This is a genomic window from Kribbella sp. NPDC051770, from assembly GCF_040681455.1.
GTDB lineage: Bacteria > Actinomycetota > Actinomycetes > Propionibacteriales > Kribbellaceae > Kribbella.
In genome coordinates this window covers 618,997-844,943 of sequence record NZ_JBFAYT010000002.1, presented here as the reverse complement: position 1 = coordinate 844,943, position 225,947 = coordinate 618,997, and the positions used below count along the sequence as shown (strand labels likewise).

218 protein-coding genes and 1 tRNA gene (2 of these 219 only partly in view) are annotated in these 225,947 nt (G+C 69.7%); 124 read left to right on the top strand and 95 right to left on the bottom strand.

Annotation, left to right across the window (positions count from 1 at the left end):
• The 3 genes in view from AB0M01_RS10670 to aceB are tightly spaced (at most 10 nt apart) and all read left to right on the top strand, a layout consistent with a single transcriptional unit that may run on beyond the window.
• Window positions 1-1,345: the 3' portion of a hypothetical protein gene (locus AB0M01_RS10670; protein ID WP_363667801.1), read on the top strand. 122 nt of this gene lie to the left of the window's left edge; only the last 1,345 of its 1,467 coding nucleotides appear in the window; its start codon lies off the left edge, out of view; it ends in the stop codon at window positions 1,343-1,345.
• A complete protein-coding gene (locus AB0M01_RS10665) occupies window positions 1,342-3,387 on the top strand; it encodes an alpha-amylase family protein (RefSeq protein WP_363667800.1) in 2,046 nt (681 codons plus the stop codon). The genes AB0M01_RS10670 and AB0M01_RS10665 overlap by 4 nt, the downstream gene beginning before the upstream one ends.
• A 10-nt stretch (window positions 3,388-3,397) precedes the next feature.
• Window positions 3,398-4,969 (top strand): malate synthase A, encoded by a 1,572-nt coding sequence (gene aceB, locus AB0M01_RS10660; RefSeq protein WP_363667798.1) that lies wholly within the window; start codon window positions 3,398-3,400, stop codon window positions 4,967-4,969.
• Window positions 4,970-4,990: 21 nt separating this feature from the next.
• On the opposite strand, the gene AB0M01_RS10655 is transcribed toward aceB, so the two are convergent.
• Genes AB0M01_RS10655 through AB0M01_RS10640 form a run of 4 tightly spaced genes read right to left on the bottom strand, consistent with a single transcriptional unit; the run spans window position 4,991 to window position 8,382 of the window.
• Window positions 4,991-5,374, bottom strand: a complete 384-nt coding sequence (locus AB0M01_RS10655) for a cupin domain-containing protein (RefSeq protein ID WP_363667796.1) — start codon at window positions 5,372-5,374, stop codon at window positions 4,991-4,993.
• Window positions 5,367-6,524, bottom strand: coding sequence for a hypothetical protein (locus tag AB0M01_RS10650; RefSeq protein WP_363667795.1), 1,158 nt, complete (start codon window positions 6,522-6,524; stop codon window positions 5,367-5,369). Before AB0M01_RS10650 ends, AB0M01_RS10655 begins: the two co-directional genes overlap by 8 nt.
• Window positions 6,525-6,584: 60 nt before the next feature.
• Complete coding sequence (locus tag AB0M01_RS10645; RefSeq protein WP_363667793.1) at window positions 6,585-7,364, bottom strand: serine protease; 780 nt, start codon at window positions 7,362-7,364, stop codon at window positions 6,585-6,587.
• A 49-nt stretch (window positions 7,365-7,413) separates the two neighbouring features.
• Window positions 7,414-8,382: an iron-containing redox enzyme family protein gene (locus AB0M01_RS10640; RefSeq protein WP_363667791.1), complete on the bottom strand. Its 969-nt coding sequence runs from the start codon at window positions 8,380-8,382 to the stop codon at window positions 7,414-7,416.
• 62 nt (window positions 8,383-8,444) lie between these two features.
• On the opposite strand from AB0M01_RS10640, the gene AB0M01_RS10635 reads away from it, so the two are divergent.
• From AB0M01_RS10635 to AB0M01_RS10590, 10 genes are all read left to right on the top strand, one after another.
• A complete protein-coding gene (locus AB0M01_RS10635) occupies window positions 8,445-8,645 on the top strand; it encodes a CDGSH iron-sulfur domain-containing protein (RefSeq protein WP_363667789.1) in 201 nt (66 codons plus the stop codon).
• A gap of 48 nt (window positions 8,646-8,693) precedes the next feature.
• Window positions 8,694-9,446, top strand: coding sequence for a GAF and ANTAR domain-containing protein (locus AB0M01_RS10630; RefSeq protein ID WP_363667787.1), 753 nt, complete (start codon window positions 8,694-8,696; stop codon window positions 9,444-9,446).
• 36 nt (window positions 9,447-9,482) lie between these two features.
• Complete coding sequence (locus AB0M01_RS10625; RefSeq protein WP_363667785.1) at window positions 9,483-10,451, top strand: TIGR03885 family FMN-dependent LLM class oxidoreductase; 969 nt, start codon at window positions 9,483-9,485, stop codon at window positions 10,449-10,451.
• Entirely contained in the window at window positions 10,448-12,121 is a 1,674-nt protein-coding gene (locus tag AB0M01_RS10620) for an alpha-amylase family protein (protein WP_363667783.1), read from the top strand. The genes AB0M01_RS10625 and AB0M01_RS10620 overlap by 4 nt, the downstream gene beginning before the upstream one ends.
• A 28-nt stretch (window positions 12,122-12,149) precedes the next feature.
• A complete protein-coding gene (locus AB0M01_RS10615; protein ID WP_363667781.1) occupies window positions 12,150-12,704 on the top strand; it encodes a hypothetical protein in 555 nt (184 codons plus the stop codon).
• A gap of 76 nt (window positions 12,705-12,780) precedes the next feature.
• Entirely contained in the window at window positions 12,781-14,796 is a 2,016-nt protein-coding gene (locus AB0M01_RS10610) for a DUF1906 domain-containing protein (protein ID WP_363667779.1), read from the top strand.
• 68 nt (window positions 14,797-14,864) lie between these two features.
• Entirely contained in the window at window positions 14,865-16,982 is a 2,118-nt protein-coding gene (gene glgX, locus AB0M01_RS10605; protein ID WP_363667777.1) for a glycogen debranching protein GlgX, read from the top strand.
• Entirely contained in the window at window positions 16,979-19,396 is a 2,418-nt protein-coding gene (treY, locus tag AB0M01_RS10600) for a malto-oligosyltrehalose synthase (protein ID WP_363667775.1), read from the top strand. The genes glgX and treY overlap by 4 nt, the downstream gene beginning before the upstream one ends.
• Window positions 19,397-19,399: 3 nt before the next feature.
• A complete protein-coding gene (treZ, locus tag AB0M01_RS10595; protein WP_363667773.1) occupies window positions 19,400-21,118 on the top strand; it encodes a malto-oligosyltrehalose trehalohydrolase in 1,719 nt (572 codons plus the stop codon).
• 93 nt (window positions 21,119-21,211) lie between these two features.
• Window positions 21,212-21,397 (top strand): hypothetical protein, encoded by a 186-nt coding sequence (locus tag AB0M01_RS10590; protein WP_363667771.1) that lies wholly within the window; start codon window positions 21,212-21,214, stop codon window positions 21,395-21,397.
• Window positions 21,398-21,413: 16 nt separating this feature from the next.
• Here the strand turns inward: AB0M01_RS10590 and AB0M01_RS10585 are convergent, their stop codons facing one another.
• The 4 genes from AB0M01_RS10585 to AB0M01_RS10570 are packed head-to-tail and all read right to left on the bottom strand — an operon-like array spanning window position 21,414 to window position 26,498.
• Complete coding sequence (locus AB0M01_RS10585; protein WP_363667769.1) at window positions 21,414-23,069, bottom strand: right-handed parallel beta-helix repeat-containing protein; 1,656 nt, start codon at window positions 23,067-23,069, stop codon at window positions 21,414-21,416.
• Complete coding sequence (locus AB0M01_RS10580; protein WP_363667767.1) at window positions 23,069-23,716, bottom strand: helix-turn-helix transcriptional regulator; 648 nt, start codon at window positions 23,714-23,716, stop codon at window positions 23,069-23,071. Before AB0M01_RS10580 ends, AB0M01_RS10585 begins: the two co-directional genes overlap by 1 nt.
• Window positions 23,713-24,981, bottom strand: coding sequence for a hypothetical protein (locus tag AB0M01_RS10575; protein ID WP_363667765.1), 1,269 nt, complete (start codon window positions 24,979-24,981; stop codon window positions 23,713-23,715). Before AB0M01_RS10575 ends, AB0M01_RS10580 begins: the two co-directional genes overlap by 4 nt.
• A complete protein-coding gene (locus AB0M01_RS10570) occupies window positions 24,978-26,498 on the bottom strand; it encodes an AfsR/SARP family transcriptional regulator (protein WP_363667763.1) in 1,521 nt (506 codons plus the stop codon). Before AB0M01_RS10570 ends, AB0M01_RS10575 begins: the two co-directional genes overlap by 4 nt.
• A 53-nt stretch (window positions 26,499-26,551) precedes the next feature.
• On the opposite strand from AB0M01_RS10570, the gene AB0M01_RS10565 reads away from it, so the two are divergent.
• The 7 genes from AB0M01_RS10565 to AB0M01_RS10535 all read left to right on the top strand — a co-directional run bounded on the left by AB0M01_RS10565 (window position 26,552) and on the right by AB0M01_RS10535 (window position 37,397).
• A complete protein-coding gene (locus AB0M01_RS10565; RefSeq protein WP_363667761.1) occupies window positions 26,552-27,223 on the top strand; it encodes a response regulator transcription factor in 672 nt (223 codons plus the stop codon).
• A complete protein-coding gene (locus AB0M01_RS10560; protein ID WP_363667759.1) occupies window positions 27,223-28,482 on the top strand; it encodes a HAMP domain-containing sensor histidine kinase in 1,260 nt (419 codons plus the stop codon). Before AB0M01_RS10565 ends, AB0M01_RS10560 begins: the two co-directional genes overlap by 1 nt.
• A 61-nt stretch (window positions 28,483-28,543) precedes the next feature.
• The gene (locus AB0M01_RS10555) at window positions 28,544-30,922 is read left to right on the top strand and encodes a fibronectin type III domain-containing protein (RefSeq protein ID WP_363667757.1); all 2,379 of its coding nucleotides are present in this window, start codon (window positions 28,544-28,546) and stop codon (window positions 30,920-30,922) included.
• Window positions 30,922-31,884 (top strand): MoxR family ATPase, encoded by a 963-nt coding sequence (locus AB0M01_RS10550; RefSeq protein WP_363667754.1) that lies wholly within the window; start codon window positions 30,922-30,924, stop codon window positions 31,882-31,884. The genes AB0M01_RS10555 and AB0M01_RS10550 overlap by 1 nt, the downstream gene beginning before the upstream one ends.
• Before the next feature lie 25 nt (window positions 31,885-31,909).
• Complete coding sequence (locus AB0M01_RS10545) at window positions 31,910-34,111, top strand: fibronectin type III domain-containing protein (protein ID WP_363667752.1); 2,202 nt, start codon at window positions 31,910-31,912, stop codon at window positions 34,109-34,111.
• The gene (locus AB0M01_RS10540; protein ID WP_363667750.1) at window positions 34,108-35,247 is read left to right on the top strand and encodes a DUF58 domain-containing protein; all 1,140 of its coding nucleotides are present in this window, start codon (window positions 34,108-34,110) and stop codon (window positions 35,245-35,247) included. Before AB0M01_RS10545 ends, AB0M01_RS10540 begins: the two co-directional genes overlap by 4 nt.
• On the top strand, window positions 35,226-37,397 hold the full coding sequence (locus tag AB0M01_RS10535; RefSeq protein ID WP_363667748.1) for a transglutaminaseTgpA domain-containing protein: 2,172 nt from the start codon (window positions 35,226-35,228) through the stop codon (window positions 37,395-37,397). The genes AB0M01_RS10540 and AB0M01_RS10535 overlap by 22 nt, the downstream gene beginning before the upstream one ends.
• Here AB0M01_RS10535 and AB0M01_RS10530 read toward each other — a convergent pair.
• The 3 genes from AB0M01_RS10530 to AB0M01_RS10520 are packed head-to-tail and all read right to left on the bottom strand — an operon-like array spanning window position 37,351 to window position 39,879.
• A complete protein-coding gene (locus AB0M01_RS10530; protein WP_363667746.1) occupies window positions 37,351-38,700 on the bottom strand; it encodes a protein kinase in 1,350 nt (449 codons plus the stop codon). The two genes, AB0M01_RS10535 and AB0M01_RS10530, sit on opposite strands and share 47 nt — an antisense overlap.
• A gap of 22 nt (window positions 38,701-38,722) precedes the next feature.
• Window positions 38,723-39,265 (bottom strand): hypothetical protein, encoded by a 543-nt coding sequence (locus AB0M01_RS10525; protein WP_363667744.1) that lies wholly within the window; start codon window positions 39,263-39,265, stop codon window positions 38,723-38,725.
• Entirely contained in the window at window positions 39,265-39,879 is a 615-nt protein-coding gene (locus AB0M01_RS10520) for a hypothetical protein (protein ID WP_363667742.1), read from the bottom strand. The genes AB0M01_RS10525 and AB0M01_RS10520 overlap by 1 nt, the downstream gene beginning before the upstream one ends.
• Window positions 39,880-40,033: 154 nt before the next feature.
• On the opposite strand from AB0M01_RS10520, the gene eccD reads away from it, so the two are divergent.
• A complete protein-coding gene (gene eccD / locus AB0M01_RS10515) occupies window positions 40,034-41,416 on the top strand; it encodes a type VII secretion integral membrane protein EccD (protein ID WP_363667740.1) in 1,383 nt (460 codons plus the stop codon).
• Between the two features lies 1 nt (window position 41,417).
• Entirely contained in the window at window positions 41,418-42,842 is a 1,425-nt protein-coding gene (eccB, locus tag AB0M01_RS10510; RefSeq protein WP_363667738.1) for a type VII secretion protein EccB, read from the top strand.
• An 87-nt stretch (window positions 42,843-42,929) separates the two neighbouring features.
• Here eccB and AB0M01_RS10505 read toward each other — a convergent pair whose 3' ends face one another.
• The 3 genes from AB0M01_RS10505 to eccCa are packed head-to-tail and all read right to left on the bottom strand — an operon-like array spanning window position 42,930 to window position 48,991.
• Entirely contained in the window at window positions 42,930-44,624 is a 1,695-nt protein-coding gene (locus AB0M01_RS10505) for a hypothetical protein (RefSeq protein ID WP_363667736.1), read from the bottom strand.
• Window positions 44,624-44,974 carry a hypothetical protein gene (locus AB0M01_RS10500; protein WP_363667734.1) on the bottom strand — a complete coding sequence of 117 codons (351 nt, stop codon included), beginning with the start codon at window positions 44,972-44,974 and terminating at the stop codon, window positions 44,624-44,626. Before AB0M01_RS10500 ends, AB0M01_RS10505 begins: the two co-directional genes overlap by 1 nt.
• 51 nt (window positions 44,975-45,025) lie before the next feature.
• A complete protein-coding gene (gene eccCa, locus AB0M01_RS10495; protein ID WP_363667732.1) occupies window positions 45,026-48,991 on the bottom strand; it encodes a type VII secretion protein EccCa in 3,966 nt (1,321 codons plus the stop codon).
• Window positions 48,992-49,140: 149 nt separating this feature from the next.
• Here eccCa and AB0M01_RS10490 point away from each other — a divergent pair, with 149 nt between their 5' ends.
• Window positions 49,141-49,452, top strand: coding sequence for a hypothetical protein (locus AB0M01_RS10490; protein WP_363667730.1), 312 nt, complete (start codon window positions 49,141-49,143; stop codon window positions 49,450-49,452).
• A gap of 34 nt (window positions 49,453-49,486) precedes the next feature.
• Window positions 49,487-49,783, top strand: a complete 297-nt coding sequence (locus tag AB0M01_RS10485) for a hypothetical protein (RefSeq protein ID WP_363667727.1) — start codon at window positions 49,487-49,489, stop codon at window positions 49,781-49,783.
• A gap of 87 nt (window positions 49,784-49,870) precedes the next feature.
• Here the strand turns inward: AB0M01_RS10485 and mycP are convergent, their stop codons facing one another.
• Window positions 49,871-51,145 (bottom strand): type VII secretion-associated serine protease mycosin, encoded by a 1,275-nt coding sequence (mycP, locus tag AB0M01_RS10480; RefSeq protein ID WP_363667725.1) that lies wholly within the window; start codon window positions 51,143-51,145, stop codon window positions 49,871-49,873.
• Window positions 51,146-51,257: 112 nt separating this feature from the next.
• On the opposite strand from mycP, the gene AB0M01_RS10475 reads away from it, so the two are divergent.
• The 4 genes from AB0M01_RS10475 to AB0M01_RS10460 are packed head-to-tail and all read left to right on the top strand — an operon-like array spanning window position 51,258 to window position 64,689.
• Window positions 51,258-51,641, top strand: coding sequence for a YbaB/EbfC family nucleoid-associated protein (locus AB0M01_RS10475; protein ID WP_363667723.1), 384 nt, complete (start codon window positions 51,258-51,260; stop codon window positions 51,639-51,641).
• Window positions 51,641-51,994: a hypothetical protein gene (locus tag AB0M01_RS10470; protein WP_363667721.1), complete on the top strand. Its 354-nt coding sequence runs from the start codon at window positions 51,641-51,643 to the stop codon at window positions 51,992-51,994. The genes AB0M01_RS10475 and AB0M01_RS10470 overlap by 1 nt, the downstream gene beginning before the upstream one ends.
• Window positions 51,995-52,041: 47 nt before the next feature.
• Window positions 52,042-64,182 (top strand): hypothetical protein, encoded by a 12,141-nt coding sequence (locus AB0M01_RS10465; protein ID WP_363667719.1) that lies wholly within the window; start codon window positions 52,042-52,044, stop codon window positions 64,180-64,182.
• Window positions 64,183-64,185: 3 nt separating this feature from the next.
• Window positions 64,186-64,689 (top strand): hypothetical protein, encoded by a 504-nt coding sequence (locus tag AB0M01_RS10460; protein WP_363667717.1) that lies wholly within the window; start codon window positions 64,186-64,188, stop codon window positions 64,687-64,689.
• Here the strand turns inward: AB0M01_RS10460 and AB0M01_RS10455 are convergent.
• Complete coding sequence (locus AB0M01_RS10455; protein ID WP_363667715.1) at window positions 64,671-66,695, bottom strand: penicillin acylase family protein; 2,025 nt, start codon at window positions 66,693-66,695, stop codon at window positions 64,671-64,673. The two genes, AB0M01_RS10460 and AB0M01_RS10455, sit on opposite strands and share 19 nt — an antisense overlap.
• A 114-nt stretch (window positions 66,696-66,809) precedes the next feature.
• On the opposite strand from AB0M01_RS10455, the gene AB0M01_RS10450 reads away from it, so the two are divergent.
• The gene (locus AB0M01_RS10450; protein ID WP_363667713.1) at window positions 66,810-67,268 is read left to right on the top strand and encodes a GNAT family N-acetyltransferase; all 459 of its coding nucleotides are present in this window, start codon (window positions 66,810-66,812) and stop codon (window positions 67,266-67,268) included.
• A 1-nt stretch (window position 67,269) separates the two neighbouring features.
• Here the strand turns inward: AB0M01_RS10450 and AB0M01_RS10445 are convergent, their stop codons facing one another.
• The 7 genes from AB0M01_RS10445 to AB0M01_RS10415 all read right to left on the bottom strand — a co-directional run bounded on the left by AB0M01_RS10445 (window position 67,270) and on the right by AB0M01_RS10415 (window position 73,779).
• The gene (locus AB0M01_RS10445) at window positions 67,270-68,766 is read right to left on the bottom strand and encodes an alpha-N-arabinofuranosidase (protein WP_363667711.1); all 1,497 of its coding nucleotides are present in this window, start codon (window positions 68,764-68,766) and stop codon (window positions 67,270-67,272) included.
• A 29-nt stretch (window positions 68,767-68,795) separates the two neighbouring features.
• Window positions 68,796-69,620: a carbohydrate ABC transporter permease gene (locus tag AB0M01_RS10440; RefSeq protein ID WP_363667709.1), complete on the bottom strand. Its 825-nt coding sequence runs from the start codon at window positions 69,618-69,620 to the stop codon at window positions 68,796-68,798.
• Window positions 69,617-70,558 (bottom strand): sugar ABC transporter permease, encoded by a 942-nt coding sequence (locus AB0M01_RS10435; RefSeq protein ID WP_363667707.1) that lies wholly within the window; start codon window positions 70,556-70,558, stop codon window positions 69,617-69,619. Before AB0M01_RS10435 ends, AB0M01_RS10440 begins: the two co-directional genes overlap by 4 nt.
• A 14-nt stretch (window positions 70,559-70,572) precedes the next feature.
• On the bottom strand, window positions 70,573-71,859 hold the full coding sequence (locus AB0M01_RS10430) for an extracellular solute-binding protein (RefSeq protein ID WP_363667706.1): 1,287 nt from the start codon (window positions 71,857-71,859) through the stop codon (window positions 70,573-70,575).
• Between the two features lie 127 nt (window positions 71,860-71,986).
• Window positions 71,987-73,006, bottom strand: a complete 1,020-nt coding sequence (locus tag AB0M01_RS10425; RefSeq protein ID WP_363667704.1) for a LacI family DNA-binding transcriptional regulator — start codon at window positions 73,004-73,006, stop codon at window positions 71,987-71,989.
• A 92-nt stretch (window positions 73,007-73,098) separates the two neighbouring features.
• On the bottom strand, window positions 73,099-73,302 hold the full coding sequence (locus AB0M01_RS10420; protein ID WP_363667702.1) for a hypothetical protein: 204 nt from the start codon (window positions 73,300-73,302) through the stop codon (window positions 73,099-73,101).
• 81 nt (window positions 73,303-73,383) lie between these two features.
• Window positions 73,384-73,779 (bottom strand): VOC family protein, encoded by a 396-nt coding sequence (locus tag AB0M01_RS10415; protein ID WP_363667700.1) that lies wholly within the window; start codon window positions 73,777-73,779, stop codon window positions 73,384-73,386.
• 61 nt (window positions 73,780-73,840) lie between these two features.
• Between AB0M01_RS10415 and AB0M01_RS10410 the strand changes: the two genes are divergently transcribed.
• A complete protein-coding gene (locus AB0M01_RS10410) occupies window positions 73,841-74,269 on the top strand; it encodes a MarR family winged helix-turn-helix transcriptional regulator (RefSeq protein WP_363667697.1) in 429 nt (142 codons plus the stop codon).
• Here AB0M01_RS10410 and AB0M01_RS10405 read toward each other — a convergent pair whose 3' ends face one another.
• Window positions 74,270-75,319 (bottom strand): aldo/keto reductase, encoded by a 1,050-nt coding sequence (locus AB0M01_RS10405; protein ID WP_363667696.1) that lies wholly within the window; start codon window positions 75,317-75,319, stop codon window positions 74,270-74,272. It lies immediately after the preceding gene.
• 126 nt (window positions 75,320-75,445) lie between these two features.
• Between AB0M01_RS10405 and AB0M01_RS10400 the strand changes: the two genes are divergently transcribed.
• Window positions 75,446-76,483, top strand: coding sequence for an aminotransferase class V-fold PLP-dependent enzyme (locus AB0M01_RS10400; RefSeq protein WP_363667694.1), 1,038 nt, complete (start codon window positions 75,446-75,448; stop codon window positions 76,481-76,483).
• Here the strand turns inward: AB0M01_RS10400 and AB0M01_RS10395 are convergent.
• Window positions 76,439-76,879, bottom strand: coding sequence for a MerR family transcriptional regulator (locus AB0M01_RS10395; RefSeq protein ID WP_363667692.1), 441 nt, complete (start codon window positions 76,877-76,879; stop codon window positions 76,439-76,441). The two genes, AB0M01_RS10400 and AB0M01_RS10395, sit on opposite strands and share 45 nt — an antisense overlap.
• A 110-nt stretch (window positions 76,880-76,989) precedes the next feature.
• On the opposite strand from AB0M01_RS10395, the gene AB0M01_RS10390 reads away from it, so the two are divergent.
• Window positions 76,990-77,481, top strand: a complete 492-nt coding sequence (locus AB0M01_RS10390) for an SRPBCC family protein (RefSeq protein WP_363667690.1) — start codon at window positions 76,990-76,992, stop codon at window positions 77,479-77,481.
• A gap of 3 nt (window positions 77,482-77,484) precedes the next feature.
• Here AB0M01_RS10390 and AB0M01_RS10385 read toward each other — a convergent pair whose 3' ends face one another.
• The 6 genes from AB0M01_RS10385 to AB0M01_RS10360 all read right to left on the bottom strand — a co-directional run bounded on the left by AB0M01_RS10385 (window position 77,485) and on the right by AB0M01_RS10360 (window position 84,784).
• Window positions 77,485-78,681: a molybdopterin molybdotransferase MoeA gene (locus tag AB0M01_RS10385; protein WP_363667688.1), complete on the bottom strand. Its 1,197-nt coding sequence runs from the start codon at window positions 78,679-78,681 to the stop codon at window positions 77,485-77,487.
• Window positions 78,681-78,902: a formate dehydrogenase subunit delta gene (locus AB0M01_RS10380; protein WP_363667686.1), complete on the bottom strand. Its 222-nt coding sequence runs from the start codon at window positions 78,900-78,902 to the stop codon at window positions 78,681-78,683. The genes AB0M01_RS10385 and AB0M01_RS10380 overlap by 1 nt, the downstream gene beginning before the upstream one ends.
• On the bottom strand, window positions 78,902-81,712 hold the full coding sequence (fdhF, locus tag AB0M01_RS10375; protein WP_363667684.1) for a formate dehydrogenase subunit alpha: 2,811 nt from the start codon (window positions 81,710-81,712) through the stop codon (window positions 78,902-78,904). The genes AB0M01_RS10380 and fdhF overlap by 1 nt, the downstream gene beginning before the upstream one ends.
• Window positions 81,709-83,268: an NADH-ubiquinone oxidoreductase-F iron-sulfur binding region domain-containing protein gene (locus tag AB0M01_RS10370; RefSeq protein WP_363667682.1), complete on the bottom strand. Its 1,560-nt coding sequence runs from the start codon at window positions 83,266-83,268 to the stop codon at window positions 81,709-81,711. The genes fdhF and AB0M01_RS10370 overlap by 4 nt, the downstream gene beginning before the upstream one ends.
• The gene (locus AB0M01_RS10365) at window positions 83,265-83,759 is read right to left on the bottom strand and encodes an NAD(P)H-dependent oxidoreductase subunit E (protein WP_363667680.1); all 495 of its coding nucleotides are present in this window, start codon (window positions 83,757-83,759) and stop codon (window positions 83,265-83,267) included. The genes AB0M01_RS10370 and AB0M01_RS10365 overlap by 4 nt, the downstream gene beginning before the upstream one ends.
• A 119-nt stretch (window positions 83,760-83,878) precedes the next feature.
• The gene (locus AB0M01_RS10360) at window positions 83,879-84,784 is read right to left on the bottom strand and encodes a GntR family transcriptional regulator (RefSeq protein WP_363667678.1); all 906 of its coding nucleotides are present in this window, start codon (window positions 84,782-84,784) and stop codon (window positions 83,879-83,881) included.
• Between the two features lie 92 nt (window positions 84,785-84,876).
• Here AB0M01_RS10360 and AB0M01_RS10355 point away from each other — a divergent pair, with 92 nt between their 5' ends.
• Both AB0M01_RS10355 and AB0M01_RS10350 read left to right on the top strand, forming a co-directional pair.
• On the top strand, window positions 84,877-85,386 hold the full coding sequence (locus AB0M01_RS10355) for a GNAT family N-acetyltransferase (RefSeq protein ID WP_363667676.1): 510 nt from the start codon (window positions 84,877-84,879) through the stop codon (window positions 85,384-85,386).
• Complete coding sequence (locus tag AB0M01_RS10350) at window positions 85,383-86,264, top strand: alpha/beta hydrolase (protein WP_363667674.1); 882 nt, start codon at window positions 85,383-85,385, stop codon at window positions 86,262-86,264. The genes AB0M01_RS10355 and AB0M01_RS10350 overlap by 4 nt, the downstream gene beginning before the upstream one ends.
• On the opposite strand, the gene AB0M01_RS10345 is transcribed toward AB0M01_RS10350, so the two are convergent.
• From AB0M01_RS10345 to alr, 3 genes are read right to left on the bottom strand one after another with little or no spacing between them, the layout of a single operon-like run.
• Complete coding sequence (locus tag AB0M01_RS10345) at window positions 86,222-86,857, bottom strand: M15 family metallopeptidase (RefSeq protein ID WP_363667672.1); 636 nt, start codon at window positions 86,855-86,857, stop codon at window positions 86,222-86,224. The genes AB0M01_RS10350 and AB0M01_RS10345 overlap by 43 nt on opposite strands.
• Window positions 86,838-87,812 (bottom strand): D-alanine--D-alanine ligase family protein, encoded by a 975-nt coding sequence (locus AB0M01_RS10340; protein ID WP_363667670.1) that lies wholly within the window; start codon window positions 87,810-87,812, stop codon window positions 86,838-86,840. Before AB0M01_RS10340 ends, AB0M01_RS10345 begins: the two co-directional genes overlap by 20 nt.
• The gene (gene alr, locus AB0M01_RS10335; RefSeq protein ID WP_363667668.1) at window positions 87,809-88,954 is read right to left on the bottom strand and encodes an alanine racemase; all 1,146 of its coding nucleotides are present in this window, start codon (window positions 88,952-88,954) and stop codon (window positions 87,809-87,811) included. The genes AB0M01_RS10340 and alr overlap by 4 nt, the downstream gene beginning before the upstream one ends.
• A 184-nt stretch (window positions 88,955-89,138) precedes the next feature.
• Here alr and AB0M01_RS10330 point away from each other — a divergent pair, with 184 nt between their 5' ends.
• On the top strand, window positions 89,139-89,684 hold the full coding sequence (locus tag AB0M01_RS10330) for a CGNR zinc finger domain-containing protein (RefSeq protein ID WP_363667666.1): 546 nt from the start codon (window positions 89,139-89,141) through the stop codon (window positions 89,682-89,684).
• Here AB0M01_RS10330 and AB0M01_RS10325 read toward each other — a convergent pair.
• From AB0M01_RS10325 to AB0M01_RS10305, 5 genes are all read right to left on the bottom strand, one after another.
• Window positions 89,671-90,333 carry a GNAT family N-acetyltransferase gene (locus AB0M01_RS10325; RefSeq protein WP_363667664.1) on the bottom strand — a complete coding sequence of 221 codons (663 nt, stop codon included), beginning with the start codon at window positions 90,331-90,333 and terminating at the stop codon, window positions 89,671-89,673. The two genes, AB0M01_RS10330 and AB0M01_RS10325, sit on opposite strands and share 14 nt — an antisense overlap.
• Before the next feature lie 42 nt (window positions 90,334-90,375).
• Entirely contained in the window at window positions 90,376-91,470 is a 1,095-nt protein-coding gene (locus tag AB0M01_RS10320) for an ROK family transcriptional regulator (protein ID WP_363667662.1), read from the bottom strand.
• 732 nt (window positions 91,471-92,202) lie between these two features.
• The gene (locus tag AB0M01_RS10315; RefSeq protein ID WP_363667660.1) at window positions 92,203-92,907 is read right to left on the bottom strand and encodes a GAF and ANTAR domain-containing protein; all 705 of its coding nucleotides are present in this window, start codon (window positions 92,905-92,907) and stop codon (window positions 92,203-92,205) included.
• Between the two features lie 120 nt (window positions 92,908-93,027).
• A complete protein-coding gene (locus tag AB0M01_RS10310) occupies window positions 93,028-93,498 on the bottom strand; it encodes a nuclear transport factor 2 family protein (protein WP_363667658.1) in 471 nt (156 codons plus the stop codon).
• 105 nt (window positions 93,499-93,603) lie between these two features.
• Window positions 93,604-93,915: a hypothetical protein gene (locus AB0M01_RS10305; RefSeq protein WP_363667656.1), complete on the bottom strand. Its 312-nt coding sequence runs from the start codon at window positions 93,913-93,915 to the stop codon at window positions 93,604-93,606.
• A 138-nt stretch (window positions 93,916-94,053) separates the two neighbouring features.
• On the opposite strand from AB0M01_RS10305, the gene nhaA reads away from it, so the two are divergent.
• The 4 genes from nhaA to AB0M01_RS10285 all read left to right on the top strand — a co-directional run bounded on the left by nhaA (window position 94,054) and on the right by AB0M01_RS10285 (window position 98,214).
• Window positions 94,054-95,946, top strand: a complete 1,893-nt coding sequence (gene nhaA / locus AB0M01_RS10300) for a Na+/H+ antiporter NhaA (RefSeq protein ID WP_363667654.1) — start codon at window positions 94,054-94,056, stop codon at window positions 95,944-95,946.
• Window positions 95,947-96,025: 79 nt separating this feature from the next.
• Window positions 96,026-96,481 (top strand): rhodanese-like domain-containing protein, encoded by a 456-nt coding sequence (locus AB0M01_RS10295; protein WP_363667652.1) that lies wholly within the window; start codon window positions 96,026-96,028, stop codon window positions 96,479-96,481.
• 94 nt (window positions 96,482-96,575) lie between these two features.
• On the top strand, window positions 96,576-96,959 hold the full coding sequence (locus AB0M01_RS10290; RefSeq protein ID WP_363667650.1) for a helix-turn-helix domain-containing protein: 384 nt from the start codon (window positions 96,576-96,578) through the stop codon (window positions 96,957-96,959).
• Window positions 96,952-98,214 carry a HipA domain-containing protein gene (locus tag AB0M01_RS10285; RefSeq protein WP_363667648.1) on the top strand — a complete coding sequence of 421 codons (1,263 nt, stop codon included), beginning with the start codon at window positions 96,952-96,954 and terminating at the stop codon, window positions 98,212-98,214. The genes AB0M01_RS10290 and AB0M01_RS10285 overlap by 8 nt, the downstream gene beginning before the upstream one ends.
• Window positions 98,215-98,264: 50 nt before the next feature.
• On the opposite strand, the gene AB0M01_RS10280 is transcribed toward AB0M01_RS10285, so the two are convergent.
• The 4 genes from AB0M01_RS10280 to AB0M01_RS10265 are packed head-to-tail and all read right to left on the bottom strand — an operon-like array spanning window position 98,265 to window position 101,830.
• Window positions 98,265-98,774 carry a tetratricopeptide repeat protein gene (locus AB0M01_RS10280; RefSeq protein ID WP_363668098.1) on the bottom strand — a complete coding sequence of 170 codons (510 nt, stop codon included), beginning with the start codon at window positions 98,772-98,774 and terminating at the stop codon, window positions 98,265-98,267.
• A 7-nt stretch (window positions 98,775-98,781) separates the two neighbouring features.
• The gene (locus AB0M01_RS10275) at window positions 98,782-100,410 is read right to left on the bottom strand and encodes an MOSC and FAD-binding oxidoreductase domain-containing protein (RefSeq protein WP_363667646.1); all 1,629 of its coding nucleotides are present in this window, start codon (window positions 100,408-100,410) and stop codon (window positions 98,782-98,784) included.
• Window positions 100,410-101,249 (bottom strand): pyridoxamine 5'-phosphate oxidase family protein, encoded by an 840-nt coding sequence (locus tag AB0M01_RS10270; RefSeq protein WP_363667644.1) that lies wholly within the window; start codon window positions 101,247-101,249, stop codon window positions 100,410-100,412. Before AB0M01_RS10270 ends, AB0M01_RS10275 begins: the two co-directional genes overlap by 1 nt.
• The gene (locus AB0M01_RS10265) at window positions 101,246-101,830 is read right to left on the bottom strand and encodes an ABATE domain-containing protein (RefSeq protein ID WP_363667642.1); all 585 of its coding nucleotides are present in this window, start codon (window positions 101,828-101,830) and stop codon (window positions 101,246-101,248) included. The genes AB0M01_RS10270 and AB0M01_RS10265 overlap by 4 nt, the downstream gene beginning before the upstream one ends.
• Window positions 101,831-101,885: 55 nt before the next feature.
• Here AB0M01_RS10265 and AB0M01_RS10260 point away from each other — a divergent pair, with 55 nt between their 5' ends.
• The 3 genes from AB0M01_RS10260 to AB0M01_RS10250 are packed head-to-tail and all read left to right on the top strand — an operon-like array spanning window position 101,886 to window position 103,823.
• A complete protein-coding gene (locus AB0M01_RS10260) occupies window positions 101,886-102,725 on the top strand; it encodes a DUF427 domain-containing protein (RefSeq protein ID WP_363667640.1) in 840 nt (279 codons plus the stop codon).
• A 1-nt stretch (window position 102,726) separates the two neighbouring features.
• On the top strand, window positions 102,727-103,401 hold the full coding sequence (locus tag AB0M01_RS10255) for an SDR family oxidoreductase (protein ID WP_363667638.1): 675 nt from the start codon (window positions 102,727-102,729) through the stop codon (window positions 103,399-103,401).
• Between the two features lie 11 nt (window positions 103,402-103,412).
• A complete protein-coding gene (locus AB0M01_RS10250; protein WP_363667636.1) occupies window positions 103,413-103,823 on the top strand; it encodes a VOC family protein in 411 nt (136 codons plus the stop codon).
• Here AB0M01_RS10250 and AB0M01_RS10245 read toward each other — a convergent pair.
• From AB0M01_RS10245 to AB0M01_RS10235, 3 genes are read right to left on the bottom strand one after another with little or no spacing between them, the layout of a single operon-like run.
• On the bottom strand, window positions 103,813-104,382 hold the full coding sequence (locus AB0M01_RS10245; RefSeq protein ID WP_363667633.1) for a DUF3105 domain-containing protein: 570 nt from the start codon (window positions 104,380-104,382) through the stop codon (window positions 103,813-103,815). The genes AB0M01_RS10250 and AB0M01_RS10245 overlap by 11 nt on opposite strands.
• Window positions 104,379-105,584, bottom strand: a complete 1,206-nt coding sequence (locus AB0M01_RS10240; protein ID WP_363667631.1) for a PqqD family protein — start codon at window positions 105,582-105,584, stop codon at window positions 104,379-104,381. Before AB0M01_RS10240 ends, AB0M01_RS10245 begins: the two co-directional genes overlap by 4 nt.
• The gene (locus AB0M01_RS10235) at window positions 105,581-106,675 is read right to left on the bottom strand and encodes a ThiF family adenylyltransferase (RefSeq protein ID WP_363667629.1); all 1,095 of its coding nucleotides are present in this window, start codon (window positions 106,673-106,675) and stop codon (window positions 105,581-105,583) included. The genes AB0M01_RS10240 and AB0M01_RS10235 overlap by 4 nt, the downstream gene beginning before the upstream one ends.
• Window positions 106,676-107,148: 473 nt before the next feature.
• Here AB0M01_RS10235 and AB0M01_RS10230 point away from each other — a divergent pair, with 473 nt between their 5' ends.
• Entirely contained in the window at window positions 107,149-107,547 is a 399-nt protein-coding gene (locus tag AB0M01_RS10230; RefSeq protein ID WP_363667627.1) for a VOC family protein, read from the top strand.
• Here AB0M01_RS10230 and AB0M01_RS10225 read toward each other — a convergent pair.
• On the bottom strand, window positions 107,544-108,047 hold the full coding sequence (locus tag AB0M01_RS10225) for a DinB family protein (protein ID WP_363667625.1): 504 nt from the start codon (window positions 108,045-108,047) through the stop codon (window positions 107,544-107,546). The genes AB0M01_RS10230 and AB0M01_RS10225 overlap by 4 nt on opposite strands.
• Before the next feature lie 181 nt (window positions 108,048-108,228).
• Here AB0M01_RS10225 and AB0M01_RS10220 point away from each other — a divergent pair, with 181 nt between their 5' ends.
• The 4 genes from AB0M01_RS10220 to AB0M01_RS10205 all read left to right on the top strand — a co-directional run bounded on the left by AB0M01_RS10220 (window position 108,229) and on the right by AB0M01_RS10205 (window position 110,659).
• Window positions 108,229-108,738, top strand: a complete 510-nt coding sequence (locus tag AB0M01_RS10220) for a hypothetical protein (RefSeq protein ID WP_363667623.1) — start codon at window positions 108,229-108,231, stop codon at window positions 108,736-108,738.
• 205 nt (window positions 108,739-108,943) lie between these two features.
• Window positions 108,944-109,735: an SAM-dependent methyltransferase gene (locus AB0M01_RS10215; protein WP_363667621.1), complete on the top strand. Its 792-nt coding sequence runs from the start codon at window positions 108,944-108,946 to the stop codon at window positions 109,733-109,735.
• Window positions 109,736-109,943: 208 nt separating this feature from the next.
• Window positions 109,944-110,213: a hypothetical protein gene (locus tag AB0M01_RS10210; RefSeq protein WP_363667619.1), complete on the top strand. Its 270-nt coding sequence runs from the start codon at window positions 109,944-109,946 to the stop codon at window positions 110,211-110,213.
• A gap of 143 nt (window positions 110,214-110,356) precedes the next feature.
• Complete coding sequence (locus AB0M01_RS10205) at window positions 110,357-110,659, top strand: hypothetical protein (protein ID WP_363667617.1); 303 nt, start codon at window positions 110,357-110,359, stop codon at window positions 110,657-110,659.
• A 171-nt stretch (window positions 110,660-110,830) separates the two neighbouring features.
• Here AB0M01_RS10205 and AB0M01_RS10200 read toward each other — a convergent pair whose 3' ends face one another.
• Both AB0M01_RS10200 and AB0M01_RS10195 read right to left on the bottom strand, forming a co-directional pair.
• A complete protein-coding gene (locus AB0M01_RS10200) occupies window positions 110,831-111,838 on the bottom strand; it encodes a hypothetical protein (protein WP_363667615.1) in 1,008 nt (335 codons plus the stop codon).
• 116 nt (window positions 111,839-111,954) lie between these two features.
• A complete protein-coding gene (locus tag AB0M01_RS10195) occupies window positions 111,955-114,687 on the bottom strand; it encodes an AAA family ATPase (RefSeq protein WP_363667613.1) in 2,733 nt (910 codons plus the stop codon).
• A gap of 222 nt (window positions 114,688-114,909) precedes the next feature.
• Here AB0M01_RS10195 and abc-f point away from each other — a divergent pair, with 222 nt between their 5' ends.
• From abc-f to AB0M01_RS10175, 4 genes are read left to right on the top strand one after another with little or no spacing between them, the layout of a single operon-like run.
• Window positions 114,910-116,535 (top strand): ribosomal protection-like ABC-F family protein, encoded by a 1,626-nt coding sequence (gene abc-f, locus AB0M01_RS10190; RefSeq protein WP_363667611.1) that lies wholly within the window; start codon window positions 114,910-114,912, stop codon window positions 116,533-116,535.
• Window positions 116,536-116,577: 42 nt separating this feature from the next.
• Window positions 116,578-117,411: a hypothetical protein gene (locus tag AB0M01_RS10185; protein ID WP_363667609.1), complete on the top strand. Its 834-nt coding sequence runs from the start codon at window positions 116,578-116,580 to the stop codon at window positions 117,409-117,411.
• A 29-nt stretch (window positions 117,412-117,440) separates the two neighbouring features.
• On the top strand, window positions 117,441-118,346 hold the full coding sequence (locus AB0M01_RS10180) for an ABC transporter ATP-binding protein (protein WP_363667607.1): 906 nt from the start codon (window positions 117,441-117,443) through the stop codon (window positions 118,344-118,346).
• Window positions 118,343-119,194, top strand: coding sequence for an ABC transporter permease subunit (locus AB0M01_RS10175; RefSeq protein WP_363667605.1), 852 nt, complete (start codon window positions 118,343-118,345; stop codon window positions 119,192-119,194). Before AB0M01_RS10180 ends, AB0M01_RS10175 begins: the two co-directional genes overlap by 4 nt.
• Window positions 119,195-119,380: 186 nt before the next feature.
• Here AB0M01_RS10175 and AB0M01_RS10170 read toward each other — a convergent pair whose 3' ends face one another.
• Window positions 119,381-119,818, bottom strand: coding sequence for a hypothetical protein (locus AB0M01_RS10170; RefSeq protein ID WP_363667603.1), 438 nt, complete (start codon window positions 119,816-119,818; stop codon window positions 119,381-119,383).
• 637 nt (window positions 119,819-120,455) lie between these two features.
• Here AB0M01_RS10170 and AB0M01_RS10165 point away from each other — a divergent pair.
• Window positions 120,456-121,688: an SIR2 family protein gene (locus AB0M01_RS10165; protein ID WP_363667601.1), complete on the top strand. Its 1,233-nt coding sequence runs from the start codon at window positions 120,456-120,458 to the stop codon at window positions 121,686-121,688.
• A 781-nt stretch (window positions 121,689-122,469) separates the two neighbouring features.
• Here the strand turns inward: AB0M01_RS10165 and AB0M01_RS10160 are convergent.
• Complete coding sequence (locus AB0M01_RS10160) at window positions 122,470-123,360, bottom strand: DUF4231 domain-containing protein (protein ID WP_363667599.1); 891 nt, start codon at window positions 123,358-123,360, stop codon at window positions 122,470-122,472.
• Window positions 123,361-123,427: 67 nt separating this feature from the next.
• Between AB0M01_RS10160 and AB0M01_RS10155 the strand changes: the two genes are divergently transcribed.
• Window positions 123,428-124,024, top strand: a complete 597-nt coding sequence (locus AB0M01_RS10155) for a TIR domain-containing protein (protein ID WP_363667597.1) — start codon at window positions 123,428-123,430, stop codon at window positions 124,022-124,024.
• A gap of 465 nt (window positions 124,025-124,489) precedes the next feature.
• On the opposite strand, the gene AB0M01_RS10150 is transcribed toward AB0M01_RS10155, so the two are convergent.
• Window positions 124,490-125,365 (bottom strand): TIR domain-containing protein, encoded by an 876-nt coding sequence (locus AB0M01_RS10150; RefSeq protein WP_363667595.1) that lies wholly within the window; start codon window positions 125,363-125,365, stop codon window positions 124,490-124,492.
• 151 nt (window positions 125,366-125,516) lie between these two features.
• On the opposite strand from AB0M01_RS10150, the gene AB0M01_RS10145 reads away from it, so the two are divergent.
• The 17 genes from AB0M01_RS10145 (at window position 125,517) to AB0M01_RS10065 (ending at window position 135,825) form a co-directional block, all read left to right on the top strand.
• Complete coding sequence (locus AB0M01_RS10145; RefSeq protein WP_363667593.1) at window positions 125,517-126,359, top strand: phosphoribosylaminoimidazolesuccinocarboxamide synthase; 843 nt, start codon at window positions 125,517-125,519, stop codon at window positions 126,357-126,359.
• A 2-nt stretch (window positions 126,360-126,361) separates the two neighbouring features.
• On the top strand, window positions 126,362-126,553 hold the full coding sequence (locus AB0M01_RS10140; RefSeq protein WP_363667591.1) for a hypothetical protein: 192 nt from the start codon (window positions 126,362-126,364) through the stop codon (window positions 126,551-126,553).
• A gap of 67 nt (window positions 126,554-126,620) precedes the next feature.
• On the top strand, window positions 126,621-127,364 hold the full coding sequence (locus tag AB0M01_RS10135; RefSeq protein ID WP_363667589.1) for a GntR family transcriptional regulator: 744 nt from the start codon (window positions 126,621-126,623) through the stop codon (window positions 127,362-127,364).
• 153 nt (window positions 127,365-127,517) lie between these two features.
• On the top strand, window positions 127,518-127,835 hold the full coding sequence (locus tag AB0M01_RS10130) for a hypothetical protein (RefSeq protein ID WP_363667587.1): 318 nt from the start codon (window positions 127,518-127,520) through the stop codon (window positions 127,833-127,835).
• A gap of 47 nt (window positions 127,836-127,882) precedes the next feature.
• On the top strand, window positions 127,883-128,230 hold the full coding sequence (locus AB0M01_RS10125; protein WP_363667585.1) for a hypothetical protein: 348 nt from the start codon (window positions 127,883-127,885) through the stop codon (window positions 128,228-128,230).
• Window positions 128,231-128,356: 126 nt separating this feature from the next.
• Complete coding sequence (locus AB0M01_RS10120; RefSeq protein WP_363667583.1) at window positions 128,357-129,211, top strand: hypothetical protein; 855 nt, start codon at window positions 128,357-128,359, stop codon at window positions 129,209-129,211.
• Window positions 129,204-130,043, top strand: a complete 840-nt coding sequence (locus AB0M01_RS10115) for an FtsK/SpoIIIE domain-containing protein (RefSeq protein ID WP_363667581.1) — start codon at window positions 129,204-129,206, stop codon at window positions 130,041-130,043. The genes AB0M01_RS10120 and AB0M01_RS10115 overlap by 8 nt, the downstream gene beginning before the upstream one ends.
• Window positions 130,040-130,246: a hypothetical protein gene (locus AB0M01_RS10110; protein WP_363667579.1), complete on the top strand. Its 207-nt coding sequence runs from the start codon at window positions 130,040-130,042 to the stop codon at window positions 130,244-130,246. Before AB0M01_RS10115 ends, AB0M01_RS10110 begins: the two co-directional genes overlap by 4 nt.
• Window positions 130,243-130,560 (top strand): hypothetical protein, encoded by a 318-nt coding sequence (locus AB0M01_RS10105; protein WP_363667577.1) that lies wholly within the window; start codon window positions 130,243-130,245, stop codon window positions 130,558-130,560. The genes AB0M01_RS10110 and AB0M01_RS10105 overlap by 4 nt, the downstream gene beginning before the upstream one ends.
• Window positions 130,557-130,781 carry a hypothetical protein gene (locus AB0M01_RS10100; RefSeq protein ID WP_363667575.1) on the top strand — a complete coding sequence of 75 codons (225 nt, stop codon included), beginning with the start codon at window positions 130,557-130,559 and terminating at the stop codon, window positions 130,779-130,781. The genes AB0M01_RS10105 and AB0M01_RS10100 overlap by 4 nt, the downstream gene beginning before the upstream one ends.
• The gene (locus AB0M01_RS10095) at window positions 130,778-131,068 is read left to right on the top strand and encodes a hypothetical protein (protein ID WP_363667573.1); all 291 of its coding nucleotides are present in this window, start codon (window positions 130,778-130,780) and stop codon (window positions 131,066-131,068) included. The genes AB0M01_RS10100 and AB0M01_RS10095 overlap by 4 nt, the downstream gene beginning before the upstream one ends.
• Complete coding sequence (locus tag AB0M01_RS10090; RefSeq protein ID WP_363667571.1) at window positions 131,065-132,063, top strand: hypothetical protein; 999 nt, start codon at window positions 131,065-131,067, stop codon at window positions 132,061-132,063. Before AB0M01_RS10095 ends, AB0M01_RS10090 begins: the two co-directional genes overlap by 4 nt.
• A gap of 99 nt (window positions 132,064-132,162) precedes the next feature.
• The gene (locus AB0M01_RS10085; RefSeq protein ID WP_363667569.1) at window positions 132,163-132,405 is read left to right on the top strand and encodes a hypothetical protein; all 243 of its coding nucleotides are present in this window, start codon (window positions 132,163-132,165) and stop codon (window positions 132,403-132,405) included.
• A gap of 29 nt (window positions 132,406-132,434) precedes the next feature.
• Window positions 132,435-132,686, top strand: coding sequence for a hypothetical protein (locus tag AB0M01_RS10080; RefSeq protein WP_363667567.1), 252 nt, complete (start codon window positions 132,435-132,437; stop codon window positions 132,684-132,686).
• A gap of 141 nt (window positions 132,687-132,827) precedes the next feature.
• On the top strand, window positions 132,828-134,390 hold the full coding sequence (locus AB0M01_RS10075) for a replication initiator (RefSeq protein ID WP_363667565.1): 1,563 nt from the start codon (window positions 132,828-132,830) through the stop codon (window positions 134,388-134,390).
• 29 nt (window positions 134,391-134,419) lie between these two features.
• Window positions 134,420-134,617, top strand: coding sequence for a helix-turn-helix domain-containing protein (locus tag AB0M01_RS10070; protein ID WP_363667563.1), 198 nt, complete (start codon window positions 134,420-134,422; stop codon window positions 134,615-134,617).
• A 2-nt stretch (window positions 134,618-134,619) separates the two neighbouring features.
• Window positions 134,620-135,825, top strand: coding sequence for a tyrosine-type recombinase/integrase (locus tag AB0M01_RS10065; RefSeq protein ID WP_363667561.1), 1,206 nt, complete (start codon window positions 134,620-134,622; stop codon window positions 135,823-135,825).
• Window positions 135,826-135,867: 42 nt separating this feature from the next.
• Here the strand turns inward: AB0M01_RS10065 and AB0M01_RS10060 are convergent.
• Window positions 135,868-135,943 (bottom strand) — tRNA-Lys (locus AB0M01_RS10060).
• 224 nt (window positions 135,944-136,167) lie between these two features.
• Here AB0M01_RS10060 and AB0M01_RS10055 point away from each other — a divergent pair.
• From AB0M01_RS10055 to AB0M01_RS10040, 4 genes are all read left to right on the top strand, one after another.
• Complete coding sequence (locus AB0M01_RS10055) at window positions 136,168-136,560, top strand: DoxX family protein (protein ID WP_363667559.1); 393 nt, start codon at window positions 136,168-136,170, stop codon at window positions 136,558-136,560.
• Window positions 136,561-136,601: 41 nt separating this feature from the next.
• A complete protein-coding gene (locus AB0M01_RS10050; protein WP_363667557.1) occupies window positions 136,602-137,111 on the top strand; it encodes a sigma-70 family RNA polymerase sigma factor in 510 nt (169 codons plus the stop codon).
• Complete coding sequence (locus AB0M01_RS10045) at window positions 137,108-137,770, top strand: zf-HC2 domain-containing protein (protein WP_363667555.1); 663 nt, start codon at window positions 137,108-137,110, stop codon at window positions 137,768-137,770. The genes AB0M01_RS10050 and AB0M01_RS10045 overlap by 4 nt, the downstream gene beginning before the upstream one ends.
• A gap of 275 nt (window positions 137,771-138,045) precedes the next feature.
• Window positions 138,046-138,720, top strand: coding sequence for a GAF and ANTAR domain-containing protein (locus tag AB0M01_RS10040; RefSeq protein WP_363667553.1), 675 nt, complete (start codon window positions 138,046-138,048; stop codon window positions 138,718-138,720).
• Between the two features lie 198 nt (window positions 138,721-138,918).
• Here the strand turns inward: AB0M01_RS10040 and AB0M01_RS10035 are convergent, their stop codons facing one another.
• Together AB0M01_RS10035 and AB0M01_RS10030 are read right to left on the bottom strand one after the other, a co-directional pair.
• On the bottom strand, window positions 138,919-139,158 hold the full coding sequence (locus AB0M01_RS10035; protein ID WP_363667551.1) for a hypothetical protein: 240 nt from the start codon (window positions 139,156-139,158) through the stop codon (window positions 138,919-138,921).
• 63 nt (window positions 139,159-139,221) lie between these two features.
• On the bottom strand, window positions 139,222-139,926 hold the full coding sequence (locus AB0M01_RS10030) for a metalloregulator ArsR/SmtB family transcription factor (RefSeq protein WP_363667549.1): 705 nt from the start codon (window positions 139,924-139,926) through the stop codon (window positions 139,222-139,224).
• A 64-nt stretch (window positions 139,927-139,990) separates the two neighbouring features.
• Here AB0M01_RS10030 and AB0M01_RS10025 point away from each other — a divergent pair, with 64 nt between their 5' ends.
• The gene (locus tag AB0M01_RS10025; RefSeq protein WP_363667547.1) at window positions 139,991-140,236 is read left to right on the top strand and encodes a hypothetical protein; all 246 of its coding nucleotides are present in this window, start codon (window positions 139,991-139,993) and stop codon (window positions 140,234-140,236) included.
• 57 nt (window positions 140,237-140,293) lie between these two features.
• Here AB0M01_RS10025 and AB0M01_RS10020 read toward each other — a convergent pair whose 3' ends face one another.
• Window positions 140,294-141,088 (bottom strand): arylamine N-acetyltransferase, encoded by a 795-nt coding sequence (locus AB0M01_RS10020; protein ID WP_363667545.1) that lies wholly within the window; start codon window positions 141,086-141,088, stop codon window positions 140,294-140,296.
• Between the two features lie 86 nt (window positions 141,089-141,174).
• On the opposite strand from AB0M01_RS10020, the gene AB0M01_RS10015 reads away from it, so the two are divergent.
• On the top strand, window positions 141,175-141,570 hold the full coding sequence (locus tag AB0M01_RS10015) for a RidA family protein (protein ID WP_363667544.1): 396 nt from the start codon (window positions 141,175-141,177) through the stop codon (window positions 141,568-141,570).
• On the opposite strand, the gene AB0M01_RS10010 is transcribed toward AB0M01_RS10015, so the two are convergent.
• Together AB0M01_RS10010 and AB0M01_RS10005 are read right to left on the bottom strand one after the other, a co-directional pair.
• A complete protein-coding gene (locus AB0M01_RS10010) occupies window positions 141,567-142,436 on the bottom strand; it encodes a serine hydrolase (RefSeq protein ID WP_363667542.1) in 870 nt (289 codons plus the stop codon). The two genes, AB0M01_RS10015 and AB0M01_RS10010, sit on opposite strands and share 4 nt — an antisense overlap.
• Window positions 142,437-142,473: 37 nt before the next feature.
• The gene (locus AB0M01_RS10005; RefSeq protein ID WP_363667540.1) at window positions 142,474-143,346 is read right to left on the bottom strand and encodes a LysR family transcriptional regulator; all 873 of its coding nucleotides are present in this window, start codon (window positions 143,344-143,346) and stop codon (window positions 142,474-142,476) included.
• Between the two features lie 117 nt (window positions 143,347-143,463).
• Here AB0M01_RS10005 and AB0M01_RS10000 point away from each other — a divergent pair, with 117 nt between their 5' ends.
• Window positions 143,464-144,390, top strand: a complete 927-nt coding sequence (locus AB0M01_RS10000; protein WP_363667538.1) for an MBL fold metallo-hydrolase — start codon at window positions 143,464-143,466, stop codon at window positions 144,388-144,390.
• Between the two features lie 53 nt (window positions 144,391-144,443).
• Here AB0M01_RS10000 and AB0M01_RS09995 read toward each other — a convergent pair whose 3' ends face one another.
• Complete coding sequence (locus AB0M01_RS09995) at window positions 144,444-145,217, bottom strand: GntR family transcriptional regulator (RefSeq protein WP_363667536.1); 774 nt, start codon at window positions 145,215-145,217, stop codon at window positions 144,444-144,446.
• 100 nt (window positions 145,218-145,317) lie between these two features.
• On the opposite strand from AB0M01_RS09995, the gene AB0M01_RS09990 reads away from it, so the two are divergent.
• The 6 genes from AB0M01_RS09990 (at window position 145,318) to pqqB (ending at window position 149,640) form a co-directional block, all read left to right on the top strand.
• Window positions 145,318-146,376, top strand: coding sequence for a putative sulfate exporter family transporter (locus tag AB0M01_RS09990; protein WP_363667534.1), 1,059 nt, complete (start codon window positions 145,318-145,320; stop codon window positions 146,374-146,376).
• A 130-nt stretch (window positions 146,377-146,506) separates the two neighbouring features.
• On the top strand, window positions 146,507-146,605 hold the full coding sequence (gene pqqA / locus AB0M01_RS09985) for a pyrroloquinoline quinone precursor peptide PqqA (RefSeq protein ID WP_363667533.1): 99 nt from the start codon (window positions 146,507-146,509) through the stop codon (window positions 146,603-146,605).
• Between the two features lie 143 nt (window positions 146,606-146,748).
• Complete coding sequence (gene pqqC, locus AB0M01_RS09980; RefSeq protein WP_363667531.1) at window positions 146,749-147,444, top strand: pyrroloquinoline-quinone synthase PqqC; 696 nt, start codon at window positions 146,749-146,751, stop codon at window positions 147,442-147,444.
• Window positions 147,387-147,698, top strand: coding sequence for a pyrroloquinoline quinone biosynthesis peptide chaperone PqqD (gene pqqD / locus AB0M01_RS09975; RefSeq protein WP_363667529.1), 312 nt, complete (start codon window positions 147,387-147,389; stop codon window positions 147,696-147,698). Before pqqC ends, pqqD begins: the two co-directional genes overlap by 58 nt.
• Window positions 147,695-148,768 (top strand): pyrroloquinoline quinone biosynthesis protein PqqE, encoded by a 1,074-nt coding sequence (pqqE, locus tag AB0M01_RS09970; RefSeq protein ID WP_363667528.1) that lies wholly within the window; start codon window positions 147,695-147,697, stop codon window positions 148,766-148,768. Before pqqD ends, pqqE begins: the two co-directional genes overlap by 4 nt.
• Window positions 148,765-149,640 carry a pyrroloquinoline quinone biosynthesis protein PqqB gene (gene pqqB, locus AB0M01_RS09965; protein ID WP_363667526.1) on the top strand — a complete coding sequence of 292 codons (876 nt, stop codon included), beginning with the start codon at window positions 148,765-148,767 and terminating at the stop codon, window positions 149,638-149,640. Before pqqE ends, pqqB begins: the two co-directional genes overlap by 4 nt.
• On the opposite strand, the gene AB0M01_RS09960 is transcribed toward pqqB, so the two are convergent.
• On the bottom strand, window positions 149,637-151,451 hold the full coding sequence (locus tag AB0M01_RS09960; RefSeq protein WP_363667524.1) for a sugar-binding domain-containing protein: 1,815 nt from the start codon (window positions 151,449-151,451) through the stop codon (window positions 149,637-149,639). The two genes, pqqB and AB0M01_RS09960, sit on opposite strands and share 4 nt — an antisense overlap.
• A gap of 265 nt (window positions 151,452-151,716) precedes the next feature.
• Between AB0M01_RS09960 and AB0M01_RS09955 the strand changes: the two genes are divergently transcribed.
• Complete coding sequence (locus AB0M01_RS09955; RefSeq protein ID WP_363667522.1) at window positions 151,717-152,508, top strand: epoxide hydrolase N-terminal domain-containing protein; 792 nt, start codon at window positions 151,717-151,719, stop codon at window positions 152,506-152,508.
• Here AB0M01_RS09955 and AB0M01_RS09950 read toward each other — a convergent pair.
• Window positions 152,488-153,357 carry an amidohydrolase family protein gene (locus tag AB0M01_RS09950; protein ID WP_363667520.1) on the bottom strand — a complete coding sequence of 290 codons (870 nt, stop codon included), beginning with the start codon at window positions 153,355-153,357 and terminating at the stop codon, window positions 152,488-152,490. The genes AB0M01_RS09955 and AB0M01_RS09950 overlap by 21 nt on opposite strands.
• A 61-nt stretch (window positions 153,358-153,418) precedes the next feature.
• Here AB0M01_RS09950 and AB0M01_RS09945 point away from each other — a divergent pair, with 61 nt between their 5' ends.
• The 4 genes from AB0M01_RS09945 to AB0M01_RS09930 are packed head-to-tail and all read left to right on the top strand — an operon-like array spanning window position 153,419 to window position 155,885.
• Window positions 153,419-153,769 (top strand): ArsR family transcriptional regulator, encoded by a 351-nt coding sequence (locus AB0M01_RS09945; RefSeq protein ID WP_363667518.1) that lies wholly within the window; start codon window positions 153,419-153,421, stop codon window positions 153,767-153,769.
• A 3-nt stretch (window positions 153,770-153,772) separates the two neighbouring features.
• Window positions 153,773-154,804, top strand: coding sequence for a serine hydrolase domain-containing protein (locus tag AB0M01_RS09940; protein WP_363667516.1), 1,032 nt, complete (start codon window positions 153,773-153,775; stop codon window positions 154,802-154,804).
• Window positions 154,801-155,127: a hypothetical protein gene (locus tag AB0M01_RS09935; RefSeq protein ID WP_363667514.1), complete on the top strand. Its 327-nt coding sequence runs from the start codon at window positions 154,801-154,803 to the stop codon at window positions 155,125-155,127. The genes AB0M01_RS09940 and AB0M01_RS09935 overlap by 4 nt, the downstream gene beginning before the upstream one ends.
• A complete protein-coding gene (locus tag AB0M01_RS09930) occupies window positions 155,124-155,885 on the top strand; it encodes a methyltransferase domain-containing protein (protein ID WP_363667512.1) in 762 nt (253 codons plus the stop codon). The genes AB0M01_RS09935 and AB0M01_RS09930 overlap by 4 nt, the downstream gene beginning before the upstream one ends.
• Here the strand turns inward: AB0M01_RS09930 and AB0M01_RS09925 are convergent.
• The 3 genes from AB0M01_RS09925 to AB0M01_RS09915 are packed head-to-tail and all read right to left on the bottom strand — an operon-like array spanning window position 155,851 to window position 158,926.
• Entirely contained in the window at window positions 155,851-157,086 is a 1,236-nt protein-coding gene (locus tag AB0M01_RS09925; protein ID WP_363667510.1) for a hypothetical protein, read from the bottom strand. The two genes, AB0M01_RS09930 and AB0M01_RS09925, sit on opposite strands and share 35 nt — an antisense overlap.
• Before the next feature lie 10 nt (window positions 157,087-157,096).
• Window positions 157,097-157,843 carry an alpha/beta hydrolase-fold protein gene (locus AB0M01_RS09920; protein WP_363667508.1) on the bottom strand — a complete coding sequence of 249 codons (747 nt, stop codon included), beginning with the start codon at window positions 157,841-157,843 and terminating at the stop codon, window positions 157,097-157,099.
• A gap of 45 nt (window positions 157,844-157,888) precedes the next feature.
• Window positions 157,889-158,926: an alpha/beta hydrolase-fold protein gene (locus AB0M01_RS09915; RefSeq protein ID WP_363667506.1), complete on the bottom strand. Its 1,038-nt coding sequence runs from the start codon at window positions 158,924-158,926 to the stop codon at window positions 157,889-157,891.
• 98 nt (window positions 158,927-159,024) lie between these two features.
• Between AB0M01_RS09915 and AB0M01_RS09910 the strand changes: the two genes are divergently transcribed.
• A complete protein-coding gene (locus AB0M01_RS09910; protein ID WP_363667504.1) occupies window positions 159,025-159,363 on the top strand; it encodes an MmcQ/YjbR family DNA-binding protein in 339 nt (112 codons plus the stop codon).
• A gap of 239 nt (window positions 159,364-159,602) precedes the next feature.
• On the opposite strand, the gene AB0M01_RS09905 is transcribed toward AB0M01_RS09910, so the two are convergent.
• Both AB0M01_RS09905 and AB0M01_RS09900 read right to left on the bottom strand, forming a co-directional pair.
• Window positions 159,603-160,340 carry a response regulator transcription factor gene (locus AB0M01_RS09905; protein WP_363668095.1) on the bottom strand — a complete coding sequence of 246 codons (738 nt, stop codon included), beginning with the start codon at window positions 160,338-160,340 and terminating at the stop codon, window positions 159,603-159,605.
• Window positions 160,337-161,671 carry a histidine kinase gene (locus AB0M01_RS09900; protein WP_363667502.1) on the bottom strand — a complete coding sequence of 445 codons (1,335 nt, stop codon included), beginning with the start codon at window positions 161,669-161,671 and terminating at the stop codon, window positions 160,337-160,339. Before AB0M01_RS09900 ends, AB0M01_RS09905 begins: the two co-directional genes overlap by 4 nt.
• A 175-nt stretch (window positions 161,672-161,846) precedes the next feature.
• On the opposite strand from AB0M01_RS09900, the gene AB0M01_RS09895 reads away from it, so the two are divergent.
• From AB0M01_RS09895 to AB0M01_RS09885, 3 genes are all read left to right on the top strand, one after another.
• Window positions 161,847-162,548, top strand: a complete 702-nt coding sequence (locus AB0M01_RS09895; protein ID WP_363667500.1) for a M15 family metallopeptidase — start codon at window positions 161,847-161,849, stop codon at window positions 162,546-162,548.
• Between the two features lie 17 nt (window positions 162,549-162,565).
• Window positions 162,566-162,955, top strand: coding sequence for a hypothetical protein (locus AB0M01_RS09890; protein ID WP_363667498.1), 390 nt, complete (start codon window positions 162,566-162,568; stop codon window positions 162,953-162,955).
• A gap of 61 nt (window positions 162,956-163,016) precedes the next feature.
• Complete coding sequence (locus AB0M01_RS09885) at window positions 163,017-163,403, top strand: pilus assembly protein CpaE (protein WP_363667496.1); 387 nt, start codon at window positions 163,017-163,019, stop codon at window positions 163,401-163,403.
• A gap of 33 nt (window positions 163,404-163,436) precedes the next feature.
• Here the strand turns inward: AB0M01_RS09885 and AB0M01_RS09880 are convergent, their stop codons facing one another.
• Window positions 163,437-164,135, bottom strand: coding sequence for a hypothetical protein (locus AB0M01_RS09880; protein WP_363667494.1), 699 nt, complete (start codon window positions 164,133-164,135; stop codon window positions 163,437-163,439).
• Between the two features lie 143 nt (window positions 164,136-164,278).
• On the opposite strand from AB0M01_RS09880, the gene AB0M01_RS09875 reads away from it, so the two are divergent.
• The 3 genes from AB0M01_RS09875 (at window position 164,279) to AB0M01_RS09865 (ending at window position 167,589) form a co-directional block, all read left to right on the top strand.
• Window positions 164,279-165,292 (top strand): ornithine cyclodeaminase family protein, encoded by a 1,014-nt coding sequence (locus tag AB0M01_RS09875; protein WP_363667492.1) that lies wholly within the window; start codon window positions 164,279-164,281, stop codon window positions 165,290-165,292.
• Window positions 165,292-166,710: an aromatic amino acid lyase gene (locus tag AB0M01_RS09870; RefSeq protein WP_363667490.1), complete on the top strand. Its 1,419-nt coding sequence runs from the start codon at window positions 165,292-165,294 to the stop codon at window positions 166,708-166,710. The genes AB0M01_RS09875 and AB0M01_RS09870 overlap by 1 nt, the downstream gene beginning before the upstream one ends.
• A gap of 96 nt (window positions 166,711-166,806) precedes the next feature.
• Window positions 166,807-167,589, top strand: a complete 783-nt coding sequence (locus tag AB0M01_RS09865) for a PRC and DUF2382 domain-containing protein (protein WP_363667488.1) — start codon at window positions 166,807-166,809, stop codon at window positions 167,587-167,589.
• Window positions 167,590-167,648: 59 nt separating this feature from the next.
• Here AB0M01_RS09865 and AB0M01_RS09860 read toward each other — a convergent pair whose 3' ends face one another.
• The 6 genes from AB0M01_RS09860 to AB0M01_RS09835 form a co-directional block, all read right to left on the bottom strand.
• A complete protein-coding gene (locus tag AB0M01_RS09860) occupies window positions 167,649-168,416 on the bottom strand; it encodes a polysaccharide lyase family 7 protein (RefSeq protein WP_363667486.1) in 768 nt (255 codons plus the stop codon).
• A gap of 52 nt (window positions 168,417-168,468) precedes the next feature.
• Complete coding sequence (locus AB0M01_RS09855) at window positions 168,469-169,359, bottom strand: D-2-hydroxyacid dehydrogenase (protein WP_363667484.1); 891 nt, start codon at window positions 169,357-169,359, stop codon at window positions 168,469-168,471.
• Window positions 169,360-169,421: 62 nt separating this feature from the next.
• Window positions 169,422-170,411 (bottom strand): hydroxyacid dehydrogenase, encoded by a 990-nt coding sequence (locus tag AB0M01_RS09850; protein ID WP_363667482.1) that lies wholly within the window; start codon window positions 170,409-170,411, stop codon window positions 169,422-169,424.
• Window positions 170,411-171,520 (bottom strand): hypothetical protein, encoded by a 1,110-nt coding sequence (locus AB0M01_RS09845; RefSeq protein ID WP_363667480.1) that lies wholly within the window; start codon window positions 171,518-171,520, stop codon window positions 170,411-170,413. The genes AB0M01_RS09850 and AB0M01_RS09845 overlap by 1 nt, the downstream gene beginning before the upstream one ends.
• Entirely contained in the window at window positions 171,514-172,779 is a 1,266-nt protein-coding gene (locus tag AB0M01_RS09840; protein WP_363667479.1) for a glucarate dehydratase family protein, read from the bottom strand. The genes AB0M01_RS09845 and AB0M01_RS09840 overlap by 7 nt, the downstream gene beginning before the upstream one ends.
• Complete coding sequence (locus tag AB0M01_RS09835) at window positions 172,776-173,651, bottom strand: 5-dehydro-4-deoxyglucarate dehydratase (RefSeq protein ID WP_363667477.1); 876 nt, start codon at window positions 173,649-173,651, stop codon at window positions 172,776-172,778. Before AB0M01_RS09835 ends, AB0M01_RS09840 begins: the two co-directional genes overlap by 4 nt.
• 179 nt (window positions 173,652-173,830) lie before the next feature.
• Here AB0M01_RS09835 and AB0M01_RS09830 point away from each other — a divergent pair, with 179 nt between their 5' ends.
• The 6 genes from AB0M01_RS09830 to AB0M01_RS09805 all read left to right on the top strand — a co-directional run bounded on the left by AB0M01_RS09830 (window position 173,831) and on the right by AB0M01_RS09805 (window position 178,018).
• Window positions 173,831-174,841, top strand: a complete 1,011-nt coding sequence (locus AB0M01_RS09830) for a LacI family DNA-binding transcriptional regulator (protein WP_363667475.1) — start codon at window positions 173,831-173,833, stop codon at window positions 174,839-174,841.
• A gap of 21 nt (window positions 174,842-174,862) precedes the next feature.
• A complete protein-coding gene (locus AB0M01_RS09825; protein ID WP_363667473.1) occupies window positions 174,863-175,831 on the top strand; it encodes a hypothetical protein in 969 nt (322 codons plus the stop codon).
• 114 nt (window positions 175,832-175,945) lie between these two features.
• Window positions 175,946-176,599, top strand: a complete 654-nt coding sequence (locus AB0M01_RS09820; RefSeq protein ID WP_363667471.1) for a hypothetical protein — start codon at window positions 175,946-175,948, stop codon at window positions 176,597-176,599.
• 74 nt (window positions 176,600-176,673) lie between these two features.
• Complete coding sequence (locus AB0M01_RS09815; RefSeq protein WP_363667469.1) at window positions 176,674-176,997, top strand: metalloregulator ArsR/SmtB family transcription factor; 324 nt, start codon at window positions 176,674-176,676, stop codon at window positions 176,995-176,997.
• Window positions 176,997-177,467, top strand: coding sequence for an SRPBCC family protein (locus AB0M01_RS09810; RefSeq protein ID WP_363667467.1), 471 nt, complete (start codon window positions 176,997-176,999; stop codon window positions 177,465-177,467). The genes AB0M01_RS09815 and AB0M01_RS09810 overlap by 1 nt, the downstream gene beginning before the upstream one ends.
• 2 nt (window positions 177,468-177,469) lie before the next feature.
• Window positions 177,470-178,018 (top strand): dihydrofolate reductase family protein, encoded by a 549-nt coding sequence (locus AB0M01_RS09805; protein ID WP_363667466.1) that lies wholly within the window; start codon window positions 177,470-177,472, stop codon window positions 178,016-178,018.
• Here the strand turns inward: AB0M01_RS09805 and AB0M01_RS09800 are convergent.
• From AB0M01_RS09800 to AB0M01_RS09790, 3 genes are read right to left on the bottom strand one after another with little or no spacing between them, the layout of a single operon-like run.
• Window positions 178,011-178,949: an ornithine cyclodeaminase family protein gene (locus AB0M01_RS09800; RefSeq protein ID WP_363667464.1), complete on the bottom strand. Its 939-nt coding sequence runs from the start codon at window positions 178,947-178,949 to the stop codon at window positions 178,011-178,013. The genes AB0M01_RS09805 and AB0M01_RS09800 overlap by 8 nt on opposite strands.
• Entirely contained in the window at window positions 178,949-180,109 is a 1,161-nt protein-coding gene (locus AB0M01_RS09795) for an FAD-binding oxidoreductase (protein WP_363667462.1), read from the bottom strand. Before AB0M01_RS09795 ends, AB0M01_RS09800 begins: the two co-directional genes overlap by 1 nt.
• Window positions 180,106-181,650: an aldehyde dehydrogenase family protein gene (locus tag AB0M01_RS09790; RefSeq protein WP_363667460.1), complete on the bottom strand. Its 1,545-nt coding sequence runs from the start codon at window positions 181,648-181,650 to the stop codon at window positions 180,106-180,108. Before AB0M01_RS09790 ends, AB0M01_RS09795 begins: the two co-directional genes overlap by 4 nt.
• A 70-nt stretch (window positions 181,651-181,720) precedes the next feature.
• Between AB0M01_RS09790 and AB0M01_RS09785 the strand changes: the two genes are divergently transcribed.
• Both AB0M01_RS09785 and AB0M01_RS09780 read left to right on the top strand, forming a co-directional pair.
• On the top strand, window positions 181,721-182,299 hold the full coding sequence (locus AB0M01_RS09785; RefSeq protein WP_363667458.1) for a hypothetical protein: 579 nt from the start codon (window positions 181,721-181,723) through the stop codon (window positions 182,297-182,299).
• A gap of 75 nt (window positions 182,300-182,374) precedes the next feature.
• The gene (locus tag AB0M01_RS09780) at window positions 182,375-182,857 is read left to right on the top strand and encodes a DUF1992 domain-containing protein (protein ID WP_363667456.1); all 483 of its coding nucleotides are present in this window, start codon (window positions 182,375-182,377) and stop codon (window positions 182,855-182,857) included.
• Here the strand turns inward: AB0M01_RS09780 and AB0M01_RS09775 are convergent.
• Entirely contained in the window at window positions 182,850-184,985 is a 2,136-nt protein-coding gene (locus AB0M01_RS09775) for a thiamine pyrophosphate-dependent enzyme (protein WP_363667454.1), read from the bottom strand. The two genes, AB0M01_RS09780 and AB0M01_RS09775, sit on opposite strands and share 8 nt — an antisense overlap.
• 18 nt (window positions 184,986-185,003) lie before the next feature.
• Window positions 185,004-185,474, bottom strand: a complete 471-nt coding sequence (locus AB0M01_RS09770) for a MarR family transcriptional regulator (RefSeq protein WP_363667452.1) — start codon at window positions 185,472-185,474, stop codon at window positions 185,004-185,006.
• 96 nt (window positions 185,475-185,570) lie between these two features.
• On the opposite strand from AB0M01_RS09770, the gene AB0M01_RS09765 reads away from it, so the two are divergent.
• Window positions 185,571-186,869, top strand: coding sequence for an MFS transporter (locus tag AB0M01_RS09765; protein ID WP_363667450.1), 1,299 nt, complete (start codon window positions 185,571-185,573; stop codon window positions 186,867-186,869).
• Here the strand turns inward: AB0M01_RS09765 and AB0M01_RS09760 are convergent.
• From AB0M01_RS09760 to AB0M01_RS09740, 5 genes are all read right to left on the bottom strand, one after another.
• Window positions 186,827-187,276, bottom strand: a complete 450-nt coding sequence (locus AB0M01_RS09760; RefSeq protein WP_363667448.1) for a GNAT family N-acetyltransferase — start codon at window positions 187,274-187,276, stop codon at window positions 186,827-186,829. The two genes, AB0M01_RS09765 and AB0M01_RS09760, sit on opposite strands and share 43 nt — an antisense overlap.
• Before the next feature lie 25 nt (window positions 187,277-187,301).
• Window positions 187,302-187,907, bottom strand: coding sequence for a hypothetical protein (locus AB0M01_RS09755; RefSeq protein ID WP_363667447.1), 606 nt, complete (start codon window positions 187,905-187,907; stop codon window positions 187,302-187,304).
• A 103-nt stretch (window positions 187,908-188,010) separates the two neighbouring features.
• Window positions 188,011-188,919, bottom strand: coding sequence for a Ku protein (locus AB0M01_RS09750; protein WP_363667445.1), 909 nt, complete (start codon window positions 188,917-188,919; stop codon window positions 188,011-188,013).
• A gap of 32 nt (window positions 188,920-188,951) precedes the next feature.
• Complete coding sequence (locus tag AB0M01_RS09745) at window positions 188,952-189,833, bottom strand: hypothetical protein (protein WP_363667443.1); 882 nt, start codon at window positions 189,831-189,833, stop codon at window positions 188,952-188,954.
• A 103-nt stretch (window positions 189,834-189,936) separates the two neighbouring features.
• Complete coding sequence (locus AB0M01_RS09740) at window positions 189,937-190,110, bottom strand: CsbD family protein (protein ID WP_363667441.1); 174 nt, start codon at window positions 190,108-190,110, stop codon at window positions 189,937-189,939.
• Between the two features lie 88 nt (window positions 190,111-190,198).
• On the opposite strand from AB0M01_RS09740, the gene AB0M01_RS09735 reads away from it, so the two are divergent.
• From AB0M01_RS09735 to AB0M01_RS09715, 5 genes are all read left to right on the top strand, one after another.
• Window positions 190,199-191,215: a DNA topoisomerase IB gene (locus AB0M01_RS09735; protein WP_363667439.1), complete on the top strand. Its 1,017-nt coding sequence runs from the start codon at window positions 190,199-190,201 to the stop codon at window positions 191,213-191,215.
• A 67-nt stretch (window positions 191,216-191,282) separates the two neighbouring features.
• Window positions 191,283-191,888, top strand: a complete 606-nt coding sequence (locus AB0M01_RS09730; protein WP_363667437.1) for a flavodoxin family protein — start codon at window positions 191,283-191,285, stop codon at window positions 191,886-191,888.
• A 51-nt stretch (window positions 191,889-191,939) separates the two neighbouring features.
• Window positions 191,940-192,263 carry a plasmid stabilization protein gene (locus AB0M01_RS09725; RefSeq protein ID WP_363667435.1) on the top strand — a complete coding sequence of 108 codons (324 nt, stop codon included), beginning with the start codon at window positions 191,940-191,942 and terminating at the stop codon, window positions 192,261-192,263.
• Between the two features lie 11 nt (window positions 192,264-192,274).
• Window positions 192,275-193,447, top strand: a complete 1,173-nt coding sequence (locus AB0M01_RS09720) for a zinc-dependent alcohol dehydrogenase (protein ID WP_363667433.1) — start codon at window positions 192,275-192,277, stop codon at window positions 193,445-193,447.
• Window positions 193,448-193,456: 9 nt separating this feature from the next.
• Complete coding sequence (locus tag AB0M01_RS09715) at window positions 193,457-195,829, top strand: phosphoketolase family protein (RefSeq protein WP_363667431.1); 2,373 nt, start codon at window positions 193,457-193,459, stop codon at window positions 195,827-195,829.
• Window positions 195,830-195,835: 6 nt separating this feature from the next.
• Here AB0M01_RS09715 and AB0M01_RS09710 read toward each other — a convergent pair whose 3' ends face one another.
• On the bottom strand, window positions 195,836-196,630 hold the full coding sequence (locus AB0M01_RS09710; protein ID WP_363667429.1) for a sigma-70 family RNA polymerase sigma factor: 795 nt from the start codon (window positions 196,628-196,630) through the stop codon (window positions 195,836-195,838).
• A gap of 162 nt (window positions 196,631-196,792) precedes the next feature.
• Here AB0M01_RS09710 and AB0M01_RS09705 point away from each other — a divergent pair, with 162 nt between their 5' ends.
• Window positions 196,793-197,416: a UdgX family uracil-DNA binding protein gene (locus tag AB0M01_RS09705; protein ID WP_363667427.1), complete on the top strand. Its 624-nt coding sequence runs from the start codon at window positions 196,793-196,795 to the stop codon at window positions 197,414-197,416.
• Here the strand turns inward: AB0M01_RS09705 and AB0M01_RS09700 are convergent.
• Window positions 197,399-198,361, bottom strand: a complete 963-nt coding sequence (locus tag AB0M01_RS09700; RefSeq protein WP_363667425.1) for a TIGR03557 family F420-dependent LLM class oxidoreductase — start codon at window positions 198,359-198,361, stop codon at window positions 197,399-197,401. The two genes, AB0M01_RS09705 and AB0M01_RS09700, sit on opposite strands and share 18 nt — an antisense overlap.
• Before the next feature lie 195 nt (window positions 198,362-198,556).
• Between AB0M01_RS09700 and AB0M01_RS09695 the strand changes: the two genes are divergently transcribed.
• From AB0M01_RS09695 to AB0M01_RS09685, 3 genes are all read left to right on the top strand, one after another.
• The gene (locus AB0M01_RS09695) at window positions 198,557-198,700 is read left to right on the top strand and encodes a GPGG-motif small membrane protein (RefSeq protein ID WP_363667423.1); all 144 of its coding nucleotides are present in this window, start codon (window positions 198,557-198,559) and stop codon (window positions 198,698-198,700) included.
• A gap of 102 nt (window positions 198,701-198,802) precedes the next feature.
• Entirely contained in the window at window positions 198,803-199,477 is a 675-nt protein-coding gene (locus AB0M01_RS09690; RefSeq protein ID WP_363667421.1) for an NIPSNAP family protein, read from the top strand.
• A 150-nt stretch (window positions 199,478-199,627) separates the two neighbouring features.
• Complete coding sequence (locus AB0M01_RS09685) at window positions 199,628-200,545, top strand: RIO1 family regulatory kinase/ATPase (protein WP_363667419.1); 918 nt, start codon at window positions 199,628-199,630, stop codon at window positions 200,543-200,545.
• Here the strand turns inward: AB0M01_RS09685 and AB0M01_RS09680 are convergent.
• Together AB0M01_RS09680 and AB0M01_RS09675 are read right to left on the bottom strand one after the other, a co-directional pair.
• Window positions 200,542-201,693, bottom strand: coding sequence for a tannase/feruloyl esterase family alpha/beta hydrolase (locus AB0M01_RS09680; RefSeq protein WP_363667417.1), 1,152 nt, complete (start codon window positions 201,691-201,693; stop codon window positions 200,542-200,544). The two genes, AB0M01_RS09685 and AB0M01_RS09680, sit on opposite strands and share 4 nt — an antisense overlap.
• 123 nt (window positions 201,694-201,816) lie before the next feature.
• Complete coding sequence (locus AB0M01_RS09675) at window positions 201,817-202,779, bottom strand: TIGR03619 family F420-dependent LLM class oxidoreductase (RefSeq protein WP_363667415.1); 963 nt, start codon at window positions 202,777-202,779, stop codon at window positions 201,817-201,819.
• A gap of 54 nt (window positions 202,780-202,833) precedes the next feature.
• Here AB0M01_RS09675 and AB0M01_RS09670 point away from each other — a divergent pair, with 54 nt between their 5' ends.
• Window positions 202,834-203,400: an XRE family transcriptional regulator gene (locus AB0M01_RS09670; protein WP_363667413.1), complete on the top strand. Its 567-nt coding sequence runs from the start codon at window positions 202,834-202,836 to the stop codon at window positions 203,398-203,400.
• A gap of 261 nt (window positions 203,401-203,661) precedes the next feature.
• On the opposite strand, the gene AB0M01_RS09665 is transcribed toward AB0M01_RS09670, so the two are convergent.
• Complete coding sequence (locus AB0M01_RS09665; protein ID WP_363667411.1) at window positions 203,662-205,317, bottom strand: FAD-binding dehydrogenase; 1,656 nt, start codon at window positions 205,315-205,317, stop codon at window positions 203,662-203,664.
• 88 nt (window positions 205,318-205,405) lie between these two features.
• Between AB0M01_RS09665 and AB0M01_RS09660 the strand changes: the two genes are divergently transcribed.
• Entirely contained in the window at window positions 205,406-207,262 is a 1,857-nt protein-coding gene (locus tag AB0M01_RS09660; protein WP_363667409.1) for a DUF5107 domain-containing protein, read from the top strand.
• Between the two features lie 163 nt (window positions 207,263-207,425).
• On the top strand, window positions 207,426-207,839 hold the full coding sequence (locus AB0M01_RS09655) for a DUF3592 domain-containing protein (RefSeq protein WP_363667407.1): 414 nt from the start codon (window positions 207,426-207,428) through the stop codon (window positions 207,837-207,839).
• 50 nt (window positions 207,840-207,889) lie between these two features.
• On the opposite strand, the gene AB0M01_RS09650 is transcribed toward AB0M01_RS09655, so the two are convergent.
• On the bottom strand, window positions 207,890-208,522 hold the full coding sequence (locus AB0M01_RS09650) for a TetR/AcrR family transcriptional regulator (protein ID WP_363667405.1): 633 nt from the start codon (window positions 208,520-208,522) through the stop codon (window positions 207,890-207,892).
• 148 nt (window positions 208,523-208,670) lie between these two features.
• Between AB0M01_RS09650 and AB0M01_RS09645 the strand changes: the two genes are divergently transcribed.
• Both AB0M01_RS09645 and AB0M01_RS09640 read left to right on the top strand, forming a co-directional pair.
• Window positions 208,671-209,870: a phosphatidylinositol-specific phospholipase C1-like protein gene (locus tag AB0M01_RS09645; RefSeq protein WP_363667403.1), complete on the top strand. Its 1,200-nt coding sequence runs from the start codon at window positions 208,671-208,673 to the stop codon at window positions 209,868-209,870.
• 5 nt (window positions 209,871-209,875) lie between these two features.
• A complete protein-coding gene (locus tag AB0M01_RS09640) occupies window positions 209,876-210,316 on the top strand; it encodes an OsmC family protein (protein WP_363667401.1) in 441 nt (146 codons plus the stop codon).
• Between the two features lie 430 nt (window positions 210,317-210,746).
• Here the strand turns inward: AB0M01_RS09640 and AB0M01_RS09635 are convergent, their stop codons facing one another.
• Window positions 210,747-211,901: an FUSC family protein gene (locus AB0M01_RS09635; RefSeq protein WP_363667399.1), complete on the bottom strand. Its 1,155-nt coding sequence runs from the start codon at window positions 211,899-211,901 to the stop codon at window positions 210,747-210,749.
• Between the two features lie 70 nt (window positions 211,902-211,971).
• On the opposite strand from AB0M01_RS09635, the gene AB0M01_RS09630 reads away from it, so the two are divergent.
• Window positions 211,972-212,475 (top strand): DUF5709 domain-containing protein, encoded by a 504-nt coding sequence (locus tag AB0M01_RS09630; protein ID WP_363667398.1) that lies wholly within the window; start codon window positions 211,972-211,974, stop codon window positions 212,473-212,475.
• A gap of 161 nt (window positions 212,476-212,636) precedes the next feature.
• Here AB0M01_RS09630 and AB0M01_RS09625 read toward each other — a convergent pair whose 3' ends face one another.
• Complete coding sequence (locus AB0M01_RS09625) at window positions 212,637-213,965, bottom strand: cytochrome P450 (RefSeq protein ID WP_363667397.1); 1,329 nt, start codon at window positions 213,963-213,965, stop codon at window positions 212,637-212,639.
• Between the two features lie 48 nt (window positions 213,966-214,013).
• Complete coding sequence (locus AB0M01_RS09620) at window positions 214,014-215,222, bottom strand: helix-turn-helix domain-containing protein (protein WP_363667396.1); 1,209 nt, start codon at window positions 215,220-215,222, stop codon at window positions 214,014-214,016.
• A gap of 110 nt (window positions 215,223-215,332) precedes the next feature.
• Here AB0M01_RS09620 and AB0M01_RS09615 point away from each other — a divergent pair, with 110 nt between their 5' ends.
• Together AB0M01_RS09615 and AB0M01_RS09610 are read left to right on the top strand one after the other, a co-directional pair.
• A complete protein-coding gene (locus tag AB0M01_RS09615) occupies window positions 215,333-216,169 on the top strand; it encodes an SGNH/GDSL hydrolase family protein (protein WP_363667395.1) in 837 nt (278 codons plus the stop codon).
• Window positions 216,166-216,942 carry an alpha/beta hydrolase gene (locus tag AB0M01_RS09610; protein ID WP_363667394.1) on the top strand — a complete coding sequence of 259 codons (777 nt, stop codon included), beginning with the start codon at window positions 216,166-216,168 and terminating at the stop codon, window positions 216,940-216,942. Before AB0M01_RS09615 ends, AB0M01_RS09610 begins: the two co-directional genes overlap by 4 nt.
• Window positions 216,943-216,988: 46 nt before the next feature.
• On the opposite strand, the gene AB0M01_RS09605 is transcribed toward AB0M01_RS09610, so the two are convergent.
• Window positions 216,989-220,003 carry a glycoside hydrolase family 38 C-terminal domain-containing protein gene (locus AB0M01_RS09605; protein WP_363667392.1) on the bottom strand — a complete coding sequence of 1,005 codons (3,015 nt, stop codon included), beginning with the start codon at window positions 220,001-220,003 and terminating at the stop codon, window positions 216,989-216,991.
• 268 nt (window positions 220,004-220,271) lie between these two features.
• Between AB0M01_RS09605 and AB0M01_RS09600 the strand changes: the two genes are divergently transcribed.
• Window positions 220,272-221,270 carry a TAXI family TRAP transporter solute-binding subunit gene (locus tag AB0M01_RS09600; protein WP_363667390.1) on the top strand — a complete coding sequence of 333 codons (999 nt, stop codon included), beginning with the start codon at window positions 220,272-220,274 and terminating at the stop codon, window positions 221,268-221,270.
• 86 nt (window positions 221,271-221,356) lie between these two features.
• Here the strand turns inward: AB0M01_RS09600 and AB0M01_RS09595 are convergent, their stop codons facing one another.
• Window positions 221,357-222,727: a HAMP domain-containing sensor histidine kinase gene (locus tag AB0M01_RS09595; RefSeq protein ID WP_363667388.1), complete on the bottom strand. Its 1,371-nt coding sequence runs from the start codon at window positions 222,725-222,727 to the stop codon at window positions 221,357-221,359.
• Window positions 222,728-222,730: 3 nt separating this feature from the next.
• Window positions 222,731-223,396 carry a response regulator transcription factor gene (locus AB0M01_RS09590; RefSeq protein ID WP_012918592.1) on the bottom strand — a complete coding sequence of 222 codons (666 nt, stop codon included), beginning with the start codon at window positions 223,394-223,396 and terminating at the stop codon, window positions 222,731-222,733.
• Between the two features lie 117 nt (window positions 223,397-223,513).
• Here AB0M01_RS09590 and AB0M01_RS09585 point away from each other — a divergent pair, with 117 nt between their 5' ends.
• Both AB0M01_RS09585 and AB0M01_RS09580 read left to right on the top strand, forming a co-directional pair.
• Entirely contained in the window at window positions 223,514-225,538 is a 2,025-nt protein-coding gene (locus AB0M01_RS09585; RefSeq protein WP_363667385.1) for a TRAP transporter fused permease subunit, read from the top strand.
• Window positions 225,535-225,947: the 5' end (the start) of a TAXI family TRAP transporter solute-binding subunit gene (locus tag AB0M01_RS09580; protein WP_363667383.1), read on the top strand. It continues 568 nt past the right edge of the window; the window shows 413 of its 981 coding nt (coding positions 1-413); its start codon is at window positions 225,535-225,537; its stop codon lies beyond the right edge, outside the window. The genes AB0M01_RS09585 and AB0M01_RS09580 overlap by 4 nt, the downstream gene beginning before the upstream one ends.

The window sequence follows — 225,947 nt, the reverse complement described above, 5'->3', positions numbered from 1 at the left end:
GGCCACGCCGACCTGGACCCGGGGCACCGGCGGGCGGCAGATCCCCGGGCACCCGATTCCCGACCACGGTGGTCAGGAGTACGACCTGGGGTGGGTCGGCGGCAACTACGCGACCACGCACCCGCAGTACTACGGCAACACCGTGCTCGGCTCGGCCGGCGCGGCTCCTGAGCACCCGGGGCTGGACCTCTTCGACGAGGTGATCCCGAAGGCCCGCGAGCGTGGGATGAAGTCGTTCGCCTGGATGGAGGAGAGCGGTGGCGCCCGGCAGTTGCGGACGTACCCGAACTTCGCCAAGGTGCTCGAGGTCGACCCGTGGTCGCGGCCCGGCCGCCGGCCCTGCTTCAACAACCCGGACTACCGCAACTGGCACCTCGGCTTCGTCGAGGACTACCTGCAGAGCTACGACCTCGACGGTCTGGCCTGGTGCTCGGAGCGGCCCGGTCCGCTGAACATGCTGATGCAGGGCACCGTCGACGTGCCCGAGATCGGCTGCTTCTGCCAGCACTGCAAGCAGATCGGCAAGGACCGCGGGATCGACGTCGACCGGGCCCAGCGCGGTTACCGCGAGCTGATCGAGTGGAACCAGCGGATCGGCGCCGGTGAGCGGCCGGCCGACGGGGCGTTCGTCACCTTCTGGCGGATCCTGCTGAACTTCCCCGAAGTCCTGGCCTGGCAGACGCTGTGGACCGAGAGCCAGCGCCAGATCTACCGCGACATCTACGGCGTCGCCAAGGCGATCAAGCCCGAGACCCAGGTCGGCTGGCACGTCTACCACAACATCTCGTTCAGCCCGTTCTACCGAGCGGACCAGGACTACGGCGAGATGGCCAAGTTCTCCGACTTCATCAAGGTGGTGATCTACAACAACTGTGCCGGGCCACGCTTCTTCACCTGGGTGAAGAGCATCTGCGGCGCGCTGTTCGCCGACGCCGAGCCCGAGGACGTCTACCCGTTGATGATGAAGCTGCTGCAGCTCGACGAGGGCTCGTACGACAAGCTGCCGCAGACCGGGTTCACCGCCGACTACGTACGCCGCGAGACCGAGCGCGCGGTCGCCGGGGTCGGCGGCCAGAGTGCGATCTACCCGGGCATCGACATCGACATCCCGGTCGGCGTCGCCAAGCAGCGCGGGCTGGAGGCGCCGCGCGACCTGGGCACCAAGATCAACTGGGACGACAACGAGGGTGACCTGACGACGTGCACGCGCGACAGCGTGCGCGACGCCGTACTGGCTGCTTTCGAAGGGGGCGCCGAAGGTGTCGTGCTGAGCCGGAAGTACTCCGAGATGGTGCTGGACAACCTGTCCGGCTCCGGTGACGCGCTGAAGAGCCTGGCCGGATGACCGGCGCACCCTGGTACCGGCGTACGCTGCGCTGGGCCCAGACGAACCTGACCGAGAAGGACCCGGCCCGGTACGACGCGGACTGGTGGCGCGGCCAGTGGCGCCGGACCAGGGTGCAGGGCGCGATCGTCAACGCGGGCGGCATCGTCGCGTACTACCCGAGCAAGTTCCCGCTGCACCATCGCGCCGAGTTCCTCGGGGAGCGGGACCTGTACGGCGAGATCGTCGAGGCGGCGCGGGCCGAAGGACTGACGGTGCTGGCGCGGATGGACTCGAACCGGGCGCACCAGCCTTTGTACGACGCGCATCCGGACTGGTTCGCTGTTGATGCCTCGGGTGCGCCGTACCGGGCGGGCGATCTGTACGTCGCCTGCGTGACCGGGCCTTACTACCGGGACTTCCTGACCGGCGTGCTCGAGGAGATCATCGAGCGGACCACGCCGGACGGGATCACCGACAACAGCTGGAGCGGGCTCGGGCGGGACAGCATCTGCCACTGCGCGAACTGCCGCGAGAGCTTCGGGGAGAAACTGCCGGCCGCCGTCGACTGGGAGGACGCGGCGTACCGGCGGTGGATCCGGTGGAGCTACGAGCGGCGGCTCGCGGTGTGGGACCTGAACAACTCGGTCACGCAGCGCGCGGGCGGTCCCGATTGCTTGTGGATCGGGATGAACGGTGGGGAAGTCGTTGCGCAGAGCAAGCGGTTGCGGGACGATGCGGCGATCTGCGCGCGGGCGCCGATCTTCTTCCTGGACTCGCAGTGGCGGCATGACGAGTCGGGGTTTCAGGCGAACGCCGACACCGGGAAGCGGCTGCACGGGATGCTCGGGTGGGAGACGCTGATCCCGGAGAGCACCGCGATGTACGACGCGGGGACGCCGACGTTCCGGCTCGGCAGCAAGCCGGAGCCGGAGGCGCGGATGTGGGCGCTGGAGGGGTTCGCGGGTGGGATTCAGCCGTGGTGGCACCACATCGGGTCGGTGCACGAGGACCGGCGGCAGTACGGGACGGCGGAGGCGCTGTTCGGTTGGCATGCGGCGCATGAGCAGTACCTGGTGGATCGGGTGCCGGTGGCAACTGTTGGGTTGCTGTGGAGTCAGCGCAGTGTGGACTTCCACGGGAAGGACGATCCGGAGACGGTGAGTCAGTTGCCGTACCGCGGGTGGGTCGACGCGCTGGTGCGAGCCCGCATTCCGTACTTGCCCACGGCATCTGTGGACAGCTCATTTTCTGTTCTGGTGGTTCCCAACGTCGGCGTTCTGAGCGATGCCGAGTGTGCTGACTTGAAGGAGTATGTGGCGGGTGGGGGATCGCTCATCGTCACCGGGGAGTCCTCCCTCTACGACGAGTGGGGCGACCGCCGCGACGACTTCGCGCTGGGCTCGCTGCTCGGCGTACGGCACAGCGGGGAGCGGCAGGTCGGTGGGTCGTCGGGCAGCTGGGAGACCTACGACAGCCACAGCTACCTGCGGATCGAGGACCGCTCGGTGGCCGACGGGTTCGACGGGACCGACCTGCTGCCGTTCGGCGGGGCGCTGGAGGTCGTGCAGGGCGACGGAGCGCTGACGTTGGTGCCGCCGTTCCCGATCTACCCGCCGGAGAAGTCCTGGATGGCCGAGCCGCAGACCGACGTACCGGCGCTGGTGCTCGGTGAGCGGACGGCGTACCTGGCAGCAGACCTCGACCGGCTGTACGCGCGCTACCACCACCCGGACCACGGGCGATTGCTGGCGAACCTGGTTCGGCGCTTTGCGGGAGAGCTCCCGTTGCGGGTCTCCGGTGCCGGGGTACTGGACTGCCAGGTCTACCGGCAGGGGTCACGGACCGTGGTGCACCTGGTCAACCTCGATCAGGGCGGCGCGTGGCGCGGGCGGCTGGAGGAGTTCACGCCGGCCGGGCCGTTCACGGTGTCGGTGCGTGCTGACGGGAGCCGGGCGTCGCTGCTGGTCGGTGGCGGGGAGGCCGCGGTGACGCCGGAGGACGGCTGGATTACGGTCGAGGTGGACCGGATCACCGATCACGAAGTGTTGGTCGTCGAGTAGAGGAGCAGTTGTGGCAGTCGAGGTCACGGGACCCATGCACGAGCGGTACGACGAGATCCTCAGCGAGCGGGCGCTCGAGCTGATCGAGCAGCTGCACCGCGCGCTGAACCCGCGACGCCTGGAGCTGCTCGACCGGCGCCGCGCCCGGGTCGAGGAGATCGCCGCGGGCGGGTCGCTCGGCTTCCTGGCCGAGACTGCCGGCGTACGGGAGGACGCCGACTGGCGGGTCGCCGACCCGGCACCCGGGCTGGTCGACCGGCGGGTGGAGATCACCGGGCCGACCGACCGGAAGATGACGATCAACGCGCTGAACTCGGGCGCGAAGGTGTGGCTGGCCGACCACGAGGACGCCAACACGCCGCTGTGGGAGAACGTGATCGGCGGGCAGCTCAACCTGCTCGACGCGATCACCCGCAAGATCGACTTCACCAGCGAGGCCGGCAAGTCGTACGCGCTGAAGCCGGACGACGAGCTCGCGACCATCGTCGTCCGGCCGCGCGGCTGGCACCTGCCGGAGAAGCACCTGCTCGTCGACGGGGAGCGGACGTCGGGGTCGCTGGTCGACTTCGCGCTCTACCTGACCGCGTGCGGGCAGCTGCAGCTCGACCGCGGGCAGGGACCGTACTTCTACCTGCCGAAGATGGAGTCGCACCTCGAGGCGCGGCTGTGGAACGACGCGTTCGTGCTGGCGCAGGAGTTCCTCGGGATTCCCCGCGGCACGATCCGGGCGACGGTGCTGATCGAGACCTACCCGGCGGCGTTCGAGATGGAGGAGATCCTGTACGAGCTGCGCGAGCACTCGGCCGGGCTGAACGCCGGGCGCTGGGACTTCATGTTCAGCGTGATCAAGACGTACCGGACCCGCGGTCGTGATTTCCAGCTGCCGGACCGCAACAGCGTCACGATGACGGTGCCGTTCATGCGCGCCTACACCGAGCTGCTCGTCCAGACCTGCCACAAGCGCGGCGCGCACGCGATCGGCGGCATGGCCGCGTTCATCCCGAGCAAGGACCCGGCCGTCAACGAACAGGCCTTCGCCAAGGTCGAGGCCGACAAGACCCGCGAAGCCGGCGACGGCTTCGACGGCTCCTGGGTCGCCCACCCCGGCATGGTCGACACCTGCCGCGAGGTCTTCGACCAGGTCCTCGGCTCCACACCGAACCAGCTCGGCAAACTCCGCGAAGACGTCTCCGTCACCGAGGCCCAGCTCCTCGACGTGGCCGCCACCCCCGGCGAGGTCACCGAAGCCGGCCTCCGCAACAACATCAGCGTCGCCATCCAGTACCTCGCGGCGTGGCTCCAGGGCACCGGCGCCGTAGGCATCTTCAACCTGATGGAAGACGCCGCCACCGCCGAGATCTCCCGCTCCCAGATCTGGCAGTGGCGCCAGAACGCCGTCGTCCTCGACACCGGCGCCACGGTCACCGCCGACCTCGTCACCCAGCTCGCCGACGAGGAAATCACCAAGCTGGGCGACGACCCTTCGCTCTACAAGCAGGCCCGCGAGACCTTCCTCGAGGTAGCCATCGCCGACGACTACGCCGACTTCCTCACCCTCCCGGCGTACGAACGCATGCCGTAATTCGCGACACCGCCGCCGGGCCTACAGCATTCCCAGGTCCGGCGGCGGTTCCACGTTCACCGTCGGAATCCCCCCACCGGCCCGCGCGATCACCGCCACCGACGGCTCACCACCCGGGTTGCTCTCCCGATGCACGACGAACGCCGGCACATGCACGAAGTCCCCGGCCACGGCGTCGAGATACCCCTCGTACCCCTCGAACTCCATCCGCAGCACCCCGGACACGACGTACAAACTGCTCTCGTTCCGATCATGGTGATGCCACCCGGACACCGCCCCCGGCGCCGTCTCGACCTTCCCCGCCCACAGCACCGGCACCTCGAACGCCTTCGTCCGCAACATCCCCGACGTCGGATCCGCGGGGACCAGCTCAGCCTTTCGAATCAGTCGAACCGGCTCAGGCATGGGGGCTCCGTTCCTTGGGATCGACCAGGGCGGTGATCGCATCGAACACGGCCGTTTCGTGGGCCGGGTCGGCGAGCGCTTCGGCCAGGGTGATCTTCGGGTACTTCTTCCAACCGCTGGACCGAGTCTGCTGGATCTTCGACCGGAGGCCGGGAATCCGCTCGAGGGTGGCCGCAGCAGCCTCCAGGCGGTCGGTGACGGAGTGGGCGACCAGGTCGCCGAAGTAGAAGACGAGGTACGGCCGTGTCGTCGGGCTGGCGCTGCTGGTGTTCAGCACCCAGACGCCGGTGGGCCGCTCGTTGACCTCGTACCAACCGCCGACTCCGGGCGAGGCGCCGCTGCCCCACGCGAGTTTGCTGCCGTGCTCGTCGACGTGGGCCAGCAACCGCTCCGCGAGGTCGAGCTCCGCCGCGCTGCAGCGCTCGCGCGCGATCTCGAGGAACGACTCACGGGTCCACCGCTGCCCCGAGCTGTCCTTCTTGTCGATCGCGTACGACGTCCGCCCGACGACCCGGGGGACGTACGCGACGTGATCCCCGGCGACGAACTGACGCAGCTCGACCCCGAGGACCTCGGCCGGGTTCATCTGCTCGTTGAGGAACTCGATCACCCGGACCAGCTCCGGCGGCAGTGCGTCCGCCACGAAGATCATCCGGACCCGGCCGGCCAGCAGGTTCGACTCGACCGTTCGCCAGAACTCCTCGGGATCGAGACCGGGCTGCAGCTGACCCAGCAGTTCCTCGACCGAGCTGTCCTCCTCGGCCGCACGCTTCTCCAACTGCTCACGCAGGAGCCGGAGTGGCCAGTACTTCACTCCGTTCGCGGCGTAGTCGAGCATCTGCCCGATCACTTCCCGACGGATCCGGGTGTCGGAGGAACGCTTCACCTCGACCAGGACCGGCACACCTTCGTGGTCGATGAACAGGTGGTCCAGGCTGAACCAGCTCGGACCCGACGCGACCGCGGGAACACCCATCTCACGAGTGATCAGCAGCAGGCGCCCGTCGCCCTCGCTCTCGGTGCTGGACCCGGCGATCACCTCGGGGTGGCGGGCGAGGGCGACCTGCAGCAGGTCCTCGGAGTCGTAGGCCTGCTCCTTGAGCAGCTGCAGCTGGTCCCCGACCTGCAGGAAGATTCCCTCGGACGACATCGGCGGCCTCCCCGTGATCGAGCTTCGAGGCTAGCGGCCGTTGCCGTCGTGGGTAAGGACCTAGTTCGCGAACTGCGCCTGGAGGGTTTTCGCCGCGGGGGCTATCTCGGCGTAGACGCCGGGGTAGCCCTTTTCGGCGCAGCCTTTGCCCCAGGAGACGGTGCCGAGGAGGCGGCCGTTGAGGACCAGGGGGCCGCCGGAGTCGCCTTGGCAGGCGTCCTTGCCGCCGTTGAGGTAGCCGGCGCAGATGTTGGCGGCGGCGGTGTAGCCGTTGTCGACGTACTCGGGGTTGGCCAGGCAGGTGGCGTCGCCGAGGTCGGGGACGGCGAGTTTGTGGAAGGTGTCGGCGGGGCCGGTGTTCTGGGTTTCGCCCCAGCCGAAGACGGTGGGGACGACGCCTTTGCGGTCGGCCTTGGGGTTGGTTTCCAGGGCGATCAGGGGGACGCCGGTGATCGGGGTGCTGAGGGTCAGTACGGCGAAGTCGTTGCGGTTGGCCTGGTCGTTGTAGCCGGGGTGGATCCAGACCTTGCTGACCTGGGACGTCCGGCCGCCGCGGGTGTCGAGGAGTTCGGCGCGGCCCTGGACGACGGTGTAGGTGTCGGTCGGTTTGGTCATGCAGTGCGCGGCGGTCAGCACCTTGTTCGGGCGGACCAGTGCGCCGCCGCACCAGCGGCCGCTGTCGTTCGCGGAGCGGGAGTTGGTCAGGGCGACCGCCCACGGCGCCTCCGACAGGGCGGCGAGCGTGCCGCCGACGATCTGACTTCGGTCCGTCGCGGCGGTCGAAACCCCCGAGATCGTCAGGACCAGGACGCCGGCGATCGCCGCGGCACGCTTCATCATGGCCACGAACGTACTCTCTGTACACGCCCGATCGCGGTAGGCGACCGGTTCAGCTGGCGACCTTTCCTTCCGGTACGGCGCCCCACGCGCTCAGCAGGTGCGCGGCGACCAGGTTGTCGACCGCCAGGCAGCAGGCGGCCCCGAAGAGGATGTCGCCGACCGCCTCCGGGTGCTCCTCGGCGTACGCCCCGCACAGGTCGTGCGCGGCGATCTGCTCGTGGACGGCGTCCGCCTCGACGTGCTCGGTGAAGTACCGGGCCTGCTCGTCCGTCGCGCCGAGTCGCGCCGCGCCGCTGGCGTACCGGCGGTTCGGCAGCGTCGACGTCATCTCCAGCGCGGCCAGGTGCCCGAGCAGCGCGCCGGTCCACCGGCCGTGCAGCGCGAACAGCGACATCGTGTTGGACAGCGCGAGCGTGACGCCGGGAACGTCCGGCACGTACCGGCCGTAGCTGTCGTCGAGCCCGAGCCAGCGCATCGTGGTCCGGAACAGCTCGGCGTGCATGCGCTCGGCGCGGCCGCCGCCGTACTCGTCGGCCTGGATCTCCACCAGGGCAGCCTTCACGGCGCCGTCGAGGCGCGGGATCCCGTAGCTGTGCGGATCCGCTTCCTTGAGCTGGTAGACCGAGCGGTTCATCACGAACTCGCGGAACTCGTCGAGCGTCGCGTGCCGATGCAGGTACGCCGCCAGCGACGGTCCGTCGTCCGCGTCGATCAGCGCGCGCAGCTGGTCGGCGACCGGGATCGTTGCCGAGGGCTCCTGCTTGGTGAGCGTCCGGAGCCAGTCGGTGAAGGGTGCCTCGAGCTCGGCGCGGAACGCGAGCAGGTCGGGATCCCACTCCGCCTCCGGGTCGACGCCGTCGAAACCGCGGTAGTGCAGCTCGTAGCAGCACCACAGCGCGAGCTGGAAGTCGTCGTCGAGCACCTGCGCCGTTCCGAGGCCGTCGTACGGCGTACGAGCGCCTTGCAGGTGGTCGATCACCCATCCGCTGAGGGGACCGCGAGGGGGTGGAAGTCGCATCGAACACTCCTTTGAACCGTGGGCTGACCGGTACCCCGATTCATGCCGGGTACCGGACGGTCATGAGCGACTCCGTGATCCGCGCGTATCCCGACGGCCCGCTGATCGTCCGCGGCGACTTCGTCCTGCAGGACGAGAACGGCGCCGAGATCACGCCCGAGCGTGGCACGATCGCGCTCTGCCGTTGCGGCCGGTCGGCGCTCAAACCGCTCTGCGACGGAACCCACGCGCTCGCCCGGCGTGGTCCGCGTGCCGGAAAGTAGGTCCCAGGGGGCAAACTGGCGGGGAACACCCGTCGGGAGGGGACAGTCATGGAGTCGGTGCGGGCGGAGTCGCCGGACCTGCGGCAGTTGGCGGAGGTGATGACCGAGGTCGCCGCGTCGATCCAGTCACCGATGGCGCTGGAGAAGACGCTGCTGGTGATCACCCAGAGCGCGGCCGAGACCGTGCCAGGGATCGTCGAGGTGAGCATCTCGCTGACCCGTAAGGACGGCCGGATCGACACCCTCGCGCCGACCGGCCCGCTGGCGACGCAGGCCGACGTCCTCCAGTACGAGCTGCACGAGGGGCCGTGCCTGGACGCTGCGCTGGGTGAGCCGGTGGTGATGGTCGGTGACCTGGCGACGGACTCGCGCTGGCCGGAGTTCGGGCCGCGGGCGGCAGAGCTCGGGCTGGGGGCGCATCTGGCGTTCCAGTTCCGCGCCGAGCCGCATGCGCGGGGCGCGTTGAACCTGTACTCGACCGAGCCGTACGGGATCGACGACGACTCGGTGCACCTGGGCAGCCTGTTCGCCGGGCAGGTCGCGCTGGCGATGGGGTGGGCGCGGCAGGGCGAGACGATGTCGGAGGCGCTGGCGACGCGGAACGTGATCGGCCAGGCGGTCGGGATCGTGATGGAGCGGTACACGCTGGACGACGACCGGGCGTTCGCGTTCCTGGCCCGGCTGTCGCAGTCGGGGAACATCAAGCTCCGGCAGGTCGCCGCGGCGATCGTCGAGGCGGCCAACCAGAACGCGCAGACCGGGCGCACGACGACGGCGAAGCCGGAGCCGACCTCCCGGTAGACGTGTGCCGTCCCCCGCGTACGGGCACGGGGACGTATGACTGTCTACGGCTTCCATGCCTCGCACGAACAGGTCCCGCCCGCCGGCCTGCTGCAAGCGGTGGTGCGGGCAGAACAAGCCGGCTTCACAGCGGCCATGTGCTCCGACCACTTCAGCCCCTGGAGTCTGCGCCAGAACGAGTCCGGCTTCGCCTGGTCCTGGCTGGGTGCGGCGCTCCAGGCGACCGACCTCACCTTCGGCGTCGTCAACGCTCCCGGCCAGCGCTACCACCCGGCGATCATCGCTCAGGCGATCGGAACGCTGAGTTCCATGTACCCCGGCCGCTTCTGGGCCGCCCTGGGTACCGGCGAGGCCAGCAACGAGCACATCACCGGCGACCGCTGGCCGGACAAGCAGCAGCGCACCGAGCGCCTCGAGCAGGCGGTCGACGTGATTCGCCGCCTCCTGCGCGGCGACGAGGTCAGCCAGCGAGGCCTGGTCACCGTCGACCGAGCCCGGCTCTGGACGCTGCCCACCGAGGTGCCGGCGCTGCTCGGCGCAGCAGTCTCGGAGCGTACGGCGCAGTGGTGCGCCGGCTGGGCCGACGGCCTGATCACCGTCAACGCCGAACCCGACCAGCTGCGCCGCATCGTCTCGGCGTACAAGGAAGCAGGCGGTCGCGGCAAGGTCTGCCTGCAGGTGCACCTGAGCTACGCAGCGACGGATGACGAGGCTCTGGCGATCGCTCACGACCAGTGGCGCAGCAACGTGTTCCCGCCGCCGTTCTGCTGGGACACCGACACAGCGGAGTCCTTCGACCTCGCAGCTGAGCACGTCCCGCCGGAAGCGATGCACAAGACCGTGCACGTCTCCTCGGACCCTGCCCGCCACGCGGAGTGGCTCAACGACTACGCGGCACTGGGTTTCGACGCCATCTACCTGCACCACGTCGGCCAGGAGCAGCAGGAGTTCGTCGACGTGTTCGGCGACAAGGTGCTGCCGCAGCTGGAGGTGACCCGCCCGTGAGGCTGACCGAGACCGCTGACATCTGGTGGAAGAACGCCGTCGTCTACTGCCTGGACATCGAGACGTTCTTCGACACCGACGGCGACGGCCGCGGCGACATCCGCGGCCTGTCGCAGCGGATCGACCACCTGGCCGAGCTGGGCGTCACCTGCCTGTGGCTGATGCCCTTCTACCCGACACCGGACCGTGACGACGGCTACGACATCACCGACTTCTACGGCGTCGACCCGCGGCTGGGCACCCATGGTGACCTGGTCGAGCTGATCACGCTGGCCCAGGACCGCGGCATGCGGGTGATCGCGGACCTGGTCGTCAACCACACCTCCGACCAGCACCCGTGGTTCCGGAGCGCGCGGGAGTCCCGCGAGTCGCCGTACCGGGACTGGTACGTCTGGCGGGACCAGCCGCCGGAGAACGCGGCGGAGGGGATCGTCTTCCCCGACCAGGAGACCAGCCTCTGGCAGTACGACGAGCAGGCGGGCCAGTACTACCTGCACCGGTTCTACAAGCACCAGCCGGATCTGGACATCACCAACCCGGAGGTGCGCGACGAGATCATCCGGGTGATCGGCTTCTGGCTGCAGCTGGGCATCTCCGGCTTCCGGGTGGACGCCGTACCGTTCCTGCTCGACACCGACGGCGCGCTGGACCCGGACAACCTCCCGGACCCGCACGACTACCTGCGCGACCTGCGGGCGTTCCTGAGCCGCCGCAGCGGGCAGGCGGTGCTGCTGGGGGAGGTGAACCTGCCGTACAAGGAGACCCGGCAGTTCTTCGGGGACGAGGACGGCGACGAGCTGACGATGTGCTTCGACTTCATCGGGATGCAGAAGATGTACCTGTCGCTGGCGCGGCAGGACCCGGCTGAGCTGGTCAAGGCGCTCCGCGAGCGGCCGGCTCCGCCGGAGGAGGCGCAGTGGGGCACGTTCGTGCGCAACCACGACGAGCTGACGCTGGACAAGCTGTCCGACGAGGAGAAGCAGGAGGTGTTCGCCGCCTTCGGCCCGGACGAGGACATGCAGCTCTACGGTCGCGGGCTGCGCCGGCGGCTGCCTCCGATGCTCGGCAACGACCAGCAGCGGCTCCGGATGGTCTACAGCCTGCTCTTCTCCCTGCCCGGTACGCCGGTGCTGTTCTACGGCGAGGAGATCGGCATGGGCGAGAACCTGGCGATGGAGGGCCGCACCGCCGTACGGACTCCGATGCAGTGGACCGCCTCCGTCAACGGCGGCTTCTCGACCGCCGACGCGGCGGACCTGGCCGGTCAGGTCGTCACTGGAGACCTGTCCCCGGAGCACGTCAACGTGGCCGCCCAGCGACGCGACCCGGACTCGCTGCTCAACTGGGTCAAGCTGCTGATCCAGCGCTACCGGGAAACGCCGGAACTGTCCTGGGGCGACTGCACGGTCCTGGAGCACGAGTCGCCGGCTGTGCTCGCGCACTGCTCGGCGTACGAGGACGGGTGCGTAGTCACGGCCCACAACTTCTCCGCCGAGCCCGCTGCTGTGACGCTGGCGGTGTCGGGCACCGGAGTCGGCGTACAGGCTGTTGACCTGCTCCAACCCGGTGCGGCGGAAGTCGCCGAGGACGGCACTGTCCGGATCGAGCTGGAGCCGTACGGTAGTCGCTGGCTGCGGATCGTCCAGCCGGGTGACCGCTACATCCTCTGAGACCCTGAGCGCGGGTTAGGTTCACGCGGTGAAGCTGACTCCCGCCCAGCCCGGCCATGTCGTCGGAGCGTCGTTCGGACTCGTGTTCATCCTCGCCAACTCCGCGAAGCTGGGCTCACCCGGGCGTGCGATCGTCGGCGCGGTGGCGATCGCCGCGGCGCTGCTGGTGCTGGTGGCGTTCGTCCAGCTGCTGCGGGCCGGTGGTCCGCGCAAGCCGCAGCAGCAGTCCGGGCGCGGGTACTTCGCGATCGTGGCCGCCGAGGTGGTGCTGCTGTTCGGCGGGCTGGCTGTGCTGAACAGGGTCGAGCCGACCGCTGCCGTCGGCTGGGTCGCGCTGGTCGTGGGGCTGCACTTCATGGCGTTCGCGTACTGGTGGATGCGTGGCAACCGGGAGATGCTCGCGATCGGCGTACTGATGTCGGTACTCGGCGTGATCGGGCTGGTGATCGCCTTCGCCCAGCAGGACCGGCCGCTGGTGGGTCTGGTCGCTGGGGTCGGCTCCGGTGTCGTGCTGCTCGGCAACGCCGTACTGGCGTCGCTCGGCGTCGTCGGCTCCGAGCAGCGGGCTGCGGCGCTGCAGTAAGTAGCAATACTCAAGCGTTTGGTCTGGTCCCTCTGAAATACTCGCGGCGGCCGCCTGCCCTGTGAGGAGAGTGTTTGTGAGGCTCTGGAAGATCGTTGTGCCCTGTGCGGTGCTGGCGTCGGGCGTGCTGCCCGCGCAGGCCGCCGGGGACAAGACCGTCGAGTACCGCGGCTACCAGGTCACGGTGCCCGCCGACTGGCAGGTCGTCGACCTGGCGAAGAACCCGACCGCGTGTGTCCGGTTCGACCGCCCTGCTGTGTACCTGGGGAAGAGCACCGCCCAGCCGGACTGCCCGGCGAGCCTGACCGGCCGCAGCCAGGGGCTGGTGCTGGAGCCGCTGACGCGGGCTGCTCGGTCTACTCCTGGCGAGGTCCAGGAGGCTGTTGCTGACGCGGGGGTGCTTGCTACGGCGTACTACAGCGCTGGTGGGGAGCACGGGGCTCGTGAGGTGCTGGGCTCGGGGCGGGTGACTGGGAAGGTCAGCCGGGTCGCTCAGCCGCGTGCTGCTGCTGTGGCGCCGTCCGTGGTTGCAACGGGCAACCTGCAGGGTGGGTTCGCGTTCGACGCTTGTACGGCGCCCAGTCAGGCGGCGATGGATGCGTGGTTGTACCCGAGCTCGGGCTACAAGGCGGTGGGGATCTACATCAGCGGAGAGCGCCGCGCGTGCGCCCAGCCGAACCTGACCTCCGACTGGGTGGGCACGAACGCTGCGAAGGGCTGGCAGTTCCTGCTGATCGACGTCGGCCTGCAGGCGCCCTGCGCGCCATACGCCAGCAAGATGTCGACCGACCCGGCGACCGCCCGGGCCCAAGGACGCGCGGCAGCTGCGAACGCCGTGACCTCCGCACAGGCGCTGGGCTTCGCGCAGCGCTCTGCTATCTACAGCGATGTGGAGAACTACGCGGACGGGTGGACCGCTGCCTGTAAGGCGTCGGTGCTGTCCTACCTGAGCGGGTGGACGACCGAGCTGAACTCCCGTGGCTACGTGAGTGGTGCCTACGTGAGCATCTCGTCGGGCATGAAGGACTTGTCCGCTGAGTACAACAACACGGCGTACAGCCGGCCGGACAACGTGTGGTTCGCGCACTGGAACAACGTCACCAACACCACGTCCGACCGCTTCCCGGCGGCCCAGTGGTCCAACCGTCAGCGGGTGCACCAGTACTCGGGTGCGCACGATGAGACGCACGGCACCGTGAAGTTGAACATCGACAGCAACGCGGTGAACCTCACCGCTCCTCCTGCCGCGCTCACCGGGTTCGACGCGACCGGCGCCTACTCGACCGCCGCCCTCAAGTGGAACGCCGCACCCGCCGGCAGCCAGGTGATTGTCCGCCGCAACACCGGCACCACCCCGCCGCCGCTGCCGAACGTCGGCACCGCCGTCTACACCGGCACGGCGAGCTCCACCACCGCCACCGGGCTGGCCAACGCGACCAGCTACGCGTTCCGGGCCTGGGTGAAGGACAGCAGCGGCAAGATCGGCCCCGGCGTGGACACCGTCCTCGTCGGCACCGGCGCCACCGTCGCGGCGAGCGCTCCGGCGATCAGCTACGGCGGCTCGGTGACGCTCTACACGCGAGCCACACGCAAGGAGACCGGCGCCTCGCTCACCGGCGTACCGCTGTCGCTCTACGCGCGGGCGAAGAACAGCTCGACCTGGCGCGAGGTCGCCAAGGTCACCTCCGACGGCACCGGCCAGGCGTCGTCGGTGCAGAAGCCGACCGTCTCCACGGTCTACGCCTGGGGCTACAACGGCTCCCCGGACCTGCTCGGCTCGCGCAGCGGCAACGCCACGATCGAGGTCAAGCCGACCATCACGATCAACCTGGCCACCGCGATCAAGCTGGGCGCCAGCACCCCGGTCTACGGGTTCCTGCGCCCGCAGCATCCCGGGACGACGGTGTACCTCCAGCGCCTGACCGGCCCGTCCTGGCCGACCGTGGCCACGGCGAAACTGAACGCGACCGGCAACTACGGCTTCAGCATCAAGCCGACGCTGCGCGGTACGTCGTACTACCGCGTCGTCTGGCTGGCCGACGCGGACCACGCCACCGTGGTGAGCGTCACGAAGGGCGTCGCCGTCAGCTGAGGTGAACACCTGGCGTGAAAACACGCCAGCGTTGCCCGGATGGGGATAGGGATGGGTACCTTCGTCGAGTGCAGAAATGGCCAGGTCGTCCCTATCCCCTCGGAGCCACGTACGACGGCTCCGGTACGAACTTCGCGTTGTTCTCGGAGGTTGCCGAACAAGTTGACCTGGCACTGATCGGGGACGACGGGTCGGAGCAGCTGGTACAGCTGACCGAGGTGGACGGGTTCGTGTGGCACGCGTACCTGCCCGCGGTGCAGCCCGGGCAGCGGTACGGCTACCGGGTGCACGGCCCGTACGAGCCGGCCGCCGGGCACCGGTGCAACCCGTCGAAGCTGCTGCTGGACCCGTACGCGAAGGCCGTCGACGGGCAGATCGACGCCGACGAGTCGCTGTTCAGCTACCGGTTCGCCGAGCCGGACGAGCTGAACACGATGGACAACCGGGAGCACACGATGCTCTCGGTCGTCACCAACCCGTTCTTCGACTGGGGCAACGACCGCCCGCCGGGGCACGCCTACCACGAGACCGTGATCTACGAGGCGCACGTCAAGGGGCTGACCAAGACCCACCCGGGCCTGCCCGAGGAGATCCGCGGCACGTACGCCGGGATCGGGCACCCGGCGATCGTCGAGCACCTCAAGGAGCTCGGGGTGACGGCGATCGAGCTGATGCCGGTGCACCAGTTCGCCCAGGACGGGCACCTGCAGGAGCGCGGGCTGTCCAACTACTGGGGCTACAACACGATCGGTTTCTTCGCCCCGCACAACGCCTACTCCTCGACCGGCACCCGCGGCCAGCAGGTGACCGAGTTCAAGACCATGGTCCAGGCGCTGCACGAGGCCGACATCGAGGTCATCCTGGACGTCGTCTACAACCACACCGCCGAGGGCAACGAGATGGGCCCGACGCTGTCGTTCAAGGGCATCGACAACGCGGCGTACTACCGGCTGGTCGACCAGGACAAGTCGCACTACTACGACACCACCGGTACCGGCAACAGCCTGCTGATGCGGCACCCGCACGTCCTGCAGCTGATCATGGACTCGCTGCGCTACTGGGTCACCGAGATGCACGTGGACGGCTTCCGCTTCGACCTGGCGGCCACGCTGGCCCGCCAGTTCCACGAGGTGGACCGGCTGTCGGCGTTCTTCGACCTGGTCCAGCAGGACCCGGTGGTCAGCCAGGTGAAGCTGATCGCCGAGCCGTGGGACGTCGGCGACGGCGGCTACCAGGTCGGCAACTTCCCGCCGCTGTGGACGGAGTGGAACGGCAAGTACCGCGACACCGTGCGGGACTTCTGGCGCGGCGAGAAGTACACGCTGGCCGAGTTCGCCTCCCGGCTGACCGGCTCCTCGGACCTGTACCAGGACGACAGCCGGCGGCCGATCGCGAGCATCAACTTCGTCACCGCGCACGACGGGTTCACGCTGCGCGACCTGGTCTCGTACAACGACAAGCACAACGACGCCAACGGCGAGGGCGGCCGCGACGGCGAGAGCCACAACCGGTCCTGGAACTCCGGGGCCGAGGGCGAGACCGACGACGCGGCGGTGCTCGCGCTGCGGGCCCGGCAGCAGCGCAACTTCCTGACCACGCTGCTGGTCTCCCAGGGCGTGCCGATGGTCGCGCACGGCGACGAGCTCGGGCGCACCCAGGGCGGCAACAACAACGTCTACTGCCAGGACAACGAGATCGCCTGGGTGGACTGGGACCTGTCCGACGCCCAGAAGGACCTGCTGGAGTTCACCCGGTCGCTGGTCCGGCTGCGCACCGAGCACCCGGTGCTGCGCCGGCGCCGGTTCTTCCACGGCGACCAGGGCGTGGACGGGCTGGGCGACCTGGTCTGGTTCACGCCGAAGGGCACCGAGATGCAGGACGCCGACTGGGGACGCGACGACGCCCGGGCGATCGCGGTGTTCCTCAACGGCGACGCCATCTCCGAGCCGGACCCGCGCGGTGAGCCGGTGGTCGACGACTCGTTCCTGATCCTGATGAACAGCGACCACCAGCCACTCGACTTCCTGCTCCCGGCCAAGGAGTACGGCGAGTCCTGGACGGTGGTGGTCGACACCACCAGCGCGACCGGCGGGGCCAGCGACGAGCCGCACGAGGCCGGCAGCACGATCAGCATCGAGGCCCGGGGCTCGCTGGTCCTGACTCGACCGCGGCAGGCTGCCGGATGACAGCTGTACCGCTGTCGACGTATCGGTTGCAGATCAATGGTGCTTTCGGGTTCGATGACGCGGCGGAGGTCGTGGAGTACCTGCACGACCTCGGGGTCTCGCATGCCTACCTGTCGCCGATTCTCCAGGCGGCGCCTGGGTCGATGCACGGGTACGACGTGGTGGACCACAGCAGGTTGTCGGAGCCTGCTGGTGGTCGGCCGGCGTTCGACCGGCTGACCGACAAGCTGGCCGACCACCGGATGGGGGCGATCGCTGACGTCGTGCCGAACCACGTGGCGGTGCCGACGCCGGCGCGGCTCAACACCGCGCTCTGGTCGGTGCTGCGCGACGGGCCGGGGTCGCCGTACGCGGAGTGGTTCGACGTCGACTGGGGTTCCGGGAACCAGCCGCTGCTGATGGCGGTGCTCGGGAACCGGATCGGCAAGGTGCTGGCCGACGGCGAGCTGTCGGTCGACAGCAGTGGCGACGAGCCGGTACTGCGCTACTACGAGCACGAGTACCCCCTGCGCCCCGGCACCGAGCACCTGCCGATTGCTGAGCTGGTGACCGAGCAGTGGTACCGCCTGGCGCACTGGCGGGTCGCTGACGAGGAGCTGAACTACCGGCGCTTCTTCGACGTCGACACGCTGGCAGCTGTCCGGGTGGAGACGCAGGAGGTCTTCGAGGCGACGCACGAGCTGCTGTTCGCGCTGCTGCACGAGGGCAAGCTGCACGGCTTCCGGATCGACCACCCGGACGGACTGGCCGACCCCCGCGGGTACCTGCGCCGCCTGGCCGAGCGGACCGGCGGCGCGTGGGTAGTGGTCGAGAAGATCCTCGAGGGCGACGAGCAGCTGCCCCGCGACTGGCCCTGCGCCGGTACGACGGGCTACGACGCGCTGCTGCGCGTCGGCGGGCTCTTCGTCGACCCGGCAGGTGCTGCGCCGCTGGCGGCGTACCACTCGGACCTGACCGGTCAGCCGGCCGACTTCGCTCCGGTGGTGGAGGAGGCGAAGCGCGAGATCGTCAAGCACGGCCAGTACGCCGAGGTGCACCGGCTGGTCGAGCTGCTGGCCCGCATCTGCCAGGACGACGTCCGCCTGCGTGACCACACCCGCCGCGCGTTCCACGAGGTCGTGGTCGAGCTGCTGGTCAACTTCGACCGCTACCGGGCGTACGTCGTACCGGGTGAGCAGGCGCCGGCCGAGGCGGTCGCTGAGCTGGAGCACGTCGCCGAGCTCGCCCGGCGGAATCTGGACGAGGAGCAGCAGGAGACGCTCGACCTGGTCCGCGACCTGCTGCTCGGCCGCGAGGCCGGTACGGCGAGCCGCATCGACGAGCGGGCGCGGCACGAGCTGATCGTGCGGTTCCAGCAGACCTGTGGTCCGGTGATGGCCAAGGGCGTCGAGGACACCGCGTTCTACCGCTGGTTCCGGCTCAGCTCGCTCAACGAGGTCGGCGGCGACCCGGAGCACTTCGGCGTCTCGCCGGAGGAGTTCCACGCGTACGCCGCCCGGCTGAACGAGCACTGGCCGCGCACGATGACCACCCTGTCCACGCACGACACCAAGCGCTCCGAGGACGTCCGGGCCCGGTTGAGCGTGCTCTCCGAGCAGCCGGCCGCCTGGGTCGAGGCGGTCCGGTCCTGGCGGGTGCGGTCCGAGGACTACCGCGACTCGCTGCTGGACGGCAGCACGGAGTACCTGGTCTGGCAGACCTTGCTGGGGACGTGGGACGACGGCCCGCTCGCCGAGGACCGGCTGCAGGCCTACCTGCAGAAGGCGATCCGGGAGGGCAAGCAGCACACCAGCTGGACCTCACCGGACAGCGAGTACGAGGAGGCGGTCGCCGCCTTCGCGACGGCGGTCCTGGGCGACTCCGAGCTCCTCCAGTCCGTACGCCGCTTCGCTGACGCGCAGGCGCCGTACGTGCGGGCGGCGACGCTCGGTCAGAAGCTGGTTCAGCTGACCATGCCCGGCGTACCGGATGTGTACCAAGGCAGCGAGCTGGTCGACCTGTCGCTGGTCGATCCGGACAACCGGCGCCCGGTCGACTACCAGGAGCGCATCCAGCGGCTGGCCCGGCTGGACGCCGGTGGCTCTCCGCAAGACCTGGCCGACGAGAAGCTGCTGGTGACGTCCAGGGCGCTCCGGCTGCGCCGGCAGAACCCGGGGGCGTTCGCGGGTAGCTACACGCCGCTCCCGACGTCCAACGGGCATGCGGTCGCGTTCGCTCGCGGAAACCAGGTCATCACGCTGGCGACCCGGCTGCCGGTCGCGCTGCACCGGCTGGGTGGCTGGGGCAACTCGGCCGTCGTGCTGCCGTCAGGGGACTGGCAGGACGTGTTGACGGGCCGGTCCGTGGGTAGTGGAGCGGCTCGGATCGACGAGCTGCTGGCTGAGCTTCCGGTGGCGCTGCTCGCGAGGAGCTGAGGAATGCACACCTTCTCTGTCTGGGCGCCTGACGCGTCGGAAGTCGCCCTGGTGCTGGACGAACGCCTGGCGATGGCCAAGGCGGCCGACGGCTGGTGGTCGCTGGAGGTCGCCGACGCCGGGCACGGCACCGACTACGCGTTCTCCGTCGACGGCAGCGACCCGATGCCCGACCCGCGGAGCGCCTGGCAGCCGGACGGCGTCCACGGGCCCAGCAGGGTGTTCGACGCGTCCCGCTTCGGCTGGAGCGACTCCAACTGGCGCGGGCAGGAGGTGCGCGGCGCTGTCTTCTACGAGCTGCACCTGGGCACGTTCACCCCTGAGGGCACGCTGGAAGCAGCTGCCGGGCACCTGGACTACCTGGTCGCGCTCGGCGTACAGGTGGTGTCGCTGCTCCCGGTAGCCGCGTTCCCGGGCAAGCACGGCTGGGGCTACGACGGCGTCGACCTGTACGCCGTCCACGCGCCGTACGGCGGACCGGAGGCGCTGCAGCGCTTCGTCGACCAGTGCCATGCGGTCGGGCTGGCGGTCTGCCTGGACGTCGTCTACAACCACCTCGGGCCGTCCGGGAACTACCTGGGCTCGTTCGGGCCGTACTTCACCAGCAAGCACACGACGCCGTGGGGCCCGGCGGTCAACCTGGACGACACCGGCTCGCTGGAGGTCCGCCGCTGGATCTGCGACAACGCGCTGCGCTGGTTCCGCGACTTCCACATCGACGCGCTGCGGCTGGACGCCGTCCACGCGCTGCAGGACGACAGCCCGCAGCACCTGCTCGCGCAGCTCTCCGACGAGACGGCTGCGCTCTCTGCCGAGCTGGGCCGGCCGCTGGGCCTGGTGGCCGAGTCGGACCTGAACGACCCGGCCATGGTGACTCCGGTCGCCGACGGCGGGATGGGGATGACCGCGCAGTGGAGCGACGACTACCACCACGCGCTGCACACACTGCTGACCGGTGAGCGGGCCGGGTACTACGAGGACTTCGCGCAGCCCGGTGTGTTCGAGAAGGTGCTCACCCAGGTGTTCCTGCACGACGGCTCGTACTCGTCGTTCCGCGGCAAGGACTGGGGACGCCCGGTCGACCCGGCGGCGCACCGGGGCTCGGAGTTCCTCGCCTACACCTCCAACCACGACCAGGTCGGCAACCGGGCGCTCGGCGACCGCCCGGCGCTCTCACCGGGGCAGCTGGCGATCGGCGCCGCGCTGGTGATCACCTCGCCGTACACGCCGATGCTGTTCATGGGTGAGGAGTGGGGTGCGTCGACGCCGTGGCGGTTCTTCACCGACCACGAGGAGCCGGAGCTGGCCGAGGCGGTCCGCAACGGGCGGCGCAGCGAGTTCGCGGCGTTCGGCTGGGACGCGGACGAGATCCCGGACCCGCAGGACCCGGAGACGTGGCGGTCGTCGGTGCTGGACTGGACCGAGGTGGACCAGTCACCGCACCGGGAGCTGCTGGCCTGGTACCGCGACCTGCTGGCGCTGCGGGCTCGCAACGACGACCTGCGCGACGACCGGCTCGGCTCGGTCGCGGTGACGTCGGGGGAGGGCTGGCTGGTGGTCGCCCGGGGTGCGTTGCGAGTTGTCGCCAACCTGTCCGGCGACGAGCAGGTGGTGCCGGTCGACGGGCGGCCGTCGTACGAGGTGATGGTGTTCGGGACGAGCGAGCCGATCGCTCAGGGGATAAGGCTTTCCGGGCACTCGGTCGCGATCTACGCGGTTTGATCACGACCAACTCAATTTCGTGAATCCCTTGTGTTGCAGGGGTCTGGTGACGGACTGTGGAAAGAGCACCGGGGGGTGACAGGGAGGACCGCAGTGACTGTTGGAGGGACCGACACCTACTACGACTACGACGAGAAGCAGTGGAAGAGCAGGCGGCTGGGCGGCGGACCGATCCGTCGCGGCCCGGTCTGCCCGGCACCACGCACCGAGCACCAACCGGCCGACCGGCACCCAGCCGGCCGCGACCGCACGACCAGGGACGACAAGATCCTGACCTGAACCACCCCGGGTGGCCTCACCCACCCACCGAACTGTGCAGGCCGGCGGCGATCGCGACGTCGTCGGCCAGCAGTGCGCGGAGCTCTTCCGTGGTGGGCATCCGGCCGAGCGCGCGCAGGCGCTGCGACTGCGCCTTGCGGATGCTCTCGACCAGGCGCCGGGCCTCGCGGGCGTTGCCGAAGTTGGGCGCGTCGGCGATCTGTTCGTAGTACGCCGTGAGCGGGCCGGCGGCGGCCGCGTCGAGCTGGTAGTCCCCGGCCGCGACCATCCGGTCGGTGATCAGCAGCAGCTCGGGCGCCGAGTAGTTCTCGAACTCGATCGTCTTGGAGAACCGCGACGCCAGGCCGGGGTTGGCGTCCAGGAAGTCGTTCATCTCGGTCGTGTAGCCGGCCACGATGATCGCGATCTCGTCGCGGTGGTCCTCCATCAGCTTGACCAGCGCGTCGATCGCCTCCTGCCCGAAGTCGCCGCCGCTGCCGGCCGAGCGGGACAGCGTGTAGGCCTCGTCGATGAACAGCACGCCGCCGAGCGACTTCTCGAACACGGTCGCGGTCTTCTCCGCGGTGTGCCCGATGTACTGGCCGACCAGGTCGCGCCGCGACACCTCGGTGAACTCGCCGTTCGGCAGCACGCCGAGCGCCTTCAGCAGCTTGCCGTACAGCCGCGCGACGGTGGTCTTCCCGGTCCCGGGCGCGCCCGCGAAGATCAGGTGGTGGCTGACCGCGCCGACCGACAACCCGGCCGCGCGCCGCCACTCGTTGACCTGGATCTCGTCGACCAGCGCGTGCACCTCGGCCTTCACCCCGGGCAGCCCGACCATCTCGTCCAGGTCGCCGAGCAGCTGCTCCAGCGGCCCGTCGGTGTCGGCCGGCCGCGCGGACGCCTTCTCGATCACCTCGACCGTGGCGCCGTCGGGGATCAGGATCCCGGCCAGCGCGGTGTTCTCGGTCCGGCAGCCCTCGACGGTCCCGCCGGAGCCCGGGCTGAAGGCGATTCCGGCGCCGCGGGTGTCCTCGACGGTGACCCGGCGAATGGTCGCCGTACTGCCGTGCGCGACGCCGATCCCGTCGGTGGCGGTCCGCGCCACCGTGGTGTCGGTCAGCTCGGGGCGGCTGTACTGGTACACGTAGATCCCGCGCCCGCCGCAGCCGGACACCGTGCAGCCGCGGATCAGCGGATCGGAGCCCAAGGCAACGACTATCCCGTCGCCGGTGACGTCGGAGACGGTGCTGTCGAGGATCCGGCCGCTGGCGCCCTCGACCACGATGCCGGTCTCGGCGCCGGTGATCGTGCAGCGGTCGACGGTGAACGCCGTACTGGCGTGCACGCTGATCGCCGGGCGGCTGCGGCTGCGCACCTCGCACTGCTCGACGGTGAGCACGGTCCGCTCGACCGACACGGCCAGGTTGTCTCCGGCGCGGATGTCGAGCCCGCGCAGCGTCAGCTCGCCGTCCACCGCGCGCAGCGTGGGCCAGTCGGCACCGGCACCATCCAGTACGACGGCGCCGCCGGCCTCGGCCTGCAGGGTGACGACGCGGCCGCTCAGCTCCAGCGTCTCCGCGTACGTCCCGGCAGCGATCGCGACCGTGGCTCCGTCGGGCGCCTCGAGCAGGGCGGAGCCGATGGTCGGGTACGCGCCGGGACGGTCCGCGGCGACGGTCAGGACCCGCATCAGCTGGCCCGGTCCAGCAGCCAGCCGCGGTCGGCGGCCTTCACACCCGCCTGGAAACGGCTGCGCGCACCGAGCCGGCCCATGATCTGCGCGACCATCCGGCGTACGGTCCGCACCGAGATGCCGAGCTGGGCGGCCGCCACCTCGTCGGTGACTCCGAGCGCGAGCAGCCGGAGCATCTCCCGGTTCCGCTCGTCCAGGTCGGCGTCACCCGGCAGGTCGCTGTCGGCCAGCGGCACCGCGCCGGGCCAGACCAGCTCGAACAGCCCGGTCGTGCTGGCCACTGCGCTGCTCAGCCGCAGTACGGCGACGCTCCCGTTGGACGTGTCCGCCGGCAGTACGACGGCCCGCCCGTCGACCACCAGCCCGTTCAGCGGGACGTGCGGCACGGTCCGGACGGCCACACCGGCGACCGACAGCGCCGCGAGGTGCCGGCACAGCGTCGGCGCGGTCCGGGCGGTGTCGGGGTAGATGGCCCGGTAGCGCACGCCGGGGCGCACGTCGCGCGGCCCGAACGCCGGACCGGCCGGTGACAGGTCGCTCATCGCGACCACCTCGTCGCGGGCACCGGCGAGCAGCGCGGAGATGCCGTCCTGGGCCGGGACGTGGTGGAAGCCGTTGGGCGGGTTCAGCACGGTGACAGTCATGAGAGAGGGACCCCCAGAGGTAGCGTGGCGGCAAGACCGGTGCTGTGCCGCCCGTCGAGACGTTCCGGCTCGACTCCGAAGGAGCGGGCCAGCGAGGTGAGTACGGTGATCGCCGAGTCGAGCGTGGCCGGGTGCGAAGCGGCCACCCGGAGGACGGCGTCGTGCTGGGCGGGTTCGGGACCGTCGGGCGGAGCCGTGACGGTGAGGGCGAGCGTGTGGGCCGCGCCGGTCGCCGTACCGAGCAGGGTGTCGACCAGGGACTGGGCGAGCGGCTGCGGCAGTGCGGCGTACCCGGTGAGGCGGACGCAGACCTGGAGGACCGGTCCGGCGGCCCAGGTGGACCAGCGTTCGCGGACCTGGCCACGACCGGCGTTGGCGTGCGCCAGCGCTCCGATCGAGGCCAGCACGTCCGACTCGTCCAGCGGCAGGTGCTCGACCTGCTCGCGGTCGAACCGGCGGACCAGGCGGCGGACGGTGTTGGTGAGGACCTGGTTGATCTGCTCGTCCGTAGCGATCTCCGGCGTACGCCGAGCAGCCACGGCGATCCAGGCCCGCAGCGGCTGGCTCTGCTTGATGCCGGTGTGCAGCACGAGCTGCATCGACACAGCAGCAGGCTGCTCATCGACCGACTCGGTCAGCGACGCCAGCCGCGGCAGCAGCTCGTGCTGCGCGTCAGCACCGACCCGGATCGTCAGCAGGACTCCGCCGGGATGACTGAGTACGCCGTACGGCTGGTCGCGGATCGTCAGCGTGCTCACCGTGGTCCGGCCCAGGAACACGCTCGTGAGGTTGAGCGCGGTGTCGCCGGTCAGGTCGGTCCGGCGGCGCCGGACCAGGAAGGTGAGCAGCACCGCGACCCAGCGGTACAGCCAGAGGCCGCGGATGCGGACAGCGGTCAGCAGGACCAGTGTGAGTGCGGCCGCGCCGGTGAGGATCAGCGTCAGCCGGGAGCCCGCGGTAGCGGCGCCGAGAGCCAGCAGCGCGATCTGCCAGCAGACGACCTGTCCGACGCGGATCGTGCGCTCGGGGATCTCCACCTTGCTGACCACAGGTGTCGGTGCCGGCGGCTGGTCAACCAGGTACGAGCGCGCAGCCGCTGGTGCCGTCAGCGCGGTCTGTACGGCGACCGGCCGCGGCGCGGAGCGCTGGGGCGCGGCAGCGGCTACCGGCGTACCGACTGAGGTTGCTTGGGGAGTGGTCGCTGCGGTCGGGGCGTACGCAACCTGCTGCTCGGGAGCGGCAGCTGCCGCGGCCGGGGGCCTCATGCGACCCTCACGTCTTCGGGGGAGCCAGAGGTGAGCAGCAGCCGGTGCGCGTGGTCGCGGACGACCGGGTGCATGCTGAACCGGCCCGGCGCGGGCTCCGAGAGCAGGTGCTGGTCGATCAGCTCGTCGATCAGCGGCTCGACCTCCTGCTGGTCTACGCCGAGCAGGCGCTCTGCCCGGCGTACGTCGAATTCCGGCGTCAGCCCGAGGAGGCGGTAGAGCCTGCGGACAGGCTCGGGGAGCGCGCGGTAGGTGGCGTCGAAGCGATCGTGGAGGTCGCGCAGGACGCTGTGCCGGGTCGCCTGCTGGTCGATCCGGTCGGCCAGACGAGCGGCGGTCCACGGCGGGCGGCCGGCGAGGAGTTCGGTGAAGCGGCGGAGGGCTTCGGGGTGGCCGGCGGCCCAGCGCAACGCCTGCTCGCAGTCGGAGATCCGGGCGGCGTCGCTGGCCGTCAGGGGCTCCAGGGTGATGGCCAGATCGCGGTCGAGCCCGGTCAGCCGGTGGCGACTGGTCACGAGGACGACGGTGCCTGGGGTGTTCGGCATCAGGGTGCGGACCTGCGCGGCGTTCTCGACGTCCTCCAGCACGACCGGGAGGCCCTGGATCAAGGCGGCAGCCTCCAGAACGAAGGCGGTCTTGCCGATGCCGGCCATCCCGTCGACCGTCACCACACTCACCCGGTCCGGAGAGCCGATCGCGCGAACGGCCGCCAGCTCCAGCTCGCGCCCGACGAATCCGGGGATCCGCGGAGGCAGACCGGAGGGAGTGGGCGTCGGAGTGAGGACTTGCTGGTGCACTCTGCTGAGCTCTGCGCCCGGCTCGATGCCCAGGTCCCGCACCAGCACAGTGCGCGCCCGCTGGTACGCCGCCAGCGCCTCGTGACGCCGGCCGGTGTCGTGCAGCGCTGTCATCAGCCGCGTCCACGCCAGCTCCCGCAGCGGGTCCTCGTCGGTGAGGGCCCTCAGCAACGAGATCGCCTCGGCCGAGCGGCCCAGCGAGAGCAGCGCCTCGGCCAGGTCCTCGCGCAGCGAGCGGTGCAGCTCGGTGAGGCGGTCGACGGCGGAGGTGGCGTCGCCGGTCAGTCCGTCGTACGGGCAGCCGCGCCACAGGCCCAGGGCCTGTTCCAGCAGTGCGACAGCCTTGGCAGGAGGAGCAAGGCGCGCCTGGTCCGACAGGTCCGCGGCAACGTCCGCGTCCAGCTCACCGGACAGCACCCGCACCCGGTACGCACCGGGCCGGCTCTCGATGCGCTCGTCGGGGAGCGCCCGGCGCAGCTGCCACACGTAGGTCTTCAGGTTGCGCTGTGCGGACGCCGGAGCGTCCAGCCCGGCCCACACGGCGTCGATCAGCTGGTCGGTGCTGACCCAGGCGTTGCGGTGCAGCAGGAGCAGCGTGAGCATCGTCGCCGGCTTGCCGCCGGTGACGTCCAGCGGGGCTCCGTCCGGGCCGTCGACCTCGAGCGGGCCCAGCACCCGGAAGGCGATCCGGGCCGGTGTGTGCGCTGAGTGACCGTTCATGACACATACGATCCGGGTGGACGATGACATTTCGATGACACGGACGGACCGGCGTGCGCGTACTGGTGGTAGAGGACAACGAGGACCTGCAGGTGGCCGTCCCGGCGGCGCTGCGGTCGGCCGCGCTGGCGGTCGACCTGGCGGTGAGCATCGCGGCCGCCGACGAGGCGCTGTTCGTGAACGCCTACGACTGCGTCGTGTTCGACCGGCTGCTGCCGGACGGCGACTCGATCCGCTATGTTCGCCACCGCCGGGAACAGGGCTGGGCGGTCCCGGTGCTGTTCCTGACCGGCCTGGACACCCTGGCCGACCGGGTGGACGGCTTCGAGTACGGCGGTGACGACTACCTGGTCAAACCGTTCGCCGTGGCCGAGCTGACCGCGCGGGTGCTCAGCCTGTGCCGCCGGGCCGGGACCGGCCGGACACCCGTACTGCGCTACCAGGACGTCGAGATGGACACCGGCCGGCGAGAGGTCAGGCGGGGCGGTGTGCTGCTCGGCCTGACCGCCAAGGAGTTCGCCGTGCTCGAGTACCTGATCACCCGGACGGACCGGACGGTGTCCCGCTCGGAGCTGATCGAGCACTGCTGGGACGCCGCCGCCGACCCGATGTCGAACGTCGTCGACGCCACCATCCGGCGGCTGCGCACCAAGCTGCGCACCCCGGACCTGATCGAGGCGGTCCGCGGCCAGGGCTACCGGCTGGTCCGGGCGGACGGCGCCTGATGCGCGGTCCCGCGGCCGAGCGTCTGCGCCGCCTGCGCTGGTGGCTGACGGTCCTGTTCACGGTGATGAACACGATCGGCCTGATCGTGCTGGCACCGCTGATCCTGCGGCTGGACTCCAACAACACCGAGGCCGACATCCGTAACCAGCTGGACGTCGTCACCGGCCCGGTGCTGCGGCTGGTCAGCGAGAGCGGCGGCATCGACTTCACCGCGGTCAACCGGGACCCGCTGAACGCCACCTGCCCGCAGTTCGTCATCGTCCCCGGCGGCGCCGCGCCGTTCGACCGGCACACCAGCCTGAAGGACTGCACGCCGATGGACCCCACGGTCCTCGACCAGCTGGCCACCCGGGCGGTCAGCGACGGCGTGGTGCTCAGCGACGACCGCAAGGCGCTCGGCGGCGAGCAGGTCCGCGTCGCCGTCCAGCCGTTCCGCGACTCCAGCGGCCAGTACGCCGGTGCGGTGGTCGCCTGGACCGACATCGACGACGAGCTGGGCGATCACCGGCAGCTGGTGGTCACCGTGCTGCTGGTCTGCGCGTTCCTGATCCTCGCGGCGGCCCTGCTCGGGTACTGGGTCTCCGGCCGGGCCATCCGGCCGGCCATGGCCGCCCTGCAGGAGCAGGAGAACCTGCTGGCCGAGACAGCCCACGACCTCCGTACGCCGGTCGCTGCGCTCCGCGCGCTCGCCGAGACCGCGATGCAGGACCCGCACCAGCGCGGCGAGCTGCTGCCACGGACCGTCCGTCTGGCGGGCCGGATGGGCGACATCATCGACGGCCTGCTGGTCCGGGCCCGGCTGGCGGCCGGTGTCGAGCAGCTGAGCATGCAGCTGGTCTGGCTGGACCAGCTGGTCGGCGTAGTGGTCGAGGACACCCCGTCCGACTCGGCCCGGATCTCGCTGGTGACCGCGCCGACGATGGTGCGCGCCGACCCGGCGCTGCTGCAACGGGCCATCGGCAACCTTCTCGACAACGCGCTGCGGCACGGCCGGGCGCCCGGCGCCGACCTGGCGATCGTGACGGTGACGGTGGCCGACGGGCGGATCACCGTGGCCGACCAGGGGCCGGGAATCGACCCGGCGATCGGTGACGACCTGTTCGAGCGGGGCGCGGCGGGCAGCGGCTCGGCCGGGGCCGGGATCGGGCTGTCGGTGGTCCGCTGGGTCGCGCTCGCGCACGGTGGCGACCTGAAGGTGCACAACGGCGACGAGGGCGGCGCGATCTTCGAGTTCCGGCTGCCGGTGGCCGAGCGCTGACCTTTCGGCCTGGATCGAATCTGGACACCGGCTGTACCGGTGATGACCTAGTCTCGTCGCTGTGAGGTCTGTCACCGAGATGGTGCGGACGGTCACGGGAGGTGCCCGTTCCGGGCCCCGTCCGCCGTCCGCCCGCGAGAACCGGCGGTCCCGCGCCGCGCTGGCCGCGGTGGTGGCGGGCTGCGTCGCGGTGACCGGGGTGGCGGTCGCGGGTGCCGGCAACGCCTCACCGGGCATGAAGTTCGCGCAGCCCGGCCGGTACATCTACAACTCCACGCTCGGCAAGATCTTCCACGTCAACGGCAGCACCAAGAGCGTCGACCAGGAGATCCCGCTGCCGGGCGCCGGTCCCGGCACGCAGGTGGTCGAGACCGACCAGAACGGCTACGTCCTCTCCCGCGGCCGGACGTTCCAGTTCGGCAAGTCGAGCCTGGACGTCGCGGACCCGCTGCCCGCACCGATCGACGAGCTCCCGGTCGTACTGGAAGCCGGCGGCGCGGCCTTCGCGGTCTACCGCGACAGCGGGCAGATCGTCCGCTTCGGCGAGAAGGTGGCCTCGGCCAAGGTCGGTGCACCGCTCGGACCTCCGGTGGTCACCGCGGACGGCACGGTCTGGGTGCACCGCCCCGGCAGCGGCCAGCTCTGTCTGCTCCCGCTGGACGCCGACCGGCTGGCCTGTCCGGCTGAGCTGCCCAGCGGGCACACCGGTTCGCTGGCAGTCGTCGGAGCGAACCAGGTCGTCTTCGTGGACACCACTGCTCGGGAGATGTACGCCGTGGACGACGGCGGCCTCGGCCGCAAGGTGCTGCTGCCGATCGACGACCTGCCGCGCGACGCGATCGTCGCGCCGAACGACGTCACCGGCCGGCTCGCCATCGTCGACCCGCACCAGAGCGTGCTGCACCTGGTCGACGCGGCCGGGCTGACCAGCGGCAAGGCCGACGGACCGCCGGTCCGCAAGCAGCTCCGCAAAGGCAAGTACGAGCGGATCGTCTCGTCCGGCAACAGCCTCGCGCTGATCGACGAGAGCACCGACACCCTGGTCACGCTGGACCGTAACGGCGACGAGCGGACCTCCCGCAAGATCCCGGAGCCGTCGAAGGAGTCCAAGGTCGGCCCTGAGGACAAGACCGGGCTGTACCGCGGCGGCGACTCCCGCCTGTACGTCGCCAGCCGCTCCGGCGAGCAGGTGATGGTCGTCGAGGACACCGGCGACGTGGTCGCCGTCGACACCAAAGCGGCCCGCCCGGACCAGCGCAAGACACCGGACGCCGACAAGCCGACCGCCAAGCCCAGTACGCCGGACCGCCCCGTCCAGCCGCCGCCGACCAGCAAGCCGCCGCAGCCCCCGACGACCGGCGACCCCAGGCCCCCGGACCAGCCGACGGCCAAGCCCACTGACCGGCCCACTGATCGGCCCACCCAGGACAAGCCCACCGGCAGGCCGACCCAGGACAAACCGACCGACCCGCCGAGCACCGACCGGCCCGACAAGCCGACGCCGCCGCCGGTCAAGCCCACCACCCCGGTGAAGCCGACCGTGCAGGCCGGCCGGCCCGGTGCCCCGCGCAGCGTGTCCGGCAAGCCCGGAAACGCCTCGGTGCTGGTCACCTGGGACGCGGCGGCCGCCAACGGCGCGGCGGTCACGGCGTACACGCTCAGCTGGAACGGCGGCAGTGTGCGACTCGGCCCGGCGGCGCGCAGCCGCAACGTCACCGGCCTGACCAACGGCACCGGCTACACGTTCACCGTCCGCGCGACCAACCGCGTCGGCACCGGACCGGGCAGCAGCACGTCCCGCGTGGTGCCGACCGGCGGAGTCCCGGACGCTCCCGGCAACTTCCAGGTCACCACGTCGGGCAGCAGCCTGAGGCTGAGCTGGACCCGGCCGAACCTGAAGGGCACCACCTTGCAGGGCTACGACTTCGCGGCCAACCCGACGCAGGGGCAGGGCACAGGGAAGGCGGACTCGACCAGCGGGACCAGCGCGACGCTGTCGGGGCTGACCAGCGGGGCGACGTACCGGGTGACCGTGCGGGCCACGACGACCGATGCCCAGGGCAACTTCGTGCTCGGCAAGCAGGCGGTCCGGACGATCGTGGTCGGTGGCGGCGGCAGTACCACCACGCCGAAGCTGGTCGCCTCGCGCGGTGCCGCCACCACCCACGGCGGCGGTGAGCAGGCTTGCGAAGCGCCCGGCTGCGCCTTCATCAAGGTGGTCGGGACCGGTCTGAAACCCAACACCATGTACGACTTCACGCCGTACACGACGCAGTGGCAGCCGTCGAACCCCGGCGCTCAGCTGCGCACCGACAGCGAGGGCAACATCACCATCGACGACCGGTTCGCGACCGACGCCCCCGGCCAGCAGGTCTGGGTGGTGGCGAGTGCGCCCGGCGAGAACGACATCACGTCCAACAAGTTCACCTGGAGAAGCTGATGAGTGCGACGATCCCGCCCGGTGAGGCCTACCGGCTGGTCGCGGACAACCTGCAACGGGTGATCCACGGCAAACCCGAGGTGGTCCGGCTCGCGCTGACCGCGCTGTTCGCCGAGGGACACCTGCTGATCGAGGACGTGCCCGGGCTGGGCAAGACCACGCTGGCCCGCTGCATCGCGCGCAGCATCGACGCCAGCTGGAACCGGATCCAGTTCACCCCCGACCTGCTGCCCGGTGACATCACCGGCGTGATGGTCTACCACCAGGGCAGCGAGAAGTTCGAGTTCCACCCCGGCGGCATCTTCGCCAACGTGGTGGTGGCCGACGAGATCAACCGGGGGACGCCGAAGACGCAGTCCGCGCTGCTCGAGGTGATGGCCGAGCGCCGGGTCACCGTCGACTCGGTCACCCGCGCGGTACCGGACCCGTTCCTGGTGATCGGCACCCAGAACCCGATCGAGATGGAGGGCACCTACCGGCTGCCCGAGGCGCAGCTGGACCGGTTCCTGATGCGGATCGAGATCGGCTACCCCGACCACGACGCCGAGGTCCGGATCGTGCTCGGCGACACCGGCCGGATCGGCCCGGACTCGCTCAGCCCGGTGATCGACGTCCCCGCGCTGCAGAACGCGATCGCTGCGGTCCGCTCGGTGCACGTCGACCCGGCGATCAGCTCGTACGCCGTGAAGCTGGTCGCCGCCACCCGTGAGCACACCGCGGTCCGGTACGGCGCCAGCCCGCGTGGGAGCATCGCCCTGGTCCGCGCGGCGCGCGCCTACGCGGCCACCGACGGGCGGGCGTTCACCACCCCGGACGACGTGAAGCAGGTGGCGCAGCCCGTGCTGGCGCACCGCCTGGTCCTCACGCCGGACGCGGAGCTCAGCCAGCGGCCGCCGTCGTCCGTGGTCGACGAGGTGCTGGCGGCGACGCCGGCCCCGACCGCGAGCGTCGGCGCCGCCTGAGCAGTCACCACAACGGGGAGTCAGCATGCGTAAGGTCCGGCCCGAGGTACGCGCGCGGATGGCGCTCGCGGGTGTCGTCGCGGGGTGCATGGTGGTCACCACCCTCGCCGTCACCGGCGCGGGTGCGGACCTGAGCGGGATGCGGTTCACCCAGTCGGGCCACCTGGTCTACAACAGCACGCTCGGCAAGGTGTTCAAGATCGACGGCGGGACGAAGAGCGTCGAGGCCGAGGTGCCGATCCCCGGCGTCGGTCCGGGCGCTCAGGTGGTCGAGACGGACCAGAACGGCTACGTGCTGGCCGACGGGTCGGTGATCGGGTTCGGCAAGTCCGACCTGCGGGTCGCGGACCCGATCCCGGCGCCGGCGTCGGAGCGGCCGGTGACGCTGACGGCGGCTGGTTCGGCGTACGCGGTGTACCGGCAGGCCGGGCAAGTGCAGCGGTTCGGTGAGAACCCCATGGTGGTCTCCACCGAGGGGCCGGTCGGCCAGCCGGTTGTCACGCCGGAGGGGACCGTGTGGCTGCACCGCACGAGCACAGGTCAGCTCTGCCAGCTGCCGGTGACCAGTGCCCGGATCGCTTGTACGGCGAGGATTCCGGCTGGGCACAGCGGGTCGCTGACGCTGGTGGGTGAGCAGGCGGTGTTCGTGGACACCACCGCGCGGCAGATGCAGACGGTCGGCAACGACGGGCTCGGCCGGGCGGTCTCGCTGGCCACCCTCGAGCTCGGACAGCGCTCGATCGTCGCGGCGAACGACGTGGACGGGCGGATCGCGATCGTCACCGGCAACACGCTGCAGCTGGTCGACACGACCGAGCTGACCAGCGGCAAGCCCGCTGCCGAGCCGGTGGTGAAGCAGCTCAAGCCCGGCCGCTACGACCAGATCGCCTCCTCCGGCGAGACGGTGGCCCTGGTGGACTCGACCGACCAGAGCCTGGTCACGCTGGACAGCCGCGGCGAGCAGGAGCGGCGACGGGCGATCACGGCGCCGTCCAAGCTGGCCAAGGTGAAGCCGGGCGAGCGGCCCGGCCTGACGCGCGGCGACGACTCCCGTGTGTACGTCGACAGCCTGGCCGGCGAGCACGTGCTGGTTGTCGACGGCAACGGCGACGTCACCGAGGTGGAGACCGCCGGACCGATCAAGCGCAAGGGCGAGCAGCCCAAGCCGACGCCGGACAAGCCGACGCTCGCGCCCGTGCAGCCGAGGACTACGGACAGGCCGGTCGCGCCACCTCCGGTCCAGCCGAGTACCGAGCGCCCGGAGCTGCCCCCGGTCACCCGGCGGCCGGTCCAGCCGCGCGCTACCGAGCGGCCCGAACCACCGGAGACCACCAAGCCGCCGGAGCGCCCGGTGCCGCCGCCGAAGCCCACGGTCCAAGCCAGCCGCCCAGGTGCTCCGCGCAACGTCGCGGGGACCGCCGGCGATGGCTCGGCGACGGTCACCTGGTCTGCTGCCGCCGCCAACGGCGCACCGATCACGGCGTACGTCGTGACGTGGACCGGTGGTAGCCGGACGGTCGCTGGCTCCGCGCGGCGCGTGGCGATCTCAGGGCTGGCCAACGGTCGCTCGTACACGTTCACCGTCCGCGCACGGAACCGCGTCGGCACGGGGCCAGGTGTGTCTACCGCAGGCATCACCCTCGGCGGTCCCGCCGACGCACCGGTCGGTCTCGCGTGGACCGGTGCGGACGGCGCAGTGACGCTGTCCTGGCGTCGCCCGAACCTCAACGGTGGTTCGCTGGTCCGCTACGGCGTGACGCTCGACGGCGATCCGGAGAACACCACCCGGACCAGCTACCGCTGGACCGGCCTGGACAACGGCAAGCGCTACACGTTCCAGGTCCGCGCGGTCACCAACGTGCCCGGGCGAGGTCTGCTGGTCGGCGCGCCGGCGACCGTCACCGCGACCGCCGGTGGCGAGGGCACCATCACGATCAGCCAAGGTCCGGCCTTCACCGAGGACACCGAGGGCGTGTGCCGTCCCGAGCACTGCTACTACATCCACATCGTGGCCCGTGGTCTGCAGCCCAACGCGACGTACAACTTCCAGGGCCACACCACCAACTACGGCGACCTGCACGACGGCGGGGACCCGCTGACCGCGGACGCCAACGGGTCGATCACGGTGAACAAGTTCTACAACGACGACACCGGTGGCGAGGTCTGGGTCGACGCGACCGGACCGGGTGGCCGGCTCACCTCCAACAAAGTGATCTGGAGGGCATGATGCGGCTCACCGGGCGAGGCATCGCCGTGCTCGCCGGCGCGCTGCTGGCCTACGCCCTCGGCGAGCTGGCCGGCTACCCCTTCTTCCGCGCGCTCGGCGGGATCGGCCTCGGAGCGTTGCTCGCGGCAACCATCCTGACCGTACGCCGCCCGCAGGTGTCGGTGCACCGCGACCTCTCGCCCGACCGCGTCGAGCGCGGCCGCCCGGCGCTGGCCACGCTCCGCGTGCGCAACGCCGGCAACCGCTGGCAGCCGTCGTTCGCGGCGCACGACTCGGCCGGGCCGGAGCGCCGGCAGGTGCCGATCCGGCGGCTCGGGCCGGACAGCGAGGCGACGTACCGGTACGAGCTGCCGACCTCGCGGCGTGGCCGGATCCAGGTCGGGCCGCTCACCCTGGAGCGCACCGACCCGCTCGGTCTCGCCCGCAACCGCGTCGCCACCGGCGAGACCGCCGTGCTCTGGGTGCACCCGAAGCGGCACCCGACCCGGACCGTGGTCGCCGGGCGGCCGCGGCACCACCACATCGGCCGCACCGCCGACGACTCGCTGCGCGGCTCCGCGGACCTGCGCGACGTCCGCCCGTACGTCGTCGGCGACGAGGTCCGGCACCTGCACTGGAAGGCCAGCGCGCGGACCGGTCAGCTGATGGTCCGCGACTACGTCGACCCGGACCAGCCCCGGCTGACCGTGCTGCTCGACACCCGCACCGAGCCCTTGCCTGAGGCAACATTCGAGGAAGCGGTCGAGGTCGCCGCGTCGATCCTGTTCGCGGCCTCGATGGCCGGCCACCGCTGCCGCCTGCTGACGTCCGCTGGCGCCGACCTGGCCGCACCTGGTGGAGCGCTGGCGTCGCGGCAGTTCCTGGACGAGCTGTGCGTCGTACAACAGAGCGACGAGCGTGAAGGCCTGCTGCCTCGTGCACTGACGACCGGAGCGTCCAGTGGTGGAGCGATCGTCGTCGTGACCGGCGCCCGCGGTACGGCGAGCGACCTGGCGCCGCTGCTGGTCCGCTACGGCTCCGTGACCGTGCTGGGCCTCGGCCCGGCGCACGGTGTCGCCCCGATCCTCGGTGCCCGGGTCATCCTTGCTGCCGACGCCGGTGAGGCGCTGACGCAGTGGAGCGGGGTGATCGGGTGAGCACGCGTCGCAGGACAGCCGCAGTGCTTGCAGCTGTCGCCGTCGGAGGCCTCTGCTTCGGTCCGGTCTTCGGGCTGCGGTCCCTGCTCCTCCCGGTTCTCCTTGTCTGCTTGGCCGTCTACGCCGTCACCGAGCTCTGCCGCTACCGGCCGACGCTCCTCACCTGGCGCCCGCTCCTGGTCGTCGCCGCCGGTCTGCTCGCGACCATCGAGACAGTCCTCCGCGGTACGACGCTCGCCGGCCTCCCCACGCTCGAGACCGTCCGTGCCCTCGGCCGCGGGCTCACCGCCTGGCAACTCACGCTGGAGTCGACCTGGCCGGCGCGGCCGGACCCGGACCTCGTGGTGTTCGTCCCGCTGCTGGTCCTGCTCGCAGCACTGCTCGCTGTCGAGCTGCTGGACCGTACGCCGCCGCTGGTCGGTGTGCTGCCCGGCCTGGCAGTTACAGGCATCGCGCAGGCCTACATCGCGCTGAACGGGCTCAACGCCGTACTGGTTGCGCTGGCGTACGGGCTCGTCCTCGCTGCTCTGCTGGTGCCGGATGTGGCTGGCAAGACCAGGCGCTCGGTGACGCCCGTGGTGGTTGTCACCGTCGTCGCAGTGGTCGGCGCACCGGCTGTCGGCGCCGCTGACCTGCTCGACCGTACGCCGTACACGCTGCAGCAGGCGCAGAGCGTTGCCGCACCGGCGACTCGGCAGGCGAGCCCGCTGGACGAGCTAGCCGGGCGCCTCGACCGGCGGCACAGGGACACCGTCGTCTTCCGCTACCAGGCGCCCAGTCCGGTCGGGCGGTGGCGACAGGTCGCGCTGGACGACTTCGACGGCGCCAACTGGACCACTGACCACCCGATCCTCCGGCTGGGCTCCGAGCTGACCCCTGGTCCCGAGGTGCGGGTACCGGTGGAGCCGCAGCGCGCTGAGGTCGAGGTGAAGGAGCTGCGCGGGCCCTGGCTGCCCGGCCAGCTCCTGCCGTCCTCGGTGCACGGCGCGATCGAGCCGCAGATCGAGCCGATCGGTGGCACGCTGCTGACCGGCGAGGTGCCGGACCGGTACGAGCTGACCTGGTCGAAGCCGAAGGTGGACGCCAAGCTCCTGCTGGCCGCGGGGATCGACGCTGACGCGCCGGGCGGGCTGGGCGACCTCGGCGCCGTACCGAACGAGGTGGCCGCGCTGGCCTCCGACGCGCTGGCCGGCCGGCGGGCGACGTTCGCCACCGCGCTCGCGCTGGAGAACTACATGCGCAAGCGCTACAAGCTCGCGTCGACCGACCCGCTGCCGACCGGGCACAGCTGGCCGCAGCTGCGCCGGTTCCTGCTCGACGACGAGCCGGGGACCAGCGAGCAGTTCGCTGCCGGGTACGTCGCGCTGGCGCGGGCCAACGGGATCCCGGCCCGGCTGGTGGTCGGCTTCCGCGCTCCCACGACAGCTGACGCCGACGGCTGGTACACGGTGCGCAACGGCGACGCGCTGGCCTGGCCCGAGGTGGCGGTGGACGGTGTCGGTTGGTGGCCGCTGGACCCGTCCGGCCAGGCCGCGGCCGGCAAGTCCGTCGTACCGGGCAGCGACGCGGACGTGACCGACCAGGCGCGCCGGGAGGTGCCGCCGGTGAACGAGATCCAGGACCCGGAGGTCGCGCCGCCCACGGAGAAGGCCGACAACGGCGGCGGCTGGGAGCGGCCCGACGTACCGGTGCTGGGGATCTTCATCGCCTCCGCCGCGCTGCTGCTGCTCTGGCTGCTCGGCGTACCGCTGCTGAAGACACTGCGTGCGGTACGGCGTAAGCGGCGTCCTGGCAACGCGGCCGTGGTGGGAGCGTGGGCGGAGGCCCGCGACCGGCTGCGGGCGCACGGTGTCGCGGTGACCACAGGTATGACCGTGCGGGACCTGGCAGTGGCTGCGGAGGACGTCACCGACGAGCGAGCAGCCGCTGGACTGGTGACTGTGGCGAACAGCGTCGACCAGGCGTTGTGGTCGGGTGGTCAGGTCGGGCCGGAGGTGACCAGCAGCGCGTGGGCCGGCGTACGGGAGGTACGGCGGGGGCTGCGCTCCCGGCCGCTGGCCGACCGGCTGCAGGCGGCGCTGGAGCTGCGGAGTCTGTGGAAGCTCAGCGGCGGCGACAGGTCGCGCCGCGCAGTGGCTGCGGATCGCTGATGTAGATCGCGGTGCCGTCGGTGCCCTGGACCTCGAAGCAGTAGAGCAGGCCAGGGCTGACCCGCACGGTCATCGACGTACCGGTGCCACGGTATGTGGTCTGCGCGTCCTTGCCGCCCTGCTCTGCCATGTTCAGCGCGTACGTGAGCGGCTTGGAGCTGGTCCACTCCAGCTGGACCGAGGTGCCGTTGTCCTTGGGTGGCTTGAGCTCCAGCCGCACCGCTGGTGTCACCGACGGAGTCGTCGGGGCCACTGTCGTCGGCTGCGTCACCACCGGCGGCGCACTGTCCGGCTCGTCCTTCGGCAGCAGCATGACCACCAGTACGGCGGCCAGCGACGCCACCACGCCCGCGCCGATCAGCAGGCCCTTGGAAGGCCGCCAGCCCTTGTCCCGTTGAGGTTTCGGCGGCCGGGCCAGTGCGACCGCGGCGACCTGCGGCGCGTCAGCAACACGTGCGGACGCCAGCTCGTCCCGGAAGTCGTCGAAGTCCAGGTCGTCCGTCCCCGGCTCCTCCGGGCTGCGCAGCAGCGCCTCGAACTCGCTCACCGCCTCCGCAGCACTCGGCCGGTCGTCCGGTTCCTTCGCCATCATCCGGCTGAGCAGCGCGCTCAGCCCAGCCGGCACGTCCCGCCCGGACACCGCGGGGACCGGCTCACGCAGCACCCGCAGTACGACGTCATCCGGCGACTCACCAGGCCGAGCCGGGAAGGGGGAGTGCCCGGCCAGCGCGAGGTAGAGCGTTGCGCCGAGCCCGTACACGTCGGCCTGCTCGGACAGCTCACCGTCGCGTAACACCTCGGGTGCCGTGTACGCCGCGTCGCCCATCAGGTCGCGCGGGAACCGCAGCCGCAGTGCCAGCCCGAAGTCAGCCAGCGCCGGCTGCCCACTGGCCCGCTCCAGCACGTTGCTGGGCGTCACACCACCGTGCACCAGCCCGATGTCGTGCGCCTCGGCCAGCACCGACGAGAGGATCTGCCCTAGCACCACCACGTCACCGATCGGCAGCGGCCCACCAGCGACCAGCTCACGCAATCCCTGCGGGCAGAACTCCATCCGCAGCCCGGTCCGCCCGTCCGGCAGCTCGTCGAGCCCCTGCACCAGCACGATCGACGCCGATGACCGCAGGCCGGCCAGCTTGGCCTGCTCGACCTCGACGCCGTTGTAGGTCCGCCGGTCCAGCGGCTGCGGGTAGACCTTCAGCACCATCGTCCGCCCACCGGCGACGGCCGGCGCGAGCAGGAACACACTGGCCACCGGACCTGTCGCCCGCGGTACCAGTGCCTCCAGCGGGATCTCGGCCATCGCTGTCATCCTCGCACCAACTTCAGCTCACCGCAGCGACATCCAGGTAGGCGCAGCCGTTCGCCAGCAGGAACCGCAGGTCACCCAGTACGTCGCCCGGCTCGGCGGTGACCACCTGGCAGATGTCCCAGAGCGTCGGTGCGATCGATCCCCATTGCCACAGCTCGTAGCAGCTGGTGTCGAGCCTTGCTGCGGTGCCCAGCCCCGGCAGCCCGACGGCGTACTCGTCCAGCCGCTCCGGGCTGTTGCCCAGACCGACGAACAGGACTCCCAGCCGATGTCTCCGCGCGAACTGCTCGACGTCGTCAGCGCTCGCCACCAGTCCGAGCTCGGCCAGCTGCTGCAGATGCCCTGCCGCGCCAGGGATTCCGGCCTGCTCCGCCTGGCCCAGCACGTCCGCGTCGGTCCACTTCTCCTTGCCAGTCTCGCGCAGCCCGTGGGCGAGCACCCAGGTGGCGAAGGCGTCCTCCTCCACCCGGTGCTGTTGCCAGCCGGCCCGGATCGTGTGCAGCAGCCCGTCGTCCGACGCGCGGAGCCCGGTGTAGTGGCCAACGGGGAAGACCATCACGCCACACCTCTCCGGTCGAGGTACGCCGCCCGCACGCACAGCAGCCCGTGCACCGACCGCAGCATCCCGGTGAGCACCTCGCGCGGCTCGGTCTCGTCTGGAGCCGTCACACCGACCCGGCGGGCCACCTCGGCGGCGTCCTGGCAGGCGATCCAGAGGTGCGGCGTCAGCTGGGCCCACGCCCACACGTCATACACGGCACTGGAGACCTGGACGATCGGCTGGCCGAGCAGGCCGATGGTCTGCAGGACGCCCTCTTCCTGGTCTGGGCCGAGTCCCATCAGCAGCGGGATCAGCTGGTGTCGCTGGGCGAAGTCGACAGCTGGTCCGGCCTCGGGGTCCACCTCGGCGAGCAGGCCGACCGCCAGCAGCTGATCGGTGATCGCGGTGACATCGGCAGCGCTCACCTCCAGCCGCTCAGCAGCGGCAGCGACCGACGAGCGGGTCGGCCGGTCGTCGTCACCGGTGCCGTGGGCAAGCAGCCACACGACGTACTCGGGATCGGTCAGCTCGACCAGGTTCCGGCCCGCACGGACCTGCTGGCGCCGGTTGCCTCCGGCGGTGTGCAGCGCACCTACGTCGTGCCCGACAGGCAGCAGCAGCGGCTCCACGGGCGGCCTCCTTCGGCATCGGCTGGTTCGACCGACCGTAGCCAGCGGAGCCTGTCGCGCGCGGGGAGTGGCCGCAAGAGGTCAGGGGAGCCCGTCGGCACCGCGGGACGCCGACAGTGTGCAGTGGAAGGGAAGTGGACCACGGAAGGTTGCCATGCACATCACCGGACTTCTCCGCGTCACGGTTTCCACCCCGCAGCGCCGGCTGGACCTGGCGTTGCCCGAGCAGTCGTCGGTCGCCGAGGTCCTGCCCGGCGTCCTGACCAAGGCCGGTGAGCACCTCGCCGACGAGGGCGCGCCGGGCGGCGGCTGGGTACTGCGGCGCTCCGACGGCACGGAGCTCGTCCTCGGCCGCAGCCTGGGCTCGCACCGGATCCGCGACGGCGAGATCCTGCACCTGGTGCCGCGCCGCCTGGAGTGGCCGGAGCTCGAGTACGACGACCTGGTCGACGCGGTCGCCTCCGGCTCGGGCCGCCTCGGCGCCGCCTGGGCGCCCTGGCACACCAGGCTGGCCGGACTCGTCTGCGCGGCGGCTGCGCTCGTGGTGGTCGCGGTGACGATCCTGCGGATGGGAGCGCCTTGGCACGAGCCCGCCGGGTGGTTGCTGATCACCACGCTGGTGCTGGTCGCCGGTGCGGTCGCCCTGGCCCGGGTGGTGGGTGACTCCGGAGCTGGTGTGATGGTCGGCGGCATCGCGCTGCCCAGTGCCGCGCTCGGCGGCGGTCTCCTGCTGGCAGGTACGGCGGAGTGGCCGGCGATCGGCGCACCGCAGGTGCTGGCCGGTAGTGCTGCGCTGATGCTGGCGGGTGTCGGCTGCTACCTCGGTGTGGTCGACGGCGCGATGCTGTTCGTCGCGGCTGCTGCTACCGGCGTGCTGGGTGTGCTGGGTGGATGGATCGGGACCTCCGAGGCTCTCGACAGCCACGACGTCGCAGCGATCCTCGGTGCCGCGCTGCTGGCCTTCTCGCCGATGCTGGCGTCAGCTGCGCTGCGGCTGGGCCGGCTACCGATGCCGATCCTGCCGAGGACCACGATGGACCTGGTCCGCGACGACCCGCTGCCACCCCGCAAGGAGGTGTACGGCGCGGTGGTCCGCGCCGACGGCCTGCTGACCGGGATGCTCGCCGGGCTCGCCCTGGTGCTGTCGGTCTGCGAGATCCTGCTTGTGCTCGCTGACACCAGGTCGGCGACGATCCTGGTCGCACTGCTGACCGCCGGGGCGTTCCTGCGCACCCGGCTCTACCCGATCGTGAAGCAGCGGTTGCTGCTGCTCATCCCCGCTCTGACGGGCGCTACCGGGTTGGCGCTTGGCCCGCTGACCAGACAGCTCACTGACCCGGTCGCGGTGATCGCTCCGGGCGTTCTGCTGCTGGCAGGCCTGGCTGTCTTCCTCGGGCTGCGCTACAGCAACCGCCGGCCCGGCCCCTACCTGAGCCGGTACGCCGAGGTCGCGGAGATCGTCGTCGTCCTCGCACTGATCCCCGTCGCGGCGGCCGTACTCGGTCTGTACGGCGTGGTCCGGGGCTGGGGAGGCTGAGATGGCGACCAGGAAGGACCAGCTCCAGTCCCACCAGTTCTCCGTCCAGCGGATGGTGTCGGCGCTGGTCACCCGCGAGACCGACCCGGAGCAGCCGCCGTTCAAGCGCCCGCTCGGCGCTGCTGTCGGTGGCGTCGTGATCCTGGTGCTGGCGCTGGTCGTCGCCGGCGTCTACGGGCTGATCGTGCCGGGTGGCAGCAAGGCGTGGAGCGGCGGCGACGTGGTCGTCGTGGAGAAGGAGACCGGGACACGGTTCGTGTACGTCGACGGGCATCTGCACCCGGTCACCAACTACACCTCCGCGCTGCTGGCGCTGGGGAAGAACGGCCAGGTCCGCCGGGTCTCGCGCCGCTCGCTGGCCGACGTACCGCGGGGACCGCTGATCGGGATCGAGGACGCACCGGACGCGTTGCCGGACCGCAAGCGGCTGCTGACCGGGGGCTGGACGCTGTGCTCCGAGCCGGCCCTCGACAGCAGCGGCGCGGCCACCAGCGAGTCGGTGCTGATGATTGGCTCCCGGCCGCCCGGCGACGCGCCGATGACGGACGCGGCGATGCTGGTCGAGGTGATGGAGACCCGCGACTGGTACCTGATCTGGAAGGGCTACCGGCACCGGATCCAGAAGTCCGACACGACCACGGTCGGCCTGGCGCTGGGGTCGGAGCCCTGGGCGCGCGTCGGCGCGGCGTTCGTCGCCGCGCTGCCTGATGGGGAGCCGATCGCTCCGCTGGCGATCGCCGGTACCGGGAAGCCGTCGTACGCGGTGCAGGATCGGGGTGGGGTGCGGATCGGGCAGCTGTTCGTGGTGACCACGGCCAGCGGCGCCCGGCAGCACTACGTGGCGCTGAAGGACAAGCTGCGGCCGATCAGTGCGCTGCAGTACGACATCCAGCGCGCCTACCGGCCGGTGGCCGCGGCGTACGGCGGGAAGTCGCCGAGCGCGTTCGAGATCGGGCTGCTGTCGCTGGCCCGGGCCGAGTCGCCGTCGACCGCCGCCGACGAGGGGCAGGCACCGCGGAGCCGGCCGGAATTTGTTGCCCCACGCAACGGCCAGGGGACGGTCTGCGCGGGCTTCCAGCCTGGTGACCCGGTGCCGTCGGTCTCGATCGACGCGGCGATGCCGGCGCGGGACGCTGCGGCGGTGACGGTCAAGCGCGGCAAGCTCGGCACGGCGCTGGCCGATCGCGTGCTGGTCGAGCCCGGTACGGCGGCCGTGGTCGAGGCGATGCCGTCCGATCAGGCGAAGGCGGGCACGGTCTCGGTGATCACCGATCTGGGACGCACGTACCCGCTGTCCGACCCGACGCTGCTGGAAGCCCTTGGCTACAAGGGAGTCGTGCCGGTCCGCATCCCGGCCCAGCTGGTCGCGCGGATCCCGCAGGGCAGCGGCCTCGACCCGGTGGCGGCGGTCCAGCCCGTGCACTGAGCCGGCCGGCCCGGCCGGTCTCCCGCGCCGCGCCCGCACGCGAACCGGCCCGGACATCTGCGATGTCCGGGCCGGTTGCGTTGCCGGTCAGGTGGCCAGGCGACCGACTCGCTTCTGCGTCTCGACGGCCTGGGCCTCCTCGACCTTCCACAGCTCCTCGTCGAGCAGCTGGATCGTGTCGATCGGCTTGTCGCGCTCGTCCTTGCGCCGCCGGTTGGTGACCGGGAGCGTCGGGAACGCCCCGGGCAGCTCCCGCCCGGCCTTGCCGCGCAGCCCGACCGGTACGCCGGGCGTCTCGTCCTCGCGCGTCTTGCGCTTCCGGTTGACCGGCCGGATCGCACCAGCGCCCGGCCTGCCGCCGCGGCCGCCACCACCGGCGCCCGCCGCGCCGCCCATCGGCGGCATCATCGGCGAACCACCGGCCGGGCCGCCCGGCGTACCGGCGGACGTCGTACCGGAGGCGGAGCCGGGAGCTGCCGGGCCGCGGCCGACGGCGGCCTGGTTGGGCGGGGTGAGCTGCTCGCCGGCCCGCGGGATCAGCTGGTCGCCGCCGCCCTTGCCGAGGCCGACGTCACCGCCACCGCCGCGCAGCCCGCCCAGCCCGCTGCCCCCGCCGAGTCCGCCGCCCAGACCGCCGCCACCACCGCCGAGCCCGACGGGCTTGCCGAGCGTGGGAAGCGGCGGCAGCTTGCCCTTGCCGTTCGGGCCGGACCCGTTGAGACCAGCCCCGAGCGGCTGCAGCGGAAGCCCACCGGCCGGCGGCAACGGCAGACCGTTGTTCGGCAGCGTCTGCGTGGGGAGCTGCGGGAGCCCACCGTTCGGAAGCGTTGGCAGCCCGCCGCCGCCCGGCGACAGCCGGGACAGCTCGGTACCGCCGGGACCTCCGCCCACCGGGCCAGCCGGCCCACCCGGAGCACCCCCGGGACCGCCGGTAGCTCCGCCAGGGCCACCGGCGGCACCACCGGGACCACCAGCCGCGTCAGCTGGACCACCCGCACCGCCACCAGGCCCGGCCGCATCCGCGGGCCCTCCAGGAGCTCCGCCGGGCCCACCGGTAGCGCCCGCCGGCCCTCCACCAGCTCCAGCCGAAGCAGGACCGGCCCCAGCTCCAGCAGGCACACCGCCCGGCCCAGCACCGTTCGCCCCCGGCCCGTCCCACTTCAACTGCGCCGCAGCCGACGTGACCTGCTGCCCGGTCCCCTCGTAGATCGTCCCGAGCAGATCGAGCGCCGTGCCCAGCTGAGCGACCGTCGGCCGGATCTGGTCGACGTACTGGTTGGCGATCTCGGCCTCCGAGGCCACCATCGCCGCCCCCGGCTCGTTGATCGTGTTCGCCGCGTACTGCCGGGCGAACGCGATCTGCCGGTCGGCCTCGCCCTTGATCACCGCGGCCTGCTCGACGGTCCGGGTGATGTTCGCGGCCAGCGAGGTGAGGGCGTTGACCACCCCCGACCCACCGGACGGCCCGGCGGCCGCCCCGACGATCGAGCCGTGCGCGGTGGCGAGCGACCGGGTCGACCGCTCGGTGGCCTGCTCGAACAGCTTCGCCGCGTCGTCGGTCCACGACGTCATCACCTGGCTGGTGTTCCGCGGCAGCTCGGTGACCGCGTCGAAGATGCCCTGGCCCGCCTGGTCCCAGGCGTCCTTCGACGCGTTCACCGAGGCGACCATTCCCCGCTCGCCGGACGCGACCTGGAACAGCTGGTTGAGTGCTGCCTCCAGCTGGTCCAGCGTGGTGGCGCTGTTCACACCGGCGCCGTCGTTGTAACTGGTCTTCGCCATCAGTTGCCTCCTCGGCCGGGCCCGGTCGGGGGCCGCAGCAGCGCGTTCATCGTCGCGGTGTTCGCGGTGATGACGCCGTCGTAGTTCTGGTGCGTCGCGGCGGCCGCCGACTGGTACCCGCGCAGGCCCTGCGTCGTCTCGGTCATGAACTGCCCGAGCGTCTGGCGGGCCTGCTGCTCGCTGGTCAGGAACGCCGCGCCCTCGGCCATCGAGCTGGTTCCGGTCGCCCCGGTGGCCCGCTGGCCGACCGCGCTCGCGTGGCCCTCGAAGTTGTCCGCGACGACGCCGAGCTGGCCGCTGAACGTGCCGATGTCCTCGGTCCTGTGCGCGCTGATGAATTCGCCTGCCATCGATCCTCCTTCATCTCACGAGGTGCGGCCGGTGCCGCACCGGGAACTGCGTCAGACCGCTCGCTCGTCCGACGGGGGATGGGTCAGCTGGACGAGCTGACTGTCGCCCTGGCGGTTGACCAGGAAGCCACGGCCCGGCGGCAGCGGCTGGGCCCGCAGGCCGCCGAGCAGGATGCCCTCGTCGCGGCTGCCGGACAGCTGGAGGCCGGGCGACCCGACCGCCCGGATCTTGGCCAGCACCGGCTCGAACAGCCCGCGCATCGCGCCGCCGGTCCGCCGGGCCGCGTAGATCCGCAGCCCGATGTCGGCGGCCTGCGGGATGTAGGGCAGCAACGGCATCAGCGGGTGACCCTCGCCGGTGGCGACCATGTCGTAGTCGTCGATCAGGACGAACACGTCGGGGCCCTGCCACCAGGAGCGTTCGCGCAGCTGCTGCGGTGTCACGTCCGGCCCCGGCAGTCGTTCCTCGAGGATCTGGACGAGCCGGTTGATCAGGTTCTCGGTGACCTGGTGGCCGGTGCCGTAGCCCAGCAGGTTGGGCCCTTCGACGGTCCCGAGCAGGCTGCGGCGGTGGTCGATCACCAGCACGCAGGCCTCGTCCGGCGCGTAGGTCTCCGAGATCCGTCGCGCCAGGGTCCGCAGGAAGCCGGTCTTCCCCGACCCGGTGTCCCCGAGCAGGATGAACGTCGGGTTGGCGTTCGGGTCGAGCAGCACCGGTTCGAGGCTGCGCTCGGCGACCCCCACGGCCAGCCCGGCCTCCTGGGAGCTCGCGCCGTTGCCCGCCTCGTACGGTACGTCGGCCGGCAGCAGCCGGACCTCCGGCGCCGCCATTCCCGGCCAAGCCTCGGCCACGGTCCGGACCAGCTCGGCCAGCCCGACAGACACCCGCTCCTCGCCCTGCGGCTCGCCGAGCCGGGGAGCCGCGATCAGGAACTGGTGGCGCCCGGTGATGATCCCGCGTCCCGGCGACCGCTCCGGGACCAGCGCGGCCGCGCGCCGGTCCACCATCGAGTCGATCGGGTCACCGATCCGCAGCTCCAGCTTGGTGCCGCACAGGTCCCGGACGTTGGTGCGCAGGTCGAACCAGCGCGCCACACTGACCATCAGGTGTACGCCGTACGCCAGACCGCGCGTCGCGATGTCGGCGAGCAGCTGCTCCAGGTCCTCGAAGTCGTTGCGGATCGTCGCCCAGCCGTCGACCACCAGGAACACGTCGCCGTACGGCAGGTCGGCCAGCTCGCCCTGCCGGCGCCGCTCGCGGTAGGTCTCCATGCTGTCGATGCCGAGCTGGGCGAAGGTCTTCTCGCGCTCGGCGACGATGCCGAGCACCTCGATGACGCTCCGGCGTACGGCGTTGACGTCCTGGCGGCCGGCCACGCTGCCGACGTGCGGCAGGTCGCGGACACCGGTCAGCACGCCGCCGCCGAAGTCGAGGCAGTAGAACTGCACGTCACGTGGTGAGTGGGTCATCGCCAGCGCGCTGATCATCGTCACCAGGGCAGTGCTCTTGCCGCTCTGGACAGAGCCCGCCACCGCGACGTGGCCACCACCAGCGGACAGGTCGAGCAGCAGCGGGTCACGCCGCTGCTCCAACGGGCGGTCCACGACCCCGGCGACGATCTGCAGGTGCCCGGGCCGGTAGCGGCCGACCGGGTACTCCGCAGGTCCGTTGGGCAGCACAGTGCCGAGCGCAGGCGCCTGGTCCAGCGGCGGCAACCAGATCTGGTGCGCGGGAGTGCCCTTGCCCTCGAAGCGGTCGACCAGGACGTCCATGAGGCTCTCGCCGACCGCCTCGTCGAACGCGCCGTCCGGATCGGTTACTGCGTCCTCCTCGTCCTGCTCGACAGCTGGTGCGACGTACCCGCTGGAGTAGTCGAGTAGCTCCACGCTCTGGTCACCGAGCACCGGTACGGCGCCAGGCACCGGTCGCCGGTGCACACCGGACACGTACGCCGACCGGAAGCGGTCCATCTGCTCGGTGCCGACCCGCAGGAACCCGTGGCCAGGTGCGCGCGGCAGGTGGAAGGCGTCGTTGACGCCGAGCACAGTGCGGCTGTCGATGTCGGAGAAGGTCCGCAGACCGATCCGGAACGACAGGTGGGTCTCCAGCCCGCGCAGCCGACCCTCCTCGAGTCGCTGGCTGGCCAGCAGTAGGTGGACACCCAGTGACCGGCCGACGCGGCCGATCTGGACGAACATGTCGATGAAGTCGGGCCGGGCGGTCAGCAGCTCGCTGAACTCGTCGCAGATCACCAGCAGCGTCGGTACCTCGTCCAGCGGGGCGCCGGCGGCCCGCGCCTTCTCGTAGTCGCGCAGCGACGAGTAGTTGCCTGCAGCCCGTAAAAGCTCCTGCCGGCGGAGCAGCTCGCCGTTGATCGCGTCGGCCATCCGGTCGACCAGGTGCAGCTCCTCGGCCAGGTTGGTGATCACCGCGCTGGTGTGTGGCAGCTTGTCCAGCCGGGTGAAGGTCGCGCCGCCCTTGAAGTCGACCAGCGCGAAGTTCAGCGACCGCGGCGGGTGCGTGATCGCCAGCGCCAGCACGAGTGTGCGCAGCAGCTCGCTCTTGCCCGAACCGGTCGCACCGATCAGCAGGCCGTGCGGGCCCATCCCTTCCTGCGCGGACTCCTTCAGGTCCAGCTCGATCGGCTGCCCGTCGGACCGCAGCCCGAACCGGACCCGTAGCCGGTCCCGGCTCGGCTTCGGCAGCCAGGTGTCCTCGGGGTCGAACTCGAACGGGTCACCGAGATCGAGCAGCTCGGCCAGCCCGAGGTCCGCGCTCAGCGGCTGCTCGCCGTGCTGCCCGGCGGTCAGCCTGAGCGGAGCAAGCTGCCGGGCGAGTCCCTCCGCGGTGGTCAGGTCGAGCGTGTCGGCGTCGCCGATTCGTTCGGTCCCGTCCATCGTCTCCGCATGCAGCGCGCCGTCGGCCTCGACGTCGAGGCTGATCGCGCTGGTGTCGAGCGCTCGTGGTGGCGGGAAGGTCAGGTCGAGAACAGTGACGCCCTCCAGTCCAGGGCCGGCCAGCAGATGGTCCGAGCCGTCGGCGACTCCGCCGTCGATCACGACCACCAGGTGCGGCCCACCGGCCCAGCCTGCGGTGTCGGGATCGAAGCGGGGACGGTTGGTCAGCAGATCGTCGAGCATCGCCTCCAGCGCGGTGATCGTCGGTGCGATCAGCCGGAGCGGCCCGAGCGCGTCGCTGCGCTCGGGGTGGAGAGCGTGCGGCAACCACTTCACCCAGTCCCAATCCTCACGCTGGTCCGGGCCCGCGCACACCGCGATCCGCAGGTTGTCCGGGGCGTGCAGCGAAGCGAGCTGGGCGACCATCGCCCGGGCCAGCGACCGCGACCGGTCCTCGTCACCCGGCAGGTAGATCCGCGCGAACCCGGTCACCGCGATCGCCAGCGGCAGGTTCGACACCGTCGCGTACGTCGAGACGAAGCGCCGCAACGCCAACGCGGACAGGGGTTCCAGCCGCTCCAGCGGCTGGGTGTCGGGCGGCACGATCGTGGTCGCCGGTCCCTGCCGGCCGACGCCGATCCGGGTCACGCCGAAGTCGGCGTCGTCCTGGCGGCGCTCCCACAGCCGGTAGCTGCCGACCAGCGCCCACAGCGACCGCGGATCGGGGTGCAGGTAGTGCAGCGTCTCGCGCTGCTGCTCGACCGACCGGCCGAGCCGCAGCCGCTGCTGGGCCAGGTGCCGCAGGTAGGTCCGCCGGGCCTGGCCCATCTCGACCTTGCCCGCGCCGCTGTTACGGCTGAGCACCCCGGCGACGATCATCCCGATCATCGCCAGGCCGAACAGGCCGAAGATGACGTACCGCAGGCTGCTGGCGATGCTGCCGGAGAACATCAGCATCATCGCGCCCATCATCGCCACCATCGGCAGCACCATCAGCATCTGCGCCCACTGCCGGCCGCCCGGCTCGGGCACCTCCGGCGGAGCCTCCAGCAGCAACTCGCCACCGGGCAGTTCGGGCGCCGGGCGCCGCATCGGGCGTCGTACCACCACTGTTGCCATCGTCAACCTCCACCGATTCGCTGCGCTCCGATCATCACGGGCCTGAGCGGGGCCCGGACCGTGGTGGCAGGAAGGTGTCGCCGGGACCGGCGCGGGGAGTGCCGTCCCTACCTTGGCGGTGAGGTTCCACCACCAGGAAGGAGCAGAGGATGAGTGACTTCATCCAGGGTTTCACCGAGAGCATGACCCAGCACGCCAACCGCACCAACGCCTACGGGCAGGACCTGAGCGGCAACGCCACCCGGGCGGCCTCGACCACGATGGACCTGAACGGTTCGTGGCGCGGTCCGGGCTACACCGCCGCGTCGGCGGTCGGCGACAACTGGCAGAGCGGGGTGCGTCCGCACCACGCGCGGGTGGAGAACCGGTCCGCCGGCGTCTCCAGCATCAGCTCGCAGTACGACAGCACCATCGCCAACAACGTGCAGGCGGTCAACAGCGTCGGTTCGCTGACCGCCTGACCGACAGCACCGGACACCGGAAGGAGCAACTCGGATGCCAGAGATCTACCAGGCCTTCAGCGGGATCGGGATGTCCGCGCAGTCCCTGCGCGGCGTGTCGTCGGACCGCACCATGATGGCCGAGGACGAACTGCGCGCGGCGAGCAACCTGGCCAGCGGCGAGTGGACCGACAGCGCGTCGGACGGCCACTTCGCGGCGACGCACCAGGAGGTCACCGGAACGCTCGGGGCCGCGGACCACGCCCAGAACCAGGCCGTCAAGTGGGACCAGTGCGCGGCCGACGGTGCCAGCACGCTGGCCACCTGCCGGAGCATCGCAGCCAGTCTGTGAGCCTCGGTACGACGAAAGGCCCCGGCCGGGTGATCCGGCCGGGGCCTTGCTGCGTTGGGGTTTCGAGGCTGCCAGTGCTCCGGCAGCTCAGGCGAACAGCCGCTCCGGCGGCAGTTCGGACTCCTGGGCCGGGCGACGCACGACCTCCGAGCGCCCAGCGGCCCAGCGCCGGCGCCGGCCCGCGACGAGCAGCGCACTACCGACCACGATCACGCATGCACCGGCGAGCGCGAGCGTCGTCATCCAGCGGGCTTCCGCGCCGGCCGTCTTCCACCAGGCCGCGAGCGCCAGCGCGTTGTGATCCGGCGGCGGCGCCTGCATCGGCGGCAGCTCACGCGCCGCCGTACCGATCATCGCCTCCGTCACCGCCCGGTAGGGATCCACGATGCCCGCGCCGTACTGCAGGCTGTCCGCCCCACCGCGCGCCGGGCTGGCCGTCGCCTTCAACCGCTGGATCACCTGTGCAGCCGTCAGCTTCGGGTACGCCGCCCTGACCAGTGCAGCGCTCCCCGCCACGAACGGCGCGGCGAAGCTCGTCCCGTCCGCGTAGGCGTGCCCCGCACTGCGCGCCGCCGTCAGCACGGAACCACCGGGCGCCACCAGATCGACGTACGGGCCGAACTGCGAAGCCTGCAACCGCGCCCCACCGTTGTCGATCGCCCCGACTCCGAGCACGCCGGGGTACTGCGCCGGGTACGACGGCAGCACGCCGGGCGCATCGCCCTGCCGGTTGCCGACCGCCGCAACCACCACGACGTCCTTCCGTACGGCGTACGCGACGGCTTCCCGCACCGGCTTCTGGTCCTGGTCGCCCGACATCGACAGGTTGATCACCCGCGCGCCCTGGTCGACGGCGTACCGGATGCCCCGGGCAAGGATCTGCGGGTCGATCAGCTCGGCCTGCCCGTTCTGGCCGGCCTCGCGCTCACTCACCCGCACCGGCAGGATCCGCGCCCCCGGCGCGATCCCCTGAAAGCCGACGCCGGCGGCCCGATCAGCGGCGATGATCCCGGCCACGCCGGTGCCGTGCGAGACGCAGTCGAAGTTGCCGGGCAGCGTGCCGACCAGGTAGAAGTCGCGGCCCCGCAGCACCTTGCCGGCGCGGCGCAGCTGCGGATGATCGGCGTCGACGCCCGAGTCCACGACGGCGACCGTCACGCCGTTGCCGGTGCTGAACGGCCAGGCCCGCTGGGGTTTCAGCAATTCCTGGGCCCAGGGCAACAATCGCTCGACCGGCCGGCCTGGTTCGGGGTTGGTGCAGGCGCCTCGTGGCGGCGCGGCCGAGGCGGGGACGACGACCGGCCCGGCCGCCAGCACGGCGGCCGAGATCAGCAGGACCGGAACGCGCCACCTCGTCTTCACCCTCCGAGGGTCGCGGAGGTCCCGGGCGCTCCGGTGCTGGTGGCCGGAAGCGGTCAGCGGCCGTCGTACGGCGTACTGGCCGGGAGAGTGGGCGGGAACAGAGGAGGCGGGGATGAGAGCTCAGGACGACACCGGCGCCGGGCAGTCGCTGCTCGGCCAGCTGGAGGCCGCCGACCGCCGGTTCCGCGAGTACCGGTCGGTCAGCCAGGACACCACCGGCACGGCGCACTCCGACGACGGCCTGATCGAGGCCACCGTCGGCCTGTACGGCGAAGTGCGCGAGATCGTCCTCGACCCGCGGATCTACCGGGCCGCCGACGCCACCGCGCTGGCCGAGTCGCTGCGCGACGTGATCAACGCGGCGGTCGCGGACGCGCAGGCGACCGCGGCCGGCCGGCTGTCGGCGCTGTTCCCCGGCGGGCTGGACGACCCGGCGGACCTCGCCTTCGAACCGCTGAACGCCGAACTGCGCAAGCACCGCCGAGGAGGACTGTGATGAGCCAGGGACCGATCAACTTCGGCGGTGTCGGCGACATCGACATGTACCCCGAGCAGACCCGCGAGGCGATGCGCCGGCTGGAGAAGGCCGGCACCGACTTCGGCACCCGCTGGAGCCTGCTCAGCGCCGCGATCCGGGTCGGCGAGCTGGGATCGACGACCGGCTTCGACACGCTCAGCGTGCGGTTCCGGGAGACGTACAACCCGGCCAAGCCGCCGATCCAGGAAGCGTCGGACGCCGCCAGCGGCAACGTCGGCGGGATGGGCCGTCAGGGCGGTGTCATCGTCGGCAAGTACGTCGAGTCGGCGCAGCGCGACGTGGCGCGGATGCGCTCGGTCGGCGACCTCTGACCTCGGGTCTTGGGCGGCGTGACGACTCCTGACCCGGGCTGCTGACCGTGGGCGCGATCCCGGAACCGACCACCGAGCTGTGGCTGTGGTTGCGGACCTACCTGGACGAGAACATCTGGCCGTCGACCGACGAGGCCGTCGTCCTGCAGCTGGCCAACGACTGGGGTCAGGCCGCCCAGCTGATGACCGAGATGATCGACGCCGCGGCCACCGCCAACGGCGAACTGCCCGGTGTCTGGCCGGACTCGGCCGGGACGATCTACAACCGCAACGTCACCCGGACCCTGGACGACTACCGCACGATGGTCCAGGCGTACCGCGACATGGAGAAACTCTGCCGCGACTTCGCCGGCCAGATCGCCGCGCTGCGGAACTCGATCATCGCCGAGCTGGTCCTGAACGCGACGCTGTTCGCCGCGCTGGCGATGTTCCCCGGCGCCGGGGTGCTGATGGGCCGCTTCGCCAGCCAGCTCGCGCTCCGCCTGCTCGGCTACAGCCGCGCGGCGGTCGCCGCGATGGAGGCACCGTCAGCGATGGTGCCGCACGCGTTGAGGTTCGGCCTCGAGGCCCTCGCCGAAGTCCCCGACGAAGCAGCCGCCGACGCGATCCAGCAGGCGCTGAGCATCGCGGGCGGCTACCAGACCGGCTACAACTTCAAGCAGACGCTGATCAGCGCGGGCGCCGGCCTCCTGGGTGCTGGCCTGGCGCCCGTGCTGAAGCCGCTCGGACACGCGGCGGCGATCCCCGCCGGGCGCCTCACCAACCGCCTGGGCGCGCCACCCGGCCTGACCCGGACCGTCGAGCAGATGAGCCACGCCTTCGTGGTCAACGGCATCACGTCCCCGGTCGCCGGTACGACGGTGCAGGCCCTGGCCGACGGGAAGGTACCGACGCTGGCCGACTACGGGCACGCGATCGTCAACCAGGCGCCACTGGCCGGGACGCTCGCGTCGTCGCGGATCGTGGCACTGAACGGGGGAGTTGCTACTGGCAACCTTTTGCGGGGGGACGGGTTCACGCTGCCGCAGGTGCCGGTGGTGGTGCATGCGGGAGGTGTTGATCCGGGTGGGCCGGTCGGTACGCCGGCGGGTCCTCAGAACCCGGTCGATCCCCAAAGTCCTGCTGGTGCTCAGGATCCAACGGGTACGCAGAATCCCGCCGGTCCTCAGAACCCGTCGGACACCCAGAACCCGGCGGGCACTCAAAACCCGGCGGGCACTCAAAACCCGGCGGGTGCCCAGAACCCGGCGGGCAGCCAGAATCCGGCAGGTGCCCAGAACCCGGCAGGTGCCCAGAACCCGGCGGGTGCTCAGAACACTGCCGGCTCTCAAAACCCCACCGGCGCCCAGAACCCAGCTCCTACCCAGGGCTCCTCGAATAATCACTCGGCAGCGTCCCAGAACCCCGGCGCCCATCAGCCCGCTGGACGCCCCACCTCGAACCACAGCGCCGTCGAGCAACACACCACAGATCCCTCGACCAAGGGGACCGCCCACCCGGACGCCCGGTCCAACACGGCCACCCATTCGGCAAAGCCGGCGACTCCAGCCGAATCCCACCCCGAAGCCACCGACACCACTGACGTCACGGACACCAGCGACGCCACCGCGACCACCGACGCCACCGCGACGACCGACGCCACCGCAGCCGCTGACCCCAGCGCAGCCACTGACTCGACCACAGCCACGGACCCCACCGACACCAGCACCACGCCTGCCACTGACCAAGCCGACCAAACCTCCGCCACCCAACCCCCAGGCCCCCCGGCAGACCCCCCAGCCGCAGACCACCGCTCGTCCGACAACTCCTCCGAATTCGGCTGGTTCAACGAGAACTCCCCCGTAGTAGCACCAGAACAAATCAGCCAACCCCAATGGACCCCCTGGCACTCCTACGGCCCCAACGAAGCCCGCTGGCGCTTCGACGCCGACGGCACCCCCCGCATGGTCCAGGCCAACCTCGAGCACGCCTACGACGGCTCCGGCCGCAACGCCGACGACGCGGCGGCCCGCAAGGACGCCCGCGACCGAGGCGCCCCCGGCGACCAGGGCGGCCACGCCCTGGCCTGGCGCTTCTTCAAGCGCGTGATGCCAGGCAACTACTTCCCCCAGACCGGCATCCTCAACACCGGCGCCTTCAAGAAGGTCGAGAACGAGATCGCCGCCTGGCTGGACGCCGGCCACCACGTCGAGGTCACGGTCATCTTCCCCCCGGGCCAGTCCCGCCCCGACACCATCACCATCACCTACACGGTCACCAACCCGAAAACCGGCCGAACCATCTGGACCGGCGGCCGCACCTTCACCAACGCCAAGGGCGAAAAGTTCGCCCGCTACACCACGCCCGAAATCAACACCTTCACCCCCGGCACCGAAAACCTCTTCCAAAACCCCGACGACCCCACCACCCCCGGCGCCGTCCCCACCACCCCCACTCCCGTCCCACCCCACCCAACCCCTGGTGCTGCGGCCACCCCGGAGCCCTCGTCAGCCCCGGAGCCCACCACCCAGGCGACCGCGGAGGCCACGCCGACCCCAGAAACCCCCGCCACCCCGCCAACACCCGAGACGGCGACCACCCTGCCGACGCCGGTCACCCCGGAGACCGTGCCCACCTCACCGACACCTCAGGCTGCGCCCAATCCGCAGACCCCCTCCACCTCGCCAGCCCCGGCTCCGGCACAGCAGCCTCACGCCCCGGCCCCACCGACATCTCCCACGGGTACTGCCGATCCGAGCCCCACGCCTCAGCCCACCCACCGCCTCGAGCGTTTCCTCCCCGGCTGGGTCCTCGTCAGCCACCACTCCACCACCCTCCTGGAAGAGCTTGCCGCAGGCAACAACCCCCTGGCCGTCGACCTCGCTTCCGTCCACCCCGAGGGCAACGGCGCCTACCGCATCCGCACCCACACCGGCGAGACCTTCCGCCTCGTCAAGCGCGTCGGCCCCCTCCACCCCGACGTACAGCTCGAGTACTCCGTCGAAACCACCAACCTCCCCACCGTCAACCTCCTCCTCTCCGACCGCCTGGCCGCCCACGAGATCGCCCCGCTCCTCGCCAGAGTCCTCGCCGAGTCCGCCGCGATCGTCCACGGCGCCACCGACGGCCCACCAGTCTTCCGCCCCGACAGCACCCCCCACACCGACGCCACCCAGCAAGTCTCCGACACCGGCGACCGCGCCGAGCTTCGCCAGTACGGCGTACAGGAGCAACCCCACCGGCGCACCCTCCTCGACACCGAGATCCGCAAGCTCGCCCTCGCGATGGGCGTCACCGAAGGCCAACCCAACGCCGACCTCCTGCGAACCCTGCTCGACCAGGACGAGCGCGCCATCCTCGACCGAGTCATGGATCGCGCCGAAACCCTCGGCGACGACCGCGTCAGCCGGGCCGGCTACGTAGCCAAGGCGATCCTCAGCTCAGGCTGGTCGTCGATCGTCATCGGCGCGGCCGCGACAGTCTTCACCGGCGACCCGCTGGTCGGCGTCGGCATCGCCGTCCCGACCATGGTGAACGCCCTCGTCGGCTCGATGTCCGAGCGCTACCTCGACGCCCGCAAGCAGCCCGGCAAGAAACCGGCGTACGTCGAGGAACGCGTCCAGCGCGAGTTCGACTACCCCGGCCTGCACGCCCTCCTCGACGGCCCGGAGCAGACCCGCCCGCCGCTCACCCACCTGCCCCGCGCCACCCAATGGAGCAACTACCTCGTCCGCCACACCACCCCGACCCTCGCAACGGCAGCGGTCGCCGGCGCGCTCGCGCTGTTCGGCGTACCGGCGCTGTCGACCGCGCTCGTGATCGCCTCCTCGGCCCTCGCCAAGTCGCTGGCCGAGCGGCTGGTCGACGTGAAGAAGCTCGACTTCCGCCTCCGCCGCGTCGACGCGACCGAGCGGATCAGGCTCTCCGACCCACAGCTTTACTCGAACCAACTGGTCGCCGAGCTCGGTGAGCTGCGCACGAGACTCGAACGAGTCCTGGCCGCCCTCGACCTCCGCTCCGGCGTCGTACCGGCGACCGACCCAACCGCCGCGCCGCCCGCCGCCGTCACCCCGGTCCAGCCACCCATCCCAGGCGCACCGCCGTTCCGGATCACGCTCGCCGTGCAGCTGATCGACAACGTCTCCGCCGCCGCCCGCCGCGTCTTCGTCGGCGGCCAGCAAGCCGTTGACGTCGACCCGACCGAGCTCGCTCGCCACGTCAGCGCGCAGGTCGAGGGCCTGCTGAATGCCGTCGGACCGGGCCTGTTCGGCTCGGTGGCCGGCGCGATGGGCGACAAATACTTCATCAACCGCGAGGAAGCCGCCAACGACGCCCGCAAACAGTGGGCCCGCCGCGAACAGGAGGCCGCCCAGGCCGAGGCGCTGTCCGAGGTCATCCGCCCCCGCCTCGCCCAGCTGCGACAGCTGACCGAGCAACTCGAGGCCGTGGTCGGCGCCCCACCCGACCTCGCAACCCGCGCCGCCAACCGAGCCCTCCCCGCCCCGACGGCGCCACCTGCGGGCCAACGGCCGTCCGGCCAGTCACCCTTCACCGCGTACGCCGTACAGGTGGCCGCCGCTGCCCTCGGCGGCGCGGTCAGCGCGGTCGGCCTGGACCTGATCTTCGACCTGCCCGACCTCGGCGTCGTCCTGACCGTCGCCGGCGCGGCCGGCGCGATGATCGGTACGCCGGTCGCGCGCTACCTCTTCCGCCGTACCGAGATCGACATCCAGTCCCAACTGGAGAAGGCCCTGGCCAAGCAGGCCGTCGACCGCGCCGAACTCCTGGAGCAGCGGGCGGTCACGCGCTACCTGGTCGAACAGCTGACGTCGCGAGCCGCGGAGATCACCGGCCGGACGCAGCCTGCGCTCGTGACCGCTCCGGTCGACGAAACCGCCGCGCACTACACCGATCTGATCCGCGCCGCGCTGCGGAAGGCGGAGCTGGACAACGTGCCACCCGGCCAGCCGGAGAGCGCGTTCGACCACGACGCCCGAGCCGAGCGAGTCACCCTCCTGCAGCGGATCGATGCCTTGGCAGCGGAGATCGACCGCCTCCAGGCGCTCGGGCGTTTTGGAGGCCCGCTGGCCGACGTCCGGGCAAATCTCCTCCATGCCGTCGGCCTGTACGAAGCAGTTGCCAACAACAACGGAGTACGGCGGACGTTCCCGCTCCTGGAAGCGGTCGACCCACAAGCCGGACGCCGCGTGGTCGGCGGCCCAACTGCCCAGGCGCGCGCCGCTGCAGAACAAGCAATCCGCCGCCTGGTAGCCGAACCAGCAGGCAAACCCCTCCTCGCCGAGCGCCTAGTCGCCCTGGAACAACTGGCCGTAGCCGCAGACGCCGTGGACCACCACATTTTTCACGGCACCGACGACTCACGCGCCCTGGTCCAAACCCAGTTCGACGAAGCCCTCGAAGAAACCCACCGCCTGTGGCGAGAGTCCGGAAGCCCCCAGGGCCTGACCCTCCCAGCCCTCAGCGTCTCCCCGAGCCTCAACCAGGTCGGCGGCCGCGCAGTAATCCCCGTCCGCTCCCTGACCGCACCCGACGTCGGCCTCCTCGAGTGGAACCACACCCAAGCAACCGGTGCCCACTCCCTGTTCGGCACCGCCCCACTGCTCGACACCGAAGCCCTCACCACAGTCGAACGGTCCCTGGCAGCTCTAGCCCAACAAGGCCACCAGATCGAGGTGACCATAGATCGAGTCCCTCGCCCACACCCCATCGCCGACCCTCTCCGCTTCACCGTGCGCCTCACCGACCCAACCACCAACACCACCGAGTCCCACGGCCCCACCACCATCACCGAACTGGCCCGCACCTTCGCCCCCCAAACCCCCACCGGCCGCCACCACGCAGCCGATCCCACCGGCCGCCACCACGCCGACGAGCCGACCGCCCGCAACCAGACGCCCGACCAGACGACGGAGTACGTCGGCCGGCACCGCCCGGAGGAGACGACGGAGTACGTCGGCCGCCACCGCCCCGAGGTGGTCACCCCCGCAACACCCGACCGCACCGACCTCGACACCCGCACCGACCTCCCTGGCGGCCGCCACCGCGCGCCGGAACCCACCGAGCAGCCCGGCCTGGCGGCAACCGAGCAGCCCGTGCTGCAGCCGACTGAGCAACCCGCGGCGAAGGAGCCCGCAGCGGAGGCGGCTCCCACCTCAGAGCAAGTCCCGCCCGGCGCCATCCCGCTGGAGGGCGGCGGCCACTACCAGGCGACGCGCCCGTCAGCCCCCGCATCGGACAACCCGCTCGATGTCACCGCAACCCGCCGCGCAGCCGAGCGAATCGCCCGCCGCGCAGCCCGCCTCACCGCTCAGCAGACCACCCCTCTGCAGCCCGGCCCGGAGCAGGCAGGGGCGCAGGGTGCTGCTTCCCAGCAGGCTTCCGCTCAGCAAGCGGCGCCGGAGCGGGCGGCTTCCGACGGGACCGGGGACGGCTCCACCGGATCAGGCCGCACAGTGCACGCACCAGAAGTCCCCGGCACGCGGTTTGTTACTGATGGGAGCGGTCAGGCAGCTGGTTCGGTTGGGGAAGCTGTGCAGGCTGCGTTGGCGGCCAAGGAAGACGACTTCGGCGGGCTGATCGTCGGGCGCCCAGGGCAGGCTGCTGAAGGTGTCGTTGTAGTGCAAACCAGCATCGGACCGCAGTACTTCAAAGTCTCTCGGGCAGCGGTTCCTGCTGGGCGGGTGGCTGCTACTGCGGTTCGGGCCGGGTCGGTGGCGAGGCCGCATCTGGTGCGGATCTCGACTGCGTTGGCTGCTGATCAGTTGACACGCGCCTGGGTGCACGAGATCAGTCACACGCTGCAGGAGCAGGCGGCCCCGCGGAGTCGGTGGCGGCGGTTGTTGGGGCGGGCTTCGGCACAGACTGTAGATCTCTGTGTGGCGGCGCAGTTCAACGAGTACCGGCTGTTGACCCGGCAGCTTGATGAAGCACGGTCCGACGTGGAGATTGCTGCGCTTCGGCAGGATCTGGAAGGGCTGGTTGAGGCGATCGGGAAGCATCATCGGCCGCCGCAGCTTCCTTGGGTTGGCGTGGTGGAGGCGGATGCCTTCGTTGCTGAGGTGGCCCAACAGGTAACGGATCTTCAGAGCCAGCTGAATGAGATCAGCCGGAGGATCGCGGCGAAGACCGAGGCAGCCGAGCGGGCGGCCGAGGCGGCGAAGCAAGCTGAGCAGGATGCCGCGAAGGCGCAGCAAGCAGTTGATTCCGGGCGGTTCGCTCGGGCGCATCAGGCTGAGAAGGAAGCCGCCAAGCAAGCTGAGGTGAGTGCGTGGCAGGAGCGGGTTGCTGCGGCGTACGAACAAGCCCGCGCGCAGCTGGAGGTTGTTGCCGAGGGCTACCGGTTGCTGCTTGCCGACGCGGCGACCATGGCGCCTGAGCAGCGGGCAACGACCGCGGCAGATCTGGCGAAGCAGTTGGCGGAGTACGAGCAAGGGCTCGCCGCGGTGGCCCCGCCGCTGATGGCGTTGTCGAGCTTGCTGCCCACCGACTGGCTGCCGCATCTGACCGCGCTGACCAACCAAGTGAACGCCGTGCTGGCGGCCAACCACGTCGATCAGCGGTTCACCCCGGGGAGCCTGCAGCACCGGCTCAACGCGGAGTTCGGGCAGGCGATGACCAGCGACGGCGCGATCCTCAGGGCCGGTCATGCGCGGCCGATCGAGCTCCGGTTCCGGTTGAATGTGTCGGATCTGATCGAGGTCCTCGATCCCTCGGTGCGCGCCTCGGAGACGATGCTCGGCCTGCTGCCGCAGCCGTCGCGGAAGTTCGGGATCACGCAGAACGGCCGGATCGGGGCCAGCGGCGCGTTCGGGTTGAGCACGTTGACGCAGCTGTTCGGCGAGCACTCCTGGGTGAACGCTCTCGGCCAGCTGATCACCCTCAAGGGCGAGCAGAGCTCCGGCTGGAGTCGCTCGATCACCTCCAACGGCGCGCAGTACGGCCAGGATGGTGCTGTCGAGGACAACCGCGGCGAGTCCCTCCTGTACGCCGGCCAGGCGAGCTGGAACGTGCAGGCCCGCCGTCCGGGAGAGCCCGACCGCCTCCTCGCCGACGTCACCGTCGATCGCGGGCAGGGCAAGGACGTCTCCCGGCTGCGCGCCTGGGTCTCGCACGCCTACACCGTGCTCGCTCCCACCAGGACCTTCACCAGCGGCGCGCAGCCGTCCGGCCGGCTCCCCAACCACACCCTCACCTCTCTCGACGGGCTGCAGAGCCTCACCGACGACGTACTGACCGAGTACGGCGACCAGCTGAGCCGCTTCGGTGACCAGGCCTCGCTGCTGCGCCAGCAGATCCAGGAGGCGATCACCCAGGACCTCCCGTCGCGGCTGGCCGAGAGCACCGAGCAGTCGCTGCTGCGCCCGCTGCAGGCAGACGGTCGCCCGGTGGGCCACCTGGAGGTCAGGACCGAGGTCCGCTACGAGCAGGTCGAGCTGGTCGGGGACACCAGTACGGCGCACTGGCAGGAGCGCGTCCGCGTCGGTTTCAGCAACGCCAGCGGGCAGCAGGCCTTCTCCGCAAGCACCTCGCTCAACGCCACCGTCGCGTACGGCGGGCAGGCGCTCACCGACCTCGGCGACACCAGCGTCGACCTGGGGCCGACCGCCAGTGGTGGCCGGTCGCTCAACCGGTCGGAGTCGCTGACTGGTGGTGGCGTCGGCATCCACGTCGGTGTGCAGCGCTACACCGGCCCGACGCAGGGCTACCGGATGGTGTTCGAGCACAAGGTGACGCTGGTCCTCGACGGCGAGTCGCAGGGCACCGTGGGCGGTAGCAGCGAAGGGCTGGTCCGGCTGCACACCAACGACGCCTACCGGCACGGTCTGCCGGTAGCGGAGAGCGCCTTCGTCCACGACCACACAGGTCAACGGGTGATCGAGAACGGCGTACCGGTACTGCGTGGCGACCCCCGCAAGGGTGTCGACGTCCCCGGCCGCCGCTTGGAGCTGCCGAACTGGCTAGCGGGCGGCACCAGCCGCCTCACCGGTGCAGGGCCCGGACTGGCGCAACAGGTGACCGGTGGCGAGCAGGCGCTGGCCGACCTGACCGCACCGCTGACCGAGCGCGGGTTCCTGCCGCCGCTGGACGAGCACGGCAACCCAGACCTCGCCCGGATGACCAGCGACCCGCTGCTACGCCAGGGCCAGCTGCTGAACCTGACAGAGCTCCGCACGCAGCTCTCGGTGAACAGGCTCGAAGCCGGCTACGACATCGCCGTACAGAGCGGCATCCTCGTGACGCTCACCAAGCCGATGACCGGCCGCGCATCCGAGACCCTCACCCTGCGGATCGCGTTGCGCACCGGCCCGCCGTCTGCCGTCGCGGTCACGAACGACGAGGCGATGGTGACACTCAATATCGGTTCTGACACTGCGAGCCGCACCGACGGCTGGAGCAAATCCCTGCCCTGGCGCGCATCGCCGCTCGGACTGACCCAGGATGCGCCGGGCGGCACGACCGCGGCGTCGGCGCTGTCGTACGGGCGGCAGGCGCTCGGTCGCGTGATGGGCTGGTTCTCCGGCGGCACGCTCAACCAGGTGACGCTGGTCGAGAGCCGCTCGCCGGTCGCCGCCTTCGAGGTGCCGCACCGCCTCGTGGTCACCGAGCTCGGCGCCGACGACGTCGTACTGCACCCCGGTACGCCGGGAACGTCGGCGCGCATCCTCGTCGACACCGACCTGCTGCCCTCCACCGAGGTCACCCCGACACCGGTGAGCGACGGACCGGTCAGCGACCAGGTGCTCGACCGGGCGACGCTGGTCGCCCTGGACACCCACGAGCTGAACCGCCTCGTCCAGCAGCTCGGCGGCCAGGACCCGACCGCGCGGCACCACCTGGAGGCGTTCCTCGACCCCCGCCACCTGCTGGCACACCCCGAGTGGGCCCGTACGACGTACCGCACCGACGCGCTGGTCCGCGGCGCTGGACCGGTCTCCAGTCGCGGCAGCCTGGCAGTGCTCGGCCGGATCGGAGACGTGGTCCTGCTGGGGACCAGCGACGCGGTGGTCGGCGACATCAACCTGGCGCTGACCACCCACGGCCTGTCGGCCGGCCGGAGCACCGGCGGTTCCACGTCGGCCGGTCTGGGAGCCAACGGCGACGGGAGCGGCGGGAACCTGTCGGGGGAGTACGGCACCAACAGCTCGGCCTCGCGCACCGACCAGACCATCGCCGGTGTCGAGCGGCTGACGATCGAGGTCGGGCGGCACTACCTGTTCGCGGGGACCGCCGCTCTGGGGGTGACGGCCAACGGAAAGCCTGCAGCGGCCGATGCGACCGTCGTCTTCCAGGTCGCCGAGCGGGACGTGCTGCGCTTCCACCTCGAGGGCGAGCTGACGCTGCCGCTGGAGCAGGTGGCGGACGCCGTCGAGCGGTACCTGAACGGCAGCCTGGAGCTGGATCGGCGGCTCGCCACTGGTCTGATCCGTCAGTACCGGGCCGCGCTGGCCGTTGCTGAGGTGGTCCCGAAGGTGTCGGCGTCCCACACGCCCCGTGCGCTGCTAGCGAAGCTGCAGCCGGGCAAGCCGACTCCACTCAGCAAGGCAGCGCAGCTGGAGCTGGTGCTGGACCAGGCGGAGCAGCTGGACGCGACGAGGAAGGTAGAGATTCCCGAGCACTACCAGGAGAACCTGGGCTCGACACTGGTCGAGCAGGCCTCGGTCACTGATCAGGGCGACCGCGTAGCGCTGATCGACAAGGTCCGGGCGCTGGTGAGCGACCAGCTGGGCATCGCACCGGACAGCGACCCGATGCTGGCTGAAGCGCTCGCTGTAGACCTGGCCGGCAAGCGCTGGTGGGGGCGGCTGGAGGACATGCTCGGCCCCGACGGATTCGCTCGCACCTACCCGGTTGGACAGCCTGGGCAGTTCGGCGCGCAGCAGGTGGGCGTGCGGATCCGCGCCGAGTTCACCGACGAGGCGGTGTCGCTCGGGACCACCAAGCAGACGATCAGCATCGTCCAGCGCTACCTGTACGACGAACGAACCGCCGGCGAGACCAGCGGCCGATCGCTCGGCGCTGGTGTCGACGGGAGCTGGCAGGAGGGTCGTAGCGGTGCCGCAGGCACGGACCGCACCGGCTCCACCTCGGTCTCCGTCGGGGAGCAGACGACCCGGCTGGAGCGGCTGGCGACGTTCGACGGGCAGCACCGGGTCCGGCGCGGGGTGAAGTTCACCGTCGAGGTCGTACCCGGGGCGACGGCGACGCCCGCGCGGAACGTGGTCGGCCGCGCGCTGTCACGGACCGAGTCGCCGCTCACCCCGCTCGCCCCGACGACGCTCGAAGGCGAGGTCGTGCAGCTCATCCCGCTCCGGGTACTGCCGGAGGTCGCCACACCGGCGCTGGAGCGCAGTGCCGCCAACACCCCAGATGGCACGCTGAACGACCGCGGCGTCCCGGACGCGTACTTCGTAGAAGGTGCCAAAGGCAACGAACTGGCAGACGTGGTACTGCAGCAGCTGACCGACCTGCTCGGCCAGGCCGGAATGCGCGTGCACCGCCCCGAGCTGGCCGTGATGCTCTCGACCGCAACCTTGAACGCCTCGTTCAGCCGGATGGCCCAACCGGACGGATTCACCGTGCTGCGGCTGCCCCTGCCGGGCTACACGTCCCAGTCGGTCGAGGTGCGAGTCGGTGCGACCGTCGTGGGCGCCCAGCTGATCGGCAGCCCGGTCGACGGCGTCGAGATCGGCGAGGTCAACCGCAGCCAGCACACAGTCAGCCACACCGTCACCGCGGGACGCGTGCTGCCGGTCGACGGCGGTGCGACCCTGGACGGCGGCGGGGTGACCGGTGGCGTGACCGCCGGCGATCAGCTCGCCGACCAGACCAGCGACGGACGCGGCGTACGGCGGGAGCGCAGCCGGTTCGAGAAGGGCCGGGTGGTGACCGCGCGCGTCGAGGTCGCGTACGACGTACGCCTGGTCAAGCAGGAGCTGCGGCGCAGCGGGGAGGTCCGGGCGGTGCGGGAGACTGAGGTCGAGCAGACGCCGCGGGGTGTCGCGTACCTGACGATGTTCGAGTCGGACTACCGGCAGCTGGAGCAGTTCCTGGCCGGCAACCGTCCGGTTTCCACCGTCAGCTACGCGGACTTCGAGGCCCGCCTGCGCGGCGAGACGAAGCAGCTGGACCGGATCACCAACCGCGTCACCGACATCGACGACGAGGACGACGACGAGGATGAGGAGTAGACGATGGTCCTGCCCGCTGCGCGCACCCGGGACGAGGCGTACCTGTACCTCGACCTGACGCCCTGCCCCACCTGCGGCTCGGCCGAGACCGAGTGGCGGCACGCGCTCGCCCAGGTCGACGGCGAGCTGGTCACGGCGTACGACGGGACCTGTCAGGGCTGTGAAGCCGAACGCGAGTACCTGTTCGAGCTGCCCGCGCGCGAGCACGCGGGCGGCGTACCGAACTTCGGTGGGCCGGAGCCGTCGGCGCTGCTCGACCCTGGTCAGTGGCTCGACGTGGCTGACCAGCTGATGTCGGCTGTCGACCCCGACAAGGCAGGGGAGATGGCAGTCTTCGCCGCAGCAGCTGTTGCCGAGGTACTGAAGTTCCTGCCGCCCGGAGTCGACACTGTGCCGGCTGAGCGGTTCTGGTCGGCCGCCGGACGTCAGGTGTACGACCGCCAACCAGGCCGCTTCCGCCGCGACCGCCTGCAGGTAGTGCTCGACAGCTACTCCGGCGTCAGCTGATCCCAGTCCGTCACGATCGGAGCGAGCTCTCCAGCCAGCCACAGGGGGAGCTGGTCGTGGTGGTGCTCATCACCCAGTACGCCGGACGCCCCCAGCGGCACACTCCAGCCGCTCTTCGTGCGGTCGCTGAGGTCCCACGCGTAGCGGGCCGCGGAAGCGCGCACGCTGAGGTCACCCGACCCGGGGATGCTGGACGTCGACCAGACGCAGTGGTGATCACCCGACAGCCCCAGGTCGACCGGCTCCTCGTGCCGCTCGAACAGCGGTCCACGCAGCACCTGCAACGGCGCCAGCTGATGGGTGTCACCCCACGGCCCACGAGGCTTCTGCGCCGCCACCTCCTCCAGCGACTCCCGGAGCAGCGCGCTGAAGTCGATCGGGAGGTCGCTGGCCAACAGGTTCTCCAGGGCGAACGACACATGGGTCAGCAGGTCGAGGTACGGCAGGAACATCTCCGTGGCCTCGACCTCGTCGAGCGCCGCGATCGCCGGGTGCGCGGTGATGCGCCGGCTGAGAGCTTTGCGGATCGCTGCGTACGTCGACGCCGTGGTGCTCGCCGCGTCCATCCGGCGGTCCCAGGCCTGCAGCCGGGCGCGGATCAGGCCCGCGGCGGGCGAGAGATCCTGCAGCGCCGCCAGCGGGTCGATGATGCTGCCGGCCGAGCCCAGCCAGGTGTCGGTGTGGATGGTCGGCATCTCCTCGACCGACCAGCCGTCGCGCGCGGTCAGCAGCTCCTGGATCCGCCGGTACCGGTGCGGCGCGCTGAACTCCAGCCCGAGCGGCTCGGCCAGATGCCGCGAGTTCGCCATCACCGCGACACCGTCGACCGTTGCCCGCGGCATCGGATCGAACCAGCCGGTCCAGCGGTGCTTGCTCTCCCAGGCCGGTACGACGCGCAGCAGGTTCTCCGCGTCGCGCAGCGGGACGAGCCCGGCGGTGCGGTGCAGCAGTCCGCCCGCGGTGTCGGCGGCAAGCACCACGTTCACGGGCTCGACCCACCCGTCGAGCGCCGCGTCCACCGCCGCCACATTCGTTGCTCCGAGCAACCGAGGGAGCACCTCGAACCCGAGTCGGCCGGTGACCCGCGGCGGATACCGCAGGCTGACCCGCTGATCGATCACCACGGGCCCGCGGGCGGTCTCGATCACCTCGACCTCGATCGCGTCCCGCCCGGCGACCTGCACCGACTCGGTGTGCACCGCCGCCGCTTCCCACCCGTCAGGCCCGAGTGCCTCGACCCCGTCGGCCGTCCGCCGCAACTGCTCCTCGTACAGATCCTGATAGTCCGCGGCAGCGTTCGTGATCGCCCAGGCGACCTCCCCGGCATGCCCGAAGTGCGCGATCCCAGGAATCCCCGGCACGGCCAACCCCAGTACGTCGTACTCCGGGCAAGCGAGCCGGATCTGCTGGTAGATCCCCGGACTCTCGACGTACCGATGCGGATCGCCGGCGATCAGCGCCGTACCGGTCGCGGTCAGAGCGCCGGGGATCATCCACCCGTTGCTCCCCGACGACCGCGGCCCCTCAGACGTGAACACCTGCATCATCCCGTCGCCGAGCCGCCGCGAGACCTCCTCGCGCCACAGCTTGTCCGGGAAGCCGGCGAACAGGATGTGGATCGCGATCCAGATCCCGAGCGGCGCCCACGGCTCCCACTCCTGCGGCGACACCCCGGTCCGCACGAACTCCGGAGCCCGCGCGGCGCCGCCCGGCAGCCCTTCGTTGACGCCGGCGACGTACGCCTCGACCCACGCGCGCGTGTCGTCGTCGAGCGCCTCGAAGCACCGCTCGGCGGTGTCGGCGATCCGCGCCTGCCGCGCGAACGTGTCCCAGGCGACCGCATCCGGGCCCAGGACAGCGGCCGTCGTACCCGAGAACTTCCGCCGCTGCATCTCGATCTGCCACGCACGATCCGCCGCGACGTTCCGCCCCTGCAACCGAACCAGCGACAACGTATCGTCCGCGCGAAGGTGCGGCACTCCCCAGCTGTCCCGGTAGACCTTCACGCAGTTCCCTTCGACTCAGGCGGCGGGCGCGGCGCGGCCCGGACGTCCATTGTCACCCGGAGCGCCGAATCGGCTCCCCGCGCGCTTGACACGTTGGCGGGTTAGCGTGGAGTTGTGATCCGTCCGATCAGCCCGGCCGACCCTGGGCTCGCGCCGCGGCTTCTCGAGGTCCAGCACCGTGCGTACGCCGTGGAGGCCGCTCTGATCGGCTTCGACGGGATTCCGCCGCTGCAGGAGGACCTGTCCGCCCTGATGGCGTCGACCGAGCACTGGCTCGGCTGCTTCACCGACGACGTCCTGGTCGGTGCCGTCGCCTACGAGTTCCCCGACCACGAGACCGTCGACATCACCCGGCTGATCGTCGACCCGGCGTACGCCCGCAAGGGCCACGGCACCGCGCTGCTCGACGCGCTGGACGACCTGGAGCCGCGCGGCCTGTCCCTGGTCTCCACCGGTACGGCGAACGCTCCCGCCACCAAGCTCTACCTCAGCCGCGGCTACCACGAGGACGAGCAGATCGAGATCGCCCCCGGCGTCACCATCACGCGGTTCCGCCGGGAGCGAGTGCTCTGAATCAGCTCAGGCTCAGCGCCGTCCACGAGATCGGCGGCAGGCTGATGGTCAGCTTGCCGTCCTCCAGCGTGGCCGTGCTCGGCTGCGGCACCACCCGATCGGGCTGAGCCGCCGAGTTGACCGCGAGCCGGTCGTCGTCGGCGAGCGTCAGCGCCTCGTCGACCGTGGACACCCCGGTCCGGCTGACGTCGACCGACACCTCGATCGTCTGGTCGAGCGACCGGTTGACGAGGAAGACCGCGAGCTTGCCCTCGTCGTACGTCGCCACCGCGTCCACGGCCGCGACCTCGCCGAACTTCTCCGTGACAACGGTCGGCGACGACGTCTGCACCCGCAGCACCTGACCGGATGCCAGCCGCGAGGTGATCGCGAACGGGTGGAACGTCGGCTGCCGCCAGGCCGGGCCGTCGGGCTCGGTCATGATCGGTGCGATCACGTTGGCCAGTTGCGCCAGGCAAGCGACCGCGACCCGGTCGCTGTGCCGCAGCAACGAGATCAACAGGTTGCCGACGACAACGGCGTCGGTGACGTTGTACTCGTCCTCGATCCGCCGCGGCGCCACCTCCCACGCCTCCGGGTCACCGTCGGTCAGCCGCGACCGGTCCTTGTACCAGACGTTCCACTCGTCGAACGAGATGTCGATCCGCCGCTTGCTCTTCAGCTCGGCGCCGACGTGGTCGGCGCTGGCCACGACCGAGTCGATGAAGCGGTCCATGTCGACGGCCGAGGCCAGGAACGACGCCGGGTCGTCGTTGTCGTCGCCGTAGTACGCGTGGCAGGAGATGTGGTCGACCAGGTCGTAGCACTCCCGCAGCACCTCGCGCTCCCAGGTCCCGAACGTCGGCATCCCCGAGCCCGACGACCCGCAGGCGACCAGTTCCAGGTCGGGCTCGACCATCCGCATCGCCCGTGCGGTCTCGGCCGCCACCCGCCCGTACTCCGCGGCCGTCTTGTGCCCGATCTGCCACGGCCCGTCCAGCTCGTTGCCCAGGCACCACAGCTTGATCCCGTACGGCGCCGCCGCGCCGTGCTCGGAGCGCAGGTCCGACAGCGCCGTACCGGCCGGGTGGTTGGCGTACTCCTGCAGGTCGAGCGCCTCCTGGACTCCCCGCGTGCCCAGGTTGATCGCCATCATCGGTTCGACACCGGCCTTCGCGCACCAGCGGACGAACTCGTCCAGGCCGAACTGGTTGGTCTCGACGCTGTGCCAGGCCAGCTCGAGCCGGCGCGGCCGCTCGGAGCGCGGCCCGACGCCGTCCTCCCAGCGGTACCCGGAGACGAAGTTGCCGCCGGGGTAGCGGACCAGCGAGACCCCGAGCTCGCGGGTCAGCTCGAGGACGTCCTTGCGGAAGCCGTCCTCGTCGGCGGTCGCGTGCCCGGGCTCGTAGATGCCGGTGTAGACGCAGCGGCCCATGTGCTCGACGAAGGTGCCGAAGGTGCGCCGGCTGACCGGCGCGACGGTGAACGAGGGATCGAGGACGATTGCAGCGGAAGGCACGAGGGAATGCTCCTTGTGAGGTGGGAGGTCTAGCCTTTGATGCCGGCGTCGCCGACACCGCGCACGACGTGCCGCTGGAAGAGCGCGTAGACGATCAGCAGCGGCAGCCCGCCGAGCACGGCCGAGGCCATGATCTGGGCGTAGCGCAGGCCGTACGAGCCCTGCACGTTGGCGAGTCCGACCGGGATCGTCATCATCGACGGGTCGGTGGTCACGATGAACGGCCAGAGGAAGTTGTTCCAGGCCCCGATGAAGGTGAAGATGCCGACGGCAACGAGGATCGGCCTGGACATCGGCACCATCACCGCCCAGACGATCCGCCAGCGGGTCGCGCCGTCCACCCGGGCGGCGTCCTCGTAGTCACGGGAGACACCGTCGAAGAACTTCTTCAGCACGAACACCATCACCGGCGCGACCACCTGTGGCAGCACCATGCCCCAGTACGTGTCGACCAGGCGCAGGCTCGACATCTCCTGGAACAGCGGCACGATCAGCACCTGCGGCGGTACCAGGATCCCGGCGATCACCACGCCGAAGATCACCTTCCGCCCCGGGAACGTGGTTCGCGAGAACCCGTACGCCGCCAGCACGGACACCAGCAGCGTCAGCGTGGTGACCAGCACCGCGACCACCGTGCTGTTCACGAACCAGCGCAGGATCGAGCCCTGCTCCAGCACGCTCTGGTACGCCGCCGAGGTAGGCGCCGAGGGCAACCAAGTGATCGGCGTCGCGGTCGTCTCCGGCTCCGGTTTCAGTGACGTGTCGATGGCCCAGAGCAACGGAACCAGCCAGAGCACGGCGAGCAGCGCCGCGCCGACCGCGATCGCGACCTTCGGGAAGCTGGTCCGAGTCATGCCCGATCCTCCTTCCGGCCGCCGAACAGCTTGAACTGCGCCACGGACACGATCACGATGATCGCGAAGAACAGGTAGGACACCGCCGAGGCGTAGCCGATCCGGTAGCTGGTGAAGCCGCTCTCGTAGATGTACTGGATGATCGGCCGGGTCGCGTAGTTCGGGCCGCCGTCGGTCATCAGGTAGATCTGGTCGAAGATCTTCAGCGACGCGACCAGCTGCAGCACCACGATCAGCCCGGTGGTGCGGCCGAGCAGCGGCAGCGTGATCCGGAACAGCGTCTGCCGCCCGTTCGCGCCGTCGATCGAGGCCGCCTCGTAGACCTGCGCCGGGATGCCCTGCAGCGCGGCCAGGTAGAGCAGGAAGTTGAACCCGACGGTCCACCAGACGGTCGTGATCACCACCGCGAGCATCGCCCGGTTCTCGGCGTTCAGCCAGTCGATCTCGGCGAACCCGCCGGCCGTCAGCAGCCCGTTCACCAGACCGAACCCGGGCTGGTAGATCCACACCCAGATCAGCGTGATCACGGTCGCCGGGAGCACGAACGGCGCGAAGTACGCGAACCGCAGGAACCAGCCGAAGACCCCGCGCCGGTTGGCCAGCAGCGCCATCACGAGCGCGATCAGCACCAGCGGCGGCGTACTCATCGCGGTGAAGACGAGCGTGTTCTTCAGCGAGTCCCAGACCGCCGGGTCACCGAACAGCTCTCGCCAGTTGGCCAGGCCGAGGAACTCCTGCTTCACACCGGCCAGGCTGGTGTTGAAGAAGCTGTTCCAGAGCCCGGCCAGAGTCGGCCAGAGCAGGAAGAACACGAAGAACAGCCCGAACGGCGCGACGAAGAACAGGCCGCCCCAGCGCTCGGTCCACGGTGGTCCGTTTCTCGGTGGATCGGCTGCGGAGGTCTTCGTGCGGGGGCGGGTGGGTGTCTGCACGGCCATCGGCACAGCTCCTGTCAGACCGGGGACGGGGTGTCGAGCAGCTTCCGGGTGGCGGCCTTGAACTGGTCGAGCGCCTGCCGCGGCGTCGTCCGGCCCGAGAACACCCCCGCGAAAGCAGCCCCCGCTTCGTTCTGCAGCTGCGCGCCCGAGCCGCTGAACCACGCGTCCGGGTCGAACAGCACGTCCGGCGCGACCGAGCGGTACTCGGCCTGCGGCTTCAGCTCCAGGTACTGCTCGCTCGCGACCACCGGCTGGTACGCCGGGATGTGGCCGCCGGCCGCCCAGTCGGCGCTGTTCTTCAGCATCCAGGCGATGTACTCGACGGTCGCGGCCGTGTCCTCGGCCCGGCGCGACGCCTGGTGCGGCATCACGAACGTGTGCGCGTCACCGGCGAACTTCGGGACGTCGTACACGACCGGGAACGGCGCCATGCTGAACGGCAGCTTCGCGGTCTGGTACGTCGTGACCTCCCACTCGCCGTTGAAGCTCAGCCCGGCGTCGCCGTTGCTGAACTGGGCGACCAGCGCCGCGTAGTCCGACGACTTGGGGGTGAGACCGTCGGCCGAGAGTTTCGCCATCAGCTGCAGGGCTTCGAGCGCCTTGGCGTCGTCGAGGACCAGCTCGCGGCCGGACTCGTCGAAGAACTCGCCCTCGAGCTGGCCGTACAGCGTCCACCAGATCCGCCACGGGTTGGTGGTCTCGACCGAGGCAGCGAACTTGCCGGTGACGTCCTTGACCGCTTTCAGCATCTCGAAGAAGGCGTCGACGCCCTTGACGGTCTTGATCCGGCCGTCCGGCCCGATCAGGCCGGCCTTCTGGCAGATCTCGGTGTTGTAGTAGAGGACGAACGGGTGCTGGTCGAGCGGTACGGCGTACAGCTGTCCGTCGACGTGGCACTTCTTCCAGGTCTCGGGGAGGAAGTCCTGCTCGGTGATCCCGGCCTTCGCGAGCAGGTCGACCGGGATCGGGTCGAGCATCGTGCTCGGGCTGAAACCCTTCAGCCGGGACAGGTGCAGCGTCGCGACCTCGGGCGCGCGGCCGCCGGCCGCGGACATCGCGAGCTTGGTGTAGAACGGCGGTCCCCAGGCCAGGGTGTGCGCCTCGAAGGCGATGTCCTTGTGCTCGGCAACGAACTTGTCGTGGATCTGCAGCAGCCGGGCGCCGTCACCGCCGCCGAAAAGGTTCCACTCGCGGACTCGGGCGTCGCGGCCGAAGGAACCGCACCCGCTGAGGGCAGTCGCTCCTGCGAGCCCGAGCGCGCCGCTCAGCAGAGTCCGGCGAGAAAGCCTGGGAACCGTCATCGTCGCGTCCTCCCATGGGCGGTGGAGCACGGTTTTACACCGATGTACTACATCGGTGTAGGAGGATGATGCCCGGACCGTTCGGAGGCGTCAAGACCTCGGCCGGTCGGTGACCGGATCCGGACGGCTACGGCGTGCGCGCGGCCCCGGCGGTCGACTCGCGAACGTGCAGCGCGTACTCGGCGACGATCTCGCGGTGCTCGGCGTCGTCGCCGTTCATCCGGCCGACCAGGATGTCCACCGCGGTGGAGGCGATCTGGCCACGGCCGGGGTCGACGGTGGTCAGGCTCGGCGAGCCGTACCGCGCCTCGTCGATGTCGTCGAACCCGGCGACCGCCACGTCGTCAGGAATCCGGACGCCGTGCTTGGCCAGCACGCGCAGTGCCCCGATGGCGAGGGTGTCGTTCAGCGTGAGCACCGCGTCGAACTTCGCGCCGGACGCGAGCAGCGCCTCCATTGCCTCGGCGCCGGTCCGGCGTTGCCAGGGATCGGCGGGGACCGCCAGTTCGGCCGGCGGCTCGACGCCGGCGTCGGTCAGCGCGGCGGCGTACGCGTCGTACCGGATGGCGGCGGTGCCGACCAGCTCGCCGGGATGGGTACCGAGCACGGCGATCCGGCGGCGGCCGAGGGTGAGCAGATGCTCGGTGACCGCGCGGGTCCCGGCGACGTTGTCGATCATCACGTGGTCGACCGGGCCGTGGAACATCCGCTCGCCGAGCAGCACCATCGGTGTCCCGGTGCGCAGGTGGCCGACGTCGTCGGGCCCGAGCGCGAGCGGACTGAACAGCAGCCCGTCGACGAGCGGGCCACGCGGACGGGCCAGCGTCGCGAGCTCACGCTCCCGGACGGCGCCGGTCTGCTCGATCATCACCGTCAGCCCGTGCCCCTCGGCCGCGGTGATCACGGCGTCGGCCAGCTCGGCGAAGTACGGCTGACTCAGCTCCGGCACGGCCAGCCCGATGATCCCGGTCCGGCCGGACTTCAGGTTCCGGGCCGAGATGTTCAGCTGGTAGCCGAGCGCATCGATCGAGGCCAGGACGCGCAGGCGCGTCTCCTCACGGATGTACGGGTAACCGCTCATCACGTTCGACACCGTCTTCGGCGACACCCCGGCATGCTGCGCGACATCACGCATGGTCACTGCCACGAGTAGCCCTCCCCGAGTCCACTGGCGCTGATCCGCCCACCGTAGACCACCGGCGAAAGCTGGTTGCGGTCATGACCGCGGCGTCGGTCCGTTCAGTCGCCGTACGGCGGGCGGTTCAACGGCGTCAGCTTGATTCCGGTCCGCCGGGCCTGGGTGACGATCGCGTCCTCGGGGCGACCGAGCCGCATCCCGATCACACAGGGTGGAAAGTTGTCGGCGGCCAGTTCCTCCAGCTTGCTCAGGTCCTGGATGGTCCACGGCTCCCCAGCGTTCCGGATCGACTGCGGTAGTGCCATCGAACTCAGCTTCTTCTCTCCGTTGTCCGGCTGTTCTCGTGTACCGGTTCCCCGGAGAGAGCGGCGTAAAAGTATCGAGCGTCAGTACGACTGCAGCTCCAGCAGCGTGCCCTCCGGCGCTCGCAGGTGCGCGGTGCGCAGGTTCGGCCCCCACTGCGGGCGATCCTGCGGTACGGCGACCGGTGTCGCGCCGTGCTTCTCGACGACCGCCGCGGCGGTGTCGACGTCGTCGACCTTCAGGACCAGCATCGTGCTCGTCGCCGGCCGCTCGTCCGGGGCGAGGCCGAGCGCGGTGCTCAGCGCGGCCCGGCCGAACAGCACCAGGGCGGTCTCGCCGTGCAGGTCCCAGTTCGCGTACGCCGCCGCCGGGATCACCTTCACTGGTTGAATTCCGAACAGCTCGTCGAGCACGCCGCGGTAGAACGCGACGGTCGCGGGGAAGTCGTCGACCAGCAGGCGGGGGTACAGCGCGTCCATCGGGCCACTCCAAATTAGTGGGGAAGTTCCAACGATTGGTTCGACCCTACAATGGACTGCCATGGAGACGCTGCTGGGGATGACCACGTTCGTGCTGCACAAGGTGGGCGTGGCCGGCCGGCGCGAGATCGCGGAGCGGCTCGCGGTGCGTCCCGGGATCACCTTGTGGCAGTTCGCGGCGCTGGCCGAGCTGGCCGACCAGGGCCCGGCGGCGCAGAGCGCGCTCGCCGGCGGCCTGGGGCTGGACCCGAGCGACATGGTCCGGTTGATGGACGAGCTGCTGTACGACGAACTCGTCTCCCGCGAGCGCGACCCGGACGACCGCCGGCGGTACCGGATCGCCCTGACGCCGGCCGGGCGGCGGACGTTCACGACGGCGCGTGGCGTCGTCCAGAAGGTGGAGAACGCCACGCTGTCGCCGCTGACGGCCACCGAACGCGCCCAGCTGCTGAAGCTGGCCGGCAAGGTGCACGCGGGGTTGACCAGGTAGTCAGCCGGCAGAGCGCTCGGCCAGCGGGCGTCGGCGACGCGCGGGTTCCGTCAGGGACAACGGCCGCCACACGCCGTCGGCGGCGTACAGATCGGTGCCCGGCGGGACGATCTCGTCGATCCGGTCCAGCGTCGCGTCGTCGAGGGTCAGGTCGGCCGCCTTCAGCGTGCCTTCGAGGTGCTCCATCGTGCGCGGCCCGGTGATCACCGAGGTGACCGCCGGGTGCGTCACCGCGAACGCGAGCGCGAGCTCCGGCAGCGTCCGGCCCAGCCCCTCCGCGACCTCGACCAACTGCTCCAGCGCCTCGAACTTCGCCGCGTTCCCCGGGATCGACGGGTCGAACCGGAACGGCGTCAGCGCCGCCCGCCCGACCGTCAGGTCGACCGGCTGATCCTTCCGGATCTTCCCCGACAGGAAGCCCGAGGCCAGCGGGCTCCACGTCAGCACCCCCATGTTCAGCCGCTGTGCCGTCGGCAGCAGCGACCGCTCGATCCCGCGTGCGAGCAGCGAGTACGGCGGTTGCTCGGTCCGGAACTTCCCGAACCCGCGGCGCTCGGCCACGTGGTACGCCTCGACGATGTCCTCCGCGGGGAACGTCGAGCACCCGAACGCGCGGATCTTGCCGGCCCGGACGAGATCGGTGAGCACCGACAGCGTCTCCTCGACGTCGGTCCGGTGATCCGGCCGGTGCACCTGGTACAGGTCGATCCAGTCGGTGTCGAGCCGGCGCAGGCTCTGCTCGACCTCGTGGGTGATCCAGCGCCGCGAGTTCCCGCCGCGGTTCGGGCCCTCGCCCATCGGGAAGTGCACCTTCGTCGCCAGCACGACGTCGTCGCGGCGCCCCTGCAGCGCCTTGCCGACGATCTCCTCGGACTCGCCGGACGAGTACATGTCGGCGGTGTCGACGAAGTTGATGCCCTGGTCGAGCGCGGCGTGGATGATCCGCGCGCTGTCGGCGTGGTCGGGGTTACCGACCGCGCCGAACATCATCGTGCCCAGGCAGTGCACGCTGACCTCGATGCCGGTCGCGCCAAGAGTGCGGTATCGCATACGGCGTACTCCTCAGGTGGTGGTGTGCCCACGAACCTAGGAGCTAGACCGCGCTCTAGGTCAACCTGCTTTGCGGTGATGACGCAGACTGGCACCGACCGCTCGGGCCACACGCAGGGAGCACCTATGACGGACGTCGCCGACTTCGCCCACCTCTGGGAGCCGCAGCCGGGCTGGCTGAACACCGCCTCGTACGGGCTGCCGCCGCGCCTCGCCTGGGAAGCGCTGCAGTCCGCGCTCGCTGACTGGCACGTCGGCGCGACCAGTTGGGAGCCGTGGGACGGGTCGACGACGCGGTCGCGTGAGTCGTTCGCGCGGCTGATCGGGGCGCCGGTGGCGGACGTGTTCGTGGGGAGCACGGTGTCGGCCGCGGTCGCGCCGATCGCGGCCGCGCTGCCGGACGGCGCGAAGGTGCTCACGGACTCGGTCGAGTTCACGTCGAACGTGTTCCCGTGGCAGGTGCACGCCGACCGGGGCATCGAGGTGGTGGCGGCGCCGACCGACAAGCTGGTCGCGGCGATCCAGCCGGGTATTGATGTCGTTGCCGTCAGCCTCGTGCAGTCCTCGACCGGGTCGGTGCTCGACCTCCCGGCGGTGGTTGCCGCAAGCAAGGAGATCGGCGCGCTGGTGGTTCTCGACGCGAGTCAGGCGGCCGGGTGGCTGCCGATCGACGTCACCGGCGTGGACGCGCTGGTTGCCCACAGCTACAAGTGGTTGATGGCGCCGCGCGGCGCGACGTTCGGCTACCTCTCCCCGGAGCTGCAGGAGCGCTGCCGCCCGCTGCACGCCAACTGGTACGCCGCCGACGACGTTCACGGCTCGTACTACGGAACCGCGATGGACCTCGCCGCGGGCGCGCGCCGGTTCGACCAGTCACCGGCGTGGTTCTGCTTCGTCGGCGCCGCGCCTGCGCTCGAACTGCTGGAGGAGATCGGCGTCGAGAAGATCCACCGGCACAACCTCGCGCTGGCCAACGAGTTCCGCGCCGGCCTCGGACTGCCGCCGGGGGACTCCGCGATCGTGAGCGCCGACGTGCCGGGCGCCGATGACGCGTTCAAGCGGGCCGGTATCCGGGCCGCCGTACGGGACGGACGCCTGCGGGCGTCCTTCCACGTCTACTCAACCCAGGCGGACGTCCAGCTCGCCCTCGACGCTCTCAGCTGACGCGGGCATCGTCCACAGACAGTCGGCGGTACCGGCGCCGAGGTGCTGCTGGTAGATCTCCACCTTGTGGGTGATCACCTCGTGGCAGGCGTTGAGCGCCGCGAGCTGCTCCTCGACGTACCGCTGATGCCCCTGCAGCAGCGCCAGCCGCTCTGCCTCGTTCCCGGGACCCTGGCGGACGAGGTCGGTGTAGCGCCGAATGGTGTCCAGCGGCATCCCCGAAGCGCGGAACCGGACACACATCTCCAGCCAGTCCACATCGTCCTCGCTGTAGATCCGCCGCCCGTTGCCTTCCCGCCGCACGGGCTCGGCGAGAATGCCTTCCCGCTCGTAGAACCGGAGCGCGTGCACGCTCAACCCGGTCCGCTCCGCCACCTGCCCGATACTCAGCCCCATCCCGCCACAGTAACCGCGCTCGGGGCGAGGTGCGCCCGCACTTCCCGCCCCGTGGGGAGCTCCGGTGGGCGAAATGTCGAGCCCCGGCCGGCGCCGCCGACGTCACGGGCATGAACGACTACGGAGTCACCGGAGCACGGGTCGAGGTCGAGGTACGGGTCGCGCTGCCCGTCGGCGAGGTCTGGCGGATGATCACCGCCGTGGACCGGTACGGCGAGTGGAGCCCCGAGTGCGTCTACGGGCGCTGGCTGGACGAGCCCGTGCGGGTTGGGTCGAGGTTCGCGGCCGGGAACAGGTTCCCGGACGGGTTCGAGACGCACGTGACCTGCCTCATCACGGCAGCGGAGCCGGAGCGGCGGTTCGGGTGGAGCGTGTACGGCGATGAGGTCGTGCCGTTCGCGCACTGGGAGTACGTGCTGGAGCCCGAGGGGGAGCAGACGGTGATCCGGCAGGCCTTCACGCACGGGGCCGGGGACAGCGGGATGCGCCGGGGGGTCCTCGACGATCCGGCCCACGCCGCCGAGCACCGAAACGGACGGCTGACGCAGCTCGGCCGCAACATGGAGCTGACCATCGCCGCGATGGTCGAGGCGTGGCACTGAGGATCAGCACGGCCAGGGCGCAGCGCCCGGGTCGAGCGACAGCAGCCGGGCGGCGATTGCTGTGGTCGGGCCCGGCTCGATGATCGCCAGCGCGTCAGCCGCGGCGGCGCCTCGGAGCATGGCTGAACCGGCGTGGCCCACCGGGACCGCGCCCTCGGGGGTGACGCGGACGGGGACCAGGCGCGTGCTCGTGGGGTGGCCCGCCAGGCCGCCGGGGATGGGGGCTACGGGCAACGTGGGGAGCGCGAGGGCGCGCATCCGGTGCAGGGCGGCGACGCCGAGGGTGAGGAACGCCGTGAGGGCGGCGAAAGGGTTGCCAGGGAGACCGACGACCAGGCGGCCGTCGTCGAGGCGGGCGAGCGCTTGGGGATGCCCGGGGCGGCAGGCCACGCCGTCGATGACGAGTTCAGCACCCAGAGCGGCCAAGCCGGAGCGGAGATGGTCGGCAGGTCCGGAGGCGGAGGAGCCGGAGACGAGGATGAGGTCGGCCTCGGTCTTCTCCAGGGCGTCGACGAGCGCCGAGCGGGTGTCCGGCAGGTGCGTGACCGCCGTACAGACGCCACCGGCACGCCCGATCAGGCCGGGGAGCATCGGGCCGATCGCGTCGCGGACGCGACCAGGGCCGGAGGCTCCGCGGACGACCAGCTCGTCACCGGTGACGAGCCCAGCGACCCGCGGCTTCGGGATCACCGTCAAGCGGTCGAGCCCGACCGCAGCCGCCAAACCGAGAACAGCTGGATCGATCCGCACCCCGGCCGGCAGCAGGACCTCCCCGGCCGCACACTCCTCACCAGCCCGCCGAATGTGCTGCCCGTCGACCACCCGCCCGAGCAGGTGATCACCGTCCCGAACAGCCCGCTCCTCCTGCACGACCCCAGTCGTCCCCGCAGGAACAGCCGCCCCGGTGACGATCTCGACAGCCTCGCCCTCCAGCAGCGACGCAGACACCTCCGAGGCGACCAGGACAGTCCCGACCACCTGCCAAGGCCCGTCACCTCGTACGGCGTACCCGTCCATCGCCGACCGATCCACCGGCGGTACGGCGACCGGCGACACCAGCGGCGTCGCGAGCGTCGTACCGTCGGCGGCGGACAGCGGCAGCGACCGCGGCGCCAGAGCCGCGGCCGCCGCATGGGCCAGCTCGCGGGCGACGTCCCAGGGCAGGGCCGCCGCCGCGTGCCGGTGACCGGGTCGGGCCACTACCCGGCCTTCAGCTGCTGGGCGGCGAGGGCCGCGACCGGGTCGAGGTCCTCACCGCCTGCCTCCAGGTGCGCGACCAGGGCGGACTTCATCCGCGGGTCCCAGACCGCCTTGATGTGGTTGGCGATCGAGGTCGCCGCGACCTCGGCCGGCTTGTGGGCGAACTGCCGGGCGATCTCGTTGGCCAGCCGGACGTGCGGCGGCAGGGTGGTCGCGCTCATCAGTGGCCCACCGAGACCTTCTCGCGCTCGACCGTAGACGGCTCGACGACCAGGTCGACCTGGACCGCGGTCACCTTGTACTCCGGGCAGTTGGTGGCCCAGTCGGAGTTGTCGGTGGTGATCACGTTCGCGCCGGTGATCGGGTGGTGGAAGGTCGTGTAGCAGACCCCGACCGGCATCCGCTCGGACAGCTTGGCGTGCAGCGTGGTCCGGCCGACCCGGCTGGACAGGGCCACCGTGTCGCCGTCCTCGATCCCGCGCACCTCGGCGTCGTGCGGGTGCAGCTCCAGGATGTCCTCCGGGTGCCACGCCACGTTCGCCGTCCGCCGGGTCTGCGCACCCACGTTGTACTGCGACAGGATCCGGCCGGTGGTCAGGATCAGCGGGTACTTGCGGGTCGACCGCTCGGTGGTGGGCACGTACACAGTCTCCATGAACCGGCCCTTGCCGCGGGTGAACTCCTCCTCGTGCATCACCGGCGTCCCGTCGGGGTGCTCGAGGTTGCACGGCCACTGGATCGAGCCGACCTCGTCGAGGCGCTCGAAGGAGACGCCGGTGAAGGTCGGGGTGGTGATCGCGATCTCGGCCATGATCTGCGCGGTGTTGTCGTAGTGCATCGGGTAGCCCATCGCCTGTGAGATCTCGCAGATGATCTCCCACTCCTGCTTGCCGGTCCGCGGCGCCATCACCGGGCGGACCCGGTTGATCCGGCGCTCGGCGTTGGTGAAGGTGCCGTCCTTCTCCAGGAACGACGTCCCGGGCAGCAGCACGTGCGCGAACTTGGCCGTCTCGTTGACGAACAGGTCCTGCACGACGAGCAGGTCGAGCGCACCGAGCGCCGCGAACACGTGCGCGGTGTTCGGGTCGGACTGGGCGATGTCCTCGCCCTGCACGAACAACGCCTTGAACGAGCCGTCGATCGCGGAGTCGAACATGTTCGGGATCCGCAGGCCGGGCTCGTTCAGCAGCGGCGTGCCCCAGAGCTGTTCGTAGACCTCGCGGACGCCGTCGTCGTTGACGTGCCGGTACCCCGGCAGCTCGTGCGGGAAGGAGCCCATGTCGCAGGAGCCCTGCACGTTGTTCTGGCCGCGCAGCGGGTTGACGCCGACGCCGGAGCGGCCGATGTTGCCGGTCGCCATCGCCAGGTTGGCCATCCCCATCACGGTGGTGGAGCCCTGGCTGTGCTCGGTGACGCCGAGACCGTAGTAGATCGCGCCGTTGCCGCCGGTCGCGTAGAGGCGAGCCGCCGCGCGGAGGTCGGCCGCCGGTACGCCGGTTACCTCCTCGACCGCCTCCGGGCTGTGCTCCGGGCCGGCGATGAAGGTCTCCCACTCCTCGAAGCCCTCGCAGCGGGCGTCGACGAACGCGCGGTCGACCAGCCCCTCGGTGACGACGACGTGCCCGATCGCGTTCACCACGGCGACGTTCGTGCCGGGCTGCAGCGCCAGGTGGTACTCGGCCTCGATGTGCGGCGAGCGGACCAGGTCGGTCCGGCGCGGGTCGACGACGATCAGCTTCGCGCCCTGGCGCAGCCGCTTCTTCATCCGCGACCCGAACACCGGGTGCGCGTCGGTCGGGTTCGCGCCGATCACCAGGATCACGTCGGCGTCGTCGACGGACTTGAAGTCCTGCGTCCCGGCCGACTCGCCGAAGGTCTGCTTGAGGCCGTAGCCGGTGGGGGAGTGGCAGACCCGCGCGCAGGTGTCGACGTTGTTGTTGCCGAAGACCGCGCGGACCATCTTCTGGACGACGTACACCTCCTCGTTGGTGGTCCGCGACGAGGTGATGCCGCCGATCGAGCCCTGGCCGTGCTCGGCCTGGATCTCGCGCAGCCGGCGCGCGGTGAAGCCGATCGCCTCCTCCCAGGAGACGGTCCGCCACTCCTCCTCGATCGAGTCGCGGATCATCGGCGCCAGCACGCGGTCCGGGTGGTCGGCGTACCCGAAGGCGAACCGGCCCTTCACGCAGGAGTGGCCCTCGTTGGCGCCACCGTCCTTGTACGGGACCATCCGGACCAGCTCGTCACCGCGCAGCTCGGCCTTGAACGAGCAGCCGACCCCGCAGTACGCGCAGGTGGTGATCACCGAGCGGGTCGGCATGCCGAGCTCGACGACCGACTTCTCCTGCAGCGTCGCGGTCGGGCAGGCCTGCACGCAGGCGCCGCAGGAGACGCAGTCGGACTCCATGAACGAGACACCGGCGCCGGCGGCGACCTTGGAGTCGAAGCCACGGCCCTCGATGGTCAGCGCGAGCGTGCCCTGGACCTCGTCACAGGCGCGGACGCAGCGCGAGCAGGCGATGCACTTGGACGCCTCGAAGTCGAAGTACGGGTTGGAGTGGTCGGTCTCCAGGTCCATGTGGTTCGCGCCGGCGTCCACGCCGGAGCCGTACCGGACCTCGCGCAGGCCGGTCACGCCGGCCATGTCCTGCAGCTCACAGTCGCCGTTGGCCGAGCAGGTCAGGCAGTCCAGCGGGTGGTCGGAGATGTACAGCTCCATCACGCCGCGGCGCAGCTTGCCGAGCTTCTCGTTCTGGGTCCGGACCACCATGCCCGGGCCGACCGGCGTGGTGCAGGAGGCCGGCGTACCGCGGGCGCCGTCGATCTCGACGACGCACAGCCGGCAGGAGCCGAACGCCTCCAGGTTGTCGGTGGCACAGAGTTTCGGGATGTCGACACCGGCCTGCTTGGCCGCGCGCATCACCGACGTACCGGGTGGGACGGTGACGGCGATCCCGTCGACGGTCAGCTCGACCGTCGCTTCGCCCTTTCGAGCGGGAGTGCCGAAGTCGGGTTCCTTGAGCAGGGTCATGCGTCGAAGTCCTCTCCGAAGTGGCGGACAGCACTGCGTACCGGCAGCGGGGTGAGTCCGCCCATCGCACAGAGCGAACCGTCGGTCATCAGGTCACACAGGTCGTCCAGCAGGACGAGGTTCTTGCGCCGGTCCTGGCCGGCCACGATCCGGTCGATGGTCTCGACACCGCGGACCGCGCCGACCCGGCACGGGGTGCACTTGCCGCACGATTCCTCCGCGCAGAACTCGAACGCGAAGCGGGCCATCGCAGCCATGTCGACCGACTCGTCGAAGACGACGATGCCGCCGTGGCCGACCATCGCGCCGGCCGCGGCGAAGGCCTCGTAGTCCATCGGCAGGTCGAACTGGCTGACCGGCAGGTAGGCCCCCAGTGGCCCACCGACCTGGACCGCGCGGACCGGGCGGCCGGAGGCGCTGCCCCCGCCGAGGTCGTTGACCAGCTCGCCGAGGGTGATCCCGAACGCCGTCTCGACGACACCGCCACGGGCGATGTTGCCGCCGAGCTGGAACACGCTCGTCCCGAGCGACCGGCCGACACCGTACGCCGCGTACGCCGCGGCGCCGTTGGCCAGGATCGTCGGGATGGTGGCCAGCGACAACACGTTGTTCACCACGGTCGGCTTGCCGAAAAGCCCTTCCAGGGCAGGGATCGGGGGCTTGGCCCGGACCATCCCGCGCTTGCCCTCGAGGCTCTCCAGCATCGACGTCTCTTCACCGCAGATGTACGCACCCGCGCCGACCCGGACCTGCAGGTCGAAGGTGAGACCCGAGCCGAGGATGTTCTCGCCGAGCCAGCCGTTGTCGCGGCACGTCACGATCGCCGCGTTCAGCGCCTCGACGGCGTCTGGGTACTCCGAGCGCAGGTACACGTAGCCCTCGGTGGCGCCCACGGCGTACGCCGCGATCGTCATGCCCTCGATCAGCACGAACGGGTCGCCCTCGATCAGCATCCGGTCGGCGAAGGTCCCGGAGTCGCCCTCGTCGGCGTTGCAGCAGACGAACTTGAGGTCGGACTCGGCGCCGAGCACCGTGCGCCACTTGATCCCGGTCGGGAAGCCGGCGCCGCCGCGGCCGCGCAGGCCGGAGTCGACGACCTCCTCGACCACCTCGGCCGGTGTCATCGTGAGCGCCTTCTTCAGCCCGGCGAAGCCGTCGTTGGCGGTGTAGTCGTCGACCGAGCGCGGGTCGACGAGGCCGACGCGCTGGAAGGTGAGGCGCTGCTGCCGCTTCATCCACGGCAGGTCCTCGACCAGACCCAGGTACGGGCCCGCTGTCGGGTCGTCACCGGCCGCGGCCAGCGCGGCGCCTTCGAGCATGCCCGCGGCGACCAGGCCGTCGACGTCCTCGGGGGCGACCGGGCCGTAGCCGACGCGGCCCTCGGCGGTCTCGACCTCGATCATCGGCTCCAGCCAGAGCATGCCGCGGGAGCCGTTGCGGACCAGCTCGATCTCGGTCCCGGCGGCGCGAGCCGCGGCCAGCACCCGCTCGGCGACCTCGTCGGCGCCGACCGACTTGGCCGCCATGTCGCGCGGCACGAACACCTTGGTGGTCATCGGGCCTCTCCCAGGATCGCGTCGAGCCGGGCCGGCGTGACCCGGCCGTGGACCTTGTCGCCGACCTGGACGGCCGGGCCGAGCGCGCAGTTGCCGAGGCAGAACACCTCGTCGACGGTCAGGCGGCCGTCGTACGTCGTCTCGCCGAAGCCGAGGCCGGTCGTGCGCTTGGCGTGGTCGGCGAGCTCGACACCGCCGACGGACCGGCAGGCCTCGGCCTGGCAGATCCGCACGGTGGTGCGGCCGCCGGGCTCGCGCCGGAAGTCGCGGTAGAAGGTGACGACGCCGTGGACCTCGGCCACCGACAGGTTCAGCACGTCGGCGATCACCGGCACGTCGGTCTGGCTGACCCAGCCGAACTCCTCCTGCACGGCGTGCAGGATCGGCATCAGGGCACCGCGCATTCGGCGACGTTCGGTCGCGATCTCGCGGACGCGTTGGGGGCGCCCGGCACCGGGCACAGGGGCGGAATCCGTGACAGGCATCGTCATGCAACCACGGTCCCTGCCCGCAGGGCTGGGGTCAAAGCAATGCTGCCTATCACGTGATAGGCAGCTGCTATCAATATCCAGTATGCAGGGGCCGGTATTTAGAGCACAGTATGATGCCCTTAATCGCCGGAACGCAAGGGATCCTCAAGCAGGGCAGCGAATCCGTCCAGGTGCCGGGCCAGGCTGTAGGCGAACAATCCGTCCAGATCGGCCACGGTCTCGTCGGAAACCCTGGCCAGCAAGGGAAACTGCCCACTGGTGAGCAGCTCGCCGGCGCGTTCGCGCTGGTCGAGCGCCCAGAGCTCGAGGGTCACGCCGGTCTCCTGCTCGGCCTCGACCTCGTCCGCTCGCGCGAGTGCGGACGAGACCACGAGTGCGTGCAGCGTCAGCGCTTCTCGCATCCTCGTCGTCATCGACAGGTTCAATCCGTCGAGCGCGGCGAGGGTCCACTCGGTCTGCGCCATCATGTTCGGCGCGAGCAGCGGGCGGGTGAAGGAGACAGCGCGCGGCAGCCAGACGTGCCGGTGGCACAGGGCCCACTGCTCGGTGGCGAGTAGCTCGAGCTTCGCCCGCCACCCGTCGGGGCCCGGCGTCGGCAGCTCGATCTCGCCGAACACCTCGTCGGCCATCTGCGTCGTCAGCTCGTCCCGGCCGGCCACGTGCCGGTACAGCGACATCGGGCCGACCTCCAGCTCGCTCGCCAGCCGGCGCATCGAGACCGCGTCCAGCCCCTCCCGGTCCGCGATCCCGATGGCGGCGCGCAGCACCCGCTTGCGGTTCAGCCCCACGCCGGTACGCCGAACACGCGGCGCCGCCGCGCGCACGACGGTCCCGGACCCGACCTTGGACTCGACCAGCCCATCGGCCCGCAACGCCGCGAGCACCCGGCTCGCGGTCGCCGCCGCCACGCCGTACTCGCGAGCGATCTGCCGCACCGACGGCACCCGCTGCCCGGGCCGCAGCTCCCCGGCCAGGATCGCCGCCCGCAGCCCGGCCACGATCCGCTGGTACGGAGGCTCGGTCATGCCGTGAAGTGTACTAGTCCACCGGAACACTTGTGGTCGCCGATTCTCCTGCAGGCGTTGGGCTGCTGAGCAGGCGAAAATACGGTGTACGCATGGTGTCAGAGACGCAGGAACACGACCTCGCGGTGGAGATTCTCACCGCCGCCTTCGCCGACGATCCGCTGGTCCACTGGCTCTTTCCCGATCCAGCCGATCGAGACCACCGGCAGGCACGCTTCTACCGCGCCCAACTGCCCTTCGCGCAGACCCACGTGATCGGCACCGAAGCCGCGGCCCTGTGGCTGAAGGTCCTTGCTCCGGCGCCCGCGCCGGACGGCGACGGCCGGCTGCAGGAGCTCGGCCGCGCCCTGGCCGGACGTCATCCCCGGGAGCCGCACCTCTACCTGTCCTGCATGGGAGTGATCCCCGGACGGCGAGGTGCCGGGCTCGGGTCGGAGCTGCTGCGCGACGGGCTGGAGGGTGCGGAGCTCGGGGTCTACCTGGAGGCGAGCTCGCCGCGGAGCCGGGATCTGTATCTGCGCCACGGGTTCGCTGACCTGGGTGAACCCGTACAGGTGGCGGACAGTCCGCTGCTGTGGCCGATGTTCAAGGAGAACCGATGACCGACCAACCGACCGTGATCGTTGTCCATGGCACCAATTCCTCGTCGTACTGGTGCGCGGGGCTGGTGCGTGAGCTGACCCTGCGCGGTGTGCGGAGCGTCGGGGTGGATCTGCCGGGGCACGGCGACGAGGCGTTCTACCCGCGGGCCTACCAAGCACCGCAGGACCTGGAGGCGCTGGCCGTCGAGCCGTCGCCGTTGGCAAAGGTGACCGTGGAGGACAACGTCGCGCGCGTCGTCGAGACCGTACGGCGGGTGTCCGGGCCGGTGATCCTGGCGGGGGCGAGTCAGGGTGGCGTCACCCTGAGCCGGGTCGGGAACGAGATCCCGGAGCTGCTCGATCGGGTCGTTTACCTGGCGGCGTACTGCTGTGTGGACCTGCCGAACATGGTGAGTTACCTGGAGACGCCGGAGAACGCCGAGAGCCTGCTGCCGTTGATCCAGGCGGCGATCGTCGCCGATCCCGCGGTGCTGGGGGCGACGCGGGTGAACTGGCGGTCCGCGAACCCGGCGGTGTTCGACGCGGTCAAGCGGTGCCTGGCCGGCGACTTCACCGACGAAGGGGTCAGCCGGCTGCTGAACATGCTCGAACCGGACGAGTCGGCGAGCATCCCGCTCACCGAAGCGCGCGGCCGGGCCGAGACGTGGGGAAGGATTCCCAGGACCTACGTGCGCTTCACCCAAGACCGTCTGATCCCGCTCGCGCTGCAGGACCGCTTCATCGCCGAAGCCGACCGGCTCACCCCGGACAACCCGACCGACGTGCGCAGCATCGACGCGCCGCACGTCGGCCCGTTCGACCGGCCGGACCTGGTGGAGATCCTGGCCGGCCTGGCTCAGCAGTGCGGGGAGAGCACCGGGCGCTCGACCGGCCCGTAGATCGCATGCGGCTGCTTCTCGGCGTACGCCCAGTAGCGGTCGCCGAACGACCAGTGCCACCACTCGGTCGGGTAGTTCACCAGCCCGGCCGCAGTCAGTACGTCGGCCAGCAGCGCGCGGTTGTTCCGGGCCTCCCGGCTGATGTTGGCCGCGTCGAAGAAGCACGCGCCGTCGGACTGCTCGGGGGTCGCGTCGATCGGCGTCCCCAGGTCGAACGGCCCGTGCTCGCCGACCAGCGTCAGGTCGACCGCGGCGCCCGCGACGTGCGGCGCGACCTCGACCGGCGAGACGAAGCGGCTGGCCAGGACGTGCACGTCGGCGTCGGAGATGCCCGGGTGCAGCTCGGTCAGCTCGGCGCGGTAGCCGTCGTAGATCTCCTGCTGCAGCTTCAGCTCGCGCAGCCCCTCGACGACGTACAGGCGGATGCCCGTCGGCAGGAAGCTGTCCGCGATCGCCAGCCGGTCGGCGAGACCGTCCCGGACGAACTGGCGGTCGCGGGCGAGCACGCCCCGGCCGTACAGGTCGACCAGTGCTTCGCCGCTCTCGATCGCCGGGATCCGGGTGATCCGTTCGTCACTCAGCAGCACGGGCACGCGCGGTCTCCAGCAGGTTCTGCACGACATCGGCGTACGACATCCCGGCGGCGGCCCACATCAGCGGGAACTGCGACGCGGGTGTGAAACCGGGGAACGTGTTGATCTCGTTGACCACCGGGCGGCCGTCGGCCGGCACGAAGAAGTCGACCCGGGCCAGGCCCGCGCAGCCGAGCGTCTCGAACACCTCCACCGCCGTACGCCGAAGCGTCGCGGCCAGATCAGCGTCCAGCGGAGCCGGTACGGCGAACTGCTCGCCCGCGCCCTCGGAGTACTTGGCGGTGGTGTTGAAGAACGGCTGCTCCGGGGTGCTGTGGATCTCCAGCGCCGGCCCGGCGTCGACCCGGCCGTCGGGGAACTCCATCACCGCGAGGTCGATCTCGCGGCCCCGCATCTCCTGCTCGACCAGCACCTGGCCGTCCAGCCCGGCGGCCAGCACGATCGCCTCGGCCAGCGCGGCCGCGTCGGTCACCCGCGTCACGCCGTAGCTCGAACCGCCGTTGCCCGGCTTCACGAAGACCGGGAACTCGATGCCGGCCTCCTTCAGCTGCTGGTGCGCGGCCTCGGGGTCCCGCAGATCGGCGCCGTGCAAGGTGATCCCGGGCGTGACCGGCAGACCGTACGCGCGCAGCACCGCCTTCGTCATCGGCTTGGCGAGCCCGACGGCGCTCGCGGCGACGCCGCTGCCGACGTACGGGACGCGGAGCTGGTCGAGGAAGCCCTGGATGACACCGTCCTCACCGCCCTGACCGTGCAGGGCCGGTACGGCGACGTCGCAGTCCTGCAGCAGCTCGATCGCCTCGTGCTGACCGTCGCGCCAGCTGCCGTCGCGCTCGATCACCAGCTGGACGACCGAGTGGCCGAGCTCGGTGGCCGCGGCGGCGATGCCGTTGCCGCTGGCCAGCGACACCTCGTGCTCGGGGCTGACGCCGCCCATGATCACTGCGACCTTCACCGGGTTGCCTCCTTGTAACGACGCGGCACCCGGGACCCGAGGCCGGTGTAGATCTCGTGCGGGATGGTGCCGGCCCACTGCGCCCAGTCGGCCGCGGTCGGCTCGCCCTGGTCGCCGGGGCCGAAGACCACCACCGGCTCGCCGGGCTCGACCGGCAGGTCACCGGCGTCGACCAGGAACTGGTCCATCGCGATCCGGCCGCGGACCGGCATCCGGACGCCGCGGACCAGCACGGAGGCCTCCGTGTCCGCGCCTGCGCCCCCGGCTCCGGCGGAGCGGGGGATTCCGTCCGCGTACCCGAGCGGAATCAGCGCGATGGTGGTGTCGGTCGGAGTCACGTAGGAGTGGTTGTACGAAACGCCTTCACCGGCCCGGATCCGGCGGACCTGCGCGACCTTGGTGACCAGCTGCATCGCGGGCCGCAGCCCGGCACCCATCTCGTCGATGCCGTACAGACCGGCGCCGATCCGGACCAGGTTGCAGTCCGGTGCGTCGAGGGTGAGCGCACCGGCCGAGTTGGCCAGGTGGATGACCGACGGTTCGAGCCCGGCTCGCCGGGCCAGTACGACGCCCGCCCGGAGCAGCTCGAGCTGCCGACGGCTGTGCGGCGCGGCGGCATCGTCGCCGTGCGACAGGTGCGACCAGATGCCGCGCACCTTGATCGCGCCGAGCGCCTCGTAGTGCGCGGCCGCGCGGGTCAGCTCGATCCACTGGTCCGGTGTACTGCCACCGCGGTGCAGACCGGTGTCGAGTTTGAGGTGAACGTGGTGCACGCTCGGCGCCGAGACCACCTGCTGCAGCTCGGAAACCGTTGCCACACTGACGTCGACGTCGGACAGCCACATCAGCTCGGTCGCGTCGTACAGCCAGGCGAGGATCGGGACCGTCAGGCCGGCGGCGCGCAGCTCCAGCGCCTCGTCGGCGCGGGCGACGCCCAGCCAGGTCGCGCCCGCATCGACCGCGGCCTTGGCGATCTGGACCGCGCCGTGGCCGAAGCCGTTCGCCTTCACGACCGCCATGATCGCCGTGCCGGGCCGGAGCTGTCGCTGGTAGTGGCGAACATTCGCCCGGACCGCGCCGAGGTCGATCGCCGCCTCCGCCAGGCCGATCACGGCCCGCGGTGGACTCTGCACCAGGTTCATGCCGACCATTGTTGTAGTTGGCAACGAGGTGCACATCCGATCGAGGTCGGAGGTTTCCGGGGCCCCGGCTACGACCCTGGTAGCATGCCGGGCCCTCCGCAACCGTCCCTTAGGACGAGTGCGGCCACGATCCGGGCGGTGTCATCGGTCATTGGTCGTTGATCCGGGCCGCTAGGGTTGTCCGGTGCCGGACACCGATCATCTGAGCGACTCGTTCCTCGCCGCCGTGGCGCTGGCGAACGTGTTCGGGTCCGGGTTCGCGCAGGGAAGGGCCCGGCCGGAGGGGGACGAAGCCGGAGTGGTCGCTTCGTTGCGGCTGACCACGCGGCGGGTGCCCGAGATCGATCTGCCGACCTTCGCCGAGGGTGGGCGCGAGCTGTACGGCGTACTGCGGCTGCTCGTCGACGACGACGTGGACGCCGCGGCCGATGGTGTGAACGCGATGCTCGAACGGACGATGGCGACGCCGCGACTGGTCCGCGAAGGAGACCAGCCGTGGCACCTGCACTTCGCCGGAACCGGTGTGTCCGTTGCGATCGGGTGGCTCGCCGAGTTCGCGACGGCGGTCGCGCGGGTGATCGGGAACGACGCGTCGCGGCTGCGTGGCTGTGAGGCGGAGCGGTGCGACAACCTGTTCCTGGACAGCACGCGGAGCCGGACGCAGCGGTACTGCTCGACGGCCTGCCAGAACCGGACGAAGGTCGCCGCGCACCGGGCTAGGCGGCCGTAGCCGTCAACATGGTTGCCTGAGGCACCCATCCGAGCCGGCGGTAGAGGGCGGCGCCGTCGACGGTCGCCATCAGGAGGCCGGTGGTCGCGCCTCGTTCCCGTGCGCGTTCGGCGAGTGCGCCCATGACGATGCTGCCGAGACCCTGACGGCGGTACGCCGGGTCGGTGTGGATGTCGTGCATGACGGCGTCGAGGTTGGTGATGGCTGCCATGCCTCGGGCGGCCTCTGTGGTGGGCGTTTCGTTTCGATCGCCGGACGCGGCGTCTTCTTGCCAACCGGGGATCCGGACGCGTTCGAGCGGGCCTTCGGTGGATTTCAGCACCGTGTGTCGGTGGGTCGGCACGGGGTGTGCGCGGAGTTCGATGGTCATCAGGAGACGGCGCTCGGGGAAGAGCGTGAGGCCGCCGTCGGTGAGCTCGGCGGCGGCTTCGTCGGGTGTGTTGGTGGTGACGGTCAGCCAGGTCGGCCGGGCGGCGTTGCGGGCCTCGTCGATCCACGGCGCCGGGTCGGCGTCGGGGCGGACGAAGAACTCGCGGTCGCGGTGCGGGAGGTTGAGGGTGACGTCGAGCGCAGTGCTGCGGTCGGCGGCGGGTTCGAGGCCGCGGCACAGACCCCAGCCGTACTGCCAGCGGCGGAGCAGATCATCCATGGGTAACTGTCTATCACGAGATAGATAGTTACGACAGGGGTTTCAGCTGCCGAGGACGAAGGTCTGGATGGCGATCACGGCGGCGCCGCGGGCCCACTCGTTGAAGCTCGCGTCGAGCAGCACGATCGGGGGATCGGTCGCCTCCGGGTGGCGGTCGAAGTGCAGGCCGTCGAGGAGCGCGTCGTGGGCGATCTCGACCAGGCGGACGCCCTCGCCGCCGAGGACGACGCGGTCGGGGAGCGTGAAGTTCGCCGCGGCCGCGACGAGGCGGCCGAGGGCGTAGCCGGCGCGGTCGATCAGGGGCTTGGCGGTCGGGTCGCCTTGGGCGGCGAGGTCCAGGCACTCGTCGTACGAGAGGTCGCGGCCGAGGGCCTCGCTGACCTGGCTGATGATCGCGTCGGTGGTGAGGATCGTGCTGGCACAGCCGACGTGGCCGCGCTCGCAGCGCAGGCCGTCGGCGAGCAGCGGCTGGTGGCCGATCAGGCCGAGGCTGGCGTCCGGGCTGTCGACGATCCGGTCGTGCACGACCAGGCCGAAGCCGATCCCGGCGCCGATCGTGATCAGGCAGAACCGCTCCGCCCCGCGCCCCGCGCCGAACCAGTGCGTCGCCTCGGTCAGCGCGGTCAGGTCGTTCGCGACCACCACCGGGACGTCGGTGTGCGCGGCGAGCAGGTCGCCGAGCGGTACGTCGTACCAGTCGAGGAAGGCACTGGAGCGGACCTGGCTCTTGTTCACCACATGCCCACCGAGCGAAACCCCGAGCCCGCTCAGCTCTGTTTCGGGCTGGTACGCCGCCAGCGTCTTCGTCAGCTCAGCCACCGTCGCCGCCACCGCTTGCGGACTGTGCTCCAGCAGCGGCAGGTCAGCCGTCGCGATCACTTCAGCTCTGAGCGTCGTCAACACTCCCACGGCGTGATCCCCGGTCAGCTTGATCCCCACGAAATGATGCGCCGCCGCGACCACGTCGAGCGGCTGCGAAGGCCGCCCCACCCGCGGATCACTCGGCCCCGCCGACACCTCGACCAGCAACCCCGACTCCAGCATCGGCTTCGTGATCCGCGTCAAACTCCCCGGCGACAACCCCACCCGCCGCGACAACTCAGCCCGCGACAACGGCCCGTCCAGCAAGATCTCCAACCCAACCCGCTGCGCCGGCCCCACCAACGGCTCCCACCCACCCGCCACCAGCCCACCCCCGTCCACAGCTCGATCTGCACGGCAGAATACGCAATCCTCTGTCGGCGCCTTGCCAGTTCCACCCGCCGGGCACCGCCGGAGTCGTCGGTGCTCGCCACACACCGAGCACCGACGACACCCGCCGCTCGCGATCCGCCGAGCACCAACGGCGCCCTCACCACTCACCACCAGCTTCCACGCCGGCCGGCGATCATGCGGCCGACAAGGTCGGCTTCGGCTGAGGCCGCGCCGGCCGGGAAAGGCGGAGTGGCACGCTCGGCCCTTCGGCCCTTCGGCCCTTCGGCCCTTCGGCCCCTCGGCCCCTCGCTGTCCCTTGGCTGCGCTTGGGTGCCGGGTGCTGCGCCCAGGGCCTTCGTTGCGATCGGCTGGCCTCGGCACCTGCAGGCGACCATGCGGCCGACAAGGTCGGTACGGGCTAAGGCCGCACCGGCCGGGAGAGCGCTGAGTGGTCCGCCCGAGGCATCGCTTCGCTCGCCGCCAGCGGGGTGCCCGCGGAGCCGCGGCGGAGACAGCAGGTGCATCCCCGCCGAGTGAAGCGAAGGCGGCTGCGAGCACTCCGCCTTTTCCCGGCCGGTGCGACCTCAGCCCGAGCCGACCTTCTCGGCCGCATCGCAGCGGCGGTCGAGGGGCACCTCGCCGGCGTACCGAGCGGTGCAGCAGCCGGCGTACGTACTAGTGGGGCAGTTTGCGGGTGTCGATCAGGTGTTGGGCGACGTCGCGGAGTTTGGTGTTGGTGTCCTGGGAGTAGCGCTTGAGGATGGCGAAGGCTCGGTCGCCGTCGACGTCGAAGCGTTCCATCAGGATGCCCATCGCCTGGCCGACGAGTTTTCGGGCGTCGACGGCCTGGGCCATCGTCTCCTCGTGGCGGGCGGTGGCGACGGCGACCGAGGCGTGCCGGGCGAGGATGTGGGCGATCGCCTCGTCGTCGGCGCCGAAGGCGTCGGGGTCCGGGCTGTAGAGACCGAGTACGCCGACCGACGCGCTGCTCCCGGTGCCGGTGGTGAGCGGGACGTCGAGGACCGAGCGGACGCCGAGCTGGGCGACCCGGGCGGTCCATTTCGGCCAGCGGGTGTCGGTGGAGGTGTCGCGGATCAGCACGTTCGAGCGGTCCCGCAGTGCGGTGACCAGCGGGCCGTCGCCGTCGTCGATCTGCAGCTCGTACACCTCGGCGACGACCGGGTCGGTGACCGCGGCGATCTCCGGCCGGGAGCCGCGCCGGTGCAGCGCCACCCCGGCGTACGTGCAGTTCAGCGCCTGCAGCGCGAACTGCACCACCGCGTCGATCGTCTCCTCGATCCCGGGCGCGTCGTGCAGCTCGACGGCGAGCTGGGCGAACGCGTCGGCCGACGTCGTCGCGGCGTGGTCGAACTCAGCCATCCGGGCTCCAGACATGGGTCAGTGTCAGGGCACCCCGAGGCTGGAGTGTTCCACAGTGCACATCATGCAGGGTGCGGCCGGAAATCCCCTAGCCGGGCCGATGTCAAATGTGTGTTGAGATCACAGCCCGAGGTCGGTCAACCCCGGGTGGTCGTCGGGCCGCGGTCCAGGAGCGTCCCAGTGGAACAACCGGTCGGTTTCCTCGATCCGCTGGTCGTTGATGCTGGCCTTGCGGACCCGCATCAGCCCGTGCTCGTCGAACTCCCAGTTCTCGTTGCCGTGCGACCGGTACCACTGCCCGTCGGCGTCGCGGCACTCGTACACGAACCGCACCGCGATCCGGTTCCCGGTGTAGGCCCACAGCTCCTTGATCAGCCGGTAGTCCAGCTCGCGCTCCCACTTCTGGGTCAGGAACGCGACCACCTCGGCGCGGCCGGTGACGAAGGTGTCCCGGTTCCGCCAGGAGGTGTCCTCGGTGTAGGCCAGCGAGACGGCCTCGGCGTTGCGGCTGTTCCAGCCGTTCTCGGCGGCGCGCACCTTCTGGGCCGCGGTCTCGGCGGTGAACGGCGGCAACGGCGGACGGTCATTCATCGGAACTCCTCGGATCGACTGACAACCCCTGGAGTACTGTATACAAACTCGTTCGCGGTTCAACCACCGTCAGTGGCGCAGATCTCCCCGCGATCGCGTCAGTGGTCAGGCCGGCCGCTGCTCCACCCGGCACTGCGGCCCGCCGGGCCCGGTCTCGCACACCAGTACGGCGTCCGCCGGCGACTCCGGGTGCCGCCACGGCATCACGGCCTCTCCCGCGAGCAGCGCCTCGAGCGTCTGCATCTCCGGGTCCCGGACCTCCGGGTGGTGCTTGTACCCCGCGGCGCCGAGCGCCAGCGCGGCCGCCATCCCCAGCAGGTTCACGTCGTTCGGCAGCTCCGGGGCGACCGATCCTTCGGCCGGCTCGAGCCGGAGCCCGCTGCCGGGCACGTCCACGATCCGCGCGACATAGGTCATGGGCCTGAGCGTAGACCGAGCCTTTTGGGTTCTGCATCCCAGTGGGCGACCCTGAGCCGCTGCGGGTGCCGCCGGATGCGATGCTGACCCTCGTGGAGTCCTACGCCGTACGCCGGCCGACCGGGCAGGGGGACTGAAGTGTCCGAGCCGACTTCGCGACTGTCGGGGCGGTCGTTGTGGACCCGGGGGATCGCGACGCCGATGCGCTCGTTCCTGCGGACCGAGGCGGGCAGCTCCGGCGTGCTCGCGGCGGCGATCGTGCTCGCGCTGCTCTGGGCGAACCTGATGCCGGACACCTACGAGAGCTTCTGGCACACCGACTTCTCGCTGAAGCTCGGTCAGGAGGAGCTCAGCCTCGACCTGCGCGAGTGGATCAACAGCGGTCTGATGACGCTGTTCTTCCTGGTCGTCGGGCTGGAGGCGCGGCGCGAGTTCGACCTGGGCGACCTGCGCGAGCGGAGCCGGTTCGTGCTGCCGGTGGTCGCGGGCGTCGCGGGGATGATTCTGCCGATCCTGGTCTTCGTCGCCTTCAACGCCGGCGGCGAGGGCTCGCACGGCTGGGGCGTCGCGATGTCGACCGACACCGCGCTGGCGCTCGGCCTGCTGGCGCTGGTCGGCCGCGGCGTACCGGACCGGGTCCGCGTCTTCCTGCTCACCGTCTTCGTGGTCGACGACCTGATCGCGCTGCTGGTGATCGCGATCGTCTACAGCGAGAACATCGCGATGATGCCGTTGCTGGCGGCAATCGTGGCCTTCGGCATCATCTTCGCGCTGTCACTGGCCGGCGTCCGGAACCCGTTCTTCTACGTGTTCCTCGGCATCGTGACCTGGGCGGCGCTGCTCACCTCCGGGGTCGACCCGGTCGTCGCCGGGCTCGCGATCGGGCTGACCGCGCCGGCGTACTCGCCCGGCCGGGACGACCTCGAGCAGGCCAGCGGGCTGTTCCGGCTGTTCCGTGAGCAGCCGACGCCGGAGCTGGCCCGCAGCGCGACGCTCGGGGTGACCTCGACGCTGTCGCCGAACGACCGGCTCCAGCACTTCTACCACCCGTGGACGAGCTACCTGATCGTCCCGCTGTTCGGGCTCGCGAACGCCGGGATCAGCATCCACCCGGACTTCCTGGCCCAGGCCTACACGTCGCCGATCACGCTCGGCATCATCCTCGGCTACACGTTCGGCAAGCCGATCGCGGTGACGGTCAGCTCGTGGGCGCTGAACAGGTTCACCAAGGGCCGGGTGAAGCCGCTGGTCGGCTGGGTCGGCGTACTGGGCAGCGGGACGATCGCCGGTATCGGGTTCACCGTGTCGTTGCTGATCGCAACGTTGGCGTTCGAGGGCGACGCGCTGGCCGAGGCGAAGGTCGGGCTGCTGTCGACGCTGGTGATCGCGTCGGCGGTGACCTGGACGGTGTTCCGGGCGGCGAAGCTGCTGTCGCCGCCGCAGAAGGCGGCCGCGCTGCTCGGCGACGCCGAGCAGCTGATCGATCTCGTCGACGAGGTCGACCCCGACAACGACCACGTCCGCGGCCCGGCGACGGCGTCGGTGACCCTGGTCGAGTACGGCGACTTCGAGTGCCCGTACTGCGGGCTCGCGGAGACCGTCGTACGGGATCTGCTGAAGGACGACGACCTGCGCTACGTGTGGCGGCACCTGCCGCTGACCGACGTGCACCCGCGGGCGCAGATCGCCGCCGAGGTGTCGGAGGCGGCGGCGGCCCAGGGCGCGTTCTGGGAGATGCACGACCTGCTGCTGGCCAACCAGGACAAGCTGCAGCCGAGCGACCTGATGCGGTACGCCAAGCAGCTCGGCCTGGACGACGACCGGATCCACGACGAGGTGAAGCGGCACGTGGCGGCCGGCCGGGTGGCGCGCGACGTCGAGACCGCCGACCTGAGCGGGGTGTCCGGGACACCGACGTTCTTCATCAACGGCCAGCGGCACTACGGCGCGTACGACATCGAGACGCTGACCAAGGCGATCAAGACGGCGCGGGCGCGGGCGATGGTCGCCGAGATGAATGGCGGGAATTAGCGGTACAAGGTCGTTTCTGCCACTTTTCTGTGGTGTCGCGCGTCGGCGACGCTGGGGACTCCCTAGGTGAGGAGTCCCGATGTCAGCAGTCCTGCAGGTCCCGCCGGCCCCGTCCGAGACCGCCGTCGCCCACTTCGCCGCCCGCCTGGCCTTCGAGACCGACTGCTCGGACGTCGCCACCGACATCGGTGCCGGCGTCGGCGGCTGGGCACTGATCGACACCCGCAGCCAGGAGAGCTGGGACCAGGGCCACGTCCCCGGCGCGATCCACCTCCCCACCCGCGAGATCCAGGCCCGCGCGGCGACCGTCGTACCGGCCGGGCTCCCGGTCGTCACCTACTGCTGGGGCCCGGGCTGCAACGGCGCGACCCGAGCCGCCCTCGAGTTCGCCCGCCTCGGCCACCCGGTCAAGGAGATGCTCGGCGGCTTCGAGTACTGGACCCGCGAAGGACTCCCGGTGGAAACCGCCGAGGGCACCAGCCGCCGAGCCGTCGACCCCCTGGTCGCACCGCGCGGGGTCGCCTGCGCCTGCTGATCATGTCCTCGAACAAGGACACTTACGCATTGTCTTCGAACGTGGACACTGGCAAACTGTCTACGTTCGAGGACAATGCGAGGAGGTGTCCGCGGTGGCCGAGATCATCATCAGTGATTGGACCAAACTGGGGTCCGCCCTCCATGCGGCGCGGCACCGGCAGCGACTGAGTCAGGAGGAGGTCGCGCAGCGCGCTGGAGTCTCGCGTTCGTGGCTGGCCAGAGTCGAGGCAGGACACCGCGGGGTTGAGTTCGAGCAACTTCTGCGCCTCGTGGAGGCGCTCGGCCTGAGCCTGGCCCTGACCGACTCCAAGACCGCGAACAGAGCAGTCGATGCCGAAGGTCTCGAAGCAGCCCGGCTGATCGCAGCGACCTACCCGGACGCAGACAAACGGTTGCGCCAACTGGGCGAGGCGGAGGCAGAGGCACGTCGCCGTTCATGGGGGATCCAGCCGGCCGCGGAGCCTGACGATGAGTGACCGGCTGGCTGTCCTGTTGTACGGCGACGTGGTCGGTCACCTCGACCGGACCGACGAGCGGTCCGCGGCGACCTTCGGCTACACCGACAGCTATGCCAGCCTCGGCGAGGTCGCTCTCACCGCACGTCTGCCGCTCGCAGTCACGACCTTCCCCGGCTCGCGGACCGAGCCCTATCTGCGCGGCCTGCTGCCCGAGAATCCGGCAACGCTCGACCTGTGGTCGCGCAGGCTCGGGACCGGCCCGGACGACCTGTTCGGCATTCTGGCGGCGATGGGCTGGGACTGCCCGGGAGCGGTCCAGTTCAGCGAGCCCTCCCGTGTTGACGAGTTGCTCACCCGCGGGTGCGAGTACGAACCGGTGACCGACGCGGAGATCGGGGAGCGGCTGCGGGCACTGGCGACGCGGCCGGCGTCCTGGACCATGCCTGACGAGCGCTGGTCGCTCGGCGGGCAGCAGGAGAAGTTCGCCCTCGCCCGGATCGACGGGAAGTGGCACACGGCGTACGGCTCAGCCGCGACGACTCACATCGTCAAGCCGGGGATCCAGGCACTGTTCCATCAAGCGCTGGTCGAGCACGCGACGATGGCCGCGGCGGCCGCGATCGGCGTCGACATCGCGCGCAGCGAGCTGAAGCAGTTCGACGACCAGTGGGCGATCGTCGTCGAACGGTTCGACCGAACCACGGATCCGGCGCGGGCGGTGACCCGGATCCATCAGGAGGATTTCTGCCAGGCGCTGGGTCGGATGCCTGCCCAGAAGTACGAGTCGCGGGGAGGCCCGGGGCTGCGGGACATGGTTCGGCTGCTGAAGCGCGAATCGACAGTGCTGCTTGACGACCTGCTGGCGCTCGCGGACTTCGCGATCATCAACCTGGTGGCCGGTGCCCCGGACGGTCATTCCAAGAACATCTCCCTGCTACGGGCACCGGGACGGACCTGGGTTGCGCCGCTCTACGACCTGGCCACAGGGCTGGCGTACGAGAACGAGCAAGTCGATCGAAGTGTCGCCCTGTCGATCGGCGGCGTGCGGCATCCGGCGCAGATCTTCGCCAAGCAGTGGGACAAGGCGGCCGCGGTTCTGGGCCTGGACCCCGACTTGGTTCGTTCGCGGGTCGGCAACCTCGCGGCGGCCTTCCCCCAGGCTTTCGCCGATGCGTTGACGATGCTCGGAGATGCTCCTGGAGCCGTGGAGGTCGCCGATCGTGGGCTGCCGGCTGTCCAGCGTCACTGCGATCTGGTGCTCAGCCATCTCTGATCTTGGCACCAGTTGGGCCGGCCGGCACCGAGCGCGGTCGGCAGCCCTAGCTACTGCGAGTACAAGTAGTCCGCGTTGCCCCGGATGGAGGCCTCGTAGCGCTTGATCTCCGGGGTGTCGACGCGGTCGGCGATCACCAGGAGCAGCGAGGCGAGGGCCTTGTCCTTGCGGCCGGAGGCGTGCAGGGTGAGGGCCTTGAAGACGCGGAGGGAGTCGGACTCCGGGAACTCCTGGCAGGCCTTGGTGAAGACGTCCAGCGACTCGTCGTACCGGGCCAGGTTGCGCAGGGTGCTGCCGTACTGGAGCAGGCAGCGTCGCCTGGTGTCGCCGGTCAGGCCGGGGAGGGCCCGCTCGTAGTAGACGAGCGCCTTCTCCTCCTGGCCGTCGGTGTCGTAGGAGCCGCCGACCTCGTACAGGACGTACGGGTTGCCGGGGTGCTCGCGCAGCAGGTCCTCGAAGAAGGCGATGGTCGGTGCCATGTTGGCCCGGCTCCGTCGTGCGAACGCTTCCTCGATGGTCGCCGCCAGCTCCGGCGTCAGCTCTTCACTCACGGCAACCATCATGCCCCTACAGATCGATCACCACATCGTCGGCCGGGCGCGCGCAGCACGGCAGCACCTGCCCGGATCGAGCCGGTTCCAGCGGCTGAGGCTCGTACGAGACCTCGCCCGCCACCAGATCGGTCACGCACGTGTGGCAGACACCGGTCCGGCACGACCAGCGCGCCGGTACGTCGCACGCCTCCGCCAGCTCCAGCAGCGACCCGTGCTGATCCGACCAGGGCACCGACAGCCCGCTCCGCGCGAACGTCACCAGCGGCCCGGTGCCTGGCTCACCCGCCGGAGCGTGCGGCGGTACGACGGTCTGCCCGACCAGCCCCGGGTTGATCGGCGGCAGCGCCCCGAACAGCTCGGTGTGGATCCGCGTGAGACCCGCCTCGGTCAGCAGCCCGCGCAGGTCGTCCATGAACGCCGTCGGCCCGCAGATGTACGCCGTCGCGTCCTTCGGTACGCCGAGCGCCCGCAGCTCGTCGGGGGTCGGCCGCCCGTGGGTGTAGACGAACCGGTGCATCTCCGGCAGCGCGTCCAGCAGCTCGTCGACTTCCTCGCCGAACGCGGGATCGCGGGTGATGTGGATCCACCACACCGGCCGGGGGTGCGGCGAGGCCGCGAGCGTGTGCAGCATCGCGAGCACCGGCGTGATCCCGATCCCGCCCGACACCAGCAGCGCCGGCCCGTCCTCGTCCTCCAGCACGAACTCACCGCGCGGCGCCGCGACGTCGAGCGTCATCCCGGCCTTCAGCTGCTCGTGGATGTACCGGCTGGCCACCCCGTCCCGCTTCACGCTGATCCGGTACGCCGTACCGCCCGGTGCCGTCGACAACGAGTAACTCCGCACGGCCGGCCCAGGCACTCGTACGGTCAGGTACTGCCCCGCCCGGTACGACGGCAGCTTGTCGCCGGTCAGGTGCACCGACACGACCGTCGGGCTCTCGCGCACGACACGCTCGACGGTCAGCGGCTTGAACCCGGCCCATCCAACCTGTGGGGCCTCAACGGGCTTCTCCAGCAGCTCCCGGAACGACCCCACCCACCCCGGACTCAGCGCCGGGACCCGCAGCGTCGCGCGCAGCTTCTCCTCGTCGCGGTCCGGCAGGTAGAGCAGCCCGTCCACGTCCGCGACCGACAGCTGCTCCGGCCCGACCCGCGTCCGGACGATCTCGTCACCCGCCTCGACCATGCCCTCGGTGATCACTCGCAGGTAGAACCCCGGCCGCCGGTGGCTGACCAGCAGCGACGGCAGCTCCGGCTCGCCCGTCCGCATGCCGACCCGGTAGCAGGTCACGCGCGGCTGGGTGACCTCGAACTCGGCGGTCCCGATCCGGTACCGGTCGCCGATGCAGACCTCGGCGTCGGGCAGCCCGTCGACGGTGAAGTTCTCGCCGAACACGCCGTACTCGAGCTCGCGGCCGAAGTGCTCCTCCCAGTGCCGGTACGAGTCGAGCTGGTAGACCATCACCGCCCGGATCTCGCCGCCGTGCCCGCCGAGATCGCCCTGCCCGTCGCCGTCGACGTTCAGCCGCCGGACCATCCGCGGGCCGTCGACCGGGGACTTCCAGATCCCGGTGTGGACCGTACGGCCCTCCCACTCGACGTCCTTCGGCATCCCGACGTTCAGCGAGACGAGGGTGGCCATCACGATCCTCCAGAGGTCAGCACCGACCGGGTCGGGGTGAAACGGACGGCCCGGCCGGTCTCGGTCGGAGCGTCCCAGTCGATGGTCGCCCGCCCGGACAGGTGAAGCGAGTCCCCGGTCGCGAAATCCACGAAGAGCAGCGCCGCGGTCGGGTCGGTGGTGAGGTTGCCGAGGCTGTTGAACATGTTGTTGCCCGGCTGGTCGGCCCACCACAGGGTGTCACCGTCGATGTGCACGGTGCCGCCCTTGTGCGAGGTGTCGGCGCCGCGCTCGGGGTGGGTGGTGCCGAGGAAGAAGGTGTCGGAGCGCTCGATCAGCTCCTGGCCGAGCAGCCCGTTGGTCATCTCGGTCACCTGCCGCTCCGTTGCTGGGGGCAATGGCCTGGGATGGATGTACTGCGGGCAGTTGCCGTACGCCTGGTCGGCGCTGATCGCGAGCAGGTCCGGCCGGCTGACGATGAGCGTCCCGTTCACGCGGAAGCGGCGGCGGATCGCGAACTCGATCACGATCAGGCCGGCCGGCTGGTCGGCGGGCAGCAGGTGCAGCGGATCGCCCGCCGGCGGCGCGGTGTGCACGGCGAGCGTCGTACCGGCGGCTTCGAGGAAGCCGGCGGGTCCGTGCAGCGGGGAGGTCCAGAGCCGGCTGTCGGGGTCGCGGGCGGTGATCACGGCGAACTCGCGCTGGGCCAGGAACTTGGCGGCGCCGCCGTCGAGCAACGGAGGCCGCAGCATGCCTTCCAGCCGGGAGGCGTCGTACTCGACTCCGGCGCGACGCTGGACCGCGAGCTCGCCTTCGTGGAAACCGGCCGTACGCCGGGCGGTGTCCTCGTGGACGCTCATGACTGCTTCCGGGTCTTCTCGTAGTGCCGGGCGACGCGGGTGCGGTTGCCGCAGATCGAGCCGACGCACCACTGCCGGCGCTTGTGCTCGGCCAGGAACAGCATCGAGCACTCCGGGTTCGCGCAGCGCCGCAGCAGCGCGAGCTGCTCCGCGTCCGCGAGCAGCTCGATCGTCTCCCGCGCGATCGCCGCGAGCTTCGCGTTCCCGCCGTACTCGACGTGGTAGCGGACCTGCAGCTCTCCGTCATCGAGCCGGACGCTCTGCGGCGCCGCCGACGATGCCGCGTTCAGATCCTCGACGGCCGTCGCCTCCGGCCGTCGCCCGGCCAGGTGCGCATCCAGCACCTCCCGCACCGCCGACCGGATCCTCCGTGTCGAAGCGACATCGGGGATCGGCCCTTCGGGCAGCCGCCCGGCCTGCAGCGCCCACCACTTCTCCCGCTGCCCCGCGGGCTCCAGCAGATCGATCGACGGATTCGGCACCAGCATCTCGGTGTCGGCCAGATCCAGCGCGACCAGTCGCTCACCGCCCATCGCGAAGCCCTCGTCCAGCAGCTCGTTGACATTAGGCCTTGTGTTCATGGCAGCATCGTACTAATACTTAATCCCAGATTTCAACATTAGGAAGGAACTTCTCATGGGACTGTCCTGGCAACAAGGCCCGCTCGGCGCCGGCCCGGTCGGCCGCTTCCTCACCCCCGAACCGCTCCCCGAACGACTCCTGTACGCCGAACGCCTGCGCCGCCGGATGCGCGTCCAGTACGACGGCCAGTGGATCGCCGACAGCGAGGACGTGATCCTGCTGCACGAACCCGGCCGCTACCCGGTCGCCTACTTCCCGCTCGCCGACGTCCGCGCCGAGGTCCTCACCGAGGCGCCGCGCCAGACCCAGCACCGCGATCTCGGCGCGACGACCTGGTACACCGTCGGCAGCACCGACCGCGCGGCGTGGCAGCACGTCGACCTCCCGAAGTACGCGGACGAACTGGCCGGCCGGGTCGCGTTCGCGTGGCGCGCGATGGACGCCTTCTACGAGGAGGACGAGCGGATCCTCGGCCACGCGGCCGACCAGTACCACCGCATCGACATCCGCAACACGTCGCGGCACCTGGTTGTGCGGGTCGGCGACCGGGTGGTCGCGGAGACCACGCGCCCGGTCGTGCTGTACGAGTCAGGCTTCGCCCCGCGCTGGTACGTCCCGCGCGAGGACATCGAGGACGGCGCGCTGAGCGCGGTCGAGGGCCAGACGTTCTGCCCGTACAAGGGCATGGCCGACTACTACGACGTCGCCGGCGCCGAGCGCGCGGCCTGGTCCTACCGCGACGCGTACGACGAGGTCGGCCGCGTCCGCGACCTGATCTCCTTCGAACCCGACAAGGCCGACGTGTACCTGGACGGCGTACAGCTGCACCTGGAGCCCGGCCAGCAGGTCCGCCCGCACGGCGTCGACCGCGACATCACCGATGGGAAGCACTGAGATGAGCCTGCACGACCGCACAGTCCTGGTGATCGGCCGCCCGAGCGGCATCGCGGCAGCGACCGTAGAAATGCTGGTTGAGGCCGGTGTCAACGTGATCCTTGCCGGACGTACTTCAGAAAAGTACCCGGTGGACCTCACCGACGAGTCCTCCATCGCAGCCCTCGCGGCCTCGCTCGGCAAGGTCGATCACGTCGTCTCCACCGCGTCGGCCCGAGCCCGCGGAGCCCTGGCCGACCTGCAGCCGGACACGATTGCCCTCTCCTTCGCCACCAAGGTCACCGGCCCGATCCTGCTCGCCAAACACTTCGCCCCGCTGATGCCGCCGGACGGCTCCTTCGTCTTCTTCTCCGGCCAGTCCGCCCGCAAGCCGATGCCCGGCATGCTCGCCGTCGGCGCGACGAACGCCGCGGTCGACACCGTCGTCCGCTCCCTGGCCGTCGAGCTGGCACCCCTCCGCGTGAACGCCATCTCCCCAGGCACCATCGACACCGGCGCCTACGACGCCCTCGGCCCCGACAAGAAAGTCGCCTTGTTCGCCGACCGCGCCACCACCAACCCCGCCCACCGCATCGGCACCGCGCCGGACGTGGCGGCGGCCGTCCTCTTCACCCTCACCAACACCTTCGTCACCGGCCACACGATCCCGGTCGACGGCGGCGAAGCCCTCGTCTAAGGAGCCCCGACATGCCCACCGACCCACCCGTCACCCCCGGCAACCTCCAGTTCGAACTCGTCCCTGTCCCAGTCCGCGACCTCGACCGCTCGAAGGCCTTCTACGCCGACCAGGTCGGCTTCACCCTCGACGTCGACGTCGAGCCGGCTCCCGGCGTACGGGTCGTCCAGCTCACCCCACCCGGCTCGTCCGTGTCGATCAAACTCTCCACCGGCTTCCCCAAACTCGACATGGAGCCCGGGACGCTCCGCGGCCTGCACCTGGTGGTCGCCGACATCGATGCCGAACGCAACCGCCTGATCGCCAACGGCATCGACGTCGAGCCGGTCGAAGACGTCCGCGGCGTCCAGTTCGCCTACTTCGCCGACCCCGACGGCAACACGTGGACCCTCCAGCACCTGCCCTGGCGGCCTATCCGGTGACGCAGTCAGTTGCCCCGTCGCGCCACTGGTGGTTGTAGCGGGTCGGGACCTTGGTGGCGAACGCCTCGATCTTGTCCGCGTCGAAGGTGGGCAGGAGTTGCAGGCGTTGCCAGCCGGTGAGGGCGATGCCGTGGCCGATTTCCGGGTACGGCGCGACGACGACGTCGCGCGGGTAGCGGCGGCCGATGGACTCCAGGCGTTCGACGTCGGCGGGTGAGACGTCGTCGGCGTACTGGAGCAGGACGTGGCCGTGCTCGAGGATGTGGACCTGGAGCTCGGGGGTGATCGGGCTGCGGTAGATGCCGGGTATGACGACGCGAGGGGAGTGCGGGCCGGACGTCGGGGGTAGCGTCTTGTACGGCTCGTGCGGCGCGCCCTGGTAGGCGATGTGGCGGTTGCCCTCGAAGGGTTGCGGCGTGCCGGGGACCTCGTTGCAGGGCAGCGCTTGTTTGTCGCCGAACTGGCCGAGCAGCACGCCGAAGGCGAAGCTCGACATGGTCAGGACCGAGAGTGTGGTGACGATGATGCCGACCAGTACGCCGTACTTCCGCGTCTTCATCGCGCGGCCTGCCGCCGGTTGCGGACGACCACCCAGAGCGGGAGGAACACGTTGACCGAGGTGAACAGCAGCAGCACGACACCCTCCCACCAGTACAGGCTCGCGATCGGCGCACCGACCAGTACGCCGAACGCCCAGCCGAACGTGACCTTTGCGCTCGGCAACAAGAAGTGCCAGGCGAACCAGAGCATCCAGGTGAAGCCGGTCAGGTAGAGCAGCCGGTACCAGCGCGCGACGCGCAGGTCGCGCGGGCTCGCGTCGCGCAGGATCACCTGCTCCTCGGGCTTCAGCCGCCGGACGAGCTTCTTCAGCGACAGCCGGGTGACCTGGTGCAGGTTTCCGCAGCCGGTGGCCGTTGCCATCACCAAGTACATGTCGGTGCGCAGGTACGCGAGCGTCTGGAACGCGAGCTTCGCGATCTGGCTCAGCACCACCATCGCGAGCAGCCGGATCAGCCCCGGCGGCAGGTCGATCCAGCCGCGCGACCACGCGTACCGCGGCGCGACCGCGGCGAACAGGATCACGCTGTCGATCGCCATCCCGGCGAGGAACGGCCCGTACCGCTTGGCCGGCGGCAGCGCCCACAGCCCGGTCAGGTCGGTCTCCAGCACCGGGAAGATCCCGCGCCGCTCGATCCGCAGCCGCGACCGTACGCCGACAGCCGCACCGGCGAACGCGTGCCACAGCTCGTGCACGATGGTGAGCACCACGACGACCAGGTTGGTCACCAGCAGGCTGAGCACGATGTCGGGGAAGATGAACGTGTCCTCGTACGTCGGCCGCAGCGACGGCTCGACGGCGAACATCAGCAGCGCCGTCACCAGGCACCCGGCGTACAGGACCCAGGCGAGCGGCGTGAACAGCGGCCGGACCACCCACGCCGGGATCCGCGACGCCGACCAGTGCCGGGCGGCGGGCCGCGGCTGGGTGGTGATGATCCCGGCGTCGAGCAGCACCTCGGCGAAGTCGAGCGCGTCGATCTGCTCGCCGGTCTCGCGTTCGAGCTCGGCGCCGGCCCCGGCCACGGTCCGGCCCTGGCCGAGCAGCTCGACGAGTCGCGCGCCGATCTCCGGTACGACGACGAAGGTGCCGGTCGCGGGATCGCCGACGACGTACTCGTCCTCGTCCTCGCGCCGGACGACCAGGTGGTCGACGGCGATCACGCTCTCGGCGGTCAGCCCGGCGGTGCGGACCTCGCTCATTCGCCGACCCAGCCGCAGGTCCCGCACTTCTCGCCGGGCGTCGGCCGGACGGCGTAGTGGTAGGTCAGGTCGGTCAGGCTCAGGTGGAACATCTTCCCGAGCGTGCTCGGCGGAATCCCGCCCAGGTGGTAGATCGCGTCGAGCGCCGCCAGGTGCCCGGTCAGGTTCGCGGTCGGCGCGATCACCGCGTGCCCCCGGAACGGGAACAGCTCCTCCGGCTCGAAACCGTGCTGATCGACGAGCCGGTCGCGCACACTCGGCAGGCACGCCTGGCAGCAGGTCTGCCCGGGGACGAAGAGCCCGACGACCGCCATCGGACCGGCGTACTGGGCGATCATCCAGGGGGTGTTGCTGCGCAGCGCGGCCTCGTTGGTCCAGTCGCGGATCTTGTCCATCGGCTGGTCGGCGCAGAGCACCAGCAGGTCGCGGTCGCGCATCAGACGGGCGACGTGGTCGGTGCTCTCGACGCGGGTCTCCTCGCCGGTGACGCGGACGTGGGAGTTGATCGCGCCGAGCCGGCGAACCGCGGTCGCGACCTTGGGCCGGCCGAGGTCGTCCTCGGTGTAAAGCAGCTGGCGGGTGAGGTTCCCGGCCTCCACGACGTCGAAGTCGACGCAGTGCACGGATCCGACCCCGGCCGCTACGAGTGACGACGCGACAGCGGATCCGGTACCACCGAGGCCCAGTACGACGACCCGGCTGCGCTTCAGCTGAGCCTGGACGGCGTACCGGGAAGGACGCGGGGTCAGGTCGACCCAGGCGTAGTAGTTGAAGGCGCGGTCGTAGCGGTCCAGCTCGTCCGGGCTCAGGTCGTCCGGCGGCGGCGCGGCCGCGTCCTCGACGTACCCGGCGGCGATGATCGTCTCCAGCATGTCCGCGGCCTCGTCGGCGGTCAGCGCGGTGCGCTCGACCAGCTCGGCGACGATCCCGGCGCGCTCCCGGGTGCCGTCCATCAGCCCGAGCAGCGTCCACAGGGCGCCGTCCTCGTCGTCGATCTCGGCCCCGATGCCGACCTGCCGGCCGCCGATGTTCACCAGCGCCGGCGTCAGCCGGACCGGCTTGTGGATCCCCTTGATCTTCGGTCGTTGCACGCGTGCCCCCTCCCCAGGACCGGGCGCACCGGGGCGCGGGTGATGAGCCCGCGCCCCGGTGCTTGCTGAACTAGCCGCAGAGCTCGTTGCGGCAGCCCGGGTCCGAGATGATCATCGCGGTGGTCTCGAGCTTCTCGAGCTTGCGGACCATGATCTTGCGCGGTTCGGGCTTCTCGGTCTTCTTCTCCATGATCTTTCCTCCCTTTGGCAGTGGCGGATTGCCGACGTCATGACAGCACCGGCTTTCGCGTGCGCACAAGACCCGGATTTCACGCAGCGTTGTCAAGCGAACGCATCAATGTCACCGTTCAAATACCTGCTTGCGGGTAATCCTGTGCGGGCTGGGGTTTCCGGGCCGGCCGCGCACCGGAATCACCGGTCGGCGACCGGTTTCCCCGGTGCTTGCCGCGCGCAAAGGTCCCGGGTACGGAATTTCGCTCGCCGGTCGCCCTTTCCGGGGCCAGAATCGCGGTATGAGCGAGAATGTGCTGCAGCTGCGCCTGGTCGTCACCGCCCCCGACTACGCCGAGACGGTCGCCTTCTACCGCGACGTGCTCGGCCTGCCGACCGAGGAGGCCTACTCGTCGGAGGACGGCAGCGTGACCATCCTCGACGCGGGCCGGGCGACGCTGGAGATCACCGACCCGAACCACGCCGAGTACATCGACCGCGTCGAGGTCGGCAAGCGCGTCGCCGGCCAGTTCCGGCTCGCCCTCCAGGTCACCGACGCCGCCGGTACGACGCGCACCCTCACCGAGGCCGGCGCCTCGCTGATCGCCGAGCCGACGCTGACCCCGTGGAACTCGCTCAACGCGCGCCTGGAAACTCCCGGCGGCATCCAGCTGACTCTGTTCGAGGAACTCGGCGACTAGCGCCCGCGGTACAGGTCGCGCAGCAGCGCGATCTCCGCGCCGTGGTGCAGCAGCTCGCGCTGGACGTGCAGCACGATCGCGACCACCGGCCAGCCCTCGGTCGCCGTGTCCGCGGTCAGCCCGTCGACGCCGAGCCGCTCGACGTCGCCCATCCACGCGCTGTACGCCGCGTCCAGCTGCGCGAGCGCCTCAGCCGCCGTACCGGCGTACGGGAAGGTGGCGAAGTCGACCGGCTCGCCGCCGAACGGCGGCATCGCACGCATCCCGCTCAGCACCACGACCAAGTGCCCGAGCCGCCAGGCGATGGTCGTGACCGGCGCCGGCTCGGGCGGCGGTACGGCGAAGTCGGCGGTGAAGCGGTCGCCGTCGCGGCGGACGGTCCAGGAGTCCGGGACGGGCTCCCAGAAGTACTCCGGATCGGTCAGCCCTTCGAGGCGGGGGCGCAGTTGCGTCGTCCAGTGGGTTTCGACCTGGCGGCGGATCTCGGCGTTCCAGTCCATCGCCGTAGTCTTCGGTGAACCGCGCCGAGGTTCAAACGCTTTTCTTCGGCCGGGGAGCGTGGCCGGGCCGAACTATGGGCTCTGGGCAAGCAATGATGTTGCTGTCTGCAACTAAATGGTGAACCTGGGTTCGACTAGGTTCGGGGTCCCGAAGATCCGCCCCTGATCCGAGAGGTCCCAGATGTCCCTTCGTTCTCGTGCGGTGGCGGTTGTCGCCGCTCTTGCCGTCTCGCTTCCGTTGACGGCTCAGGTGCTGCCGGCCGGCGCTTCGTCGTACCAGCAGCTCACCGTCGCGCAGCAGCAGGAGCTGCAGCGCGCCGTCGATGCCGAGCTCGCGGTTCGGGGTGGCGAGCAGGTGGCCCCGAACAAGGTCGTGTGGGCCGACGGTGGCGGCGACACCACGATCCCGTACCCCGGGCAGGAGAAGGCCGCGGGCGATTGGCAGACCTGTGCGTACGGAAACTTCTGCGTCTACGAACGCGGCAACTTCAACGGGACCAAGTACACCTTCTACAACTGCCGGTTTTACCCGTTCGAGACCGACTTCTTCTCGTGGGTCAACAACCAGACCGGCCACACCGTCGCCACCTTCCACTGGAACACCGGCAACGGCGAGACCCGCACGGCCGGGGCCTGGGCCATCGAGGACTACTGGCACGGCTACAGCTACAGCGGCATCACGCCCTGCTGACCGCTCACTGATCGCCTGCTGATCACCTGTTGATCGCCGTACGCCGGCCTCGATCGCCGAGGCCGGCGTACGGCGGAGCTGTCACTTGGCGTGGCCTGCTGATACCGCTAGTGACCAGGAACTAGTAAGGTGTCGTCGGCCGGCGGTTCGTTCCGCGCAGCTCCGAATTTGGGGAAGGTCCATGCAGCCTGAGTCACAGTCCACGGTGAACGAGTCCATTCCGACAGCGGCCCGGATGTACGACTTCTACCTCGGCGGAAAGGACAACTTCGCGGCTGACCGCGCGGCTGTCGAGGAGCTGGACAAGGTCGTCCCCAGCACCCGTGCCCTGGCTGTGAACAACCGGCAGTTCCTGCAGCGCGCCGTCCGGGTGCTGGCCGAGGAGCACGGCATCCGGCAGTTCCTCGACATCGGCTCGGGTCTGCCGACGCAGAACAACGTGCACCACGTCGCCCAGAAGGTCGACGCGGCGGCCGAGGTCGTCTACGTCGACAACGACCCGGTCGTGCTCGCGCACGGCCGCGCGCTGCTCGTCGAGGACGAGCGCACCACGGTCATCCAGGCCGACATGCGCGACACCGAGACGATCTTCACCCACCCCGACACGCTCCGCCTGATCGACTTCAAGGAGCCGGTCGCGGTCCTGTTCAACTCGGTCTTCCACTGCATCCCGGACAGCGACACCGATGGCCCGATGGCCGTCGTACGCCGTACGGCCGAGCGCCTGGTCCCCGGCAGCTACCTGGTCATGTGCCAGCTGGTCAGCGAGGACGCCAGGATCCGCGACTCGGTCACCAAGATCATGGACCAGGTCACCCAAGGCCACTGGGGCCGCGTCCGCGAGGAAAAGGACGTCGCCGCCTGGTTCGAGGGCATGGACATCCTGGAGCCCGGGCTGGTCGAGGTGTCGACCTGGCGCCCGGAGGAGGACCAGGACATCCCGCGGCAGCTCACCCAGGAGTGGATCGAGTACGGCGGCATCGCGCGCTTGCGCTGATGGGTTGTTGACCTAAAACGACACCGCCTCCGGCGGCGACAGCTTCTTTTTGAGGCGCCTACCGAGGTGCCCATGATCGCCGCTGGCGACTGCGGCTGGGCGATTCCACGCCCGCCGCTCTCGGGCCTTAGATGACCGGTAGATCCCGCGCCTGTGCGCGCTGACCAGTCGTCCAGGACGGATCCTCTCCGGCAGCGACTGGCCGCCGATGCTTCTCGAGGACCTGCTTCGGAGGCGGGCGCAGGCGTCGGACGGCGACGTCGTGGCCTTCGCGGCAGCGACGACCGGCTATGCGAGGCTGCTACGCCGCATCCGCTGGGATCTGCCTGCTGACCGCCGGGTTGCCCTGGTCAGCGTCAGAGGCTTCAAGGAGGCGAGGAACGTGTCGGGGCGGCTCGGTGAAGCCTGCACCTCATTCCTTTCCGGCGAGGCCCCAAGATCGCCGGAAACCATCCAAATTGAATTGCTGGCACCGTGAATACTGCGAGACACTTCACCATGGCGCGGTGGGGGATCGGCAGCTCGGATCGGGCCTGGGCGTATGAGTTCGGTGAACGTCCTTGGGGCGACATCAGAGCGTTCCTGGGCAGGATGGCGGCCGGGAGCCCGGAGTTTCAGTACTTGGTCGATGTGATCGACAGCGTGATCGACGCGAACGCGGACGAGGTGCTCGCGGGGAGTACTTCGATGCACGACCTCATGGTCGCGCCGCGCCCGCTCAGGAAGCCCGTTCGCGATCTGATCGTCGTGCGAGCGCCGGGGTCGCTGAGACCGGCCGGACGGGGCGGTCATGTACGCATCGAGCATCTCTCCAGCACCGGGTACGACGAGGTCGTCGAACGGCCGTCGGCTGACGCCGTCGCGCTGTTCTGGCGCTTCGTGATCGAGAAGTACGGCATCGAGCCGCCGCATCGTTCGGAGTGATCTGACGCGGGACGCCTACGCGGGCCTCACGAAGCCCTGGAGCCGAATGATGTCACCGAGCCCACCAGGACGCTCCAGGGGTCGTCAACGCGTTCATCGAGAACTGGCTGACGAAAGTAGACGCAGAACGGCGCCACGCAACCAGCGTGGCGCCGTCCGGTGAGGGCTTGTCTAGACCAGCTTGGTCAGGGACGACAGCGGTGCCTTGTGCAGGTTGTAGATGACGTTCTTGGTCTTCGGGTCGTTGCGGTAGGCGTAGGAGCCGGACTCGAAGACCAGGTAGGCGCGGCCGCCGAACTCGGTCAGGCCTTCGGACATGCTGGGGGCGCGGAAGCACTTCAGCTTCGCCTTGTCGAGGTCGGCGGTTCCGCGGCGTACGACGTACAGGTTGCTGAGTTTGTCGCGGCCGAGGGACGTGCTGTAGATGTAGTGCGTCTTGGTGACCAGCAGGCCCTGGGTCTTCATCGGGATCTCCCACGGGCCGCGGGTGGTGACCAGGGTGCCGTCGGGCTTGATCTTGTACTCGTACATCTTGTCGCGGCCCTTGTCGTTGAACTTGCCGGCCCACAGCGAGTCGCCGTAGCTGGTCAGGAACGACGCGCCGTACACCTTGCGCTCGGAGCCGGTCGCCTTCACGTACGGGACGCCGCCCTTCTTCATCGCGGCGGCCAGCGTCGACAGCTTGTACTTGCGGATGCCGCTGGTGCTGCCCTGGACGAACGCCCAGCCGTGCGCGGTGGTGATGCCGCCGGCGTGGCTCTCCGCGATCTGCACCGAACCGACGGCCTTGTTGGTGGCCGGGTCGATGCCGACGATGATCGAGTTCTGGCCCTTGTGGTACATGCCGACCAGCAGCAGGTTCTTGCTGCCGGACCAGTTCCACCAGGTGCCGATGCCCTGCGGGATGTACTTGTCCAGGTAGGGCTTCAGCGACGCACTGTTGCTGAAGGCACCGTCGTAGATCTTCGACGCGGACGGCTTGTCGTAGAACGGGTTGCTGCCGGGAGTGTCGTTGCAGGTGATCTTCCGGGTGGCCGACACCGTCCCCGCGGCGGACTGGGTGGCGGCCTGCGACGACTCCGGTCCGGTGACGGCGACGACGGTCGTGGTCCCGGCGGCGAGGAGCCCGGCCAGTCCGAGGGCGAGGGCGGCCCGGTTGCGGGTAACTGCGAAACGCACTTTTCTTCCTTCCCGAGTGAACACTTCGTCAAAACACAACCACCGCAGGGGTGCACGCGTCGAACGGTCACCGCCGTGACGGGGTGCGCCGGGTGACGAAGGTCACGGGCCGTCCGTCAGGCCGGAGTCGGGATCTCCCGGCGGGACGTGATGCCGAGCTTGCTGAAGATCTTGCGCAGGTGCCAGTCGACGGTGTGCGGGCTGAGGAAGAGCCGGGTGCCGATCTCGGCGTTGGTGAGGCCGGTCGCGGCCAGGTGAGCGATCTGGGACTCCTGCGAGGTCAGGGCGTTGGTCGGGGTCGCGGTCCGCGGGCGGAGTTTGGCGCCGGTGGCGTGGAGGGCCCTGCCGGCTCGTTCCGCGTACGCGTCCGCGCCGAAGCCAGTGAGCATCTCGTGGGCGGTGGTGAGGTGTTCGCGAGCGTCGACGCGGCGAGGCTGTCGGGCCAGCCACTCGCCGTACAGGAGGTGAGTGCGGGCGAGATGGACGCGGACTCGGGTCTGGGAGAGGTGAGTGATCGCCTGGCGGTAGAAGGGTTCAGGGTCGTCGGCCAGCAGAGCTTGGGAGCGGGCCTGGATGCCCAGAGACCATTCGGTTTCGCAGGCTGCGGTCGCGGTGGTGAGTTGCCCGAGCGCGTCGGCGGCGACGTCGGTTGCCCCGGTCCGGACAGCGGCTTCGACCAGTTCGGCCAGGGCCCAGCGAGGGGCGCCGAACTCTTCGGGGTGGATGGCAGCGGACTGCGCCGCTGTGATCGCCTCGTCGTAGCGGGCGAGGCCGTTGCACAGGACGGCGTCGTGGTAGTGGGCGACGGTGACGCCGAGGCCCTGGCCGTGGGGGGCGGCTTCGAGGATGGTGGCGTCGATGATCGCGCGGGCTTCGCGTTCCTGGCCTCGTACGGCGGCCAGGGCGAGCGCCCCGAAGGGTGGCTGGTTGCTGCCGATCGCCGTACTGATCTCGCGGACCTCCTCGATCACCGCGGCCGCGGTGGTGAGCTCGCCGGCGAAGACGTGGGTGACGGCGGAGGAGTCGAGGGCGAGCGGGAGCTCGCTGAGGGCGCCGGCCTCGCGGATGATCGCGACGTGGCGCGCGGCGACCTGGTGCCAGCGGTCGAGGTCCCAGAGGTCGGCCGCGATGACGCCCGCCAGCAGGAGCCAGCGCAGGGATTCCTGGACCGGTACGGCGTCGCCGGAGAACGTCGTGAGGACGCGCTCGATCATCGGCACCGATGCCGCGTACCCGTCCGCAAGCCGTACGCCGAGCGCATCGAGCAGCTCGTCGGTCGCCCGCGGCTGCTCGGCGGCCGGCGCCTCGCGGGCCGCCGCGCCCATATCCCGCCAGTCAGGATTTCGGGCGAGATGCCCGGCGAAGATCACCGCCGCGACCGCCTCCAGGTACACCTCCCGCGACACCCCGACATCCAGCGGCTCCAACCGCCGCGCAGCACCGAGCAGCAGCGCCGGCGCCTCCTTGCCGCGTCCTTGCGTGAACGCGATCCCGGCCCGCAGTACGTCGATCCTCGCTCGCGTGAAATCGTCAGGCCGCCCAGCCGCGGCCGCCGTCAACAGCGACGCCGCCGGCTCGAAGGCCCCCGCCCGGAACTTCGCCTGCGCCGCCTCGACCGACCGCTGCGAACGCCGTACCGGATCGTCGGTCAGCTCCGCCGCCCGCTCGAGAAATGCCGCGACAGCAGCGATCCCGCCGCGAGCCTGCGCCCGCTCCGCCGACCGCTCCAGCTCCGCCGCGACCTCCTCGTCGGCCCCGCCCGCAGCCTGTGCGCGATGCCAAGCCCGCCGATCCGGATCGCTCGCGGCGTCGAGCGACTCCGCAAGCGCCCGATGCGCCTGCTGCCGCTCGGCCTGCGACGCCGCGCGGTAGACCGCTGACCGGACGAGCGGATGCCGAAAATGCACCCGCGTCCCCAGCGTCAGCAGCTCCGCGGCATCCGCCGAGGCGGCCTCGACATCGATCCCCAACCGCTCAGCGGCCCGACGCAGGACCCGTACGTCGCCCGCAGGCTCGGCCGCGGCCGTGAGCATCAACCGCCGCGTCTGCTCCGGGTACGCCGCGACGCGCCGCAGGAACTCCCGCTCCAGCTGGCTCGGCACCGGCCGCGCATCCGGCTCCCCGAACCCGCCTGCCAGCTCGGCCGCGGTCCACTCGCGCGGCAGCTCGAGCAGCGCCAGCGGATTCCCGCGCGACTCCGCGACGATCCGGTCGCGCACCCGCTGGTCGAGCGGCCCGGCGACGGCCGAGTCGAGCAGCGTTCGCGCGTCCCGGTCCCGTAGCCCTTCGACGAGCAGCGAGGGCAGCCCGGTGAGGGTCTCGTCGGGTGTCGGCTCGCGGACGGCGAACATCAGCACGACCGACTCCGCGAGCAGCCGGCGCGCGACGAACGCGAGCGTCAGCGCCGACGCGCGGTCGAGCCACTGCGCGTCGTCGACCAGGCAGACCAGCGGTTGGTTGCCTCCGGCATCGGCCAGCAGGCTGAGCACCGCGAGGCCGACCAGGAAACGGTCGGGTGCCGGTCCTTCGCGCAGGCCGAACGCGGTCGCGAGCGCGTCGCGCTGCGGGCCGGGCAGGTGGTCCAGACCACCGAGCAGCGCGCTGCAGAGCTGCTGCAGTCCGGCGTACGAGAGCTCCATCTCGGACTGGACACCGGCGGCCCGGACGAGGCGGTCCTCGGGGGTGCGCTCGGCGACGTACCGGAGCAGCTCTGACTTCCCGATCCCGGCCTCGCCGCGGACCACGAGCGCAGCGCTGTGGCCGGCCTTCGCGCCCTCCAGCAGGACGTCGAGGGCTCGGCACTCGTCCCGCCGCCCGATCAGCCCGGCGGGCGATCGCCCGGGTGTCATCGTCCGAGCGTACGCCGGTCGGCCGCGAAAAATCAGCAGCGCCCGAGCAGTTGCTCGGCTACCGTTTCCGGCATGCACTACTACTTCTTCGTCTGATCCCCTGCGGGGAGTCGCGGGCCGTCGACCTTCTGTGTCGCGCCCGGACGGGTCGAGTGCTGCGCTGATCCACGACTCCTCGTTCTCGGTGTTCATCTGTCGTTTGCGACCGAGAAGTGAGATCTGATGAGGGACACAAGCAACTTCCAGGCCGTGCTCGCGGACGTCGTCCGCGCTCCGGGCGGGCGGACCGTGCTCGACGGGGTCAGCCAGTCCGTCGCGCTCGGCGAGCGGATCGGTGTGATCGGTGAGAACGGGTCGGGCAAGTCGACGCTGATCCGGGTGCTGGCCGGGATCGACCGGCCGGACGGCGGGCAGGTCCGGACGCACGTACCGGGTGGGATCGGTTACCTGCCGGAGACCCCGGAGCTGCCGCCGGGCGACACCGTTCAGGACGCGGTCGACCATGCCTTGGCCGAGCTGCGTTCTCTGGAGACGCGGATGCGGGAGACCGAGGAATCGCTGAGCTCGGAGCCGGCGAATCTCGACGAGCTGCTGACGGCGTACGGCGAACTGCTGGAGGCGTTCGAGGCCCGCGACGGCTACGCCGCCGACGCGCGGGTCGAGTCGGCAATGCACGGGCTGGGCCTCGCTGACATCAAACGCGACCGGCTGCTCGGATCGCTGTCGGGAGGCGAGCAATGCCGACTCGGGCTGGCCTGCATCCTGGCCGCGTCGCCGCAGCTGCTGCTGCTCGACGAACCGACCAACCACCTCGACGCGTCCGCGCTGGAGTGGCTGGAGGAGCGGCTGCGCAACCATCCGGGGAGCCTCGTGGTCGTGTCGCACGATCGGGTGTTCCTCGAGCGCGTGACGACGGCGCTGTGGGAGGTCGACGGGGAGCAGCAGGTCGTCGTACGGCATGGGAACGGGTACGCCGGTTACCTGCAGGCGCGCCAGACCGCGCGGCTGCGGTGGGAGCAGGAGTACGAGGACTGGCAGGTCGAGCTGGCTCGGCAGAAGGAGCTCGCGCGGAAGGCGGCGAACACGCTGGCGTCGGGGCCGCGGCCCGATGCGGAGGCGCCGGGGCGGCATCAGCGGAACGTGGAGAAGCAGATCTCGGCGCGCGTTCGGCAGGCCAAGGAGCGGGTGCGGCGGCTGGAGGAGGAGCCGGTACTTCGGCCGCCTGCGCCGATGCGTTTCACGGCCAAGGTCGCGGGAGGGTCTTCCCGGACCAGCACGCTTGCTGACCTGCATCAGGTGAAGGTCGACGGGCGGCTCGATGTCCGCAGCCTGGAGATCAAGGCGGGTGATCGGCTGCATGTGATCGGGCCGAACGGCGCCGGGAAGACCACGTTGCTGCGTGTGTTGGCCGGGGATCTTGCACCTGACCAGGGCGACGTACGACGGCCGGCGCGGATCGGGTGGCTGCCGCAGCAGACCGTTGTCACTCGGCCTGGCGAGCCGTTGCTGTCGGCGTACGCGAGAGGGCTCGGCGGTACGCCGGACGAGCATCGCGGCGCGTTGCTCGGGCTCGGGCTGTTCCGGCACCACGATCTGCACACGCCGGTCGGGAAGCTGTCGACCGGGCAGCTGCGCCGGCTCGATCTGGCGCGGCTGCTGCACCGGCCGGTCGACCTGATGCTGCTCGACGAGCCGACCAACCACCTGTCGCCGGCGCTGGTGGAGGACCTGGAGAACGCGTTGTCGGCGTACGGGGGTGCGCTGGTCGTGGTGTCGCACGACCGGATGCTCGCGCGGCGGTTCGCCGGCCGGACCGTCGAGCTGTGCGGAGGGCGCCTGGCAGGCTGATCGTCTATTGACTTTCGATCGATAATGAGCGATCTTCAATGCATGGAGAAGCTGCCTCGGAGATTGACGACCCTGGTGACGCGGCCCGCGGTCGCCGTACTGGCTGTGGCTGTGGTGATGGCCGGCGCCGGTACGGCGGCCGCGAAGGACTGGCTGCCGATCTTCCAGACCGAGAAGGTCGCGCCGATCAGCCTGAGCGCGGCCGATCTCGTCGCGCTGCCGGACCTGCGCGCGTACGGCGACGTGCAGATCACCGGCGCGAACGGCGTGCGCAAGGTGGACGACGCGGCGGCCGCTGCGAAGCGGTCAGGGCTCGACGTTCCCGAGGTGAGCAAGCTGCCGAGCGGGGTGACCGGTACGCCGACGTACCAGGTGGGTGGGAAGGTCAGCGTGACCTTCACGTACTCGGAGGCGAAGGCAACCAAGGCGGCCGGGAAGAAGTTGCCTCCGGCCCCTGCCGGGCTGGACGGTAAACCGCTGCGACTCGATGCCGGGCCTGGCGTCGGGCAGCTGTGGGAGTCGACGAGCGGGATGCCGGCGCTGCTCGTCGGCCGCGCGGTCGCACCGACGGCGCACTCGTCGGGGATCGAATTTGCTACGGCGCGGGACTATCTGCTGTCGCTGCCGGGGATCCCTGCTGACGTCGCGGCGAAGCTGAAGACGTTCAGCGCGGACGGCTCGACGCTGCCGCTGCCTGTTCCGGAAGACCAGGTCACCACGTCGTCGGAGTCGGTGAACGGGCACCAGGCAACGGTTCTGACGTCGCGAGACCGGTCGGTATCCGCGGTGGTGTGGGTATCCGGCGGCGTTGTCACCGCTGTTGCGGGATCGCTGGACAAGTCCGAGGTGCTCGACGTCGCACGGGGCCTGCGCTGAACGCCGTCGACGCTGTATCCCGTACGGCGGTGGAGCACGCTGTTAGTTGCTCTGGGCTACGGAAACGGTACGGCAAACGGATCGCGGTCGACGGCGTCTCACTCGAGGTCGCCCGCGGCGAGGTAGTCGGCCTACTCGGCCCGAACGGCGCCGGCAAGACGACGGTGATCAAGATGCTCCTCGGCCTGGTCGCACCGGACGCCGGCGAGGTCACGTTGCTCGGGCGCCCGGCGTACGAGCCTTCGGCGCGCTCCCGGGTCGGCTACCTCCCCGAGCTCTTCCGCTACCAGCCTTGGCTGAGCGCCGCGGAAGTCCTCACCCTTCACGTAAAGCTCGCCCGCACCGACATCTCGAAGGCCGACAGGCAAGCCGCACTGGAACTAGTAGGCCTGGGCCAAAGAGCCGCCGACCGAGTCGGCGGCTTCTCCAAAGGCATGCAACAACGCCTCGGCCTGGCCGTCGCCCTCGTCGCCCGCCCCGAGTTCGTGATCCTCGACGAACCGACCAGCGCCCTAGACCCGCTCGGCCGCGCCGACGTCCGCGACATCGTCCTCGAACTGAAGCAGCGCGAAGTCGCCGTACTCCTCAATTCTCATCTGATCGGCGAGGTAGAACGCGTCTGCGACCGAGTAGTCATCCTCGACCACGGCAAGGTTGCCGCAGCCGGCACCCTCGCCGAGCTCCTGGGCCAACGCGAAGTCCGCCTGCACCTGACGGACGTCAGCCCTGCCGCTGAGGCGCGCCTCACTGCGACTACCGTTCTCGACCACTCCGGCGACTGGACCACCGTCGCCCTCCCCGCAGACGACGACGCCACCGTCCCCCAACTGGTCAGCGACTTGGCCGCCCTCGGCGTACAGATCCACGCCGTAGAACCCGGCCGAATCACCCTCGAAGAACGCCTCCTGGGCATCCTCCGCAAGGCAGACCAATGACCACAGTCCTCACCATCACCGCCCTCACCCTCCGCGAAGCCTCCCGCCGCCGAGTGCTGCTCGCGCTGGGCATCCTCACCGTCCTCCTGCTGTCCCTCTCAGCCTGGGGCTTCTCCAAACTGGCAGCAGAATCCGGCGGCACCCTCACCTCAGGCGAAGCCCGCCTAACAGCCTCAATCCTCCTGAACCTCGTAATGTTCGGCTTCAGCCTCATAGCCGCCCTAGGCACAGCCTTCCTAACCGGCCCCACCCTCGCCGGCGAAACCGAATCCGGCATAGCCCTAACCGTCCTGGCCCGCCCCATCCGCCGAAGCGCCTTCCTCCTAGGCAAATGGCTAGGCCTAGTCATCTTCGGCGCCGGCTTCGTAGTCCTGGCAGGCCTAGCCCAATGCCTAGTAGTCCTAGCCACCACCGGCTACTGGCCCCCCAACCCCATCGGAGCCCTACTCCTCCTAGCCACCCAAACCACAGTCCTCCTAACTCTCGCAACCCTCCTCTCCACAGCCATCTCCCCCATGGCCTCCGGAGTAGTAGCAGTAGGCCTCTTCGGCACCACCTGGGTAGCCGGCGTAGTAGGTGGCATAGGCGCCTCCCTAGGCAACGAAGCCATCGCCCACATCGGCACCCTCTCCCGAATCCTCCTCCCCACCGACGCCCTCTGGCGAGGCGCCATGCACGCCTTCCAAGACCCCGCAGCCCTAACCCAATTCACCAGCGACGAAGGCGGCCAGGCCTTCCCGTTCCTCGGCCCAGCGTCCCTAACCCCGGCGTACCTCGCCTGGGTCGTCCTCTCGGTAGCCATGCTCTGGGGGCTTGCCGCGTTGTCCTTCAATCGCAAAGACCTCTGAACCAGCCGGATCGCCAAGTTCCCAAGCGGACCCGAAAGGCGCCGTCGAGGACGAGCCGCTGGCGCTGCGATCAGCGCTGGAAACAATCGAGGCCCCTCGCGGTTGCGAGGAGCCTCGATCTGTCGTTCACGATGGTGTCCCCGAGATGGCGTTGGGCGGGTTGTTCGCTCCCGCGCGCCGATCCCCTTAGGGAAAGACCCGTTGCGAAGCGAGGGGCCTCTCGCTTCCGTCGATGGTGCTCGACGACCAGAGAACCACGCGGACCGAGGCGGCGCCTCCGGGAACATCGGCCGGCACGTCCCGGACGTCCCATGTCATCGCATCGCCGCAGACCCTGGGCGTGATTCCGTAGGACCCAGCATCGATCTGATGCCCACGCGAGTTGAGCGCCTCAACCCGCACCCAGCGGCAGTCGCTCGCACTCACCGACTTGAACGAAACCGTGGCCGCGACCCCGCGATTGAAGAAGGTCACGGTGCCCTTCGCGTAGGTGTTCCCGTACGGCACATCGAAGTCAGCCGTCGGGTACGCACTGACAGCCGCCTGGCTCGAGCTCGGAACGGCAGCCAGACACGCCACCCCAGCGGCAAACGCCACCGCAACAGAAACAGACCTCTTGATCATCCTTACGACCCCTCATCGTCGTAGCAGCAACCTCAGCCGCACCAGCCTGCGGCAGCAACCGCCACGACAGAACCCCTTCTGCAACAACTTGCAAGCCGGGTTTCGTCGGTCAAGGCGGCTCCAGCTGCGTCCGACGCCCGCCGGCGGTCACCGGATCGATGCCTGCGTGTAGTCGCACCCGATCGGCGCGATCAGTTGCGGCTCTACTTTCAGTGCGGCTTCGAGGAACCCTGCTCGCAAGCCGCCAGCGGTGCTCGGTGGGCACCCACGGTAGGCGCCCGCGCCGAAGGCGCCGGTAGCACTGTGGTCGTCGAAGGCGACGTCGTTGTACTTGTAGGTCCCTTCGGATTCAAACCGACAACCCGCGGATTGGGCATCCAGGCTATTCAGCGGTGTGCATCGTCGGTCGAATCTTCGGCTTGACCTGGGAAGTCTTACAGAGAGTAGCCGTCGACGATTCGCGTTGGTTGGCACTGCTCGCCGTTCAAAATGGTGGGCAATCTGGTGGGCGGGCAGTCAGGTTCGCCGCAGATCGGTTGGGCGACCGTCTAGGGTGCATGATGGCATCCACGAATCAGCGGATCTCCACGCAGACCGCTGGTGCTTTGTCGCAACGCAGGCTTAGTTGGGGGGAAGGGTGATCATTGGCGAGCACGTTGTTCTTCTCGGGGCTGGCTCATCTGTGGAGGCAGGGCTGCCCACATCAGTTGGCCTTACGAGGAAGATCACGGACATTATCGGCACGAGCGGTGTTCGCGAAACCGCGCATGCGCTCAATTTTGCGATCGGCGCACTGGTTGCGCACGATACGGCTCGCGGTGGCAGCGTCTACGCTGGCGTTGATGTAGAGCGCCTTTTTGCCGCCATCCGAATGCTGTCCGACCGGGACTCGCTAGAGATCGCCCCATTCGTAGCAAATTGGAACCCTGCATTGGAGGGGATTTCTCGCCAAGACCCATTCGGCAATGCTGTCAGTCGACTCCAGCAAGAGTTCCTCAAGGTCCACCCCAATTCTTTCAGCATGAAAACCATGTTTGATAGAGCGGTTCGCGACGCAATTGGCGGTGGGCGCTCGGACGCTGTCTATCGATCGCTGCAGATCCAAATGATCGACGCACTCCGAGATTGCCTGGAACTGGAAGGCGACACCGTCGACTACCTCGCTCCCCTGCTCGCGATAAAGGAAACCGGCGATGGACCGATCCGGATTGCGTCACTGAACTATGACCGATCAGTCGAACTTCTATGTGGCCGAGCAGGCATGGAAGTGACGACCGGTGTTTCACTATGGTCTGGGGGATACGACTGGTCTTGGGAAGCCGGCGCGGATGTGCGGTTGCTGAAACTCCATGGATCAATCGACTGGATGCTCGGATCTGTCTCTCGCGGTGCAATGTCCGATGAGGGGATACACGTTGGTCCGCGAGGAGACCACACCGGGCTCTCGAATGGCCGGATTGGCGTGGTCTTCGGACAGAGAGAGAAATTGCGCTCCGATGGCCCCTTCCTCGCGATGCTCCGAGAACTTGATGAATTCTTGCGAGCGGCGGATCACCTCACCATCGTCGGATACTCTTTCCGAGACGATCATATTAACGCCGCTGTTCGCCGTTGGTTCAATTCTTGCGCTGACCCTCACCTGACGATTATCGATCCAGGGTTGTTCAAGTCGCAGGAACGATCCCCCTTCATCAACAGCCTCCGTGATGCGATGCTCATGCCATTCGATTCTGATACAGGGACGCAGAGTCTCAGCCCCGCTCATGAGATCTTGGATGTAGGTGCTGGCGAGGGGCTACGGCAAGTCTTTGGATCGGGCCCCGACTTGACATCGGTCGTGGAACTCAGAGCCACCCTGACCGAAGATTGACGGTTACGTGTCAAGTGTACGAGCAGACCTCGCGCATCGCCCCGATAGCTGCCGGGCGTCCCTTCCATGATTGCTAGCGGGGCGATGCGGGAAAGGACAGGCGGGCAGTCTGGGCAACCCGCGCGAGGTGGTAGCCGGCCATTCCGGGCAGGTGGTGCATCGACAGGGTGTCGGGCGTTGATGGCGAGTCCTGCTGTCTTCGACCCGGCACCCTTTGGCACGTGCGCGCAAAGCCAAGGGACGCGCCCAGGAGCGCAGCGAAGCGGAGCGGGAGGCAGGCAGCCCGCCCTGCGGTGGCGGCGCGCTTTCGGGCCCTGAAGAGGCCCGTCTTGAAAACGTAGAGAAAGTTGTCAGGTGAGCGGGTTTCCGTCGACCAGTACGTGGTTCTAGCTGCTATTGGGCGGTCGACGTTGCGAACAACGCGCTTTGGTGTCGCCATCCGCAGGCCGCCAGCGATGCTTGTTGGGCACCTGCGTTAGGCGCCCGCGCCGAAGGCGCCGGTTGCACTGTCGTCGCCGGAGGCGACGTCCTTGTACTTGTAGGCCCCGTCGGACTCGAACCGACAACCCGCGGATTGGGTATCCAGGCTTGCCGCTAGTACGCGCTGATCATGGAAATTGCGGCCTGACCTGGGAAGTCTCACCAATCGTAGTCATCGACACTTGCCGTCGTCTTGTGGCGTCTCGTGCTCAAAGAGGTGGTGAAGAAGGTGGGGATGAGACCTGCGCCAGAACTGCCATGAACGCGTGTGACCTGTTAATCAGTCTGCGGCTCTCACCCGCTACCGTGAGCGTGAAGCCAACCAGACGGTGTGCTCGCGGCTGATGGCCTCCTCCGCATCGTCCACCTCGATAGCCCATGAATCGTCGGTCGTTGCTAGATTGAGCTTAGCCTCAGCGCTCGCAAGGTCAGCGGTTGCTGCCGAGTACGCCCGTGAAAGCGAATCGTGTTGCTTCGTCTCAATCCAAGCGACCACCGCGCCGACGAGGGCTGCGATTGCAGGCGCGAAGAATAGGTCTACGTCAATGAGGGCGCCCGCGAGCGACGCAGCGGCTCCAAGAATCTCCAGAATCACCAGCAGGAGACGCCATTGCTTCGAGCGCCTTTTGTTATACTTGGCTTTTCTGGAATACCAAGTCTGCTGGTCCTCAATGCGCGCCTTTAGATACGTATATCGCCGGTCGTCAATAGGTGCTCTCCGTTGCTCAAGCATCCATGGCGAGACCAGAGGGGCAGCCACGGGATGCAGCTCCAGATCAGGGAATTGCGCCTTTACCTTATCTAGCCGGTCAGCGAGCCCTCTAGCTGCTCCCGCTTCGTCCATTGTCGAAGGAAACGGACTGCCACAGACGGCAAACTTCCACGCCAACGTCTTAGCGGACTCCGCCACCGCGCGTCCGTCATACCAGACTTTGTCTGGGCGATCACGCCAGAGCGACGTCTCAATAACTAGCGCACCGATGAACAGCGCGGTACCTAGGATCCCAAGAAGGTCGACATCACCCTCCCCTACTCGCCATGAAGCGATTCCGCAGGCAGCAGCCACGCTGATCAGGACAAGACGGAGGCGCGTTCGTCCAATGTAGGACGCCTGAGCCTCCAGCGAGGCGCCGTCGGCCGCCTGGAAGAGCTGTGGCATGTCAGTGTCAGGTACTTTGTCGACGCGGGTCACAATGGCATGATGACAGGTGCGCAGGGGGGAGCAAAGCTCCGCGCATCATCGGGATCCAGGGAGGGCCATGAACCACTACCAGCAGCGAGTCTTGCAGGTCATCGCCGAACGAGCGGCCGCCAAGAAGGTCGACTCCACTCGCCATAAGTGTTTTATTTCTTACCATGCTGAAGATATCAAAGAAGTAGAAACCTTCCTTGAGGATTTCGGCACGGAGTTCATCGCTAAGACTATCGGCGTGACCGATGAAGATGATTTCATTGACAGTGAAGACACCGACTACATCATGGATCAGATCCGAACCAAGTACTTAGGCGATTCGTCTGTGACGATCGCTTTGATTGGAAAATGCACCTGGGCTCGAAGGTACGTCGACTGGGAAATCTACTCATCTTTGCGTGACAGCAAGCACAGCAAAGTGAACGGGCTAGTAGCGATTGCCCTTCCCAGCATCGGATCCGGCGGGACGCTTCAAGCTCGCATCAATGACAACGTGCAGCGAGATTCGTCCGGCAAAGACATTGGTTACGCCCGTTGGTATGCCTATCCCACATACAAGTCATCGTTGAGAAGTTGGGTCGACGACGCATTCTCGGCCCGGACTGGCCGGGCGCACCTGATTGACAACACTCGCGCGAGGCGCCAACGCAGTGCGAGCTGTTGACACATACGTGTCAACAGCGGCCAGTCCGCCGGATCGTCCCGATAGCTGCTGCCCAAGGGCCGAAGTGCCATGGGTCCAGGGTCGAGCTTGCTCGATCGCGGAGCGACGCCGGAGGCGCCCTTGACGCGTGGCGCGTAGGGCCGTCCCTCCCATGATTGCTGTCGGGACGATCCGGTAGCCCACGGTCAGACGGCAGGCATGCCTAGTCCGTCGCGCGGGTGGCCGAGCCAATCGGGGGAGCGATACAGAGAGGGGTGTCGAATCGTTGATGGCGAGTGCTGCTGTCTTCGCCCGGCACCCTGTTGGCGCGTGCGCGCCAAGCCAAGGGCCGCGCCGGGAGCGAAGCGAAGCGAGAGCGGGAGGCAAGCGGCCCGTCCCCTGGTGGCGGCGCGCTCTCGGGCCCTGAAGGGCCCGTCTTGAAGACGTAGAGAAACTTGTCAGGCTGGCAGCCTCAGTGATGGCGGCTTACGACTCGGTGGGTCCCGGAATCCTGAAGAGCGATTGAGGAGGAACCCAGACCGTGCGGCCACCCTCGAAGGCGACTTGGACTCGGCGATTCGAGCTGCTCCCGTCGCCGCTCTGAGTGGCCCTTACGCCCACCACCGTCCCACGACCGTATTCGGAGTGGTCAACTTCCGAGTCGATTAGAGTTCCATCGAATTCGACACGTTGTTTGCCGTCAAGGTTCCTGGATCGCTTGTAACCGAATCCGGCACTTACCCGCCCGGTGTATAGACCTTCAATCAACCTCTCTGTCATTCTAGATAGATGGGCGTTGTCACGTTCAAGCGCCCGGATTCTGTCTAGAACTTCGGCTAGAATTTCGTTACTATTCCTGGTTGGTTTCTGGTGCGGGGATGGCCTGGATCTCAAATCCTGCAGGAATTGATCTAATTGAGGCCATTCTCGATCGAAAGTATGCTTCAAGATCTCGTCAGGCAAGGGATCTTGGCATTTGCTATTGATCGACTTCACTAAATCGAAGACATCGCCTTCGTTCGAGAGTGCGGTATGTTGAAAGCTCGCGAGTGGACCAATGACCTCTGACGGAGCCAAGTCGAGTAGTACCGGGCGAACCGAAGCTTCTGCCGTGGCCTTCGCGAGTGCGCCTGCCTCAAAGTTCAGCCACGGGGCAGATTGATTCTCTCGTGTGACGCAAATTATTCCATCGCTTGTCCCTTCGAGTTCCTCTGCGACAGCCGAGTTCCATTGCTTACCTTTGGCGATATCTTGGGTTGAAACGAACGGTCGGAGTTGCTGGATAACGCGCGTCAGCCATGGTTTGAGATACTCTGCCAACTCTCGGCTTGAGGTGCCGGACCAACTAATGAATATCTTCATTGATTTCCTGTCGATGCAATTGATGCGGCTGTTCGCGTGGGTGCGACTTGGAATCTGGGTGGCGGAGCCCAACTCGTGAACGAGGGTGTTCAGGATGCCCCGTCGGCGCCCAGTTGTGAAGGATGATGGTCGGGTGTGCTAGAACAGTGGCGTGGAGCTGCTGCATCGAGGCAAGGTTCGGGATGTATACAGCGATCGCCCGGGGGAGGTGATCCTGGTTGCGACTGATCGTGTGTCGGTCTACGACGTGGTGTTGCCTACGCCGATCCCTGACAAGGGGAAGTTGCTGACAAGTCTGTCGCTGTGGTGGTTCGAGCAGCTGGCGGACGTGATGCCCAATCACGTGATCTCGGCTTCGGATGTGCCGGCCGAGTTCGAGGGTCGGGCTGTGCGGTGTCAGCAGGTCGACATCATCCAGGTGGAGTGCATCGCCCGCGGCTACCTTGCTGGGCTGGGCTGGGATGCCTACCGGGAGTCCGGGAAGATCTCTGGGGTTGAGATCCCGCCGGGGCTTCGTGAGGGCGACAAGCTCCCGCAGCCGGTGTTCACGCCCACTACGAAGACGGCGCCTGAGGATGGGCATGACGAGCCGATGACCTTTGAGGAGGTCGCGGAGGCTGTTGGGGCGGAGCTCGCGAAGACGCTTGAGGCGAAGACGCTTGAGCTGTTCAGCAGGGCTACCGAGATCACGGCTGGTCGGGGTGTGCATTTGGCGGATACCAAGTTCGAGTTTGGGCTTGCGAAGGATGGGACGTTGGTCCTGGCCGATGAGGTGCTGACTTCGGACTCCTCGCGCTACTGGCGGGATGAGGACTGGAAGCCTGGGCAGCGTCAGGTCTCGTTCGACAAGCAGTTCGTGCGGGACTGGGCTCGTGATCTGGGTACGTGGGACAAGACTCCTCCGGGTCCTGAGATCCCGGCTGAGGTCGTCGAGGAGACTCGTGCTCGCTACGTGGCGATGTACGAGCGGATTACCGGTCTGAAATGGGAGTGACCATGCCGACCTGGGAAGAGATCCAGGAAGCTCGCCTGGCTGACGTCCTCGAGCTTCAGAAGGTCCACAAGCGACTGCTTGCGGCCAAGGAACAGGGGATCGAGCCGGATCCGGCTGACGTCGAGGTTGCCCGGTCTGTTGCTGCGACTGGACTTGGCGGGATTGACCGGGTCAACGCGCGGGACGATTACTAGACCTCGTCAGGGCTGCCATCTATGCTGATGGTGTTCTAGAACAGCGATTGGAGCCTGAGGTCTAGCTATGCCCCCGAAGTTGGTGCGCCCCGCACCTCCGTATCAGCAGATTGCCAACGAGATCCGTGCGCGGATCTCCAATGGTGAGTTGCAGGCTGGCGATCTGGTGCCGTCTGTGCGGTCGCTGATGCGTGACTACAGCGTGGCAATTGCAACGGCTCAGCGGGCTCTGTCGACTTTGCGGGCTGAGGGGTATATCAAGCCTGAGCGTGGCGTCGGCAGCATCGTTACGACCGAGGAAGAGCGCGGTCGGGCGGCCAACGATCGCGTCGATAAGTCTCGTCGTACGGGCAAGGTGTATCCCACTGGCCAGTACGCCAAGATCACCTCAGCAACGTTGGGGGAGGCCTCGGAGCAGGTTGCCGACGCACTAGGGCTCCAGGTGGGCGCCCCTGTCATCCAGCGCGTGCGAACCACTTACCGTGCTGACGGGAAGCCGATCTCTGCGTCGACCTCGTACTTCAAGGGCGATCTTGCCGAGCGGGCGCCTTTGCTGCTGAATGCGGAGCGAATCAAAGAGGGAACGTTCGCGTACATCGCCAACACTCTCAAACGGACCGTTGAGGCCTGGCAGGACCAGTTCGAGCCGGGCAACGCTACCGCCGAGCAGGCCGGCCAATTGGGGCTGGATGAGGGTGCTCTGATCATGCTCGGTCGCAACTGGATCTATGACGATCGCGGCGAAGTGCTGGAGTACGGCGAGAGCATCACCTATGGGCGAGTGACCTACCGCGGACGCCTCGGCGACTAGATCGAGTCGCATCGTCCGTTGACGCTTACGTGTCAACGTCTAGTAATCAATCTGTGACCTTCAGTGCTTGTCGACGTGGCGTAGGTGTTCTAAGCTCTGAACTAGAACACCTGCTCAACGGGAGTGGGTCGGACGCCTAGAAGGGGCGATTCCATGAACCTCAGCATCGACATCACGGGCAAGACGTTCACCGTCACCAAGGCTGTGGAGGAGAAGAAGGACCAGAACGGCCGGCAGAAGGCGGACAAGAACACCAACGAGCTGCTCTGGACGGTCCAGATGATGGCGCTCGACGAGACGGGTGGCGAGGTGATCAACGTGACTCTCACGGGCAATGCTGCCCCGAAGGTGAACGTTGGCGCTGTCGTCACGCCGGTCGAGCTGATTGCCATGCCGTGGGCCACCAACGGGCGGAACGGTGTTGCCTACAAGGCGAAGTCGCTCAACGCGCCGGGTAACGCGAAGGCCTGATCTCCACTCGCTCCGTGATTCGTGCAACTGCTCAGCAAGGGGTAGTCATGTCGCAGCCGATGGAACACCGAACCATCACCGCGAATCAGGCACGGACCGAGTACCTGGCCACGTGCAACGAGATCATCGAAATCGAACTGGTCCTCGGATTCCTGGACCAGGCCATCACCAACAGCCTCAACACGGCTGAACCCGTCGTTGCGCTGAGCAACGACAAGGTCGCCATGTACGCGTCGAACGCGTTCTGGGAACTGCTCGACCTGTACCGCGAGGCCTCGAACCGTCGCCTCAACCTGTGCGCCGCCCGCGATTACTGCTTCGCGGTCTGGGAGTCGGCTTCGGCCGAACCCGCCAAGGCTGACACCTACGTGTCAACGCCGCTGAACAACCGCTAGAAACCAAGAACGGCCCTCGAAAGGGCCGCTCCCTGGAACCGAGACACGAAGCCGGGTCAAAGGCCTGAGAAACCGTCCTGGCTTCGTGTCTTTCCTGACTCAACCCCCTGATCGGGAGGTCTTGTCATGCCCAAATCTACCCGCAAGCGCTCGACTGGTCGAGTATCCGGCCGTCGTGGACGTGGCACCGCCACAAGTGCCGTCGAAACCATCACCCGCCCGCAGCAGACGCTGCCGGTCATCATCTTGCTCACGTTCTGGCGCTGGCGCTGGGAACTGCTCGTCCTGGCCCTCGTGGGCTACATCGTCCTCGCCCACGGCGCGGCCATCACCGGCTACTTCGAGTCCAACCCGTTGTGGCTGAACGCCCTGCTGATCATCGTCCTGAGTGGATGGATCTTCACCGACAACCTGGTACGGCGCTTCGTCCGCAACCGGATGTGGTGCGTCATCACCCGGCACCGTGTCCGGGCCTGCCTCACCGAAATGCGCACCCTGAACTGGTCGGGCAACTTGCCGTTCATCGTCGGGTGCCTGTCCACCAAGACCGGTCAGGTCGTCTGGCTGTTCATGCGTCCCGGCCTGTCGGCCGAAGACCTGGAGAACAAGGCCGAAACGCTGGCCTCGGCGTGCTGGGCACGCACAGCGAACATCACCCGCTCCACGCGCAACGCCGCACTCGTGCGGATCGACATCGACCGGCGAGACCCGCTGTCCAAGCAGCACATCGTCTCGCCGCTGCTCAACGACACCAGCGACATGCCTGAACAGGCCGTCGCCGACGACGCGGTCATGGCCTTCCTCGGCCCCGACCCCGCCAACGAAACCCCGGCTGTGGACTCCACCGACTCAAGGCCGGCCAAAACCGGCAGCGGTGAGACCCGCACCAAAACCGCGAAGACCAAGACCACCGCCGCCGTGAACGACGGCACGAGCGTGATCTTGGGCGCCAACGGAGAAGACGTGTCCGACTATGTCTAGCTTCAACCGACAGGTGTTCCCCCGGCGCACGCCGGGGGGCACCCCCGCGCCCCGAGGCGCACTGTCCATCTACAACCCGGCCTACCTGGGGCTCGACGCTCGCGGCAAGCGAGTCCACATCACACTGCCCTACCGCAACATCCTGATCGGCGGAGAACCCGGCGCAGGAAAATCCGTCGCCCAGGGCAACTTCGTTGCCCACGCCGCACTGTGCACCGATGTCGATCTCATCCTGATCGACGGCAAGATCGTTGAACTCCTGCCCTACGCCCCCGTGGCGAAAGAATTCGTCGGCAACAACATGCCCAAAGCACTACGTGTGCTGAAGGACCTGCAAGCCGACCTGGACGAACGCTATCTGCACCTGGCCCGCACAGGCCGCAAGAAGATCGTCCCCGGCGACGGGTTCCGCGCCAAGTTGCTCGTCGTCGACGAGCTGGCGTACTTCACCGTCACCGTCGGCACCAAAGAACAGCAAGAAGAGTTCCGCGTCCTAGTGCGGGACATCGTCGCTCGTGGCCGCGCCGCGGGCATCATCACGATCGCATCCACCCAGCGCCCCAGCGCTGACATCGTCCCAACCTCGCTGCGGGACCTGTTCGGCTACCGCCTCGCGTTCCGCTGCGCCACCGACTCCAGCAGCGACATCATCCTCGGCACCGGCTGGGCCTCCCAAGGCCACACCGCCGTGGACATCGCACCCGAATCCCTCGGTGTCGGGCTCCTGCGCGCCGAAGGCGGCTTCCCCCGCCGTCTCAAGACCGCACACCTCAAAGACCACGAGATCAACCAACTCGTCCGACGCGCCGCGTACCTCCGGAGGACCGCATGATCACCGTCAAGCCCGTCCCCGCGGGGACACTCACCGCCGTCAACGACGGCAAAGGCAACACCGGCTGGCTCCACAACTGCGGAGCCTTCGCCTGGTCACCGGTCCAGCCCCACCGCTGCGGCGTCTGCTGGTCGGCCATGCGTAATCGCCAAGCCTTCAACGGCTCCTGGACCAAGGCCTACACCAACCGGGAGGCGTCATGACCTTCTACGACGCCGACGGCGGCGAACGCGAAGACCGCATGATCATCGGCTACGACTTCACCGACCACTCCGTGGCCGGCATAAATCTGGCCTGCAACGGCCAAACCCCGAAGGTCGTCATCGACCTGGGAGCGAACCCGATTGAAATCGAGCTCGTCACCGGCTCCGTCACCGCGATCAGCCACCTGATCGACGCCCTGTACGAAGCCCGAGCGCTCCTCGAAGAGCACCAGATCCAGCACGCCACCGACAACGCGTCCTGGACCCAAGAACCTCTCTACATCCCCGGCGACTGGACGGAGGAACAGCGATGAGCAACGCCCGTGACGAACTCCAAGAGATCTTGCAGACCCACCGCCCGCAATTCGACCTCGCGATGACCGGCCTTCTGGCCGACCTGCGGGCACACGTCAAGACGCTCGAACAGCAGGCCAGTGCCGATCTCTACGACACCAACGCACTTGGCATCTTCAACGAAGCCCACGAACTCGGCCTTCAGATCCAGTCGTTCTTCGCGACCTGGACCAATGAATGAAACGCGCGGCAACTAAACGTCGCGTGACACGTAACTGTCAAGGACAACAGGCCATCCCGGCTGACCTCGACACCACCCCGGCCTCTGAGCCGGTGGCCAAGAAAACCCAAGCCAAGAAGGCCTACCGCACACAGCGGGCCGACGACTGGGCCCACGCCCAAGTCGGCAATCCACAGCCCTGCTTCCTGTGCGGATCTCCAGCCCTCCTGCGCGACCCGGCCAATGGCCGCGCCTGCCACATGACCTGCGCCAAGCAAGACGCCATCCAGAAGGGAGAACAGTGGTGACCACCGACACCCTCACGGCTCCGGCCTCCGCGAAGCCCGCGACCACCACCAAGCTCACAGGCTTGACCAACTCCAACACCAACGCCCTCACCGGGCTCACCGGCTGGGAGGTCACCAAGACCACCGCTACCTACGCAGGTAGCCCCACAGCAGCCCTCCAGGCCGTCCAGACCCACATGGACAAGGTCAAGGCCACCGAAGGCGGCAGAGCTACCGGCTACGCCTCTCTCATCGCGGTCCGCAACAAGCTCCGTGAGTGCTCCACCGGAGCAAGCCACCCGGCCGTCACCGTCACGGTCAAACGAGCTAAGAAGACCACCACCAAGACCCGCACGGGGTCACCGGCAGCGCGACTGACACGTAAGCGTCAAGACACTTACACCACCGCGCAGCTCGTCGCCGCACTCGAATCGGCGTGGAGCGCTATCCGCACCAACCACCAAGAGATCCCCGCCGTCGTCGTGATCGTGGGCTCCGGCACCGCGACCAAGCGCGCCAGGTACGGGCACTTCGCCCCGATCCGCTGGCAACACGGAGACAACCAACTCGCCGAAGTCCTGATCTCCGGCGAAGGCCTCAAACGATCCGTGGAAGAGGTCTTCACAACCCTCCTGCACGAAGCAGCCCATGCCCTCGGGCACGTCCGCGAGATCAAGAACACCAGCCGTCAAGGCCGCTGGCACAACGAGAAATTCGCCGAACTCGCCAAAGAGCTCGGCCTCGACACCGCCAAGGACGACAAGCACGGCTGGTCCGTCTGCACGCTCCGCACGGAGACAGCCACCACCTACAAGGCCGTCCTAGCCGAACTCAAGTCGGCCCTCATCGCCTACCGGCACCCCGAAGTCACCGGAGGCGAAACCAAGAAGAACAACAACAACGCGGTGGCCTGCGCCTGTCAGTGCCCACGCCGCATCCGCGTCGCCAAAGCAGTCCTCGCAGAAGGCGAGATCACCTGCAGCGTCTGCGAATCCACCTTCGAACCCGACGAGTAACCGCGGCTTCGTTGCTGGCTCCCACCTCCGGGACGAACACCTCGGAGGTGAGGGCGAACACCGAACCCCCACAGCCAACGACAGAAAGGAAGACCACACATGGCCGCCAACCAGCACCGCGCCAACCAAGACCTCGCCGCCTGGCTGATGGGCTCGATCTTCCGCGCCTTCTACTGCAACGGCTGTGGCCGGCCAATCGTCGCCGCCCGGATCGAGTGGCTGAACCCGGTCTACGTCTGGTCGCTCACCGCCCGCACCGGAAGCCCTGTGATTGCTCACTGCCCCTACCAGCACTGCGACAACGGCATCACCCACCACTCGACCCCCGTCACCTCCCACTGAACCACGACACCCACCGGAAGGACACCACCATGACTGTCGACCTGAACGCCTACGCCGGACTCACCGCCCTGCGCGACATCGCCACCGACACGTTCCTGTGTGACTGGGTCGCAGGCGACCACATCGGCGGCCACGACTGGTGCCCCACCGTCCTGGAACCCGGCGACACCTACGCCTTGGTCGTCATGGGCGAAACCATCGTCGGCCGTTACTGCACCGGCTGCGGCTACCACCTGTTCGGCACCCCCGAACTAGAACCCGCACCGCTCCCCGTCGCCTGACACGTAACCGTCAAAGCGGCTCCGGCGCTGGCTGCTTAACGCCGAAGCCTCGACCACTCCGGCACTCAACAAACATCGGGGCGGCCGTACCGCCCCGGTAGCCCCACCAAACGGACCAAAACGTCTCGAAAGGAGGCCACCATGACCACACACCCCACCCAAGACCCGCTGGACGTCCTGGACGGCCTCCTAGGCCGCGTGGAGATCATCTCCGAGCACAAGCACACCCTTGACCCCGGCAACCGCACCAACCCGACCTCAGGGGTCGAACAGGCCGTCCAGCGCGCCGCGACGACCGCCAACTACGGCGAGTGGCTCGACCACACCGCCTCCGCAGGCGGCTGCGTCCGCCCGATCCAGCTACGCGGCGAAGCCCACGTCGTGTCCACCCGCACCGGCCGGATCATCTCCACCCGCCACACCGACGACATGCCCGACGGCGTCATCTACAAAGCCTGCGGCAACCGGCGCGCCGCCGTCTGCCCCTCCTGCGCCGAGATCTACCGCGGCGACACCTACCAACTCGTCCTGGCCGGACTCCACGGCGGCAAAGGCATCCCCGCGAGTGTCACCCAGCACCCGTGTGCCTTCGTCACCTTCACCGCACCGAGCTTCGGAGCCGTCCACTCCGCACGCAAGCACCGAGGCCGTGACGGGCAACTCCGCAACCAGGTCTGCCGACCCCGCCGCAACCCCGACCCGTGCCCCCACGGCGTCGACCAGCGCTGCCACCAAACCCATCACGACGGGGAGAAGATCCTCGGCAAACCGCTGTGCCTGGACTGCTACGACCACGACCACCAGGTCGTCTGGAACGCCCTGTCCGGCGAACTGTGGCGACGCACCATGGAACGCGTCAAAGACACCCTCCGCACCTGGGGCAAGCATCACGGCCTCCGCGTCAAGCTCTCCTACGGCAAGGTCGCCGAAATGCAAGCTCGAGGCGTCGCCCACTTCCACGCCCTGGCCCGCCTCGACGGCATCAACCCCATCGCACCCCACGAAATCGCCGTACCCCACGCATCCGCCGACTTCGCGCTCCTGGCCTACGCGATCCGTCGCGCCGTCGAAGGCACCCGCTTCCGGTCCCTGCCCCACCCCGACGCCCCCAACGGCTGGGAGATCGCCTGGGGCACCCAACTCGACCTGCGCCCCGTACGCCAGACGGTCGATGGCGTTATCACCGAAACCGCCGTCGCCGGATACCTGGCCAAATACGCCACCAAAGCAGCCGAAGCGACCGGCCACTCATCCGCCCGACTCACCAACTCCACCGTCCGCCGCTACGCCGCCCTCAACACCCACGCCGGCCGACTGGTCGACGCCTGCTGGCGACTTGGACGCCCCGGCTCCGATCTCGACGAAGACGAAGCCGCGAAGAACTCCGGACGGCTGTCCTACCGGCGTCTCCAGAAGTGGGCGCACATGCTGGGCTTCGGCGGCCACTTCTCCACCAAGTCCCGCCAGTACTCCACCACCCTCAAAGCCCTCCGTGAGGCACGGGCGAACTGGCGGCAAGAACGACACCGCTCCGCCGACCACACTGACGACGTCGAAACCACCCTCATCGTCGGCAACTTCACCTACGCCAACACCGGCTGGCGAACCATCGGTGACGCGCTCCTGGCCAACACTGCCGCCGCCAAGGCCCGCGAACACAGACGGCTCGTCAAGGAACTGATTGCCGAGAACAACGAGGACTGACACGTAACTGTCAACGAAGGAGGAATGGAATGTCTGTGCCGAAGCATCGCGATGAACGGCTGTGGAGTGTCGAGGACCTGTCGGAGTTCCTTGGCGTTCCGGTGCCGACGCTGTACCGCTGGCGGACGACTGGCTACGGCCCGAAGGGGCTCCGGATCGGTCGGTATATCCGCTACGAGCGCGAGGTCGTGTACTGCTGGCTGAGGTCGTTGGAAGGAGCGGCCTAGCCATGCCAAGACAGCCACTCGCGATTGGCACCTGGGGCCTCATAAGGACACACGAGGTCACTGACTCCAGCGGTCGCAAGGCCTACAGAGCCATCACAAATTTTCGTGACTTCAACGGCAAGCTCCTCCGTATCGAACGGCGAGGAAAGACCAAAGGGGCCGCGAGGGCGAACCTGCAACAGGCACTCAGTGAGCGCGCGAAAATGGGGAAAGCAGGTAGCTGGACGCCTAGTCACCGATTCAGCGAAGTTGCTGACGAATGGGTCAAAGAGATCGAGGAACTGGTTCTGGACGGAGCCCGTTCCCCTGGCACGGTGCAGATCTACAGGTCAGTCTTGGAGAAGCACGTTCGGCCCGCGCTCGGCGAACTCAGGCTGGTCGAGGTAACGACCGCGCGAGTGGACACCTTTATCCGCACGGTCAAAACAGACGTCGGGGTTCCCACCGCCAAGCTGTGTCGGAGTGTGACCTCCGGAGTGATGGGGCTGGCGGTTCGAAGCGGTCCGCTCGACGTCAATCCCGTCCGTGAGATCCGTCGGATCGAAAGGCCGCGGGGAAAGAAGCTCGCACGATCGCTGACGATCGAAGAGGTAGAACTCTGGCTCAAGGCCGTGTCGGAGAACGAGCTCGCGGTCAGAAAGGACCTGCCTGACCTGAGCCTGTTCATGCTCGGTACCGGGGTTCGGATCGGCGAAGCCCTAGCGCTTACCTGGGCGGAAACTGACCTGTCGGCAGGTGCCGTTGACATTGAGTGGACTATCAGCCGGATCACCGGTCAGGGGCTGGTGCGGCGGCCTACCAAGTCCGAAGCGGGGGAGCGTTCGCTCGGGCTGCCTCAACGTGTCCACGACATGTTGCGTCGTCGCTTTGATGCTGGGGTCAGGCTCGATTGGCCGGTGTTCCCTGACAGCATTGGTGGGTATCGCGACCCGACGAACATCTTGCGAGATCTCCGGAAAGTCCGTGCTGAGGTCGCCTCGCTGGAGTGGGTCAAGTCGCACAACTTTCGCAAGACGCTCGCGACCATGCTGGACGACGCCGGCCAAAGCGCCCGTCAGATCGCCGACCAGCTCGGGCACAGCCGGGTCTCGATGACTCAGGACGGATACCTCGGTCGGAAGATCAAGAACCCGCTCGTGGTCGAGGCGATGAACCGGGTGCTCGGCAACGAGCCAGACGGTGAAAAAGGTGGCAAAGATGTGGGCTGAATGGCTGGTCGCCGCGGTCATGTGTGCTCTGACCTGCGGTTTTGGTAGGCCCCGTCGGACTCGAACCGACAACCCGCGGATTAAAAGTCCGCTGCTCTGCCAGTTGAGCTAGAGGCCCGGGTGTGGGGACCAGTGTGACAGGTCGGAGGGGTGGGGGGCCAACTGGAAACGGAGTTCGGAGGGATGGGACCAGTGGTTGGGGTGGTTTCTTAGGGTGACAGGGGGATCACTTTGGGTTGAACCGGATGGGGATGCTGGTCGTTCTGTGGGGTGAAGGAGCGCCCCTGTCAGCGTGAGGCGGGTGGGGGTGGGAAGCCGTCCATTCACCTGAGGAGTTTTGGCATGGAGCGTTGGCAGGGGCACACGGTGGGGTTGTTCAGGGTTGTGGTGGGGTTCTTGTTTGCGAGTCATGGGGTCGCGGCGTTGTTTGGGGTGCTCGGGGCCACGCGGATCGAGGCATTCGTGTGGCCGAGTTGGTGGGCGGCGGCGATTCAAGGGGTGGCGGGGGCGCTGGTGATGGTGGGGTTCGGGACTCGGTGGGCTGCGTTGTTGTGCTCGGGGTCGATGGCTTACGCGTACTTCACGGTGCATCAGGTTGACGGGGTGCTGCCGGTGGAGAACGGTGGGGAGAAGGCGGCCTTGTTCGCGTTCGCGTTCCTGTTGATCGCGGTGCTCGGGAACGGGCGTTGGGCGCTGGAAAGTAGCCTTCCTTCCAGGAGCAGGACGAGCGGCTGAGTACCGCCGTGGCGGTGCACGACGACAGAGCTGGAGTGCCGATGGCCGACGACCGGGCGGCGCTGCTGCGTGAGCTGCACGATGTGCATGCGCCGTCGCTGTGGCGGTTCGTGGTGCGGCTGACCGGTGACGACCGGTTCGCGGAGGACGTCGTGCAGGAGACGCTGCTGCGGGCGTGGCGCCGGCCGCAGATCCTGACCGAGGACGAGGCGGGGGCTCGGGCGTGGCTGTTCACGGTGGCGCGGAACCTGGTCATCGACGACCGGCGCAGTGCCCGGGTCAACCGGGAGGTCGCCAGTGACGACCTCCCGGAGCGGCCGAGCGCGGACCACGCGAACGCCGTACTGGACGCGTGGCTGGTGTCGGACTCGCTGGCGCAGCTGTCGGAGGACCACCGGCAGGTGATCGTCCGCGCGTACTACGGCCGGCGGACCGTCACCGACATCGCGCAGGAGCTCGACATCCCACCGGGCACGGTGAAATCGCGGTTGCACTACGGGATGCGGGCGCTGAAGCTCGCGCTGCAGGAGAGGGGGGTGACGCAGGAATGAGCGATCCGTACCGGGACTGGGACGCTGCCTACCTGCTCGGCGCGTTGTCGGCGCAGGACCGGCGCGCGTACGAGGAGCACCTGCGCACGTGCACGGACTGTTCGGCGGAGGTGGCGTCGCTCGCGGGCGTCCCCGGGACCCTGGCGCTGCTGCCGGGGGACCGGGCGCTCGCGACCCTCGACCCCACCCCGCCGAACCTGTTGCCCGGGCTGGTCCGGGCCGTCACGCGGGACCGTCGCAAGCGGCGGTTCCGCGTGGCGGGACTGGTCGCGGCGACCGCCGCCACCGCGGCCGCGATCGGCGCCGTGGTGGCGATCCCGCTGGCCCGCGAGGAGCCCGAGGGCGACTACGTCGTACTCGCGCAGACCGTCGCCAGCAAGCTCACCGCCGACGCCCGGCTGGTCGAGGAGCGCTGGGGGACGACGATCGAGATCAGCTGCCGGTACGACGACCTCGCGACGCCCAGTGAACGGGCCCGCGGCTACGACCTGTTCGTCACCGACGACAGCGGCAAGTCCACGCTGATCGCCAGCTGGACAGCCTCACCCGGTACGACGGTCCGCCCGGCCGCGACCACGAAGCTGCACCGCAGCGAGATCCGCGCGCTCGACATCCGCAGTTCCGACAGCGGCCGCATCCTGCTCGCGGTGCACTTCTGAAACCGTCGCGGCCGGAACGCATGACGGCCGGGCGAACGGGAACCTGAGAGCCAGGAAGGGCCGGTCGCTCGAGAGGCAAGTCGTTCCAGGCCCCGGTGTTCAGACCCGACGCACCGGGGTCGCCTGCTGCCCGGGGGCAGCCTCGGGGTCGGTGTTAAAGTTCATCGCGGTTGGGAAGTCAGCCGGTGGCGCAGCATGCCGCCCGCAGTGATTTCGAAGCGTTGAGGACACACGCCGGTGAGACCAACCCCCCAACCGTCGGGCGCAGTGGCCCGGTGAACGACGAGTTCGCCCAGGAGCTGGCCCGGATGGCCCAGGTCCTGCACGAGCAGCCTGACGTGGAACAGACCGCCGAGCGCTTCCTGGAGTTCGTGCTGCCGCGGATCGGGACCGGGCACGCCAGCCTGCTGCTGGTGATGCGCGGCGGCCGGCTGGAGTCGGCGTCCGCGACCGACGCGCTGGTCGAGGAGGCCGACCGGGTGCAGCTCGAGACCGGCGAAGGGCCGAGCTTCAGCGTCGTGCAGGACGAGAAGAACGTGGTCAGCGGGGACGTGTCAGGGGATCTCCGCTGGCCACGCTGGTCGGTCGGTGTCGCCGGGGTCGGGTTGCGCAGCGTGCTGAGCGTCCGGCTCCGGACGCCGACCACCACCGTCGGCGTCCTCAACCTGTACGACGCCACGCCGGAGCGCTTCGGCGCGTACGACGACGTGGTGGCGCAGGTGTTCGCCGACCACGCGGCGGTCGCGGTCGCGAACGCGCGCAGCGAGTCGACGCTGTGGCAGGCGATCGACGCCCGCAAGCTGATCGGCCAGGCCCAGGGGATCCTGATGGAACGCTTCGACCTGACCGACGAGCAGGCGTTCGCCGTACTGCGCCGGTACTCCCAGGACCGGAACGTGAAGCTGCGCGACGTCGCGCAGCGGCTGATCGAGACCCGGAAGTTGTCCTGAGCCCAGAAAAGTTCCTGACGCGTGTAACACCGGCCGTGTCGCCACCGATACAGAGGGTGTAACGCTGCGATCCCGCTCCAGGTCAACCGCCCGAAGGGCCTGGAGCGGGATCCGCTCTCGCGCGAGGCGCCCGAAGTACCCGTTACACAGACAGGCCCCCGAGGATCATCCTCGGGGGCCTGTCTGTGGTCGTTCCTCCTACGACGCTCGCTCAGTCGGTCGGTCCGACTCCGGCAGAGCGATCCGGTCGGCCGGAAGCCGTTCGGTCCGCTCGACGCCGTCGTCGCCCTCGTACTGCACCAAGGCGGTCCATCCCGCGTCCTCGTGCTCGCGGCCGATCAGCCAGCCGCGGTACCAGACGCCGTCCACCTGGACGACGACATGGCTGGGCAGAGGGAGGCGGGACACCAGCTCGGTGTCGGGCTCGAAACCAGTCATGGCCGAAGGCTAGGCGTTTCCGCCGACAATCGCCTGTTGAAGGCGTGTTCCCTACCGGGAATCTCACACCCTGGAAGCGAGTTCTCGCACCACACCAACCGGAAGTCCCAGTGCGGTGAGCGATCCGGTGACCTTGAGAGCGCGTCCACCGGGGATCCGGCGGACCCAGCCCTGGTCGATCGCGTGCGTGCACAGGGCGGAGCCGACCGCGCCTGCGAGATGCGGCCGGCGTTCGGTCACGTCAAGACATGAGCGGACGAGCGGGCGGCCTCTTCCGGTCTTCACCGCGATGCCCAGTTCCTCCAGCCAGCGCGTGCCGTCGGGGGTCAGCGCGAGGCCGTCGGTCCAGTCGAGCAGGCCGCGTTCGGTCATCGTGTCGATGACCGCGATGCCGAGCCGTCCGGCCAGGTGGTCGTAGCAGGTCCGAGCGCGGGCGAACGCGTCGCGGCGGCTCGCGCTCTTCAGACTCGTCGCGACCTCCGTACGCCGGGGAGCCAGCGCCGACAGGCTTTCCAGCAGGTGCGCGGTCTCCGGGTTCGCGAGCTCGACGTACCGGTGCCGGCCCTGCCGCACCTCGCTGAGCAGCCCGCCCTCGACCAGCAGGTTCAGGTGCTCGCTGATCGTCGGGCGGGAGACGCCGGCCAGCGCGGCCAGTTCCGTCGCGGTCCACGCCCGGCCGTCGAGCAGCGCGAGGCAGACGGTCGCGCGCGTACCGTCGGCGAGCATCCGCGCCCACGCCGCCAGTTCCTGCCCCTCGGTCGTCGTCATCCACCCATCGTGCCTCGCCCTCGGTTCGGCGCGGGCCGAAGCGTCCCGGCCCTAGCTTCGCGCCATGACGCATCTCACCATCGAGCCCTCCATCCTGTACGCCGGTACGCCGGTAGCGCTGCTCACCACCGACAACGGCGACGGAACGTTCAACCTGGCGCCGATGTCCTCGGCCTGGGCGCTCGGCGACGTGGTCGTGCTCGGGCTCGGCGAGGAAGGCCGGACCGGGACGAACCTGCGCAGCCGGCCGGAGCTCGTCGTCAACTACCCGTCGCCGGCGCAGTGGGAAGCTGTCGCACTGTCGATTTAGATGCTGGAGGCAACTTTCTGCTCGTCCAGGCGAAGGTCCTGCGCGTCCACGAGACACCTACCGCAGCAGCAGGCGGTCCAGTTCCTCGTCGTTGAGTACGACGTCCAGCGCGGCCAGCGCTGGGCCGAGGTCCTCGGTGGTGAGGATGCGGTGCTCGATGCGCCCGTCGGCGTGCTCGGTGGTGAGCTCGGTGCCGACGAGGCGGCGGCTGACGCCGTCGGTGAGGCGCATCACGACCGGCTTGGTCGAGAACGGCGAGTGCGGGTTGGTCGCGACGTAGTGGTGGTAGACCAGGTAGTCGATCAGGCGTTGCGGTTCGTCGTCGGAGGCGTGCTGCGGGACCCAGCCGTCGGCGGTGCGCTTGGCGAGCGTCCAGGTGCGGCCGTCCTGGGTGAGGCGGTGTTCCCAGCCGGCCTGGTCGACGACCGCGCCGTCCTTGAGTGGCATCGGGTGCAGGATGCCCGCGCCGAAGCCGACGTCGGCCAGCCAGGGCTCGTCGTTGATGCGGACCAGCAGGTTCATGTGCGTCTTCGGGCCGGACTTGTGCGGCTGGACGCGGGCGACCCGGCGCTCGACCTCGAAACCGAGCGTCTCCAGTACGGCGGCGAACAGCAGCGCGTGCTCGTAGCAGTAGCCGCCGCGCTGCCGGCCGACGAGCTTGGCCTGGATCACGTCGAGCTCGAGCCCGGGATGGGTGCCGAGGATGACGTCGATGTTCTCGAACGGAATCGCGCGGACGTGCGCCGCGTGCAGGCGGTGCAGCGTCTCCACCGAGACGTCGCCGGCGGGCTCGCCGATCCGGACCAGGTAGGCGTCCAGGTCGAGCCGTTCGATACCCCACTCGTTGGTCATGAGCCCAGTGAAGCCGTTCAAGTCGACTTGAGGTCAAGAGTTGTCGGGCAGGATGGGAGGCGAGTTCTCGACGAAGGGGCGTTCTCGTGAGTCAGCTTTCGTACCCGCAGCCGGACGGTGTTGCCCCGGGCAACGGTTACAGCCATGTCGTGACCGGGCCGGGACGGTGGGTCGCGATCTCGGGTCAGGTCGCGCTGGACGCCGATGGTGAGGTCGTCGGGGTTGGTGATCCGGCAGCGCAGGCTCGGCAGGTGTTCGCGAATCTCAAGGCCTGTTTGGAGGCGGCCGGGGCGACGTTCGCCGATGTGGTGAAGCTCAATTTCTACGTGACGGATCTGGCGGTGCTGCCGGCCGTGCGGGTCGCGCGCGACGAGCACGTGGACACGGCGAGGCCGCCGGCCAGTACGGCGGTGCAGGTGGTCGCGCTGTTCCGGCCGGAGATCCTGCTCGAGGTCGAGGCGTACGCCGTGGTCAACGACTAGCGGAGGCGGTCCACGGCGTACCGGGTCGCCTGCGCGATCGCGTTGTCGACGCGGGGAAGGCGGCGGTCGGCGCGGGCGGCTCGGGTGAGGGCGGCGATGGCCACGGTCGGGCCGCCGGGGAGCTCGACGACGCCGACCTCGTGGCGGAGGGCGCCGAAGGTGCCGGTCTTGCCGTAGGTGCGGACGCTGTCGTGGGGGTAGGCGGCGGCGATGCGTTGGGTGAAGACCTGCTGGGCCATCAGGCGCTGGACGAACGCGGTCTGGTCGGCGGAGAGCAGGTCGCCGGACCAGAGGGCGCGCAGCAGCGTGGTCATGTCGCGGGCTGTGGTGGCTGAGGCGTTGGCAGCTTCGTAGACGCCGGGTGGGGTGGTGGCGTCGTTGTCCGCGAGGACGGCGAGGGCTGCGTCGGCGTCGGTTGCTCTCGTACGGCGTACGAGGTCGCGGAGGTTGTCGGCGGTGCCGCGGCGGATGCGGGTGCCGGTCAGGCCGGTGCGGCGCATGAGGTCGGCGACGTGGTCCAGGCCGACGACGTCGAGGAGGGCGTCGGCGGCGGCGTTGTCGGACAGCGCCATGGTCGAGGCGGCGAGGTCACGCAGCGAGAGGGTGACCGGGTCGGAAAAGATCGAGAGGCCGGTCGGGCCGGGGGTGCGGTCGGTCGGTTGCAAGGTGACCGGCTCCCGAGGATCCAAGCCGCGGTCGATCAGCTCGGCGAAGGCGATGACCAGCGGCAGTTTGTAGACCGAGGCCATCGGTACGACGTCGTCGGCGTCGAGGGTGATCGACTCGTCGGGGCGGTCGAGGGAGATCGCGTGGAACCAGCCGCGGGCGCCGGCGTCCTCGAAGATCGCGCGCAGGTGGGCGCTCACGGCGTCACCGCCGGAAAGGCAGCGCGGGGTCGGGCGCTCATGGCGTCACCGCCAATGCCTGGGCGATCCGGGCCAGGGCCTCGGGGAGCAGGGCGGACGTCGTACGGGCGGCCGGCCAGACCAGGCGGAGGCGGACCGGGAGCGGGTCGTCGACCAGCGGGTGGCGGCCGAGGCCGGCTGCGTGGAGACCCGAGTCCGGGGTGACGACGATGGCCTGGCCCGCAGCGGCCATGGCCAGCGCCGCACGGTCGTCGGTGACGACCACTGTGCCGCCTGCTGGTCTGTGCAGGTCGAGGGTGTCCAGCACGAGGTCTCTGGCTGCTGGTGCCTCAGCGCGCGGTCTGACGGCGATCGGTAAGGCGTCCAGGTCGCGCAGCTTGAGTGGTGTCGCGTCGTCCGGGTGCAGGGTGGTCGGTACCAGCGCGTGAGTCGGCAGGAGCGTCACCGGGCCGGCCTCCAGTCCGTCCAGCACCGCCGGGTGCAGTACGACGGCCAGGTGCAGCCGCGTCGACGTCAGCTGCGGCAGGAGCTGGCTGGTCGGAGCGGTGACGACTGTGACTCGGCCGGAAGGCAGCGCGGCGGCTACAGCCGCGCCAAGCGCTGGCGGGACCTCCGGAGTCAGCCCGAGCCGCACCTCCGGGCCCTCCGGGTCCTGCGCACCTGCTGCGTGGTGGAACTCGTCGAGCGAGCCCAGTGCGCGCCGGGCGTACGGGAGCAGGGCCGCGCCGGCAGGGGTGAGCTGGACTCGGCCAGGACCGCGTTCGAACAGCTTGGCGCCGACCAGGGACTCCAGGCGGCGCAGGCCTTGGGAGAGCGGCGGCTGGGTGATGCCGACGACCCGGGCGGCATCGCCGAAGTGCTGCTCGTCGGCGAGCGCCACGAAGATCTGCAGGTGGCGTTCAGTGAGCATGACCCGGCTGACCTGGGGTGATATGAGCAGGCAATCGGGTCATGTGTAAGAGCATATTCGACATCGCTGCAACGAAGCGCCTTGACTGAGCAACACGTCGAGGTGAGGAGACTGGGGATGACGGTGAGCCGGAGAGGTGTGCTCAAGGGAGCAGCGGTCGCGGCGGTGGGTGCTGCCGCGACAACCGCAGGAGTACGGGCAGCGACCGCAGAAACAGCAGAGACCGAGCGCGAGCCCGTGGAGCTGACCTGGTGGGGCAACCACGCGTGGCAGATCCGCTGCGGGGCTGCGGTGGTGCTGACCGACCCGTGGCTGACCAGGTTCCGCACGGGCACCTACAAGCCCGAGGGCGCGGACGACTCGACCAGGATCGTCAGCAAGCCCAGCGTGATCGACAAGTACGTCACCAAGGCCGACGCGATCCTGGTTCACCACGGGCACTACGACCACCTCCTCGACGTCCCGTACGTCGCACGCCGGACGAAGGCGACGGTGCTCGGCAACGAGACGCACCTCAACCTGCTGCGGGCGCTGCGGGCGCCGGGTGACCAGCTGACACAGGTGGTCGGCGGGGAGTACCTGCCCTTCAGCAAGGGCTTCACCGTGGAGGTGTTCCGGTCGCTGCACTCCTGCGGCGGGGCGCGGCACCAGTTCGCGTACCCGGGGACGCGGCCGGGCGCCGTACCGGCCAAGCCGCGGACGATCGCGGACCTGGTCGAGGGCGGGACGCTGGCCTACGTGCTGACGATCGGTGGGTTGCGGATCCTGAGTCTGAGCACGGCCGGGTTCGACCCGGTGGCGCTGAAGGACCTGCAGGTGGACGTCGTACTGGCTGCGCCTGGTGGCGAGCCGGGGGTGACCGATCGGCTGCTGTCGACGATCAAGCCGGTGCCGCTGGTCATCGCGACGCACTGGGACGACTTCGACGAGCCGCTGGACAAGCCGGCCGTCGACTGGGGTGGGCTCGCGAAGCTGCAGGCGTCGGTCGTTGCCGCGGGCGCCGAGTTCCGGAAGGTCGACCACCTGGAGTCGATCACGCTGTAGAAAGCTTCACGCCGGGCGCACTCCAGCGGCCAACGCGCCCGGCGTGAACCAGCTCAGGCGAGGCTGCTGTCGGTGGACGGGGTGAGGCGGTAGCCCTGGTGGGCCGAGAACTCCGCGGCCAGGGCGAAGCGGTCGCCGCGGACCACGGTGTGCCGCCACTCGAGCGGGCGGCCCTGCGCGTGGGCGAGACGGTTGATGGAGAAGACCGCGGCTCCGGCGGGACAGTGCAGGAGCGCCCGCTCGGCCGGGGTCGGGTTGACCGCGCGGATGTCCTCGCGGCCGTTCTCCAGGCGGAGGCCGGTGCGGGCCGCCAGTTCGGCGTACAGGCTGGTGTGGCTGAAGTCGGCTTCGAGCAGGCTGTCGGCGACGTCGGCCGGGAGCCAGACGCGGTCGAGGGCGAGCGGCTCCTCGCCGGCGAACCGGACGCGCTCGAGGTAGACCAGCGGCATCGACGCCTCCAGGCCGAGCCGGCTGGCGATCACGCCGTCGGCGCGCACGTCGAGAGCCCGTACGACGCTGTGCTGGGTCAGGCCGGACGCCTCGACCGAGGAGAACAGGCTGTAGAGCGCGCCCATCGGCTGCCGGATCTCCGGCGCGGTTGCGACCCGCGGCTGGCGGCCGCGCTCGGCGACGATCAGGCCGTCGGCGCGGAGCTGGCTGAGCGCCTGGCGGACGGTGTGCCGGCTGACCTGGTAGTCCTCGACCAGGGCCAGCTCGCCGGGGAAGACATCGTCGAACTCGCCCGCGCGGAGCCGGCGGACCAGCTCCTCCTGCAGCTGTTTCCACAGCGGGCGGCCGCCGCCGCGGTTGAGCTTGCGCTCGGTCATCGAGGCCTTCCTGTCCGATCCGTCGGTCACACTCGCTTGCCAAATGTCCGGTCATCTCTTAGCTTAAATGTGCGTACATTTAAGAGCGAGGGGTTCCGGCGTGCAGGTCGAGGTTAGGTCACAGGCGTCGCCTGAGGCGGCGGCGAAACCTCATTTCGTCGAGCGGCTGCCGGGGTTGCTGGTGGTGCTCGTGCTCGCGATGGCGGCGGTGCCGCTGGGGCGGCTGGTGCCGGTCGTGGGTGGGCCTGTCTTCGGGCTGGTGCTCGGGGTGCTCGTCGGTGCGGTCGTGCCGGTACTGCGTGGTGAGTGGGCGCGGCCGGGGTACGAGTTCGCGTCGAAGTTCCTGCTGCAGGTGTCGATCGTCGTGCTCGGGACCGGGCTGTCGTTGCAGCAGGTCGCGCACGTCGGTGTCGGCTCGTTGCCGGTGATGCTCGGGACGTTGGCGATCGCGCTGGGTGGAGCCTGGTTGTTCGGGCGGCTGCTCGGGGTGCGCGGGGACACGCAGACGCTGATCGGGGTCGGTACGGCGATCTGTGGTGCGTCGGCGATCGCGGCGACGACGGCGGCGATCGAGGCCAAGAAGTCGTCGGTGGCGTACGCGTTGGCGACGATCTTCACGTTCAACGTCGTGGCTGTGCTGGCGTTCCCGCCGCTCGGTCATCTGATGGGTCTTGGGCCGGAAGCCTTTGGGTTGTGGGCCGGTACGGCGGTGAACGACACGTCGTCGGTGGTGGCGGCGGGGTACGCGTTCAGCCAGGAGGCCGGCGATCACGCGCTGGTGGTGAAGCTGACGCGGTCGCTGATGCTGGTGCCGATCGTGCTGGGCTTGGTGATTCTGAAGTCTCGGCGTGACAACCGAAACAACACGGACTCTTCTCGTCAGAAGTTGCCGTGGCGCAGGATGCTTCCGCTCTTCCTCGTCGGGTTCCTCGTCGCGGCCGGTCTGCGGACAGCCGGCCTCGTGCCCGACGAGCGCCAGAGCGACCTCGCTCTGGTTGGTACCTTCCTGATCACCAGCGCGCTGGTCGGGATCGGGCTCTCGCTGCGCGTCGGCGAGCTGCGGAAAGCCGGATGGCGTCCGCTCGGCCTCGGCGCGATTCTCTGGGTTTGTGTGAGTTTGGGCAGCCTCGGCCTTCAGCTGGCGACCGGCACACTTTAGTGGTATGCGTATTCCGAATTCAGGGACAGGGCTAGAAAAACTCCCTGCATAAGTCTTATGGTCTGATTCCCGGTCCGCCGGGCCGGCAGCGGATGACGGCGCCCCCCGTCATGTACGTCAGGAGCAGACCATGGTGGAACCCACCGAGCGCGAAGCCTGGACCACGCCCGATTTCGTCGAGTTCGAGACCCCGACCGAAGTCACGTCCTACGCGGCCCGGGTCGACTGAGGCGCGGCCGGCGGGGTCCCTTTCCCCGGGGCTCCGCCGGCTGTCCGGCCGCCCTCGGCGCGCATTTGCGACAAATGTGTTCCACGCCGCGGGGTGAAATGTCCGATGGTTCCATTTGTGACGTTCCAAACCCCGGAGGTGCCGTGGCTGCCGCATTGTTGGACGCCGAGGAATTCCGTACCGCATTACGCGGTCTCGAGCACCGGTACTGGGGTTCGCACCCGTTCCACCGGCGGTTGCACGACGGCGACCTGGACGAGCGCGAGCTGCGGTTCTGGGCCGCGAACCGCTGGTACTACCAGAGCATGATCCCGCAGAAGGACGCGGCGATCCTCAGCAACTGCCCGCTGCCCGGCGTACGCCGGCAGTGGCTCGACCGGATCGTGTACCACGACGGCCGGACTGCCGGCGAGGGTGGACTCGAGCGTTGGCTGCGGCTCTGCGAGGCCGTCGGGCTGACCCGCGAGGAGGTGCTCGACGAGCGCCATCTCGCACCGGGGACGCGGTTCGCGGTTGACGCGTACGTGACGTTCGCGCGGACCCGGCCGTGGGTCGAGGCGGTCGCCTCCGGGCTGACCGAGATGTTCTCCGGCCACCTGATGAAGCAGCGCGTCGTCGACATGCTGGCGGCGTACGAGTGGATTCGGGCCGAGGACCTGGCCTACTTCACGAACCGGATCGACGCGGTCTCCGGTGAAGGGCAGGAGACGCTCGAGCTGGTCGTCGAGCACTGTGTGACCCGCGAGCAGCAGGATGCCGCGGTCGCCGCGCTGTCCTTCAAGTGCGACGTGCTCTGGTCGCTCCTCGACGCCATCGAGCGCGCGGCGGCCAAGCAGTGAGCACCCGGCCGAGGCTGCGACGCGGAGTACGCGTGACGTACGACCGGACCAGGGACCTGCAAGTCCTCCTCTACCCAGAGGGTGTCCTCGTTCCCAACCCGACAGCCTTGGCGGTCCTCGGGCTGTGCGACGGCGAGCGTACGCCGGCCGACATCGCCGTTGCCCTGGGCAATCAGTACGCCGACGTCCGGATGGCCGACATCCACGCCGTCCTGGACCGCCTCGCCGACCGTCAGGTGGTGGAGTGGGTATGACCGAAGCGCCGCTCGGCCTGACCGCCGAGCTCACCCACCGCTGCCCGCTGCACTGCCCGTACTGCTCCAACCCGCTCGAACTCCTGGCCCGCGAGGACGAGCTGAGCACCGAGCAGTGGAAGGACATCCTGACCCAGGCCCGCGATCTCGGTGTCCTCCAGGTGCACTTCTCCGGCGGCGAACCACTCGGCCGCCCCGACCTGCCCGAACTGATCGAGCACACCGCCGGGCTCGGGGCCTACGTCAACCTCGTCACCAGCGGACTCGGTCTGAGCCGGACCAGGCTCGACGACCTCGTCGACCGCGGGCTCAACCACATCCAGCTCTCGGTCCAGGCCGCCGAGGCGACTCGCGCCGACAAGATCGCCGGCACCCGCGCGCACCACCTCAAGATCGTCGCCGCCGAACTGATCAAGCGCGCCGGCCTGCCGCTCAGCGTCAACGTCGTCCTGCACCGCGCGAACCACGACCAGCTGGCCGGCATCATCGACCTCGCCGAGCAGATGGGCGCCGACCGGCTGGAGCTGGCGAACACCCAGTACTACGGCTGGGCGCTGCGCAACCGCGACCAGCTGATGCCGACGCCCGAGCAGCTTGCCGCCGCAGAGCCCGTGGTACGAGCCGCGATCGACCGCCTCAAAGGCCGGATGCAGGTGATCTACGTGGTCGCCGACTACTACGAGGAGTACCCGAAACCCTGTATGTACGGGTGGGGCGCGCGGCAGCTGACGATCGCGCCGGACGGGACCGTCCTGCCCTGCCCGGCGGCGTCGGCGATCGAGACGCTGACGCTCGACAACGCGAGCCGGACGTCGCTGCACGAGATCTGGTACGGCTCGGAGTCGTTCAACGCCTACCGCGGCGAGGAGTGGATGAGCCCGACCTGCCGCAGCTGCGACCGGCGCGACGTCGACTTCGGCGGCTGCCGCTGCCAGGCGTTTCTGCTCACCGGCGACGCGACCTCGACCGACCCGGTCTGCCACAAGTCGCCGGACCGCGGCATCGTCGACCTGATCCTGAGCACCCCGCGGACCGAGCAGGAGTTCGTGATGCGGAAGCGCGCGCGGTGAAGGTCCTCCTCCTCGGTACGGCGGCCGGCGGCGGCTTCCCGCAGTGGAACTGCGCCTGTCCGACGTGTGCCGACCCGACGTTGCCGCCGCGGACGCAGGACGGGCTAGCGATCAGCGCCGACGGCGCCGGCTGGTACCTGGTCAACGCGTCGCCGGACATCCGCTCCCAGATCCTCGCCGCGCCCGAGCTACGCGCCGGGCCGGGGCCGCGGGACACGCCGATCCGCGGCGTCCTGCTGACGGACGCCGAGCTGGACCACACGCTCGGGCTGCTGATGCTGCGTGAAGGCGCCGGGCTGGAGGTGCACGCGCCGCCGGCCGTGCAGACCGCGTTGCGCGACGACTTCCCGGTCCGGGGGATCGTCGAGCGGTACGGCAGTTGGTCCTGGCCCACTGTTGGGATTCACCAACAGATCGGCGGACTCAACGTCCGAGCCCTGCCGGTGAGCGACAAGCGGCCGAAGTACGCGAACGGCGGCGCCGGCCCGTGGGTGGTCGCCTACCGGTTCGAGGATCCGCGCACGGGCGGCGTACTGGTCTACGCGCCCTGCCTGGCTTCGCTGCCGCCGGAGTTCGAGGAGTTCGTCGACGGCGCGACCACGGTGATCCTCGACGGCACCTTCTACGACGCGCAGGAGATGACCGGCCGGACGCAAGCAGACAGCCAGGCTCAGGTCGTGATGGGCCACGTCCCGATCGCCACCAGCCTCGAGCACCTGCGGAAGTTGAGCGCGCTGCAGCCCGGTACCAGCTGGGTCTACACGCACCTCAACAACACCAATCCGGTCCTTGACCCCCGCTCTTCGCAGCACAGGGGAGTGCGTGCAGCGGGGGTCAAGGTCCTGCCGGATCAAACCGCCTTGGAGCTCTAGCCCTGCTGCTCGAACGCGGCCGCGCGGATCTGCACCTTGCGGATCCGCTCCACGTCCAGCTTCGACGACCGGTCGAAGCGGTAGATCCCGTTCTCCTCCTGGAAGACGTCGGTCAGCTGCGTGTAGCAGTAGCCGAACATCCGCGGGTCGTCGAGCAGGACGTCGACCAGCCCGGTGAAGCGGTCGTAGAACTCGGCCTCGTCCTTCACCCGCTGGCCGTAGCCCCACGACTCGGCCCGGTCGGTCCCCGCGAGCTGGACCGCCTCCGGGTTCCACCAGATGCCACCGAACTCGCTGCAGAAGTACGGCTGCCCGTTGTACGGCTGCGAGATCGGCCGGTCCTCCCGCCCACCGGTGTTCCCGTACGGCGCTCCGTCGGCCAGCCCGGCCATCTGCTTGCCGAACTCGACCGGGTCCTGCTCGTAGTTGTGCGAGTCCCAGATGTCGGTCTCCGGCACCCGGTGCGAGTAGCCGGAGGCGTCCAGCACCGGCCGGCTCGTGTCAGCCGCCTTGGTGGCCAGGAACATCGCCCGGGTCACGTCGTCGAGCTGGGTGATCCGGTCGTGCAGCAGCTGGTGGGTCTCGTTCAGCGGGCACCAGCCGATGATCGACGGGTGGCTGTAGTCGCGCTCGACCGCCTCCAGCCACTGCGTCACGAACGACGCCGTCGGCTGCTGGTTGTCGACGTTGGTGTCGCCGACCCCCGCACCCCAGTCGCCGAACTCGCCCCAGACCAGGTAGCCCATCTTGTCCGCGTGGTAGAGGAAGCGCTCCTCGAACACCTTCTGGTGCAGCCGCGCGCCGTTGAAGCCGGCAGCGAGGCTCAGCTCGATGTCGGCGACCAGCGCCTCCTCGGACGGAGCGGTCATCAGCGACTCCGGCCAGTAGCCCTGGTCCAGCACGAGCCGCTGGAACACGTGCTTGCCGTTGATCAGCACGGCCTGCCCGTTGATCGACACCGACCGCAGCCCGGCGTAGCTGGCGGCCTGGTCGACCACAGCGCCGTCAGCGTCGAGCAGCTCCAGGCGTACGTCGTACAGGTGCGGGTCGCTGGTGTCCCACAGCCGCACCCGGTCAGCCGGTACGGCGAGCAGCAGGCGCGGGGCGAGGTCCAGGTCGGCCCGGACCTCGGCGGCGACCACCTCTCCGTCCGCGTCGGACAGGACCGCGCGGATCTTCCAGCCCGGCTTGTTCGCCGAGACCGGGACGGCCAGGTGGAACGCCGAACCGGCCACGTCGGGGGTGATCCGCGGGCGACCCAGGTGGACGGTCGGGACGGCCTCCAGCCAGACGGTCTGCCAGATGCCGGTGGTGCGGGTGTAGTGGCAGTCGCGGTTGAAGTAGAGCGTGCTCTGCTTGCCGCGGGCCTGGGCGCCGGACTTGCTGTCCCGGGCGCGGACCACGATCAGCGCCTCCTCGCCCGGCGCGGCGACGCCGGCCAGCGGTGCGCTGAACGGTGTGAAACCGCCGCGGTGCCGGACGACCTCGACACCGTTCACCCAGACGGTGGCGTCGTGGTCGACGGCCTGGAAGTGCAGGACGGCGTCGTGGCCGGTCCAGTCGGCGGGGATCGTGACGGTGGTCCGGTACCAGACCGCCTCCTGGTAGTCGACGTCCTCGATCCCGGACAGCTGCGACTCCGGGGCGAACGGGACGGTGATCCGGCGCTCGAGCTCGCGCTCGGCCAGACCGCGTTCCAGGCCGGAGTCGGACTTGTCCGCCTCGAACTGCCACTCGCCGTTCAGGTTCAGCCAGTGCGGGCGGACGAACTGCGGCCGGGGGTGCTCGGGGCGGGGCTGGGTGCTTGGCATCGAGTTGCTCCCGTGAGGTGTGCTGAGCAGGTCGGCGCCGACTTTACAACGTTGAAATGGACCGGGCAACGGGGTGATCGAGGCGTGAACAACGTTGTCAACGGTTTGCGGCAGAACGAGATGACAGCAACCTGTCAGTCCCGGCGTGCAACTCTGTGGCGACCAGGTCGTTCTTTGTCAGAAGAGGCAACTCGGCATCGGGCACAACAATCTGTCCGTCCGGAGCGTCATGCTGGTGGGAGCGGGGAGAGGGAGAGGTCGATGGGTGGCAACTGAGCGCACCGCCGAGGTCCGTGAGCTGAGGCTGCGGGTTCCTCAGGCAGAGCTCGACGCGCTGTACGACCGGCTCCGCGCGTTCCGCGACGGGGGCGGGTACATCGCCGCGGGCCTGGACCGGGTGGTGCCGGCCGCGTACGCCGACGAGCTGCTCGACCACTGGCTCGGCGAGTACGACTGGCGGGTGCACGAGGCCCGGCTGAGCGCCTACCACCACTACGGCACCGAGATCGGTGGCCAGTTCGTCCACTTCCTGCACCTGCGCTCCCCGCATCCCGACGCCCGGCCGGCGCTGCTCACGCACGCCTGGCCCAGCGGTGTCATGGACGTGCTGGACGCGGCGATGCGGCTGGAGGTGGCCGGCACGCACCACCTGGTCATCCCGTCGATCGCCTGGACCGCACTGAACGGTCCGGAGGGTGGCTCGCCCAGCAGCCGAGCGGCAGCGGGCTGGGACGAGCTGATGCGCCGCCTGGGGTACGACGAGTACCAGGTCGGCGACGACCGGGAGGGGCTCGGCGCCACTCCGGCGTACACGGCGGTGTCGGAGGCGGTCGCGCAGCAGCGCGGGCTGGACGCTGCTGAGCTGGCCGAGGTCCGCTGGTTCAACGAGAACCTCACGGCGTTCAACGAGGGGCAGCAGATCTCCGCGCTGGTGCTGAGCACGGCGCTGCTCGCCTGGAACGCGCAGCTGGTCAGCCTGGAGATCGACCGGGACGCCCTGCTCACCGGGCTGACGCTGGCCTGGTTCGCTGGGCAGCTACCCGTCGAGGAGCCGTAGGCCGTTCTCCCAGCAGACGGCGCGCAGCCAGTCGTCGCCGAGGTCCAGGCGCTCCAGGCCTTCCAGCTGTACGCCGTACGCGTAGGGGATGTTCGGGAAGTCCGAGCCGAGCACGACCCGGTCCTGCAGCGCGGCCATCCGCGGGCGAAGCTCCCGCGGGTAGGGCGCCAGTGACTCGGTGAACGGCGTCAGAGCCATCGTCGTGTCCAGGTGCACGTTCGGGTACGTCTCGGCGAGCGCCAGGTGCTCGGCGTACTCCGGCATGCCCAGGTGCGCGATGACGGCGGTCAGCCGCGGGTGCCTGGCCAGCACGTCGCCGAACGGGCCCGGCCCGGTGTGGCGGCCCGGAATCGGCCCCGACCCGCAGTGCACCACCACCGGTACGCCGGCCTCGGCGAGCTGACCCCAGACCGCGTCCAGCTCCTCGTCGCGCGGGTCGTAGTCACCGACCTGGACGTGCACCTTGAAGATCCGCGTCCCCAGCTCGAGCGCCTCCTTCACGTACGCCGACGCGCCGGGCTCCGGGTAGAACGTCCCGCTCACCGCGCAGCCCGGCGTCGCGGCCGCGAACTCGCGGGCCCACTCGTTCAGCCAGGCGGCCATCCCCGGCTTGTGCGGGTAGACGAGCGCCGGGAACCGCCGGACGCCGAGGTCGCTCAGCGTCTCGACCCGCTCGGCCGCCGAGGTCCGGTAGTTGATCGGCCAGGCGACGCCGTAGTGCTTCTCGGCCTGGTCGAAGTACGCCCAGACCGCGTTCATCACCTGGTCGGGCAGGAAGTGGACGTGCACGTCCACCAGCCCCTCGAGCCCCAGTCGCTGCCACCACGCAGGCACCTCGTCGTCACGCACCCGAACACTCTAGACACGCTGACGCTTTGTAGAAGTTACGTAGCTACGTAGTATCCACAGTGTGGAGAAGCCTGTGGATAACCGGCTCGCGGCGCTGGAGCAGCGGGTCGCCGCTCTGGAGTCCGCGCGGCTTCGTCCACAGCAGAGCGCCGACTGGGCCGCGCAGGCCTCGGCGCTGGCCGCGCTCGGGCACCCGGTCCGGCTGACCCTGCTCCGCGAGATCCTGCGGGGACGGACGACGGTCAGCGCGCTCAGCGAGGTCGAAGGCCTCGGGACGAGCGGGCAGATCTACCACCACCTGCGGCAGTTGACCGCCGAGGGCTGGTTGCACACCCCCAGCCGTGGCGTCTTCGCCGTCCCCCCGGCCCGGGAGGTCGCGCTGCTCGCGATCCTGGCCGCTCTGGAGAGGTAGCCGATGAAGCTCACCGCCGTACTGCTCGCTGTCGCACTCGCGATCGGCGGCTGGCTGATCAGGCCGGGCGCGCTGCACCTGGCCGAGTCCCGTACGGGCGACACCGAGCTGCAGCGCTTCATCGACGACCACTACGAAGGGCCGGGTCACCGGTTGTCCGTGGCAGTCGTCGAGGACAGCGGGACGCGGTACGCCGGACGCGGCACCGACGAGCACGGCAGCTTCGAGATCGGCTCGATCAGCAAGGCGCTCACCGGGATCCTGCTCGGGGAGGCGGTCCGGAGTGGTGAGGTGAAGCTCGACCAGCAGGTCGGCTCGCTGCTGCCGCTGGACGGCTCGGAGGTCGCCAGCGCGACTCTCGAGGACTTGGCGACCCACCAGTCCGGTCTGCCCAACACCACCAGGAAGCCGCTGCCCGCCGTGCGGTCGCTGCTGGCCAGCCTGGCCGCCGACAACCCGTACCCGTACAGCGTCGACCAGTTGCTCGACCAGGCCCGCGCGGCGAGCACGAAGGGCCGCGGCGAGTCGACGTACTCGAATCTCGGCGGTGCCCTGCTCGGACAGGCGCTGGCCCGCCAGGCCGGGACGACGTACCCCGAGCTCCTGCAGGACCGGGTCTTCGAGCCGGTCGGCATGCAGGAGTCCCGTACGCCGATCAGCGACGCCGGCGCGGCTCCGGACGGCTACGGCTCGGGCGGACGACGCCAAGCGCCCTGGGTGCAGACCGGCTACGCCCCGGCCGGCGGAGTCGTCTCCACGGCCAACGACCTCGCACTGCTCGCTCGGACCCTGCTGAGCGGCAAGTACGTCGAGGCACTGGCCCCGCGCCGCGACTTCGACGAGGACCGGGTCGGGCTCTTCTGGCTGACCACTCCGCTCCCCGACAATCGCAGCATGGTGTGGCACAACGGCGGCACCGGTGGCTACCGGTCCTTCATCGGTCTGGACCTGGAACGGCACCGTGCGGTGGTCGTGCTGTCCGACGTCGCCGTACCGGTCGACGACTTCGCTACCGAGCTCCTGGAGGACCAGTGAGAGACCTCTTCCTGATCGCCCTCGCGGTCGGCTACCCGGTCCTGGCGCTCTGGCAGCTCTACGCCCGCAAGCTGCGCGATCGCGCCGACGTGGTGATCGTCCTGGTCACCGGTGTCCTGTTCCTGCTCGTCGTCCGGGCCACTGCCGACTGGAACGCGCTGCCGGCCTGGCTCTGGCTCGTCGGCCTCGCGCTGATGGCCGGTGCGACCGCGCTGGCCGGATGGAGGTGGGCGGAGCTGAGCTGGGCGAAGTCTGCTCGCCGGGGCGCCTCCACCGTCGTACAGCTGCTGTTGGCTGGTGCGTTCTGCGCGGTGCTGCTGTGAGCGACGAGCTGGCGCGGGCCTGGGACGAGGCGGCCGACGGCTACGAGCAGTACTTCGTCCCGCGCTTCCGGCCGTGGGTCGAGGCGGCAGTAGCCGAGCTGGGCGACCTGCCGCCCGGCCCGATCCTGGTGCCCTGCTGCGGCACGTTCCCCGAGCTTGACCTGCTGCTGGAGCAGTTCCCCAACCGGGAGATCGTCGGCATCGACCTGTCCGCCGGCATGGTCGAGCTGGCACGTCAGCGGGCCAGCGGGCATGACCTGGTCAGTTTGGTCGAGGGCGACGCCGCCACGCTCGACCCTCAGTGGCACCGGGCGTGCAGCGCGGTCGTGTCGGTCTTCGGCCTGCAGCAGCTACCGGATCCGCAGCAGGCGCTCAGCTCCTGGTACGACGCCCTGCGCTCCGAGGGGAGGCTCTCCGTCGTCTACTGGCCGTCCGTCACGGAGGAGGACGGGCCGTTCAGCCAGATGAAGGCGCTGCTGCGTCCCGGAGCACCAGCAGCCGAGGAGGACCCCGCTGCGGTCCTCACGCTCGACCGCGACGAGCTGGTGCGCTTCCCGATCACCCACGACGACGCCGCGACGTTCTTCGAGGCCTACGCGCACTCCGGCCCGATGCGCGCCACCGCGAACGCCCGCGGCGCGGCGTACGTCGAGGACCTGCGCGCGAAGTTCCTCCAGCAAGCGCCGGACGGTGAGTGGACCCACCGCCCGGCAGCCCGGCTGATCAGCGCGACTGGTCGAGCACCCACAGACCGGTGAGCCCGCGGAAGTGGGCCTGGAACTTGTCCTGCTCGTGGGCCGGGTACGTCGCCGCGACCGTCTCGGTGAGGATCCGGTCGAAGTCAGGCCCGGAGACCCACTCGACCAGCTGCTCGTCGAAGTGCGGCAGGTTCTGCGCGCACCACTCCTGGTACTTCGCGGTCTCGAAGTGCTCGTCGGCCAGCGCCAGGTAGGCGTCGATCTTGGCGTCGTAGTCCAGCGACTCGTCGTCGGCGATCGCGAAGTACCGCTCGGTGTGCAGGTCGACCTTGGTCCGCCGGCCGGTCGCCAGCGAGAACACCGACCACTTCACCAGCGCGCCGATCGCCCACGGGAAGTAGTAGTGCAGCGAGGTGACCGCGACGTCCGGGCAGGCGTTGGCGTAGTCGATCGGGTGCACCGAGTCGCCCGCGACCAGCATCTCGCAGGAGTTGAACTCCCAGCCGAAGAACGCGTTCACGATCCGGCTGATCGCGACCGCCTGGTGGCCCGCGGACGGCGACAGGAAGTCGTGCGAGACGGCGTACCGGTTGTGCATCGGCTCGTCGGGGCGGAAGTCCATCACCATCGTCTCGGCGCCGATCGACAGCGCCCGGGCGAACTTCTCGTACTCGACCGTGGCCTGCAGGTGCATCAGCATCTCGCCGGACTCGTCGTAGGCCGCGTGCAGGTCGTCGCGGTTGTTGATCCGCGAGACGCCACGCCAGCCGCCGCCGTCGAACGGCTTCATGTACATCGGGTAGCCGAGGTCGTCGGCGATCTTGTCCAGGTCGAACGACTTGTTGTACTTGGCCGACGTGTAGGCCCAGCGGACGTTGTCGACCGGGTTCTTGTACGGCACCAGCACGGTCCGCGGGATCTTCAGTCCGAGCCGCAGCATCGCGCAGTACGCCGAGTGCTTCTCCATCGACTGGAAGGTGAACGGCGAGTTCAGCAGGTAGGTGCCGTTCATCAGCGCGGCCTTCTTCAGCCACTCGCGCGGGTGGTAGTACCAGTAGGCCAGCCGGTCGATCACCAGCCCGACCCGGACCGGGTCGTTCAGGTCGAACGGCTCGATGGTCAGCCGCTCGGTACCGAACTCGTGCGTGCGGCCGTCGTACTGGACCGGCCCGACCCGGCGCAGCAGCGCCTCGAACGCCTGCGGCCAGTCCTCCTCGGCGCCGAGCAACAACCCGATCAGATGCTGAGAGCGGTCAGGCACGGTTGGACTCCTAACAGAATCGGGGCAGGTGATGGGCCAGCTGCTTTCGCCACCAAGGCCAGTCGTGGGCGACATCGTGGCCCCACAGATCCAGCTCGTGCGGGATGCCCTTCGCCGCCAGTACGGCGGCCGTCGCGCGCGCCGACGGCAGCGAGCCGGTCGGGTGCGTCTCCCAGTCGCCCTGGCCGACGGTGAGCAGCAGGAAGACCCGGTTGCGCAGCCACTCCAGGTGGTCGCCGTCCAGGTTCGGCAGGTAGTCGGCCGGGTTGCTGAAGTACGTCGCGTCGCCGCGGTCGCCCCACGCGTGCCAGCTGGCGGCGTCGTAGTTGCCGGACTGGCAGATCGCGATCGGGAACAGGTCAGCGCGCTTGAGCGCGAAGTTCAGCGCGTGGAAGGCGCCCAGGCTGCAGCCGGTGGTGATGATGTCGGCAGCGCCCGGCGTGTCTCGGCCGATCGCCGGCACCACCTGCTCGAGGATCCACGACTCGTACAGTCCGTGCCGCTGGGCGCGCTCCTCGAGCGGGATGCTCCGGTCGGACCAGCTCACGTGATCGTAGGAGTCGACGCAGTACAGCTTCACCCGACCGGCCTCGATCAGGTCGGCGACCGCACCGACCATGCCGTTGTTCTCGTAGTCCCAGGCCCGGCCCTGCTCGCTCGGGAACACCAGCACCGGCCGGCCGTAGTGCCCGTAGCGGATCAGTGTCCCGGGCCGGTCCAGCCCAGGTGCGTCCAGCTCGACCTGTTCACGCTCCACCCGGCCTCACCCCTTCGCGCGCAGTCTCGCTACCCTCGCACGATTTCAGCTCCAGAGATACTTCAGCAACGTGGTGAGTGTCGGGTCCAGGACGTCGCGCCAGGCGGTGAAGTTGTGCATGTCGGGAGTCTCGTCGAACTCGACGTCGAGCCCGAGGCTGCTCAGGTGGGCGGCCATCACCCGGTTGTTGTGCACGTTCTCCTCCGGCGTCCCGGCGGTCATCGCGATCCGCGGCGTGCTCGGGGCGGCGGTTGCCGCGAGCACCTGGTTCACGAAGCCGGTCACCTCGGCGTAGTACTCGAAGCCGGACTCCTGCGGGTCGGTGGTGAGCGTGAAGAACGACCCCGACTGCAGGAACAGGCCGTCGAACGTGCCGGGGTGGTTCCACTCGGCGTACAGGGCGGCGAGGGCGCCGAGGCTCGCGCCTATCAGGACCGGCGCCTTGCTGGCGTACGCCGAGGTGAGCGCAGGCAGCACATGGTCGACGAGCGTCTGCGCGTACGCCGGGTTGGCGGCGTACCAGAGGTTGCGGGAGCCGGGCCGGACCAGCGCCAGCCGGAACGGCGGAAGGGTGCCGTCGGCCACCATCGCGCCGGCGTAGTGCGTCAGCCCGGCGTACAGGGCGAACTCGGGGCCGTCGTGCGCGAGCAGCAGCGGCAGCTCGAACGACGGCGCGATCCCGTCCGGCGACCAGACCTGCACGTCGACCGGGCCGACCGGCGACTCCGCGACCGGCAGCGGCGTCAGCGAGGACGCGATCGGCTCGACCTCGATCCAGGCCGGCTCGACGTACCCGGGCAGCGGGAGCCAGGAGTGTTCGCCGAAGGCGCCGCCGACCACCCGCGGGTTGGTCGGGTCGGTGCGCATCCCGGCGTCGGCGACGTCGAACAGGTACTCCATCCGGTGCACCGACGGCCGCGGCAGCCGCAGCTCCCAGCCGTACTCGACCGGTTTGAACTCGAGCAGCTCACCGGCCAGCCCGAGCTCCTCCCACAGCCGTACGCCGGGCAGGGCGTGGCCGGGGTCGGCGAGGCGGAACACCACCTCGGCCCCTTCGACCGCGCTCTTCACCTCATCAGGCATCCGACCACGGTACGTGCCGGTAGCCGAAACCTGGGCATCCGCGGGTCCGGACGTAATCACTGACACGTTCTGGCAGTGATCCGCGTTACCTTCGACGGATGGTGGATCTCAGCGACATCCGGGCGGTGACCGAGGGTCTGCCGCGCAGCTACGAGGTGCTGGTCCGGGACCGGGTGAAGTTCCGGGTCGGGCAGATCGTCTACCTCGCGCTGTCGGCCGACGAGACGACGATGGGGATCGGCTTCCCCAAGGAGGAGCGGGACGCGGCGATCGCCGCCGAGCCGCACAAGTTCTTCCGGCCGCGGCCGTCGGAGGAGCGGTTCCGCTGGATCCAGGTGCACCTGGAGGCCATCGACCAGGACGAGCTGCGCGAGCTGGTCCTGGAGGCCTGGGCGATGTGCGTGCCGCAGAAGGTCCGGGCCGCCTACTTCGGGTGAGCGGATAGTGGCCTGAAGCAACGGTCTCCTCCTGGAGGATGAGACTGCTGCGACCTGGGGGCGACTTCCGTCACCGCGAGATCGTCCCCGCGGCCGATGGTTGGCGGCCGGATTCCTTGCAGGCTTGGGGGTATGACCGGAGACTTCCTACCCCGCCGCCGCCAGGCGTCGGTGCTCAGCCAGATCCTGACCGTCCTGCTCGTGCTCGCCGTCGTCGCGGGCGGACTCTGGCTGTACCTCTAGGACTCCCAGCGCACTTCGGCTTCACCCGGCCGGACCACTCCGGCCTCGTACGCGACGACGACCGCCTGCACCCGGCTCGACAGGCCGAGCTTCGACAGCACGCTGCTGACGTGGGTCTTCACGGTCGTCTCGCTCACGAACAGCTTCGCCGCCAGGTCCCGGTTCGACAGCCCGCGGGCCATCCACACCAGTACGTCGCGCTCACGCTCGCTCAGCTGCGACAGCACTCCGGTCCACCGCCCGGCGTCCTGCGGCGCGGGCGCGCTGCCGCCTTCCCCGACCTTCCGCTCCAGCTCCACGCAGCGCTCCAGCAGCACCCGCGTCGACGCCGGATCGACCAGCGAGTCCCCGCGATGCACCGCCCGTACGGCGGACACCAGCAGATCCGGGTCGGTGTCCTTCAGCAGGAACCCCGAAGCCCCCGCCCGTACGGCGCTCAGCACGTACGCCTCGTCGTCGAACGTGGTCAGCACCAGTACGGCGGGCTTGCTCCGCCCGGCCTCCTGGTTGGCCCGGGTGATCCGCTCGGTCGCGACCAGCCCGTCCATCACCGGCATCCGGATGTCCATCAGCACCACGTCCGGGTCGAACTGGTCGATCAGCCGCAGCGCCTCCTCGCCGTCCCCGGCCTGCGCGACCGTGGTCAGGTCCGGCTCGTGGTCGAGGATCATCGCCAGGCCGGTCCGGATCACACCCTGGTCGTCGGCGACCAGCACCCGGATCTGGTCCGTCATCTCTGCGGCGGCAACCATGCCTGCACTCTCCATCCACCCAGGGGTCCAGCTGCGACAGCCAGTGTGCCGCCGACAGCCAAGGCGCGTTCGCGCATCCCGATCAGTCCGTTGCCGCGGCCGCTCGCGCTCCGCCGGGCGTTCTCCAGCACGTTCACCGGTGGCGGGCCACCGCTCCCGTTGTCGTCGATGGTCAGCAGCTCGCCCTGCGGCCCACTCTGCCAGCTCACCTGGGCCGCGGACGCCTTCGCGTGCACCATCACGTTGGTCAGCGCCTCCTGGATGATCCGTACGGCGGTCAGGTCGGTCGCGCTGGTCAGCTCGCGGTGCCGGGTCGGCAGGGTCATCGTGACGTCCACGCCGACCGCCTTCAGCCGGTCGCCCATCCGGGCCACGGCGGCCAGGTCCGGCACCGGCGTCGTCTCGCCACCGCTGCCCGGCGAGGCCGTGTTGAGTACGCGCACGGTCTCGCGCATCGCGGTCAGCGCCTCCTTGCCGCTGGTGATGATCCAGCGGACCGCCTCGCGCAGGGCGGCCGGGTTCTGGTCGGCGACCCGGTCGGCGGCCTGGGCCCGGATCACCACCGCGCTCATGTGGTGCGAGACGACGTCGTGCAGGTCGCGGGCGATCCGGGTCCGCTCGGCGGCGGCGACCCGCTCGGCCTCGATCTTGCGCAGCCGGACCAGCTCGGCGTTCCGGTTCTCCAGCACCAGTACGGACTTCCGGCGGCGCAGGGCGTTCGCGCCGAGCAGCACCATGCCCCCGATCAGCGCCTCGGCGAACACGAACAGGGAGACGTCGATGTACCCGTACAGGCTGTAGAGATCGGTCGGGAGGTTGCGGTAGCGGCGGCTGATCACGACGTCGGAGTTGGCCAGGACGAGCGCGACCACGGTCGGGAGCCCGATCATCAGGCCGGCCAGGCTGCCCATCGTGAAGAACAGACAGGTGAACCGCCGGACGCCGCTGGCGGCGGCGACGTACCCGACGACGAGCAGCGGGACGAGATGGATCTCGGACTGCAGCGCGGCGTTCGCGATCACCGGCTGGCCGAAGACGTGGAAGCCCGCCTGCGAGGCGAGCCCGGTGCCGGCGGCGGCGTACACGAAGGGGTAGAGCAGCGCGACGAAGACCAGCGTCGTCCGCGGCAGGCTCCGGCCTGCGGCGACGGTGATCACCAGGAAGAGGCCGGTCACGACCGAGACGCTCGGGTTCGCCGGGCGCAGCGAACTGTCGCTCACCACCGCCAGCGCGAGGAACCAGCCGACGCCGATGAGCGCAGCCAGCAGCACGTCCCGCTGCAACTGCGACATCCCCCGCCAAAGGCTCCACACCTAGCTCAGCGTAGTCGCGGCAATCATTTACCGGTTCCTTCGCCCGAACGGGCAAAAGCTCCAACTTTCGGACGAGGGGCCGCGTCGGACCTGCTACCCAGGTCCGACTTCCGGTCGCGCAGGACGGTCCCTGGGAGGGATGTGACCAGCGCGGCGAACCGAGAGGCTGTACCCCATGACGAACGACGAGCCACCGCCGCGGAGCCTGTCGGTCCGGGCCCGGTTGCTGTCCGTGACCGGGATCGCAGTCCTCGCCTCGTTGCTGGTCTGGCACGGCCAGATCGCGGACTTCCTCGGCTTCGGGTCGCCCGGTGACAAGGCGCCCGTGGTCGGCGGATCAGGACCGGCCGGCCGGGTGCTGGACGCCGAGGGCGACGTCCCCGGGACCCCGGAGCACAAGCCGACCACCACGCCGCGACCGAAGCCGAAGCCCAGCAAGACGCCCAAACCCAAGCCCATCAAGACGAAGAGCACCGACAACCAGACGTACGACGAGGAGTCGACCGAGGGGATGTCGCCCAAGCTGCGGTCCCGGTTGCTGAAAGCGATGGCAGCCGCGAAGGCCGACGGGGTCGACGTCAGGATCAACTCCGGCCGCCGCAGCGCCGCCAAGCAGCGCCGGCTGCTCGACGAGGCGATCGAGAAGTACGGCTCCTACAAGGCCGCCGTCCGCTGGGTGCTGCCGCCCGAGTTCTCCGAGCACGTCAAGGGCCGGGCGGTCGACATCACGCCGGCCACCGGCGCGAAGTGGCTGGAGCTGAACGGCTACAAGTACGGGATCTGCCGCCGCTACGACAACGAACCGTGGCACTTCGAGGCCCTGTCCGCCCCGGGCCGCAAGTGCCCGCCCCGCGAACCCTACGCACTCGCCAAGTGAAACCAGGAGCGCCCGACATGCCGATGACCCTGCCCGTGACCAGCACCCGGCCCACCACCCGGCGCGAGCACCGCCCGGTCGTCCCCGCGCTGTGGCGGCAGGTCGTCCGCGGCGGCGCCCGGGGAGAGGACCACGCAGTGCAGCCCGAGCCCGACCGGTCGGCGTACACGCAGCTGGAGATCTACGACGCGGTGCTGGCCGCGTTCGAGCGCCGCGACGAGGTGCTCGACGTGATCGCCGCGGCACCTGACCGGCACGCCGCCGTACGCCGGGTGCGCGCGCTGCTCGCGGTCAGCCAGGGGCAGGCGGCGGCGGTCGTTGATCTGCCGTTGCACCGGTTCACCACCGGCACCCGGGACCGGATGCGGTCGCGCGCGACCGAGCTGCGGCGGGCGCTGTCGCGCTGAACCGTTGCTGGGAGCTGCCCGCCGATCTTTGGGATTTGCCTCGGTGGGGAGGATGGAAAGCGTGATCACGGTCGAGCAGGCAAGACGGTTGCGGAAGGCCGGCGCGCTCTGGGTGCCCGGCGCGGGGGACCGGTTCGTGGTCCCGGACCGGGAGATGGACGACGACGTGTTCGTGGTCAGCGACATGACCGTCGAGGTGCACGACTACCCCGGCGGCAAGGTGATCGGCTTCAACGGGACCACCGAGTGGGCGCTGGACAGCATCGAGCAGCGCGAGGTGATCTGGCTGCCGCGCGAGGAGCAGCTGCGGACGCTGCTCGGGGCGCAGTTCGTCAGCCTGGAGGCGACGTCGGACGGCTACACCGTCCACACGACCGCAGGGTCGACGAGCGGACCCGATGCCGAGCAGGCGTACGCCGACGCGCTGCTGGAGCTGCTCGAGAGCTGAGTCTCAGCCTGCCCCGGCCCAGCCTGCCCCGGCTCAGCGGGACGTCGGGCGCCAGTACTGCTTCTTGTCCTGGTCGCGGACGACGTACCCGAGCTTGGCGACCTCCGAGCGGAGCTCCCGCAGATCGGCCGCGCCGGAGTCGGACTTGAAGGCCTTGGCGCGGGCGCGCAGCACCGCGTTCACCGCCGGCGGCAGCTCCGGGTCGTCCTCGACCCAGCGGCGGAAGCGTTCGCCGTACGGGTCGCCGCCGTCGGACCACGGGTAGCCGTGGGCGCGGAACGCGGCGCCGATCTTCTTCGTGTCACCCTTCAGCTGGTCGTGCTTCTCCCGGGCCAGCTCAGCGGACTCGCGGTCCTGGATCACGAGCTCCTTGCCGTCCAGGAAGACAGCGGCGATCCGCTCCCGCGGGATCAGCGTGGTCTTCTCGTTCCTCAGCAGCTCGACGTCACTGTTGGTGACCGTGATCCGCAGCGAGTCGTCCATCGCGATCGCGCCGAGGAAGAACCCGCCGACCAGGCCGACCGCGACCATGATCAGCTGCGCCCACCAGGCGTCCCAGCCGGCGACCAGCTCGAACAGGCCCTTCCACGGGACCCAGCGCAGGCCGGCGGCCCAGTCGGCGATCTGGGGCAGGAAGTAGCCGAGCGCGCCGCCGAGCAGCGGCAGTCCGCCGTACAGCAGGGCCTTGTCGGCCGCGGAGTGCCCGACCACCGTCCTGGTGTTCGTCGGCATCGTCGTACTCCTTCTCGTCGCAGGTCACCGACGGTAACAGCGCGCCACGCCCGCGGTCAGCCGTTGAGACGGTTCGCGATACCGAAGTCGGTGCCTGCGAACCTGGTCGAGACCAAAGTCGCACTGGGAGAGGAACGATCCGCATGGCTGAGGGAATCTGGTTGCGCTTCTTGTCCGGGCCCGAGATCGAGTCGCTCGGCCTGACCCGGACCGAGATCGTGGACGCCGTCGAGGAGGCGGTCCGCGACCACGGCGAGGGGCAGACCAGCTTCGAACCGCGGGTGCACCTGGTCCCCGACAACGGCGGCATCGGGCACTTCAACGTGCTGCGCGGGCACCTGAACCGGCTCGGCGCGCACGGAGTCAGCGGGGTCAAGGTGGTCGGTGACTTCGTGCCGAACTACCAGGTCGGGCTGCCGAGCGAGCTGGCGGTGGCGACGCTGTTCGACCCGACGACCGGGGTGCCGATGGCGATCCTCGACGCGACGATGATCACCGCCGCCCGGACGGGCGCGATGACGACTGTCGGGGCGCGGCATCTCGCGCGGCGGGACAGCAAGATCCTCGGGCACGCGGGGTCCCGCGGTACGGCGTGGTGGAACGTGACGATGCTGGACGACTTGTTCGACCTGGACGAGATCCGGGTGACGTCACGGCGGCCGGAGTCGCGGGAGAAGTTCGCGGAGGAGCTGTCGGCGGAGCTGTCGACGCCGGTACGGGTGGTCGTGTCGGCGGAGGAGGCGTTCGACGGTGCTGACGTGATCGTCGAGGCGACGCGGCTGAACGAGCCGGAGGTGCTGCTGAGGACGGCGGCGGTGAAGCCGGGGGCGTTCGTCGTACCGTACGGGACGGTGAGCGCTGTTGAGCTGGACCTGCTGGACGTGATCGACAAGGTGGTCGTCGACGACTGGCGCGAGGCGCAGTCCGGGCGGTTCGGGTCACTGCGGCGGCATGTGGACACCGGTCGGTTGTCACCGGAGACGCTGCATGCTGAGCTGGGTCAGATCGTCGCCGGCGCCAAGCCTGGGCGTGAGACCGACGCCGAGCGCACGCTTCTGTGGCACCGCGGGCTGTCCCTGCTCGACGTGGCGATCGCACACCTGATCCTGCGCCGTGCCGAGGAGTCCGAGGTCGGCACGATGCTCAGGTTCCACTGATGCTGATCGAGCGCGCGGAGGATCTGACTCTCGACGCTGCGCCTGTGGAGTTGTCGCCTGCTCTGCTCGAGTCGTTGCGCGCCAACCGTTCGGCACTTCTCCAGGCGTTGTCCTCAGGTGAGCCGGTCTACGGCGTCAACACCGGCATGGGCGCCATGAGCAAACGCCGCCTGGACGAGTCCGAGCAACGCGTCCACCAACGCAACTTGCTCTTGGGCCGAGCCGTCGGCGGCCCACCCTGGCTCCCATACGCCGAAGCCCGCGCGGTGGTGCTCGCGCGTCTGCGGACGTTCCTCACCGGTGACGCGGGTGTTTCGCCTGAGCTGTGCCAGCAGCTCGTCGCGTTGCTGAACAGCGGGTACGCTCCCGCGATCCCGGCCGAGGGGGCGGGGTCGGCGGGAGAGATCATCCCGCTGGCACATGCGTTCGGTCCGCTGGTGGGCATCGGGCAGCTAGTAGATGCCGAAGGCAACGTCCACAGCGCTGAAGCCGGCATCCCCGCCGCAGGCGGGGCGGGGTTTGAGTTGGGGCCCAAAGAGGGGATCGCCTTGCTGGCAGGCATTCCCGGAGCGACCGGACGGGCCTGGTTGCAAGTGGGGGTACTGGAGCGGCTGGTGGGGCGGATGGGGGAGGTGGCTGCGGGGGCGGTGGCTGTGGTTGGGGCCAATCGGGATCCGTACGACCCGCGGGTGGGGCGGGGGGATGAGCTGCTGGCCGCGGAGCAGGCTCGGATTCTTCGGTTGGCGGGGGAGGAGACCTCGCCGGGCGCGCTGCAGGCGCCGGTTTCGTTTCGGGTGGCGGGACAGGTGGTCTCGCATGTCAGGCGGACTGTGGAGCGGCTGGGGGAGGCCGTGGAGCGTGGGTTGGGCGGGGTGACCGACTCTCCGGCGTACCTCGGCGGGGAGTTCTTGGGGACGGCTGGGTTTCACGGGATTGATCTGGCGGCGCACTGCGATCACGTGGTGGCGGCGTTGACGCATGCGGCGGAGGTTTCGACGGCTCGGATTCATCGGTTGCTGGATCCGTCGGTGACTGGGTTGCCGGCGCAGTTGGCGCGGGTGCCGGGGCCTCAGGCGGGGCTGGTGACTGTACACAAGCGGGCCGTGGCGACGACGCACGCGTTGCGGCGGCTCTCGTTGCCCGCGGCAATCGGGGCGATGGAGACGTCGAACGGGCAGGAGGACGTGCAGAGCTTCTCGTGGGAGGCGGCCGGGAACCTTGCGACCGCCGTACGGTTGGCGCGCGAAGTTGTTGCGGGTGAGTTGCTGACGGTGCACCAGGCGTTCGCGCTGTCCGAGCGGGAAATCCCCGAAGGGCTGCGGGAGTTGCACGCGGCGGTGGGCGCGGTGGTGCCGCCGATCGACGTGGACCGGCCGCTGGGCGTGGATCTGCAGGCGATTCTCGAGCACGTGGTCTGAATTGCCGATGGCAACGGGCTGTTTACCGGCGGTGACGCCGGGTACCCGGCGATCGTAGGGATGTTGCCTTCGACAAGCAGAACGGGGATGACCGCGATGAGCACCGCGCAGGAGCTGGAACGCACCATGGGGCAGGACGTGTACGACGTGGAGGGCCAGAAGGTCGGCACGGCCGCGAACCTGTACGCCTCCGACCGGTCCGGGGAGCCGGAGTGGGTGACGGTGAAGACCGGCCTGTTCGGCAGCAAGGAGTCGTTCGTCCCGCTGGCCGGTGCGCACGCGGAGCAGGACGGGCTGCACGTGGGGCAGCGCAAGGACCTGATCAAGGACGCGCCGCGGATCGACGACCAGGGCCATCTCTCGGAGGCCGAGGCCGCTGAGCTGTACCGGCACTACAACCTGCAGATGGGCGGGGCGATGCAGCCGGGGCAGGACCAGCCGGGCGGGCAGGACCTGCGCGGCGACCAGAAGAAGGGCATGTCCGGGAAGAACAAGGACATGAAGGGCCGCGAGGAGATGATCCGCTCCGAGGAGCGGTTGCACGCGGGGACCGAGACCGTCGAGACGGGCAAGGTCCGGCTGCACAAGCGGGTCGTCACCGAGGAGCAGCAGGTCACCGTCCCGGTCAGCCACGAGGAGGTGCACGTCGTCCGCGAGCCGATCGAGGACGGTCGCACCGGCGGGAAGATCGGCGAGCAGGACGTCGAGGTGACGCTGCACGAGGAGCGCCCGGTGGTCGCGAAGGAGACCGTCGCCGTCGAACGCGTCGGGCTGGACACCGAGACGGTCCGCGAGGAGCAGCAGATCAGCGAGAAGGTCCGCAAGGAGCAGGTCGAGGTCGTCGACGCGGATGCGGATCCGAAGCACCGCAAGCGCTGACTCACAGATCCACGGGACCGCGAGTACCTAGGACAGGGTGCTCGCGGTCCCGTGCTCTGTCAGCTGTGGGTGACGGTCACGCCGTACAGGGTGGTTTGGCCGTAGTTGCTGGAGTCGCAGGGGGACGAGTTCGTGCAGTTCGCCTGGGTGTAGACGCCGGCCTTGAAGTAGCCGGTGGTGAAGCTGACCGGGATGGTGGTCTGGAGTACGCCGTTGTAGTACGCCTTGATGGAGCCGTTGCTGACCACGAACTTGGCCTGGAAGCGGGTGCCGAGGACGTAGTTGCTGGTGACCAGTTTGTACTTCGTGTCGTTGTCGCGGGTGATGTAGAGGCTGGAGCCGTCGATGCGGAACGTCGAGCGGTCGTTGCCGTCGTGGATCTGGCCGGCGATCAGCTGGCGCTTGGTGTTCGGGAGGTGGTCGATCGACTGGTCGATCACCATCGTGTGGGTGCCGGAGTTCGACGACCACTTGATCTCGCTGGTGCCGTTGCTCTCCATCTCGCGCAGCTCCGAGCGCGCGTAGCTGGTGTTCGGCGTGGTGACACCGTTGACGGCATTGCGGAACTGCACGCCGCTGCACGACGCGTTCGGCTTGAACCACGGGTTGACGACGTACGTGTTCAGCCGCGGCCGGGTGATCTGCAGGACCTGGGTGCCGGACTGGTTCGGGTCGTCCAGCGGGAGCTGCAGCTTCCAGCGGCTCAGGTTCAGCACCTCGGCGGGGTAGGTGCAGGCGGGAGCGGCGGTCGCCGGGCCGGCGCTGGTCAGGGCGGCGGTGCTCGCGGCGAGCGCGGCCAGAAGGGCGAGGGGGCGGGTACCACGCATGGTCGGACTCCTTCATCGGGGCGGACTTATGAGGCCTTGCAGAACCTCCGGGTCAGAACCACTGGGTCTTGTCGACGACGTTGATCAGGTCCTCGCCGGCGACGAAGCGCCGGCAGTTCTCCACCAGTACGGCGTACCGCCGCTCGGCCTCGTGCGGCCCGGCCCCGGCGACGTGCGGGGTGAGCAGGACGCGCGGGCGGTGCCAGAGCGGGTGGTGGGTGGGGAGCGGTTCGATCTCGTACACGTCGAGCGCGGCGCCGCGCAGTTCCCCGGCTTCGAGGGCGGCGTCGAGGTCGTCGAGATGGACGGTGGGGCCGCGGCCGACGTTGACGAAGTACGCCGATCGCTTGCACTGCTCGAGGAAACGGGCGTCGACCATGCCCTCGGTCGCGGGGGTGTGCGGGACGGTGAGGATCACCAGGTCGGCGGTGGGGAGATGCTGTTCGGGCTCGGGGGTGATGTCGGTGAAGCCGGGAGCTTCGGTACGCCGGGGATCAGCGCCGAGGACGCGGGTGCCGAAGGCGGCGAGCAGGCGGCCGATCTCGGCGCCGACCGCGCCGACGCCGATGACCAGGGCGGTTGCCTCGGACAACGGGGTGACCGAGCGCGGGTCCCAGTCGGGGTTCCACTGAGCGCGCGCCTGGTCGTGGACGTAGCGGGGCAGGCCGCGGGTGAGGGAGAGGATGAGGGCGAGGGTGTGTTCGGCGACGTGGTCGGTGTACGTCGCGCGCATGTTGGTGACGACGAGCGGGTGGGCGACGAGCTCGGGGTAGTAGAAGCCGGGTGGCGGGCCGGCTTGTTGCGCTTGGAGCCAGCGGAGGCGGGTGGTCGCCGCGAGGAGCTCGGCGGGGAGGACGCCGTAGGCGGCGTCGGCGGCGCGCAGAGCGTCCACTACTTCGGACGGTTCGGGGGCGAGGACGGTGAGTTCGGGGACGTCCGACATCAGTTGCTCGGCCCAACCTGCGGCACTTTCCCTTTGGGGAGGGAGAAGAACAAGAGTTGTGTTCATGCGGACCTCGCTTGGCCGGCCTCGAAGACCTCATGCTGCAGCGGTTCTCCGGCGACGTACCGGGCCAGCTCCTCCGCCATCAGACGCCCGTGGCGGCGGCGTTCGGTGTTGAGGGTGCCGGCCAGGTGCGGGGTGACGACGATGTTCGGGAGGGCGAAGAGCGGCGAGCCGGGCAGTGGAGGCTCGGGGTCGGTGACGTCGAGGACGGCGAACAGGTCCGGGCGCTCGGTGAGTACGGCGATCAGCGCGTCCTCGTCGATCAGGGCGCCGCGGGCCGTGTTGATCAGCGTGGCGTCGGGTTTCATCGAGCGCAGCAGATCGGTGCTGACGAGTTTGCGGGTCGCGTCCAGGACGGGGGCGTGCAGGCTGACCACGTCCGAGGTCGCGAAGAGTTCGTCCAACGACACGAGCCGGACACCGAGTGCTGCGGCGACCGCCGGGTCGACGTACGGGTCGTAGGTCTGGAGGACCAGGTCGTGCCGGGAGAGCAGGCGCGCGGTCGCGCGGCCGGTGGCGCCGAGTGAGAGCAGGCCGACGACCGAACCGTTCGCGCCCAGCTCATTGGTAGCCCGAGGCAACGACTCGCCGCGGGTGCGCGCGCCGAGGACGTAGCGCCAGCCGTGCTTGAGCGCGTACAGCACCTGGGCCAGCGTGAACTCGGCGACCGACTCCGCGATCACCGCGTTGGCGGTCGTGACCCGCACGCCGCGCGCCCACGAATCCGGTGTGACGATCGAGCGGACCGACCCCGCGCCGTACAGCACGAGCTTCAGCCGAGGCGCCGCGGCGAGCAGCTCGGGGGTGAGCTGCGGACCACCCCACGAGGTGACGAGGACGTCGACATCCGCGAGCAGCCCAGGCGTGAGATCGGCCGGCGTCAGCGGCGGCGCCGTCACCAAAAGGTGCTTCTCGATCGCCGCCCGCTCGTCCTCGCCGTACACGTCCGGGAAACGAGCCAGATCCATCACGTAGAGGCCGTTGAGCATCACTGCACCTCCTGTACGGCGGCCCGGATCGCCGCCTGGCGGGCCGGGGAGGCCAGCCCGGCGTGGTAGTAACGAATCTCGGACGCACCCGCCGCCACGAGCCGCCCGACCAGCGACGGCAGTTCGTCAGGTCGCTCGCCGACAGCGTTGACGTTGGCAACGAGCGGAACGTCGGTCCGAGCCGCCGCGGCCTTCACGGGGGTGTCCGACCCGTCCCAGCACTTCAGCGTGTACGTGGTCGGCGACATCGAGGTCACGTCGACCCCGACATCGGGCCCGGTGACCTGCAGGTCGTCGGTTGCCATCAGCAAGATCTGCCGATCACCGGTCAGCGCGGTGATGTCACGCAGGAGGTCGCCGATCACCCGCGTCCGGTGCGCGAACAGCGCGCCGGCCAGGTCGGGACCGAGCGCGTCGACCAGGTTGTCGCCGGCGGGAACACCGTCCTGCAGCTCACGGTCCAGCAGCGTCCGGATGCGCGCGCCAAGCTCCTCGTCGGGCGAGCAGGCCGCACAGACGCAGATCGACAGCAGGTCCCGCGCACACTGCGACAGATCCGCCCCGCTGGTCTTCTCGTGCGCCCCGAGATGCTCGAACCCGAGCCACCCGCAGGCCTCCAGCATCAACGCCGGTACGTCGTACTGCTCGCAGACCTCCCGCACCAGCGTCAGCGCGTACTCACGCACCTCGGCCTGAGCCGGGCACAACGCATGCTTGAACCGTTCCCCGTAGGCGTTCTGCACGGTGAGCTCCGGCACCGACCGCCCGAGGATCGACGAGTGCGTGAGCACCATCCACGCCTCGGTCCGCAGTCCGGCCGCGCTCAGCGCAGCCGACGCCGTACCGAAGCGGTCCGGGTCCTCGACCGCCCAGGTCGGCACCGGCGGACGAAGCCTTCCGGTCCACCGGTCGGGCCGCACCCGGAAATACGCCGCCGCATGCTCCGCATGCACGACTCGGTGCCTCGGGTGCCACGCGGTCGTCGCCCGTACGGAGTGGTACGCCGCCTGCAAGGTCACCGTGTCGACGCCCAAAGACGCGATCCGGTCACCCGCCGACGGATCGCCGACGAGGTCCCACGTGTAGGCGAAGGCGCCGTGCCTCACCACCGCGGGATCACCGGGTCCCAGTCCGGCTGGACGGCGTACATCGGCGTGATGTCGTCGCGGGTGTCGAAACCGCACTTCTCGTACTGCTCGGCCAGCCGCGCCAGCGCGTCCAGATCGAGCTCGACGCCGAGCCCCGGGCCGTCCGGCACCTTCACAGCGCCGTCCGCAAAGCCCAGCACACCCTCGACGACCACATCCTCGACCAGGTACGGGTAGTGCGTGTCGCAGTCGTACGTCAGCTCCGGCGTCGCCCCGGCCAGGTGGGTCATCGCGGCCAGGCTGATCCCGAGGTGCGAGTTGGAGTGCATCGACAGCCCGATCCCGAAGGTCCGGCAGATCCCGGCCAGCTCGCGCGACCGGCGCAGCCCGCCCCAGAAGTGGTGGTCGGACAGGATCACCTGGACGGCGTCGACGAGCACCGCCGGCTTCACGTGCGCGAACTCGGTCACGCACATGTTGGTTGCCAGCGGCATCGAAACCTCACGGGCCACCGCGGCCATCCCGTCGATCCCGCCGGCCGGGTCCTCCAGGTACTCCAGGACGCCGTCCAGCTTCTTCCCGACGGCGATGCTGCTCTCGACCGTCCAGCCCGCGTTCGGGTCGAGCCGCAACGGGTGATTCGGGAACTCGTCGCGCAGCGCGAGGATCACGTCGGCCTCGTCCTGCGGCGGCAGCACGCCGCCCTTCAGCTTGAGCGACTTGAAGCCCCAGCCGTCGACCATCTTCCGGGCCTGCGCGACGACGCCCTCGGCGTCCATCGCCTCGCCCCACGCGTCGGTCGGGTAGTCCGGCAACGGCGTGTGCGCCGCGGGCTTGAAGAACAGGTAACCGCTGTACGGTACGGCGTCGCGCACCTTGCCGCCGAGCAGGTCGACGACCGGCCGCCCGAGCGCCTTGCCCTGCAGGTCCCAGCACGGAACCTCGAACGCCGAGAGCACCGTCATCACGGTCTTCTCGTCGCTCGCCTCGCCGACCAGCCCGTGGGTGGCCAGCCCGGCGCTCGCGCCGAGCGTCTCGCGGATGATCCGCTCCAGCCCGTTCAGGTCGAGCACGTCGAGACCGGCCAGCCGCGGCGCGACCTTGCGCAGCGCGGTCAGGATCGCGAGGTCGCCGTACGTCTCACCGAGCCCGGTCAGGCCCTCGTCGGTGTGCACCTGCAGGATCGAGCGCAGCGCGTACGGCTGGTGCACGCCGTGGATGTTGCGCAGCGGCGGGTCCTTCATCGCGATCGGGGTGATGTTGACGTCGGTGATCTTCATGCGTTCGCCTTCCGGACCACGGTCAGGCCCTGCTCGATGATCTGGTCGAGCTCGTCCAGGTGCTCGGGCAGCGGGTCGGTCAGCGGCGACCGCACCGGGCCGACGTCGACACCACGACGGCGTACGGCGGCCTTGACCAGCGAGACGGCGTACCCGGCGCCCTTGTCGCGCAGCTTGACCAGCGGCAGGTAGAACTCCGGCAGCAGCTCGTCGAGCCCGGCCTCGTAGGCGTGCGCGATCTCGGGCGCGAAGCAGTGCACGGCCGAGGAGTAGGCCTTGACGCCGATCGCGGCGTACGAGCGGGCGGTCACCTCGGCGGTCGGGAGCCCGTTGAAGTAGGTCAGGTCAGGGGCGACGGCCATCATCCGCTGCAGCAGATCGAGGTCGCCGATGCCGTCCTTGAAGCCTTGCACGCTGGGGATCCGGGCCAGCTCGGCCACCGAGTCCGGCGTGAAGACGGCGTTGTCGCGCTGGTACGCGATCAGCGGCAGGCTGGTCGACGCGGCGAGCGCGCGGAAGTGGTCGAGCAGTCCCTGCTGCGACGGCTTGATCAGGTACGGCGGGAGCACGAGCAGCCCGTCGGCGCCGGCCTCCTGCGCGGCGGCGGCGTACTGCTTGGCCAGGGCGGTGCCGTAGCCGGTGCCTGCGAAGACGGGGAGCGCGCCGGCGGTCTCCTCCACGGCGGCGCGGACCGCGGCGGCGTACTCGTCGAGGGTGAGCGAGAAGAACTCGCCGGTCCCGCAGCAGGCGAAGATCGCGGCCGGGCCGGCGTCGATCTGCTGCCGCAGGTGCTCGCGGTACGGCCCGAGGGCCAGCTCGCCGGCGGCGTCGAACGCCGTCACCGGGAAGGACGAGAGACGGTCCAGCTGCATGGAATCACCCTTCACGTGCTTCGGTAAGCGCTTGCCGATTGACGGTAGCCGCCGGTCGGGATGCTGGCAAGGCCTGGTCTGAAAGCGATTTCAGATCTCCCCGACACGTTCCGCTGAGCGGCCTCGGCGGTTAATCTGTGACTCCGCCTGCAAGCGCTTTCTGATCAGGGAGGTCCGCCGTGCCGCTGCGTCCCGGCCGGCCGCCGCGCGTCACGATCAGCGACGTCAGTACGGCGGCCGGCGTCTCCGCCGCCACCGTGTCCCGGGTGCTGAACGGGACCGCGCGGGTGGACTCGTCGCTCGTCGACCGGGTGCACGCGGCGGTCGCGACCCTCGGGTACCGGCCGAACGCGGCCGCGCAAGGCCTGGCCCGCGGTGAGTGGGGAACGATCGGCGTCCTGGTCCCGGACTTGGCGAACCCGTACTTCCCCGATGTGCTGAAGGCGGTCTCGGCCGTCGCGCGGTCGCACGGCCGGCGGATGATGGTGATGGAGTCCGACGAGGACCCGGCGGTCGAGCACGACCTGGTCGAGGACTTGATGCGCTGCTGCGACGGCGTACTGCTGTGCTCGCCGCGGATGCCGCGCGCGGAGCTGGCCGAGCTGGTCGCGCGCAAGCATCCACTGGTGCTGTTCAACCGGATCGTGCCGGGGTTGCCGGTGCCGTCGATCTCGGTCGACTTCCACGGCGGGATGACCGCGGTGTGCGGACACCTGGCGCAGCTCGGGCACCGGCGGGCGGCGTACCTGAGTGGGCCGTCGGCCTCGTGGGCCAACGCGGAACGGCTGCGGGCGTTCGAGTCGGCGCGGGCCTTCGGGCTGGAGGTCGAGGTCGTCGAGTGCGGCGCGACGAGCGAGGCCGGGTACGACGCTGTCGCGGCGGTGCTGGCGGCCGCGGAGGTGACGGCGATCCTTGGCTACAACGACTTGGTGGCGCTCGGCGCGCTGGCGCGGATGCGTGAGCTGGGGGTCGCGGTGCCTTCGGCGTACTCGGTGGTGGGGTTCGACGACATCTCGCTCGAACGCGTCGCGCACTCCAACCTGACCACGGTCTCGATGCCGCGCGACGAGCTCGGTCGCCGGGCCGGTGAGCTGCTCGAACAGCTGCTGGTGAACGGCGACGACGCCGAACCGACGTACTTGCCGATGAGCCTTCAGGTCCGTGACACCAGCGGGCCACCGCGCGGATGATTCGCGCCGTACGCTCTGCGCATGACATCGGGTGAGGATGCTGCCGCGCAGTACCCGGATCTCTACCAGGCGGCGACGCACGGACCGGCCACCTTCCGGCATCTCGTGCAAGCTCATCAGCTAGCGGCCTCGACCGATCAAGCCGCCAGTACGGCGGGCTTCTGGCTGATCCCCGCGGTCGCGGAGAAGTTCTCCGAGCTGCACGGCGGGATCGAGAAGGAGTACTACTGCAGCACCGTCGTCGGTGGCTGCCTGCTGGCCAAGGACCGGACGGTCTACTCGATCCTCAACTCGCCGCCGCCCGAGCTCGTCGACGCCGAGATCGACTGCAAGGTGATGGCCAAGGAAGCCGGCTACGGGCTGCGCGGCAAGCACGTCGTGCAGCAGCTGGAGGAGGCGACCGATCACGCGTACTCCGGGCTGACGCGGGTGATGGTCGCTGCGGACCTGGTCGCGAGCGATGCACCGGTGGACGACATCGCCGCCGCGGTCGCGGCGGCGAAGAACGAGGTCAAGGTCGTGAAGGCGCGCGTCGAGGTCCTGCTGCAGCGGCAGGCGCGGCTCGAGTACTTCCAGGGCGTGCTGGCCGGAATCGTGCCGACGTTCCTGCTGGTGATCTTCCTCGGCCTGGCCGCGAGCGCCTGGTGGAAGGACGCGCTGGTCCCGTCGGCGCTGGTCGCTGCCGTTGCGATGTCGGCGTTGGGGGCGACGATCTCGGTCATCCAGCGGATGTCGAAGGGGTCGCTGGTCATCGACCACAGCGCATCGCGGTGGCACCGCACCTTGCTCGGCGCTTTCCGTCCGGGCGTCGGCGCGATCTTCGGGTCGCTCGCGTACTTCACGCTGCTCGCGGGGATCCTCGCTGGCGGTTCCGCGGTCGGTACGCCGGCCTCGGTGGCGGTGTTCGCCGTCACCGGTTTCGCTGCTGGATTCAGCGAGCGCTATGCCACGGACATGCTCGACTCCGCCGCCAAGCTGATCGGCAAGTAGCTTTCCGGGGGCCTGGGTCGTTGGGTGAGTGCAGTCCTAACGGAAAGCTGACCTGGGTGGGGTGTCTGGGGGTCGGCGGATCCATTAGCCTGGGTCGGGTTTTTCGTCGGCGAGGTGGAGGTCGTGGTGAAGCGGTTCGTCGTACCGCCGAACTGGCCCACGCCGCCGCGCCGGAGCTGGGTGCCGCCGAAGACGTGGCGGCCCGACCCCTCCTGGCCGCCCGCGCCGGAGGACTGGGACTTCTGGGTCGACGGCAAGGGCAACGCGGTCCGCGGCCCGGTCGGCCGGTACGGCGGGCCGCCGCGGCGCCTGGTGATGATCGGTGCGGGTGGAGTCGCCGCGGTCCTGGTGCTCGCGTTGTGGGGGTTGTCGACGCTCGATGGGGAGCCGCCGCAGTCGCAGGCCGCGCCGTTGCTCGACGACCGCAGTCCGACGCCGTCGCAGACGCCGACCCCGTCCGCTCCGCCGCCGCCGACCGTCCGCCCGAGTACCCCGGTGCCGACGAAGCCGACGGTCAAGCCGACCACCGCGCCGACCAAGTCGCGCACGACGCGAGCGCCGGAGCGCACCGAGGAGCAGGACCCGCAGCCGACGAAGACCGTCACCCGGACGCCGCGCCCGCCGCGCACCACCCCGACCCGCACGATGACCCGCGAAGAACTGCTCGCGGAGTACTGCCGTCAGCGCAACTGGCCCGCCGAGTGGTGCGACCCGGACAACTGGGAAGACCCCGAGGACCCGCAGGACACTCCCCGCACGCACCGCTGAGACGCCGGCGGTTGACAGCGGCCGCGGTACACCTTCATTGTTAACCACATGGTTCTGAAACCAGATGGTTATCAATGGATCAGCTGAGCGGAGTCTTCGGTGCCCTCGCCGACCCGACCCGGCGCGAGATCCTGGTCGCACTGCGCCGGGGCGAGGCCACCGTGGCCGAGCTGGCCGAGCCGTTCGCGGTCTCGCAGCCGGCGGTGTCCAAGCACCTGAAGGTGCTCGAACAAGCCGGCCTGATCACCCGCAGCCGCCGCGGTACCGCCCGCCTGAGCCGCCTCGAAGCAGCGCCGCTGCGGGCCGCGACCGAGTGGCTGATCGACTACCGCGCCTACTGGGGTGAGAGCTTCGGCCGTCTCGACGACCTGCTCGACGAGCTGAAGGAGCAGCCCTGATGGAGATCGTCGCCGACCCGGGCGTTCCGCTGGTGCTGATCACCCGGCGCTTCGATGCCCCGCGGCACCTGCTGTTCCGCGCCTACACCGAGCCTGACCTGGTGGCCCGCTGGCTGGGCCCGGCCGGCCTCACGCTCACGGTCAACCAGCTCGACCCCCGGCACGGTGGCCGGTGGCGCTGGACGCACTACGACAACGACGGCCGCGGCTTCGTGTTCCACGGCCTGTACCACGGGACGCCGAGCCCGGAGCGGATCGTGCAGACCTACGAGTTCGAGCAGTACCCGGGGGTCGTGTACCTGAACACGATCACCTTCGACGAGACCGGCGGCGTGACCACCCTGCGGCAGAGCACGGTGTTCCCGACCGTCGAGGACCGCGACGTGTACGTCGAGGGCGGCATGGAGACCGGGATCCGCGCCTCCATGGACCGGCTCGACGCGCTCGTCGCCCAACTGGAGAAGGAGTAGCCGTGCGTGAGTTGATCGTGGACATGTTCAGCACGCTGGACGGGTTCGGGGACGGCGGGCCGCAGTCCGCGGCCTACTGGGGGTACGACGGGCCGGGGCTGCAGGAGTGGGTGGCCCGCAAGCTCGCCGAGGACCACGTCGTCGTGATGGGTGCGACGTCGTACCGGATGATGGCGGAGATCGTCCAGGAGGGTGACGACCCGTCGTTCGCGCGGATGGCCGAGCTGCCGAAGCTCGTCTTCTCGAAGTCGCTGACGCCGCCGCTGAGCTGGGCGAACACGACGATCGTCGACGAGCCGCTGGAGACCGCGGTCCCGGCGCTGAAGGAGCTCGACGACCGGCCGATGATCACGCTCGGCAGCCCGTCGCTGGTGCGGAGCCTGTTCGACGCCGGGCTGGTGGACCGGCTGCGGGTGATGGTCTTCCCGACGATGCACGGGCGCGAAGGCGAGGGGCCGCTGTTCACCAAGCTGCCGTACCGGCAGCTCGACCTGCTTACCAGCGAGGTGGTCGACGGCCGTCTGGTCGCGCTGGAGTACAAGGTCAACTGAGGAAGTCGATCGTTCGCCCGACTCCCGTGGCCTGCGCCGCCTGGTAGACCGGCCAGGCGATCGCCAGGTCCTGCCACGGCAACCCGACCGGTGCGTACACCGTCACCTGAGCGGCGGATTCCCTTCCAGGCTTGGCGTTCGACAGCACCTCGCCCAGCGTCGCGCCGATCGACGACTCGTCCAGCCCGACGTTGCCGATGGCCCCCATCGCGGTCGCCAGCCGAGCGTCGTCGACCACCACGCGGGCGCCGGCGAGCAGGTCCGCGCCGACCTCCATCTTGCCCGGTTCGTCCGCGCCGAGGGTGGTGAAGTGCCGCCCCGGCCGTACGTCGGCCGCGGTCAGCAGCGGCGTACGCGACCACGTCGCCAGCACCACGATCTCCGCGCGGGCCGCGACACCGGTCGCGCTGTCGACCACCGCTCCCGGAACCCCCGCCTGCGCGACGAACGTCCGTGCCCGCCGCCGATCCACGTCGTACCCGACCAGATGCTCGACCTCGCGCAGCACCCGCAACCCGCGGACCACCATCGACGCTTGCGCCCCGGTCCCGACCACCCCGACAGTCCGCGCCGTCTTCGCCGCCAGCACATCAGTCGCCAGTGCAGCAGCAAGCCCCGTCCGCCACGCCGTGATCGTCGCCGAGTCGAGGATCGCCAGCAGCGCCCCGTCCCGCGCATCGTGCAGGCACACCACCCCGCGCAGCGCCGGCGTCGACTGTGGGAACTTCGCGTTCACCTTCACGGTGTACGCCGGGATCCCGCTGATCGTCCCCGGCAGCAGCGTCGTCGCCGTACCGGGCCCGGGCAGATCCGTGCGGACCCGCTGCGGCTCGACGCCGACGGACGCGGTGAAGCCGGCGCGCAGCGTCCGCAGTACGGCGGGAACGTCGAGCAGCCCGAGGATGTCGGAGCGTTTCAGCAGCAGTGTCATCAGACCACGTTGAATTCCGCGCGGGCCGCCGCGTCGCGGAAGCGACGGGCGTGCAGAGGGGAGACGTCGACGACCGGCGGTCGCCGCAGCCAGAGGTCGCGGATCACTTCGCCGACCGCGGGGCCTTGCAGGAACCCGTGCCCGGAGAAGCCGGTGGCGTAGAGGAACCGGCTCACGTCGTCCGCCTCACCGATCAGTGCGTTGTGGTCGGGGGTGTTCTCGTACAGGCCGGCCCAGCCGCCGGTCAGGCCGACGTCGAGCAGGCTCGGCGCGCGGCGTTCCATCGCTGCGGTCAATCCCGGCAGCCAGGCGTCGGAGCGGTCGAGGTGGAACCCCGGCTGCTCGGAAGGATCGGACATACCGACCAGCAGGCCCGGGCCTTCGCGGTGGAAGTAGAAGGTGCTGTCGAAGTCGATCGTCATCGGCAGGTCGTCGGGCAGACCGGCCACAGCCTCGGTGACGACGATCTGGCGACGCAACGGGGTCACCGGCAGCTCCACCCCGGCGTACTGGCCGAGCTCGGCCGACCAGGCGCCGGCCGCGCAGACCACCGTCGACGTCCGGACCGGGCCGAGCGAGGTCTGTACGCCGCGAATGTCGTTGCCCACGACATCGATCCCGGTCACGGCACACCCGGTGATCAGCTGCGCGCCGAGCTGGCGGGCCGCCGTCGCGTAGCCGAGCACGACCGATTCCGGCGAGCAGTGCCCGGCGTCGGGCGAGAAGCACGCGCCGACCAGTCCGTCCGGCGAGATCAGTGGCGCCAGCGCGACCGCCTCGTCGACCGAGATCATCCGGGTCGGCCCGCCGAGCTCGTTCTGCAGCCGGGTGCACTGTTCGAACGACGCGACCTGCTCGTCGGTCGAGAGCAGGAACAGGTACCCGACCTGGTGCAGGTCGATCTGCTGCCCCGGCCGCTGCGCGAAGTCGGCGAACGCGCGCAGCGACCGCGCGCCGAGCGCGACGTTCACCGCGTCGGAGAAGTTCGCCCGGACCCCGCCGGCCGCCTTCGACGTCGACCCGGCACCGAGCGCGTCCTGCTCGAGCAGCAGCACCCGCCGTACGCCGGCCTCGGCCAGGTGGAAGGCGATGCTGGTGCCCATCACGCCACCGCCGACGATCACCACGTCGGCGGACTCGGGCAGCGGCGTCGGGCTCAAGGCAGCAGGAACCCGAAGTCGGCCTCGACCGTGACCGTGTCCATCTGGGCCTTCTGCAGCTTGCCCGAGTAGTCCCAGTTCAGCGACTGCCAGCGGGTGAACTGGTCGAGCACCCAGATCCCGCTCTGCCGCGACCCGTTGCCGGACTTGCCGTTGCCGCCGAACGGCAGGTGCGCCTCGGCGCCGGAGGTCGAGTTGTTCACGCTGACCATCCCGGCCGAGATGCCCTGGGCGAACCGGAACGCCTGCCGCGGGTCGGTGGTGTAGATCGAGCTGGACAGGCCGTAGCCCGACTTGTTGCCGAGGGCAATCGCTTCGTCGAGGTCGCCGTACGTCGTGACGCCGACCACCGGGCCGAACGTCTCGTTCAGGAACAGCTCGTCGTCCGGCAGGACGCCGTCCACGATCGTCGGGTGGTAGAACAGCCCGGCCGCGGGGTCGCCGACGAACCCCTCGCGCGGGTTGTCCGCGCTCACCCGGCCGGTCCGGCCGAGGACGCGGTGGTGGTCGCCGATCCAGCCGAGCGACTTCTCGAAACCGGCGGCGAACTTCTCGTCGAGCAGCGGGCCGAACAGCACGTCCTGGGTCGGGTCGCCCATCTTCGCGGCGTTGACCGCCGCGGCGAACAGCTCGACGAAATCGGCGTGCACGGCCTCCTGGACGATCACCGTGCCGAGCGAGGTGCAGCGCTGCCCCGCCGTACCGAAGCCTGAGAACAGCGCGCCCTCGACGGCCAGGTCGAGCTCGGCGTTCTCGGTGATCACCATCGGGTTCTTGCCGCCGAGCTCGAGGCACGGGGTCTGCAGGTGCCGGCCGCACAGCTCGCCGATCCGGCTGCCGACCTCGCTCGACCCGGTGAAGCCGACCTTGTCGACCAGCCCGGCGACCAGCGCCTGCTCCAGCCCGGCGAAGGTGTCCGGGCCGTCGGCGTGCACGACGTTGAAGACCCCGGCCGGTACGCCGGAGTGCGCGAAGATCTCGTAGAACGCGTCCGAGACGACCGCCGAGTACTCGGCCGGCTTCCAGACCACGGTGTTGCCGCAGAGCAGCGCCGGGACGATGTACCAGGACGGGACCGCGACCGGGAAGTTGCCGGCCGAGATCACCGCGACGGTGCCGACCGGGCGGCGGAACGTGAACAGCTGCTTGTCCGGCATCTCCGACGGCACCGTCTGCCCGTACAGCCGGCGGCCCTCGCCGAGGAAGAAGTCGCAGGTGTCGATGATCTCCTGGACCTCGCCGAGCGCCTCGGCCAGCGGCTTGCCGATCTCGCGGGTGACCAGTGCGGCCAGCCGGTCCTTGTTCGCCGTCATCAGGCGTCCGACGTTGGCGATCACCTGTCCGCGCTGCGGCGCGGGCAGCGCCGCCCATCCGGTCTGCGCCGCCCGGGCCGCGCGGGCGGCCTCGACGAACACCTCGGGACCGGCCAGGCCGACCTCGCCGACCAGGTCGGCGGTGTTCGCCGGGTTGGTCGAAGGGGTGGTACGGAGCGGGTTCTGGACGCGCTCCCCGGCGACGACGGACAGGGTCAGGGACGGCACAAGTTTGTCCTCTCCACGGGCGGTGCTCGGTATCTGCCATCGTCCCATGTGAGCATGCACTGTGAGTGGCGTGCGGGTGACCGATGAGCAGATCGCGGAGATGTCCACGCAGGAGCGCCGGGAGCTGATCCTGCGGCTGGCGCCGGTCCCGGCCGGGTTGCTGCCGGCCCGGCGGGTGATGGAGCGGATCCGGCGCTGGCGGTTCGTGCTGATCCTGCTGTGCGTGGCCGCGCTGATCCCGTGGACGGTCTACCTCGCGGTGACGCTGCCGGAGCGGTACGAGGCGCGGAACTGGGTCGCGACCTGGGTCGGGTTCGACGTCGTGCTGACGATCATGCTGCTGCTGACGGCGATCTTCGGGTACCGGCGGCGGCAGTTGTTGTTCCCGACGGCGTTCGCGTCCGGCGTACTGCTGCTGTGCGACGCGTGGTTCGACGTCCTGACCAGCCATCCCGGCGGCGACCGGATGCAGGCGGTGCTGAGTGCGGTGGTGATCGAGCTGCCGCTCGCGTTCGTGCTGATCGCGGGGCCGCTGCGGCTGCTGCGGTACGTCGCCGTACGGAACGGGCTGGTCGATCCGGGGCTGCGGATCTGGCGGATGCCGATCCCGCTGCCGGAGCTCTGGCCGGAGCGGAGAGAAGGCTTGTGAAAACGTTCACAACATGGTTGTCTGGAGGCTGATCCGGGCAAGGTCCCGGGTGATCAGCAACCACGGGAGGCGATCATGACCGACCGGAAACCGCCGGGCATGAAGACCCAGGACTGGGTCGAGATCCAGATCAGGCAGGCCGAGCAGCGCGGCGAGTTCGAGGACCTGCCCGGCGCCGGCAAGCCGCTGAAGCTGGCCGAGGCGCACGACCCCGACTGGTGGGTCAAGGACTTCATCCGCCGCGAGAACATCGAGACCGACGCGCTGCTGCCGCCGTCGGTGCAGCTGCGCAAGGAGAAGGCGCAGGTCGCCGAGAAGGTCGCGACGATGCGCAAGGAGTCCGAGGTCCGCGAGTACCTGCGCGACCTGAACGTCCGGATCCGGGTGCAGATCCGGGACACCACCGGGGTCGTCGTACCGGTCGGGATGGTCGACGAGGAAGCGGTCGTGCAGGAGTGGCTCGCCGCGCGACCGGCCCGCGAGGCGCGCCGGAAGGCTGTCGCCGCCGAGGAGCCGGAGCAGCCGAAGAAGTCGTTCTGGCAGCGGCTGTTCAGCTGATCAGGTCGCGGGCCGCCTTCTCGATCGTCTCCTCGCTGAGCAGGACGTGCTGAGCGGCGGCACCGAGCGGCACGAAGCTGTCCTCGCTGGTCACCCGGGCCATCCGCCCGGTGAACCCGGCATCGACGAGCGCGGCCAGTACGCCCTCGGAGACGCCGCCGGAACGCCGGGTCTCGTCGACGACGAGCACCCGGCCGGTCGCCTCCGCCTCGCGGACCAGATCCTCGACCGGCAGCGGAGCCAGCCAGCGCAGGTCCACCACCCGTACGCCGGGCACCCGCGCGGCGACGCGCAGACTCATCGGGACGCCGTTGCCGAAGGTGAGCAGCGTCAGGTCCTGGCCGTCGCCGTACGTGCGGGCCCTGCCGATCGGGACGTGCTCGGTCGGCGGCGGCGCGAGCCACTCGCCGTCGCCGTCCTCGTGCAGGTCGCGGCGGTGGTAGAGCGCGATCGGCTCCAGGTAGACGCAGACGGCGCCGTCGTGGCGGGCGGCCGCCGTACAGGTGTGGAGCATCGCGGCCGCGTCGTCGGGGCGTGACGGCGAGGCGATCACGAGGCCGGGGATGTCGCGCAGGACGCCGATCGCGTCGTCGTTGTGGAAGTGGCCGCCGAAGCCCTTCTGGTAGCCGTAGCCGGCGATCCGCAGGACCATCGGGTTGCGGTACTGGCCCTGGGAGAAGAACTTCAGCGACGCGGCCTCGCCGCGGAGCTGGTCCTCGGCGTTGTGCAGGTAGGCGAGGTACTGGATCTCCGGGAGCGGGAGCAGTCCGGAGACGCCGGCGCCGAGCGCCAGGCCGAGGATGGACTGCTCGTCGAGCAGGGTGTCGAAGACCCGGGCCGCGCCGAAGGTCTTCTGGAGGCCGCGGGTGACGCCGTAGACGCCGCCCTTGCGGCCGACGTCCTCGCCGAAGACCATCGCCTCGGGGTGGGTGGTGAGGACCTCGGCGAGGGCGCGGTTGATGGACTGGCTGAGGGTGAGCGGGTCGGGGGAGGCCACCGCCCCGCCGCCCGTCGCTCCGCGCGGGTCGGTGCTCGCGCCGGTGGGGAGCGAGACGTCGGGGATCTTCGCCAGACGGAGCGGCGCTGTGACGGCTTCGGCGGAGGCGAGCTGCGGGAGACCGGCGACGTCCTGCGCGATCTGCATCACCTCGGCGCGCTTCGCCTCGTACCGGTCGACTATCTCGGCCGCGCTGCAGCCGGCGCCGAGCAGGATCCGGGCCGTCCCGAGCAGCGGGTCGAGCTCCTCGTCGGCGAGGATCTCGGCCGGTGACCGGTACGCCGCCTCGACGTCGGAGCCGGCGTGCCCGAGCAGGCGGACGGTGCGCAGCCGGAGGAACGCGGGACGGCGGTTGCGGCGTACGAAGGTCGCGGCCTCGGTCGCCATCGTCAGCGTCGCGTCGAGATCGGTGCCGTCGGCATCGAAATACCGGAGCCCTGGACGCTGCCCGTAGGCCTGCTTGATCCAGCCGTCCGGCGTACGGACGCTGATGCCGATCCCGTTGTCCTCGCAGACGAACAGCAGCGGCATCGGCAGCCCCTGGTACGACGCGTGCAGCGCCGCGTTGATCGCGCCGGTCGCGGTCGAGTGGTTCGCCGAGGCGTCGCCGAAACTCGTCACCACGACGGCGTCCGCGGGCCACGGCGACTCGACGCCGAGCTTGCCGGCCCGCGCGATCGAGAACGCGACGCCCATCGCCCGGGGGAGGTGCGAGGCGATCGTCGAGGTCTGCGGAATCACCGCGAGATCGTGGCGGCCGAACACCTTGTGGCGACCACCGGCGATCGGCTCGGTGGTCGCGGCGGCGACACCGAGCAGGATGTCTCTGAGTGCTGTCTTGTCACCATGCTGATCAGCTCGCGCCAGGTAGAAGGCGCCTGAGCGGTAGTGCAGCAGCGCTGGGTCGGTGGGCCTGAGGGCCGCGGCTACGGCTGCGTTGCCCTCGTGGCCGGAGGAGCCGATGGTGTAGAAACCCTGGCCCTGGGACTGGAGCCAGCGGGCGGCGAGGTCGGCGTGGCGGCTGCCGAGCTGGGCGTCGTACAGGCGGTCGACCAGCTCGAGCGGGTGCGCGCAGGGGGCGGGTTTCAGGGCGTGCACGCGCTCGGCGAACAACTCGTCGACCTGACTCACCGCGCCACCTCCGGCGGCTCAGAGGCCGCAGTCGAAGCCGTCGTCGTTGGGGTTCGCGTCGGCCAGTCGGTGCATGATCCGGGATGCTCGTCGAAGCTCCTCACCCGGAACATGATCCGCGAAGAACGTCGCGACCACCGCATCGACCACGGGTTGGGCAGCCTTCAGCGCCTCCCGCCCGGCCGGGGTGAGCTCGGCCCAGGTCGCTCGCCGGTCAGCCGGCGACGTCGTCCGGACCACCCAGCCGTCCTTGTCCTCGAGCTTCGACACCAGCCGCGTCCCGCCGCTGCGGGAGATCATCAGCGTCTCCGCCAGCGGCGCCATCCGCAGCTTCCCGCCGGCCTCGTCGAGCGCGCGCAGTACCTCGTGCTCGAAGTAGGTCATCTTGGCGATACTGCGAAGGGTCTGGTCGAGATGGGTGAACAGCAGGGTATCGGCGCGGTAGAGCGCGCGCCACGCGTCCAGCTGCTCGGTGCTCGAAGCGGTCATGGAGTTGAGTATACGAGTAAACGGTTGACAGGTGAACTGTTGATCTGAGTAAAGTGAGCGCCAATAGTTTCGCTGTCAACTCTTGAGGTGTGCATCGTGGGCGTCGGTTGGAAGGCAGTCAGGCCGCTACGGCACCGGGACTACCGCCTGCTGTGGATCGGGCTCGCCGTCGCGCTGCTCGGGAGCGGACTGTGGCTGGTCGCGCTGGCCTGGCAGGTGATCGAGCTGGGCGGCGGTCCCGTGCAGCTGTCGTTCGTGACGACGGCGTACAGCATCGGCCTGCTGGTTTGCGTGCTGTTCGGTGGCATCGCGGCTGACCGGCTGTCGCAGCGGTCGGTGATCGTGGTCGCCGACTCCGTACGAGGGGTGGTGCTGCTGGGGCTGGCGGCGCTCGCGCTGGTCGGGCTGCTGGAGATCTGGCACCTGGCGACCGCGGCTGTGTTGGTCGGCGCGGGGGAGGCATTCCTGATTCCGGCGTACACGGCTCTGGTGCCGCGGTTGCTGCCTGCCGACGAGCTGCTCGCGGCGAACGGGCTGGAGGGGACGCTCCGGCCGCTCGCGCAGCAAGCGACCGGGCCGGTCATCGGCGGGCTGGTGATCGCGGCGATCTCGCCCGGGGTGGCGATTCTGGTGACCGGGCTGACGTACCTGTTCTCGGCCGGGTGCGTGCTGGCGATGAACCTGCGGGACGAGCCGGGGAGTGCTGCTGCCGAGAGCGAGGTGACCGGCGTACGGGCGATGGTCGCGGATCTGCGCGAAGGATGGACTTATGTACGGCGTACGCGGTGGTTGCTGGCGTCGCTGCTGTTCGGGACGTTCTTCGTGCTGCTGATCCTCGGGCCGCTCGAGGTGCTGGTGCCGTTCGCGATCCGCGACCAGCTCGGCGGGGACGCGCGCGAGTTCGGGCTGGTGATGGCGGCGTTCGGGATCGGCGGGGCGGTCGGTGCGCTGCTGATCTCGTCACGGGCCTTGCCCCGGCGGTACCTGACGGTGATGACGCTGATGTGGGGCGTCGGGGCGGTGCCGATCGTGGTGCTCGGGTTCGCGCGGGACCTGTGGCTGATGATGGCCGGCGCCGCGATCGTCGGCGCGACCGGGTCGGCGGCGATGGTGATCTGGGGGACGCTCCTGCAGCGCCGGGTGCCCGATCACCCGCGCGGGCGGATCTCGAGCCTGGACTTCTTCGTGTCACTGCTGCTGATGCCGGTGTCGATGGCGCTCGCCGGGCCGGCGGGGGCGTTGTTCGGGGTGACGGCGGTGTTCATCGTCGCGGGGGTCGGGCCGGCGGTGGTGTCGTTCGCGGTGATCTGGTTCGGGAGGATGCGGTCGGACGAGCTCGCGCACCCGCTGGATCAGGAAGAAGGCGCAGAGAAACTGATCAGCGCGGAGACCTGATCGCCACCCCAGTCCACAGGCTGTCTGCCGGTTTCTTTCCAGCCGGCGCGGGCGTACAGGGCGATCGCGGCGGTGCAGTTGTCGGCGACGTCCAAGGCCAGCTCGAGGCCCTGCTCGGCGGCGACGGCGACCGCGTGGTCGAGCAGCTGCCGGCCGAGGCCCTGGCCGGTCTGCTTCGGGTCGACGAACAACCGCTCGACGGTCGCCCGGCCGTCGACGGCGGAGACGACGACGTGGCCGGCGACTTCGCCGTACGAGGTGATCACCCAGGCGCCGAGCAGGTTCGGCGGGGTCAACCAGGTCTTCGGGTCGCCCGGCCAGTTGATCGGGTAGCCGGCCGTCTCGTGCACGTCGCGCAGCAGCACCACGCAGTCGACGAAGTCGGCGTCCTCCCGCGATCTGATCATCCGCCCATCAGATCACGACGCCGTGTCAGGACTCCGGCTCAGGCTCCGGCAGGAGGTAGCTCTTCGGATCACTCGGCGCCCCGGCCTCGATCCACTGCTGGAACCCCGCCGGGTTCCGCCGCTCGAACTCGTCCAGACAGATCCGCCGTACCTCGGCCACCGCCTGCCGATCCCGCGTCCCCGCGTTGTCCGCCAGCGTCGCAGCGGTCTCGCTCCACACCCCGCACAGCTCCTCGATACTCAACGGACACCGCAGCGAGGCGATCAACCGCTCGTCATCCAGCTCCTCGTCCCGCGTGAGCCGCCGCTCCCGCCGAGGCAACCGCCCGACCACCAGATCAAGCCCCACGAACGCCCCGGCGACCACGAGCATGATCGCCAACCCAACAGCTCCCCAGGTGATCAGCCGCGCAACCCCCGGCAGGCACAACACAGCCCCCGCCGCGTACGCCGCGATCGCCGCCGACGACTGCGTGATCGGCTCGTCGGCCAAATGCTTGATCACCGCCGCCAACGGCCACACCAGCGCGAACACGATCCCCACCAGCGCCACCGTCGCCGCCGCCCCCAGCATCACGACAGCAACCAGCGCCCCAGCAGTCCCAACCCCGGCCGCAGCAGCCCCCGCCACCCGCCGACCCCTCGGAGAAAGCTCCATCGCCGCCCTCGCGCACTCCACCCGACACGACGAGAACGAACAAGCAACCCCAGAGGTTCCTGACAAATCAGCGAGTTTAGGCCGCCTTCTTCTTGGCCGTCTTCTTCGCCGGGGCCTTCTTGGCAGCGGACTTCGCGGTGGATTTCTTGGCGGTCGCCTTCCGGGCGCTGGTCTTCTTCGCGACCGTCTTCTTCCCACCCCCGGCGCGCTTGGCGCGGGCCGCCTCGACGCTGGCTCGGAGGGCGGTGACCAGGTCGGTGCTCGACGTGGCCTCGGGCTCCTCCTCGGTGAAGACGACTTCCTTGCCCTTGCGTTTCGTGTTGATCAGCTTCTTCACCCGGGCCGTGTAGCTGTCCTTGTAGTCGGTGGGCTTCCACGGGCCGGCCATCGCCTCGATCAGATCGGTGGCCATCTTGAGTTGTTTGCCGGAGGTCTTGGCCGGCAGCGTGCCGACCTCCTTGGCCGGGTCGCGGATCTCGTCGGCGAAGTACATGGTCTCCAGGACCAGCACCTTGCCGTCCGCGCGGATGGTCGCCAGGTACTCCTTGCCGCGCATCACGAAACCGGCGATCCCGGCGCGGTTCGTCTTCGCGAGCGCGTCCCGCAGCAGCGCGTACGACGACGCGTTCTCGCGGTCCGAAGGCGCCAGGTAGTAGCTCTTCTGGAAGTGGATCGGGTCGATCTCGTCCAGGTCGACGAACGTGGAGATCTCCAGCGAACGGGACTTGCCGGGTGCGATGTCGGCCAGTTCCTCCTGCTCGACGACGACGTACTCGCCGCCGCCGATGTCGTGGCCCTTGACGATCTTGTCGTAGTCGACCTCGCGGCCGGTGCGTTCGTTGACGCGCTTGTTGCGGATCCGGTCCGACGTGCCGCGCTGGAACTGGTGAAAGTCGAGCGTGTGCTCCTTGGTCGCGCTGTACAGCCCGACCGGCACCGACACCAGCCCGAAGTTGATGTACCCGCTCCAGATCGACCTCGCCATGACCAGCTCCTCTCCGGTCGGCAAGTACCCACTCAGAGCCGGTTGTAGCGCTTGCGCGCCTCCCGGCTCGCCTTCTGCGCGTCCCAGGCGACCTTCTTCGCCTCGTCCAGCTCCGCGGTCAGCCGGCGCACCTCCTCGCGGGCCTGGTCGAGCGCCTCCTGCGCGTCGGTGAGCTGCCCGTCGAGCTCCTCGACGGTCGCCTCGGCGCTCTCCGCCGCGGCGACCGCGGCCTCGAACTCAGCCTGCGCCTCCGCCTTCCGGGCCGCCTCGCGCTCTTCCTCGTCGCGCTCGGCCTTCTCCCGGGCCTTCCGCTCAGCGGCCGACTCCGCCGCGTCCTCCAACTCGGCCTCGGCGTCACGCGCCTTCGCTCGCCGGTCCTTCGCCGCCTGCCGGCGGTCGTCGGTCAGCGGCGTCACGTTCGACGGCTCACCGTTCTCGTCGACCACCCCGAACCCGACGTGCCGCAGCGCACTGCTCAGCCGAGCCTCCCGTACGGCGTCGCCCGCCGCCGGGTCGACCAGCGCCGCGTCGAGCGTCTCGCGCAACTTCTGCCCGACGTCCGCGCTGACCTTCTGCCCGTGCTGGTCGGCGAGCTTCCCCGCCGCCTTCACCAGTACGTCGATCGCCTTGTGCCGTTTCGGCGTCAGCTCCCGCAGCCGTTCGCCGTCGAGGTCGGTGGTCGCCTCGCGGAACTCGTCGCCGAGCGCCAGCAGGTCGTCGATCTCGTCGGGCTGCTCGCGGCTGACCAGGTTGGCCAGCCAGGCCGCGACGGTCGGTTTGCGCAGCGCCTTCAGCCGGGTCGACCCCAACTGGTCGCCGTCGGCCTTCAGCTGCTTGGCCAGCTCGTTGCGAGTAGCAATGAAGTCGGCCGCCGGCGCCGCGTAGAGCGCGTCCGCCGCCTCCTCGAAGTCCACCCGCCCGACGCTACAGGATCACCGGCCCCGAAACAGGGCCCGGACAGAGCGGATCCCCACCACCCTGGGGGGATTGAGGTGTGGTGGGGATCCACGCGTGGGGTCAGTCCCGGAACGCGTCCTTGGCCTTCTCGCCGGCCTGCTTCAGGTCGGCCTTGGTCTTGTCGGCCTGCCCTTCGGCCTGCAGGTCCTCGTTGTCGGTGGCGTCGCCGGTGCGCTCCTTGAGCTTGCCCTTGGCGCTCTCGGCCGCGTTCTTCATCTTGTCGCCGATACCCATTCCACTGTCTCCTCGCACTCGCGTTGCCAACGGCGCCCCGGTTCCCGGCGGCCGCCGCTTCATGCATGGGGCCGGGGTACCGACCGGTATGCGGCTGCGGCGTTCCACTCCCGACAAGCCAGGCCTGACCCGCAAGGGTCACGGTCGCGGCTTCAGCTACCACGACGAGCAGGGCCAGAAGATCACCGACGCGGACGTCGTCGAGCGGATCCGGACGCTGGCGATCCCGCCGGCCTGGAAGGACGTCTGGATCTGCCCGTACCCGAACGGCCACATCCAGGCCACCGGCACCGACGAGGCAGGCCGGCGGCAGTACCTGTACCACGACGACTGGCGCACCTCGCAGGACGCGGACAAGCACGACCGCGTACGCCGGCTCGCCCGCAAGCTCCCGGCGTTCCGGGAAGCCGTCGACAAGGACCTGTCCGGCAAGGGCCTCGGCCGCGAGAAGGTCCTCGCGGTCGCGCTCCGGATGCTCGACTACGGCGTCTTCCGGACCGGCAACACCCGGTACGCCGAGGAGTACGGCAGCCGCGGCGCCGCCACGCTGCTCCGCGAGGACGTCACGGTCCGCCGCGGCGGCACGGTGGTGTTCGACTTCGTCGCCAAGGGCGGCATCGAGCGCAAGCTCGAGCTGGAAGACGACCGGCTGGCCGCGGCCGTGCGGTCGCTCAAGCGGGCGCGGCACGACCAGGACCAGCTGCTGGTGTTCCGCGACCGCGACGGGTACCACGGGATCGACGCCTCGATGGTGAACGAGCGGTTCCACGCGCTGGTCGGCGACGACTACACGGTCAAGGATCTGCGGACCTGGACCGCGACGGTGGTCGCGGCGATCGAGCTGGCGGGCGCGGAGCCGCCGACGACGAAGAAGGCGCTGAACGGCGCGGTCAAGGAGATGCTCGACGAGGTGTCGGACCACCTCGGGAACACGCCCACGGTCGCGCGGGCGTCGTACGTCGATCCGCGGGTGGTGGACCAGTACGAGCGCGGGCGGACGATCCCCGCGACGGTGGACGACGTGGAGGAGCTCGACGACCCCAAGACCCGGGCGAAGGTCGAACGCTCGGTGAACAAGCTGCTCGACCAGGACGCCCGGGAGTAGCAGGGTTGGGCGGTTCGGCACGGGGAACCGGCGACGTGACAGGGGGAGCCGAGACGGAGGAGCTGTGATGCGGGCCTTGGTGCTGAACTGCACGTTGAAGGCGTCACCGGCGAAGTCGAACACCGACTCGCTGGCCGACGTGGTCGTGGACGCGCTGGAGAAGCAGGACGTCCAGGTCAGCCGGGTCCGGCTGGCCGACCTGGCGGTGAAGCCGGGCGTGACCAGCGACGAGGGCACCGGGGACGAGTGGCCGGCCGTCCACGAGCAGCTGCTGGCCTGCGAGATCCTGGTGGTGGCCACGCCGACCTGGGTCGGGCGCCCGTCGTCGATCGCGCAGCGGATGCTGGAGCGGATGGACGCGATGATCTCCGAGACCGACGGCGACGGCCGGCCGGTCGCGTACAACAAGGTCGCCGGGGTCGTCGTCACCGGCAACGAGGACGGCGCGCACCACGTGATCTCCGAGATCAGCGGCGGGCTGGGCGACATCGGGTACACGATCCCGGGCCAGGCGTGGACGTACTGGAACAAGGGCCCCGGGCCGGGTCCGAGCTACGACGAGACCGGGCACGGCCACGACTGGTCGGCCAAGACCGGCCGCGCGATGGCGAGCAACCTGGTCGCGGTGGCGAACGCCCTGGCCACCACGCCGGTCCCGGCCCCGCCGGACTGATTGCCCTCAGAGGCGAGGGGTACCGGGCGGTCAGCGCGAAAGGAGCGGACCATGCCCGCAGGGTCGAGCAAGAAGCGTGAGCGGCAGTACCAGCACATCAAGGCCGGGCTGAAGAAGAGCGGTCGCAGCGAGGACGTCGCCGAGGAGATCGCCGCGCGCACGGTGAACAAGGAGCGCGCCCGGTCCGGCGAGGCGAAGCAGAAGAGCCGCAGCTCCACGCACGACATCTCGTCCAGCCGGCGCGGTGGCCTGCGTTCGCACAGCGGTTCCCAGGGCCGGACCAAGGACCAGCTCTACAACGAGGCCAAGCAGAAGAACATCAAGGGCCGTTCCAAGATGAGCAAGGCCGAGCTGGAGAAGGCTGTCGGCCGTTAGAGGAGCACTTCGTGAAGGCACTGACCTGGCAGGGCAAGCGCAGCATCGAGTACTCCGACGTCCCGGACCCGAAGATCGAGGAACCGACCGACGCGATCATCAGGGTCACGTCGACCGGGATCTGCGGCTCGGACCTGCACCTGTACGAGGTGCTCGGCGCGTACCTGGACCCCGGCGACATCCTCGGCCACGAGTCGATGGGTGTGGTCGAGGAGGTCGGCTCCTCGATCACGAACCTGAAGGCCGGCGACCGGGTCGTCGTACCGTTCCAGATCGCCTGCGGCAGTTGTTACATGTGCGACCAGGACCTGCAGACGCAGTGCGAGACCACGCAGGTCCGCGAGCAGGGCATGGGCGCGGCGCTGTTCGGCTACACGAAGCTCTACGGCCAGGTCCCGGGCGGCCAGGCGGAGTACCTGCGCGTCCCGCAGGCGCAGTACGGGCCGATCAAGGTGCCGGACGGCCCGTCCGATGACCGGTTCGTCTACCTGTCCGACGTGCTCCCGACGGCGTGGCAGGCGGTCGAGTACGCCGACGTCGCGGACGGCGGCACGCTCGTCGTACTCGGTCTGGGCCCGATCGGCGACATGGCGACCCGGATCGCGATGCACCGCGGGCTGCGGGTGATCGGCGTCGACCTGGTCGCCGAGCGGCTGGAACGAGCCCGGCAGAACGGGGTCGAGACGCTGGAGTACTCCGACGACACCGCCGAGGCGATCCGGACGCTGACCGACGGGCGCGGTGCCGACGCGGTGATCGACGCGGTCGGGATGGAGGCGCACGGCTCCCCGAAGGCCATGCTGGCCCAGAAGGCGACCGGGCTGCTGCCGGACGCGATCCAGCGCAAGATGATGGAGACGATCGGTGTCGAGCAGCTCGCCGCGGTCTACCTCGCGATCGACGCGGTCCGCCGCGGCGGCACGATCTCGCTCAGCGGCGTGTACGGCGGCGGCGCGGACCCGCTGCCGATGATGACCTTGTTCGACAAGCAGATCCAGCTCAGGATGGGACAGGCCAACGTGCACCGGTGGTCGGACCGGATCCTGCCGCTGCTGGACGACAAGGACGTGCTCGGCGTCGAGAGCTTCGCGACCCACCACCTCGACCTGAGCGAGGGGCCGGCGGCGTACGAGATGTTCCAGAAGAAGCAGGACGGCGCCGTCAAGGTGCTGCTGAAGCCTTAGGAGGGCAGAGTGCAACGAATCGACGCCACTCCGTTGAGCGACGAGGAGTTGCAGGGCCTCGACGCGTACTGGCGGGCCGCGAACTACCTGTCCGTCGGGCAGATCTACCTGCTCGACAACCCGTTGCTGACCGAGCCGTTGCGGCCCGAGCACATCAAGCCGCGACTGCTCGGGCACTGGGGGACGACCCCCGGCCTGAACCTGCTCTACACGCACCTGAACCGGTTGATCCGGCAGCGCGAGCGCGAGCTGATGTACGTGATCGGGCCCGGTCACGGCGGCCCGGCGATCGTCGCGCACACCTGGCTCGAGGGCAGCTGGACGGCGACGTACCCGAACACCGGGCGCGACCGGGCCGGGATGGCCCGGCTGTTCAAGCAGTTCTCGTTCCCCGGCGGCATCCCCAGCCACGTCGCGCCCGAGGTGCCCGGGTCGATCAACGAGGGCGGTGAGCTGGGGTACTCGCTCAGTCACGCGTACGGCGCGGCCGCCGACAACCCGGACCTGGTCGTTGCCTGCGTCATCGGTGACGGCGAGGCCGAAACCGGGCCGTTGGCAACGTCCTGGCACTCGAACAAGTTCGTCGACCCGCGGCGCGACGGCGCGGTGCTGCCGATCCTGCACCTGAACGGCTACAAGATCGCGAACCCGGCCGTGCTGGCCCGGATCGACGACGACGAGCTGGACTCGCTGCTGCGCGGGTACGGCCACGAGCCGTACCTGGTCGAGGGTTCGGACCCGGCGGCCGTGCACCAGGCGCTCGCCGCGGCGATGGACCGCTGCCTGGACCGGATCGACGAGATCCAGCTGGAGGCGCGGACCGAGGGCGGTACGCCGACGCGCGCGGACTGGCCGATGATCGTGCTCCGGACGCCGAAGGGCTGGACCGGCCCGCACACGGTCGACGGCGAACTGGTCGAGGACACCTGGCGGGCGCACCAGGTGCCGCTGTCCGGCGTACGGACGAACGAGGATCACCTGCGCCAGCTGGAGGACTGGCTGAAGAGCTACCGGCCGGACGAGCTGTTCGATGCCAACGGCCAGCCGGTCGCGTCGGTGCTGGAGCTGGCGCCGTCGCCGGCGTTGCGGATGGGGTCGAACCCGCACGCGAACGGTGGGCTGCTGACCCGCGATCTCGAGCTGCCGGATCCCGCGGAGTACGCCGTACCGGTGAAGGCGCCGGGCGCCGAGGACGGGGAGCCGACGAAGGTGTTCGGCCAGTACCTGCGGGACGCGTTCACGCTGAACGCGGAGCACCGCAACCTGCGGCTGTTCGGCCCGGACGAGACCGAGTCGAACCGGCTGAACGCGGTGTACGACGTGACCGGCAAGGCCTGGCTCGGCGAGCGGCGGGAGACCGACCAGCATCTCGCGGCCGACGGCAGGGTGCTGGAGATGCTCAGCGAGCACACCTGCCAGGGCTGGCTTGAGGGGTACCTGCTGACCGGCCGGCACGGGCTGTTCTCGTCGTACGAGGCGTTCGTGCACATCGTCGACTCGATGGTGAACCAGCACGCGAAGTGGCTGAAGACGATCAACCGGCTGGAGTGGCGGCGCAAGATCCCGTCGCTGAACTACCTGCTCACCTCGCACGTCTGGCGTCAGGACCACAACGGGTTCTCGCACCAGGACCCCGGGTTCATCGACCACGTGATGAACAAGAAGGCCGAGGTGGTCCGGGTCTACCTGCCGCCGGACGCCAACACGCTGCTGTCCACGATGGACCACTGCCTGCGGACCCGGAACTACGTCAACGTCGTTGTCGCCGGCAAGCAACCGCAGCCGAACTGGCTGGACTGGGAGGCAGCCGCGCTGCACTGTGCGCGCGGGATCGGCGTCTGGGACTTCGCCTCGAACGACGACGGTGATCCGGACGTGGTGATGGCCTGCGCCGGCGACGTCCCGACCCTGGAGACGCTCGCCGCCGTCGACTTGCTCCGCGAACACGTTCCTGAGTTGAAGATCCGGGTCGTGAACGTGGTCGACCTGATGCGGCTGCAGGACTCGACCGAGCACCCGCACGGGTTGCCGGGGCCGGAGTTCGACGCGCTGTTCACCACCGACAAGCCGGTGATCTTCGCGTACCACGGGTATCCGTGGCTGATCCATCGGCTGACGTACCGGCGGACCGGGCACGAGAACCTGCACGTGCGCGGGTACGTCGAGGAGGGCACCACCACGACGCCGTTCGACATGGTGGTGCTGAACAACCTCGACCGGTACCACCTGGCGATGGACGTGATCGACCGCGTGCCGAAACTGCAGACGCGGGCGGTGAAGGCGCGACAGTACTTCGTGGACCAGCGAGTACGGCACCGTGCGCACACGACGACGTACGGTGAGGACCTGCCGGAGGTCCGCGACTGGCGCTGGCGACGATGAGCGTCGTCAGCCTTGTCGTTGCGGAGCGCTGAGCTCCTCGCGGAGCCGTTCGAGGATGCCGCGGAGCAGCCGGGAGACCTGCATCTGGCTGACGCCGAGCTCGTTGCCGATCTCCTCCTGGGTGAAGCCGTTGCAGAACCGCAGCTCCAGGATCCGGCGGTCGCGGTCGTCGAGGTCGGAGACGGCCGGCGTCAGGGTGTGCACGTTCTCGACCAGCTCGTAGCCGTCCTCGGCGTCGGCGACGGTCTCGATCAGCGTCGCGCCGCCCTCGGTCGACCCGGGCGCGTCGAGGGACAGCGTGCTGAAGCAGCCGCGCACCGACGACGCCTCGGCGACCTCGTCGGTCCCGGTCCCGAGCGCCTCCGCGGTCTCCTGGTCCGACGGCAGGTGCCCGAGCCGCTGGGTCAGCTCCGGCTCGGCGGCCGCGATCGTGCCCTGCATCTCCTGCACCCGGCGCGGCGGCCGGACCGCCCACGCGCAGTCGCGGAAGTAGCGCTTCAGCTCACCGCGAATCGTCGGTACGGCGTACGCGAGGAAGTTGGTCGCCTCGGCGGGCTTGTAGCCGTTGGCCGCCTTGACCAGCCCGAGGCAGGCGACCTGCTCGAGATCGTCGGCGTCGACGCCCTTGCGCCGGTAGCGCGACGAGATCGAGACGGCGATCGGGGTGTTCAGGATGACGACCTGGTCGAGCAGGTCCTGACGTTCGGGCTCGGGCAGACCGGCGGCCTGCTCGAGCAATTCCTGGGTGCGATCGGCGATCTGCTGCTTGCTGCCGGAAGGAGGTGCGGGTGCGAGCGTCACGGGAGAAACCTCGTCGTGTCGTCCTGCGGGAGGCGGCGTCATGGCTGAGCTGCTTCTCTTCCACCAGACCAAACCCGGACGCCGCACGCAACCCCGCAGTTGTTACAGGTGTTTGAAACCCGCGCTGGAATGGGCTTACCCCTCGCCGGGCACCGGTCGGCTGTGAACGACTTCACGGGAGCTGAACAGTTCGTTCCGCCGCGCGGCGGCCTCCGGGGGCTGCGCGCCGCCCTGCCGGACTGCCGCGGCTGTGACCTGTGGGAGCACGCGGAGCACGTCGTACCGGGGGAAGGGCCGGCGCGAGCGCGGATGATGCTGATCGGCGAGCAGCCCGGTGACGTCGAGGACAAGGAAGGACACGTGTTCGTCGGGCCGGCCGGGCGTTTGCTGGACAAGGCGCTGGACGCCGCGGGGATCGTGCGGGACGAGGTGTACCTGACGAACGCGGTCAAGCACTTCCGGTACGAGCGGCGCGGGAAGCGCCGGATCCACAAGACGCCGGCCGCCGGGCACATCGGTGCCTGCGCGCCCTGGCTGACCGCGGAGCTGGGGATCGTGAAGCCGGCGCTGGTGGTGGTGCTCGGGGCCGTGGCGGCGCGGGCGGTGGTGGGGACGGGGTTCAAGGTGACCGAGCACCGGGGCGAGGCGATCGAGTTGCCGGACGGGACTCCGGCGACCGTCACCGTGCATCCTTCGGCGGTGGTGCGGTCGCAGGAGTTCCGGCGGGACTTCGGGCTGTTCGTGGAGGATCTGCGGCGGGCGGTGGAGCTACTTCGTACGGCGTAGCTCGGGCAGCACTTCCTCGCGGTACAGGGTCATCATGTCCGGGGTGTGTGGGCCCATGTTGGCGACGTAGATCTCGTCGAAGCCGGCGTCGACGTACGGCTTGAAGGCTTCGAGGTGGGTGTCGGCCTTCGGGCCGGCGGCGATCGCCTTGGCGGTGGCCTCGCGGGTGACGAGTTGGGTGGCCTGCTCGAAGTGTCGCGGTGACGGGAGGACCTGGGCGAGCTCGCCGGGGAGGCCGGAGTTGCCCCAGATGCGGTGGGCCTGGTCGATGCCCTCGTCCTCGGTCGGGGCGTAGCTGACCTTGAAGCCGGCCTGGGCGGGTTTGCTGCCGCCGCCGTGGGCGCGGAAGCGGTCGAGGAGCTCCTGGTCCGGTGAGGTGGTGATGAAACCGTCGGCGATCCGGGCGGCGACATCCGTTGCCTCGGGCCCGAAACCGGACATGTAGATCGGCAGCGGCGCGTCCGGGCGGGTGTAGATCCGCGCGGTGTCGACGGTGTAGTGCTTGCCGTGGTGGGAGACGAAACCGTCCTCGGTCCACAGCCGGCGCATGATCTCGACCGCTTCCTCCAGCATCTCCAGCCGGACGTCGACGGTCGGCCAGACGTCGCCGAGCACGTGCTCGTTCAGCGCTTCGCCGCTGCCGATCCCGAGCCGGAACCGGTCCTTCAACAGCACGGCGCTGGTCGCCGCGGCCTGCGCGATCACGGCCGGATGGATCCGTACCGTCGGGCACGTCACGGCGGTCGTCACCGGCAGCTCGCAGACCTGCGAGATCGCGCCGATCGTCGACCAGACGAACGCGCTCTGCCCCTGCTCGTCGTTCCACGGGTGGAAGTGGTCGCTGATCCAGAGCCCGTCGAAACCGGCCTCCTCGGCCAGCCGGGCCTGCTCGATCAGCTCGGCCGGGGTGTACTCCTCGCTGGACAGGAAGTAGCCGATCTTCACGGGGTCTCCTTCGCTCGCGGTCTGTACCCGCCCGGTTCCCGACGGTCGCGCGCGCATTCGCCGTACTTTCGCCGTACTGCGGACCGTTTGCCCGGGTCGGCGCCGGGCACTGGAGGTGCGGGGCGGGCAACCGCCGCACAGCGGCACGGGGCACAGTTGCCGGACCGATCGTCCGGCGTCGAGAAAGGAACGACCATGACCTTGGTGCTCTTGATCATCGCGGCGATTCTCGTCATCTCCGGAATCGTCTCGCTCGTGCGCGGGCAACTGCTGATGGGCATCGCCCTGATCGTCGTCGGCCTGCTGGTCGGCCCGGGCGGCGTCAGCATCTTCACCTGATCGACGGGGAGTGCCGGAGGGCCGCAGCCACTGGGGTGCGGCCCTCCGGCCTGTCCGGAACGCTGACAGAGGATGACAGGTTTCGGTTGTTGACTGGGCGGCATGGATTCCTGTGCCGTGCTGGATCTGCGCCAGTACACGTTGTTCCCGGGGCGTCGCGACGAGCTGATCGAGCTGTTCGACCGTGAGTTCGTCGAGGGGCAGGAGGCGTACGGGATGCATCTGTGCGGGCAGTTCCGGGATCTGGATGATCCGGACCGGTTCGTGTGGTTGCGCGGGTTCACGTCGTACGCCGCTCGGGCGGAGGCGCTGGAGGGGTTCTACTCCGGGCCGGTGTGGAAGCAGCACGCGGCGGCGGCGAACGCGACGATGAAGGACTCGGACGACGCGCTGCTGCTGCGCCCGGTGATGCTGGGGGAGGACTGGCCGACGCTGGACACTCCGCGTCTGCCGCTCGACACCCCTCCCGTGGTCGAGCCCGCTTCGGTTGTCGCGGGCGCTGTGTATCACCGGCGCTCGCTCGACGACGGATTCCTCGACTACTTCCGCTCCGAGGTCGTTCCGCACCTGCCTCCGCTGGCCGGCGTCTTCGAGACCCTCCCCGCCGCGAACAACTTCCCCGCACTCCCGCTGCGCGACGAGACCGTGCTCGTGTGGTTCGCGCGCTTCGCCGACGACACGGCGTACCGGAAGTACGTCGAGAACCGGCCCGCACTGGACGGGCGCCGCACCCAGCATCTGCGCCTGCGCCCGACCGCACGATCGCAGTTCCGATAAATCAATTGCGCCGGGGAAAGACTCCCGGCATCCTGGTCGGGCTCGTGCGGCGACTCACGCTGCCTGGACCTGAGGAGGGCTGACGAATGGCCATCACTGTGCTGCGGCATGCCCGCGTCAGACTCACCTCACACTCCAGGAGCACCTCCGATGTCTTCCGACGTCTTTCGTACCGAGCACGAACTCTCTGACCTTCCCTGGACCGAGCTGCCCGAGCAGCAGTCCGCCGAGCCTCTCGACGAGCACTTCGTCTTCCAGTTCGCCGAGGTCGACGAACGGCTGGGGCCGGACCAGCGCTGGACCACCTGGCTCGACGTCGAACGCGGCTGCCGTGGTCCCGAACCTCGCCCTGACTGGGTGGTGACCGAGCAGGCCGCGATCGACACCGAGCTCGGGATCCTCAAGACCGGCAAGGAAGCCGACGTCTTCCTGCTGGAACGCGCCGTCGAGGCGATCGGCGACAGCCCGGCCCGCTCGTCGCTGCTCGCGGCGAAGCGGTACCGGACCGAGGAGCACCGCTCGTTCCACCGCAGTACGGCGTACGTCGAAGGCCGCCGGACCCGGAACTCCCGCGACAGCCGCGCGATGGCGAAGAAGTCGTCGCACGGCCGCAGCGTCGCGGCCGGCCAGTGGGCCTACGCCGAGTGGGACGCGCTGAACCGGCTGTGGAAGGCCGGCGTGCCGGTCCCGTACCCGGTGCAGGTCGACGGCACCGAGCTGCTGATGGAGTTCATCGACGACGGCGAGGGCGGCGCCGCGCCGCGGCTGGCCCAGGTCCGCCCGTCGAAGGACGTGCTGGAGCTGTACTTCGAGCAGCTCCGCGGCGGTATGCGCGAACTGGCCCGGGCCGGGCTCGCCCACGGCGACCTGTCGCCGTACAACGTGCTGGCCCAGCCGGACCGGATCGTGATGATCGACCTGCCGCAGGTGCTCGACATCGTCGGCAACCCGAAGGGGATGGAGTTCCTGCTCCGGGACTGCCACAACATGGCGACCTGGTTCACCAACCGGGGCCTGGAGATCGACGAGCAGGAGCTGTTCGCCGATCTGCTGTCGATGGTGTTCTAGATCGCCTTGCGCAGCAGGGGAACCAGCGGGACCAGCTGGTCGGGGTAGGCGTCGACGAGACCGTCGACGTGGTTGCCTGCCTCGACCCGCTGGTACTTCAGCAGCTTCTGCTTCCCGGCCCGGCGGACCATGGCGGCGTACACGTCGGAGTCCTGGGTGATCGGGAGCAGGCTGTCGTAGGTGCCGTGGATGGTGGTCAGCGGACGCTTGAGGTTGCCGGTGAGTTCTATGCGGCGGATCGCCTGCCTGGCTTGAGGGCTGATGGTGTAGTCGGCCTCGGGCCCGGCGTACGTGGGGTCGAGTTCGGCGGCGTAGATGCGCTGGGTGAGCTTCCAGTAGACGGTGTAGCGGTAGTCCCAGAGAAAGCTCGACCTGCTGTCGAACCCTGCTTGGGTGATGAGTTGCCGGTCTTGTTGCTCGTAGCCCTTGATTGCCTTAGGCAAGAAGGTGAAGAGGTTGGGCCCGTTGGCCGTCCAGAGGGTGCCTTCGAGATCGACGCCTCGGGTGTAGAGCTCCGGGTGGTTCTCGAGCTGCCAGCGGACCAGGTAGCCGCCGTTGGAGATCCCTGCCGCGATGACTGTTTGTGCTCTTCGCCCGTAGTGCTGGGCAACTACTTGCCGGGCTGCTCTGGCCAGCTCGGTCGTCCTGTTGTTCCACTCCACCATCGCGTCACCCGGCTTGGTCCCGTCCTTGAAGAACTCCGCGCCGGTGTTGCCCTTGTCGGTCGCCGCATAGGCATAACCCTTGGCGAGCACGTCGTCCGAGATCGCGCGGTCGTTCGCGTACTGCGCGCGCACGCCCGGCGAGCCCGCGACGACCAGACCGCCGTTCCAGCGTTGCGGGAGCCGGATGACGAACTGGGCGTCGTGGTTCCAGCCGTTGTTGGTGTTCGTGTGCGAGGTGTCGGGGAAGTAGCCGTCGACCTGGACGCCTTTGACAGCCCTGGGTTGCGGCAGCCCGGCGTGAGTGAGCCCGGCGTAGTCGGCGGGATTGGTCCGGCCGCCTGCTGTGGTGAGGTCCTGCAGACAGGTCGTCTCGCTGTACTCCGCTCTCGGGACCTTCAGCGGCTTGCAGCTGGCGGCTTGCGCCGGTACGGCGAGACCTGCTGTGAGTACGGCAAGAGCGAGCGAGGCAGCGAGGCGGCGCATTGACCCTCCAAGAGATCGGATGCGCGCCAAGGTAGGTGTCCGTTGCCGTGGTCCGGCAGGTGATCGAGCGCCACAAGCGGCGTACGGCAGGTGGCTCGTCGCCACATGCCGTACGCGCTGTGCCTACTTCTCCAGTACGCCGATGCTCCGGGCGGCTTCGATGACCTCGCCGAGGAGCTCGAGCCACTCGTCGACGTCCGCGGCCTTGAGCCCCTCGTCGAGACCGAGGCCCTGCCCGCCGGCGAGGTAGACCTGCGTGGCGCCGGTCGCCCGCGCCGCCAGCAGATCCTCGGCCACCTGCTTCGGCGATCCACCGAGGAACGGACGGTTGGCGCCGATCGGGTCCCGGGTGATCGGCGTCGGCCACGGCGACTGGTTCACGATCATCAGCTCCTGCGGATCACGACCCGCCTCGCGCGCGGACTCGTGCAGCAGCTTGACGATCCCGGCGAGCTCCTCCGCCGAACCGGTGATCGGGATCAGCCCGTCCGCGATCCGTCCCGCCCGCTTCACAGCGGCCGGCGCGTTCGCGGCGAGCAGCACCGGGATCCGGTTCTGCACGGGCTTCGGGTTCACCTGCGACGGCGCGATCTTGTAGAACTCCCCGTCGTGCTGCACCGGGTCCGGCCCCCACGACGCCCGCATCGCGGCGATGAACTCCTCGGTCCGCGCGCCCCGGCGACTGATCGGCACGTTCGCCGTCTCGAACTCGTGCGGCAGCCAGCCCTGCCCGAGCCCCGCGATCGCTCGCCCGCCGCTGAACCGGTCCAGCGTCGCGAACCGCCGCGCCAGCATCACCGGCACGTGCACCGGCGCGACCATGATCGCCGTACCCAGCTTGATCTCCGACGTCTCCGCGGCGACAAAGCTCAACGTCTCCAGCGGCTCGTACACCGACCCGTAGAACTCCGGCATCAGCGACGGCTCACCACCCGACCACATCGTGATCTTCTCCAGCGGCCGCACCAGCCGCTCGAAGGTCCACAGCGCGGCGTACCCCAGCCGCTCCGCCTCCCGAGCGACCTTCACGATCGCCTCCGGCGAGGTCTCCGGCCCGGCGACGGGCAGGGCGAGACCGAGTTCCATAGGTCCTCCAGCGTTCAGGGACCTGGTGGGTCCCGTTTCTTATATAATAGAGCTGTGTCCAATATAGTAGATCCGCTGGTCGAACAGATCGCCACGAGAATCAGCACCGAACGCGAACAACGCCGCTGGACCCTGTCCCAGCTGGCCGACGCGTCCGGCGTCTCCCGCGCGATGATCAACCGGATCGAACGAGCCGAGAGCAGCCCGACCGCCGTCGTTCTGGGCAAGCTCGCGGCGGCCTTCCAGGTGAGCGTCTCCGCCCTCCTGGCCCCCACGGAGCCGAGCGGCGTCCACCGCGTAGCCGAAACCCCCGAGTGGCGCGACCCCGCCACCGGCTACCGCCGCCGCCAGATCACCGGCCCCGGTTTCCCCACCGACATCGCCGAGGTCCACCTCCCACCCGGCGCCCACATCCCCTACCCCGCCGCCTCCCTGGCGTTCCAGCGCGAAGCAGTCTGGGTCCTCGAAGGCCACCTGACCTTCCACGAGGGCGACGTCGTCCACGATCTTGGACCGGGCGACTCGATCGAGGTGGGCGAGCCGGTCGCATGCGTGTTCGCGAACACGAGCGAGGAGGAGTGCCGGTACGCGATCATCCTGACGCGCGTGGGGAGACCGTGAGGGGCGACACCCACCACTGATCAAGGCGCCGATCGGGCGGAGCGGTGAGCGTGAGGGGGTGTCGTGGGCTGGGTTGATCAGTGGTGGGTGTCGATGTGGTCAGCCGAAGGCGCGCCAGGGTAGGCGCGCGAGCACCTGCTTCACCTCAGCGCGTCAGCGCGCACAGGCGGGCGCCAGCCCGCAGCTGAACCAAGGGTGGGTGGGAGCAGGCACCGTAGTGAGCGCCAGCGAACGGAGGAGCCCGCGTGGGGGAAAACCTGGTCAGCTGACAGCGCGGGCGGCGGCGCGGCCTGCGGTTCGGCCGGAGAAGAGGCAGCCGCCCAGGAAGGTGCCTTCCAGGGAGCGGTAGCCGTGGACGCCGCCGCCGCCGAAGCCGGCTACTTCGCCTGCCGCGTAGACGCCGGGGAGTGGGGTGCCGTCGGTGCGGAGGACGCGGGATGACAGGTCCGTCTGCAGGCCGCCCAGTGACTTGCGGGTGAGGATGTTGAGTTTGACGGCGATGAGCGGGCCGGCCTTCGGGTCGAGGATGCGGTGCGGGGGCGCGACGCGGATGAGTTTGTCGCCGCGGTAGTTGCGGGCGCCGCGGAGGGCGGTGATCTGGAGGTCCTTGGTGAAGGTGTTCTCCAGTTCGCGGTCGCGGGCGACGATCTGGCGTTCCAGCTCGGGCAGCGAGATCAGCTCGGACCCGGTAACGGAGTTCATCCCCTGCACGAGATCAGCCAGGTTGTCCCGTACGACGAAGTCGGCGCCCTTGTCCATGAACGCCTGCACCGGCGCCGTCGCGCCGCCGCGGGCCCGCCCGAGCACCCCGCGGATGTCCTTCCCGGTCAGGTCGGGGTTCTGCTCCTGCCCGGACAGCGCGAACTCCTTCTCGATGATCTTCTGGGTGAGCACGAACCAGCTGTAGTCGTACCCGGTGCTCATGATGTGCTCGAGCGTCCCCAGCGTGTCGAAGCCCGGGAACAGCGGGACCGGCAGCCGCTTGCCGGTCGCGTCGAACCACAGCGACGACGGGCCGGGCAGGATCCGGATGCCGTGCATCGGCCAGATCGGGTCCCAGTTGCGGATGCCTTCGACGTAGTGCCACATCCGGTCGCGGTTCACGTACCGCCCGCCGGCGGTCTCGGTGATGGCGAGCATCCGCCCGTCGACGTGGGCCGGTACGCCGCTGATCAGGTTCTCCGGCGGCTTGCCCATCCGGGCCGGCCACTGCGCGCGGACGAGATCGTGGTTGCCGCCGATCCCGCCGGAGTTGACGATCACGGCCTGCGCGGTCAGCGCGAAGTCCTCCACCTCGACCCGCGAGCTCGCCTCCGCGCGCCCGACGGTGCTTGCCTCCAGCACCTTTCCGGAGACCCCGTCGACGACCCCGCCGGTGACGGTCAGCTCGTCGACGCGGTGCCGGAAGCGAATCTCGACCAGACCGCGAGCGACGGCCTCCCGCACCCGCCGCTCGAACGGCGCGACCAGCCCGGGCCCGGTCCCCCAGGTGATGTGGAACCGCGGCACCGAGTTCCCGTGCCCGTCCGCGTTGTACCCGCCACGCTCGGCCCACCCGACGACCGGGAACCAGCGCACGCCCTGGGCGTGCAGCCAGGGCCGCTTCTCGCCGGCGGCGAAGTCGACGTACGCCTCGGCCCACTGCCGGGCCCAGTGGTCCTCGTCGTCGAGCCGGTCGAAGCCGGCCGAGCCGAGCCAGTCCTGCAGGGCGAGGTCGTGGGAGTCCTTGATGCCCATCCGCCGCTGTTCGGGGGAGTCGACGAACATCAGGCCGCCGAACGACCAGTACGCCTGGCCGCCGAGCGACGCCTCGGGTTCCTGGTCGAGGAGCAGCACCTTGCGGCCCGCGTCGGCCAGTTCGGCGGTCGCGGCCAGCCCGGCCAGTCCCGCGCCCACGACGATCACATCTGCATCCATCGGCCCATCCCCTCGCGTCGGTCGTCCATGGATACCAGACAACGCGACCCCTGGACCGCACCTGCGCAGACTTGCAAGAATCAGCTAGGTGACGACCCTTTCTGCGCAGTCGCTGACCCTGCCCGTCGCCGCCCTCGGCGAGGAGAACCCGTTGCCCCCGCTGCACGGGAGCCGCGACCTGCACCGCGTCCAGAATCTCGACGCCCTCCCGGACGATCTCGCCGAGAACATCCGGTACGGCGGACTGCGCAGCGTCCTGCCCTGCCTCGACCAGGACGGCTACGGCCGGGCGCTGACCGACCAGCAGCTCCCCGCGCTCGTCCTCGAGAACGACCACCTGAAGGCAACGATCCTCCCGAGCCTCGGCGCCCGCCTCTACTCGCTCGTCCACAAACCGTCCGGCCAGGAGCTGCTCTACCGCAACCCGGTGATCCAGCCCGCGAACCTTGCCCTGCGCAACGCCTGGTTCGCCGGCGGCGTCGAGTGGAACCTCGGCAGCACCGGCCACTGGACCGGTACCTGCTCCCCGCTGCACGCGGCCCGCGTCGAAGGCCCCGACGGTACGCCGGTCCTGCGCCTGTGGGAGTGGGAGCGCAGCCGCAACCTCGTCACCCAGCTCGACTTCTGGCTCCCGACGGACTCCGACCTGCTGTACGTCGGCGCGCGGATCCAGAACCCGTCGCCGGACGTCGTCCCGGCGTACTGGTGGTCGAACATCGCGGTCGAGCAGTCGCCGGAGACGCGCGTGCTGGTCCCGGCGCGGCAGGCGTGGCGGTTCGGGTACGGCAACAACCTCGACCTGGTCGGGGTGCCGGAGTACGACGGGATCGACCTGACCTACCCGATGCGGCACAAGCGCGCGGTGGACTTCTTCTTCGAACCGGTGCCGGGGCAGCGACCGTGGATCGCGGCGGTGGATGCCGAGGGCAACGGGTTGCTGCAGGCATCGACCGAGCGGCTGCGCGGGCGGAAGCTGTTCGTCTGGGGCGAGGGGCGCGGCGGCCGGCGCTGGCAGGAGTGGTTGTCGCCGGGGCTCGACGGGCCGGGGTACTGCGAGATCCAGGCCGGGCTGGCACGGACGCAGCTGGAGCACCTGAAGTTGCCTGCCGCAACGAGTTGGAGCTGGTTGGAGGCGTACGGGCGGGTGTCGGTGGATCCGGCGCTCGCGCACGGCGAGTGGGGCGCGGCCGACGAGGTGCTCGACGCGCGGGTGGGGGACCTGGAGGAGCTGGAGCGGAGCTGGCTCGGGGTGGTGGATGCCGCGCCGGTGGAGCAGTTGGCGCAGGGGTCTGGGTGGGGCGCGCTGGAGCTGATGCGCACGGGATGGTCTGTGTCGGCGGGGACGCCGTTCGGTGAGGAGACGATCGGGGAGCGGGAACGGGCTTGGGCGCCGGTACTTGAAGGAGGCGCGCCGGTTGGCGCGGTCGATGGGACGTTGGTCGGGTGGAAGGACTTGCTGGAGCGGGCTGAGGACAGCTGGCTGACCTGGTATCACCGCGGTGTCGCGCGCTGGTTCGCCGACGACGAGCAGGGTGCGATCGACGCGTGGCGGGAGTCAGGCGACAACCCGTGGGCCCTGCGGAACCTGGCGATTGCGACGAGCGACCTCAAGGCGTACGAGCGAGCGGTCGAGCTGCTGCCCGATCTGGTGCCGCTGGTGGTGGAAGCGGTGACGGCAGCGCTCGCGGTCGACCCGGCTCGCGCCGGACGGATGCTTGAGCAAGCAGACGGTGAGGACCAGCGGATCAGGCTCGTCAAGGTCCGCTACCTGCTGGAGATCGGCGACGGCGCCGGCGCGGAGACGCTGCTCGACGAGGGCGTCGAGCCGTCCGGCGTACGGGAGGGCGAGAACCCGCTCGCGGAGTACTGGCAGCAAGCTCAGCAGCTGTTGGGTACCGAGAGGCCCGTGCCGGCGCGCTACGAGTTCGGCATGTTCGGCGACTGACCGCAGCACCCCGATCACCTTCGGCGACTTTGTCAGGACGTGGAACCAAGTGCCGGGTGGCGTCGTCTCACGAGTGTGCGGCGAGGGCCGCCGCAGGAAGTGACGAGAACGACGGTCGCGAACTGCACAGGTCGCAGGGACCGGCCCGTCGGGGGTGAGTGCGATGTTGACGATCATTGTGTTGGGCGGATTCGGCCTGGTGCTGCTGGTCACCGCATGCATCGTGTCGGACGTGTTCGCGGGTGGCCGGAAGCGGCGCCGCGGGCTCGGTGAGGAGCGGACCGCCGGCCGGGTGGTCCGGGTCCGCGGACCGTTGCGCGGACAGGTCGAGGGCGGTGTCCCGGCGGAGTACGTCGAGGTCCTCGTCGAGTACTACACGCGGCGCGGGGAAGGCCCGTTCCAGGTCAGCCGCCGGCTGCCGACTGCGAGCCGCAACCTGTACGCCGCCGAGGACCGGGCGATCGTGAGCTACGACGTCCGCAACCCGCGCCGGAGCCGGGTCGAGGGCCGCGTCAGCCACTGGCCGCAACTGGGCCCGAGATCCTCGGATCCCGGCCCCAGTGCTCTGGTGTCCTGAGCCCGACGACCGGCTCGGCCCCTGCCACTTCGGCAGGGGGATTTCGTGCTTCAGGGCAGGAACGGCTCCAGCAGCCGGTGCAACGTCGGCCGGCCCTGCGCGAGGACCACGTCGGCGTCCTCGGCGGGCAGCCGCTCGGCGAGGTGCGACAGCGCCTCGCCCATCGTGATCGTGAGCGTCACGGCGAGCCGGAACTCCCGGCTGTCGGTGGCGCCGAACCGCTGGGTGAGCAGCTCCGCGAACTCGCCCGAGTGCTGGTCGTCGAACTCACCCGGCGTCGCCTCCAGCTCCGGGTCACCCAGCCCGCTCAGTACGACGGCGCGGAAGCCCGGGTCGGTCCGGTGCATCTCGCGGAAGGTGTCCAGCGTGACGTCGACGGCCTCGCGCCAGTCCGCCACCACGGCCAGCCGCTCCCGGACCGCCTCGGTGTAGCGGTGCTGGTTGCGGCGCTCGATCGCCTGGATCAGCGTGCGCTTGTCCGGGAAGTACCGGTACACGCTGCCGACCGCGATCTCGGCGCGCTTGGCGATGCTGCTCGTCGACGCCGCGTCGTAGCCGCGCTCGACCACCTCGGCGCAGGCCGCGTCGAGGATGCGTTCGACCTGACGGCTGGCCCGGTCCTGCGTCGGCATCCGCCGCAACGGATACGCGCCCGGCTCCTCACCAGCGGTAGTGGAGACCATGAGGTCATTGTGCCCCGGGCAGGGGGACAACGTTGCCATCCACCGTCGTTCAGTTCGATGACAGCTTTTCGCCGTCCGGTTGTGACCTGCGGCGCGACACAATCCTCACCAGCAGTACCGCCCAGATCGACGGAGGGGAACCATCAGCATGCGGATCAGCAGCAAACTCACCGCCGGACTCGCGTCCGCGGCGGTCGCGGCCGCCGGGCTCGCGGGCGCGTCGCTCGGCAGCAACAGCAGCAACGGCAACGTGCAGCAGCAGGCCGCCGACCACGCCGACCGCCAGCAGCAGACCCGCTCGGCGCTCCGGATGAACCAGATCCAGACCCTCGGCGCACACAACTCCTACCACCGCGAGCTGAGCGCCGCCGAGAAGCAGGTTCAGCAGGCGCAGGACCCGGGCGCGGTCAACATCTGGTACTCGCACGCCTCGATCCCGCAGCAGCTGCAGGACCAGAACATCCGGGCCCTCGAGCTCGACCTGTTCCCGGACCCGGCCGGCGGCCTCTACACCTACCCGCTGATCCGGAAGCTGACCGGGCAGGGCCCGCTCACCGACCCGGAGCTGGCCAAGCCCGGTATCAAGGTGATGCACGTCCCGGACTTCGACTACAACACCAACTGCCGCAGCTTCGTCGTCTGCCTGCAGCAGGTGAAGACCTGGTCCGACCAGCACCGCGACCACGCGCCGATCGTGATCCAGCTGGAGCTGAAGCAGTCCGACCCGCGGATCGTCGCGGCGGGCGGCGTACAGGCTCCGCCGTGGGACGCGGCCAACCTGGACAGCATCGACACCGAGGTCCGCTCGGTGTTCGGCGAGCGCCAGCTGCTGTCGCCGGACGACGTCCGCAAGCCCGGGCTGACGCTGGAGCAGTCGGTGCTGAAGAAGGGCTGGCCGACGCTCGACCAGGCCCGCGGCAAGGTGATGTTCTACTTCGACAACGGCGGCGAGGGCGCGATCCGCGACCTGTACCGGACCGGCAAGCCGAACCTGGAGGGCCGGGCGGTGTTCACCCGCGGTCCCGAGGGTCAGCCGGACGCGGCCGTGACGATGGTCAACGACCCGCGCGGCGCGAACCAGGCCGAGATCGAGCGGCTGGTCCACAAGGGCTACCTGGTCCGGACCCGCTCCGACGAGCCGATGTCGACCGTGCTGAACGGTGAGACCAGCCGGGTCGGGATCGCGCTGGCCAGCGGCGCGCAGTGGGTGACCACCGACTTCCCGGTGGCCGGGATGGCCGCCCGGTACGACAGCGACTTCGTCGCGCAGCTGCCCGGGGGCGTCGCAGTACGCTGCAACCCGGTGTCCGCCCCGGCTTGGTGCAGGGGGAACGTCTCGGAAAGGTGAGTTCTGTGTCGGAGCACGTGGTCGACGTCAGCTGGAGCCGTGGTGAGCACGAGTTCACCTACCAGACCTACAACCGCGACCACGAGTGGCGTTTCGACGGCGGGATCACCGTGCCCGGGTCCGCCAACCCGGCGTACCTGGGCAACCCGGGGCCGGTCGACCCCGAGGAGGCGTTCATCGCGTCGCTGTCGTCCTGCCACATGCTGACCTTCCTCGCGATCGCGGCCAAGAAGCGGCTGGTCGTCGACTCGTACGACGACCACGCGGTCGGGGTGATGGCCAAGAACGAGCGCGGCAAGATCGCGATCACCCAGGTGACGCTGCACCCGAAGATCGTCTTCGCCGGCGAGCAGCCGGACGCGGCGACGCTGGAGCGGATCCACCACCGCTCGCACGAGGAGTGCTTCATCGCGAACTCGGTGACCACCGAGATCATCGTCGCCTGAGTCGCCGGAAAGCCTCCGAACAGCAGAGAACCACCCGGCCCCTGGCCTGAGCCTCGCGCAAGCGGCGTCAGGACAGGTGTGGCCGGGTGGTTCTGCGTGCACTGCTGTGGCAGTGCACTCGACGGAGCCGGCGGCGCCTCGCATGGGCGCCTCTGCGTTGGTGTGCGACATCCGTGCGGTCTACCTCGGTGGGGAAGACCGTCCGGGTGCGCCGCCTGGGCTCCGTCCGTCCGGTTCGCGCCTAGTGGTGCTCAGCGGCGGCGTCGCTCCGGTCGTCGGGGGTCTCGGTGGGCTCGCCGTCGCGCAGTGTGACCTGCTCGGTCGCGATGGCTGCCATCAGTCGGTGGATCGTCATGCCTGTGAGACGCACGTGACCGCCGGGTATGACGGAGATTTCGCAGAACTTCTCGGTGTGACCTAGGTCTCGCGCCTACTTCTCGTCCAAGCCGTCCGGCCGGAGCGGGACCAGCACCCGCGCTTCGTCGTACGTCGTACCGGTGAGCTCGAGCAGGTCGACGACCGTGGAACGGATCTGGCCGAGCACGACGACGGCCGACAGCGAGGCCGGGATCGGCATCACCGCCGTACGGCGACCCAGCTCGCCGAGGACGCGGTGCGCGGCGACGTCGGCCTGCGGCTCGAACAGGGACTCGGCGATCAGGCGGGTGCCGTCGGCGAGCCGGTCGAGCAGCATCGGGTACTCCGCGGGCATCTGCTCGTCGCGCCAGACCGACACCGCGCAGCGGCGGACCAGGACGCGGATGTTGCGGATCGCGCGGTCGAGCGGGACGACCAGGTCGGCGATCTCCTTCACGCGGCCGCGGTGCCGGCGGCGGAACGGCGACAGGCGGACCACGGCGACGCCCTCGTCGGCGGCGCTGCGCAGGTCGTCGAGCAGGCCCTCGCTGGCCCGGGCGCGGCGCAGGGCGTCGGTGACGGCGTCCTCGTCGCTGTTCCGCAGGCCTTCGGCGGTCTCGATCAGGATCGCCGCCAGCTCGTTCAGTACGCCGGAAGCTTGTTGCCTCGGGCGACGAATCGCCGCGGCCGGGGCGATCGTCGCGGCGGCCAGCGCGACCAGGCCGCCGAGCACCGCGTCGAGCCAGCGGTTGAAGCCGGCGCCGGCGTTCGGCATCAGGGTGGTGACGATCGCGGCCTGGACGCCGGCCTGCGTCGTCATCAGCGTGCCGGCGCCGAGCAGCACCGCGACGCTCATCGCCAGCGCGATCACGAACACGATCTGGACCACACCGGTACCGAAGAAGCGCACGAACAGGTCGCCGACGCCGACCCCGACCGCCACCCCGACCATCACCTCGGCGACCCGGCGCAGGCGCTGGCCGAAGCTGAACCCGAGGCAGACCATCGCCGCGACCGGCGCGAAGAACGGTTGCTGATGGCCCAGGACGTACCGGGCCAGCGTCCAGGCGACGGCGGCGGCCAGGGCGCACTGGACGATGAAGAACGACCGGTTCTGCCAGCGTTCGATCCGGCGCCGGACCGAGGCGGCGGAGCGCTTCGCGGCGTGCGGCGCGATGTCGTCGCGGAGCTCGCGCAGCTGATCCAGCGTCAGTCGGACCGGGTCCATGGGGCCATCATCCAGGACACGGGCGCGCGCTGGGTTGATTCGGGGCGGCCCGAAGGTTCAGGGTGTGTCCATGACCGAGAACAACCGTGAGGACTACGGCAGCTACAGCGTCGACGACGAGGACCAGTTGCAGCCGGAGGACACACTGAACGACCGCGGCGTCGACGACCTGCTCGACGAGGGGTACTCGCCGCCGGAGAAGTGGTCGGCGGGCGAGGGGTTCGGCACCACCGCCGACGAGGCGCTGCAGGGTGAGTCGCTGGACCAGCGGCTGGCCCAGGAGGAGCCGGACGTCGACCCGTACGCCGAGGACAACGAGAACGTCGGCGGCCCCGAGGTGGGCACCGAGCGCTCCGGCCGCCTGGTCGCCCCCGACGAGGGCGCCCACTCCGACGAGGACGAGGAACTGATCGCCACCGACGTGGGCTTCGACGGCGCCGCCGCCAGCGCGGAGGAGGCGGCGGTTCACGTCGTCGACGACGACGAGCCCTTCGAGCTCGACGACGAGGACGAGTCCGACCTCGACTCGCTGCGCGACGTCGACCTCGGCGACGTGGGCGACCTGGAGGACTGAGGGCGCGTCTCCCGATTCCCGCCTACTGCGCGGCACTCGGCACGGCACCTCGGAGCACTGGAGCAAAGGCCACGATGGAAAAACATCGAGGCCTTCACTCCAGCACTCCGAGCTACCGCACCGAGCACCTGCTCGCTACGGCGGGAATCGGGAGACACGCCCTAGCTCCGGGCAGTGATGACGACCTCGCAGCCGCGGGACGGGACCAGGGTCACGTTCCGCGGCTGCGCTTTTTCGGGGGTGTCGCGGACCGGGCGTACGTCGTACCGCGACAGCACCGCGCGGAGGATCTCGGTCGACTCCAGCAGGGTGAAGCCGGCGCCGATGCAGCGGCGGGCGCCGCCGCCGAAGGGAATCCAGGTGGACGGCGCCGGCGGGTCCTCGGAGAGGAAGCGGGCCGGGCGGAAGACCGCGGCGGCCGGATAGTTCTCGGGGTCCTCGTGGACCAGGCCGATCGCGGCCATGATCGTGGTGCCGCGGGGGAGGCGGTAGCCGGCGATGTCGACGGTCTCGGTGACGCGGCGGCCGACCTGGTAGACGACCGGGTGCAGCCGCATCGACTCCTTCGTGATCGCCTCCAGCCGCTCGTCGTCGCCCTCGTCGGCGGCCTGCTGACCGGCCGCGAGCTCCTCCGGCATCCGGGCCAGCTCGTGGAACGCCCAGGCCAGTGCGGTCGCGGTCGTCTCGTGCCCGGCGAGCAGCAGCGTCACCAGCTGGTCGCGCAGCTCCACGTCGGACCACTCGCCCGCGGCCAGCAGCCGGCTGAGCACGTCGTTGCGTCCGGCATCGTCGGTACGCCGGCGCGCGATCTCGTCGTACAGGATCTCGTCGACGCGCCGCTGGGTCTCCAGGTACGTGCGCCACGGCGGGTACTTCAGCATTCGCGGGTAGAACGCGCCGAGCATGGTCAGCGGCCGGACCTCGACGATCTTCTCCACCAGCGGCCGCAGCTCGTCCAGCCGGGTCGAGTCGGTGACGCCGAAGACGACCTGCAGGATCACCTCGAGCGTCAGCGTGCGCATCCGGTCGTGCATCCGGAACGGCGTCCCGACCGGCCACGTCCGCACCTCCTCGCGGGCCAGCTCGCCGATCATCTCGGCGTACCCGCGCAGCGCGTTGCCGAGGAACGCGGGCATCAGCTGCCGCCGCATCCGGGCGTGGTCCTCGTCGTCGATCAGCAGCAGCGAGTGCTCGCCCATGATCGGCGCGAGCACCTCGTTGCCCTCGCCGGCGTGCACGACGCTCGGCGGCGTGGTGAAGACGTCGCGGATGTGCTCGGGCCGGCTGAGCACCACGCAGACCCGGCTGGACGGGACCAGCCGGATCGTGAACGTGTCGCCGTACCGGGCGCGCATCCGGGGGAAGAACGTCTTGCGGTGCCCCGCGAACAGCACCGTCTGCACCAGCGTCGGCAGCTTCGGGCCGGGCGGCAGGGTACGGGCGGTCTGCCGGTCGAGCGTGCGGGCACCGAGCAACGGTGTCGGCGTCATGCCACCTCCCGAGGTGAGTGCCGCAACGCTACGACAGCCAGGTGAACGTCAGCTTGCGTCGTACGCCGCCAGCGCCGCGACGAGCCGCGGGAGGTCGTCAGCCTGCGTCGGGTCGAGGCCGGTGAGCCTGGCGACCTGGCGCAGCCGGTAGTCGACGGTGTTCGGGTGGACGTGCAGGTCGGTCGCGGTCTGGCGGCGGTTGCGGCTGTTCGCGAGATAGCAGCGCAGCGTCGCGAGCAGGTCGGCGCGGTCGGTGAGCGGCTGCAGCAGTACGGCGAGCCGGTCGCGCGCAGGACTCGGGCGGCTGAGCTGGTACTCCAGCACGAGGTCGTCGAGCCGGTAGACACCGGGTGGCCGCCGGTGGATCCGCACCACGTCGAGCAGGTCCCGGACCAGCTCGACGGAGCCGGGGACCTGGTCGGGGACAGCGGTCGACACGGCCAGGACGAGCTCGACACCGGCGGCCTTGCCGATCCGGGACCGCAGGAGGTCGAGGTCGGGCGCCGGAGCGGGCAGCAGAACGATGCCGTCGGCCACGGAGAGCGCGGCCATCGGCGGGCTGCCCGGGCCGGTCGTGATCCGGTCGAGCTCCAGGCGGATCCGGCGGAGCTTGCGGCGGGCAACGATCTGGACGTCGACGCCGGGCTGCTGCTCGTCGGCGTGCGCGCCGTACGCGAGCCCGAGGACGGCGTACTCCGCGGGCAGCTGGAGACCGGTGCGGCGGGCGGTCTCGGCCGCGGGACCGCCGTCGAGCAGCGTGGTGAGCAGCGACTGGCGACCGGCCTGCTCCTCGCCGGCGATGATCTGGCGCTCCTCGAAGTAGCTGGCCGAGACGGTCGCGGTGACCTGTTGCAGGAAGTCGAGGATCAGCCGGTTGAGCGCGAGCGCGTCGGGCAGTTCCTCGGGCCGGAAGCCGCCGGCGACGAAGTCCGCGCAGACCCGCCCGCCGAGGTGGTACGCCGCCAGCAGCGCCTCCAGCGGGACGCCCTCCTCGGCGCGCCGGGCGGCTGACTCGCGGAGCGGTTCGAGGGTCGCGCCGGTCGGGATCACGCCGGTGCGGAAGGTCTCGGCGAACGCGCGCAGCGTGCGCTCGGTGATCTGGCGGATGTCGCCCTGCAGCTCCTCGCGCGGGAGCTGCGCGTAGAGCGGGATGCTGCCGACCAGGTGCTCGAGGACCTGGTCGACGAGCCGGCCCAGCTGGCCGGTGAGGATCCGGTCGACGGGGATCCCGCCGGCCGTCAGCTTGTGATCCGTCACAACGATCAGCCCCGGAAGTCTGGGTCGCGCCCCAGCGACCTGGAGCGGCTTTGTGCTGGAACATTACCTGCAAGTATTCGGTGACCGCACGACTGCGAAGGGTGATGAGGATGCGACGAGGACGATGGGTGGCGGTGCTCGCGGCCGGCGTACTGGTGGGTGGGGCGGTCGCGGGACCGGCTCAGGCGGCCGATCCGCTGGAGTACGTCGCGCTCGGCGACTCGTCGGCCGCCGGGCCGCTGATCCTGCCGCAGATCGACCTGGCCTGCCTGCGCTCGTCGGCCAACTACCCGCACGTCGCGGCCAAGGCGCTCGGGGCGCGGCTGACCGACGTGACCTGCTCGGGCGCGGTGATCCCGGACTTCACCGGGAAGCAGTTCGGCTTCGTGCCGCCGCAGTTCCGCTCGCTGTCGGCGTCGACGGACGTCGTCACGGTCGCGATCGGCGGCAACGACACCGGGCTCGTCGCGGCGGCCCTCTCGTGCATCAACCTGCTGCCGCCTCCGGCCGGTACGTCGTGCAAGAGCCGCTTCACCGCAGGCGGCGTCGACCAGCTCGCTGCCCGTATCACGGCGACCGCGCCGGCGTTCGGCCAGGCGCTCGCGCAGATCCGGCAGCTCGCGCCGAACGCGAAGATCCTGGTCACCGGCTACGGCACGTACGTCCGCCCGAACGGCTGCTGGCCGACCGTGCCGGTCTGGGGTGTCGACGCCAACTACCTGCAGGCGACCATCGACCGCCTCAACCAGATGCTCGCCCAGCAGTCGGCGGCGCACGGCGCCCAGTACGTCGACCTGCGGACCCCGAGCGTCGGCCACGACGCGTGCGCGCCGATCGGAACGCGCTGGCTGGAGGGCCTGGTCCCGAGCTCGGTCGCCGCGCCGCTGCACCCGAGCGCGCAGGGCATGGCCGCGTTCGGGAAGATCGTCGCCGGAGCTGCACGATGACGCGCAAGTTGCTGGTGGCAATTGTTTCCTCGATCAGTCTGCTCGTTCCCGTACAGGCTTCGGCAACTGTCGATCCGAACTGGTCCCAGACCGGACCGAACGCCGTGAAGACCCAGATCCTCCCGGCGCACACCCTCTACTACCCGGCGACGATCTCCGGCCGTGCTCCGGTGGTTGTCTGGGGCAACGGAACCGGCGCCGTACCGGGCATCTACAGCGGTCTCCTCCGCCATCTGGCCAGCCACGGCTTCATCGTCGCCGCGGCGAACACCACCATGTCCGGCACCGGCGCGGAGATGCGCGCGGGCATCGACCTGCTGGCGACCCTCGACCAGCAAGCCGCCAGCGACCTCTACCAGCACGTCGACCTCGACCACATCGGCGCGGCCGGGCACTCCCAAGGCGGTCAGGGTGCGATCAACGCCGGCGCGGACGCCCGCATCGACACCACGATCCCGCTGCAGCCCGGCCCGCTCGCGGCGCCGGCGAAGCTGAAGGGCCCGAGCCTCTTCCTCTCCGGAGCAGCCGACACCGTCGTTCCCGCCGCGCTGGTCGCCGGCATGTGGCAGAAGGCGCCGGCTCCGACCGTCTACGCCTCACTCAAGGACGCCACTCACATGGAGCCGACCGGCGACGGCGGTGGCTTCCGTGGGGTGGTGACCGCCTGGTTCAAGTACCAGCTGACCGGCAACACGGCAGCCGCTCAGGAATTCACCGGTCCGAACTGCGGCCTCTGCACCGACGCCGCCTGGACCGACATCCGCCGGAGATAGCGAAGGGGCCCCGGGCAACAACTCCCCGGGGCCCCGACCAGCTAGATCACGCGCGCTTGAAGCGCAGCGTCAGGATCTGGAACGGGCGCAGCGCGACCGCCACTCCACCGTCGGCCAGCTCACGGTCGGCCAGCGGCCGCTCGAGCAGGTCGACCTCGGTGACCGACGCGGCCGCGAAGCCCGGGGTCACGGTGGCCCGGGACTTGCCGCCGGTCGACTCGTACAGGCGGACGACGACGTCGCCCGACTGGTCGTCGGCCAGCTTGACCGCCTCGATGATCACGTTGCCGTTGCTCACCTCGAACAGCGGGGCAACCCCCTCGGCGCCGGTGACGACGCGCTCGGGCAGGTTGATCCGGTAGCCCTCCTCGATCGCCTCCGGGATCCCGGCGCCGACCACCAGGGCGTGGTTGACCACGTGCAGGCCCTGGTCGGTCTTCGGGTCGGGGAAGCGCGGCGCGCGGATCAGCGACGTACGGATGGTGGTCGTGGTGCCACCGTCCTCACGCGCGGTCCGGTTCACGTCGTGCCCGTACGTCGAGTCGTTGACCACGGCGACGCCGTAGCCGGGCTCGCCGACGTGCACCCAGCGGTGCGCCGCGATCTCGAACTTCGCCGCGTCCCACGAGGTGTTGGTGTGGGTCGGCCGGAAGATGTGCCCGAACTGGGTCTCCGAGGCCGACCGGTCGGCGTGCACGTCGACCGGGTACGCCGCCTTGAGGAACTTCTCCGACTCGTGCCAGTCCATCGCGGTCTCGATGTCGACCCGCTTGGTGCCCGGCCGCAGCCGCAGCGTCTGGGTGACCGTGGACCGGTTGAAGGACCGCTTGACCACCACGGTCGCGACGCCGTCGACGGAGCTGAAGTCGACCGAGTCGACCTCGGTGACGTCGCGGACGTTGTTCTTGTAGAACGAGTCGACGTCCCAGGCGTCCCAGTGGTTCGGGGTGTCGACGTGCAGCTGCAGCAGGTTCGCCGCGGTGCCGGGGGCAACGACCTCGCGGTCGGCCGCCACGTCGTACAGGGAGGTGATCAGGCCGCGCTCGTCGACGGTGACCCGGATCAGGCCGTTGTCGAGGACGTTGCCGTCGATCGTCGCCGCCTGGCCCTCGCCGGCCGCGATGCCCGCGCCCAGCCCGGCCACGCCACCGCGCGTGTGCGGTGCGGCGTTGAAGACGATCTGCGCGTCACCGGAGCCGGCCAGCGCCTGCTGGGCCTTCGCGATGATCGCCTCGAGCTCCTCGGCCAGCCGCGCGTACGTCGCCTCGGCCTCGCGGTGCACCCAGGAGATCGACGAGCCGGGCAGGATGTCGTGGAACTGGTTCAGCAGCACGGCCTTCCAGATCCGGTCCAGGTCGGCGTACGGGTAGGCGTCCAGCTTGCCCGCGACCACGGCGGCGGCCGACCACAGCTCGGCCTCGCGGAGCAGGTGCTCGCTGCGCCGGTTGCCCTGCTTGGTCTTGGCCTGCGAGGTGTACGTCGCCCGGTGGATCTCCAGGTAGAGCTCACCGGACCAGACCGGCGCGTGCTCGGCGTACTCCTCCTCGGCGGCGCTGAAGAACTCGGTCGGGGACTCGATGGTGACCCGCGGCGAGGACTCCAGGTTGGCCACCCGGCGGGCGGTCGCGACGAACTCGCGGGTGGGGCCGCCACCGCCGTCGCCGTACCCGAACGGGACCAGCGAGCGGGTCGCGGCGCCGTTCTCCTGGAAGTTGCGCTGGGCGTGGGCCAGCTCGCGACCGGACAGGTCGGAGTTGTAGGTGTCGATCGGCGGGAAGTGGGTGAAGATCCGGGTCCCGTCGAGGCCTTCCCAGTTGAAGGTGTGGTGCGGGAAGCGGTTCTCCTTGTTCCACGAGATCTTCTGGGTCAGGAACCACTTCGAGCCGGACAGCTTGACCAGCTGCGGCAGCGCGGCGGTGTAGCCGAACGAGTCCGGCAGCCAGACCTCTTGGGTGTCGATGCCGTACTCGTCCAGGAAGAACCGCTTGCCGTGCACGAACTGCCGAGCCAGCGCCTCGCCGCCGGGCAGGTTGGTGTCGGACTCGACCCACATGCCGCCGACCGGCACGATGGTGCCCTCGGCAACGGCCTTCTTCAGCCGCTCCCAGACCTCGGGGTAGTTGTCCTTCACCCAGGCGTGCTGCTGGGCCTGCGAGAACGCGAAGACCAGCTCCGGGTACTCCTCGGCCAGCGTCGCGACGTTGGAGACGGTCCGGGCGACCTTGCGGCGGGTCTCGCGCAGCGGCCAGAGCCAGGCCGAGTCGATGTGCGCGTGGCCGACCGCGGACAGCTGGTGCGCGCTGGCGTGCGCCGGACGGCTCAGTACGTCGGTCAGCTGCGCGCGGGCGTCGGCGGCGGTGCCGGCGACGTTCTCGTAGTCCAGGGCGTCCAGGGCGCGGCTCAGCGCGCGCAGGATCTCGCGGCGGCGCGGCTCCTGCGGCGACAGCTCCTTCTGCAGCCCGTCCAGCGACTCCAGGTCGAGGATCAGGTTCCAGACGTCGGCGTTGAACACGGCCAGGTCGGCGCGGGTCAGCTGGTAGATCGGGGTCTCGCCGCGCTTGGCGCCGATGTCGACCTTGGCGTAGGCGTTGTCGAGCGGGATCTCCGGGTTCGCGGCGCCCTCGACGTAGAAGGTGATCTGGTCACCCGGCTGGGCGGCGGTGCCGTCCGGGCCGAGGATCGACAGCGGCGCGTAGGTCTGCCGCGGGTGCAGGCCCTTCAGCGGTACGCCGGAGGTGGTGTGCACCAGGCCCTCGCAGGAGAAGCCCGGGCCGCCGCTGAAGCCGAGGTCGATCACGGCCTCGATCTCGGAGCCGGCCCACTCGGCCGGCACCTGGCCGCTGAACTTGAACCAGGCGGTGCCCCAGGCAGGACCCCAGGGCAGGCCGATCTCGGCCGGCTCGAAGGTCTGGGCCAGCGCCTCGGCGGGGGACACCGGCTCACCCGGGGCGTGCCACACCTCGATGGCCAGCGGGACGGCGGCGCCGTAGACCGCGGGGCGGATCCGCTCCCGCAGGGCGCGCTTGAGCCGCTCCTCGATCAGTTGTCGGTCGTCGTGCACGAAATCATCCTCCGCTGACGGGGTTCCGCGGCCATCCAGGCCGACTGTGTTGACAACGCTGTCACACAATCCCGGGGCCCGTCCAGACGCAAACCGCTCCGCAGCCCCTCCCAGCGCCCGCCGAGCACCACTTTGGGCACCGGCCAGTCACTCCCGGGCCCGATTTCTGGCTGAACGGTGCTCAAAGTCGCCGGAGCGGGACGTGGGGTGAGCAGTCGTGACCGGACCGCGATGGCATCCGCACCCTGAGCCCGACTAGGTTGTCCCCATGGATCGTCCCCGCCTGCTGACCCGCCGCCACGCGCTGGGACTGGGGGCCGCGGCCGCCGGGTCCCTGCTCCTCCCGGGCTGCTCCCGCGGCCGCTCCGACGAGCCGGCTCCCGCCGGACCCGCCAGGTTCGCCACCGGTAACGAGGGCGGCGTGTACGCCGTGTACGGCGCCGGCCTGGCCAAGCTGGTCACCGAGCAGACCGGTGTGGAGATGAAGCCGGTGATGACCGACGGCTCGGTCGCCAACCTGCGGATGCTCGCCGGCGGGACCGCGGACATCGGCTTCAGCCTGTCCGACTCGGCGCTGGACGCCTGGGAGGGGACCCCGGGCACGGCGTTCCGCAGCGGCGCGCTGAAGAGGTTCACGGCGCTGGCCCGGACGTACGACAACTACGTGCACGTGGTGGTCCCGACGTCGTCGACGATCGACACCATCGAGGACCTGAAGGGCAAGGTGGTCAGTGTCGGGCCGGCCAACTCCGGCACCCGCGTGGTGGCGCTGCGGATCCTGCAGACCGCGGGGATCAGCGTGCAGCAGAAGACGCTCGGCCTGGAGGCCGCGGTGCAGGGCCTGCAGGACCGGCTCACCAACCCGAAGAAGGGCATCGACGCGCTGATCTGGAGCGGCGGCCTGCCGACCAAGCCGATCCTGGACCTGCAGAAGACGATCGGGTTCAAGCTGGTCGACATCGGCGCCACCGCCCAGCAGATCGCCAGCAAGCGCTTCGGCGGCTACGTGCTGTCCTCGATCCCGCCGTCGGTCTACCAGCTGTCCACGTCGGTGCCGACGCTCGCCGTACCGAACTACCTGTTGGCCCGGAAGAACCTGTCCGACGCCTGGGCCTGGTGGACGCTGAGCACGATGTTCCGCCGGCAGGCCGACCTGATGGCCATCCACCCCGAGGCCGGCTCCCTGGACGCCCGCTCCGCGATCGCGACGATGCCGATCCCGCTGCACCCGGCCGCCATCCGCTGGTACAAGGAGAACCACGTCTGACCGCCGGTACCTCGGACAACAAACCGGGGCCGCGGACAAGTTATTACCTGTCCGCGGCCCCGGCTTCTTGTTCAAGGGGTCAGGAGTCAGTCCTCGTAGTCGTCGATCAGCGGGACCCGGACCTCGATCACCAGACCGCCGCCGATCGGCGGGCGGGCCACCACCCGCCCACCCACCCGGGCGGCCTCGGAGCGGACGATCGCCAGGCCCAGCCCGGTCCCGGGCATCTCCCGGTGGTGCGCGCTGCGCCAGAACCGCTCGCCGACCTTCTTCAGGTCGCGCGATCCGAGCCCGAGCCCGTGGTCGCGGACCGACATCACCACCTCGGTGCCGTCCCGGGTGACCGAGACCTCGACCGGCGGAGCGCCGTACTTGCTGGCGTTGTCGAGCAGTACGTCGAGGATGTCGTCGACCTCGAGCTCGGCGGCGACCCCGCCCGGGACCATCTCGCCGATGATCAGCTCCAGGTCGTCGGCGGCGTACACGGCCTTCCAGCCGACCAGACGCTCCTTGACGGCCTGCGCGAGGTCCAGGGGTGCCTCGCTGCCCTCGACGTCTCCCGGGCGGTCCGAACCGGCCAGGCGGGACAGCCGCTGGACGATCCGGCCGAGCCGGTCGATGTCGCTGAGCGCGAACCGCGCGGTCGGCGACAGCCGGGACAGGCCCTCGATGTGGATTCTTGCCGAGGTCAACGGTGTCCGGAGCTGGTGCGAGGCGTCGGCGACGAACTCGCGCTCGCGCTGACGGGCCTGGTGCAGGCTGAGCGCCATCGAGTTGAAGCTGTCGCCGAGCCGGCGCAGCTCCGGCGCGCGGCCGTCGGTGGAGACCCGGGTGTCGAGCGCGCCGCGGGTGACCTGGTGGGTGGCGTTGTCCAGGTCGTTCAGCGGCCGGAGCACCCAGCGGGTGACCGGGCGAACGATGCCGATGACAACGGCTCCGACCGAGATCAGCAGGCCGCCGAGCAGCAGGAGCAGACCGTTCTGGACGTCCTGGCGGCCCTTCTCGGTCGGCACCCGCAGCACCGAGGCGCCGAGTACGCGGCCGTTGTTCACCACCGGGCGGGAGACGACCATCTCGCCGGACTGCCAGGGCCACAGCGCCTTCGGCTCGGCCGGGAGGCGGCCGGACAGCGTGCTGTCCAGGACCAGCTTGATGTCGGGGTCCTTCACGTCCACGCCGGAGCGCGACGTGGCGACCACCCGGCGGTCGACGTCGACGACGAAGACGGGGGTGTTGTAAAGCTCGTGGTAGCGGACCGCCAGCTCGCGCAGGGTGGCGATGTCACCGGACTGCAGCGGCGACTCGGCCATGGTGGCGAACCAGTCGGCGTCGTTGCTGCGCGACAGGAACAGGTTGCGGGTGGTGTTGGTCGCGATGAAGTTGGCCAGCGGCACGGCCGCGACGATGGCCAGGATGGCGACCAGGGGGACGAGGGACTGCAGCAGGCGACGGCGCAACGGTCAGTCCGAACCGAGTCTGTAGCCGACGCCGCGGATCGTCTGGACCAGCTCGGGGCGGCCCAGCTTGGCCCGCAGGCTGGCGACGTGGACGTCCATCGTCCGCGAGGACGCCTCGAAGACGGACTGCCAGGCGTACAGCGCGACCTGCTCACGCGGCACCACCCGGCCGTGGTGCGCGGCCAGCACAGCTAGCACGTCGAACTCCTTGCGGGTCAGGCTGATGGGCTTGTCGGCGACCTGGACGGTGCGGGCCTCGATGTCCACGGTCAGGTCGCCCACTGTCACCCGGGGGCGGGGTTGGAGCAGTCCGGTACGGCGTAGTACGGCGTCGATCCGGGCCAGCAGCTCGGAGATCGCGAACGGCTTCACCACGTAGTCGTCGGCCCCGCTGCGCAGGCCGCGGACCCGGTCGGCCGCCTCCCCGCGCGCGGTCACCGCGATCACCGGGACGTCGGACACGGTCCGGATCTGCCGGCAGACGTTGATGCCGTCGCCGTCGGGCAGTCCGAGGTCGAGCAGGACCAGGTCGCCGGGGTCGGCCGCGAGGGCGTCGGCGGCGGTCCGGACGTGCGTCACCATCAGCCCGTACCGGCGCAGCGCGGGTATCAGCGCATTGGCGATGTCGAGATCGTCTTCGACCAACAGGATCCGCACCGCGCCGCTCATGCCGTGATCGTAGGGCAGGAGACGCTCACATGTGTCAGATCTTGGTAAAGACGTAATCACGTGACTGCGTGCCGTGGTCGGCGACACTAGTCTCCGACCACGGGAGGGAACCGGACAATGACTGTGGGTGTTGGTACGGGGGGCGGCACCGCCGCGCTCTCCGACGCCGAGCTGGCCGAGTACGAGCAGGAGAAACCCGCTCGGCGGCTCAGGCCTGCCCTGGACCTGGTGATCTCGGTCTGGTGCGCGGTGGTCAGCGTCGGGGTCCTGCTCCAGGTCTTCTTCCCGTTGTCGGCCGGCACGCAGTACTACTTAGTGATCTTTCTCGCAGCGGTTCTCCCGATCACTTTGTTGTGCTATCGGGGCTGGAAGGTCCCGGCCTTCCTGAACCCGTTCAAGGGCCGTACCCACGACGACCCGGGGATCCTGGACTGGGTCCTGGCCGCGGTCGCGCTGGTCGTCTGCCTCTACCCGCTGCTCGACTTCGACGGCTTCCTCGAGCGCCGCCAGGCGCCGACCTCGACCGACGTCCTGGTCGGTGCGCTGCTGCTGATCCTGCTGCTCGAAGCCTGCCGTCGTACGACGGGCTGGGTGCTCCCGCTGTTCAGCCTGCTCTTCATCGCCTACGCCTACTACGGCGGCTACCTGCCCTACACCTGGTCGCTGGCGCACCAGGGCTTCAACTTCGACGCGATCATCGCCCAGTTCACGATGGGCACGGCCGGCTTCTACGGCACCCCGCTCGGCGTCGCCGCCAGCTACATCGTGCTGTTCACCATCTACGGCGCCGTGCTCGACTACTCCGGCGCCGGCAAGTTCTTCATCGACCTGTCCTTCGCCGCGTTCAAGCGCAGCCGGACCGCTCCCGGCCGAACGGTGACGCTGGCCGGCTTCCTGCTCGGCAGCGTCTCCGGCTCCGGTACGGCGACCGCCGTGTCGCTCGGCACCGTGTCCTGGCCGATCCTGCGCCGCGCGGGCTACCCGCCCGAACCGGCCGGCGGCATGCTCGCCGCCGCGGGCATCGGCGCGATCCTGTCCCCGCCGACGCTCGGCGCGGCCGCGTTCATCATCGCCGAGTTCCTCCAGGTCTCGTACCTGACCGTGCTCGGCTTCGCGGTGATCCCGACCATCCTCTACTACCTGGGCATCCTGCTCGCGATCGAGATCGACGCCCGCCGGCACGGCACCACCTCGGCCGAGACCTCGACCCAGTCGGCCCGCAAGCTGCTGCTCCGGTTCAGCTACCACTTCCTCTCGCTGTTCGTGATCATCGGCTTCATGGCGGTCGACGTGCCGCCGTTCAAGGCCGTCGTGTACGCCGTACTGCTGCAGATCGTGCTGTCCTTCCTGGACCGCGAGCACCGGCTCACCCCCGGGCCGCTGTTCAAGGCGCTTGCCCAGGGCACCCGATCGGTGCTGCCGGTGGCGGCCACCTGCGCGACCGCGGGCGTGATCGTCGCGGTCACCACCCAGACCGGGCTCGGGCTGAACCTGGCCGAGATCATCGTCGAGGCCGGCCGCGGCGTCACCGACGACCCGACCGTGGTGCTGATCCTGACCGTGGCGCTGTCGGCGATCGCCGTGCTGATCCTCGGTCTCGCGGTGCCGGTCACCGCGTCGTTCATCATCGCCGCGGTGATCATCGCGCCGGCGCTGGTGCAGCTCGGCGTCACCCAGGCCGAGGCGTACATGTTCATCTTCTACTACGCCGTCCTGTCCGAGGTGTCGCCGCCGACCGCGCTGGCCGCCGTGGCCACCTCCGCGATCACCGGCGGCCGGACGATGGCGACGATGTGGCAGGCCTGGAAGTACACGCTGCCGGCCTTCCTGGTCCCGTTCGCGTTCGTGCTCACCGAGAACGGCGCGCACCTGCTCGGTCAGGGATCGTTCGTCGGCATGGTCTGGACGCTGGCGGTTTCGATGCTGGCGGTCGCGGCGCTGGCCGTGGTCACCGGCGGCTGGATCCTGGTCGCCACCAGCTGGGTCGAGCGGGCGCTCTGCGTCCCGGCCGCGCTGCTGCTGCTCTACCTGGCGCCCGTAACCATCGCCGTTGGAATCGGTTTGCTACTTGTTGCCGTCGTCATCAACCTGGTCCGGCGGCAGCGCCAGGCCGGCCAACCGGAAGGATCCGTCACTTCATGAGAACCCGACGCCTGCCCGTCGCCGTACTCGCTCTCGCCGCCTCGGTGTCGCTGGTGGCCTGCGGGGGACAGCGTGAACCCGAGGCCGGTGGCGCCGGGACCGACGGTGGCCGGCTGACGATTGCCACCGGCAACACGACCGGCGTGTACTACCAGCTCGGTGGCGCGCTCGCCTCGGTGATCTCGGACAAGGTCGAGGGCTACCGGGCCACCGCCAGCGAGACCGGCGCCTCGGTGCAGAACGTGCAGGGCCTGGTGGCCGGCAACTACGACATCGCGTTCTCGCTCGGCGACACCGCCGCCGACGCGGTCAAGGGCCAGAACAGCTTCCAGCAGCCGCAGGACGTCGTCGCGCTGACCCGCCTGTACCCGAACTACACCCAGGTCGCGGTCCGGTCCGGCGCGGGGAT

Coding starts and splice junctions, on each gene's coding strand:
- AB0M01_RS09960 (WP_363667524.1), bottom strand. CDS start 151,451: ATGCCAAGCACCCAGCCCCGCCCCGAGCACCCCCGGCCGCAGTTCGTC.
- AB0M01_RS10270 (WP_363667644.1), bottom strand. CDS start 101,249: ATGAGCGTCCACGAGGACACCGCCCGGCGTACGGCCGGTTTCCACGAA.
- AB0M01_RS10350 (WP_363667674.1), top strand. CDS start 85,383: ATGACCGACCAACCGACCGTGATCGTTGTCCATGGCACCAATTCCTCG.
- AB0M01_RS10470 (WP_363667721.1), top strand. CDS start 51,641: ATGAGCCAGGGACCGATCAACTTCGGCGGTGTCGGCGACATCGACATG.
- AB0M01_RS10580 (WP_363667767.1), bottom strand. CDS start 23,716: ATGACTGTCACCGTGCTGAACCCGCCCAACGGCTTCCACCACGTCCCG.
- AB0M01_RS09680 (WP_363667417.1), bottom strand. CDS start 201,693: ATGCGCCGCCTCGCTGCCTCGCTCGCTCTTGCCGTACTCACAGCAGGT.
- AB0M01_RS10135 (WP_363667589.1), top strand. CDS start 126,621: ATGCCCCCGAAGTTGGTGCGCCCCGCACCTCCGTATCAGCAGATTGCC.
- AB0M01_RS10155 (WP_363667597.1), top strand. CDS start 123,428: ATGAACCACTACCAGCAGCGAGTCTTGCAGGTCATCGCCGAACGAGCG.
- AB0M01_RS10250 (WP_363667636.1), top strand. CDS start 103,413: ATGCCCACCGACCCACCCGTCACCCCCGGCAACCTCCAGTTCGAACTC.
- AB0M01_RS09910 (WP_363667504.1), top strand. CDS start 159,025: ATGGTGGATCTCAGCGACATCCGGGCGGTGACCGAGGGTCTGCCGCGC.
- AB0M01_RS10280 (WP_363668098.1), bottom strand. CDS start 98,774: ATGGTTGCCGTGAGTGAAGAGCTGACGCCGGAGCTGGCGGCGACCATC.
- eccD (WP_363667740.1), top strand. CDS start 40,034: ATGCACATCACCGGACTTCTCCGCGTCACGGTTTCCACCCCGCAGCGC.
- pqqA (WP_363667533.1), top strand. CDS start 146,507: ATGGTGGAACCCACCGAGCGCGAAGCCTGGACCACGCCCGATTTCGTC.
- eccCa (WP_363667732.1), bottom strand. CDS start 48,991: ATGGCAACAGTGGTGGTACGACGCCCGATGCGGCGCCCGGCGCCCGAA.
- AB0M01_RS09750 (WP_363667445.1), bottom strand. CDS start 188,919: ATGGCGAGGTCGATCTGGAGCGGGTACATCAACTTCGGGCTGGTGTCG.
- AB0M01_RS10360 (WP_363667678.1), bottom strand. CDS start 84,784: ATGACCGAGCCTCCGTACCAGCGGATCGTGGCCGGGCTGCGGGCGGCG.
- AB0M01_RS10420 (WP_363667702.1), bottom strand. CDS start 73,302: ATGGCACTACCGCAGTCGATCCGGAACGCTGGGGAGCCGTGGACCATC.
- AB0M01_RS10070 (WP_363667563.1), top strand. CDS start 134,420: ATGTCTGTGCCGAAGCATCGCGATGAACGGCTGTGGAGTGTCGAGGAC.
- alr (WP_363667668.1), bottom strand. CDS start 88,954: ATGAACCTGGTGCAGAGTCCACCGCGGGCCGTGATCGGCCTGGCGGAG.
- AB0M01_RS10175 (WP_363667605.1), top strand. CDS start 118,343: ATGACCACAGTCCTCACCATCACCGCCCTCACCCTCCGCGAAGCCTCC.
- AB0M01_RS10630 (WP_363667787.1), top strand. CDS start 8,694: ATGGAGTCGGTGCGGGCGGAGTCGCCGGACCTGCGGCAGTTGGCGGAG.
- AB0M01_RS10460 (WP_363667717.1), top strand. CDS start 64,186: ATGGTCCTGCCCGCTGCGCGCACCCGGGACGAGGCGTACCTGTACCTC.
- AB0M01_RS10530 (WP_363667746.1), bottom strand. CDS start 38,700: ATGGCCGAGATCCCGCTGGAGGCACTGGTACCGCGGGCGACAGGTCCG.
- AB0M01_RS09740 (WP_363667441.1), bottom strand. CDS start 190,110: ATGGGTATCGGCGACAAGATGAAGAACGCGGCCGAGAGCGCCAAGGGC.
- AB0M01_RS10500 (WP_363667734.1), bottom strand. CDS start 44,974: ATGGCAGGCGAATTCATCAGCGCGCACAGGACCGAGGACATCGGCACG.
- AB0M01_RS09875 (WP_363667492.1), top strand. CDS start 164,279: ATGGCTGAGGGAATCTGGTTGCGCTTCTTGTCCGGGCCCGAGATCGAG.
- AB0M01_RS10115 (WP_363667581.1), top strand. CDS start 129,204: ATGTCTAGCTTCAACCGACAGGTGTTCCCCCGGCGCACGCCGGGGGGC.
- AB0M01_RS10485 (WP_363667727.1), top strand. CDS start 49,487: ATGCCAGAGATCTACCAGGCCTTCAGCGGGATCGGGATGTCCGCGCAG.
- AB0M01_RS09810 (WP_363667467.1), top strand. CDS start 176,997: ATGGAGATCGTCGCCGACCCGGGCGTTCCGCTGGTGCTGATCACCCGG.
- AB0M01_RS10150 (WP_363667595.1), bottom strand. CDS start 125,365: ATGAAGATATTCATTAGTTGGTCCGGCACCTCAAGCCGAGAGTTGGCA.
- AB0M01_RS10645 (WP_363667793.1), bottom strand. CDS start 7,364: ATGATGAAGCGTGCCGCGGCGATCGCCGGCGTCCTGGTCCTGACGATC.
- AB0M01_RS10415 (WP_363667700.1), bottom strand. CDS start 73,779: ATGGACGCGCTGTACCCCCGCCTGCTGGTCGACGACTTCCCCGCGACC.
- AB0M01_RS09625 (WP_363667397.1), bottom strand. CDS start 213,965: ATGACGCCGACACCGTTGCTCGGTGCCCGCACGCTCGACCGGCAGACC.
- AB0M01_RS10265 (WP_363667642.1), bottom strand. CDS start 101,830: ATGAACACAAGGCCTAATGTCAACGAGCTGCTGGACGAGGGCTTCGCG.
- AB0M01_RS10125 (WP_363667585.1), top strand. CDS start 127,883: ATGTCGCAGCCGATGGAACACCGAACCATCACCGCGAATCAGGCACGG.
- AB0M01_RS10585 (WP_363667769.1), bottom strand. CDS start 23,069: ATGCGGGTCCTGACCGTCGCCGCGGACCGTCCCGGCGCGTACCCGACC.
- AB0M01_RS10625 (WP_363667785.1), top strand. CDS start 9,483: ATGACTGTCTACGGCTTCCATGCCTCGCACGAACAGGTCCCGCCCGCC.
- AB0M01_RS09865 (WP_363667488.1), top strand. CDS start 166,807: ATGAGCACCGCGCAGGAGCTGGAACGCACCATGGGGCAGGACGTGTAC.
- AB0M01_RS09725 (WP_363667435.1), top strand. CDS start 191,940: ATGCCCGCAGGGTCGAGCAAGAAGCGTGAGCGGCAGTACCAGCACATC.
- AB0M01_RS10410 (WP_363667697.1), top strand. CDS start 73,841: ATGGAGACGCTGCTGGGGATGACCACGTTCGTGCTGCACAAGGTGGGC.
- treY (WP_363667775.1), top strand. CDS start 16,979: ATGACAGCTGTACCGCTGTCGACGTATCGGTTGCAGATCAATGGTGCT.
- AB0M01_RS10540 (WP_363667750.1), top strand. CDS start 34,108: ATGATGCGGCTCACCGGGCGAGGCATCGCCGTGCTCGCCGGCGCGCTG.
- AB0M01_RS10030 (WP_363667549.1), bottom strand. CDS start 139,926: ATGACGACGACCGAGGGGCAGGAACTGGCGGCGTGGGCGCGGATGCTC.
- AB0M01_RS10305 (WP_363667656.1), bottom strand. CDS start 93,915: ATGACCTATGTCGCGCGGATCGTGGACGTGCCCGGCAGCGGGCTCCGG.
- AB0M01_RS10355 (WP_363667676.1), top strand. CDS start 84,877: ATGGTGTCAGAGACGCAGGAACACGACCTCGCGGTGGAGATTCTCACC.
- AB0M01_RS10020 (WP_363667545.1), bottom strand. CDS start 141,088: ATGACCAACGAGTGGGGTATCGAACGGCTCGACCTGGACGCCTACCTG.
- AB0M01_RS10220 (WP_363667623.1), top strand. CDS start 108,229: ATGTCCCTTCGTTCTCGTGCGGTGGCGGTTGTCGCCGCTCTTGCCGTC.
- AB0M01_RS10435 (WP_363667707.1), bottom strand. CDS start 70,558: ATGGCCGTGCAGACACCCACCCGCCCCCGCACGAAGACCTCCGCAGCC.
- AB0M01_RS09630 (WP_363667398.1), top strand. CDS start 211,972: ATGACCGAGAACAACCGTGAGGACTACGGCAGCTACAGCGTCGACGAC.
- AB0M01_RS10365 (WP_363667680.1), bottom strand. CDS start 83,759: ATGACGATGCCTGTCACGGATTCCGCCCCTGTGCCCGGTGCCGGGCGC.
- AB0M01_RS10110 (WP_363667579.1), top strand. CDS start 130,040: ATGATCACCGTCAAGCCCGTCCCCGCGGGGACACTCACCGCCGTCAAC.
- AB0M01_RS09895 (WP_363667500.1), top strand. CDS start 161,847: ATGACGAACGACGAGCCACCGCCGCGGAGCCTGTCGGTCCGGGCCCGG.
- AB0M01_RS10635 (WP_363667789.1), top strand. CDS start 8,445: ATGAGCGACTCCGTGATCCGCGCGTATCCCGACGGCCCGCTGATCGTC.
- AB0M01_RS09840 (WP_363667479.1), bottom strand. CDS start 172,779: ATGAAGATCACCGACGTCAACATCACCCCGATCGCGATGAAGGACCCG.
- AB0M01_RS09855 (WP_363667484.1), bottom strand. CDS start 169,359: ATGTCGGACGTCCCCGAACTCACCGTCCTCGCCCCCGAACCGTCCGAA.
- AB0M01_RS10140 (WP_363667591.1), top strand. CDS start 126,362: ATGCCGACCTGGGAAGAGATCCAGGAAGCTCGCCTGGCTGACGTCCTC.
- AB0M01_RS10210 (WP_363667619.1), top strand. CDS start 109,944: ATGCTTCTCGAGGACCTGCTTCGGAGGCGGGCGCAGGCGTCGGACGGC.
- AB0M01_RS10380 (WP_363667686.1), bottom strand. CDS start 78,902: ATGAGCGCGACCACCCTGCCGCCGCACGTCCGGCTGGCCAACGAGATC.
- AB0M01_RS09675 (WP_363667415.1), bottom strand. CDS start 202,779: ATGGAACTCGGTCTCGCCCTGCCCGTCGCCGGGCCGGAGACCTCGCCG.
- AB0M01_RS10130 (WP_363667587.1), top strand. CDS start 127,518: ATGAACCTCAGCATCGACATCACGGGCAAGACGTTCACCGTCACCAAG.
- AB0M01_RS09690 (WP_363667421.1), top strand. CDS start 198,803: ATGGATTCCTGTGCCGTGCTGGATCTGCGCCAGTACACGTTGTTCCCG.
- AB0M01_RS10065 (WP_363667561.1), top strand. CDS start 134,620: ATGCCAAGACAGCCACTCGCGATTGGCACCTGGGGCCTCATAAGGACA.
- AB0M01_RS09585 (WP_363667385.1), top strand. CDS start 223,514: ATGACTGTGGGTGTTGGTACGGGGGGCGGCACCGCCGCGCTCTCCGAC.
- AB0M01_RS10430 (WP_363667706.1), bottom strand. CDS start 71,859: ATGACGGTTCCCAGGCTTTCTCGCCGGACTCTGCTGAGCGGCGCGCTC.
- AB0M01_RS10440 (WP_363667709.1), bottom strand. CDS start 69,620: ATGACTCGGACCAGCTTCCCGAAGGTCGCGATCGCGGTCGGCGCGGCG.
- AB0M01_RS09835 (WP_363667477.1), bottom strand. CDS start 173,651: ATGCAGCTGGACCGTCTCTCGTCCTTCCCGGTGACGGCGTTCGACGCC.
- AB0M01_RS09645 (WP_363667403.1), top strand. CDS start 208,671: ATGCGGATCAGCAGCAAACTCACCGCCGGACTCGCGTCCGCGGCGGTC.
- eccB (WP_363667738.1), top strand. CDS start 41,418: ATGGCGACCAGGAAGGACCAGCTCCAGTCCCACCAGTTCTCCGTCCAG.
- AB0M01_RS10170 (WP_363667603.1), bottom strand. CDS start 119,818: ATGATCAAGAGGTCTGTTTCTGTTGCGGTGGCGTTTGCCGCTGGGGTG.
- AB0M01_RS10295 (WP_363667652.1), top strand. CDS start 96,026: ATGTCAGCAGTCCTGCAGGTCCCGCCGGCCCCGTCCGAGACCGCCGTC.
- pqqE (WP_363667528.1), top strand. CDS start 147,695: ATGACCGAAGCGCCGCTCGGCCTGACCGCCGAGCTCACCCACCGCTGC.
- AB0M01_RS10275 (WP_363667646.1), bottom strand. CDS start 100,410: ATGGCCACCCTCGTCTCGCTGAACGTCGGGATGCCGAAGGACGTCGAG.
- AB0M01_RS09655 (WP_363667407.1), top strand. CDS start 207,426: ATGTTGACGATCATTGTGTTGGGCGGATTCGGCCTGGTGCTGCTGGTC.
- AB0M01_RS10025 (WP_363667547.1), top strand. CDS start 139,991: ATGACGCATCTCACCATCGAGCCCTCCATCCTGTACGCCGGTACGCCG.
- AB0M01_RS09615 (WP_363667395.1), top strand. CDS start 215,333: ATGCGACGAGGACGATGGGTGGCGGTGCTCGCGGCCGGCGTACTGGTG.
- AB0M01_RS10640 (WP_363667791.1), bottom strand. CDS start 8,382: ATGCGACTTCCACCCCCTCGCGGTCCCCTCAGCGGATGGGTGATCGAC.
- AB0M01_RS10225 (WP_363667625.1), bottom strand. CDS start 108,047: ATGGACTGGAACGCCGAGATCCGCCGCCAGGTCGAAACCCACTGGACG.
- abc-f (WP_363667611.1), top strand. CDS start 114,910: ATGAGGGACACAAGCAACTTCCAGGCCGTGCTCGCGGACGTCGTCCGC.
- treZ (WP_363667773.1), top strand. CDS start 19,400: ATGCACACCTTCTCTGTCTGGGCGCCTGACGCGTCGGAAGTCGCCCTG.
- AB0M01_RS09800 (WP_363667464.1), bottom strand. CDS start 178,949: ATGACACTGCTGCTGAAACGCTCCGACATCCTCGGGCTGCTCGACGTT.
- AB0M01_RS10105 (WP_363667577.1), top strand. CDS start 130,243: ATGACCTTCTACGACGCCGACGGCGGCGAACGCGAAGACCGCATGATC.
- AB0M01_RS09695 (WP_363667423.1), top strand. CDS start 198,557: ATGACCTTGGTGCTCTTGATCATCGCGGCGATTCTCGTCATCTCCGGA.
- AB0M01_RS09995 (WP_363667536.1), bottom strand. CDS start 145,217: ATGACCGAGCGCAAGCTCAACCGCGGCGGCGGCCGCCCGCTGTGGAAA.
- AB0M01_RS10665 (WP_363667800.1), top strand. CDS start 1,342: ATGACCGGCGCACCCTGGTACCGGCGTACGCTGCGCTGGGCCCAGACG.
- AB0M01_RS09610 (WP_363667394.1), top strand. CDS start 216,166: ATGACGCGCAAGTTGCTGGTGGCAATTGTTTCCTCGATCAGTCTGCTC.
- AB0M01_RS10315 (WP_363667660.1), bottom strand. CDS start 92,907: ATGGCTGAGTTCGACCACGCCGCGACGACGTCGGCCGACGCGTTCGCC.
- AB0M01_RS09590 (WP_012918592.1), bottom strand. CDS start 223,396: ATGAGCGGCGCGGTGCGGATCCTGTTGGTCGAAGACGATCTCGACATC.
- AB0M01_RS10325 (WP_363667664.1), bottom strand. CDS start 90,333: ATGGATGATCTGCTCCGCCGCTGGCAGTACGGCTGGGGTCTGTGCCGC.
- AB0M01_RS10570 (WP_363667763.1), bottom strand. CDS start 26,498: ATGAACGGTCACTCAGCGCACACACCGGCCCGGATCGCCTTCCGGGTG.
- AB0M01_RS10080 (WP_363667567.1), top strand. CDS start 132,435: ATGACTGTCGACCTGAACGCCTACGCCGGACTCACCGCCCTGCGCGAC.
- AB0M01_RS10285 (WP_363667648.1), top strand. CDS start 96,952: ATGAGTGACCGGCTGGCTGTCCTGTTGTACGGCGACGTGGTCGGTCAC.
- AB0M01_RS09915 (WP_363667506.1), bottom strand. CDS start 158,926: ATGCCTGATGAGGTGAAGAGCGCGGTCGAAGGGGCCGAGGTGGTGTTC.
- AB0M01_RS09940 (WP_363667516.1), top strand. CDS start 153,773: ATGAAGCTCACCGCCGTACTGCTCGCTGTCGCACTCGCGATCGGCGGC.
- fdhF (WP_363667684.1), bottom strand. CDS start 81,712: ATGACCCTGCTCAAGGAACCCGACTTCGGCACTCCCGCTCGAAAGGGC.
- AB0M01_RS09890 (WP_363667498.1), top strand. CDS start 162,566: ATGCCGATGACCCTGCCCGTGACCAGCACCCGGCCCACCACCCGGCGC.
- AB0M01_RS10185 (WP_363667609.1), top strand. CDS start 116,578: ATGGAGAAGCTGCCTCGGAGATTGACGACCCTGGTGACGCGGCCCGCG.
- AB0M01_RS09760 (WP_363667448.1), bottom strand. CDS start 187,276: ATGATCAGATCGCGGGAGGACGCCGACTTCGTCGACTGCGTGGTGCTG.
- AB0M01_RS09600 (WP_363667390.1), top strand. CDS start 220,272: ATGGATCGTCCCCGCCTGCTGACCCGCCGCCACGCGCTGGGACTGGGG.
- AB0M01_RS09635 (WP_363667399.1), bottom strand. CDS start 211,901: ATGGACCCGGTCCGACTGACGCTGGATCAGCTGCGCGAGCTCCGCGAC.
- AB0M01_RS10195 (WP_363667613.1), bottom strand. CDS start 114,687: ATGACACCCGGGCGATCGCCCGCCGGGCTGATCGGGCGGCGGGACGAG.
- AB0M01_RS09650 (WP_363667405.1), bottom strand. CDS start 208,522: ATGGTCTCCACTACCGCTGGTGAGGAGCCGGGCGCGTATCCGTTGCGG.
- AB0M01_RS10035 (WP_363667551.1), bottom strand. CDS start 139,158: ATGACTGGTTTCGAGCCCGACACCGAGCTGGTGTCCCGCCTCCCTCTG.
- AB0M01_RS10560 (WP_363667759.1), top strand. CDS start 27,223: ATGCGCGGTCCCGCGGCCGAGCGTCTGCGCCGCCTGCGCTGGTGGCTG.
- AB0M01_RS10245 (WP_363667633.1), bottom strand. CDS start 104,382: ATGAAGACGCGGAAGTACGGCGTACTGGTCGGCATCATCGTCACCACA.
- AB0M01_RS09905 (WP_363668095.1), bottom strand. CDS start 160,340: ATGACGGACCAGATCCGGGTGCTGGTCGCCGACGACCAGGGTGTGATC.
- AB0M01_RS10045 (WP_363667555.1), top strand. CDS start 137,108: ATGAGCGATCCGTACCGGGACTGGGACGCTGCCTACCTGCTCGGCGCG.
- AB0M01_RS10400 (WP_363667694.1), top strand. CDS start 75,446: ATGACGGACGTCGCCGACTTCGCCCACCTCTGGGAGCCGCAGCCGGGC.
- AB0M01_RS09780 (WP_363667456.1), top strand. CDS start 182,375: ATGACCGACCGGAAACCGCCGGGCATGAAGACCCAGGACTGGGTCGAG.
- AB0M01_RS10260 (WP_363667640.1), top strand. CDS start 101,886: ATGGGACTGTCCTGGCAACAAGGCCCGCTCGGCGCCGGCCCGGTCGGC.
- AB0M01_RS10310 (WP_363667658.1), bottom strand. CDS start 93,498: ATGAATGACCGTCCGCCGTTGCCGCCGTTCACCGCCGAGACCGCGGCC.
- AB0M01_RS10230 (WP_363667627.1), top strand. CDS start 107,149: ATGAGCGAGAATGTGCTGCAGCTGCGCCTGGTCGTCACCGCCCCCGAC.
- AB0M01_RS10055 (WP_363667559.1), top strand. CDS start 136,168: ATGGAGCGTTGGCAGGGGCACACGGTGGGGTTGTTCAGGGTTGTGGTG.
- AB0M01_RS09870 (WP_363667490.1), top strand. CDS start 165,292: ATGCTGATCGAGCGCGCGGAGGATCTGACTCTCGACGCTGCGCCTGTG.
- AB0M01_RS09685 (WP_363667419.1), top strand. CDS start 199,628: ATGTCTTCCGACGTCTTTCGTACCGAGCACGAACTCTCTGACCTTCCC.
- AB0M01_RS10000 (WP_363667538.1), top strand. CDS start 143,464: ATGACGGTGAGCCGGAGAGGTGTGCTCAAGGGAGCAGCGGTCGCGGCG.
- AB0M01_RS09730 (WP_363667437.1), top strand. CDS start 191,283: ATGCGGGCCTTGGTGCTGAACTGCACGTTGAAGGCGTCACCGGCGAAG.
- AB0M01_RS09770 (WP_363667452.1), bottom strand. CDS start 185,474: ATGACCGCTTCGAGCACCGAGCAGCTGGACGCGTGGCGCGCGCTCTAC.
- AB0M01_RS09860 (WP_363667486.1), bottom strand. CDS start 168,416: ATGCGTGGTACCCGCCCCCTCGCCCTTCTGGCCGCGCTCGCCGCGAGC.
- AB0M01_RS09665 (WP_363667411.1), bottom strand. CDS start 205,317: ATGGATGCAGATGTGATCGTCGTGGGCGCGGGACTGGCCGGGCTGGCC.
- AB0M01_RS10575 (WP_363667765.1), bottom strand. CDS start 24,981: ATGAGGCCCCCGGCCGCGGCAGCTGCCGCTCCCGAGCAGCAGGTTGCG.
- AB0M01_RS10405 (WP_363667696.1), bottom strand. CDS start 75,319: ATGCGATACCGCACTCTTGGCGCGACCGGCATCGAGGTCAGCGTGCAC.
- AB0M01_RS10085 (WP_363667569.1), top strand. CDS start 132,163: ATGGCCGCCAACCAGCACCGCGCCAACCAAGACCTCGCCGCCTGGCTG.
- AB0M01_RS10255 (WP_363667638.1), top strand. CDS start 102,727: ATGAGCCTGCACGACCGCACAGTCCTGGTGATCGGCCGCCCGAGCGGC.
- AB0M01_RS09880 (WP_363667494.1), bottom strand. CDS start 164,135: ATGCCGACGAACACCAGGACGGTGGTCGGGCACTCCGCGGCCGACAAG.
- AB0M01_RS10525 (WP_363667744.1), bottom strand. CDS start 39,265: ATGGTCTTCCCCGTTGGCCACTACACCGGGCTCCGCGCGTCGGACGAC.
- AB0M01_RS10050 (WP_363667557.1), top strand. CDS start 136,602: ATGGCCGACGACCGGGCGGCGCTGCTGCGTGAGCTGCACGATGTGCAT.
- AB0M01_RS10075 (WP_363667565.1), top strand. CDS start 132,828: ATGACCACACACCCCACCCAAGACCCGCTGGACGTCCTGGACGGCCTC.
- AB0M01_RS10390 (WP_363667690.1), top strand. CDS start 76,990: ATGAACGACTACGGAGTCACCGGAGCACGGGTCGAGGTCGAGGTACGG.
- AB0M01_RS10545 (WP_363667752.1), top strand. CDS start 31,910: ATGCGTAAGGTCCGGCCCGAGGTACGCGCGCGGATGGCGCTCGCGGGT.
- AB0M01_RS10550 (WP_363667754.1), top strand. CDS start 30,922: ATGAGTGCGACGATCCCGCCCGGTGAGGCCTACCGGCTGGTCGCGGAC.
- AB0M01_RS10120 (WP_363667583.1), top strand. CDS start 128,357: ATGCCCAAATCTACCCGCAAGCGCTCGACTGGTCGAGTATCCGGCCGT.
- AB0M01_RS09850 (WP_363667482.1), bottom strand. CDS start 170,411: ATGCTCAACGGCCTCTACGTGATGGATCTGGCTCGTTTCCCGGACGTG.
- AB0M01_RS10095 (WP_363667573.1), top strand. CDS start 130,778: ATGAAACGCGCGGCAACTAAACGTCGCGTGACACGTAACTGTCAAGGA.
- AB0M01_RS10490 (WP_363667730.1), top strand. CDS start 49,141: ATGAGTGACTTCATCCAGGGTTTCACCGAGAGCATGACCCAGCACGCC.
- AB0M01_RS10505 (WP_363667736.1), bottom strand. CDS start 44,624: ATGGCGAAGACCAGTTACAACGACGGCGCCGGTGTGAACAGCGCCACC.
- AB0M01_RS10370 (WP_363667682.1), bottom strand. CDS start 83,268: ATGACCACCAAGGTGTTCGTGCCGCGCGACATGGCGGCCAAGTCGGTC.
- AB0M01_RS09825 (WP_363667473.1), top strand. CDS start 174,863: ATGACATCGGGTGAGGATGCTGCCGCGCAGTACCCGGATCTCTACCAG.
- AB0M01_RS10650 (WP_363667795.1), bottom strand. CDS start 6,524: ATGTCGTCCGAGGGAATCTTCCTGCAGGTCGGGGACCAGCTGCAGCTG.
- AB0M01_RS10100 (WP_363667575.1), top strand. CDS start 130,557: ATGAGCAACGCCCGTGACGAACTCCAAGAGATCTTGCAGACCCACCGC.
- AB0M01_RS09815 (WP_363667469.1), top strand. CDS start 176,674: ATGGATCAGCTGAGCGGAGTCTTCGGTGCCCTCGCCGACCCGACCCGG.
- AB0M01_RS10005 (WP_363667540.1), bottom strand. CDS start 143,346: ATGCTCACTGAACGCCACCTGCAGATCTTCGTGGCGCTCGCCGACGAG.
- AB0M01_RS10395 (WP_363667692.1), bottom strand. CDS start 76,879: ATGGGGCTGAGTATCGGGCAGGTGGCGGAGCGGACCGGGTTGAGCGTG.
- AB0M01_RS10240 (WP_363667631.1), bottom strand. CDS start 105,584: ATGAGCGAGGTCCGCACCGCCGGGCTGACCGCCGAGAGCGTGATCGCC.
- AB0M01_RS10655 (WP_363667796.1), bottom strand. CDS start 5,374: ATGCCTGAGCCGGTTCGACTGATTCGAAAGGCTGAGCTGGTCCCCGCG.
- AB0M01_RS09735 (WP_363667439.1), top strand. CDS start 190,199: ATGCGGCTGCGGCGTTCCACTCCCGACAAGCCAGGCCTGACCCGCAAG.
- AB0M01_RS10475 (WP_363667723.1), top strand. CDS start 51,258: ATGAGAGCTCAGGACGACACCGGCGCCGGGCAGTCGCTGCTCGGCCAG.